General features: G+C 70.5%; 223 protein-coding genes, 2 tRNA genes, 2 pseudogenes and 1 other annotated feature (2 of these 228 running past the window's edge). Of the genes and pseudogenes, 105 read left to right on the top strand and 122 right to left on the bottom strand.

The annotated features are described in order from the left end of the window. The 5 genes in view from sufD to FFT09_RS03245 are tightly spaced (at most 59 nt apart) and all read left to right on the top strand, a layout consistent with a single transcriptional unit that may run on beyond the window. Positions 1 to 202, top strand: the 3' portion of a protein-coding gene (gene sufD / locus FFT09_RS03265; protein WP_081190676.1) for a Fe-S cluster assembly protein SufD. 971 nt of this gene lie to the left of the window's left edge; 202 of the gene's 1173 nt are visible here — the last part of the coding sequence; the start codon falls outside the window, past its left edge; it ends in the stop codon at positions 200 to 202. A gap of 59 nt (positions 203 to 261) precedes the next feature. Next, complete coding sequence (gene sufC, locus FFT09_RS03260; RefSeq protein WP_024874240.1) at positions 262 to 1029, top strand: Fe-S cluster assembly ATPase SufC; 768 nt, start codon at positions 262 to 264, stop codon at positions 1027 to 1029. Between the two features lie 37 nt (positions 1030 to 1066). After that, complete coding sequence (locus FFT09_RS03255) at positions 1067 to 2356, top strand: cysteine desulfurase (RefSeq protein ID WP_138381783.1); 1290 nt, start codon at positions 1067 to 1069, stop codon at positions 2354 to 2356. After that, positions 2356 to 2808 (top strand): Fe-S cluster assembly sulfur transfer protein SufU, encoded by a 453-nt coding sequence (gene sufU / locus FFT09_RS03250; protein WP_138381782.1) that lies wholly within the window; start codon positions 2356 to 2358, stop codon positions 2806 to 2808. Before FFT09_RS03255 ends, sufU begins: the two co-directional genes overlap by 1 nt. Beyond that, positions 2805 to 3209 carry a metal-sulfur cluster assembly factor gene (locus tag FFT09_RS03245; RefSeq protein WP_024874237.1) on the top strand — a complete coding sequence of 135 codons (405 nt, stop codon included), beginning with the start codon at positions 2805 to 2807 and terminating at the stop codon, positions 3207 to 3209. The genes sufU and FFT09_RS03245 overlap by 4 nt, the downstream gene beginning before the upstream one ends. A gap of 166 nt (positions 3210 to 3375) precedes the next feature. Here FFT09_RS03245 and FFT09_RS03240 read toward each other — a convergent pair whose 3' ends face one another. Genes FFT09_RS03240 through FFT09_RS03200 form a run of 9 tightly spaced genes read right to left on the bottom strand, consistent with a single transcriptional unit; the run spans position 3376 to position 12623 of the window. Continuing rightward, positions 3376 to 4473, bottom strand: coding sequence for a serine hydrolase domain-containing protein (locus tag FFT09_RS03240; RefSeq protein ID WP_138381781.1), 1098 nt, complete (start codon positions 4471 to 4473; stop codon positions 3376 to 3378). Further along, complete coding sequence (locus FFT09_RS03235) at positions 4470 to 6077, bottom strand: ABC transporter ATP-binding protein (protein WP_138381780.1); 1608 nt, start codon at positions 6075 to 6077, stop codon at positions 4470 to 4472. Before FFT09_RS03235 ends, FFT09_RS03240 begins: the two co-directional genes overlap by 4 nt. Further along, entirely contained in the window at positions 6074 to 6910 is an 837-nt protein-coding gene (locus FFT09_RS03230; protein ID WP_081190673.1) for an ABC transporter permease, read from the bottom strand. Before FFT09_RS03230 ends, FFT09_RS03235 begins: the two co-directional genes overlap by 4 nt. Then, entirely contained in the window at positions 6907 to 7863 is a 957-nt protein-coding gene (locus tag FFT09_RS03225; RefSeq protein WP_081190672.1) for an ABC transporter permease, read from the bottom strand. Before FFT09_RS03225 ends, FFT09_RS03230 begins: the two co-directional genes overlap by 4 nt. Positions 7864 to 7873: 10 nt before the next feature. Continuing rightward, positions 7874 to 9430 (bottom strand): ABC transporter substrate-binding protein, encoded by a 1557-nt coding sequence (locus FFT09_RS03220; protein ID WP_138381779.1) that lies wholly within the window; start codon positions 9428 to 9430, stop codon positions 7874 to 7876. Between the two features lie 32 nt (positions 9431 to 9462). Next, positions 9463 to 9897, bottom strand: a complete 435-nt coding sequence (locus tag FFT09_RS03215) for a thioesterase family protein (protein WP_081191005.1) — start codon at positions 9895 to 9897, stop codon at positions 9463 to 9465. Then, complete coding sequence (locus FFT09_RS03210) at positions 9890 to 10867, bottom strand: 3-hydroxyacyl-CoA dehydrogenase NAD-binding domain-containing protein (protein ID WP_208544344.1); 978 nt, start codon at positions 10865 to 10867, stop codon at positions 9890 to 9892. The genes FFT09_RS03215 and FFT09_RS03210 overlap by 8 nt, the downstream gene beginning before the upstream one ends. Before the next feature lie 8 nt (positions 10868 to 10875). Continuing rightward, positions 10876 to 11763: a beta-keto acid cleavage family enzyme gene (locus tag FFT09_RS03205; RefSeq protein ID WP_138381777.1), complete on the bottom strand. Its 888-nt coding sequence runs from the start codon at positions 11761 to 11763 to the stop codon at positions 10876 to 10878. Beyond that, entirely contained in the window at positions 11760 to 12623 is an 864-nt protein-coding gene (locus FFT09_RS03200; RefSeq protein ID WP_081190668.1) for a TetR/AcrR family transcriptional regulator, read from the bottom strand. Before FFT09_RS03200 ends, FFT09_RS03205 begins: the two co-directional genes overlap by 4 nt. Before the next feature lie 170 nt (positions 12624 to 12793). On the opposite strand from FFT09_RS03200, the gene FFT09_RS03195 reads away from it, so the two are divergent. The 6 genes from FFT09_RS03195 (at position 12794) to FFT09_RS03170 (ending at position 19361) form a co-directional block, all read left to right on the top strand. Then, positions 12794 to 14029, top strand: a complete 1236-nt coding sequence (locus FFT09_RS03195) for a sensor histidine kinase (RefSeq protein ID WP_138381776.1) — start codon at positions 12794 to 12796, stop codon at positions 14027 to 14029. Continuing rightward, on the top strand, positions 14026 to 14682 hold the full coding sequence (locus tag FFT09_RS03190) for a response regulator transcription factor (protein ID WP_024874226.1): 657 nt from the start codon (positions 14026 to 14028) through the stop codon (positions 14680 to 14682). The genes FFT09_RS03195 and FFT09_RS03190 overlap by 4 nt, the downstream gene beginning before the upstream one ends. Before the next feature lie 44 nt (positions 14683 to 14726). Then, positions 14727 to 16316: a deoxyguanosinetriphosphate triphosphohydrolase family protein gene (locus FFT09_RS03185; RefSeq protein WP_081190666.1), complete on the top strand. Its 1590-nt coding sequence runs from the start codon at positions 14727 to 14729 to the stop codon at positions 16314 to 16316. 25 nt (positions 16317 to 16341) lie between these two features. Beyond that, complete coding sequence (locus FFT09_RS03180) at positions 16342 to 17010, top strand: acVLRF1 family peptidyl-tRNA hydrolase (RefSeq protein WP_138381775.1); 669 nt, start codon at positions 16342 to 16344, stop codon at positions 17008 to 17010. Positions 17011 to 17153: 143 nt separating this feature from the next. Beyond that, the gene (locus tag FFT09_RS03175; protein WP_081190664.1) at positions 17154 to 18782 is read left to right on the top strand and encodes an ABC-F family ATP-binding cassette domain-containing protein; all 1629 of its coding nucleotides are present in this window, start codon (positions 17154 to 17156) and stop codon (positions 18780 to 18782) included. Between the two features lie 369 nt (positions 18783 to 19151). Beyond that, the gene (locus FFT09_RS03170; RefSeq protein WP_005437638.1) at positions 19152 to 19361 is read left to right on the top strand and encodes a helix-turn-helix domain-containing protein; all 210 of its coding nucleotides are present in this window, start codon (positions 19152 to 19154) and stop codon (positions 19359 to 19361) included. On the opposite strand, the gene FFT09_RS03165 is transcribed toward FFT09_RS03170, so the two are convergent. After that, entirely contained in the window at positions 19348 to 20718 is a 1371-nt protein-coding gene (locus FFT09_RS03165; RefSeq protein WP_138381774.1) for a glycosyltransferase family 87 protein, read from the bottom strand. The two genes, FFT09_RS03170 and FFT09_RS03165, sit on opposite strands and share 14 nt — an antisense overlap. A gap of 136 nt (positions 20719 to 20854) precedes the next feature. Between FFT09_RS03165 and FFT09_RS03160 the strand changes: the two genes are divergently transcribed. Then, positions 20855 to 22723, top strand: coding sequence for an ABC transporter ATP-binding protein (locus FFT09_RS03160; protein ID WP_081190662.1), 1869 nt, complete (start codon positions 20855 to 20857; stop codon positions 22721 to 22723). After that, positions 22720 to 23427 (top strand): alpha/beta fold hydrolase, encoded by a 708-nt coding sequence (locus FFT09_RS03155; RefSeq protein WP_138381773.1) that lies wholly within the window; start codon positions 22720 to 22722, stop codon positions 23425 to 23427. The genes FFT09_RS03160 and FFT09_RS03155 overlap by 4 nt, the downstream gene beginning before the upstream one ends. A gap of 69 nt (positions 23428 to 23496) precedes the next feature. Here the strand turns inward: FFT09_RS03155 and FFT09_RS23505 are convergent, their stop codons facing one another. Further along, the gene (locus FFT09_RS23505) at positions 23497 to 23664 is read right to left on the bottom strand and encodes a toxin-antitoxin system HicB family antitoxin (RefSeq protein ID WP_081190660.1); all 168 of its coding nucleotides are present in this window, start codon (positions 23662 to 23664) and stop codon (positions 23497 to 23499) included. A gap of 17 nt (positions 23665 to 23681) precedes the next feature. On the opposite strand from FFT09_RS23505, the gene FFT09_RS03145 reads away from it, so the two are divergent. Together FFT09_RS03145 and FFT09_RS03140 are read left to right on the top strand one after the other, a co-directional pair. Further along, the gene (locus FFT09_RS03145; RefSeq protein ID WP_138381772.1) at positions 23682 to 24827 is read left to right on the top strand and encodes an RNA-guided endonuclease InsQ/TnpB family protein; all 1146 of its coding nucleotides are present in this window, start codon (positions 23682 to 23684) and stop codon (positions 24825 to 24827) included. Between the two features lie 202 nt (positions 24828 to 25029). Then, positions 25030 to 26199, top strand: a complete 1170-nt coding sequence (locus tag FFT09_RS03140; RefSeq protein WP_208544343.1) for an LCP family protein — start codon at positions 25030 to 25032, stop codon at positions 26197 to 26199. A gap of 21 nt (positions 26200 to 26220) precedes the next feature. Here FFT09_RS03140 and FFT09_RS03135 read toward each other — a convergent pair whose 3' ends face one another. From FFT09_RS03135 to FFT09_RS03115, 5 genes are all read right to left on the bottom strand, one after another. After that, on the bottom strand, positions 26221 to 29100 hold the full coding sequence (locus tag FFT09_RS03135) for an AfsR/SARP family transcriptional regulator (RefSeq protein WP_138381771.1): 2880 nt from the start codon (positions 29098 to 29100) through the stop codon (positions 26221 to 26223). A gap of 19 nt (positions 29101 to 29119) precedes the next feature. Continuing rightward, the gene (locus tag FFT09_RS03130; RefSeq protein ID WP_081190656.1) at positions 29120 to 29578 is read right to left on the bottom strand and encodes a peroxiredoxin; all 459 of its coding nucleotides are present in this window, start codon (positions 29576 to 29578) and stop codon (positions 29120 to 29122) included. Between the two features lie 5 nt (positions 29579 to 29583). Beyond that, complete coding sequence (locus FFT09_RS03125) at positions 29584 to 31467, bottom strand: diguanylate cyclase domain-containing protein (RefSeq protein ID WP_138381770.1); 1884 nt, start codon at positions 31465 to 31467, stop codon at positions 29584 to 29586. Positions 31468 to 31719: 252 nt separating this feature from the next. Beyond that, positions 31720 to 32769, bottom strand: coding sequence for a ribonucleotide-diphosphate reductase subunit beta (locus FFT09_RS03120; RefSeq protein ID WP_138381769.1), 1050 nt, complete (start codon positions 32767 to 32769; stop codon positions 31720 to 31722). A 41-nt stretch (positions 32770 to 32810) separates the two neighbouring features. Continuing rightward, positions 32811 to 35261 carry a ribonucleoside-diphosphate reductase subunit alpha gene (locus FFT09_RS03115; RefSeq protein WP_138381768.1) on the bottom strand — a complete coding sequence of 817 codons (2451 nt, stop codon included), beginning with the start codon at positions 35259 to 35261 and terminating at the stop codon, positions 32811 to 32813. Between the two features lie 305 nt (positions 35262 to 35566). On the opposite strand from FFT09_RS03115, the gene FFT09_RS03110 reads away from it, so the two are divergent. Together FFT09_RS03110 and FFT09_RS03105 are read left to right on the top strand one after the other, a co-directional pair. Further along, positions 35567 to 36175, top strand: a complete 609-nt coding sequence (locus FFT09_RS03110) for a DUF3887 domain-containing protein (RefSeq protein ID WP_244231195.1) — start codon at positions 35567 to 35569, stop codon at positions 36173 to 36175. A 53-nt stretch (positions 36176 to 36228) separates the two neighbouring features. Further along, positions 36229 to 37200 (top strand): CPBP family intramembrane glutamic endopeptidase, encoded by a 972-nt coding sequence (locus FFT09_RS03105; protein ID WP_138381767.1) that lies wholly within the window; start codon positions 36229 to 36231, stop codon positions 37198 to 37200. Between the two features lie 151 nt (positions 37201 to 37351). On the opposite strand, the gene lysX is transcribed toward FFT09_RS03105, so the two are convergent. From lysX to FFT09_RS03090, 3 genes are all read right to left on the bottom strand, one after another. Continuing rightward, positions 37352 to 38851 (bottom strand): bifunctional lysylphosphatidylglycerol synthetase/lysine--tRNA ligase LysX, encoded by a 1500-nt coding sequence (lysX, locus tag FFT09_RS03100; RefSeq protein ID WP_081190652.1) that lies wholly within the window; start codon positions 38849 to 38851, stop codon positions 37352 to 37354. Positions 38852 to 38914: 63 nt separating this feature from the next. Beyond that, positions 38915 to 39535 carry an acetoacetate decarboxylase family protein gene (locus FFT09_RS03095; protein ID WP_138381766.1) on the bottom strand — a complete coding sequence of 207 codons (621 nt, stop codon included), beginning with the start codon at positions 39533 to 39535 and terminating at the stop codon, positions 38915 to 38917. After that, complete coding sequence (locus tag FFT09_RS03090; protein ID WP_138381765.1) at positions 39532 to 40398, bottom strand: enoyl-CoA hydratase-related protein; 867 nt, start codon at positions 40396 to 40398, stop codon at positions 39532 to 39534. The genes FFT09_RS03095 and FFT09_RS03090 overlap by 4 nt, the downstream gene beginning before the upstream one ends. A gap of 144 nt (positions 40399 to 40542) precedes the next feature. Here FFT09_RS03090 and FFT09_RS03085 point away from each other — a divergent pair, with 144 nt between their 5' ends. From FFT09_RS03085 to FFT09_RS03050, 8 genes are read left to right on the top strand one after another with little or no spacing between them, the layout of a single operon-like run. Then, positions 40543 to 41337, top strand: a complete 795-nt coding sequence (locus tag FFT09_RS03085; protein WP_138382033.1) for a TIGR03084 family metal-binding protein — start codon at positions 40543 to 40545, stop codon at positions 41335 to 41337. Then, positions 41334 to 43031, top strand: coding sequence for an acyclic terpene utilization AtuA family protein (locus FFT09_RS03080; protein ID WP_081190650.1), 1698 nt, complete (start codon positions 41334 to 41336; stop codon positions 43029 to 43031). The genes FFT09_RS03085 and FFT09_RS03080 overlap by 4 nt, the downstream gene beginning before the upstream one ends. Continuing rightward, a complete protein-coding gene (locus tag FFT09_RS03075; protein ID WP_138381764.1) occupies positions 43028 to 44176 on the top strand; it encodes an acyl-CoA dehydrogenase family protein in 1149 nt (382 codons plus the stop codon). Before FFT09_RS03080 ends, FFT09_RS03075 begins: the two co-directional genes overlap by 4 nt. Continuing rightward, positions 44173 to 45780 (top strand): acyl-CoA carboxylase subunit beta, encoded by a 1608-nt coding sequence (locus tag FFT09_RS03070; RefSeq protein WP_138381763.1) that lies wholly within the window; start codon positions 44173 to 44175, stop codon positions 45778 to 45780. Before FFT09_RS03075 ends, FFT09_RS03070 begins: the two co-directional genes overlap by 4 nt. Positions 45781 to 45787: 7 nt before the next feature. After that, entirely contained in the window at positions 45788 to 47791 is a 2004-nt protein-coding gene (locus tag FFT09_RS03065) for an ATP-binding protein (protein ID WP_138381762.1), read from the top strand. Beyond that, positions 47788 to 48945, top strand: coding sequence for an acyl-CoA dehydrogenase family protein (locus FFT09_RS03060; RefSeq protein WP_081190646.1), 1158 nt, complete (start codon positions 47788 to 47790; stop codon positions 48943 to 48945). Before FFT09_RS03065 ends, FFT09_RS03060 begins: the two co-directional genes overlap by 4 nt. 35 nt (positions 48946 to 48980) lie before the next feature. After that, on the top strand, positions 48981 to 49823 hold the full coding sequence (locus FFT09_RS03055; protein ID WP_138381761.1) for an SDR family oxidoreductase: 843 nt from the start codon (positions 48981 to 48983) through the stop codon (positions 49821 to 49823). Then, positions 49813 to 50424, top strand: a complete 612-nt coding sequence (locus FFT09_RS03050) for a TetR/AcrR family transcriptional regulator (protein WP_081190645.1) — start codon at positions 49813 to 49815, stop codon at positions 50422 to 50424. Before FFT09_RS03055 ends, FFT09_RS03050 begins: the two co-directional genes overlap by 11 nt. Here the strand turns inward: FFT09_RS03050 and FFT09_RS03045 are convergent. From FFT09_RS03045 to FFT09_RS03010, 8 genes are all read right to left on the bottom strand, one after another. Further along, positions 50408 to 51244, bottom strand: a complete 837-nt coding sequence (locus tag FFT09_RS03045; protein ID WP_138381760.1) for a class II fructose-bisphosphate aldolase — start codon at positions 51242 to 51244, stop codon at positions 50408 to 50410. The genes FFT09_RS03050 and FFT09_RS03045 overlap by 17 nt on opposite strands. Before the next feature lie 7 nt (positions 51245 to 51251). After that, positions 51252 to 52136, bottom strand: a complete 885-nt coding sequence (locus FFT09_RS03040) for an SIS domain-containing protein (protein ID WP_138381759.1) — start codon at positions 52134 to 52136, stop codon at positions 51252 to 51254. 47 nt (positions 52137 to 52183) lie between these two features. After that, the gene (locus FFT09_RS03035) at positions 52184 to 53194 is read right to left on the bottom strand and encodes an ROK family protein (RefSeq protein WP_138381758.1); all 1011 of its coding nucleotides are present in this window, start codon (positions 53192 to 53194) and stop codon (positions 52184 to 52186) included. A 6-nt stretch (positions 53195 to 53200) separates the two neighbouring features. After that, positions 53201 to 54136 (bottom strand): carbohydrate ABC transporter permease, encoded by a 936-nt coding sequence (locus FFT09_RS03030; RefSeq protein WP_244231194.1) that lies wholly within the window; start codon positions 54134 to 54136, stop codon positions 53201 to 53203. Then, complete coding sequence (locus FFT09_RS03025; protein ID WP_081190641.1) at positions 54133 to 55062, bottom strand: carbohydrate ABC transporter permease; 930 nt, start codon at positions 55060 to 55062, stop codon at positions 54133 to 54135. The genes FFT09_RS03030 and FFT09_RS03025 overlap by 4 nt, the downstream gene beginning before the upstream one ends. Positions 55063 to 55124: 62 nt before the next feature. Then, positions 55125 to 56348 carry an ABC transporter substrate-binding protein gene (locus tag FFT09_RS03020; protein WP_138381757.1) on the bottom strand — a complete coding sequence of 408 codons (1224 nt, stop codon included), beginning with the start codon at positions 56346 to 56348 and terminating at the stop codon, positions 55125 to 55127. A gap of 41 nt (positions 56349 to 56389) precedes the next feature. Beyond that, positions 56390 to 57763 carry a Gfo/Idh/MocA family protein gene (locus FFT09_RS03015; RefSeq protein ID WP_420852671.1) on the bottom strand — a complete coding sequence of 458 codons (1374 nt, stop codon included), beginning with the start codon at positions 57761 to 57763 and terminating at the stop codon, positions 56390 to 56392. A 265-nt stretch (positions 57764 to 58028) separates the two neighbouring features. Then, entirely contained in the window at positions 58029 to 58964 is a 936-nt protein-coding gene (locus FFT09_RS03010; protein ID WP_081190639.1) for a 1-phosphofructokinase family hexose kinase, read from the bottom strand. 109 nt (positions 58965 to 59073) lie between these two features. Here FFT09_RS03010 and FFT09_RS03005 point away from each other — a divergent pair, with 109 nt between their 5' ends. Then, positions 59074 to 59859 carry a DeoR/GlpR family DNA-binding transcription regulator gene (locus tag FFT09_RS03005; protein WP_081190638.1) on the top strand — a complete coding sequence of 262 codons (786 nt, stop codon included), beginning with the start codon at positions 59074 to 59076 and terminating at the stop codon, positions 59857 to 59859. A 110-nt stretch (positions 59860 to 59969) separates the two neighbouring features. Here the strand turns inward: FFT09_RS03005 and FFT09_RS03000 are convergent, their stop codons facing one another. Further along, a complete protein-coding gene (locus FFT09_RS03000) occupies positions 59970 to 60605 on the bottom strand; it encodes a TetR/AcrR family transcriptional regulator (RefSeq protein ID WP_081190637.1) in 636 nt (211 codons plus the stop codon). Positions 60606 to 60649: 44 nt separating this feature from the next. Between FFT09_RS03000 and FFT09_RS02995 the strand changes: the two genes are divergently transcribed. Genes FFT09_RS02995 through FFT09_RS02985 form a run of 3 tightly spaced genes read left to right on the top strand, consistent with a single transcriptional unit; the run spans position 60650 to position 62830 of the window. Next, entirely contained in the window at positions 60650 to 61402 is a 753-nt protein-coding gene (locus FFT09_RS02995) for an SDR family oxidoreductase (RefSeq protein ID WP_138381756.1), read from the top strand. Next, complete coding sequence (locus FFT09_RS02990) at positions 61399 to 62199, top strand: SDR family oxidoreductase (protein WP_081190635.1); 801 nt, start codon at positions 61399 to 61401, stop codon at positions 62197 to 62199. Before FFT09_RS02995 ends, FFT09_RS02990 begins: the two co-directional genes overlap by 4 nt. A 40-nt stretch (positions 62200 to 62239) precedes the next feature. Further along, positions 62240 to 62830 (top strand): TetR/AcrR family transcriptional regulator, encoded by a 591-nt coding sequence (locus FFT09_RS02985; RefSeq protein WP_197022403.1) that lies wholly within the window; start codon positions 62240 to 62242, stop codon positions 62828 to 62830. 21 nt (positions 62831 to 62851) lie between these two features. Here FFT09_RS02985 and FFT09_RS02980 read toward each other — a convergent pair whose 3' ends face one another. The 8 genes from FFT09_RS02980 to FFT09_RS02945 all read right to left on the bottom strand — a co-directional run bounded on the left by FFT09_RS02980 (position 62852) and on the right by FFT09_RS02945 (position 70500). Next, the gene (locus FFT09_RS02980) at positions 62852 to 64012 is read right to left on the bottom strand and encodes an acyl-CoA dehydrogenase family protein (RefSeq protein WP_138381755.1); all 1161 of its coding nucleotides are present in this window, start codon (positions 64010 to 64012) and stop codon (positions 62852 to 62854) included. Then, complete coding sequence (locus tag FFT09_RS02975) at positions 64009 to 65217, bottom strand: acyl-CoA dehydrogenase family protein (RefSeq protein ID WP_138381754.1); 1209 nt, start codon at positions 65215 to 65217, stop codon at positions 64009 to 64011. Before FFT09_RS02975 ends, FFT09_RS02980 begins: the two co-directional genes overlap by 4 nt. After that, a complete protein-coding gene (locus tag FFT09_RS02970; protein WP_138381753.1) occupies positions 65214 to 66425 on the bottom strand; it encodes an acyl-CoA dehydrogenase family protein in 1212 nt (403 codons plus the stop codon). Before FFT09_RS02970 ends, FFT09_RS02975 begins: the two co-directional genes overlap by 4 nt. Then, entirely contained in the window at positions 66425 to 67444 is a 1020-nt protein-coding gene (locus FFT09_RS02965) for a phosphotransferase family protein (RefSeq protein WP_081190631.1), read from the bottom strand. Before FFT09_RS02965 ends, FFT09_RS02970 begins: the two co-directional genes overlap by 1 nt. An 88-nt stretch (positions 67445 to 67532) precedes the next feature. After that, on the bottom strand, positions 67533 to 67994 hold the full coding sequence (locus FFT09_RS02960; protein WP_138381752.1) for a MaoC family dehydratase: 462 nt from the start codon (positions 67992 to 67994) through the stop codon (positions 67533 to 67535). Further along, a complete protein-coding gene (gene fabG, locus FFT09_RS02955) occupies positions 67991 to 68752 on the bottom strand; it encodes a 3-oxoacyl-ACP reductase FabG (protein ID WP_138381751.1) in 762 nt (253 codons plus the stop codon). Before fabG ends, FFT09_RS02960 begins: the two co-directional genes overlap by 4 nt. Before the next feature lie 58 nt (positions 68753 to 68810). Beyond that, positions 68811 to 69509: a DUF998 domain-containing protein gene (locus tag FFT09_RS02950; RefSeq protein WP_081190628.1), complete on the bottom strand. Its 699-nt coding sequence runs from the start codon at positions 69507 to 69509 to the stop codon at positions 68811 to 68813. Positions 69510 to 69585: 76 nt separating this feature from the next. Then, on the bottom strand, positions 69586 to 70500 hold the full coding sequence (locus FFT09_RS02945) for an alpha/beta hydrolase (protein ID WP_081190627.1): 915 nt from the start codon (positions 70498 to 70500) through the stop codon (positions 69586 to 69588). Between the two features lie 114 nt (positions 70501 to 70614). Here FFT09_RS02945 and FFT09_RS02940 point away from each other — a divergent pair, with 114 nt between their 5' ends. Beyond that, complete coding sequence (locus FFT09_RS02940; protein WP_081190626.1) at positions 70615 to 71031, top strand: MarR family winged helix-turn-helix transcriptional regulator; 417 nt, start codon at positions 70615 to 70617, stop codon at positions 71029 to 71031. Positions 71032 to 71093: 62 nt separating this feature from the next. Here the strand turns inward: FFT09_RS02940 and FFT09_RS02935 are convergent, their stop codons facing one another. Beyond that, a complete protein-coding gene (locus tag FFT09_RS02935; RefSeq protein WP_244231193.1) occupies positions 71094 to 72215 on the bottom strand; it encodes a J domain-containing protein in 1122 nt (373 codons plus the stop codon). Positions 72216 to 72511: 296 nt separating this feature from the next. On the opposite strand from FFT09_RS02935, the gene FFT09_RS02930 reads away from it, so the two are divergent. Next, the gene (locus tag FFT09_RS02930) at positions 72512 to 73285 is read left to right on the top strand and encodes a mechanosensitive ion channel family protein (RefSeq protein ID WP_138381749.1); all 774 of its coding nucleotides are present in this window, start codon (positions 72512 to 72514) and stop codon (positions 73283 to 73285) included. 56 nt (positions 73286 to 73341) lie between these two features. Here the strand turns inward: FFT09_RS02930 and FFT09_RS02925 are convergent, their stop codons facing one another. Genes FFT09_RS02925 through FFT09_RS22840 form a run of 11 tightly spaced genes read right to left on the bottom strand, consistent with a single transcriptional unit; the run spans position 73342 to position 79124 of the window. Then, entirely contained in the window at positions 73342 to 73707 is a 366-nt protein-coding gene (locus FFT09_RS02925) for a DUF6401 family natural product biosynthesis protein (protein WP_081190624.1), read from the bottom strand. Positions 73708 to 73728: 21 nt separating this feature from the next. Then, positions 73729 to 74043 carry a gas vesicle protein K gene (locus FFT09_RS02920; RefSeq protein ID WP_081190623.1) on the bottom strand — a complete coding sequence of 105 codons (315 nt, stop codon included), beginning with the start codon at positions 74041 to 74043 and terminating at the stop codon, positions 73729 to 73731. Next, positions 74040 to 74306, bottom strand: a complete 267-nt coding sequence (locus FFT09_RS02915; RefSeq protein ID WP_081190622.1) for a gas vesicle protein — start codon at positions 74304 to 74306, stop codon at positions 74040 to 74042. Before FFT09_RS02915 ends, FFT09_RS02920 begins: the two co-directional genes overlap by 4 nt. Then, on the bottom strand, positions 74303 to 75124 hold the full coding sequence (locus FFT09_RS02910) for a GvpL/GvpF family gas vesicle protein (RefSeq protein ID WP_138381748.1): 822 nt from the start codon (positions 75122 to 75124) through the stop codon (positions 74303 to 74305). The genes FFT09_RS02915 and FFT09_RS02910 overlap by 4 nt, the downstream gene beginning before the upstream one ends. Further along, positions 75117 to 75530, bottom strand: a complete 414-nt coding sequence (locus FFT09_RS02905; protein ID WP_138381747.1) for a gas vesicle protein — start codon at positions 75528 to 75530, stop codon at positions 75117 to 75119. The genes FFT09_RS02910 and FFT09_RS02905 overlap by 8 nt, the downstream gene beginning before the upstream one ends. A 32-nt stretch (positions 75531 to 75562) precedes the next feature. Beyond that, complete coding sequence (gene gvpO / locus FFT09_RS02900) at positions 75563 to 75835, bottom strand: gas vesicle protein GvpO (RefSeq protein WP_024874170.1); 273 nt, start codon at positions 75833 to 75835, stop codon at positions 75563 to 75565. A 7-nt stretch (positions 75836 to 75842) separates the two neighbouring features. Beyond that, positions 75843 to 76094 (bottom strand): gas vesicle protein GvpG, encoded by a 252-nt coding sequence (locus FFT09_RS02895; RefSeq protein ID WP_024874169.1) that lies wholly within the window; start codon positions 76092 to 76094, stop codon positions 75843 to 75845. 16 nt (positions 76095 to 76110) lie between these two features. Beyond that, on the bottom strand, positions 76111 to 76935 hold the full coding sequence (locus FFT09_RS02890; protein ID WP_081190619.1) for a GvpL/GvpF family gas vesicle protein: 825 nt from the start codon (positions 76933 to 76935) through the stop codon (positions 76111 to 76113). After that, complete coding sequence (gvpJ, locus tag FFT09_RS02885) at positions 76936 to 77304, bottom strand: gas vesicle protein GvpJ (protein WP_024874167.1); 369 nt, start codon at positions 77302 to 77304, stop codon at positions 76936 to 76938. Further along, a complete protein-coding gene (locus FFT09_RS02880; RefSeq protein ID WP_167305325.1) occupies positions 77301 to 78452 on the bottom strand; it encodes an SRPBCC family protein in 1152 nt (383 codons plus the stop codon). The genes gvpJ and FFT09_RS02880 overlap by 4 nt, the downstream gene beginning before the upstream one ends. 3 nt (positions 78453 to 78455) lie before the next feature. Then, positions 78456 to 79124, bottom strand: a complete 669-nt coding sequence (locus tag FFT09_RS22840; RefSeq protein ID WP_167305324.1) for a hypothetical protein — start codon at positions 79122 to 79124, stop codon at positions 78456 to 78458. A gap of 266 nt (positions 79125 to 79390) precedes the next feature. On the opposite strand from FFT09_RS22840, the gene FFT09_RS02875 reads away from it, so the two are divergent. Then, positions 79391 to 81004, top strand: a complete 1614-nt coding sequence (locus tag FFT09_RS02875) for a serine/threonine-protein kinase (RefSeq protein WP_138382031.1) — start codon at positions 79391 to 79393, stop codon at positions 81002 to 81004. Between the two features lie 19 nt (positions 81005 to 81023). On the opposite strand, the gene FFT09_RS02870 is transcribed toward FFT09_RS02875, so the two are convergent. The 3 genes from FFT09_RS02870 to FFT09_RS02860 are packed head-to-tail and all read right to left on the bottom strand — an operon-like array spanning position 81024 to position 82625. Continuing rightward, the gene (locus FFT09_RS02870) at positions 81024 to 81749 is read right to left on the bottom strand and encodes a metallophosphoesterase family protein (RefSeq protein ID WP_138381746.1); all 726 of its coding nucleotides are present in this window, start codon (positions 81747 to 81749) and stop codon (positions 81024 to 81026) included. Next, on the bottom strand, positions 81746 to 82048 hold the full coding sequence (locus FFT09_RS02865) for a BON domain-containing protein (RefSeq protein WP_138381745.1): 303 nt from the start codon (positions 82046 to 82048) through the stop codon (positions 81746 to 81748). The genes FFT09_RS02870 and FFT09_RS02865 overlap by 4 nt, the downstream gene beginning before the upstream one ends. After that, on the bottom strand, positions 82026 to 82625 hold the full coding sequence (locus FFT09_RS02860) for a nucleotidyltransferase (protein ID WP_138381744.1): 600 nt from the start codon (positions 82623 to 82625) through the stop codon (positions 82026 to 82028). Before FFT09_RS02860 ends, FFT09_RS02865 begins: the two co-directional genes overlap by 23 nt. 160 nt (positions 82626 to 82785) lie before the next feature. On the opposite strand from FFT09_RS02860, the gene FFT09_RS02855 reads away from it, so the two are divergent. Then, a complete protein-coding gene (locus FFT09_RS02855; protein WP_138381743.1) occupies positions 82786 to 84177 on the top strand; it encodes an aldehyde dehydrogenase family protein in 1392 nt (463 codons plus the stop codon). 175 nt (positions 84178 to 84352) lie between these two features. Here FFT09_RS02855 and FFT09_RS02850 read toward each other — a convergent pair whose 3' ends face one another. Further along, positions 84353 to 84802: a YbhB/YbcL family Raf kinase inhibitor-like protein gene (locus FFT09_RS02850; protein ID WP_081190616.1), complete on the bottom strand. Its 450-nt coding sequence runs from the start codon at positions 84800 to 84802 to the stop codon at positions 84353 to 84355. Between the two features lie 61 nt (positions 84803 to 84863). Next, complete coding sequence (gene selD, locus FFT09_RS02845; RefSeq protein ID WP_138381742.1) at positions 84864 to 85865, bottom strand: selenide, water dikinase SelD; 1002 nt, start codon at positions 85863 to 85865, stop codon at positions 84864 to 84866. Between the two features lie 94 nt (positions 85866 to 85959). Between selD and FFT09_RS02840 the strand changes: the two genes are divergently transcribed. From FFT09_RS02840 to selB, 3 genes are all read left to right on the top strand, one after another. Continuing rightward, positions 85960 to 86051: transfer RNA gene (locus FFT09_RS02840), tRNA-Sec, on the top strand. A gap of 29 nt (positions 86052 to 86080) precedes the next feature. After that, the gene (gene selA, locus FFT09_RS02835; protein WP_138381741.1) at positions 86081 to 87382 is read left to right on the top strand and encodes an L-seryl-tRNA(Sec) selenium transferase; all 1302 of its coding nucleotides are present in this window, start codon (positions 86081 to 86083) and stop codon (positions 87380 to 87382) included. Beyond that, positions 87370 to 89121 carry a selenocysteine-specific translation elongation factor gene (gene selB, locus FFT09_RS02830; RefSeq protein WP_138381740.1) on the top strand — a complete coding sequence of 584 codons (1752 nt, stop codon included), beginning with the start codon at positions 87370 to 87372 and terminating at the stop codon, positions 89119 to 89121. Before selA ends, selB begins: the two co-directional genes overlap by 13 nt. Here the strand turns inward: selB and FFT09_RS02825 are convergent. From FFT09_RS02825 to FFT09_RS02815, 3 genes are all read right to left on the bottom strand, one after another. Continuing rightward, positions 89112 to 91136 carry a CocE/NonD family hydrolase gene (locus FFT09_RS02825; RefSeq protein ID WP_138381739.1) on the bottom strand — a complete coding sequence of 675 codons (2025 nt, stop codon included), beginning with the start codon at positions 91134 to 91136 and terminating at the stop codon, positions 89112 to 89114. The two genes, selB and FFT09_RS02825, sit on opposite strands and share 10 nt — an antisense overlap. A gap of 13 nt (positions 91137 to 91149) precedes the next feature. Next, a complete protein-coding gene (locus FFT09_RS02820; protein WP_081190612.1) occupies positions 91150 to 92424 on the bottom strand; it encodes an ATP-grasp domain-containing protein in 1275 nt (424 codons plus the stop codon). A gap of 72 nt (positions 92425 to 92496) precedes the next feature. Continuing rightward, positions 92497 to 93135, bottom strand: coding sequence for an alpha-ketoglutarate-dependent dioxygenase AlkB (locus FFT09_RS02815; protein WP_081190611.1), 639 nt, complete (start codon positions 93133 to 93135; stop codon positions 92497 to 92499). Positions 93136 to 93246: 111 nt separating this feature from the next. Here FFT09_RS02815 and FFT09_RS02810 point away from each other — a divergent pair, with 111 nt between their 5' ends. The 3 genes from FFT09_RS02810 (at position 93247) to FFT09_RS02800 (ending at position 94410) form a co-directional block, all read left to right on the top strand. Further along, positions 93247 to 93633, top strand: a complete 387-nt coding sequence (locus tag FFT09_RS02810; protein WP_024874152.1) for a VOC family protein — start codon at positions 93247 to 93249, stop codon at positions 93631 to 93633. Positions 93634 to 93709: 76 nt separating this feature from the next. Beyond that, positions 93710 to 94069, top strand: a complete 360-nt coding sequence (trxA, locus tag FFT09_RS02805) for a thioredoxin (protein ID WP_138381738.1) — start codon at positions 93710 to 93712, stop codon at positions 94067 to 94069. A gap of 71 nt (positions 94070 to 94140) precedes the next feature. Next, the gene (locus FFT09_RS02800) at positions 94141 to 94410 is read left to right on the top strand and encodes a PASTA domain-containing protein (protein WP_024874150.1); all 270 of its coding nucleotides are present in this window, start codon (positions 94141 to 94143) and stop codon (positions 94408 to 94410) included. 34 nt (positions 94411 to 94444) lie between these two features. Here FFT09_RS02800 and FFT09_RS02795 read toward each other — a convergent pair whose 3' ends face one another. Continuing rightward, entirely contained in the window at positions 94445 to 94963 is a 519-nt protein-coding gene (locus FFT09_RS02795; RefSeq protein ID WP_081190609.1) for a flavodoxin family protein, read from the bottom strand. Between the two features lie 269 nt (positions 94964 to 95232). Between FFT09_RS02795 and fdh the strand changes: the two genes are divergently transcribed. The 5 genes from fdh to FFT09_RS02765 all read left to right on the top strand — a co-directional run bounded on the left by fdh (position 95233) and on the right by FFT09_RS02765 (position 101392). After that, a complete protein-coding gene (gene fdh / locus FFT09_RS02785) occupies positions 95233 to 98490 on the top strand; it encodes a formate dehydrogenase (protein WP_167305323.1) in 3258 nt (1085 codons plus the stop codon). A gap of 2 nt (positions 98491 to 98492) precedes the next feature. Further along, entirely contained in the window at positions 98493 to 99422 is a 930-nt protein-coding gene (locus FFT09_RS02780) for a 4Fe-4S dicluster domain-containing protein (RefSeq protein ID WP_081190607.1), read from the top strand. Position 99423: 1 nt separating this feature from the next. Next, positions 99424 to 100479 (top strand): NrfD/PsrC family molybdoenzyme membrane anchor subunit, encoded by a 1056-nt coding sequence (gene nrfD / locus FFT09_RS02775; RefSeq protein ID WP_138381736.1) that lies wholly within the window; start codon positions 99424 to 99426, stop codon positions 100477 to 100479. Then, positions 100463 to 100978 carry an NUDIX hydrolase gene (locus FFT09_RS02770; RefSeq protein ID WP_138381735.1) on the top strand — a complete coding sequence of 172 codons (516 nt, stop codon included), beginning with the start codon at positions 100463 to 100465 and terminating at the stop codon, positions 100976 to 100978. The genes nrfD and FFT09_RS02770 overlap by 17 nt, the downstream gene beginning before the upstream one ends. A 96-nt stretch (positions 100979 to 101074) precedes the next feature. Continuing rightward, positions 101075 to 101392 (top strand): LIM domain-containing protein, encoded by a 318-nt coding sequence (locus tag FFT09_RS02765; RefSeq protein ID WP_081190604.1) that lies wholly within the window; start codon positions 101075 to 101077, stop codon positions 101390 to 101392. 317 nt (positions 101393 to 101709) lie between these two features. Here the strand turns inward: FFT09_RS02765 and FFT09_RS02755 are convergent, their stop codons facing one another. Then, the gene (locus FFT09_RS02755; RefSeq protein ID WP_244231192.1) at positions 101710 to 102462 is read right to left on the bottom strand and encodes an alpha/beta fold hydrolase; all 753 of its coding nucleotides are present in this window, start codon (positions 102460 to 102462) and stop codon (positions 101710 to 101712) included. 56 nt (positions 102463 to 102518) lie between these two features. Next, complete coding sequence (locus tag FFT09_RS02750) at positions 102519 to 103073, bottom strand: dihydrofolate reductase family protein (RefSeq protein WP_024874140.1); 555 nt, start codon at positions 103071 to 103073, stop codon at positions 102519 to 102521. A gap of 103 nt (positions 103074 to 103176) precedes the next feature. Between FFT09_RS02750 and FFT09_RS02745 the strand changes: the two genes are divergently transcribed. Then, positions 103177 to 103794, top strand: a complete 618-nt coding sequence (locus tag FFT09_RS02745) for a TetR/AcrR family transcriptional regulator (protein ID WP_138381734.1) — start codon at positions 103177 to 103179, stop codon at positions 103792 to 103794. Positions 103795 to 103803: 9 nt separating this feature from the next. Here FFT09_RS02745 and FFT09_RS02740 read toward each other — a convergent pair whose 3' ends face one another. Further along, a complete protein-coding gene (locus FFT09_RS02740; protein ID WP_138381733.1) occupies positions 103804 to 104901 on the bottom strand; it encodes an ABC transporter ATP-binding protein in 1098 nt (365 codons plus the stop codon). A gap of 87 nt (positions 104902 to 104988) precedes the next feature. Between FFT09_RS02740 and FFT09_RS02735 the strand changes: the two genes are divergently transcribed. Further along, a complete protein-coding gene (locus FFT09_RS02735) occupies positions 104989 to 106236 on the top strand; it encodes an ROK family protein (RefSeq protein ID WP_425273035.1) in 1248 nt (415 codons plus the stop codon). 7 nt (positions 106237 to 106243) lie between these two features. Here FFT09_RS02735 and FFT09_RS02730 read toward each other — a convergent pair whose 3' ends face one another. From FFT09_RS02730 to FFT09_RS02720, 3 genes are all read right to left on the bottom strand, one after another. Then, on the bottom strand, positions 106244 to 106873 hold the full coding sequence (locus tag FFT09_RS02730) for an SRPBCC domain-containing protein (protein WP_081190599.1): 630 nt from the start codon (positions 106871 to 106873) through the stop codon (positions 106244 to 106246). Between the two features lie 28 nt (positions 106874 to 106901). Then, positions 106902 to 107249, bottom strand: a complete 348-nt coding sequence (locus FFT09_RS02725) for a histidine triad nucleotide-binding protein (RefSeq protein WP_024874135.1) — start codon at positions 107247 to 107249, stop codon at positions 106902 to 106904. A 105-nt stretch (positions 107250 to 107354) separates the two neighbouring features. Continuing rightward, positions 107355 to 107708: a histone-like nucleoid-structuring protein Lsr2 gene (locus FFT09_RS02720; protein WP_024874134.1), complete on the bottom strand. Its 354-nt coding sequence runs from the start codon at positions 107706 to 107708 to the stop codon at positions 107355 to 107357. A 561-nt stretch (positions 107709 to 108269) separates the two neighbouring features. Here FFT09_RS02720 and FFT09_RS02715 point away from each other — a divergent pair. The 4 genes from FFT09_RS02715 (at position 108270) to FFT09_RS02700 (ending at position 112867) form a co-directional block, all read left to right on the top strand. Beyond that, positions 108270 to 109463: an aminotransferase class V-fold PLP-dependent enzyme gene (locus tag FFT09_RS02715; protein WP_138381731.1), complete on the top strand. Its 1194-nt coding sequence runs from the start codon at positions 108270 to 108272 to the stop codon at positions 109461 to 109463. Between the two features lie 59 nt (positions 109464 to 109522). Further along, positions 109523 to 110980: an SDR family oxidoreductase gene (locus FFT09_RS02710; RefSeq protein ID WP_138381730.1), complete on the top strand. Its 1458-nt coding sequence runs from the start codon at positions 109523 to 109525 to the stop codon at positions 110978 to 110980. 61 nt (positions 110981 to 111041) lie between these two features. Further along, positions 111042 to 112025: a daunorubicin resistance protein DrrA family ABC transporter ATP-binding protein gene (locus FFT09_RS02705; RefSeq protein WP_024874131.1), complete on the top strand. Its 984-nt coding sequence runs from the start codon at positions 111042 to 111044 to the stop codon at positions 112023 to 112025. Continuing rightward, on the top strand, positions 112022 to 112867 hold the full coding sequence (locus FFT09_RS02700) for an ABC transporter permease (protein ID WP_024874130.1): 846 nt from the start codon (positions 112022 to 112024) through the stop codon (positions 112865 to 112867). The genes FFT09_RS02705 and FFT09_RS02700 overlap by 4 nt, the downstream gene beginning before the upstream one ends. A 6-nt stretch (positions 112868 to 112873) precedes the next feature. On the opposite strand, the gene FFT09_RS02695 is transcribed toward FFT09_RS02700, so the two are convergent. Then, a complete protein-coding gene (locus tag FFT09_RS02695) occupies positions 112874 to 114196 on the bottom strand; it encodes a M20/M25/M40 family metallo-hydrolase (protein ID WP_138381729.1) in 1323 nt (440 codons plus the stop codon). A 100-nt stretch (positions 114197 to 114296) separates the two neighbouring features. Here FFT09_RS02695 and FFT09_RS02690 point away from each other — a divergent pair. The 5 genes from FFT09_RS02690 (at position 114297) to FFT09_RS02670 (ending at position 119303) form a co-directional block, all read left to right on the top strand. After that, positions 114297 to 114380, top strand: a tRNA-Leu gene (locus FFT09_RS02690). 630 nt (positions 114381 to 115010) lie between these two features. Then, positions 115011 to 116366 carry a hypothetical protein gene (locus FFT09_RS02685; protein ID WP_081190595.1) on the top strand — a complete coding sequence of 452 codons (1356 nt, stop codon included), beginning with the start codon at positions 115011 to 115013 and terminating at the stop codon, positions 116364 to 116366. A gap of 293 nt (positions 116367 to 116659) precedes the next feature. Next, positions 116660 to 116878, top strand: a complete 219-nt coding sequence (locus FFT09_RS02680) for a hypothetical protein (RefSeq protein ID WP_244231191.1) — start codon at positions 116660 to 116662, stop codon at positions 116876 to 116878. Positions 116879 to 117540: 662 nt separating this feature from the next. Next, on the top strand, positions 117541 to 118464 hold the full coding sequence (locus tag FFT09_RS02675) for an NHL repeat-containing protein (protein WP_138381728.1): 924 nt from the start codon (positions 117541 to 117543) through the stop codon (positions 118462 to 118464). A 656-nt stretch (positions 118465 to 119120) separates the two neighbouring features. Further along, a complete protein-coding gene (locus tag FFT09_RS02670; protein WP_208544342.1) occupies positions 119121 to 119303 on the top strand; it encodes a hypothetical protein in 183 nt (60 codons plus the stop codon). 38 nt (positions 119304 to 119341) lie between these two features. Here the strand turns inward: FFT09_RS02670 and FFT09_RS02665 are convergent, their stop codons facing one another. The 8 genes from FFT09_RS02665 to FFT09_RS02630 all read right to left on the bottom strand — a co-directional run bounded on the left by FFT09_RS02665 (position 119342) and on the right by FFT09_RS02630 (position 125928). Further along, positions 119342 to 120085 carry an ABC transporter permease gene (locus tag FFT09_RS02665; RefSeq protein ID WP_024874117.1) on the bottom strand — a complete coding sequence of 248 codons (744 nt, stop codon included), beginning with the start codon at positions 120083 to 120085 and terminating at the stop codon, positions 119342 to 119344. A gap of 16 nt (positions 120086 to 120101) precedes the next feature. Then, complete coding sequence (locus tag FFT09_RS02660; RefSeq protein WP_138381727.1) at positions 120102 to 120980, bottom strand: ABC transporter ATP-binding protein; 879 nt, start codon at positions 120978 to 120980, stop codon at positions 120102 to 120104. Continuing rightward, positions 120977 to 121750: an SDR family NAD(P)-dependent oxidoreductase gene (locus FFT09_RS02655; RefSeq protein WP_138381726.1), complete on the bottom strand. Its 774-nt coding sequence runs from the start codon at positions 121748 to 121750 to the stop codon at positions 120977 to 120979. Before FFT09_RS02655 ends, FFT09_RS02660 begins: the two co-directional genes overlap by 4 nt. After that, entirely contained in the window at positions 121747 to 122388 is a 642-nt protein-coding gene (locus FFT09_RS02650; RefSeq protein WP_081190590.1) for a TetR/AcrR family transcriptional regulator, read from the bottom strand. Before FFT09_RS02650 ends, FFT09_RS02655 begins: the two co-directional genes overlap by 4 nt. A 72-nt stretch (positions 122389 to 122460) precedes the next feature. After that, a complete protein-coding gene (locus tag FFT09_RS02645) occupies positions 122461 to 123654 on the bottom strand; it encodes an ABC transporter permease (RefSeq protein ID WP_341868994.1) in 1194 nt (397 codons plus the stop codon). Beyond that, complete coding sequence (locus FFT09_RS02640; protein ID WP_138381725.1) at positions 123651 to 124346, bottom strand: ABC transporter ATP-binding protein; 696 nt, start codon at positions 124344 to 124346, stop codon at positions 123651 to 123653. The genes FFT09_RS02645 and FFT09_RS02640 overlap by 4 nt, the downstream gene beginning before the upstream one ends. Continuing rightward, positions 124343 to 125455: a peptidoglycan-binding protein gene (locus FFT09_RS02635; RefSeq protein ID WP_138381724.1), complete on the bottom strand. Its 1113-nt coding sequence runs from the start codon at positions 125453 to 125455 to the stop codon at positions 124343 to 124345. Before FFT09_RS02635 ends, FFT09_RS02640 begins: the two co-directional genes overlap by 4 nt. Continuing rightward, positions 125455 to 125928 carry a hypothetical protein gene (locus FFT09_RS02630; RefSeq protein WP_138381723.1) on the bottom strand — a complete coding sequence of 158 codons (474 nt, stop codon included), beginning with the start codon at positions 125926 to 125928 and terminating at the stop codon, positions 125455 to 125457. Before FFT09_RS02630 ends, FFT09_RS02635 begins: the two co-directional genes overlap by 1 nt. Before the next feature lie 159 nt (positions 125929 to 126087). Here FFT09_RS02630 and FFT09_RS02625 point away from each other — a divergent pair, with 159 nt between their 5' ends. The 3 genes from FFT09_RS02625 to FFT09_RS02615 all read left to right on the top strand — a co-directional run bounded on the left by FFT09_RS02625 (position 126088) and on the right by FFT09_RS02615 (position 129698). After that, positions 126088 to 126747, top strand: a complete 660-nt coding sequence (locus FFT09_RS02625) for a response regulator transcription factor (RefSeq protein ID WP_138381722.1) — start codon at positions 126088 to 126090, stop codon at positions 126745 to 126747. A gap of 1 nt (position 126748) precedes the next feature. After that, a complete protein-coding gene (locus FFT09_RS02620) occupies positions 126749 to 127891 on the top strand; it encodes a sensor histidine kinase (RefSeq protein WP_138381721.1) in 1143 nt (380 codons plus the stop codon). 103 nt (positions 127892 to 127994) lie between these two features. Beyond that, positions 127995 to 129698, top strand: coding sequence for an alpha/beta fold hydrolase (locus FFT09_RS02615; RefSeq protein WP_167305322.1), 1704 nt, complete (start codon positions 127995 to 127997; stop codon positions 129696 to 129698). A 157-nt stretch (positions 129699 to 129855) separates the two neighbouring features. On the opposite strand, the gene FFT09_RS02610 is transcribed toward FFT09_RS02615, so the two are convergent. Next, complete coding sequence (locus FFT09_RS02610) at positions 129856 to 130482, bottom strand: IMPACT family protein (protein ID WP_024874105.1); 627 nt, start codon at positions 130480 to 130482, stop codon at positions 129856 to 129858. A 137-nt stretch (positions 130483 to 130619) separates the two neighbouring features. Here FFT09_RS02610 and FFT09_RS02605 point away from each other — a divergent pair, with 137 nt between their 5' ends. Together FFT09_RS02605 and rox are read left to right on the top strand one after the other, a co-directional pair. Continuing rightward, on the top strand, positions 130620 to 130949 hold the full coding sequence (locus tag FFT09_RS02605) for a hypothetical protein (RefSeq protein WP_024874104.1): 330 nt from the start codon (positions 130620 to 130622) through the stop codon (positions 130947 to 130949). A 159-nt stretch (positions 130950 to 131108) separates the two neighbouring features. Then, on the top strand, positions 131109 to 132536 hold the full coding sequence (gene rox, locus FFT09_RS02600) for a rifampin monooxygenase (protein ID WP_208544341.1): 1428 nt from the start codon (positions 131109 to 131111) through the stop codon (positions 132534 to 132536). Between the two features lie 8 nt (positions 132537 to 132544). On the opposite strand, the gene FFT09_RS02595 is transcribed toward rox, so the two are convergent. The 6 genes from FFT09_RS02595 to FFT09_RS02570 form a co-directional block, all read right to left on the bottom strand. Then, positions 132545 to 133237, bottom strand: a complete 693-nt coding sequence (locus FFT09_RS02595; RefSeq protein WP_138381719.1) for a lipoprotein — start codon at positions 133235 to 133237, stop codon at positions 132545 to 132547. 102 nt (positions 133238 to 133339) lie between these two features. Further along, positions 133340 to 133990 carry a trimeric intracellular cation channel family protein gene (locus FFT09_RS02590; protein WP_138381718.1) on the bottom strand — a complete coding sequence of 217 codons (651 nt, stop codon included), beginning with the start codon at positions 133988 to 133990 and terminating at the stop codon, positions 133340 to 133342. A 42-nt stretch (positions 133991 to 134032) separates the two neighbouring features. Then, positions 134033 to 134791, bottom strand: coding sequence for an ABC transporter ATP-binding protein (locus FFT09_RS02585; RefSeq protein ID WP_081190581.1), 759 nt, complete (start codon positions 134789 to 134791; stop codon positions 134033 to 134035). Then, a complete protein-coding gene (locus FFT09_RS02580) occupies positions 134788 to 135729 on the bottom strand; it encodes an ABC transporter substrate-binding protein (RefSeq protein WP_244231188.1) in 942 nt (313 codons plus the stop codon). Before FFT09_RS02580 ends, FFT09_RS02585 begins: the two co-directional genes overlap by 4 nt. Before the next feature lie 56 nt (positions 135730 to 135785). Beyond that, positions 135786 to 136802, bottom strand: a complete 1017-nt coding sequence (locus FFT09_RS02575) for a FecCD family ABC transporter permease (protein ID WP_244231231.1) — start codon at positions 136800 to 136802, stop codon at positions 135786 to 135788. Positions 136803 to 137111: 309 nt separating this feature from the next. Further along, entirely contained in the window at positions 137112 to 137588 is a 477-nt protein-coding gene (locus tag FFT09_RS02570) for a Fur family transcriptional regulator (RefSeq protein ID WP_138381716.1), read from the bottom strand. A 118-nt stretch (positions 137589 to 137706) separates the two neighbouring features. Between FFT09_RS02570 and FFT09_RS02565 the strand changes: the two genes are divergently transcribed. The 4 genes from FFT09_RS02565 to FFT09_RS02550 all read left to right on the top strand — a co-directional run bounded on the left by FFT09_RS02565 (position 137707) and on the right by FFT09_RS02550 (position 141585). After that, a complete protein-coding gene (locus FFT09_RS02565; protein WP_244231186.1) occupies positions 137707 to 138543 on the top strand; it encodes a UbiA family prenyltransferase in 837 nt (278 codons plus the stop codon). Between the two features lie 62 nt (positions 138544 to 138605). Next, positions 138606 to 139352 (top strand): class I SAM-dependent methyltransferase, encoded by a 747-nt coding sequence (locus FFT09_RS02560; RefSeq protein WP_244231183.1) that lies wholly within the window; start codon positions 138606 to 138608, stop codon positions 139350 to 139352. Next, the gene (locus FFT09_RS02555; protein WP_138381714.1) at positions 139349 to 140539 is read left to right on the top strand and encodes an acyl-CoA dehydrogenase family protein; all 1191 of its coding nucleotides are present in this window, start codon (positions 139349 to 139351) and stop codon (positions 140537 to 140539) included. The genes FFT09_RS02560 and FFT09_RS02555 overlap by 4 nt, the downstream gene beginning before the upstream one ends. Continuing rightward, the gene (locus tag FFT09_RS02550) at positions 140533 to 141585 is read left to right on the top strand and encodes a type III polyketide synthase (protein ID WP_138381713.1); all 1053 of its coding nucleotides are present in this window, start codon (positions 140533 to 140535) and stop codon (positions 141583 to 141585) included. The genes FFT09_RS02555 and FFT09_RS02550 overlap by 7 nt, the downstream gene beginning before the upstream one ends. 90 nt (positions 141586 to 141675) lie before the next feature. Here FFT09_RS02550 and FFT09_RS02545 read toward each other — a convergent pair whose 3' ends face one another. Then, positions 141676 to 143094, bottom strand: a complete 1419-nt coding sequence (locus FFT09_RS02545; protein ID WP_138381712.1) for a S8 family peptidase — start codon at positions 143092 to 143094, stop codon at positions 141676 to 141678. 256 nt (positions 143095 to 143350) lie between these two features. Here FFT09_RS02545 and FFT09_RS02540 point away from each other — a divergent pair, with 256 nt between their 5' ends. Next, positions 143351 to 144277, top strand: coding sequence for a DUF3558 family protein (locus tag FFT09_RS02540; RefSeq protein ID WP_244231181.1), 927 nt, complete (start codon positions 143351 to 143353; stop codon positions 144275 to 144277). A gap of 214 nt (positions 144278 to 144491) precedes the next feature. On the opposite strand, the gene FFT09_RS02535 is transcribed toward FFT09_RS02540, so the two are convergent. Continuing rightward, positions 144492 to 145733 (bottom strand): cytochrome P450 family protein, encoded by a 1242-nt coding sequence (locus tag FFT09_RS02535; RefSeq protein ID WP_138381710.1) that lies wholly within the window; start codon positions 145731 to 145733, stop codon positions 144492 to 144494. Beyond that, positions 145730 to 146992, bottom strand: a complete 1263-nt coding sequence (locus tag FFT09_RS02530; RefSeq protein WP_081190571.1) for a cytochrome P450 — start codon at positions 146990 to 146992, stop codon at positions 145730 to 145732. Before FFT09_RS02530 ends, FFT09_RS02535 begins: the two co-directional genes overlap by 4 nt. Positions 146993 to 148152: 1160 nt before the next feature. Here FFT09_RS02530 and FFT09_RS02525 point away from each other — a divergent pair. Both FFT09_RS02525 and FFT09_RS02520 read left to right on the top strand, forming a co-directional pair. Then, entirely contained in the window at positions 148153 to 148359 is a 207-nt protein-coding gene (locus FFT09_RS02525; RefSeq protein ID WP_138381709.1) for a hypothetical protein, read from the top strand. 141 nt (positions 148360 to 148500) lie between these two features. After that, positions 148501 to 148629: a sequence feature (AL1L pseudoknot), on the top strand. 185 nt (positions 148630 to 148814) lie between these two features. Next, positions 148815 to 148955 (top strand): annotated as a pseudogene (locus FFT09_RS02520) (IS5/IS1182 family transposase); the annotation flags it as partial. 488 nt (positions 148956 to 149443) lie between these two features. Here the strand turns inward: FFT09_RS02520 and FFT09_RS02515 are convergent. The 10 genes and pseudogenes from FFT09_RS02515 to FFT09_RS23400 form a co-directional block, all read right to left on the bottom strand. After that, complete coding sequence (locus FFT09_RS02515) at positions 149444 to 149770, bottom strand: barstar family protein (protein ID WP_138381708.1); 327 nt, start codon at positions 149768 to 149770, stop codon at positions 149444 to 149446. Positions 149771 to 150092: 322 nt separating this feature from the next. Next, positions 150093 to 151283, bottom strand: a pseudogene (locus tag FFT09_RS02505) (IS701 family transposase). 77 nt (positions 151284 to 151360) lie between these two features. Continuing rightward, on the bottom strand, positions 151361 to 151654 hold the full coding sequence (locus tag FFT09_RS02500; RefSeq protein ID WP_138381707.1) for a hypothetical protein: 294 nt from the start codon (positions 151652 to 151654) through the stop codon (positions 151361 to 151363). 76 nt (positions 151655 to 151730) lie between these two features. Continuing rightward, entirely contained in the window at positions 151731 to 151976 is a 246-nt protein-coding gene (locus FFT09_RS02495; RefSeq protein WP_138381706.1) for a hypothetical protein, read from the bottom strand. Positions 151977 to 152232: 256 nt separating this feature from the next. Then, positions 152233 to 152544: a hypothetical protein gene (locus FFT09_RS22835; protein ID WP_167305321.1), complete on the bottom strand. Its 312-nt coding sequence runs from the start codon at positions 152542 to 152544 to the stop codon at positions 152233 to 152235. 302 nt (positions 152545 to 152846) lie between these two features. Next, complete coding sequence (locus FFT09_RS22830) at positions 152847 to 153248, bottom strand: hypothetical protein (protein WP_167305320.1); 402 nt, start codon at positions 153246 to 153248, stop codon at positions 152847 to 152849. 136 nt (positions 153249 to 153384) lie between these two features. Further along, entirely contained in the window at positions 153385 to 153672 is a 288-nt protein-coding gene (locus FFT09_RS23465) for a DUF6881 domain-containing protein (RefSeq protein WP_138381705.1), read from the bottom strand. An 837-nt stretch (positions 153673 to 154509) separates the two neighbouring features. Beyond that, on the bottom strand, positions 154510 to 154848 hold the full coding sequence (locus FFT09_RS02480) for a hypothetical protein (protein ID WP_208544340.1): 339 nt from the start codon (positions 154846 to 154848) through the stop codon (positions 154510 to 154512). 572 nt (positions 154849 to 155420) lie between these two features. Continuing rightward, positions 155421 to 155768 (bottom strand): hypothetical protein, encoded by a 348-nt coding sequence (locus FFT09_RS02470; protein WP_138381703.1) that lies wholly within the window; start codon positions 155766 to 155768, stop codon positions 155421 to 155423. Positions 155769 to 156095: 327 nt separating this feature from the next. Next, positions 156096 to 156902, bottom strand: a complete 807-nt coding sequence (locus FFT09_RS23400; RefSeq protein WP_279631008.1) for an RHS repeat-associated core domain-containing protein — start codon at positions 156900 to 156902, stop codon at positions 156096 to 156098. Positions 156903 to 157310: 408 nt separating this feature from the next. Between FFT09_RS23400 and FFT09_RS02460 the strand changes: the two genes are divergently transcribed. The 6 genes from FFT09_RS02460 to FFT09_RS02435 all read left to right on the top strand — a co-directional run bounded on the left by FFT09_RS02460 (position 157311) and on the right by FFT09_RS02435 (position 170819). Further along, the gene (locus FFT09_RS02460) at positions 157311 to 167960 is read left to right on the top strand and encodes a LamG-like jellyroll fold domain-containing protein (protein ID WP_138381701.1); all 10650 of its coding nucleotides are present in this window, start codon (positions 157311 to 157313) and stop codon (positions 167958 to 167960) included. Further along, positions 167960 to 168361: a hypothetical protein gene (locus FFT09_RS22825; protein ID WP_167305319.1), complete on the top strand. Its 402-nt coding sequence runs from the start codon at positions 167960 to 167962 to the stop codon at positions 168359 to 168361. Before FFT09_RS02460 ends, FFT09_RS22825 begins: the two co-directional genes overlap by 1 nt. A 639-nt stretch (positions 168362 to 169000) precedes the next feature. Next, positions 169001 to 169534, top strand: a complete 534-nt coding sequence (locus FFT09_RS02450) for a hypothetical protein (protein WP_138381700.1) — start codon at positions 169001 to 169003, stop codon at positions 169532 to 169534. Between the two features lie 217 nt (positions 169535 to 169751). Beyond that, positions 169752 to 169976, top strand: coding sequence for a hypothetical protein (locus tag FFT09_RS02445; protein WP_138381699.1), 225 nt, complete (start codon positions 169752 to 169754; stop codon positions 169974 to 169976). 76 nt (positions 169977 to 170052) lie between these two features. Then, on the top strand, positions 170053 to 170400 hold the full coding sequence (locus FFT09_RS02440; protein WP_138381698.1) for a hypothetical protein: 348 nt from the start codon (positions 170053 to 170055) through the stop codon (positions 170398 to 170400). 113 nt (positions 170401 to 170513) lie between these two features. Continuing rightward, the gene (locus FFT09_RS02435) at positions 170514 to 170819 is read left to right on the top strand and encodes a hypothetical protein (protein ID WP_138381697.1); all 306 of its coding nucleotides are present in this window, start codon (positions 170514 to 170516) and stop codon (positions 170817 to 170819) included. A gap of 346 nt (positions 170820 to 171165) precedes the next feature. On the opposite strand, the gene FFT09_RS02430 is transcribed toward FFT09_RS02435, so the two are convergent. From FFT09_RS02430 to FFT09_RS02420, 3 genes are all read right to left on the bottom strand, one after another. Beyond that, the gene (locus FFT09_RS02430) at positions 171166 to 172035 is read right to left on the bottom strand and encodes a peptidoglycan DD-metalloendopeptidase family protein (protein ID WP_024874088.1); all 870 of its coding nucleotides are present in this window, start codon (positions 172033 to 172035) and stop codon (positions 171166 to 171168) included. Between the two features lie 48 nt (positions 172036 to 172083). Further along, a complete protein-coding gene (locus tag FFT09_RS02425; RefSeq protein WP_138381696.1) occupies positions 172084 to 172917 on the bottom strand; it encodes a peptidoglycan-binding domain-containing protein in 834 nt (277 codons plus the stop codon). Positions 172918 to 172984: 67 nt separating this feature from the next. Continuing rightward, a complete protein-coding gene (locus FFT09_RS02420) occupies positions 172985 to 173440 on the bottom strand; it encodes a cupin domain-containing protein (RefSeq protein WP_138381695.1) in 456 nt (151 codons plus the stop codon). Between the two features lie 99 nt (positions 173441 to 173539). On the opposite strand from FFT09_RS02420, the gene FFT09_RS02415 reads away from it, so the two are divergent. Beyond that, positions 173540 to 174700 (top strand): NAD(P)-binding protein, encoded by a 1161-nt coding sequence (locus FFT09_RS02415; protein WP_138381694.1) that lies wholly within the window; start codon positions 173540 to 173542, stop codon positions 174698 to 174700. A gap of 167 nt (positions 174701 to 174867) precedes the next feature. After that, the gene (locus FFT09_RS02410) at positions 174868 to 175428 is read left to right on the top strand and encodes a dihydrofolate reductase family protein (RefSeq protein WP_138381693.1); all 561 of its coding nucleotides are present in this window, start codon (positions 174868 to 174870) and stop codon (positions 175426 to 175428) included. Between the two features lie 3 nt (positions 175429 to 175431). Here FFT09_RS02410 and FFT09_RS02405 read toward each other — a convergent pair whose 3' ends face one another. Then, a complete protein-coding gene (locus FFT09_RS02405) occupies positions 175432 to 176181 on the bottom strand; it encodes a LysR substrate-binding domain-containing protein (protein ID WP_138381692.1) in 750 nt (249 codons plus the stop codon). Positions 176182 to 176240: 59 nt separating this feature from the next. Here FFT09_RS02405 and FFT09_RS02400 point away from each other — a divergent pair, with 59 nt between their 5' ends. Beyond that, positions 176241 to 176618, top strand: coding sequence for a DUF5997 family protein (locus FFT09_RS02400; RefSeq protein WP_138381691.1), 378 nt, complete (start codon positions 176241 to 176243; stop codon positions 176616 to 176618). A gap of 16 nt (positions 176619 to 176634) precedes the next feature. Here FFT09_RS02400 and FFT09_RS02395 read toward each other — a convergent pair whose 3' ends face one another. Both FFT09_RS02395 and FFT09_RS02390 read right to left on the bottom strand, forming a co-directional pair. Beyond that, positions 176635 to 177831, bottom strand: coding sequence for a glycoside hydrolase family 76 protein (locus FFT09_RS02395; protein ID WP_138381690.1), 1197 nt, complete (start codon positions 177829 to 177831; stop codon positions 176635 to 176637). Positions 177832 to 177861: 30 nt separating this feature from the next. Next, entirely contained in the window at positions 177862 to 178764 is a 903-nt protein-coding gene (locus FFT09_RS02390) for a sugar phosphate isomerase/epimerase family protein (protein WP_138381689.1), read from the bottom strand. Between the two features lie 216 nt (positions 178765 to 178980). On the opposite strand from FFT09_RS02390, the gene FFT09_RS02385 reads away from it, so the two are divergent. Genes FFT09_RS02385 through FFT09_RS02345 form a run of 9 tightly spaced genes read left to right on the top strand, consistent with a single transcriptional unit; the run spans position 178981 to position 185462 of the window. After that, positions 178981 to 180177, top strand: coding sequence for a hypothetical protein (locus FFT09_RS02385; protein ID WP_138381688.1), 1197 nt, complete (start codon positions 178981 to 178983; stop codon positions 180175 to 180177). After that, positions 180174 to 180554, top strand: a complete 381-nt coding sequence (locus tag FFT09_RS02380; RefSeq protein ID WP_138381687.1) for a hypothetical protein — start codon at positions 180174 to 180176, stop codon at positions 180552 to 180554. Before FFT09_RS02385 ends, FFT09_RS02380 begins: the two co-directional genes overlap by 4 nt. Continuing rightward, on the top strand, positions 180551 to 181357 hold the full coding sequence (locus FFT09_RS02375; RefSeq protein ID WP_138381686.1) for an ESX secretion-associated protein EspG: 807 nt from the start codon (positions 180551 to 180553) through the stop codon (positions 181355 to 181357). Before FFT09_RS02380 ends, FFT09_RS02375 begins: the two co-directional genes overlap by 4 nt. 15 nt (positions 181358 to 181372) lie before the next feature. After that, on the top strand, positions 181373 to 181720 hold the full coding sequence (locus FFT09_RS02370) for a YbaB/EbfC family nucleoid-associated protein (RefSeq protein ID WP_081190009.1): 348 nt from the start codon (positions 181373 to 181375) through the stop codon (positions 181718 to 181720). Next, positions 181717 to 182076: a type VII secretion target gene (locus FFT09_RS02365; RefSeq protein WP_138381685.1), complete on the top strand. Its 360-nt coding sequence runs from the start codon at positions 181717 to 181719 to the stop codon at positions 182074 to 182076. The genes FFT09_RS02370 and FFT09_RS02365 overlap by 4 nt, the downstream gene beginning before the upstream one ends. Next, positions 182073 to 183044, top strand: coding sequence for a hypothetical protein (locus FFT09_RS02360; protein WP_244231179.1), 972 nt, complete (start codon positions 182073 to 182075; stop codon positions 183042 to 183044). Before FFT09_RS02365 ends, FFT09_RS02360 begins: the two co-directional genes overlap by 4 nt. After that, entirely contained in the window at positions 183041 to 183709 is a 669-nt protein-coding gene (locus FFT09_RS02355; protein WP_138381684.1) for an SAV_915 family protein, read from the top strand. The genes FFT09_RS02360 and FFT09_RS02355 overlap by 4 nt, the downstream gene beginning before the upstream one ends. After that, a complete protein-coding gene (locus FFT09_RS02350) occupies positions 183709 to 184074 on the top strand; it encodes a hypothetical protein (protein ID WP_081190013.1) in 366 nt (121 codons plus the stop codon). Before FFT09_RS02355 ends, FFT09_RS02350 begins: the two co-directional genes overlap by 1 nt. A 35-nt stretch (positions 184075 to 184109) precedes the next feature. Further along, a complete protein-coding gene (locus tag FFT09_RS02345) occupies positions 184110 to 185462 on the top strand; it encodes a hypothetical protein (protein WP_138381683.1) in 1353 nt (450 codons plus the stop codon). Positions 185463 to 185474: 12 nt separating this feature from the next. Here the strand turns inward: FFT09_RS02345 and FFT09_RS02340 are convergent, their stop codons facing one another. Then, positions 185475 to 186620: an FAD-dependent monooxygenase gene (locus FFT09_RS02340; protein ID WP_138381682.1), complete on the bottom strand. Its 1146-nt coding sequence runs from the start codon at positions 186618 to 186620 to the stop codon at positions 185475 to 185477. Between the two features lie 71 nt (positions 186621 to 186691). On the opposite strand from FFT09_RS02340, the gene FFT09_RS02335 reads away from it, so the two are divergent. Beyond that, positions 186692 to 187264 (top strand): TetR/AcrR family transcriptional regulator, encoded by a 573-nt coding sequence (locus FFT09_RS02335; protein ID WP_138381681.1) that lies wholly within the window; start codon positions 186692 to 186694, stop codon positions 187262 to 187264. Between the two features lie 14 nt (positions 187265 to 187278). Here FFT09_RS02335 and FFT09_RS02330 read toward each other — a convergent pair whose 3' ends face one another. The 6 genes from FFT09_RS02330 to FFT09_RS02305 all read right to left on the bottom strand — a co-directional run bounded on the left by FFT09_RS02330 (position 187279) and on the right by FFT09_RS02305 (position 192692). Then, complete coding sequence (locus FFT09_RS02330; RefSeq protein ID WP_138381680.1) at positions 187279 to 187962, bottom strand: response regulator; 684 nt, start codon at positions 187960 to 187962, stop codon at positions 187279 to 187281. Further along, complete coding sequence (locus FFT09_RS02325; RefSeq protein ID WP_138381679.1) at positions 187923 to 189053, bottom strand: hypothetical protein; 1131 nt, start codon at positions 189051 to 189053, stop codon at positions 187923 to 187925. The genes FFT09_RS02330 and FFT09_RS02325 overlap by 40 nt, the downstream gene beginning before the upstream one ends. Beyond that, the gene (locus tag FFT09_RS02320) at positions 189046 to 190170 is read right to left on the bottom strand and encodes a sensor histidine kinase (RefSeq protein WP_138381678.1); all 1125 of its coding nucleotides are present in this window, start codon (positions 190168 to 190170) and stop codon (positions 189046 to 189048) included. Before FFT09_RS02320 ends, FFT09_RS02325 begins: the two co-directional genes overlap by 8 nt. A gap of 102 nt (positions 190171 to 190272) precedes the next feature. Further along, on the bottom strand, positions 190273 to 190776 hold the full coding sequence (locus FFT09_RS02315; RefSeq protein WP_138381677.1) for a hypothetical protein: 504 nt from the start codon (positions 190774 to 190776) through the stop codon (positions 190273 to 190275). A gap of 29 nt (positions 190777 to 190805) precedes the next feature. Further along, complete coding sequence (locus FFT09_RS02310) at positions 190806 to 192077, bottom strand: hypothetical protein (protein WP_138381676.1); 1272 nt, start codon at positions 192075 to 192077, stop codon at positions 190806 to 190808. Positions 192078 to 192101: 24 nt separating this feature from the next. Then, positions 192102 to 192692: a hypothetical protein gene (locus tag FFT09_RS02305; protein WP_138381675.1), complete on the bottom strand. Its 591-nt coding sequence runs from the start codon at positions 192690 to 192692 to the stop codon at positions 192102 to 192104. Positions 192693 to 193089: 397 nt separating this feature from the next. On the opposite strand from FFT09_RS02305, the gene FFT09_RS02300 reads away from it, so the two are divergent. Continuing rightward, positions 193090 to 193902 (top strand): MBL fold metallo-hydrolase, encoded by an 813-nt coding sequence (locus FFT09_RS02300; protein ID WP_138381674.1) that lies wholly within the window; start codon positions 193090 to 193092, stop codon positions 193900 to 193902. On the opposite strand, the gene FFT09_RS02295 is transcribed toward FFT09_RS02300, so the two are convergent. The 3 genes from FFT09_RS02295 to FFT09_RS02285 form a co-directional block, all read right to left on the bottom strand. Next, positions 193892 to 194644: a hypothetical protein gene (locus FFT09_RS02295; protein ID WP_138381673.1), complete on the bottom strand. Its 753-nt coding sequence runs from the start codon at positions 194642 to 194644 to the stop codon at positions 193892 to 193894. The two genes, FFT09_RS02300 and FFT09_RS02295, sit on opposite strands and share 11 nt — an antisense overlap. Before the next feature lie 148 nt (positions 194645 to 194792). Beyond that, a complete protein-coding gene (locus FFT09_RS02290; RefSeq protein ID WP_024874061.1) occupies positions 194793 to 195599 on the bottom strand; it encodes an SDR family NAD(P)-dependent oxidoreductase in 807 nt (268 codons plus the stop codon). 115 nt (positions 195600 to 195714) lie between these two features. Continuing rightward, complete coding sequence (locus FFT09_RS02285) at positions 195715 to 196803, bottom strand: hypothetical protein (RefSeq protein WP_138381672.1); 1089 nt, start codon at positions 196801 to 196803, stop codon at positions 195715 to 195717. A gap of 135 nt (positions 196804 to 196938) precedes the next feature. Here FFT09_RS02285 and FFT09_RS02280 point away from each other — a divergent pair, with 135 nt between their 5' ends. The 3 genes from FFT09_RS02280 to FFT09_RS02270 all read left to right on the top strand — a co-directional run bounded on the left by FFT09_RS02280 (position 196939) and on the right by FFT09_RS02270 (position 199673). Beyond that, positions 196939 to 197412 (top strand): Lrp/AsnC family transcriptional regulator, encoded by a 474-nt coding sequence (locus FFT09_RS02280; RefSeq protein WP_208544339.1) that lies wholly within the window; start codon positions 196939 to 196941, stop codon positions 197410 to 197412. 119 nt (positions 197413 to 197531) lie between these two features. Continuing rightward, positions 197532 to 199043: an amino acid permease gene (locus tag FFT09_RS02275; protein ID WP_081190027.1), complete on the top strand. Its 1512-nt coding sequence runs from the start codon at positions 197532 to 197534 to the stop codon at positions 199041 to 199043. 99 nt (positions 199044 to 199142) lie between these two features. Next, on the top strand, positions 199143 to 199673 hold the full coding sequence (locus FFT09_RS02270; RefSeq protein WP_138381671.1) for a YceI family protein: 531 nt from the start codon (positions 199143 to 199145) through the stop codon (positions 199671 to 199673). Between the two features lie 7 nt (positions 199674 to 199680). On the opposite strand, the gene FFT09_RS22820 is transcribed toward FFT09_RS02270, so the two are convergent. The 3 genes from FFT09_RS22820 to FFT09_RS02255 form a co-directional block, all read right to left on the bottom strand. Beyond that, on the bottom strand, positions 199681 to 200208 hold the full coding sequence (locus FFT09_RS22820; RefSeq protein ID WP_167305318.1) for a hypothetical protein: 528 nt from the start codon (positions 200206 to 200208) through the stop codon (positions 199681 to 199683). A gap of 273 nt (positions 200209 to 200481) precedes the next feature. Continuing rightward, positions 200482 to 200976 (bottom strand): MarR family winged helix-turn-helix transcriptional regulator, encoded by a 495-nt coding sequence (locus FFT09_RS02260; RefSeq protein ID WP_208544338.1) that lies wholly within the window; start codon positions 200974 to 200976, stop codon positions 200482 to 200484. A 168-nt stretch (positions 200977 to 201144) separates the two neighbouring features. Further along, complete coding sequence (locus FFT09_RS02255; RefSeq protein WP_081190030.1) at positions 201145 to 202041, bottom strand: LysR family transcriptional regulator; 897 nt, start codon at positions 202039 to 202041, stop codon at positions 201145 to 201147. A gap of 131 nt (positions 202042 to 202172) precedes the next feature. On the opposite strand from FFT09_RS02255, the gene FFT09_RS02250 reads away from it, so the two are divergent. The 9 genes from FFT09_RS02250 (at position 202173) to FFT09_RS02210 (ending at position 209705) form a co-directional block, all read left to right on the top strand. After that, complete coding sequence (locus FFT09_RS02250) at positions 202173 to 203435, top strand: FAD-dependent oxidoreductase (protein ID WP_244231176.1); 1263 nt, start codon at positions 202173 to 202175, stop codon at positions 203433 to 203435. Beyond that, positions 203435 to 204346, top strand: a complete 912-nt coding sequence (locus tag FFT09_RS02245) for an NAD-dependent epimerase/dehydratase family protein (RefSeq protein WP_138381669.1) — start codon at positions 203435 to 203437, stop codon at positions 204344 to 204346. The genes FFT09_RS02250 and FFT09_RS02245 overlap by 1 nt, the downstream gene beginning before the upstream one ends. Before the next feature lie 14 nt (positions 204347 to 204360). Further along, complete coding sequence (locus tag FFT09_RS02240; protein ID WP_081190032.1) at positions 204361 to 205164, top strand: ABC transporter ATP-binding protein; 804 nt, start codon at positions 204361 to 204363, stop codon at positions 205162 to 205164. Next, positions 205161 to 206033: an ABC transporter permease gene (locus FFT09_RS02235; RefSeq protein WP_081190033.1), complete on the top strand. Its 873-nt coding sequence runs from the start codon at positions 205161 to 205163 to the stop codon at positions 206031 to 206033. The genes FFT09_RS02240 and FFT09_RS02235 overlap by 4 nt, the downstream gene beginning before the upstream one ends. A gap of 14 nt (positions 206034 to 206047) precedes the next feature. Then, the gene (locus FFT09_RS02230; RefSeq protein WP_051473147.1) at positions 206048 to 207043 is read left to right on the top strand and encodes an ABC transporter substrate-binding protein; all 996 of its coding nucleotides are present in this window, start codon (positions 206048 to 206050) and stop codon (positions 207041 to 207043) included. Positions 207044 to 207203: 160 nt separating this feature from the next. Next, complete coding sequence (locus FFT09_RS02225) at positions 207204 to 207959, top strand: EI24 domain-containing protein (RefSeq protein ID WP_138381668.1); 756 nt, start codon at positions 207204 to 207206, stop codon at positions 207957 to 207959. An 84-nt stretch (positions 207960 to 208043) separates the two neighbouring features. Then, the gene (locus tag FFT09_RS02220; RefSeq protein WP_244231174.1) at positions 208044 to 208781 is read left to right on the top strand and encodes a hypothetical protein; all 738 of its coding nucleotides are present in this window, start codon (positions 208044 to 208046) and stop codon (positions 208779 to 208781) included. 115 nt (positions 208782 to 208896) lie between these two features. Then, positions 208897 to 209307: a hypothetical protein gene (locus FFT09_RS02215; protein ID WP_208544337.1), complete on the top strand. Its 411-nt coding sequence runs from the start codon at positions 208897 to 208899 to the stop codon at positions 209305 to 209307. After that, positions 209304 to 209705 carry a MerR family transcriptional regulator gene (locus FFT09_RS02210; RefSeq protein WP_138381667.1) on the top strand — a complete coding sequence of 134 codons (402 nt, stop codon included), beginning with the start codon at positions 209304 to 209306 and terminating at the stop codon, positions 209703 to 209705. The genes FFT09_RS02215 and FFT09_RS02210 overlap by 4 nt, the downstream gene beginning before the upstream one ends. A 14-nt stretch (positions 209706 to 209719) precedes the next feature. On the opposite strand, the gene FFT09_RS02205 is transcribed toward FFT09_RS02210, so the two are convergent. From FFT09_RS02205 to FFT09_RS02195, 3 genes are all read right to left on the bottom strand, one after another. Further along, positions 209720 to 210442, bottom strand: a complete 723-nt coding sequence (locus FFT09_RS02205; RefSeq protein ID WP_138381666.1) for a copper homeostasis protein CutC — start codon at positions 210440 to 210442, stop codon at positions 209720 to 209722. Between the two features lie 74 nt (positions 210443 to 210516). After that, the gene (locus FFT09_RS02200; RefSeq protein WP_244231172.1) at positions 210517 to 211209 is read right to left on the bottom strand and encodes a DUF1990 family protein; all 693 of its coding nucleotides are present in this window, start codon (positions 211207 to 211209) and stop codon (positions 210517 to 210519) included. Between the two features lie 17 nt (positions 211210 to 211226). After that, positions 211227 to 211439, bottom strand: coding sequence for a hypothetical protein (locus FFT09_RS02195; protein WP_138381664.1), 213 nt, complete (start codon positions 211437 to 211439; stop codon positions 211227 to 211229). 94 nt (positions 211440 to 211533) lie between these two features. On the opposite strand from FFT09_RS02195, the gene FFT09_RS02190 reads away from it, so the two are divergent. Further along, positions 211534 to 212247: a DUF1990 family protein gene (locus FFT09_RS02190; RefSeq protein WP_138381663.1), complete on the top strand. Its 714-nt coding sequence runs from the start codon at positions 211534 to 211536 to the stop codon at positions 212245 to 212247. A gap of 271 nt (positions 212248 to 212518) precedes the next feature. Continuing rightward, a complete protein-coding gene (locus FFT09_RS02185; RefSeq protein WP_138381662.1) occupies positions 212519 to 214951 on the top strand; it encodes a polysaccharide lyase 8 family protein in 2433 nt (810 codons plus the stop codon). 7 nt (positions 214952 to 214958) lie between these two features. Here FFT09_RS02185 and FFT09_RS02180 read toward each other — a convergent pair whose 3' ends face one another. From FFT09_RS02180 to FFT09_RS02165, 4 genes are all read right to left on the bottom strand, one after another. Beyond that, positions 214959 to 215567, bottom strand: coding sequence for a DUF305 domain-containing protein (locus tag FFT09_RS02180; protein WP_138381661.1), 609 nt, complete (start codon positions 215565 to 215567; stop codon positions 214959 to 214961). A 77-nt stretch (positions 215568 to 215644) separates the two neighbouring features. Beyond that, positions 215645 to 216232: a DUF305 domain-containing protein gene (locus FFT09_RS02175; RefSeq protein WP_341868993.1), complete on the bottom strand. Its 588-nt coding sequence runs from the start codon at positions 216230 to 216232 to the stop codon at positions 215645 to 215647. 112 nt (positions 216233 to 216344) lie between these two features. Next, positions 216345 to 216767: a DUF6153 family protein gene (locus FFT09_RS02170; RefSeq protein ID WP_244231166.1), complete on the bottom strand. Its 423-nt coding sequence runs from the start codon at positions 216765 to 216767 to the stop codon at positions 216345 to 216347. Positions 216768 to 216867: 100 nt separating this feature from the next. Further along, entirely contained in the window at positions 216868 to 217320 is a 453-nt protein-coding gene (locus FFT09_RS02165) for a GbsR/MarR family transcriptional regulator (protein WP_138381660.1), read from the bottom strand. Positions 217321 to 217399: 79 nt separating this feature from the next. On the opposite strand from FFT09_RS02165, the gene FFT09_RS02160 reads away from it, so the two are divergent. Genes FFT09_RS02160 through FFT09_RS02150 form a run of 3 tightly spaced genes read left to right on the top strand, consistent with a single transcriptional unit; the run spans position 217400 to position 219700 of the window. Next, entirely contained in the window at positions 217400 to 218263 is an 864-nt protein-coding gene (locus FFT09_RS02160) for an ABC transporter ATP-binding protein (protein ID WP_081190043.1), read from the top strand. After that, positions 218260 to 218970, top strand: a complete 711-nt coding sequence (locus FFT09_RS02155; protein ID WP_081190044.1) for a fluoroquinolone export ABC transporter permease subunit — start codon at positions 218260 to 218262, stop codon at positions 218968 to 218970. Before FFT09_RS02160 ends, FFT09_RS02155 begins: the two co-directional genes overlap by 4 nt. Position 218971: 1 nt before the next feature. Next, positions 218972 to 219700 carry an ABC transporter permease gene (locus FFT09_RS02150; RefSeq protein ID WP_081190045.1) on the top strand — a complete coding sequence of 243 codons (729 nt, stop codon included), beginning with the start codon at positions 218972 to 218974 and terminating at the stop codon, positions 219698 to 219700. Between the two features lie 104 nt (positions 219701 to 219804). Here FFT09_RS02150 and FFT09_RS02145 read toward each other — a convergent pair whose 3' ends face one another. Further along, positions 219805 to 221397, bottom strand: coding sequence for an OmpL47-type beta-barrel domain-containing protein (locus FFT09_RS02145; RefSeq protein ID WP_138381659.1), 1593 nt, complete (start codon positions 221395 to 221397; stop codon positions 219805 to 219807). Positions 221398 to 221434: 37 nt separating this feature from the next. Continuing rightward, on the bottom strand, positions 221435 to 225448 hold the full coding sequence (locus FFT09_RS02140; RefSeq protein ID WP_138381658.1) for a ThuA domain-containing protein: 4014 nt from the start codon (positions 225446 to 225448) through the stop codon (positions 221435 to 221437). A gap of 272 nt (positions 225449 to 225720) precedes the next feature. Here FFT09_RS02140 and FFT09_RS02135 point away from each other — a divergent pair, with 272 nt between their 5' ends. Beyond that, positions 225721 to 226293: a DUF4232 domain-containing protein gene (locus tag FFT09_RS02135; RefSeq protein ID WP_138381657.1), complete on the top strand. Its 573-nt coding sequence runs from the start codon at positions 225721 to 225723 to the stop codon at positions 226291 to 226293. A gap of 98 nt (positions 226294 to 226391) precedes the next feature. On the opposite strand, the gene FFT09_RS02130 is transcribed toward FFT09_RS02135, so the two are convergent. Together FFT09_RS02130 and lnt are read right to left on the bottom strand one after the other, a co-directional pair. Next, positions 226392 to 227330 carry a hypothetical protein gene (locus tag FFT09_RS02130; protein WP_208544336.1) on the bottom strand — a complete coding sequence of 313 codons (939 nt, stop codon included), beginning with the start codon at positions 227328 to 227330 and terminating at the stop codon, positions 226392 to 226394. A 34-nt stretch (positions 227331 to 227364) separates the two neighbouring features. Further along, positions 227365 to 227375, bottom strand: the final stretch of a protein-coding gene (lnt, locus tag FFT09_RS02125) for an apolipoprotein N-acyltransferase (protein WP_138381656.1). 1546 nt of this gene lie beyond the right edge of the window; 11 of the gene's 1557 nt are visible here — the last part of the coding sequence; the start codon falls outside the window, past its right edge — the gene reads right to left on this strand; it ends in the stop codon at positions 227365 to 227367.

Genomic DNA, 227375 nt, shown 5'->3' with positions numbered 1-227375 from the left:
CGCGGGCCACGCCAGCGCCACGGGAAGGTTCGACGACGAGCAGTTGTTCTACCTGCAGTCGCGGGGCATCGCGGAGGAGCAGGCGCGCAGGCTGGTCGTGCGCGGGTTCTTCCACGAGATCCTCATGAAGATCGACATCCCCGAGGTGCGCGAGCGTCTCGAGGCCGCGATCGAGGAGGAGCTCCAGGCCATCGGCGTCTGAGCCGCACTACCGAAGCAGTCCACGCTCACGAAGACTCACGGAAAGATCGAAGAGAAGGCATGGCCACACTGGAAATCAAGGATCTGCGGGCCGACGTCGTCACCGACGAGGGCAACAAGGAGATCCTCAAGGGCGTGAACCTGACGATCCGGTCGGGCGAGACTCACGCGATCATGGGCCCGAACGGCTCGGGCAAGTCCACGCTGTCCTACGCCGTCGCCGGTCACCCCAAGTACGAGGTGACCTCGGGTGAGGTGCTGCTGGACGGGGAGAACGTGCTCGACATGAGTGTCGACGAGCGCGCCCGCGCCGGGCTGTTCCTGGCGATGCAGTACCCGGTCGAGGTGCCCGGCGTGTCGATGTCGAACTTCCTGCGGTCGGCCGCGACGTCGGTGCGCGGCGAGGCACCCAAGCTGCGGCACTGGGTCAAGGAGGTCAAGGAGGAGATGGGCAAGCTCGACATCTCGTCCGAGTTCGCCGAGCGCAGCGTCAATGAGGGCTTCTCGGGCGGCGAGAAGAAGCGCCACGAGATCCTGCAGCTCGCGCTGCTCAAGCCCAAGTTCGCCGTGCTGGACGAGACCGACTCCGGGCTTGACGTCGACGCCCTGCGCGTGGTGTCGGACGCCGTGAACGACTACAAGGCGAGCAACGAGGTCGGCGTCATGCTGATCACGCACTACACGCGCATCCTCAAGCACATCCACCCGGACTTCGTCCACGTCTTCGCCGGCGGCAAGATCGTCGAGTCGGGCGGCAAGGCGCTGGCGGACGAGCTGGAGGAGAGCGGGTACGTCAAGTACGCGGGCAAGGCCGAGGCCGCGGTCTGACGCGGACCGGCAGGGAACGTCGAAAGGAGTCGGCGCGATGACCACCACGGAGTCGCGACCCTGGGATGTGACGGCGGTGCGCGCCGACTTCCCGATCCTGTCCCGCACGGTCCGTGACGGCAAACCGCTGGTGTATCTCGACTCGGGCGCGACGTCACAGCGGCCCACCCCGGTGCTCGACGCGGAGCGGCGTTTCGTGGAGACGTCGAACTCGGCCGTACACCGGGGCGCACACCAGCTCGCCGAGGAGGCCACGGACGCCTACGAGCACGCTCGTGCCACGATCGCCGCCTTCGTCGGCGTCAGCGCGGGCGAAGTGGTGTTCACCAAGAACGCCACCGAGGGCATCAACATGGTCGCGTACGCGATGAGCAACGCGGCGACCGCGGGCCCCGAGGCCGCGCGGTTCGCCGTGGGCCCCGGCGACGAGATCGTCGTCACCGAGATGGAGCACCATGCCAACCTGGTGCCCTGGCAGCAGCTCTGCCAGCGGACCGGGGCGACGCTGCGCTGGTTCGGGGTCACCGAGGACGGCAGGCTCGACCTGTCGAACATCGATGAGCTGATCACCGAGCGCACGAAGGTGGTCGCGCTCGCGCACCAGTCCAACGTCCTCGGCACGGTCAATCCGGTCGAGACCGTGACCCGCCGCGCGCACGAGCAGGGTGCGCTGGTGGTGCTCGACGCCTGCCAGTCGGTGCCGCACTTCGGGGTGGACTTCGCCGAGCTGGGCGTCGACTTCGCGGTGTTCTCCGGGCACAAGATGCTCGGCCCGTCCGGTATCGGCGTGCTCTACGGCAGGCGCTCGCTGCTGGAGGCCATGCCCCCGTTCCTCACGGGCGGCTCGATGATCGAGCTGGTGCGCATGGAGGGTTCGACGTTCGCGCCGCCGCCGCAGCGGTTCGAGGCCGGGGTGCCGATGACGTCGCAGGCGGTGGGACTCGGCGCGGCGGTGGACTACCTCAACGCGCTCGGCATGGACCGGATCGCGGCCCACGAGCACGCGCTCGCCGAGCGGGCGCTGGAGGGCCTGCGGGCCCTGCCCGGGGTGCGCATCGTGGGGCCTGAGGACACCACCGACCGCGGAGCCACCGTGGCGTTCGTCGTCGACGACGTGCATCCACACGACGTCGGCCAGGTGCTCGACAGCCTCGGTATCGCGGTGCGCGTGGGTCACCACTGCGCGTGGCCGCTGCACCGGGCATGCGGCATCCCGGCGTCCGTGCGGGCCTCGTTCTACCTCTACAACGAGCACTCCGAAGTCGACACGCTGGTCGCGGGAGTGCGTGAGGCGCAGCGCTTCTTCGGATTCGGAGGCAACTCCTGATGAATCTGGAGTCGATGTACCAGGAGATCATCCTGGACCACTACAAGAACCCGCACGCCCGTGGCCTGCGGGAGCCGTACGACGCCGAGTCGTTCCAGGTGAACCCCACCTGTGGCGACGAGGTCACGTTGCGCGTGCGGCTCGACGGGGACACGGTCGCCGACGTGTCCTACGACGGCCAGGGCTGCTCGATCAGCCAGGCGTCCACCTCGGTACTCACCGATCTCGTGATCGGACGGCCGCTGCCGGAGGCGATGGAGAAGCTGGAGGCCTTCTCCGCGCTGATGCAGAGCCGGGGCGAGGCCGAGCCCGACGAGGACGTGCTGGAGGACGGCGTCGCCTTCGCAGGCGTGGCGAAGTACCCCGCGCGGGTGAAGTGCGCCTTGCTCGGCTGGATGGCATTCAAGGACGCTGTGGGCAGGACGTCGACCAGTGAGGTGAGCACACCATGACCGAGACCGAGACGCCCGAGCACCGCGAGGGCAGGACGGCGCAGGATCTGCCCGAGCAGGCTCAGCCCGGCGCGGGCGCCGACGTGGCGAAGCTCGAGGACCTCGAGGAGGCCATGCGCGACGTCGTGGACCCCGAGCTGGGGATCAACGTCGTCGACCTGGGGCTCGTCTACGACATCCGGGTGGACGAGGAGAACACGGCGACCATCGACATGACGTTGACGTCGGCGGCGTGCCCGCTGACGGACGTGATCGAGGACCAGACGGCGTCGGTGCTCACCGGCGGCGCGGGCCTGGTCAAGGACTTCCGGATCAACTGGGTCTGGATGCCGCCGTGGGGTCCCGAGAAGATCACCGAGGACGGTCGCGAGCAGCTGCGCGCGCTCGGCTTCACCGTCTGAGCCAAGTCTGAGCTACGCTAGCTGCGAACTGAGCTACGCCACCTGCGGACACGGCTACGCAACCTGCGGACACGCCGGGGTGGGCTTGCCCCGCCCGGCGTGTCCGCAGTTCAGGTAGTCGTGTCCGCAAGTTCGGTAGTCGTGTCCGCAGGTTGCGGGGTTCCCGTCAGCGGGACAGCGAGTCGTACAGGGCCGCCAGCAGGCGGTGGGCTCGGTCGTCGTCGTTCTCCGCGCGCAACTCGTTGGTGACGAAGGAGAAGCCGACCTCGGCCTCCGGCCACGCCCCGTGCCTGCCACCGCCCGCTCCCGAGTGCCCGAACGCCGTCGTGGCGGGCCCGTAGGTGCCGATCGGGTCGGGCAGCTCGAAGCCCAGTCCGAAGTGGACCGGCCGGTCGTTGATGGCGTCGGTGCCCCGCGACCACGTCCGCGTCGCCCGGTCCAGCGCGGTCCGCGGCACCAGCCCACCCGCGCTCAGCAGATCGTAGAACCGCGCCATCGCCCGCGCCGTTCCGACACCACTGCCCGCCGACAACTCGGCGCGCCGGTAGCGCGTTGAGTTGATCAGATCGTCCGAGTCGAGCAGGGCGGCGTACATGCGATTGACGATCGCGCGGCGACGCTCGTCGTGCAGGAAGGTGCTCACCCGGTAGCCCGGGGCCCGGACGAGCCGCGCCAGTCGGGAGTCCACTTCGGGCGGAGTGCCGAGGTGCAGGTCCAGCCCGTGTGGACGGGCGAACACCTCCCGGACGTGGGCGCCGATCGAACGCCCGCCCGCGCGCCGCACCAGTTCGCTGAGCAGGTAGCCGTAGGTCATGGCGTGGTAGGCCACGCGCGTGCCGGGAGTCCACAGTGGCTCCTGGCCCGCGAGGATGCGCGCCGCCGCCGCGGAGTCGGTGACGTCGTGGTCGCCGTCGACGTAGGGCAGACCCGCGGTGTGCGACAGGACGTGTGCCACGGTCGCGTCGGCGCGGAATTCCGGCCAGTACCTCCGGACGGGGGCGTCGGGGTCGAGCTCGGCCGCCAGGTCGGCGGCGACCGCCGCCGTGAGCCCCTTGGTCCCGGAGAACAGCACGCACGCGGTGTCGGCCGACCACGGCGTGCCGGTGGCCTCCTCGGCGAGCCCGCCCCACAGGTCCACGAGCACCTCGCCACGGCGGGCCACCGAGAACGCCGCTCCCGCCCCGCCGTGGGCCACGACGTCGGCGAACACCTCCCGTACGGCCTCGAAGCCCGTCGCGGTGTGCCCTTCGACTCCGGTGCTCATGACACCATCCTCGGGGTGTTGGCCAGCAGGTCGCGCGTGTACGGGTGCTGCGGGTCGCCGAGGACCGCGTCGACGGTGCCGGTCTCCACGATCCGGCCCTCACGGAGCACGGCCACGCGGTCGGCCACGTGGCGGGCGAGCGCGATGTTGTGCGTGACGAACAGCATCGCCGTGCCCAGTTCCTCGCGCAGCGCGCACAGCAGGTCGATGATGGTCGCCTGCACGGAGACGTCGAGCGCCGACGTCACCTCGTCGCACAGCAACACCCGCGGGGTGGTCACCAGCGCTCGCGCGATGGCCGCGCGCTGGCGTTCACCGCCGCTGAGCTGGTCGGGCAGCCGGTCGGCCAGCCCGGGGGCGAGCCGCACTCGCTCCAGGGTCTCCGCGACGCGCTCGTGCCGGGCGGCGCGGTCGAGGTCGGTCAGCATCTCCAGCGGCACCGCCACCGACTGCGCGACAGTGCGGCGCGGGTTCAGCGAGGCGAACGGGCTCTGGAACACGTACTGCACCGCCCGCAGCGCCTCGGCCGAGCGTTGCCGCACCGACGCGGGCAGGATCTCGTCGCCCAGCGACACGGTGCCGTCGTAGTGATCGGTGAGGCCGGCCACGCACTGCGACAGGGTCGTCTTTCCCGAGCCGGATTCGCCGAGCAGCAGGAGGCATTCTCCGGGCCGCACGTGTGCGTCGACCCCGCGCAGGACGGCATGGTCGCCGTAGGACACCGAGAGCCCCGACACCGTCAGCGCCGCGTCCGCCTCGGCAACGTCCGGCAGCGCGGTGTCGGCGTCGAGGTGCGGGACGGCGTCGACGAGGGTGCGGGTGTAGGCGTGCGACGGAGCGCGCAGCACCTCGGCGGGGGTGCCGGTCTCCACGATCTCGCCGCGGTACATCACGGCGACCCGGTCGGCCACGGTGGCCACGACGGCGAGGTCGTGAGTGATGTACAGCGCCGCCGCGTCGTGGTGCGCCGTGAGCCGGGCGACCGTGTCGAGCACCAGCGTCTGGGTCATCACGTCAAGCCCGGTCGTGGGCTCGTCGAGCACGACAACACCCGGCCTGCAGGCGAACGCCATCGCGATGCCCACGCGCTGCTGCTGCCCTCCGGAGAGCTGGTGCGGGTAGCGGCGCTGGTAGGTCTCGTCGCCGGGCAGACCGACCTCGGTGAGGACCTCGGCCACTCGGGCGGCGCGGTCGGCTGAAGGGTCGCCGGTATCGCCGTAGCCGTGGGCGTCGAGGACCTCGCGGATCTGAACGCCCACGCGCAGCGCGGGATTCAGCGAGGACGCGGGGTCCTGTGGCACGTAGGACACGGCCGAGCCGCGCAGGTCACGGCGGGCCGCATGCGGTAGCGCCAGCAGGTCGGTGGCCTGCCCGGCGGAGTCCCGCACGCGGACGCTGCCGCCGTCGTGGCGCAGGCCGCGCCGGACGTGGCCGAGCGCGGCCAGTCCCGCGGTGGTCTTGCCCGAGCCGGATTCGCCGACGAGGGCGAGGACCTCGCCCGGTGCGATGTCGTAGGAGACGCCCCGCAGCACCTCGTCGCCGGTGAGGGTGGAGACCCGCAGGTCAGCCACCACGAGCGCGTCCCGGACGCCGACCCGGGTCATGACGTCACCTTCCTGTCGCGGCGGGCGGCAGCGGCCGCCAGTGAATCGGTGATGAGGTTGGTCCCGACGGTCAGGACGGCGATCGCGAGCACGGGCAGCAGGACTCCCCACGGTTGGACGACGAGGGCGATGCGGTTCTCGTTGATCATCAGCCCCCAGTCGGCGGTGGGCGGCTGGATGCCGAGCCCGAGAAACGACAGTGAGGCGACGTAGCCGATGGAGTACGTCAGCCGCAGGCCGAGCTCGACCATGAGCGGACCGGTGATGTTGGGCAGGATCTCGCGCAGCAGCACCCTGCCCCGGGGCACGGCGTACAGCTCGGCGGCCCGCACGAAGTCGCTGCCCGCCACGGCGGCGGTGGCCTGCCGGGCCACGCGGGCCACCCTCGGTGCGTGGGTGATGCCGATGACGATCACCAGCAGCCAGCCCTGCGGTCCGAGCATCGCGATGGCGAGCAGCGCGAACACGAGCTGAGGGAACGACAGCAGCACGTCGTTGCCCCGCATGATCACGGTGTCGAGCGCGCCGCCCCGGTAGCCCGCGATCATGCCGAGGGCCGTGCCGAGCACCACGCCGAGCGCGGTGGCGAGCACCGCGTAGAGCAGCAGGGTGCCGCCACCCGCGAGGAAGCGGGTGAGCACGTCCCGGCCGAGGTCGTCGGTGCCCAGCGCCCCGGTGTCGGTGAACGGCTTGCCGGTGAACTCCCCGGTCTCGTGCCCGGTGAGCAGCGGGCCCAGCCAGGGGCCCGCGACCGTGACGAGCAGGACGGCTCCGGTGAGGACGAGTCCCAGACGGGCCTGTGGCTGGGACAGCGCGCGGCGGAACAGGCTCATGAGGCCACCTCGGTCCGTTGTTTGGGGTCGACCAGGATGCCGACGACGTCCGCCACGAGGTTCACCACGACGTAGACGCCCGCGATGAGCAGCGTGATGGCCTGCACCACCTCGACGTCCCGGTTGTTGACGGCGTCGATGAGTGCCTGCCCGATGCCGGGGTAGCGGAACAGGAACTCCACCACCACGACGCCACCGGCCAGCCACGCGAGTTGCAGCGCGACGACCTGGGCGACCGGTCCGATCGCGTGGGGCAGCGCGTGCCGGGTGAGCACGATTCGTTCCGGCAGGCCCTTGAGCCGGGCCATCTCGACGTAGCCGCTGTCGAGCACCTCGCTCATCGTGGCGCGCATCATGCGCGTGATGTACGGGGTGACGACGAGACTGAGGGTGAGTATCGGCAGCACGAGTTGCGTCGCGTCGGTCCACACGGGCTCGCCGGGCCGGGTCAGCGTCACCGACGGCAGCACCGGGAACACCGTGGTGGACAGCACCACCACGAGCGTCACACCGATGACGAACTCGGGCAGCGCGGCCACCACGAGGCTCAGCCACGACACGGCGTGGTCGGCGGCCCTGCCGCGCCGCAGCGCGCTCCAGGTGCCGAGCAGCAGCCCGGCCGCGGTGCTGAGCACGGCGGCCGCGACGAGCAGGACCAGCGACGCGGGGATGCGGTCGGCGAGCAGCTCGCCCACGGCGCCCTGCGTGGCGGTCGAGGTGCCGAGGTCTCCGGTCAGCACGCCGCCGAGCCAGTCGAGGTAGCGCTGCCAGACGGGCTGGTCGAGCCCGAGTTGCTCGGTCAGCGCGGCGATGCGTTCGGGCGTGGCCTGCTGGCCGAGGATCGCCCTGGCGGGGTCGCCGGGTAGCAACAGCGTCGCCACGAACACCAGCAGGGTCACCAGCCACAGCACGGCCACACTGGACGCGAGGCGGCGCAGGATCAGTCGGGTCACGTCGGCCTCCTCATCCGATCCAGATCTCGCGGAACGAGTAGCCGGACAGCGGCAGGCCGGTGCGGTCGGGGACGAACCCGCCCACGTACACCTGGTAGGCGTCGACCTGGTTGACGAAACCCCAGATGATGTTGCCGCCCCGGTCGTACTCGATGCGCTGTGCCTCGTGCAGCAGCGCGGTGCGCTCGTCCGCGTCGAGGGTGCGGCGCGCGCGGCCGACGAGGTCCTGGAACTCGGCGTCGTCCCAGTGCGTCTCGTTGTAGGGCGCGTCGGGCAGCGCCCCGGACGCCACCTGCGGCAGGTAGTTGCGCGTGTACCAGAACGACTGCGCGAAGTCCCAGCTCAGATAGTTCTCACCGAAGAACGTGGTGGTGTCGAGCCGCCGCAGCCGCACGGTGATCCCGGCCGCTCTGGCCTGCTGCTGGAACACCTGCGCGGCTTCGACGGCCCCGGCCTGGATCGGCGCGGTCACCAGTTCGACGTCGAGGTTCTGCCGCCCCGCCTCGCGCAGCAGTCTGCGTGCCTCCCGGAGGTTCCGGCGCCGTTGCGGCAGATCGGCCGCGTACGCCGGGTCGAACGGCGCGTACAGGTCGTTGCCGGGGCGTCCCTGCCCGCTGAGCACCTGATTGATCATCTGCTCGCGGTCCACGACCAGCCGCAACGCCTGCCGCACCCGCACGTCGTCGAACGGCGGGCGGTCCACTCGCATGGTGAACGGCAGCCAGGTGCCGGTCTCGGAGCTGAGCACGCGCAGCCGTTCGTCGCTGCGCAGGACCTCCACCAGCGCCATCGGTACCTGGTCGATGGCGTCGACCTGTGACGACAGCAGCGCGTTGAGCCTCGCGTCGTCCTCGCCGAAGTTGAGCAGCACCAGCTCGTCGAGGTGGGGCTGACCGGGCCGCCAGTAGTGCTCGTTGCCCACGAACACGCTCTGCAGCCCGGGAGTGAACGAGCGCAGCCGGAAGGGTCCGGTGCCGACCGGGTGGTCGAGCGAGAAGTCCTCGGGCACGATCCCGAGCGAGTACTGCGCCAGGTAGTCGTCGAACACGCTGGAGGGCTCGGTGAGCCGGAACTCCACTGTGGAATCGCCGGTGGCCACGACCTCGTCGAGCATGGTCAGGCTCGCGGCGCCGCTCTTGGGATCGTCCGGGTCCATGATCCGCCGGAACGTCGCGATGACGTCGGCCGGCGTGACCGGCCTGCCGTCGCTGAACCGCACCCCCTCGCGCAGCCGGGCCGTCCAGCGCGTCGCGTCGTCCGACGACGTCAGCGACTCGGCGACCAGCATCTCCAGCTTGTACTCGTGGTCGCGGTACAGCAGGGGCTCGTAGAGGTTGCGCACCCGGGCGATGTCCGGGTTGGTGGCGGGAATGTGCGGGTCGAGCGTGTCGGAGGCGCCGCCTCCGGTGACGCCGACCCGCAGCCTGCCGCCCCGGCGGGGCGGTCCGGTGGGTTCGGTGCCCGCGGCGCGGGAGGTGGCGCCGCAGGCGGACAGCAGCGGTACCGCGGCCACGGCCGCGCCGCCGGACAACAAAGCTCGTCTGCGTACAGGGGTGTCGAACGACATCAGGGTTACTTCCGGTCTGGGGTGGGGACGGATCAGGAGATGGCCCGTCCCGCGTAGTCGGGAACGGCTCGCCGGTGGTGGAGCAGGCGCTGGGCGACGTCGTCGGGAAACGGCGCCGCCCTGGCTCCGGCCACGTGCAGCGCGAGCAGTTCCTCGGTGGCGACGAGGACGCCGCCGACCGTCATCTCGTGGCAGAGGCGCACCTTCCTGGCCCCCACGGACAGCACGCCCGTCGTCACGGTCACCTCGCTGCGCGGCCCGACCTCACGCAGGTAGCGGACGTGGGCCTCCACCGTGTACAGCGACGCGCCGTTCTCGGCGCGGTAGCGCTCGTCCAGGCCGACGGAGGCCATGAGGTGGTCGGTGGCGAAGCCGAACACGAGCACGTAGTACGCCTCGCTGAGGTGACCGTTGTAGTCGATCCACTCGTCGCGGACGGTGTCGTGATAGGTGAGCGGCTCAGGCACCGTGCTCACCGGCCGTTCCCGCGTCCTCGTCGCCCGCCGGTGGCCGCAGTGCCCGCTGCACGGCGATGACGCCGCGATCGCGTTCGGCGACCAGCTCGGCGAACGTCCGGCCCGCCGCCTCGCTCGCGCAGCCGGCGACCATGTCGTCGCGCAGGGCGCGGGTCAGCTCCGGGGCTTCGAGCCGGGTCCACGGCGCCTGCAACGACGGACCGAAGTGGTCCAGCATGTGCGCCATGCCGCCCTCGCCGCCCGCGAGGTGGAACGTCAGGCAGGGTCCGTGGACCGGCCAGCGCAGGCCGGGGCCGTCGGTGATGGCGGTGTCGATCTGCTCCACCGTCGCCTCACCGTTGGCGACCATGTGCAGCGCCTCCCGCCACAGCGCCTCCTGCAGCCGGTTCGCGATGAAGCCGGGCAGCTCGCGATCCATCGTGATCACGGACTTGCCGACGCGGCGGTAGAACTCGCTCGCCCACTCCACGGCCCACGGCTCGGTGCGCTGCCCGCCCACCACCTCGACCAGCGGAATCAGGTACGGCGGGTTGAACGGGTGTCCCACCACGAGCCGCCCGGGCGTGTCGGCCTCGGTCTGCATGTCGGTCATCGGAAAACCCGACGTGGAGGAGGCGATCACCACGCCCTGCGGAGTGGCGGCGTCGATGTCGGCCAGCAGCGTGCGCTTGAGCGGCAACGACTCGGGTGCGCTCTCCTGCACGAACCCGGCACCCTCGACGGCCTCGGCCAGCGTCGGTGTCGCCGTGAGCCGTTCCGGCGAGGCGCCGTCGGCGAGCCCGAGCTCGGTGAGCGCGGGCCACGCGGCCTCGACCAGCCGGGAGAGCCGTTCCGCCGCGCCGTCGCCGGGATCCCACGCCCGTACCGCGTACCCCCTGGCGAGGAAGTGCGCCGCCCAGCCGCCGCCGATGACGCCCGCGCCGACACAGGCGACCGTGGTCACGTCCCCGGGTGTGCCCACCGGCCCGCTCACCGGCCCCGCTCCAGTCCGAGGATGCGCCGGGCGGCGCCCGGCCCGGCCACGCGCGCGCCGAGTCCTTCCACGATGTCCACCGCGCGCTCGACGAGTTGCCCGTTCGTGGCCTTGACGCCCTTCGACAGGTAGAGGTTGTCCTCCAGCCCGACCCGCACGTGCCCACCACGCAGCACCGACTCCGCGACCCAGGGGAGCTGGTTGCGGCCGATGGCGAACGAGGCCCACTGGGCGCCCTCCGGCAGCATGTCGACCATCGCCTGCAACACCCGCGGATCGGCGGGAGCGCCGTAGGGGATGCCCATGCACAGCTGGAACAGCGGCGGGGCGTCGATGAGCCCCTCGGCGACCAGCGTGCTCGCGAACCACAGGTTGCCGGTGTCGAAGATCTCCAGCTCGGGTTTCACCCCGAGTTCCTGCACGCGCCGTGCTCCCACCCGCAGCATGTCCGGGGTGGACACATAGAGCTGGTGTCCCTCTCCGAAGTTGAGCGAGCCGCAGTCGAGCGTGCAGATGTCGGGCAGCAGCTCCTCCACGTGCGGCAGCCGGTCGAGCGCGCTCACGAGGTCGGTGCCGTCGACCGGCTTCAACGGATCCTCCGCGTCGAGCACCAGGTCGCCGCCCATGCCCGCCGTCAGGTTGAGCACGACGTCCACTCCGGACTCCCGGACGCGGCGTACCACCTCCCGGTACAGCGCGACGTCGCGGGAGCCCTGGCCGGTCTCCACGTCGCGCACGTGCACGTGGACCACGGCCGCGCCCGCGTTCGCGGCCTCCACCGCGGAGGCAGCGATCTGCTCCGGTGTCACCGGGACGTGCTCGCTCTTGCCCACCGTGTCGCCCGCGCCGGTCAGCGCGCACGTGATGATCACTTCGTCGTTCATGCCTGCCCTTCGACGATGTTGCGGTCGATGAAGTCGTGCAGATGCCTGCGCATGTGCGCCACCGAGCTTCCCGGCTTGCCGGTCAGCACCTGGATGCCGAGGCCGTCGATCAACGCGCTCAGCTGGGTCGTGAGGTCGTCGGGGTCCTGCCGCCGGAACACTCCCTGCTGCTGTCCGGTCCGGATGGTCATGGCGATGGTGTCGTACCAGCGGTTGTAGGAGTCGCTGTACAACTCGCGGATCGCGGGGTTGAGCGTGCTCTCGGTCCACACCTGCAACCACACCGACCACTCGTCGTGTAGCAGCCCGGGAGCGGGTAGTTGCAGCTCGACCAGCCGCACCAGCCGTTCCCGCGCGTCATCCACAGTGGACAACTCCGCGACCTGCCGGTCGAACGCGAGTTTGACGTTGCGCCGCAGCGACTCGATCAGGACGTCGTCCTTGGTGGGGAAGTAGTAGTGGATGGTGGCCGCGCTGGTGCCGCACTCCCTGGCGATGTCGGCGATGCGCACGCGGTGGTAGCCGCGCTCGGCGATGAGCTGCCACGCCGTCTCCAGGATGCGCCGCCGCATCGCCGACTGGGGGCCCGTCACGGGCGCGCTGCGGGAGCGGGCCGTCGGCGCGGGCACAGCGGTGACCGTGTCCGCGTCGTCTCTCCCGTTGAGCAGCCAGTTGACCGTCACGCCGGAGTACTCGGCGATACGGACCAGTTCGTGTGGTGCGAACCGCCGGGTTCCACTGAGCGATTTGGACAGCTTCGACTCCGCCAGCCCGATCGCGGCGGCGAACTCGCGTTGCGCTCCCGGCTTCGGGTGAATGAGACCGCGGACCCGGTTGCGTAGTTCCTCGTGCTCACTCACGGGAGGGACCGTAGTGTCGCGTTTCGATTATCGCAAGCATCGGTTCGTAACGTGACCCGTTTCTCCCTGGCACAGCGCGTACTTGCGATCACGTGTGGTCGACTGTTCAGTCAGACTGGCCCCTGGTCATACCTCTGCCTCGCCGCGCCGCACTCTGGCAGGATCGGTGCATGACACGGTGGGTGCTCGGGGCTTTCGCCCGGCCGTCGACCTATCGCCGCTGGGCCTACTTCGTGCTCGGGGGTGCGCTGGCGTCGCCCTACGTGCTGTTCGGGGCGATCCTGGTGCCCTCGGTGGTGCCCGCGGCCTCGACCCTGCCGGGCGCGGTCGCGATCGGCGGCGCGTGCATGGTGCTCGCGCTCGTCGGCACGGCGTTCCTCCCGGCGGTGCGCGCGCTGGAGTTCGCGGCGGTGCGTGAGCTGCTCGACGACCCCGTTCCCGACGCGGCGGGGGCGGCGAGCGGGCGGGCCAGGGTGCGCGCCGCCGCGCTGTTCACCGCGCACGTGCTGGTGGGCGGCGTGGTGTCCGTCGTAAGCCTGCTGCTGCCCATCGCGTTCGCCGTCGCCGTGTCGGTGCCGTTCACGGGCGGGTTCACCCTGGGGGAACAGAACCGGATCACGGTGCCGACGGGCTGGGCGAGCGCGTGGTTGCCCGCTGCCGGTGTCTCGGCCCTCCTCGCGCTGGTGCCGGTGGTCGCCGGACTCGGCGGCGCCTTCCGGCGGCTCGCGACGGTGCTGCTGGGCCTGCGGGCGGCCGACCGGATCGCCCGGCTGGAACGGCAGACGGAGCGGCTGCTCGAACGGGCCCGGCTGGCGAGGGAGCTGCACGACTCCGTGGGGCACGCGTTGAGTGTCGTGTCGATCCAGGCGGGTGCGGCGCGGCGGTTGCTGAGCCGTGATCCCGCAGCCGCCGACGGCTCGATGGCGGCCGTGCAGGACGCGGCTCGGGCGGCGCTCGACGACCTCGACCACGTGCTCGGACTGCTGCGGGAGGACGGGGCGGCGGGCACCACGCCGCCGAGGGCGGGCCTGCCGGAGCTGCCGTCGCTGCTGTCGGCGACCCGGCTGGCGGGCGTGGGCGTGTCGGCCGACATTCAGGGTGACCTGGCGGCCGTCGCGCCGGTGGTGTCGCGGGAGGCGTACCGGCTCGTGCAGGAGAGCCTCACCAACGCGGTGCGGCACGCGGGTAAGGTGCCGGTGACGGTGCGCGTCGTCGTCACCCAAACCACACTGGAGATCACCGTGGGCAACCCGGCGACCGGGGCGGGCGGCACCGGGCGAGGCGGGAGAGGACTGCGGGGGATGCGGGAACGGGTGGACCTGCTGGGCGGAACCCTGCGCGCGGGCCGCGACGGCGAGCGGTGGGTGGTCGCGGCCACCCTGCCCACCGGACGGGCGACACCGTGACCGGCCGGATCGGGGTGCTGCTCGCCGACGACGAGCCGCTCGTGCGGTCCGGGCTTCGGGCGATCCTGGAGTCCGAGGACGACCTCACGGTGGTGGCCGAGGCCGGCGACGGTGCCGACGTGCCCGGCCTGGTCCGGAGCACCCGGCCCGACGTGGTCCTGATGGACGTGCGGATGCCGTCGGTCGACGGCATCGCGGCCACCGAGCACGTGCTGGCCACGACCGAGCGGCCCCCGAAGATCATCGTGGTCACGACGTTCGACAACGACGACTTCGTGTACTCGGCGCTGCGAGCCGGGGCCAGCGGGTTCGTGCTCAAACGCGCGCGCCCCGAGGAACTCGTCTCGGCGGTCCGCACGGTGTGCGCGGGCGACTCGCTGCTGTTTCCCTCCGCGATCCGGAGGATGGCGGCCCGCCACGCCGGGCGCGGCACCGCGCTGCGGGAGGCGGAGCTGACGGAGCGCGAGCGGCAGGTGCTGCGCCACCTCGCCCAGGGCCTGTCGAACGCCGAGATCGCGGCCGTGCTGCACCTGGGTGTCGAGACGGTCAAGACCTATGTCGGCGGTGTGCTGACCAAGCTCGGAGCGCGGGACCGGACCCAGGCCGTCATCGCGGCGTTCGAGTCCGGGTTCGTCGTGCCCGGCGACGGCTGAGCCCCGCCGCGCGGGCGGCCCCGTGCGCGGCGGCGTCAAGTACGGTGTGGGTCGTGAACCAGCCAGATCCCCGTGCCCGGCGCCGGGACGAGGCCGCGGAGTCCGGAGGCTTCGCCGAACTGTCGTCCAGCCCGTTCCGCGCCGACCGCGACCGCCTGGTCGCCTCCCCGTTCTTCGCGCGCCTCGGCGGCGTGACCCAGGTCGTGAGCGCGGGCGGGTCCGCCCTGCTGCACAACCGGCTGACGCACAGCCTCAAGGTCGCGCAGGTGGCCCGCTCCATCGCCGAGCGGATCGCCACGGGTGATCCCCACGGTGGCCACACGGACACCGCCGAGCTCGTCGGCAAGCTCGGTGGCTGCGATCCCGACGTGGCCGAGGCCGCCGCGCTCGGGCACGATCTCGGTCACCCGCCGTTCGGCCACCTCGGGGAACAGGTGCTCGACCGCATCGCCCGCCACCGGTACGGGCTGGCCGACGGCTTCGAGGGCAACGCCCAGACGTTCCGCATCGTCACCACCACCGAGGTGGGCGGCCCGACCCCGCGCGGGCTGAATCTCACCGCCGCCGTGCGCGCGTCGCTGCTGAAGTACCCGTGGGCCCGGCTGCACCGGCCCCGGCCGCATCCGTCGGAGCTGGCGGTCGTTCCGCGCGGTGCGGCCGAACCGGCGCAGGCACCGGGCACGGGGTCGGCGAAGTTCTCCGCCTACTCCACCGAGCTGGACGAGCTGGCCGCCTCTCGCGCCCCGTTCGCCGACAAGGTCGAGTACTGGCAGCAGACCGTCGAGGCATCGGTGATGGATCTCGCCGACGACATCGCCTACGCGATTCACGATCTCCAGGACTTCCACCGCATCGGCGTGCTGCAGCACGCGGAGGTGGCCACGGAGCTGGGGCAGTGGCTCGCCCGGCGCGGGGAACTGGCGGAGCTGCCGGACGAGCGGCTGGAGGACCAGCACCGCAGGCCGGGCCGGTCGCTGGAGCACCTGCGGCGCAGGCTGCACGCGAAGGACTCGTGGATCACCAGCGACGACGCCTTCGCCGACGCGGTCGCGCGGGTGCGGGCCGAGCTCGTGGACGAACTGCTGGGCATCCCGTTCGACGGCTCGGTGGAGGCCGAGCAGGCCACCGCGACCTTCTCCGCGCGCTGGACCGCCCGGCTCGTCGGCGGCGTGGTGGTCACCGCCGCGCCCTCACCCCGGACGGGACACGTCACGCTGCTGCCTGCGCAGTGGCACGAGGTGCAGGTGCTGAAGTTCGTCCACCGGCGGTTCGTGCTGCTGCGGCCCGACCTCGCCCTGCACCAGCGCGGTCAGGCCAGCCTGCTCGCCACCCTGGTCGACGCGCTCGACGCGTGGCTGACCGATCGCGACGAGGCGGCGCGCCTGCCCCGCAGGCTGCACGACCTCGTGGAACTCGCTCACGCCGAGTACCGGGGGCTCGCGGCGGCCGATCCGGAACTGCTGGTCGGGGCGACGGGGGAACCGGTGCGCGGAGCCGACGCCGTCCGTTCGCTGGCCCGGGGCAGGGCTGTGATCGACTTCGTGGCCTCGCTGACCGACAAGCAGGCGGCGGCCATGCTCGACGCGATCTCGGGGCGCTCCGCGCAGCCGTGGTCCGAACCGTCGGTGCTGTGAACGGCTCGGGCGAGGGAGCGGGGCGATGGCGCGGACACGGCAGGCACCGGGCGGCGGCACCGTCGTGGAGGTGGAGCCGGAGCGGCTGGCCCGCTGGTTCGACCGCTTCGCCGAACGCAACGACGGGGTGACGCGCACCGAGCTGGCTCCCGCGACGGTGCGCGTGTACGGCGGCAACGGCGTCACGGCGACGGTGGCCGTCCCGTTCGATCCGCTGCCCGTCGAACCGGGCACCCACCGCGACGGGCTGGCCGTCGACGAGCTGGTCGCTCACGTGACCCGCCCGCGCACGCTCGGGTTGCTGCTGGTCCGCCTCGGTGCCCACAGCGTCGGTGTGGCCGAGGGCGGCCGGGTCACCGCGTCCCGCACCGACCGCCACCTGGTTCACGGGCGCAGCGCGGCCGGGGGCTGGTCGCAGCAACGGTTCGCCCGGCGCAGGCAGGGGCAGGCACGGCAGTCGCTGCGCGCCGCGGCCGACGACGCGGCCGACGTGCTCGCCGCACGGGCGGCCGACCTCGACGCCGTCGTGCTGGGTGGCGACCGGGCGGCGCTCGACACGCTCCGGGACGACGCGCGGCTGGCCCCGGTGTTCGCCAAGGCCGAGCCCAGGGTGCTCGACGTGGCCGAACCGCGCCGCGCTGTGCTCGACGCCGCGGCGGCCAGGGCGCGCGCGGTGGAGGTCGTGGTGCGGTGAGCCGGGCCACCATCGGAGAAATCGACTGGACACCGGGCCCTACACTGGGTGCCGTGGTCGTTCGGCTGGAGTAGGCGCGGGCTCCGTGTTCCCGTGTGCCCCCGCACGTCCCTTCCGACCAACCCCTTCCACGGAGTTCCTCAGTGATCACCGCCACCGGGCTCGAACTACGCGCCGGTTCCCGCATCCTGCTGTCCGGCACCACGCTGCGGGTGCAGCCGGGCGACCGCATCGGCCTCGTCGGGCGCAACGGCGCGGGCAAGACCACCACGTTGCGCGTCCTCGCGGGTGAGGGCGAGCCGTACGCCGGAGAGGTACACCAGACCGGCGAGGTGGGCTACCTGCCGCAGGACCCCCGCGAGGGCGACCTGTCGATCACCGCGAAGGACCGGGTGCTCTCGGCGCGGGGGCTGGACGTCCTGCTGCGCGACATGGAGAAGGCGCAGAACGCGATGGCCGAGCTGGTGGACGACACCGCCCGGGACAAGGCGATCCAGCGCTACGGTCGCCTGGAGGAACGCTTCGCGGCACTGGGCGGTTACGCCGCCGAGAGCGAGGCCGCGCGGATCTGCGCCAACCTGGGCCTGGAGGACCGCATCCTGCCGCAGGCACTGCGCACCCTGTCCGGCGGGCAGCGCCGCCGCGTCGAGCTGGCGCGCATCCTGTTCGCGGCCTCCGAGGCGGGAGCGGGCGGCCGGTCGGGCACCATCCTGCTGCTCGACGAGCCGACCAACCACCTCGACGCCGACTCGATCAACTGGCTGCGCGGCTTCCTCAAGGCCCACTCGGGCGGCCTCGTCGTCATCAGCCACGACGTCGACCTGCTCGGCGACGTGGTCAACAAGGTCTGGTTCCTCGACGCCACCCGCAGCGAGCTGGACGGCTACAACATGAACTGGGCGCGCTACCTGGACGCGCGGGCCACCGACGAGAAGCGCCGCAGGCGGGAGCGCGCCAACGCCGAGAAGAAGGCGTCGGCGTTGCAGCAGCAGGCCGCCAAGCTGGGAGCCAAGGCCACCAAGGCGGTCGCGGCCAAGAACATGGCACGGCGTGCCGAGCAGATGCTGGCCGACCTCGACGACGAGCGGCAGGCCGACAAGGTCGCCCACATCCGTTTCCCCGCTCCCGCGCCGTGTGGCAGGACCCCGCTGACGGCCGAGAACCTGTCCAAGTCCTACGGGTCGCTGGAGATCTTCACCGGGGTCGATCTCGCCATCGACCGGGGGTCGAAGGTCGTCGTGCTCGGACTGAACGGCGCGGGCAAGACCACGCTGCTGCGGCTGCTGGGCGGGCTGGAGAAGGCGGATACCGGGCAGGTGGTTCCCGGCCACGGAATGCGGCTGGGCTACTACGCGCAGGAGCACGAGACCCTGGACCACCAGGCGAGCGTCTGGCAGAACATCCGGCACCTCTCGCCGGACACGGGTGCGCAGGAGCTGCGGAACCTGCTGGGCTCGTTCCTGTTCAGCGGGGAACAGCTCGACCAGCCCGCGGAGTCACTGTCGGGTGGCGAGAAGACCCGGCTCGCGCTCGCCGCGCTCGTGTCGAGCGCGGCCAACGTACTGCTACTGGACGAACCGACGAACAACCTCGACCCCGCGAGCCGGGAGCAGGTGCTCGACGCATTGCGCCGATACGAGGGTGCCGTCGTTCTCGTGACGCACGATCCCGGCGCCGTCGAGGCCCTGGAACCCGAACGGGTGATCCTGCTCCCGGATGGGACCGAAGATCTGTGGTCCGACGATTATCAGGAACTGGTCGAACTCGCCTGATCGGGTGTTTCTCGGGAAATTGGTCCGTACCGGTGGTGCTCGTCCGACCAAGATCGGGTCCGGTCTGCGCCCGGGGTGACCGAGAGGTCACGTACGGGTGGCTGACCAGTGGCGTTGGCGAGGTTCGCCCAGCGTCGGCCCACCGGGAGCTCCGGGTGGAGTGTGGCGCGCCACTGCGGACACAACGCCGCCGCTGATGCGCGTTGCGTCATTGTTCGCTCTACAGCAAGTACCGTATCGGACGTTTTCACCGCCATTCGAGCAGGTTTTTCCGTTGTCGTCTGGCATTCGGCGCCGTCGTGTTCGATCATTGCGACGGCAGGGGCTGAATGTGGCCCGAAACATCAAACGGGCGGAAGGTGGATTGACGTGGCAGACCTGAAGAAGGGTGCGCGCATCACCGGAAACACGCGCGACAAGCTTGCCGCTGACCTGAAGAAGAAGTACGAGAAGGGGGCGAGCATCCGCGCTCTGGCCGAGTCGACGGGCCGCTCGTACGGCTTCGTGCACCGGGTCCTGTCGGAGTCCGGGGTCCAGCTTCGGGGTCGCGGGGGAGCGACGCGCGTCAAGAAGAAGTAGGAGGGGCACGATCACCCGTGGAGCCGGAGCCGGGCTCGACGGTGCCGAGGGGGACCTCGGCCCGGCTTCGGAACACCATCACTGCCCCGAGTAGCACGGAGACATACACCAGGTAGCCGAATCGGGTGGCCGTCGCCAGCAGGGTGAAGGCGGCGAGTGCCACCGCGATGCGTAACGCCGCGTCGGCCGCCGTGCGTGGTGGCGTGCGTACCAGCCACGCGAGTACGGCCACGCCCGCACCGGCAAGCAGGACGAACGCGAGCACCGTGCCGACGGGGCCGGTGCCGGCGAGCAGGTGCCCTGGGAAAGGACTCGCCGCCGGTGAGGTCACCGCCGCAAGCCCGGCGGGAAACAGCAGCACGTGTTCCGTGAACGCGCCGGGATTCACGAGCAGGACCGGCACCACCAGCACCACGGTCGCCCCCGCGAAGCCCGCGATGTACCGGGCCAGCGCGCGACCGCCGAGCCGGACGGCGACGAGAACGCCGATCACGACCACAGCGGGCGCCGCGATGAGCTTCGCGTGCGTCACCAGACCGCACACCAGCGCGGCGGAGACGGGCCTGCCGGTGGCGGCCAGGGCGAGGGCGAGCACCACCAGAGCGACGATCGCGAGATCCGGGCCCGCTGTCGCCCAGGTCAGCGCTGTCAGGGGGAACACGGCCGCGAGCTGGGCGGCGCCGACCGGGATCGCGGTGGGACGCCACAGCCGCAGCGCGGCCAGCACGCACCCGACCGCGACGGCGGCGAACACGAGCCGCGCGTCCGTCAGCGCGTCGGTGACCGGATGACCGCCGAACAGGGCGCGGGGCAGCCCGAAGACCGCCATGACCGGACCGTACGGCGCGTAGTCGTAGACGCCGGGGGCGTGGCCCAGCGAGGCGAGATCGAGGTAGGGCGTGCCGGTGGCGAGCAGGGTGTCCGCGGAACGCTCGATGACCCACACCTCGGGCTGGGCGTGCCACTGCCCCGGGTCGGATGTCCAGTCGCCACCGGCCACCGCACGCCGTGTCACCAGCGTCGCCAGGGGAGCGAGCATGCCGACGAGACCCACGATCGCCACTGGTGTCCAGCGTGACCGGACGAGGGAGTCGGCGGCGCGGCGGCGGGCGCTGAACGCCAGCCAGCAGGTGTGGGTGAGCGCCAGCGAGTAGCCCGCGACCGCGAACGCGCCCCAGACGCGGTAGCCGAGATGCTTGTCGGTGAGCGCCAGCACGAGTGCGTAGCAGGCGCACCCGAAATACAGTACGGCGTCGACGGCCAGCGGACGCCGTCCCAGCACCGCCCGCATCCTCCCGAGCGCGGTCGCCGGCCTCCCGGTGACCGTCCCGGTCGCCTCGCCCTCCCGTGTCCCCATGGCGCACGACAGTACCGAGGCGTCCCGCGCTGTCGGGGGCGGCGGGCAGAATTGGTCCGGAACACGGTCTCGGGAAGAGTGCCGGTGTCCGCGCCGTTGTGCCGAACACGGCGTGTCGCGAAAGGGGTGTCGGTCGGTGGACAACACGTGGTCGTTGATGCGCGGGGCGATGAATTCCGCCGACGCTCCTCGCGGCCTGCGCCGGGGCACCGTCGCCAGGGTGGCCCGGTTCGCCCGGCCGCACTGGCGACGCCTGCTGGTGTTTCTGCTGCTCACGGTGATCTCGGCCGTGCTCGCCGTGAGCACACCGCTGCTGGCGGGACGGGTCGTCGACGCCATCGTCGGGGGGCAGGCCGCCGCCACGGTCGTGTGGCTTGCCGTGGCCATCGCCCTGATCGCGGTCGTGGACGCCGTTCTGGGGCTGGCCGAGCGGTGGCAGTCCGCGCACATCGGTGAGGGCCTCATCCTCGACCTGCGTCGCGCGGTGTTCGAGCACGTACAGCGCATGCCCATCGCGTTCTTCATGCGCAGCCGCACGGGCGCGCTCGTGAGCAGGCTGAACAACGACGTGATCGGCGCGCAGCGCACCTTCACCGCCACCCTGTCGGGCCTCGTCACCAACGTCATCCAGCTGGCCCTCTCGCTCGTGGTGATGATGACGCTGTCCTGGCAGGTCACACTCCTGGCGTTGCTGCTGCTGCCCGCGTTCGTGCTTCCCGCGAGGCGGATCGGGAGGCGGATGGCCGACCTCCAGCACGAGTCGGCCGAACTCAACGCCGCGATGACCACCCAGATGACCGAACGGTTCTCCGCCCCCGGCGCCACACTGGTGAAGCTGTTCGGCAGGCCCCGCGCCGAGGCCGACGAGTTCGGCGCTCGCGCCAGCCGGGTGCGCGACATCGGCGTGCGCACCGCCATGCTGACCCGCTGGTTCATGACCAGCCTCACGCTGGTCTCGGCGCTGGCGCAGGCGCTCGTCTACGGGCTGGGCGGGTGGCTCGCGCTCACCGGGACGCTGGACGCGGGCACGGTCGTGGCGCTGGCGCTGCTGCTCACCCGGCTCTACACCCCGTTGACGGCGCTGGCGAACGTCCGGGTCGACGTCATGACGGCGCTGGTGTCGTTCGAGCGGGTCTTCGAGGTGCTGGACCTCAAACCGATGATCACCGAGCGACCCGATCCGGTATCGCTGCCCGGTGGCGACGTCTCCGTGGAGTTCGACGACGTGCGGTTCGCCTACCCCTCGGCCGACGGCTACTCGCTCGCCTCGCTGGAAGAGGTGTCCACGCTGGACACCCGAGGCGGCGAGGAGGTGCTGCACGGCGTGAGCCTGCGTGCCGAACCAGGACAGATGGTGGCGCTGGTCGGGCCGTCGGGCGCGGGCAAGTCGACCATCGCCTCGCTCGTGGCGAGACTCTACGATCCCGACTCCGGCGCGGTGCGGTTGTCCGGTGTCGACGTCCGGGATGTCTCCTTCGAGGACCTGCGGGGCACGGTGGGGGTCGTGACGCAGGACGGGCACCTGTTCCACGACACCATCCGGGCGAACCTGGCCTACGTCCGGCCCGAGGCGACCGACGACGAGATCTGGGACGCCCTGCGCCGGGCGCGGCTGGCCGAGCTGGTGGACTCGCTGCCCGACCGCCTGGACACGGTGGTGGGGGAGCGGGGCTACCGGCTCTCCGGCGGGGAACGGCAGCGGTTGACCATCGCGCGCCTGCTGCTGGCCCGCCCCCGGGTCGTCGTGCTCGACGAGGCCACCGCCCATCTCGACTCGGAGTCCGAGGCCGCCGTCGGCGAGGCGCTGGCCGACGCGCTGCACGGCCGCACCGCGCTCGTCATCGCCCACCGGCTGTCCACGGTGCGCGCGGCCGACCAGATCCTGGTCGTCGAGCAGGGACGCATCGTCGAACGGGGCACGCATCCGGAACTGCTCGCGGCGGAGGGCCGGTACGCGGAACTGCACCGCACGCAGTTCACCGTCACGGAACGGTCGGCCGCGTGAGCCCCGGCGAGCCCGCGCGCGACCCGTCGCTGTCCGGATGGCGTGCCCGGACCCGCCCCGCCGCCGTGGCACTGGTGCTGCACGGCGGTGCGCAGTACGGCGTCGACGCGGTGCGCCCGTGGCGGCCCGCGTACCTGCGGATGGTGCCGATCGCCCGGGCGGTGTGGGCGGCGGGCGCCGCACACGGGCTCGAGGTTCGGATGCTGCGCAACCGCGTGCGCGGCTGGAACGAGCCCGACCGGCACCCGGTCGAGGACGCCCGGTGGGCACTGCGGCGGATCCGCGATGAGCGCCCCGGGCTGCCGGTGGTGCTCGTGGGGCATTCGATGGGCGGTCGCGTGGCCCTGCGCGTGTGTGACGACCCGGCGGTGACCGGGGTGTGCGCGTTCGCGCCGTGGACGCCGGAGGGCGAGCCCGTGGAGCCGGTCACCGGGCGGCGGGTGCTGCTCGCCCACGGCGTGCTCGACCGCGTGACCCGCCCGGTGGACTCCTACCGTTACGCCCGGCGCGCCGACGCCCGCGCGGCCGGGCTCGCCCGCTTCGACGTCACCGCGGAGAGTCATGCGCTGCTGCGCCGCCGGTCGGTGTGGAACCGGCTGGCGGCGGAGTTCGCGGTCCAGACCGCAGGCCTGCTGCCGGAACACGGCCTGCTGGCCGGTGCCTTCGGCCGCGCGGCGCCGGAACGGTACGAATTGCCGCTCTGACCTGCCTTGTGGTGCCGTGACCGGGAAACGTAGCGCGCAAGCCCCGTCCTTCAGGGCGGGGCTTGCGCATCAATTCCGGGCCTCGCGTGCCCAGCGGTGCACCTCCTCCACTGGAGCCGCATTCGCGGCGGTGAGTAGGTACACCAGGTGCGCGTTCAGCGACCGGCCTTCTGTTTCGGCGGCCTTGGTGAGTTCGCGGTGCAGGTCATCGGGTAGGCGTAAGCCAAGTCGAATCATGGTGCTATCATGGCACCATGCAGCTTCGGTACAACTTCCGCGTCTACCCGACGCCCGGTCAGCGCATCGCGCTGGCCAAGGCGTTCGGGTGCGCGCGGGTGGTGTACAACGACGCGCTCCGCGTCAGACAGGACGCCTACGAAGCGGGCGAGCGCCTGTCAGACACCGATGTGCAACGTCGCGTCGTCACCGAAGCGAAGAAAACCGAGGTCCGCGCCTGGCTGTCCGAGGTTGCCAGCGTGGCGTTGGTGCAGGCGTGCCAGGACGCCCGCGCGGCGTACCGCAACTGGTTCGACTCGATGTCCGGCAAACGCCGAGGCCGCCGTGTTGGGCGCCCTCGGTTCCGGTCCCGCAAGGACAACCGGCAAGCCATCCGGCTCACTCGCAACGGATTCTCACTGCGACCGAACGGACGGCTGTACGCGGCGAAGATCGGGGACCTGGATGTGCGCTGGTCGCGGGACCTGCCGTCGGCGCCGTCGTCGGTCACACTGATCAAGGACGCAGCCGGGCGGTACTTCGCGTCGTTCGTGGTCAACGTCGGCCCCGAACCATTACCGGAGACAGACTCCGAGGTTGGTATCGACCTCGGCCTGGCCACGTTCGCGGTGCTGTCCAACGGCAAGACGATCGAGTCTCCGAAGTTTCTGCGCCGCGCCGAGCGCAAGCTCCGCAAAGCGCAACAGAACCTGTCTCGCAAGCAGCGGGGCAGCAACAACCGCGCCAAGGCCCGCCTGCGGGTGTCCAAGGCGCACGCCAAGGTTCGCGACTCGCGCACCGACTGGGCACACAAGAACACCACGGCGTTGATCCGCGACAACCAAGCGATCTACGTCGAAGACCTTGCCGTGTCCGGCCTGGCCCGCACGAAACTCGCGAAATCCGTGCACGACGCCGCGTGGGGAACGTTCCTGCGCATGTTGGACGGCAAAGCGGTCCGGTACGGGCGCGTCGTGCACCGCATCGACCGGTGGTTCCCGTCGTCGCAAACCTGCTCCGAGTGCGGGCGGGTAGACAGCAAGAAGCCGCTCGATGTCCGGGAATGGACGTGCCCCTGCGGAACAACGCACGACCGGGATTTGAACGCCGCGAAGAACATCCTCGCCGCCGGACGGGCGGAGAGGTTAAACGCCTGCGGAGAGACGGTCAGCCTCTCCGCCTAGCGGGGAGCACGTCTCGTTGAAACAGGAACCCACCGGAGCCGCACACGCGGCAGGAGGAATCCCCCGCCTTCAGGCGGGGGAGGACGTCAAGTGGTATGGATCATATGGTCGGCACAACCGATCGGGGGGATGGCGCGTCCTGTCTGTGTGGCATGCGCTTAGGTAGGCGTGCACCAGTCAGGCGCGATCGAACGGAGTGGCCATGACCTACGGCGGGAACCAGGGCGGGTACCGGCCTCCGCCTCCGGGCCGCAGGCCCCCGCGTGGTCCCCGGCAGCATCAGCAGGCGGGGATGATGCCCGTGCCGGGTGGGGGTGGTGGTCGCCCACCGCAGTCCACCCGGGTGGCGCCGCGTCCGGGACAGCAGCCGCCCCCGCCTCCGCCCGACCGGCGCCCGCCCGCGCCCAGCCGTTCGCCCCGGCGCAGGCGCCCCTCCTTCGGCAAAGTGCTGCTGAGCCTGCTGCTGGTGTTCGTGATGCTGCTCGGCGCGGTGTGGCTGTACCTGGAGTTCTCCATCAACCGCATCGACGCGCTGCCCGGCGACTACGAGGGCAGGCCGGCCGCGGCGGAGGGCACCAACTGGCTGCTGGTCGGGTCCGACTCGCGCGAAGGGCTCGACGAGGACCGCATGGCCGAGCTGTCCACCGGCGACACCGGCGGCAGGCGCACCGACACGATCATGATCGCGCACATCCCGGACAACGACACGGCACCCACGCTGCTGAGCCTGCCCCGCGACTCGCAGGTCCCGATTCCCGGCCACGGGACGAACAAGATCAACGCCGCGTTCGCCTTCGGCGGCGCGCCGCTGCTGACACAGACCGTGGAGCAGGCCACCGGGCTGCGCATCGACCACTACGCCGAGATCGGTTTCGGCGGCTTCGCCGAGGTGGTGGACGCCATCGGCGGGGTCGAGATCGACATCCCGGCCGAGATGCGCGACAGCAAGACCGGTGTGGTGATCCCGGAGGGCAGGCAGACGCTCGACGGGGCGCAAGCCCTCGGGTTCGTGCGCATGCGCTACAGCGAGTCCACGCCCCGTTCCGACCTGGACCGGGTCGCCAACCAGCGCCTCTTCATCGGCGCGCTCGCGGGGGAGATCGCCAGTCCGGCGACCCTGCTGAACCCGTTCGACGTGGTGCCACTGCTGGGCACGGTGCCCGACGCGCTCACCCTGGACACGGACGACCACCTGCATCACCTGGTCGCGCTGGGCTGGGCCATGCGCGGCATCGGTGACGGCGGTGTGGTCACCACCACCGTCCCGGTGACGTCGGCGTCGGCCGAACAGTGGGACCCGGGCAAGTCGGAGGCACTGTTCGAGGCGCTGCGCAGCGACACCCCCGTTCCCGAGGACGTCGTCATGGAGTGAGCCCGGTGGGAGGCCCGGGTGTCAGGCGTCGCGCGCGAGGCGCTGTTCGACGACCGACTGCTGGGGAGAGGCCGCCAGTTCCCGCCAGAGGGCCAGCGCCTGCTCGTAGTACTCGCGGGAGGCGGCGTGGTGTCCCAGCGACTCGTGCAGCTCGCCGAGGCGCTGGGACACCACCGCCTCCGAGCGCCGGTCACCCGAACCGCGGTGTACCGCCAGCGAGTTGCCCAGCAGCAGTTGCGCATGGGCCAGGTCACCGCTGCTCAGGCACAGTTCGCCGAGGCTCTGCTGTGCGTAGCCCGCGCAGTGGTCGTCCCCGAGGTCGTCGAAGACCGCGATCGCCTGGTCGAGCCGCTGGCGCGCGGCGCCGAGCCTGCCCCGCTCGCGGTACAGCAGGGCCTGCCGCTGCAGGACGTGCGCCGCGCGGTGCCGGTCACCGATGGCCGAGGCGAGGGCGTACGACTCGGCGAAGGTGGCCTCGGCCTCGTCGAGCCTGCCCTCCGCCAGCTGCACGGTGCCGACGGCGATACGGGCCACGGCCTCACCGTAGAGATCGCCTGCGGTGGTGAACAGCGCCAGCGCTCTGCGGCTGTGGCGGAGTGCGTGGTGGCGCTCGCCGCGAATCCGGGCCACCGTGCCGAGTCCCGCGAGGGCCACGGCCTCACCCTGTGGGTCGCCGGTGGTCCGGAACAGCCGGACCGCTCGCTCGAACAGCTCGACCGCCTCGCGGTAGCGGTCCTGGTACACGTGAACCTGCCCGAGGTCCCGCAGCACGATCGCCTCGCCGTGCGGGTCGTCGGCGCGGCGGGTGGCCTCGAGGGCGAGCTGCCCCGTGCGAAGCCAGTCCTCCCAGCGGTTGCGCAGGTCGTAGTAGGGCGTGAGTGCCGTGGTGAGTCGCCAGGCCGGGCCGTCGGCATCCTGCCGGGTGCCCCATTCGACCAGAGCCGCCGCCGTGGCGTGCTCCGCGTCGAACCACGCCACCGGGTCGCGCACCAGCCGGTCGAGCCCGGGAGGCTGCCAGTACCCGTCCGGCACCGGAGTCGGGGTGACACCGAAGAACCGGACGGGCATGCGCGCGGCGGCGGTGGCGGCGATCGTGTAGTAGCCCTCGACCATGCGGCGCACACTGTCGTGATCGGCCTCGTCGGCACGGTCGGTGGCGTAGCACCGCAGCAGGTCATGCATCCGGTAACGGGCCGAACCGGTGGCGTCGGTGCCCACCAGATCCACGAGGTGGGCGTCGACGAGTTCGTCGAGTGCCTCGTCCCCGTCGGTGCCGAGCACCGCGTCCGCCGCCCACGAGGGAAAGCTGACGGGCCCGAGAGTGCCCAGCCGGCGGAACACGGCCGCGGTGGCGGGGCGGAGCCGGGCGTAGCTCAGCTCGACACAGGCTCGCACCGCGAGTTCGCCGACGCGCAACTCGTCGAGCCTGCGGCGTTCGTCGGCCACCCGCTCCGCGAACAGTGCCAGTGACAGGTGCCTGCGGTGGGCCAGCCGCGCACCCGCCACCCGCAACGCGAGCGGCAGCCGCCCGCAGCGTCGCACGATCTCGTCGGCGGCGTCCGGTTCGCCCGCGACGCGCCGAGCGCCGACGAGGCGCGTGAAGAACTGTCGCGCGGCATCCGGGCCGAGCACGTCGAGGCCGAGGTGGTGTACTCCCGTGAGGTCGGGAAGGCGCGCGCGGGTGGTCACGATGACGGCGGAGGTGCCTGCGCCGGGCAGCAGTGGGCGCACCTGCGCGGCACTCGCCGCGTCGTCGAAGACGAGGCACAACGACACCGCGGACAAGGCCGAGCGCAGTGCCGCCGCGCGTTCCGCCTCGGTGGGTGGCAACGCGGACTCCGGGGTGCCGAGTGATCGCAGCAACTCCGCCAGCACGTCGTGCGGTGAGCGCGGCTCGGTCGACGTTCCCGCGAGGTCCACGTGCAGGTGCCCGTCGGGGAAGTCGCCGCGCAGCTGGTGTGCGACGTGGACGGCGAGGCTGGACTTGCCCACCCCGGGCTGTCCGGACAGGACGACGACGGTGGGCGCGTTCGCGGACCTGCGCCGCCGCGCGAGGGCGGTGAGTTCGGCGATCTCGGCCTCGCGCCCGGTGAGATCGGGCAGGTCGAGGGGGAGCTGGCACAGGGACCGGCCGCCTGCCGGGGCACGGCGTGGTGGCGGCGGGGCGGCGGGCGAGGCCAGGGCCGCGCCCGCGGCGTTCAGGGTGCGCCCCGGTGCGGCGTCGAGTTCCTCGCGGAGCACCCGTTCGGCCTCGTGGTAGGCGTCCAGTGCCTCCGCGCGCCTGCCGCAGCGGTCGAGCGCGACGACGAGTTGTGCCCACAGCTCCTCGCGCAGCGGGTGCCCGGCCACGAGCTCGCGCAGTTCGGGGATCGCGGCGCGGTGTTCGCCGAGCGAGAAGCGGGCGCGGACCCGCAGTTCGCGCGCCGACAGGCGCAGTTCGACCAGCCGGGTCAGCGCGGGTTCCCACGTGTGGTGGTGGGGCAGGTCGGGCAGCGGATCTCCCCGCCACTGCGATTCGGCCGCCGCCAGTTCGTCCAGTGCGGTGGCCGGGTCGTCGCGGGCCATCGCGTCGCGGGCCGCCGTCACGTGGTCGGCGAACACCGTACTGTCCAGCTCGTGCCGCGCGACTCTGACCCGGTAGCCCGACGGCCCGCGTTCGAGCCGGTCCTGCGCCAGTGCCCGGCGCAGCGAGTGGATGTAGGTGCGCAGGTTCGCGGCGGCCGAACGGGGTGCCTCGGCGGGCCACACCACGTCGATGAGCGTGTCGGTCGAGACCGGGGTGTTGGCCTCCAGCAGCAGCGCGGCCAGCAGCAGCCGCGGTTTGGGGCCTCCGAGTGCGACGTCGTGGCCGTCGATGTCGACGGTGAGCGGACCGAGGAGGCGAAAGCGGATCTCGGTCACCGGGTACCCCCGCCGCGCCTCACGCCCGCCGGTGGGCCCGCAGGACGTCGAGGGCCTTGTCGGCGTGGACGGACATCCGGAACTCACTGCGGATCACGGCGAGCACCGTGCGATCGGTGTCGATGACGAAGGTCTGGCGTTTGGTCCGCAGAGGACCGAGGCTGCGTTTCACTCCGAACCGCGTGGCGACCTCGCCGTCGGTGTCGGACAGCAGCGGAAAGCCGAACTCGTGGGCCTCGGTGAACCGGCGCTGGGTGTCCACCGGATCGCCGCTCACCCCCACCGGCTGCGCACTCAGCTCGGCGAACTCGGCGGCCAGGTCGCGGAAGTGACACGTCTCGGCGGTACAGCCGGCTGTCATGGCCGCGGGGTAGAAGAACAGGACCACGGGCCCGGTCGCCAGCAACGCGGACAACCGCCGTGGTGCGCCGTCACTGTCGGGCAGTGTGAAGTCCGGCGCGAGCTCTCCCTGCTTCATGGCACTCATGGTCGCACGCGGCCCGGCGGCTCCGCGAGCATTGATCGAATGGTCCCGGCCCCGACCTCCTCGCCGAACACCTTGCCCCGTCCCGCGACGACGCCGAGTTCGGCGAGCCGGTGCGCGTGTTCGGTGCTGCGCACCCCGTCCGCGCCGATGCGGGAGATACCCAGCTCACGGGCGCGGCCGAGCAGGGTCGCCAGGTGCTGCCGGGCGCCTTCGGCGCTCTGCCCTTCGTCGGCGAGGGCGTCCACGAGCGAGCCGGAGATGATGACGAAACCGACGGGCAGCCGGTACTGGTGGATCAGTTCCAGGTCCGCGGCGCCGGAGACCGCGAGCGTGATCTTGACGTCGAGGTCGGCCAGCACCGACAGGGTCTCCAGAACCTCGCCCCGCGGATCGGTGAGCGCGGCACTGTCGGTGCAGAGCCGCAGCCGGTTCGGCGGGAGTCCGGTACGCGCGAGTTCGGTGCGCACGATGCGCACCAGGTTGGGGTCGATCGCGAACCGGGTCGGCAGCCGCACACAGAGATCGGGAGCGCCGTCGAACTCCTGCTGCCACGCCGCGGCGTCGGCCATCGACTGGGTGAGCAGCAACTCGCCCAGCGCCGGGGTCATGCCGGTGGTGTCGGCGAGGGGGAAGAATTCCCGGCCACGGAGCACGCCGTGTTCCGGGTGGTTCCAGCGCAGCACGGCGTTCACCACGGCGATGCGGTGCCGGTCGTCCAGCGTGACCGTGGGCTCGTAGTCGACGCCGAACTGGCCGTTCTCCAGACCGCCACCGATCGCGGCGCCGATGCCGTACCGGCGGCGGTCGCGGTCGTGCAGTTCCCGCTCGAACAGCATCCACTGCGCCTTGCCGTTCTCCTTGGCGCGGTGCAGAGTGATCTCGGCCGCGCGGTGCAGCTCCTCGCGCGTCTGTCCCGCCGTGTCGGTGAGCACGATGCCGACACTGACGTTGACGCCGATGCCCTTGCCCTCCAGATAGATCGGTTCGGCCAGCTCGCGCATCGTGTCCTCGACGAGCGACACGACCTCGGCGTTGTCGAGTACGCCCCGCAGCAGCACCGCGAAGCCGTCGCCGGAGAGCCGGGCCACCACCGGCTCGTGGTCGGTGAACTGGGTCCGCAGCTTCCGGGCGACCTGCCGCAACACCTCGTCGCCCGCGCCAGGCCCGAGACCGTCGTTGATGACCTTGAAGCCGTCGACGTCGAAGTACAGCAGCCCGATGCGCTCGCCGTCGTCGCTCGGTGTGGTGGCGAGCGCGGTGTCGAGCGCGTTCTCGAAGTGGTACGAGTTCGGCAGTCCGGTGAGCGGGTCCACCACGTTCTGCCTGCGCAACTGCTCACCGAGCAGGTCGAGGTCGTTGACGTCCTCCACCATCACGACCGGGTGCGGCAGACCGTCGGTGTCGCCGGTGAGGGTGGCCACGGTGACCCTGGCCCGAAGCGGGCCGTCCTTGGCGTGCGACACGCTGAGCCGTTCCCGGCGGGGGCGCCTGCCGGGCAGAGCCGCCGTGTCGAGCGCGGCGGCCAGCGCCTCCGCGTCCGCTCCCGTGGCGGCGAGATCGGTCAGCGGTGTGCCGACGAGCTGCGAGCGGGAGTGTTCGAGCAGCTGGACCAGTGCCGGGTTGACGTCGCGGATGAGACCGTCGGCGTCGCCGAGCGCGACCCCGACCGGTGCGGCGGCGTAGAGATCGATGAAGCGCCGGGCGGCGTCGTCGCGTGCCGCGCGGGCCGAGTCGAGTTCGGCCCGCGCCTCCAGGGCGAGGTCGAGCAGGTGGGTCTCCAGTTCGTGCGCGGGCAGCGCGATTCCGTCGAGTCCGGCCAGGCGCGCGGCCCAGCGGCGCGCGATGTCAGCTGGGCCTGGTTCGGCACCAGGTTCCGGCACGCTTCACCTCGCACTCTGTCGACGAGCTGGTCGGGGCATCTCGAACGAGTCGGTTCCGGACCTCGGTCCGGAACCATGCAACCGCATCATGCAACACGCATCATGTCTACCGCCCCAAAGGGTGGTTTAGTCCCACGCTCGGGCAGAGTTCGTACTACTCTGCGTGTCCGCTGGTCGGCGGCAGCCACGGCTCGGCTGTGCAGCCTACCGACCAGCGGAGACGTCGCAACCCGAACGGCGCGGGCGTGGCTCTCAGTCCCAGGCGAGCGCCGCCCCGCTGCGGTAGTCGGTCACCCTGGTCTCGAAGAAGTTCTTCTCCTTGCGCAGGTCCATGGCCTCCGACATCCACGGGAAGGGGTTGTCCGTGCGGCCGAAGACCGGATCGAGGCCGAGCTGGGCCGCCCTGCGGTCGGTGATGAACCGCAGGTACTGCTCGCACAGCTCCGCCGACAGGCCCAGCATCGGCCGGGGCATCGTGTCCCTGGCGTAGGCCACCTCCAGTTCGCACGCTTCGACGAGCATCTCCCGGATCTGCGCGGCGAACTCCGGCGTCCACAGCCGCGGGTTCTCCGCCTTGATCTGGTTGATGCAGTCGATGCCGAAGTTCAGGTGGATCGACTCGTCGCGCAGGATGTACTGGTACTGCTCGGCGATCCCCACCATCTTGTTACGCCTGCCCAGCGACAACACCTGCACGAACCCGGTGTAGAACCACATGCCCTCGAACACGACGTAGAACGCCACGAGGTCGCGCAGGAACGCCTGGTCCGCCTCGGTCGTGCCGGTGGTGAACCCGGGGTTCTCCAGATTGCGCGTGTAGTGCAGTGCCCAGGCGTCCTTCGCCGCGATGGAGGGCACCTCGCGGTAGGCGTTGAACAACTCACCCTCGTCGAGCCCGAGGCTCTCGCACACGTACTGGAACGTGTGCGTGTGGACGGCCTCCTCGAACGCCTGCCGCAGCAGGTACTGGCGGCATTCGGGATTGGTGAGGTGCCGGTACACGGCGAGCACGAGGTTGTTCGCCACCAGCGACTCGGCCGTGGCGAAGAATCCCAGGTTGCGCTTGAGCAGCACGCGCTCGTCCTCGCTGAGGCCGTCGGCGGACTTCCACAGCGCGATGTCGGCCTGCATGGGCACCTCGGTGGGCATCCAGTGGTTGTCGCAGCCCGCGAGGTACTTCTCCCACGCCCAGCCGTATTTCATGGGCAGCAGCTGGTTGACGTCGGCGCGAGCGTTGATCATCGCCTTGTCGTCCACGTCGACGCGCGCGGCGCCGAAGTCCAGAATGAGGTCCTGGCTCAACGGTGTCCTTTCTCGTAAGTTCGTCTCGGTTCCGGGGCCGGTCACTGGCAGGCTTCGCAGTCCGGCTCGTCGATCCGGCACGCGGCGGGCTCGGGTTCGGCGACGGTGGCGGGTACCGCGGCCGAAACCGCGTTGAGCCTGCCGTCGGTGCCGGACAGCGTGCTCTTCTCCACCTGGGTCGCGGCCCGGGAGCGCAGGTAGTACGTGGTCTTGAGTCCGCTGCGCCACGCGTGCCGGTAGAGCGCGTCGAGCGCGCGCCCGCTGGGCTCGGCGAGGTAGAGGTTCAGTGACTGGGCCTGATCGAGCCATTTCTGCCGCCGGGACGCGGCGTCGATCAGCCAGCGGCTGTCGATCTCGAACGCGGTCGCGTAGCGCGCCTTGAGGTCGTCGGGGACGTCCGCGATCGGCCCGAGGACGCCGTCGTGCAGCTTGAGCTGCGCCACCATGTCCTCGTCCCACAGCCCGCGCCGCTTGAGGTCGCGCACGAGGTGCGGATTCACGACGGTGAACTCGCCGGACATGTTGGACTTGACGAACAGGTTGGAGAACAGCGGTTCGATGGACTGCCCCACGCCGCAGATGTTGGAGATCGTGGCCGTGGGGGCGATGGCGAGCACGTTGGAGTTGCGCATTCCGCTCGTGCGCACGTGCTCCCGCAGGCCGTCCCAGTCGAGCGTGGTGGACGTGTCGACGTCCAGCTCGCCGGCACCGCGCGCCTCGGCGAGCAGGCGCAGGGAGTCGATCGGCAGGACACCCCGGCTCCACAGCGACCCTTCGAACGACGGGTAGGCGCCGCGCTCGGCGGCGAGGTCGGCCGACGCGGCGATCGCGTGATAGCTCAGAGCCTCGGCACTGCGGTCGGCGAACTCCACGGCCTCGTCCGAAGCCTGGGGCAGCCCCAGCTCGGCGAGTGCGTCGGAGAAGCCCATGAGGCCGAGGCCCACGGGACGGTGGCGCAGGTTCGAGCGCCGCGCTTCGGGAACCGTGTAGTAGTTGATGTCGATCACGTTGTCGAGCATGCGGACCGCCGTCGTGACGGTCCGGCGCAGCTGCTCGCCGTCGAGCCCCTCGGCGGTGACGTGCCGGGCGAGGTTCACCGAGCCCAGGTTGCAGACCGCCACCTCGTCGGGGCCGGTGTTCAGCGTGATCTCCGTACACAGGTTCGACGAATGCACGACACCCGCGTGCTGCTGCGGCGAGCGCAGATTGGCCGGGTCCTTGAACGTGATCCACGGATGCCCGGTCTCGAACAGCATCGTCAGCATCCGCCGCCACAACTGTGTCGCGCCGACCCGGCGGAAGACCCGGATCTCGCCCGCGTCGGCGGCGCGCTCGTAGGCCCGGTACCGCTCGGCGAACGCGGTGCCGTAGAGGTCGTGCAGGTCGGGGACCTCGTCAGGGGAGAACAGGGTCCACTCCGCGTCGGCCTCCACCCGCCGCAGGAACTCGTCGGGCACCCAGTTCGCCGTGTTCATGTCGTGGGTGCGCCTGCGGTCGTCCCCGGTGTTCTTGCGCAGGTCGAGGAACTCCTCGACGTCGATGTGCCAGGTCTCCAGGTAGGCGCAGGCCGCACCCTTGCGCTTGCCGCCCTGGTTCACCGCCACCGTCGTGTCGTTGGCGATCTTGAGAAACGGCACGACACCCTGGGACGAGCCGCCGGTGCCCCGGATGTGCGCGCCGAGCCCCCGTACCGGTGTCCAGTCGTTGCCGAGCCCGCCGGAGTACTTCGCGAGCAGGGCGTTGTTGCGGTAGCTCGCGAAGATGTCGGCGAGGTCGTCGGAGACGGTGGTGAGAAAGCACGACGACAGCTGCGGTCTGCGCGTGCCGGAGTTGAACAGCGTGGGGGTCGAGGCCATGAACCGCTGCGTGGACAGCAGCTCGTAGAACTCGACGGCCCGCGCGTCGCGGTCGGGCTCGTGCAGCGCGAGGCCCATCGCGACGCGGAGGAAGAACGCCTGCGGCAGCTCGAACGGGATGCCGGCGTGCGGGTCGCGCAGCAGGTACCGGTCGTACAGCGTCTGGAGCCCGAGCAGGCCGAAGTCGAGGTCGCGCTCCGGCCGCAGGGCCGAGGTGAGCGTGTCGAGGTCGAAGTCCGCGAGCTCGTCGGAGAGCAGGCGCAGTTCGATGCCGCGCCGCAGGTAGTCCCGGAAGTAGTCGCCGTACGAGGCCGCCATCTCCGGGTGGTCGGGTTGCCGGTGCTCGCCCGCGAGGTAGCCGACCGCCTCGGCCCGTAGCGCGTCGAGCAGGAGCCGGGCGGCCACGAAGGAGTAGCCGGGCTCCCGCTCGACGAGGGTGCGCGCGGCCATGACCTGCGCGAGCGCGAGGTCGGCGGCGCCGATGCCGTCGTAGACGTCGCGCTTGAGTTCCGCGAGAACGGCCTCGGCCGAGGTGTCCGGCACTCCCGCGACGGCCTCCCGGACGACCCGCTCCACCCGGTCCCACGGGACCGGGCGAGCTGTGCCGGGGCGGGACGGGACGGTTTCCACTGACATTCGACGACTCCCCAAGGGTGTGCTCGACCGCCTCGCGGGCGCAGCGCCCGCGAGTTCGGCCGATGTTCGGTTGTACTCAGGTCTCGGTGATCGGAGCCTACATGTAGGGGTTCGAGAACGCGAAGCACCCAAGATATAGGCGAGTCGTTACCTCGGGTCGCTCGTGTCGTGGGCGGCGGTCACGCCGCGCGACGGTCCCGCGAGGCGGCGCGGCGGACGTGGGCGGACGCACCCGGTGGGGCAGCGTCGCGCATTGTTGCGCACCCTCCTGGCACACCGTGCGGCTGTAAAGCTATCCTTCACAAGTGCAAGAAAAGTTGACGGATGCGCTGCGGTCCTTGAAAGCGCGCATGGAGGCGTTCCTCGCGGCACGTGTCCTGACGAAGGACGACGACTGGGCCGACTCGATAGGGCGTGCCGTGAGCATGCAGGCGGCCGCCGATGACGTCGTGCGTGCCGTCGTGCAGCAGGCGCGCCAGAACGGCGCTACGTGGCAGGTCATCGGTGACGCGCTCGGCGTGAGCAGGCAAGCGGCGTTTCAGCGCTATGGCAAGCCGATCGATCCCAGAACAGGAGAACCCATGAACACCACGCCACTCTCCGGCGTTGCCGAACTGGCCTCCTCGACGATCGAGGACCTCGCTTCCGGGCAATGGACGCGGGTCACCGAGCAGTTCGATCCGACCATGCGCGATGGCCTGTCGGAGGACGCGCTCGCGGCCGCGTGGGCACAGATCGTCGGCCTGGCAGGAGCCTTCGAGGGGCGTGGAGAGCCGGAGGCCACCCGCGCCGGCGACGTGACCATCACGAACACGCCACTCTCGTTCGAGGCGGGCGACTACACGGCGCGGATCACGTTCCGCGACGACCGCACCATCGCCGGTCTGCACCTCCTCGAAGGGCGGATGTCGTGACCATCGAATCTCCGGGCGAATCGAAGACGACCACGCCCCGTGGCGGACCCCGCATGAGCGGCCGAGATCTGCGAACCATCGGCGTATTCACCACTATGGCGTTCGCGCTCGCCTGGCTCTTCGCGCTCCCGCTCTGGTTCGGTGACGGACTCGCCAGCCCGTGGTTCACCGTCGTGGCCACCGCCACGATGATGACCCCCGCGATCGCCGCCCTCGTCGTCGTGTTCTTCATGGAGCGGCCGCAGCGGAAGGCGTGGCCGCTCGGACTGTGGCCGCTCAGACCGGTTCGCAGATTTCTCGTCTACTCGGCGCTGGGAATCTTCGTGTCCATCGCGCTGGTCGTGGTGGCGCTCCCGGTCGGCGCGCTGCTGGGGGTCTATCCGGCCGACTTCACGAACTTCTCCGCGTTCCAGCAGACCCTCGACGAGCAGGCGGGCACCGCGGGAGCGGCCGAAATCCCGCTACCAATCGGCGCGCTCATCGCCATCCAGATCGCCGTACTCCCCTTGTCGGCGTTGCTCAACCTCATCCCGGCGCTGGGCGAGGAACTCGGGTGGCGAGGGTGGCTGCTCCCGAAACTGATGCCGCTCGGCACACTCCCAGCCCTCCTGGTCTCCGGCGTGATCTGGGGCCTTTGGCACGCCCCGCTCATCCTCCTCGGGTACAACTACCCCGATGCACCGGGCTGGCTCGGCTTGACCGCGATGGTCGGCATGTGCGTTCTGGTGGGCGCGGTCTTCGGCTGGCTGAGGCTCCGATCGGGATCCGTGTGGCCCGCAGCCCTGGCACATGCCGCGTTCAACGGGGCGGGCGGGACCTACCTCCTTTTCGCCGAGGCGGGAGAGCACGTCGACACCACACAGGCGACGATCCTCGGCTGGAGCGGCTGGATCGTGCCGCTCGCGGTCGTCGTGGTCCTGATCGCCACGAGGCAGTTCGCTTCCGCGAAGCACCCGTCCACCCCGCCGCCGAAGACGGGGCGGCGTCTCCCCGCACACCCGCCTACGGGACAAGAAACCCGGTAGTAGCGACAGCGGATTCTGCGGCCGTCAAGAATGGGTGTCGCGTGTGGCCAGTGGAACACCGGTCCCCGCGTGGCCGGAGAGCACGACAGAGTGACGGGACTGGTCCGTCTGACACCGGGCCGGTACCCGCGCTCGCGCGGCGACATCACCGTCAGACGGGCTTGACCATCGGGAACAGGATGGTGTCGCGGATGCCCTTGCCGGTGAACGCCATGAGCAGCCGGTCGATGCCCATGCCCGCGCCGACCGTCGGGGGCATGCCGTACTCCAGCGCGCGCAGGAAGTCCTCGTCGAGCTGCATCGCCTCGGGGTCGCCGCCCGAGGCGAGCAGCGACTGCTCGGTGAGCCGCCTGCGCTGCTCCACCGGGTCGACGAGCTCGGAGAAACACGTGCCCAGTTCCATGCCGAAACCGATGAGGTCCCACTTCTCGGTCAGCAGCGGATCGTCGCGGTGCTGCCGGGTGAGCGGGCTGGTCTCCACGGGGTAGTCGCACACGAAGGTCGGCTGGATCAGGGTGTGCTCGACCAGCTCCTCGAAGAGGTGCTCGACGAACTTGCCGGGGCCCCACGCCGGGTCCCAGGTGATGTCGCGGGCGTCGGCGTGCTTGCGCAGCACGTCGAGCGGGGTGCGCGGGGTGATGTCCGCGTCGAGTGCCTCCGAGACCGACCCGTACAGGGTGATGGCGGGCCAGTCGCCGGACAGGTCGATCTCGCCGTGGCGGGGACTGCGCACCACCTGGTCGCCGAAGACGGCTTCCGCCGCCCTGCGGACGAGGTCCTGGGTGACGCCCATGCCGTCGCGGTAGTCGCCGTAGGCCTGGTACCACTCCAGCATCGTGAACTCGGGATTGTGCGTCGAGTCGGCGCCCTCATTGCGGAACGAGCGGTTGATCTCGAAGACCTTCTCGATGCCGCCGACGACGAGCCGCTTGAGGAACAACTCGGGTGCGATGCGCAGGTACAGGTCGAGATCGTAGGCGTTGATGTGGGTGGTGAACGGGCGGGCGGTGGCGCCGCCGTGGACCTGGTGCAGCATCGGGGTCTCGACTTCGAGGAAGTCGCGTTCGAGCAGGCCGGTACGCAGGGCCTGCACGGCGGCGGCGCGTTGGCGGACGAGCTGGCGCGACTCCGGGTTGACGATCAGGTCGACGTAACGCTGGCGCACCCGCGCCTCGGGGTCGGTGAGGCCCTTGTGCTTCTCGGGCAGGGGCCGCAGCGACTTCGACGTCAGCGTCCACTCGTCCGCGAGAACGGAGAGCTCGCCCCGCTTGGAGGTGATGACCTCGCCGGTGATGCCGACGTGGTCGCCGAGGTCCACGTCGCTCTTCCACGAGTCGAGTGACTCGGCGCCCACCTGGGCTAGCGACAGCATGACCTGCACCTGGCCCGAGTCGTCACGGATCGTGGCGAAGCAGAGCTTGCCGCCCGTGCGGTACAGCATGACCCGGCCGGTGATCGCGACGCGCTCGCCCGTGTGGTGGTCGGGCTCCAGGCCGATGTGCCGTTCGCGCACGTCACCGATGGAACTCGTCCGGGGATACCCGACCGGGTAGGGCTCGACGCCCGACTCGCGCAGCCGCTCCAGCTTCGCTCGCCGGATGCGCATCTGCTCGGGCAGGTCCTCGTGGAAGTCGTCCAGCGCGTCACTCACGGCGACGAGTGTATCGGCCCAGCTCGGAGGGCGGCCTCACGGTGGCCGGGCGTGGCGGACGGGTCACCGTTCGGCGGTGCCGAACAGCAGGCGTGCGTCGGACACGTGGGCGCTGGCGAGCGGGCGGCGTCCGGCGAGGTAGCCGAGCGGGCCGTCGGGATTCACCGTCCAGGTGCTCGCCGCCGACCGGAACCGCGCCCATGCCCGCACGGGAGTGACCTTCGGCTGGCCTTCGGCGGGCTGAACGATCGAGAACCGGGCACCCGTCCGGGGTGCCGCCGGGCCACGCGGCGTGAACGCGGCCGTGGCGATCCAGTCGGTGTCGGTGGAGGCCGCACCGGTGAAGCCGACGGAGTGGTCGAACTCCAGGTTGGCCGCCTCCTTCGGAATGTTCCACAGCGCCCGGCCGCCCGCGAGTGAGGTGGCGCTGTCGACCCAGATCTCGGTGATGCTGCCCGCCGGCGCGAGGCCGTGCCGCACGGCGACGGTGGCGAGCAGTTCGTGGTAGCGCAGCTGACCCGGCGGTGTGTAGTCGATCCAGGCGGTGACCACCACGGCCCTGCCACCCGCCGTCAGCGGGGTGACCGCGTCGCTGAGGTTCGGCAGCGCGCTGCGGGGGATTATCCACACCGACACGCAGGCTTCGCCGGCCAGCCGCCACGGTTGCGCCGGGTACTCGGTCACGTCTCGTCCTCCTCACGTCGCGCCCGGTGCCAGGGCAGGAAGTCGGGCAGGTCGCCGGGAACGCGGAGGGTGAACTCCGGTGCGCGCTTGCCGAGGAACGACAGCACGCCCTCCACCGCGTCCGGGTTGTGCGGGATGCTCGCGATGAGCCGGGAGTCCAGTGCGTGGACGGGCCCGGGGGAGTCCACACCGGACATCTCGTACAGCAGTCTGCGGGTCACGGCCACCGACACGGGCGCGGTGGTGGCGGCCAGTTCGGCGGCCAGCGCGCGAGCGGCGTCGTGCAGCGCCTCCGGCTCGTGCACCCGCTGTACCAGCCCGGCCGCGAGCGCCTCCTCGGCGCCGAACACCCGCCCGCTGACCATCCAGTCCAGCGCGCGGCCCATGCCGACCAGCCGGGGCAGGAACCACGCGGAGGCTCCCTCCGAGTAGATGCCGCGCCGGGTGAAGACGAAGCCGAACCGGGAGTCGGTGGCCGCGAGCCGGTAGTCGGCGGCGAGGGTGATGGTGAGCCCGCCCCCGACCGCGGCGCCGTTCAGCGCGGCGATCACCGGGGTGTTCGACGCGAAGATGCGGGACGACACCCGCCCCGCGGGTTCCTGCCACGCCGGGTCGGGTCCGGTCGCGGCATCGAAGTCGAACCCGCCGTCGGAGAGGTCGGCACCGACGCAGAAGTCCCGTCCCGCGCCGGTGAGCACGATCGCGCGCACGGCGGGGTCGCGGTCGGCACGGTCGAGCGCGGCGGTGAGTTCGTCGGCGAGGGTCACGGTGTAGGCGTTGCGGGCCTCGGGTCGATCGAGGGTGACGACGGCGATCCGGTCGGCGGCCTCGTACGTGAGCTGGGTGTACTCGCGGTCGGCCACGGTGGGTCTCCCTGCTGCTGGGCCAGCGCTCTCGCTGCCATTGCACCACACGCGAAACAATCATGCGTGCTTGATTCTTTGGTGGTGGGGTGTCACGCTGGACTCCGGCAACGGTGCCGTGGCAGGGGAGGTGGCAGCGTGGCGGTGGCGGACGTCAGCACGGTCCTGCGGGACCTGGACGCCGAAAGCCAGGACGTCGATGCCCTGGTGGCCGATCTCGACTCCGGGGAGTGGGCCCGGCCCACGCCCGCGGAGGGATGGACGATCGCGCACCAGATCGCCCACCTGAGCTGGACCGACGGCAAGGCGCTGCTGGCCGTGCGGACCCCGGAGCGGTTCCCCGACGAGATCACCACCGCGCTCGAACGCGGCGGGGCCCATGTCGACGACGGTGCCGCCGACGGCGCGGCGCTGCCCCCGGCCGAGGTGCTGGACACCTGGCGGCGGCGGCGCGCGGAGCTGGGCGCGGCACTGGCCGACGCCCCGGCCGGGGCCCGGCTGCCGTGGTACGGACCGCCGATGAGCGTGGCCTCGATGGCCTCCGCGCGGCTCATGGAGACCTGGGCACACGGTCAGGACGTCGCCGACGCGCTCGGTGTGGTCCGCGTTCCCACCGGCAGACTGTGGCACGTCGCGCGGCTCGGGGTGCGCACCCGCGACTTCGCCTTCGCCGTCCACGGTCTCGCCGCACCCGAGGGGGAGTTCCGGATCGAACTCGCCGCACCCTGCGGCGGCACCTGGGCGTTCGGCCCTGAGGACGCCGCCCAGCGCGTCACCGGCGCGGCGCACGACTTCTGCCTGCTCGTCACCCAGCGCGTACACCGGGCGGACACCGATCTCACCGCCACCGGCGACGACGCCGCACACTGGCTGACCCTCGCGCAGGCGTTCGCGGGCATGCCCGGCCCCGGCCGGGAACCCTCGGGGCGGACGTCGTGATCAGGATCGGCAACGCCTCCGGCTTCTACGGCGACCGCTTCGCCGCCGTCCGCGAGATGCTGACCGGCGGTGAACTCGACGTGCTGACCGGCGACTACCTCGCCGAGCTGACCATGCTGATCCTCGGCAGGGACCAGCTCGCCGATCCGGCGCGCGGCTATGCCAGGACCTTTCTGCGGCAGCTGGAGGACGCGCTCGGCCTGGCCGCCGAACGGGGCGTGCGCGTGGTCAGCAACGCGGGCGGGCTCAACCCCGCCGGGCTCGCGGCGGCGCTGCGGCAGCTTGTCGACCGCCTCGGCCTCGACGTCTCCGTGGCCCACGTGGAGGGCGACGACCTGCGTGGCAGGGAGGCCGAGCTGGGCCTCGACCCGGCCGCCCCGCCCGTGACCGCCAACGCCTACCTCGGTGCGTTCGGCATCGCGGAGTGCCTGCGGGCCGGGGCCGACGTGGTGGTCACCGGCCGGGTCACCGACGCCTCGCTCGTCGTCGGCCCCGCCGCCGCGCACTTCGGCTGGACCCCGGCCGACCACGACCCGCTCGCGGGAGCCGTCGTGGCGGGCCACGTGCTGGAGTGCGGCGCGCACGCCACCGGCGGGAACTACGCGTTCTTCACCGAGCACCGCGGTGCCGGCCTTCCCGGGTTCCCGATCGCGGAACTCGCCGCCGACGGGTCCAGCGTCATCACCAAGCACGACGGCACCGGCGGAGCCGTGACGACCGGAACCGTCACCGCCCAGCTGCTGTACGAGATCGCGGGCCCGCGCTACGCCGGGCCGGACGTGACGACCCGCTTCGACACCGTGCTCCTGGAGCAGGCCGGAGCCGACCGCGTGCGGATCAGCGGTGTGCGCGGTGAGCCACCGCCGCCCGAGCTGAAGGTGGGGTGTACGCGCCTCGCCGGGCACCGCAACGAGGTGACCTTCGTGCTCACCGGCCTCGACATCGACGCGAAGGCCGCGCTGGTGCGCGAGCAGCTGGACACCGCGCTGGCAAGCCGCCCTCCCGCGTCGACGCGCTGGACACTGGCCCGCACGGACCACGCCGACGCCGCGACGGAGGAGACCGCGAGTGCGTTGCTGCACTGCGCGGTGACCGACCCCGACCCGGACGTCGTGGGCCGGGCCTTCAGCGGCGCGGCCGTGGAACTGGGCCTGTCCAGCTATCCCGGGTTCCACCTCACCGCCCCGCCGGGCAGGGCCGATCCCTACGGCGCTTTCACCGACGCGTTCGTGCGAGCCTGGGCCGTCCCGCACACCGCCGTGCTGCCTTCGGGCGAGCGCGTCGAGATCCCCGCGCCCGGCGGCACACTGCCGCTCGCCGACGTCGCGGAGCCGCCGCTGCCCGAGCCACCGCCGCCGGGGCCGACGCGGCGGGTCCCGCTCGGCACCGTGATCGGCGCCCGCAGCGGGGACAAGGGCGGCAGCGCCAACCTCGGGGTGTGGGTGCGCTCCGAACGGGCGTGGCGCTGGCTCGCCCACGCCCTCACCACCGATGCGGTGCGCGCCCTGCTGCCCGAGGTGGCGGACCTGCCCGTGCGCCGGTACGCGCTGCCGAACCTGTGGGCCGTGAACTTCGTGATCGAGGGTCTGCTCGGCGAGGGTGTCGCGTCACGCGCGCGGTTCGACCCGCAGGCGAAGGCACTCGGGGAGTGGCTGCGGGCCCGGGAGGTCGACGTGCCGGAGGTGCTGTTGTGAGCGACCCGTTCGCCACCCCCGAACGCAGGGCGCTGCGCGAGACCGTCACCCGGTTCGTGGCCGGGGAGATCACGCCGCACCTCGACGACTGGGAGCGCGCCGGGGAACTGCCCCGGGCGCTGCACGCCAGAGCCGCCGAGCTGGGTCTGCTGGGGATCTCGTTCCCCGAGAGCGCGGGCGGCTCCGGCGGCGACCTCGTCGACGCGCTCACCGTCACCGAGGCGATCCACGAGGCCGGCGGCTCCGGTGGTCTGGTCGCGTCGCTGTTCACCGCCGGGATCGCCGTGCCGCACCTGGTGGCGCAGGGGCGGGAGTGGCAGCTCGACCGCTGGGTGCGCCCCACGCTGGCGGGGCGACTGATCGGTGCGCTGGCCATCACCGAACCCGGCGGCGGCTCGGACGTCGCGTCGCTGCGCACCACGGCGGTGCGCGACGGCGAGCACTACGTCGTCAACGGGGCGAAGACGTTCGTCACCTCCGGTTGCCGCGCCGACTTCGTCACCACGGCCGTGCGCACCGGCGAGCCGGGAGCGCACGGGCTGTCGCTGCTGGTGATCGAGAAGGGCACGCCGGGCTTCGCCGTCAGCCGCAGGCTGGAGAAGATGGGCTGGCACTGCTCCGACACCGCCGAGCTGGCGTTGCACAACGTCCGCGTGCCGGTCTCTCACCGGGTCGGGCCCGAGAACGGCGCCTTCGCCCAGATCGCCACGCAGTTCGTGGCCGAACGGCTGACGCTGGCCGCCCAGGCGTACTCCACCGCGCAGCGCGCACTCGACCTCACCGTGCGGTGGTGCCGCCTGCGGGAGACCTTCGGCCGCCCGCTGCTGTCCCGGCAGACGGTGCGGCACACGCTCGTGGAGATGGCCCGCCGGGTGGAGATCGCCCGAACCTACGTCCGGCAGGTCGCGCTGCGGTCCGTCGCGGGCGAGGACGTGATCGCGCCGACCTGCTTCGCCAAGAACACGGCGGTGGAGGCGGGAAGCTGGGTGGTGGACCAGGCGGTGCAGTTGCACGGCGGGCTGGGATACTCCCGCGAGTCCGAGGTGGAACGCCACTACCGCGATCTCCGCATTCTGGGCATCGGAGGCGGAACCACCGAGATCATGACAGAGCTGGCGGCCAAGCGACTGGGGTTCACCGCATGACGATCCTGAACTCGGTGGTCGACACCAACTCGGAGGACTACGCGGCCAATCACGACGCGATGCTGGGCAAGCTCGCCGAACTCGACGCCGAACACGCCAAGGCCGTGGCGGGCGGCGGCGAGAAGTACGTCCGGCGGCACCGCGACCGGGGCAAACTGCTCGTGCGCGAGCGCATCGAACTGCTGCTCGACCCGGACTCGCCGTTTCTGGAACTGTCACCGCTGGCCGGGTGGGGCAGCGACTACCCGGTGGGGGCCAGCGTCGTGACGGGCATCGGCGTGGTGGAGGGCGTCGAGTGCCTGATCGTGGGCAACGATCCCACCGTGCGCGGCGGGGCGAGCAACCCCTGGACCGTGCGCAAGATCTTTCGCGCCTGCGACATCGCGCTGGAGAACCGGCTGCCCGTCATCAACCTCGTCGAGTCCGGTGGCGCCGACCTGCCGAGCCAGAAGGAGATCTTCGTGCCCGGCGGAAGGCTGTTCCGCGACCTGACCCGGTTGTCGGCCGCTGGCATCCCCACCATCGCGCTCGTGTTCGGCAACTCCACGGCGGGCGGCGCGTACGTGCCGGGCCTGTCCGACCACGTCGTGATGGTGGAGAACCGCTCGAAGGTCTTCCTCGGCGGCCCGCCGCTGGTGAAGATGGCCACCGGGGAGGAGTCCGACGACGAGTCGCTCGGCGGTGCGGACATGCACGCGCGGACCTCGGGGCTGGCCGACCACCTGGCCCGCGACGAGGTCGACGCGCTGCGCCTCGGCCGGGGCATCGTGCGGCGGCTGAACTGGCGCAAACGCGGTCCCGCGCCGGAACGGTCGCTGCCTCCGCGGCACGACCCCGAGGAACTGCTCGGGATCGTGCCCGGCGATCTCAAGGTGCCGTTCGACCCGAGGGACGTGCTCGCCAGGGTGGTCGACGACTCCGATGTGGACGAGTTCAAACCGCTGTACGGGCCGAGTCTGGTGACCGCCTGGGCCCGGATTCACGGCTATCCCGTCGGCGTGCTCGCCAACGCGCGCGGGGTGCTGTTCAGCGAGGAGTCGCAGAAGGCCGCGCAGTTCATCCAGCTCGCCAACCAGAGCGACACCCCACTGGTGTTCCTGCACAACACCACGGGTTACATGGTGGGCGCGGACTACGAGCAGGGCGGCATCATCAAGCACGGCGCCATGATGATCAACGCCGTGTCCAACAGCAGGGTTCCGCACCTGTCCGTCCTCATGGGAGCCTCGTACGGTGCGGGGCACTACGGCATGTGCGGTCGCGCCTACGATCCCCGGTTCCTGTTCACGTGGCCCAGCGCGAAGTCGGCCGTGATGGGACCGCAGCAGCTCGCCGGGGTGCTGTCCATCGTCGCCCGCAACGCGGCCCAGGCCCGAGGCCAGCCCTACGACGAGGACGGCGACGCCGCACTGCGCTCCGCCGTGGAGGCCCAGGTGGAGGCCGAGTCCCTGCCGATGTTCCTCTCCGGCCGCCTCTACGACGACGGGGTGATCGACCCGAGGGACACGCGCACGGTGCTCGGCCTGTGCCTGTCGGCCGTGCATTCCCAGACCGTCGCCGGAGCCCGCTACGACGGCACCGGTTTCGGCGTCTTCCGGATGTGAGGTTGCCGTGATCACGAACCTGCTGGTCGCCAACCGCGGCGAGATCGCGCTGCGGGTGGTGCGCTCCTGTCGCGAGTCGGGCATCGGCACGGTGGCGGTCCACTCGGACGCCGACGCGGGGCAGGCGCACGTCGCCGCCGCCGACGCCGCCGTGCGCCTGCCCGGCGTGACGCCCGCCGAGACCTACCTGCGCGCGGACGCGCTGGTCGACGCCGCACTCGCCGCCGGAGCCGACGCGGTACACCCCGGGTACGGCTTCCTGTCGGAGAACGCCGCGTTCGCGCGCGCCGTGCTGGCAGCCGGGCTGACGTGGGTGGGCCCCTCGCCGGAGAGCATGGCGCTGATGGGCTCCAAGGTCGAGTCCAAGCGGGTCGTGGCCGCCGCCGGGGTGCCCGTGCTCGCCGAACTCGATCCGGACGCGGTCACCGACGCCGAGTTCCCCGTGCTGGTGAAGGCGTCGGCGGGGGGCGGCGGACGCGGCATGCGGATCGTGCGCGAGCGGGCCGAACTGCCCGGCGAGGTGCGGGGCGCCCGGACCGAGGCCGCCTCGGCGTTCGGCGACGGCACCGTGTTCTGCGAGCGCTACGTCGAACGCGGCAGGCACATCGAGGTGCAGGTGCTGGCCGACACCCACGGCACGGTCTGGGCGGTGGGGGAGCGCGAGTGCTCGATCCAGCGCAGGCACCAGAAGGTGCTGGAGGAGACTCCGTCTCCCGCCGTGGACGACCGGCTGCGGGAGCGGCTGTTCGACGCGGCGCGGGCCGTGGCCGAGACGGTGGACTACGTCGGCGCCGGCACCGTGGAGTTCCTCGTCACCGAGTCCGGGGAGTTCTTCTTCCTGGAGATGAACACGCGCCTGCAGGTGGAGCATCCGGTCACCGAGTGCGTCACCGGCCTCGACCTGGTGGCCTGGCAGTTGCGGATCGCCGAAGGCGAGCGGCTCACCGGCTCGCCGCCGCCGGTACGCGGCCACGCGATCGAGGCCCGCCTCTACGCGGAGGACCCCGCCGCGGGCTGGCGGCCCGGCAGCGGCACCCTGCACCGGTTCGCGGTGGGCGAGGTGGGCACCGAGTTCGGTGTGCCCGACCGGCACGGCATCCGCCTCGACAGCGGTGTCACCGACGGATGCGAGATCAGCGTCCACTACGACCCGTTGCTCGCGAAGGTGATCGCCTGGGCACCCGGCCGCCGCGCCGCGGCGCGGCGGCTCGCGAGTACGCTCGCGTCCGCCCGGATTCACGGCCCCGTCACCAACCGCGATCTGCTGGTGGCGGTGCTGCGGCACCCGGACTTCCTGGCGGGCGAGACCGACACGGGGTTTCTCACCCGCCACCACGCCGCGACCGTGCTCGCCGCGCCCTCCGAATCGGTGGTGCGGTGGTCGGCGCTGGCCGCCGCGCTGGCGGACGCGCGGCACCGCAGGGCCCACGCCCGGGTGCTGGCGGAGCTGCCGGCAGGGTGGCGCAACGTCGTCTCGGCGCCGCACACGAAGGTGTATCGCCACGACGGGACGGAACACGCGATCCACTACACCGCCACGCGGGCGGGCCTCGTTCCGGCCGACGACGAGGACACCGGTGTCACGGTCGTGTCGAGCGCGCCCGACCGGGTCGTGCTGGAGATCGCCGGAGTGCGCCACGCCTTCGACGTGGCCCGGTATCCCGGGAGCACGGCGGTGGACTCCCCACTCGGGAGCGTGTCGCTGGTTCCGGTGCCGCGCCTGCCCGACCCGGCCGCCGCGCTCGCGGAGGGATCGCTGACGGCGCCCATGCCGGGCACCGTCGTGCGGGTGGCGGTGACGGTGGGGGACCGGGTGCGGGCCGGGCAGCCACTGCTGTGGCTGGAGGCCATGAAGATGGAGCACCGGGTGGCCGCCCCCGCCGACGGCGTGGTCCGCGAGCTGACCGCCACGCCCGGCTGCCAGGTCGACCAGGGCTCGGTGCTGGCCGTCGTGGCACCCGACGGCGCCGACGAGGCCGACGACGTCACGACAGCGAAGGAGCCCGCGTGAACTACACCGAAACACCGGAGCGGCTGGCACTGCGGGAGGCCGTGGCCCGCCTCGCCGCGAAGTACGGGCACGAGTACTACCTCGGCAAGGCCCGCACCGGCGGGCGAACGAGCGAGTTGTGGGCCGAGGCGGGCGATCTCGGCTACCTCGGTGTGGCCGTGCCCGAGACCTACGGTGGCGGGGGCGCGGGCATCGGCGACCTCGCGGCGGTGTGCGAGGAGTTCTGCGCGGCGGGCACGCCCATGCTGCTCATGGTGGTGTCCCCGGCGATCTGCGCCACCGTGATCGCCCGTTACGGCACCGACGAGCAGAAGTCGCGCTGGCTGCCCGGATTCGCCACCGGCGCGGTGCGCATGTCGTTCGCGATCACCGAGCCGGACGCCGGGTCGAACTCCCACCGACTCACCACCACGGCCCGCCGCGACGGCGGCGACTGGGTGCTGACCGGGCGGAAGGTGTACATCTCCGGCGTGGACGAGGCCGACGCGGTGCTGGTGGTGGGCCGCACGGCGGACGCGCGCACCGGCAGGCTCAAGCCCGCGCTGTTCGTGGTGCCTACCGGCACGCCCGGCCTGGAGTACCGGGCGATTCCCATGGACCTGGTGTCGGCCGACCAGCAGTTCGAGCTGGTGCTCGACGACGTGCGGCTGCCGGGCGACGCGCTCGTCGGTTCCGAGGACGCCGCCCTCGCGCAGCTGTTCGCGGGCCTGAACCCCGAGCGCATCCTCGGCGCGGCGTTCTCCACCGGCATCGCCCGCTACGCGCTCGACAAGGCGGTCGGCTACGCCAACGAGCGCAGCGTGTTCGGCGCGCCCATCGGCACGCATCAGGGCCTGGCACACCCGCTGGCTGAAGTGAAGATCGAACTGGAGCTCGCGCGGCTCATGACCCAGAAGGCCGCCGCGCTCTACGACGCGGGCGACGACGGGGCTGCGGGGGAGGCCGCGAACATGGCGAAGTACGCCGGTGCCGAGGTCGCCGTGCGTGCGGTCGACCAGGCGGTGCAGGTCCACGGCGGCAACGGCCTCGCCTCCGAGTACGGTCTTGGCACGATGCTGGCCGCCGTGCGCGTCGGCCGGATCGCCCCCGTGAGCCGGGAGATGATCCTCAACTTCGTGGCCCAGCACAGCCTCGGGCTGCCGAAGTCGTACTGAGCACAGATCGCCGAGACGAGACGGAAAGGGTGTTCGTGACCACACTGGCAGGAAAGACCATCATCATGTCCGGCGGGAGCCGGGGCATCGGCGAGGCCATCGCCGTCCGCGCTGCCCGGGACGGCGCCAACGTGGCGCTGCTCGCGAAAACGGGCGAACCGCACCCGAAGCTGCCGGGCACCATCTACACGGCGGCCCAGGCCGTCGAGGACGCGGGCGGGCACGCCCTGCCGATCGTGGGTGACGTGCGCGACGACGACGCCGTGACGGCGGCCGTCGAGCGGACCGTGGAGCAGTTCGGCGGCATCGACATCGTGGTGAACAACGCCAGCGCCATCGACCTGTCGCCGACCGAGCACATCCCGATGAAGCGCTACGACCTGATGCAGGACATCAACGCCCGGGGCTCCTTCCTGCTCTCGCGCACCGCGATCCCGCACCTGCGCCGGTCGGCGAACCCGCACGTGCTGACGCTGTCGCCGCCGATCCGGCTCGAGGAGAAGTGGTTCACCGGCGGGCACCTCGCGTACAGCATCGCGAAGTACTCGATGAGCCTGGTGACGGTCGGGCTGGCCGCGGAACTGCGGGCCGACGGCGTGGCGGTGAACTCGCTGTGGCCACGCACCACCATCGACACGGCGGCGATCCGCAACGTGGTCGGATCGGAGCTCGCCAGCCGCTCGCGCACGCCCGAGATCATGGCCGACGCCGCGCACGCCGTGCTCAGCACGCCGAGCCGCGAGCGCACGGGGCGGTTCCTCATCGACGACGAGGTGCTCGCCGCCGCCGGGATCACCGATCTCTCGCGCTACCGCCTCGCCGAGCGCGAGGAGGATCTCCAGCTCGACTTCTGGGTCGACCCGGCCGATGGTGCGTGAGCCGCAGCAGGAACGCAGCCGCACGACGCGGGCGCGGCTGGTGACCGCGGCCGCCGAGTGCCTGGCCGAACGCGGCTGGACCGGCACCACGGTCGGGGTCGTCGCCGAGCGCGCCGGGGTGTCGCGCGGTGCCGCGCAGCACCACTTCCCGACCCGCGAGGACCTCGTGGTGGCCACCGTGGAGTACCTCGCCGAGCAGCAGATCTCCGAGGTGCGCCGCCGCGCGGAGACCCTGCCCCGGGGGCGGGGACGCGCCGAGCCGGTGGCGCGGATGCTGCTCAACCTCTACACCGGCCCGATGTTCCGCGCCGCTTTGCACCTGTGGGTGGCGGCGTCCACGGACGAGGCGCTGCGGGCGGTGCTGGCTCCGCTGGAGGCGCGCGTCGGCCGCGAGGCACACCGCGTGGCCGTGGAATTGCTGGAGGCCGACGAGTCGGCTCCCGGCGTACGCGAGACCGTTCAGTCCACACTGGACCTCGCCAGGGGGCTGGGCCTGGCGAGCCTGCTCAGCGACGACTCGAAACGCCGGGAGCGCCTCGTACGCCAGTGGGCGGAGCTGCTCGAACCCGTCGTCGGGCAGAGCCTCACACGGCGTCGATGACGGTCAGCAACCGCATCACCTCGTCGGTCACCGCCTCGCGCCCGGCTCCGAGGTACTTGCGCGGATCGACCACGCCGGGGTGATCGGCGAGGTAGGCCCGCACCGCGTCGGTGAGGGCGTGATTGAGGTGGGTGGCGATGTTGATCTTCGTCATGCCCGCGCGCACGGCGGCGGTGAGGGTCGAGTCCGGCACGCCCGACGAGCCGTGCAGCACCAGCGGCACCGCCAGCGCGGCCCGCAGCGCGGCGATGCGCTCCAGGTCGAGATCCGCCGTGCGCTCGGTCATCGCGTGGGACGAGCCGACCGCCACCGCGAGCGAGTCGACCCCGGTGGCGGCCACGAACTCGGTGGCCTCCGCGGGATCGGTGCGCACTCCCGGCGCGTGGACGCCGTCCTTGCCGCCGACCTCGCCCAGCTCGGCCTCCACCGCCACGCCGAGCGCGTGCGCCTCGGCGGCGACCTCGGCGGTGCTCGCGACGTTCTCGTCGTAGGGCAGCGCGGAGGCGTCGAACATGACCGACGTGAAGCCGAGGGACAGTGCCTCCCGGACCAGCGCGCGGTCGTCGGCGTGGTCGAGGTGGAGCACCAGCGGCGCCGTGGACGCCTGAGCCACCTCCACCACCGCGCGGGCCAGCGGCGCCAGCGCGCCGTGGTAACGCACGGCGTTCTGGCTGATCTGGAGGACCACGGTGCGCCCGGTGGCTTCGGCCGCCGTCGCGTACGCCTCCGCGTGTTCGAGCTGGACGACGTTGAACGCCGCCAGGCCACGGTGGTGATCGCGCGCGCGGCGCAGCGCGTCGTGGGGAGTCACGAGAGGCATGGCCCGCTCACTCCCCGGCCAGCACGATGGAGCGGGTGAGGTTGCGGGGCCGGTCCGGGTCGAGTCCCTTCGCGAGCGCGTAGGCCACCGCGAGTCGCTGGCAGCGCACCAGCGTGAGCTGGGGGTCCTCGTCGAAGTAGTGGACGAGGGCACCCGTGGCCTCCACCTCGGCCACCAGCCCCTCGGGCCGGGGGCCGAAGAAGATCACGGCGGAGTCGCCGTCGGAGATCGACTTGGGGCCGTGGCGATAGTCCATGGCGGGGTACGACTCGGTCCACGCCAGCGCCGCCTCCCTGCCCTTGAGCGCCGCCTCGTGGGCGAGCCCCACGCTGAAACCCCGGCCGAGGAAGGTGAACTGCGTCTTCGCCAGCAGCTCCGCCGGTACCGGCCAGCGCACCACGTCCTCAGCGGCCGTGGCCAGCGCGGCGGTGTCCTCGCCGAGCCCCGCCCGCAGCAGGGTCAGCGCCGACGTGGCGAAGCGGGTCTGCACCACCGACCGTTCGTCGGCGAACGGCAACGTCACGACGTCGTCGGCGGCATCCCGGCCGGGCGAGTCCGGGTCCCCGATGATCGCGAGCGTCCGCACCCGTCCCCGCAGCTCACCCAGTAGGTCCAGCACCTCCGTGGTGGTGCCGGACCGGGTGATCGCGACGACGAGGTCGTAGTCCCGGCCCTCGGGGTACTCGCTCGCCGCGAAGGCGTCGGTGACCCCGTGGCCGAGGCTCTCCCGCCGCGCGGCGTACGCCTGGGCGACGAACCAGCTCGTGCCGCACCCGACGACGGCCACGCGCAGTCCGTGCTCGGGAAGCGGGGACGTCGCGGCGAGGGCGGCGGCCTGCCGCCACGTGTCGGGCTGGCTGGCGATCTCGTCGGACACGAGTGGGGTGGTCATCGCTGGTGCGCTCCTTCTCGGTGTGACTGTGGGTCCCTTGCCGCTGCTCAGCCCGCTCCGGCGGGGCCGTCCCCGGGCCGCAGCAGCTCGGCGTAGCCGGTGAGTACGGGGTCGAGGTCCACTCCGGCGGCCTGCCAGCCGAGCAGCGCCGCGCCCCAGGACCCGGCGGCTCCGCCCAGCGCGGCGGGCACCACGCGGGGTTCGGGATGCACCGTGAGCAACTCGCCCACGGCCTGTCGCAGCGGCGTCAGCAGTGCGTCGCCCGCGTGGATCAGCCCTCCGCCGACGACGACGTGGGCCACTCCGGTGACCCGCACCAGGTCGGCCACCAGGGCCCCCAGCACGGCCACGGCGTCGTCCCACACCTGCCGTGCCACCGCGTCGCCGTCGGTGGCACGGGCGAGGACGTCCCGTGCTCCGTCGACGGTGGTTCCGGTGGCGGCGGTGTAGCGGCGGGCGATCGCGGCGGCCGAGGCGACGGTCTCCGCGCAGCCGTGCCCGCCGCACACACAGGGCAGCCCCGTGGTCGCACCGCCGTGCCCGATCTCCCCGGCGTAGCCTCCCGAAACCACCAGCCTGCCGTCGAGCACCAGTGCCGCCGCGAGCCCGGTTCCCACGGAGACGTAGAGCTGGTCGGCCACGGGTGCCCCGGCGTCGAGGCCCGCGCCGAGCCGCCGTTCCGCCGTCGCGCCGGCGCGGACGTCGTGGCCGAACCCCACGGGCAGCCCCGTGTGCGCCGAGAGCCGCTCCACCACGGGCAGCTCCCGCCAGCCCAGGTTCTCCGAGTGGACGCACACCCCGCGGTGCTCGTCCACCGTGCCCGGCACCGCGAGCCCGATCCCGGCCGCCGTGTGCGTCGGCGGCAGCGCGCCCAGGGCGGCCGTCGCGGCGTCGCACACGACCCGGAACGCGGCCTCGGGGCCGTCGGCCGCGCGGGTCGGCACCGAGTCACTGGCCAGCACACCGGTCTCGTCGACGGTCAGGCACTTGACGTACGTGCCACCCACGTCGAGCGCGACGACGGCGGGGCGGAGCACGGAGCCCTCGGAGGTCGGCACGGGCGCCTACTTGACGCTTCCGGCGGTGAGCCCGGCCACGAGCCGCTTCTCGATCAGCGCGAACAGCACGACCACCGGCACGATCGCCACGACGGAGACCCCGAACACGTACTGCCACGCGGAGTCGTACTGGCCGACGAACTTGGTCAGTGCCACCGACAACGGCTGGTTCTCGGCCGACGTGAGGATCACCAGTGACGCCGCGAACTCGTTCCACGCCGCGACGAACGTGAAGATGACGGCGGTGACGACGCCCGGCCACACCAGCGGCAGCGTGACCTTGAAGAACACCGTGAAACGGCCCGCGCCGTCGATCTGGGCGGCCTCGTCCAGCTCCTTCGGGATCGCGGCGAAGAACGAGTGCATGATCCAGGTGGCGAACGACATGTTGAAGGCCGCGTTGATGAGGATCATGGCGAGCCAGGTGTCCTGGATGCCCCACGACAGCGCCTGGCGGAACAACCCGGCCACCAGGACCGCGGGTTGCAGCATCTGAGTCACGAGCACGCAGAACAGGAAGGCCAGCCGCCCGGGGAAGCGGAACCGCGCGGTGTAGTACGCCGCCGGTGTCGCGACCGCCAGCGTCAGCAGGGTCGCGCACCCCGCGATCACCAGGGTGGACGTCAGGTTGTCCGGCAGCGGGGTCTCCGGCGTGGACCACATCGTGGCGTAGTTGTCCGGCAGCCACTGCTCGGGCAGGTAGGACGGCGGTACCCGCAGGATCTCGGGCCGCGACTTGAACGAGCCCACCAACATGACCAGGTAGGGCAGCAGGAACACGAGCGCGACGACGATCCCGCCGACCACGCGCAGCGGCAGGGAGCCGCGGGCGCCCGGCGGTTCCAGCTGCGGGCGCCGCGACCGGCGTCGCCGGGACGGCGGGTCGGCCGGTGCGGGCGCGGTGGCGGTGGCGCGGTCGTCGGTGCCGGCTGTGGTGCTCATTCGTCGACCGCCTTCAGTGGTTTCGCGATCCGCACGTACACCGCGATCACCGCGATCACGATGACGAGGTTCAGCACGGCCAGCGCCGAGGCCATGCCGGAGTCGCGCAGGTCCTGCAACACCTTGAACATCAGCGTGGTGGTGGTGTCGGCCTCGTATCCCGGGAGCGCGCCGGTGACGACGGACAGGATCGGGAAGTTGTTGTAGACGTTGATGATGTTGATGATCGTGGCCACCGCGAGCGCGGGCCGCAGGTGCGGCAGCACGATCTTGAAGTACGCCACGCGGGAGGAGGCGCCGTCGATTCGCGCGGCCTCCAGCAGTTCGGGGCTCACCGACTGCATTCCGGCCAGCAGCGTGTAGGTGGTGAACGGCAGCGACACGAAGATCGCGATCCCGATCGCGATGAGGAACGCCGACGGCATCGACTTCGTGAACCCGAAGTCGGGGGAGTCCAGCAGCCCGATGTCGAACAGGAACTGCTGCACGATGCCGTAGCCCGGCTCTAAGCCGTAGTAGATGACCGTGGTGGTCATGACCACCGACGACGCCCAGGGCACGATCACCGCGAGCCGGACGAACTGCCTGCCGGGAAACGCCTTGTTGAGCAGGTTGGCCAGCGCGAGCGACAGCACGATCGTGACCACCACGACGACCGACACCCACAGCACGGTGCGCAGCAGCACACCGGGCAGCGCGGGCATCTCGAACAGCGCGTCGTAGTTGTCGAGCCCCGCGCTGCCGCGATCCACTCCCGTCTGGGAGATCTCCCGCGTCGAGTTGATGATCATCAGCACGGCCGGGTAGAACACGATCCCGGCGATGAGCAGCAGGCTCGGCCCGATCCAGGGCAGTGCCCGCAGCAGCTCGCGGCCACGGCCGCGACGACGGCGCCCGCTCGCGGCGACGGTCGGAGTGTGTGACATCGACGTTCCCTTCGCGCACGCCGGGTGCCGCCACGAAGGCGGCACCCGGCGTCCGGACACCCTCAGGCGTTGTCGGCCTCGGCCTGGATACCGGCCAGGACCTCTTGTGGGGCGGTGCCCGTGGTGAGCAATCCGATCTGCGACTGCATCGCCGCCTGCGTGGTCGCCCAGGCGGGGTTCGTCGAGGGATAGAACTCGGCCGAGGGCAGCATGTCGAGGAACGGTCCCATGGCCTCGTTGGTCGTCTGCTCGGCGCCGGACTTGGTCACCGGCAGGAACCCCTCGGTGTCGACGAACTCGACGTAGTTCTCCGGCTGGTAGAAGTGGTCGAGGAACGCGCCCACCTCCTCGGCCTTGTCCTCGTCGTTGCGGAAGGACATGAGGTGGTCCGCCACCCCGAGGGTCACCTGCTCGCCGTCCTTGGTGGGGATGTCGACGATCGAGTAGTCGAGCTCGGGGTTCTTCTCCTCGATCATGCCGACGATCGGCGGCAGGCCCATCGCCATGCCGAACCGGCCCTGGATGAACTGGTCGAGCATCGGCGTGCGCTGGGTCGCTCCCGCGTCGGGCTGGGTGAGGCCGTCGTCGTAGAGGCCCTTCATGAAGGCCGCCGCCTCGCGGTTCTGCGGCGTGTCCACCGTGATCTTCTGGGCGTCGCCGTAACCGCCGCCCGCGCCGAGGAACCAGATACCGGCCTCGGCCTGAGCCTCCTCGGACCCGAGCGGCAGACCGTAGCCGTAGGCGTCGGTGGATTCGGTGACCGCCTCGGCGGCGGCGCGCAGCTCCTCCCACGTCGTCGGCGGTTCTTCGACGCCGGCCTCGGCCAGCAGCTCGTCGTTGACGAACAGCGCCCGCGCCGACGCGATGAGCGGGAACCCGTACTGGGTGCCGTCGATGGAGGCGTTCTCACGGAACGAGTCCTCGAAGTCGTCGATCGTCTCCTGCGACAGCAGCTCCTCGGCCGAGTACAGCAGGTCGTCCTCGACGTAGCCCGCGAAGGCGTCGATGCTGAGGATGTCGGGAGCCTCGTTGGACTGCACCCGGGTGCGGATGACGTCGTTGATGTTCTCCCACGACTGCATCTCCAGGTTCACCGTGACCCCGGGGTTGGCGTCCTCGTAACTCGCGATCACCCCCTCCCACAGCTGCTTGGTGTTGTCGGAGTAGGAGGCGGCGAGCATGGTCAGCTCCACGCTGCCGTCCTCGGCGCCATCCCCTCCCGAACACGCGGTCAGCGCCATCGTCGCCACGGCGACCAGCGCGGCGCCCCTCGTCCTTCGTCTCACGGCCGTTCCTCCTGTCGCAGCGCGGCTGCGTCGCTTGTCGCTCACCGGCCACCGCGGCGGACGGCCGGCATGTCGGTCTCCTCCGAGTCGAGGCCCGGCCTCGGCTCCTCCCAGTGGCCGCGCGTGAAGTCGGGCACCGCCACGGGACGGCTGCCCTTGCGGATCGACTCACCCGACAGCGGGACCGAGGCGCACCAGGCTGCGGAATCGTACACGTCGATGTCGGGTACCAGGCCCGCGCGCATCTGCTGGACGATCCGCCACTGGAGGATGTAGTCCATGCCGCCGTGCCCGCCGTTGTTCTCGGCGTCGTCACCGACCTTGCGCCACAGCCAGTGGTCGTAGCGGTCGAGGTACGGCTGGGCGTCGGCCCACTGGTGCCCGCTGTGGTCGGGCTCGACGTAGATGCGGGTGGGGTAGTCCTCGAAGATGCCGCGTGCTCCCGCGATGCTGTTGATGCGGCTGTACGGCCGGGGCGAGCTGACATCGTGCTCGGCGCGGACCAGCCTGCCCTTCGCCGTCATGATCATGCTGGTGGTGCGGTCGCCCTTGACGTAGGTGTCGCTCCACGACGGGTGACCCTCGGGCATGAAGCGCTCGCGGTAGTCGGCCAGCCCCAGCGCCGCCGAGCTGGTGGCCGTGAGGTAGTGGAAGCGGTCACCGCGGTTGACGTCCATGCAGGCCGCGATGGGGGCGAGTCCGTGCATGGCGTAGAAGCTTGCGTCGAGCTTCGCGTGCCAGGCCCGCCGCCAGTCCTCGGGCTCGTAGTGGCCGTTGAACAGCAGCTCCCGCAGATCGTGGAGATAGCCGCCGTGGCCGTGGGTGAGACCGCCGAACAGCCCGTCGTGGGCCATGCGCAGGATCGCCAGTTCGTTGCGGCCGTACGAGCAGTTCTCCATCAGGAAGCAGTGGCGGTTCGCGCGCTCCGAGGCGTCGACCAGCCGCCACAGCTCGCGCAGCTCCGTGGCGATCGGCAGCTCGATACCGACGTGCTTGCCGCCCTTGAGCGCGGCCATTCCCTGCCGGAAGTGCCACTCCCACGGCGTCGCGACGTAGATCAGATCGACGTCGTCGGACGCGCACAGCTGTTCGTACGCGCTGTCGCTTCCCGTATGGACAGTGGGGCGGTTGCCGGTCTCCGACCGGACGGTGTCGGCCGCCCGCTCGGCCCGCTCCGGGACCGTGTCGCACACGGCGGTGACGACCGCGCCGGGGACGGCGAGCCAGCCCGAGAGCATGCCCATGCCCCGGTTGCCCAGCCCGATGAGGCCGATGCGGACCTCGTCGTGGCGCTCGAACGGGACTCCGATCATCGAACGCTGGCCCGGTTTGCGTCCGGGGGCCAGCGCCGTCTCGGTGACGGCTCCGGCTGGTAGCGCACCGCTGGCGGCGACGGCTCCCGCCGCCAGACCCATGCTGGAAAGGAACGACCTTCGGCTCGGCGTGACGTCCACGATTCACCCACTCCTCGTCGGCGTTGACGTGGCGGCAATCTTTGCCGGACCGCCAACAAGCTGTCAAGAGCTGATCGAACTGAGCGATTTCCAATCAAAACCAATCAAGACACCGTGTCCGCAGCCTGCGTAGCCGTGTCCGCAGCTGGCGTAGTCGTGTTCGCACTTCACGTAGCCGTGTCCGCAGGTCCCGTAGCCCGGCCTCCCTTCACGACACAGCCGGGCCTCAGCCGGTGGTGGCGGCCACGGCCGCGCGCTCCCGCTGGTACCGGCCGAGGTCGACCTCGCCCGCCACGGGACACGCCACGGCGGCGGCGGACAGCGCGACCGCGTCGGCCAGACTCGCGTGGAGGACGGACTCCAGCGGCGTCGCCGCCGCGGCGTGCAGTGCCCGGGCCAGTGCGGCCACCGCCGCGTCACCCGCGCCGGTCGGATTGCCCGGAACCACGCCCGAGGGCCGGGCACGGACAGTCCGGTGTGGACGGCCAGAACCGCCGGTGAGTGCCAGCATTCCGTCCTCGCCGAGCGACACGACCACGGCTTCGGCGCCGTCGGCAAGCAAGACCTGCGCGCCCGCGACGACGTCGGCCTCCCCGGTGGCCTCGCGCAGCTCCTCCTGGTTCGGCTTCACCAGCGCCGCGCCCGCGCGCGCGGCGGTGCGCAGCAGCGGGCCCGACGTGTCGGCCACGACGCGGGCGCCCCGCCTCGCGGCGTGGGAGACCAGTTCGCCCACGGCGGACTCGGTGGTGCCGGGCGGCATCGAGCCGGACAGCACGACGACGTCACCCCGGCCCGCGACGTCGGCCACCACCGTCGAGAGCGCGTGCCAGGCGCCCTCGTCCACCGGCGCCCCGGGTTCGTTGAACAGCGTGGTTGCCGTGCCGGTGACCACGGCCGTGGTGCGTCGTGTGGTGTGCGGAACCGGAACCCACCGCTGGTCGAGTCCCGCCAGCATGTCCCGCATGCGGTCCCCGGTGTCGCCGCCGAGAAATCCCGTGCAGCTGACCGGTTCGGAGAGCTGGTGAAGGACCCGCGCGACGTTGACGCCCTTGCCGCCCGCCGTCTCGGTGACCTCGGTGACCCGGTTGACCTCACCCCACCGCACGTCCGCGAGGTGGTAGGTGACGTCCAGGGCGGGGTTGGGCGTGATGGTGAGGATCATCGAGAACTCGCTTCCGCGCGTGAGCGATACTGTTCGTTTTCCCGGACTTCTCGTCAGAATCCGTCACGGGAGCAGTACGATGAGGACGATAGCGGAAAGGGGGTCTCCGATGAACCGCCACGAGAGACTAGCGGGCCTGCTCGAACTCGTCATCGAGCGGGAGAGCGTTCACGTGGACGACCTCGTGCGGGAACTCGGGGTGTCGGCGGCCACGGCGAGGCGCGACCTCGACGAACTCGCCGAGCAGCAGCTCATCACGCGGACCCGGGGCGGCGCCACCACCGCACCCGGCTCGTCCGATCTGCCGCTGCGGTACAAGACCACCCGCCATGCCGAGGAGAAGACCCGGATCGCCAGGGAGGCGGCGTCTCTGGTGGAGCCGCGCGCGGTGGTGGGCCTCAACGGCGGCACGACGACCACGGAGGTCGCCCGCGAGATCGCGCTACGGCCGGAACTGCGGGGTCCGGCGCCGGGTGACGAGGTCGTCGTCGTCACCAACGCGGTCAACATCGCGAACGAGCTGACCGTGCGCCCGCACCTTCGCGTGGTGGTCACCGGGGGAGTGGCTCGCGCACTGAGTTACGAGCTGACCGGGCCGCTGGCGACGCCGATCCTGGAACGCATCTCGCTCGACGTGCTGTTCCTCGGGGTCGACGCGCTCGACGTCACCAGGGGCGCGGCGGCCCAGCACGAGGGTGAGGCCGCCGTCAACGGCGCGTTCGTCGAGCGGGCCAACCGGGTGATCGTGGTGGCCGACTCGGGCAAGCTCGGCCGCACCGCCTTCGCCGCGATCTGTGGCATCGACGCGGTGGACACGCTGGTCACCGACACCGGTGCCGACCGCGCTCTGGTGAGGGAGTTCCGGCACAGCGGGGTGGAGGTCGTGCGCGTGTGACGGGGACCCGCCGGGGGTGGCGGGAGTGGTGAGCGACCGCTTAGTATGTGGCTGGTCCGGCGGGAGTGCTCCCGCGCCACGACGTCAGCGGAGGTGTGCGTGCGCGGTGCTCAGTTGCGCGGGCTCGCCGCACGGGCCGGGTCGGCGCCCAGCATGCGCAGGGCGAGTTCGCCGTACTGCCGTCCCAGCTCGGCGGGCGATGTGCGGGAGCGGTCGGTGTACCAGCGGGCGACGTCCACGCCCAGTGAGAGCACCGCGCGTGCGGCGGTCATCGGGTCCGACACCGTGAACTGCCCGGCCTCGGCGCCGCGGACCACGATGTCGTGGACGATGCGCTCGATGCCGCGGCGCAGTTCGGCCACCACGCGGTACTCCTGCTCGGGCAGCGCGCCCAGTTCGTACTGCACCACCCGCGCGACCGTGTGCCGCCGCGCGTGCCAGGCCACGAACCGTTCCACGATCTCGCGCAACGCCGTCATCGGCGTGTCGGCCTGCTCGGCCGCGTTCTGCACGAGCGCGAGCGCCTGTTCGTGTCCGCTGCGGCTGATGGCGAACAGCAGCGCCGCCTTCGACGGGAAGTGGACGTACAGCGCGGCCGGGCTCATGCCCGCGTTGGTCGCGATGTCACGGGTGGTGGTGGCGTGATAGCCGCGCTGGGCGAAGGACTCGACACCGGCGAGCATGAGCCGCCGCGCCGCGTCCGGTTGGACATCCGGCCACAGTTCGGCCGACAGCGACATCGTCATCCCCGAATTGTAAGCGAGCGCTTAGCCTGGAGAGGAGAACGGCCGTGGAATCACTGACCGACCGTGTCGCGATTGTGACAGGGGCCAGCAGGGGCATCGGTTTCGGGGTGGCGCAGGCCCTCGTCGCCGCCGGCGCGAAGGTCACCATCACCGCCCGCAAGCCCGAGCCGCTGGCCGAGGCCGCGGCGCAACTCGGTGGCGACGCCGTCGCGCTCGGGGTGCCCGGCAAGGCCGACGACCCCGAGCACCAGGACGAGGTGATCGAACGCACCCGGCGGGCGTTCGGGCGCGTCGACTTCCTCGTCAACAACACCGGCATCAACCCGGTGTACGGCTCGCTGCTCGACGTCGACCCCCAGGCTGCCGCGAAGATCTTCGGCGTCAACGTGCTCGCCCCGCTGTCGTGGACCCGGAAGGTGCGCGACGCGGGCATGGGTGAACACGGTGGCGCCATCGTCAACGTCGCCTCGATCGCCGGGTTGCGGAACTCGCCCGGCATCGGCATGTACGGCGTCAGCAAGGCGGCGCTGATGCGGCTGACCACCGAGCTGGCCGGGGAACTCGCCCCGGCGATCCGGGTGAACGCCGTGGCGCCCGCCGTGGTGAAGACCTCCTTCGCCACCGCCCTCTACGAGGACCGGGAGGAGGAGGTGGCCTCGGCGTACCCGATGCGGCGGCTCGGCGTTCCGTCCGACGTGGCGGGGGCGGTGACCTTCCTGCTGTCCGAGCAGTCCGCGTGGATCACCGGGCAGACGCTCGTCGTCGACGGCGGCGTGACTCTCGGCGGTGGCCTGTGACCACCGAACTCGCCGACGCCGGTGTGGTGATCACCGGTGGCGGCAACGGCATCGGGGCCGCGCTGGCCGAACGGTTCGCGGCGGAAGGGGCGCGGGTCGTCGTCGCCGACCTCGACGCCGACGCCGCGACGGCCGTCGCGCAGCGCATCGGCGGCACGGCCTTCGCGGGCGACGTCGCGTCCGAGGAGGGCGTGCGGGCGCTCGTGGGCACCGCTCGCGAGACCCTCGGCGAGATCGATCTGTTCAGCGCGAACGCGGGAATCGCCGTGCCCGGCGGGCCGGAGGCGTCCGAGGACGCATGGGCGCGGGTGTGGGAGGTCAACGTGATGGCCCACGTGCGCGCCACCCGCGAGTTGTTGCCGCGCTGGCTGGAGCGCGGGCGGGGTCACTTCCTCGCGACCGTCTCGGCGGCCGGCCTGCTGACGAGCCTGGGCTCGGCGCCGTACTCGGCGAGCAAGCACGCCGCACTGGGCTTCGCGGAGTGGCTCGCGGCGACCTACCGGCACCGGGGCATTCGCGTGCAGGCCGTGTGCCCGCAGGGCGTGCGCACCGGGATGCTCGCGGACGCGGGCCCCGCCGGGGCGGCTCTGCTCGGCCCCGGCGCGATCACCGCCGAGCGGGTCGCCGAGGTCACCGTGGAGGGCCTGCGGGACGGGCGGTTCCTCATCCTGCCGCACCCGGAAGTCGCCGAGTACTACGCGCGCCGGGCCACCGAGACCGACCGCTGGCTCGGCGGGATGAACAAGCTCCAGCGCACCCTGGAGCAACCCGAGGGCCGCTCCGGCGCCGCGGGGTGACGCGCCGGAGCGCGTGGCGACCGTGGGTATGCTCGCCGCGATGAGCGTTCCCGACGACCGGCGTGGTGTGCAGCGGCGACTGCTGTCGGCGGCCACCCGGTTGTTCGCCGAGCACGGGTTCGACCGCACGTCGGTGAGCCGCATCGTCGAGGCGGCCGGGGTCACCAAGGGCGCGATGTACCACTACTTCCGCTCGAAGGACGACCTGCTCCACGAGATCTACGCGCGGGTGCTGCGGGAGCAGACCCGCAGGCTCGACGAGCTGGCCGCGAGCGAGGAACCGGTGGCGGCGCGGCTGCGTGCCATCGCCGCCGACGTGGTGGTGAGCACCATCGCGAACCTCGACGACACGGCGATCTTCTTCCAGTCGATGCACCGGCTCGACCCCGCCACGCGCCAGGCGGTGCGCACACAGCGCCGCCGCTACCACGAGCGGTTCCGTTCGCTCATCGAACAGGGCCAGCGCGGGGGCGAGTTCCGCTCGGACAAGCCCGCCGAGATCATCGTGGACTTCTTCTTCGGCGCGGTGCACCACCTCGGATTCTGGTACCGGCCGAGCGGAAGTCTCTCCGCCCGCGAGGTGGGCGACCACTTCGCGGACCTGCTTCTGGACTCCCTCCGGCCGACCTGACCCGCTCCGTCGCGATCCCGCTCACGGCGGCGGGGGCAGGTTCGCCGGGGTCGCCAGGGCCGCGCGGTGGCGGGCCGGGGTGCCGAGGGCCAGCTCGTCGGCCTTGGCGCGCTTGAGGTAGAGATGCACCGGATGCTCCCACGTCATGCCGATGCCGCCGTGCAGCTGGACGGCCTCCTCGGCGGCCTGCACGGCGAGGACCGCGCAGGACGACTGCGCCACGGCCACCGCGACCTCCACATCGGAGCCGGGCTCGAACGCCTCCGGCGACGCGAGCACGTCGGCGGCGTAGCGCGCGGCGGCGCGTGCCCCCACCAGGGACAGCCACACGTCGGCGAGCCGGTGCTTGACCGCCTGGAACGAGCCGACGGGCCTGCCGAACTGGTGGCGCTGCTTCACGTACGCCACCGTCGTGTCCAGACACCACTGCGCCACGCCGAGTTGCTCGGACGCGAGCAACCCCGCGGCCGTCAGCAGCCCCTCTCGCAGCGCGGTCCGTGCCGTCTCCCCGGTCGCCAGCACCCGCGCCGGTGCCCGCCGCAGCGCCACGTCGCCGACGCGCCGGGTGAGGTCGAACGACACGGCCTCGGACACGGTCACGCCGTGCGCGCCCGCGGCCACGGCGTACAGGCCGGGACCGTCCGGCCCCACGGCGGGCACCACGAACTCGTCCGCCACCGAGGCGTCGGCGACCGTGGTGACGGCCCCGTCGAGCACGATCGCGTCGCCCAGGGATTCTGCGTTCACCGTGGTGGGGAACTCCCCGTCGGGAAGGGCGGCCAGCGATACCGCGAGCGCTCCGGTCGCGCTGCCGTCGGCAAGCCGCCGTAGCAGCGCCGTGGGGTGCTCGCCCGGCTCGGCGGCCGCCACCCGCGACAGCACCGACGTGGCGAGCACCGCGCTACCGAGGAACGGCACGGGCGCCAGGCCGCGCCCCAGCTCCTCCAGCACCAGCGCGACCTCGCGGGCGGACGCCCCCTGCCCGCCGGAGGCCTCCGGCACGGCCAGTCCCGCCAGCCCGAGGTCGGCCGCGAGCGTGCGCCACAGTGCGAGGTCGTACGGCTCGGCACTGTCGGCCCTCGCGATCAGCGAGTCCGGGGGGCAGTGGTCGCGGACGAGGTCCCGCACCGTGGCCCGCAGGTCGTCCTCCACGTCGGAGTAGAGCAGGTCCGGTGTGCTCATCGGGGCAGGTCCTTCCATGCGACGTCCTTGTCCGTCCTCGGCTCGGCCGGAAGTCCGAGCACCCGTTCGGCGATGATGTTGCGCAGGACCTCCGAGGTGCCGCCCTCGATGGAGTTGCCCTTGGCGCGCAGGTAGCGGTAACCCGCCTCCCTGCCGGTGAAGTCCACGAGGTCGGGCCTGCGCAGCGACCAGTCGTCGTAGCGCAGTCCGTCCTCGCCCAGCAGCTCCAGCTCCAGAGCCGAGCCGGCCTGCGCCAGCCGGGCGAACGCGAGCTTCATCGCCGAGCCCTCCGGCCCCGGCGCCCCCGCCGCCAGCTGCTGGCGCAACCGGACCCCGGCCAGGCGGAACGCCTCCTGCTCGGCCCACAGCCGCAGCAGTCGCGCGTGCGACTCGGCGGTGCGCGCGCTCGGCCGGTCCCGCCAGGTCGCTGCGACCCGGCCGAGCATCCCGCTCTCGCGCGGGGCCGCGTGCCCGCCGATGGCCACCCGCTCGTTCATCAGTGTGGTCTGCGCGACCCGCCAGCCCTCGCCGACCGCGCCGAGCCGGTGGGCGTCGGGCACGCGCACGTCGGTGAGGAACACCTCGTTGAACTCGGCCTCGCCGGTGAGCTGGCGCAGCGGGCGCACCTCCACACCGGGCGCGGTCATGTCACACACGAAGTAGGTGAGTCCGCGGTGCTTGGGCGCGTCGGGATCGGTGCGGGCGAGCAGGATCGCCCAGCGCGCGGTGTGCGCGGACGAGGTCCACACCTTCTGCCCGGTGACCACCCAGTCGTCGCCGTCGGGGACCGCGCGGGTGGCCAGTGCCGCGAGATCGGAGCCGGCGCCCGGTTCGCTGAACAGCTGGCACCAGACCTCCTCTCCGGTCCACAACGGACGCAGGAAGCGCTGTCGCTGCTCGTCGGTGCCGACGGTGAGAATCGTCGGGGCGGCCATCCCGAGCCCGATACCGTTGCGGCGCGGGTCGTTGTCCGGCGCACCCGCCGCCGCGAACGCCGCGTCGACCACGGACTGCAGCGCGCGCGGCGCGTCGAGCCCGCCGAGTCCCTCGGGGAAGTGGACCCAGGCCAGCCCGGCGTCGAACCGCGCCCGCAGGAAGTCCAGCCGATCGGTGCCCGCGGGGTCGTGCGCGGCGAGGAACGCGGCTACTCGCTCCCGCAGCGCCGCGGTTCGTGCGTCGTCAGGTTGGTGCTGGTCCTGGCTCATGACTGGTACCTCTTCAGTTCGCGGCGGGCGAGCGAGCGCTTGTGTACCTCGTCGGGGCCGTCGGCCAGCCGCAATGTCCGCACGGCGGCCCAGAGGGAGGCCAGCGGGAAGTCCTGGCTCACCCCGCCCGCGCCGTGCAGCTGGATGGCCTTGTCGAGAATCCACTCCACCGTGATCGGCGTCGCGATCTTGATCGCCTGGATCTCGGTGTGGGCACCCTTGTTGCCGACCGTGTCCATCAGCCACGCGGTCTTGAGCACGAGCTGGCGCAGCTGTTCCACCCGCACCCGCGACTCGGCGATCCAGTCCTGGACCACACCCTGCTGGGCGAGCGGGGTCCCGAACGTGACGCGCGAGACCGCCCGGCGGCACATCAGCTCGATCGCGCGCTCGGCCATGCCGATGGCCCGCATGCAGTGGTGGATGCGGCCGGGGCCGAGCCGGGCCTGCGCGATGGCGAACCCCTCGCCCTCGCCGCCCACGAGGTGGGTGGCGGGCACCCGCGCTCCGTCGAACACGATCTCGGCGTGCCCGCTGGACTCCTCGTCGCCGTAGCCGAAGACGGTCATGGCCCGCTTCACCTGGACGCCCGGCGTGTCCCGGGGCACGAGGATCATGCTCTGCTGCTGGTGTGGGGCCGCGTCGGGGTCCGTCTTGCCCATGACGATGAAGACCCGGCAGTCCGGGTTCATGGCACCCGAGATGAACCACTTGCGGCCGGTGATCACGTAGTCGTCGCCGTCGCGCCGGATGCGGGTGCCGATGTTGCGCGCGTCGGAGGACGCGACGTCGGGCTCCGTCATGGCGAACGCCGAGCGGATCTCGCCGTCGAGCAGGGGTGCGAGCCACCGCTGCTGTTGTTCGGCCGAACCGAACTCGGCCAGCAGTTCCATGTTGCCGGTGTCCGGGGCCGCGCAGTTGGTGGCGATCGGGGCCAGGTGGGGACTGCGGCCCGTGATCTCGGCCAGCGGCGCGTACTGGGTGTTGGTCAGTCCGGCGCCGTGCTCGCCCGGCAGGAACAGGTTCCACAGACCACGGTCGCGGGCGCGGGACCGGAGTTCCCGCACGATCGGGGGCGTGCGCCACGGCTCGGTGGCCTCACGGGTCTGCTCGGCGAGCACCGCCTCGGCGGGATAGACCTCCTCGTCCAGGAACGCGAACAGCTTCTCGCGGTAGCGCTCGGTGGTGGCGTCGAACGCGAAATCCATCAGTCCTCCTCCAGCACGGCGTTGCCGCGCGCGACCAGCGGCGCGACACTGGCTCCGATGCGGTCGAACCCCTCGCCGACCGTCTTGCCCTGGTTGAACCGGTAGTAGATCCCCTCCAGGATCACGGCGAGCTTGAAGAACGCGAAGCCGAGATACCAGCCCATCGCCGAGGTGTCCCGGCCGGACGTCGCCGTGTAGCGGGCGACGAGGTCGGCCACCGGCGGGAATCCCGGCGCGGACGCGACGCTGCTGAGGTCGTCGCCCAGCGCCTCGCCCTCCGTGTAGGCGATGAGCAGTGCGATGTCGGTGAGCGGGTCGCCCACGGTGGACATCTCCCAGTCCAGCACCGCCGTGATCGTGTCGTCGCCCGCGACCAGCAGGTTGTCGAGCCGGTAGTCACCGTGGACCACGGTGGGCGGCGGTGACGGCGGCAGCCGCGCCGCGAGGCGCTCGCGCAGCCGGTCGACGCCGGGCAGATCGCGGCTGCGGGAGGCGTCGAGCTGCTTGCCCCAGCGCCGCAACTGCCGTTCGAGGAATCCGTCGGGCCTGCCGAATTCGGCCAGTCCCACGGCGCGGTGGTCGACCGCGTGCAGCTCGGCCAGCGTGTCGACCATCGACTCGGCGATCCGCCGCGTGCGGTCGGCGCCCAACGGCACGAGCTGGTCGCGCTGCCGGTACGGCGTGCCCTCGACGTGGTCCATGACGTAGAACGGCGCCCCGAGGACGGACTCGTCCGTACACAGCAGCAGGGTCGCCGGCACGGGGACCGGGGTGGGGCCGAGCGCGCTGATGACCGTGTGTTCGCGGCGCATGTCGTGCGCCGTGGGCAGCACGTGGCCCAGCGGCGGCCTGCGCACCACCCAGCGGTGCGTGCCGTCCTCGACGACGTAGGTGAGGTTGGACCGGCCGCCCTCGATCACCCGGGCGCGCAGCTCTCCGGTGACCAGGCCGGGGCGTTCGGCGTCGAGGTGGGTACGCAGGCGTGCCAGGTCCAGTCCCGGTGGGGAGTCCTCGCTCATGTGACCTCCTTGTCACGGCGGACGCGGCGGTACCGACCAGTCGGTATGTCCGAGGGCGGCACCGCGCGCGTCCTTGCCGTCGTCGTTCCTAGGGCACCAGCAGTGCGACGGTCTCGGCGACGCACGCGGGTTTGGCCTGCCCCTCGATCTCCAGCGTCCAGCGCACGACGGCCTGCGCGCCCTGAGCCGTCTCGGTGACCGACACGAGGTCGGCGCTCGCCCTGATCCGCGAGCCGACGGTCACCGCCTGCGGGAACCGCACCTTGTTCAGCCCGTAGTTGATGCCCATGCGCAGGCCCTCGACGCGGTAGATCTCGGCGCCCAGCTGCGGGATCAGTGACAGGGTGAGGTAGCCGTGGGCGACCGGCGCACCGAACGGTCCCTGCCGCGCGCGCTCCACGTCCACGTGGATCCACTGGTGATCACCCGTGGCGTCGGCGAAGAGGTTTACCTGCTCCTGGGTGATGGTGTGCCACTCGCCGGTGCCCAGCGGCTCACCCACGGCACCGGCGAACGCGCCGAGGTCGGGAAAGACACGCACCCCGCTCATGCCCTCGGCCCGCCGGCGACGTAGATGACCTGCCCCGACACGAACGACGCGTCCTCGCTCACGAGAAACGACACGACGCCCGCGATGTCGGCGGGCCTGCCGACCCTGCGTACCGGGATCTCGGCGGCGGCGGCCTTCTTGAAGTCCTCGAACGGCACTCCCACCCGCTCCGCCGTCGCGGCGGTCATGTCGGTCTCGATGAAGCCCGGCGCGATGGCGTTGGCGGTGACGCCGAACTTGCCCAGCTCGATGGCCAGTGTCTTGGTGAAGCCCTGCAGTCCCGCCTTGGCGGTCGCGTAGTTGGCCTGGCCCCGGTTGCCCAGCGCGGACGTGCTGGAGAGGTTGACGATGCGGCCCCACTGCTGCTGGGTCATGTGCTGCTGGGCGGCGCGGCTCATCAGGAACGAGCCTCGCAGGTGCACGGTCATGACGGAGTCCCAGTCGGACTCGCTCATCTTGAACAGCATGTTGTCGCGCGTGATGCCGGCGTTGTTGACGAGCACGGTCGGCGGCCCGAGTTCGTCGGCCACAGTGGCGACGGCGGCGTTCACGGAGTCGGCGTCACCGACGTCCACGCCCACGCCCATCGCGCGGCCCCCGTCCGCGGTGATGGCGTCGGCTCCGGCCTTGACGGCGGCCTCGTCGAGATCGGCCAGAGCGACGGCGAAGCCGTCGGACGCGAGCCGCCGGGCGACGGCCGCGCCGATACCACGGCCCGCGCCGGTGACGATGGCGACCCGGGAAGGAGACTCGGTCACTGCAATCCTCCTGCGTTCTGCGGGAACACCCGCACCTCCTCGTTGAGTAAGCGTGCGCTTAGCACGGTACCAGGGGATCGGCCTCGGAGGAGGTGAGATCGTCCACGCGCAGGAGCCCGGGCAGCAGCGATCCGATCGCCAGGACCTCCGTCGCGGCCAGCAGCCGTTCCACGAGCCCCAGCGGGATCGACCGCCACCAGGGTTCACCGCCGAACAGCATCACCACGACCGCGCCCGCCACGATCCCGAGCCAGGCCAGTGAAGCCAGTGCGAGCAGGCGCGCGGTGCGCCGCGGCCGGGCGGCGGTGGGGTAGACCGCACCGGCCGCCGACCACACGGCCAGCGGCAGACTCGCGAACGCGACCACGCTCGCGTACCGGTGAATCGTGCCCGCGAGGCTCGGCCCGACCGACCAGTCCGTCTTCGGGAACACGACGACCGCGACGAGCCCGGCCACCCACAACGCGGCGAACACCGTGGCCGCCGAGACGGGACGGACCAGAGCGCGCCCCACCATCGTCGCGAACGCGCAGGCCGAGCCGAGTGCGACCAGCACGACGGCCGTGTGGAACAGCCACCGGTCCGGGCCGTACACGTACTCGCTGATCGTGTCGCGCACCGGATCGACCCCGGCACTGGAGGGCAGCACGTGGAGCACACCCAGCACGGCGGCGCCGGTCACCAGTGCGGCCAGCCCCGCCAGCGCCGGGACAGACACCGCGCGTCCCGGCCGGGCGGCGGGAACGCTCTCGGTCATGGGGCCACTCCTCGCCGCGAACCACGAGGCACACACGCTAGTGCTGTGACCGCATGGGTTCACCGGGTTGGACGATTTACAGGTTGTTCGAGTAGAAGTTGACGAGCCGGTCGACAGCGTCGTCGACATACTCGGGCTCGTCGTACATCTCGTAGTGGCCAGCACCGTCGATCACCATGAGGTCGACCGGGTTGGGTGCCAGCTTCCACAGCTGCATGCCGGACTCGTAGGAGCCGGTGTTGCCGATGCGTCCGGCGAGGATGACCTGCAGCGGCTGGGTCATGAGCTGATCGACCAGATGATAGGCGTCGTAGCCCAGCAGCATCGAGTCGCCGCGCGAGAGGCGGCGGTTCGTGGAGTGTTCGTTCCTGCCCCGCTCGGTGCGGTAGTAGGTGATTGCCTGGGTCGTGTCGATATCGGTCAGCCCGACTGCTTCGGCTTCCTCCAGGGTGTCGGGCAGCCAGTTCACGCGGGTCAGCTCGCCGGAGCGGGTCTCTTCGATGCGCGCGTCGGCCATGGTGTCGAGTGCCACTGATGCGCCGTCCGGCTGGAAGCTGCGGAACGAGGTGCCCATGTTGCTGGGGACGACCGTGCCGACCGCCTTGATGCGGTGGTCCGTGCGGGCGGTGTGCACTGCGTAGCCTCCGCCGGCGCAGATGCCGAGGACGCCGACGCGCTCGGGGTCGATGCCGGGGATCGTGCTGAGCGCGTCGATCGCGTAGGAGATGTCCTCACCGCGGCGGTAGGGGTCTTCGAGGTCGCGGGGTTCTCCGCCGCTCTGACCTTGATGGGCGGGGTCGAACACGAGCGCCGCGATGCCGCGGGCGGCGAGGCGGGATGCGTAGTTCGCGCCGATCTGCTCCTTCACGCTGCTGCCGGGCGTGGAGAGCACCACGGTGCGCAGCGGCGCCGCGTCGTCGATGCTGTCGGGCAGGTAGAGGTCGGCCGCGAGATCGATCGGCCCACGCGGGATCGTGAGGTGCTGAAGCATCTGATGGCGCCTTCCGCGTCGGTGTTTGTTCCATAGTCGTCCAGTACGAAGAACTTCTGATACATTATCGAACTAATTCAGAACTGTATCACCTGGATGGACGGAGGGACTCGCGTGGCGGTTGACGGGGCACAGCTGTGGACGCTGAACCAGCGTCTGCTGAGCGTCGTGCTGGAAACCTGCAGCGTCGAACTGGCCGAGCTTGGGCTGGAGACGAAGGAGTTCTTCGTGCTGGCCGAGGTGGCCGCGTCGCCGTACCCTGCCGAACTCGCGGCGGCGCTGATGATCCCGAAAGCCAGCGTGACGGTCTACGTCCGCAACCTCGTCGCAAAGGGGTTCATACGGCGCGAGATCGACGACGAGGACCTGCGGCGGCATCGGCTCCTACTGACTGCCCAGGGCGAGGCGGCGCGGGACCGCGCGCTCTCAGCGCTCGCGGCGGAGTTCGACCGCAGGCTGGCGCGGATTACCCCGAGGGACCGCACCGAGCTGCAGCGCATCCTTCTGGAGATGCTCAAGTCCCCGGACTGAGGCCATGATGACGAGCGGGTTCCGGCGCCCGTACTGCCCCGCCACACGACCTGCAGGCGGTGTCACGCCGACGGTGCGGGGGAGTGGCCGACCACCTGGCCGAGCACCGTGCGGAACACGTGGCGGTCCACTGTCACGGGCTCGTCGGCCAGCCAGTCGCCGACCTGCCGCACGAACTGCTCCGGCGTCATCGGCGGGGAGTCGCCGTGGAACCGTCCGCCGGTGGTCAGCTCGCCCGAGCGGCTCGGGTAGAGCACCAGCGCTGCCCGGATCTCCACGTCGGGCAACAGCGCGCGGAAGGCTTCCAGGCTCTCCGCCAGTCTGGTGCCGCCGCCCCGGAAGCGGCGGCCGTTGCGGGTGAGCGTGCCGTCGGGGTCCGTGTCGTAGTGGCCCGGCAGCCAGGATTTCGACTCCACGAGCACCAGCCTGCTTCCGCACAGCACCGCGTGGTCCACGTCGGCGAACACCGAGCCGGGCCAGGCCAGGCCGTGGAACACGCGGACCCCCGGCAGCCGCCGGAGGTAGCGTTCGACAAGATCGGCCGTCAGCCGCTCGGCCACCTGGTCGGGCTCCGTGCCCGGAGAGCCGAACACCACGCGCTCGCCGAACTCGCCGCGAAACGCGCGGACCGTGCGCAGCGACTCCAGATGCCGCCGCACGAGCAGGACCGCGGCGGCCACGGCCGAGACGACCAGCAGCAGCCACACGGCCGTCAGCCACACCGAGAAGGCGAACGGCACCACGAGCGGCAGCGGCAGCAGCAGCGTTCCGGTCGCGGCCGCCGCCACCGTCGCGTGCCCCGGCGAGCCGGGATGCGCGTAGTGCACCCGGGACACGCCGTCCATCAGCCTCCACCACGGCAGGCTCGTCACGTCGACGACCGGTGCCGGGGGAACGAAGTCGGGGTCCTCGCCGAACCGGCGTGGCGTCGCCCAGCGCCTCGATCGCGTCTCGGCCGCGACCGCCCGGGACGGGCGGCGTCCCCGGCGGTCGTAGGTCGCGCGCCGGGCCGGGTCGGACAGCGTGTCGTAGGCCTGCCGCAGTAACTGGAATTCCGCGGCCGATCCGCCCGCGTCCGGGTGTGCGGTACGGACCAGTGCCCGGTAGGCCGACTTGATCTCGGTCGACGTGGCGTCACTCGCCACACCCAGCACCGCGTAGTAGTCGTCGCTGTCGTGGGCCACGTTCACCTCCGCTCGCGCGCACACATCATGGCGTGTCGCCGCGATGCGGTGACAACGACCTGTGGATGTTCGGTCACGCATCGTGTGCTATTGGTGGTCGGTTCGGGTGGTTCCGGCCGGTTGTTCACCCTTTCAGGGCGTACAGCGCCCCGAAAGGGTGGGTGCGGAGCGCGAGTGTCCCGCCGCGCAGCGGGTAGTCCAGCGCACAGCCGAACGGTGTGGCCCGGCGTCGAGACCGACCCAGTCCGTGCGCGGAGGTGAAGACCAGCCGGCCCACGGAAAGGATGTGAACCCCGATGAACATCACCGAATCGTTCAACGACGCGCTGCGGTCGGTCATCACCTTCCTGCCGAAGTTCGCCGCGTTCCTCGTCATCCTCCTCATCGGATGGCTGGTGGCGAAGGGGCTGCGCAAGCTCGTCGACATCGTCCTGGAGCGGCTGAACTTCGACCGCGCGGTGGAGCGCGGCGGCATCAAGCGCGCACTGGAACGGTCCAAGTACGACGCGAGCAGTCTCGTCGCGGCCATCGTGTACTACGCCGTGTTGCTGATCGCGTTGCAGATCGCCTTCGGGGTGTTCGGGCCGAACCCGGTGAGCGACATGCTCGCAGGCATCGTGGCGTGGCTGCCGAGGGCGATCGTGGCCATCGTGATCGTCGTCGTGGCCGCCGCCATCGCCAGCGCCGTCAAGGACATCATCCGCGGCGCGCTGGGCGGACTCAGCTACGGTCCGGTGCTGGCCACGGTCGCGCAGGTGTTCATCATCGGGCTCGGGGTGATCGCCGCGCTGAACCAGATCGGGGTGGCCACCACGGTCACCACCCCGGTTCTGATCACCGTGCTCGCGACGGTGGGGCTGGTACTGGCGATCGGGGTCGGCGGTGGCCTGATGCGGCCCATGCAGCAGCGCTGGGAGCGGTGGCTGGACCGGGCCGAGGAGGAGATGCCGCACGCGAAGGCCCAGGCCGAGGCCTACCAGCGCGGCCACGAGGACGTGACCCGGGCACAGACCGAACCGATCCAGACCCCCGAGGACCAGACCCGTACCACGCAGCCGCCCCGCGGCTGATAGCTGCGGTGGCGGCGCCGAGCCCAGGTGGCGGGCGACGCGCCCGGGCCGCGGGTTCAGGTCGGCAGCAGCGGGTCCAGGCCGGGGCGGTCGTCGGCGAACGGGGCGTCGGCGAGCGCGCACACGGCGAGCAGGCGTAGCACGATCCACGAGTCGGGTTCCGGCCCCTGCTCCGGGGCACACCCGCGCTCGGCCGCCGCGTCCAGCGCGCCCTGCGCGTACGCCGCGAGTTCCACCAGCCCGGCGCGACCACCGTCGGCTTCCAGGATGTCCCGCACCGCGGCCGCGTGCTGGTCGACGTCGGCGAGCAGGCCCGGTCCCAACCCGGCCGTGCTCAGTCCCGCCGAGGCGAGCCGCGCGGCGAGCGCGTCGAGATCACGCCGGGCGTAGGCGGCCTGCCGTGCGCCTGACAACCAACCCATGGCGCGACAGCATACGAAAGCTCACTCGTCGGCCAGCAGCGGGCCCAGCGGCCCGAGATCGATGTTCAGGTCCTCCGGTTCGAGCCCGAAGTGCTCGCGCAGTTCCTCCATGCGCTCCTCCAGCCGCATGAGGGTCAGACCAATGCGTTCGACCTGCTCGTCGCTCAGGTCACCGGAATCGACGCGGCGCAGTGCCTGCCGTTCCATGAGCTGGCGGAGCAGCTCGACGATGGTCAGGACCAGGCTCGCGAGGCCGTGCTCGACCGATTCGGGATCGCTGTCGATGCGCTCCGCGAGCGGGTTGCGGTGTTCCGGCTCACCGGTGCTGTCACTCACGGCCTGCCTCCCTGCTCCAGGGTGCTCACGGAGGTGATGAGTGCCCGCAACGAGACGTGGACCAGATCGACGTCCGCGATGGCCAGCGTGACCTCACCGGAGAGCACGACCCCTCCCGCGAGCACGCGGTCGAGCAGGTCCACCAGCGCGATCCGGCGCTCGGGCGCGGCGGTCGCCGCCGGCTCGCCCAGCGGGCTCGCGCCCGCGCCGAGCAACGTCTCCGCCGGGTCCGCTCGCCGCGCCTCGGGTTCCGTCACGGTCATTCCGCCAGCCCCACGGAGGCGAACGAGTACGGAGGCCACGGGCCGGTCAGCTCCACCCGGACGCTCTCGTGCTCGGCGTCGAGCGCGCGGACCAGCTCGGCGAACTCGCGCGCGCGGTCGTCGTCGACCAGGTAGGCACCGTTGAGCACGTTGCGGGCGCGCTCGCCCGAGAGCTTGGGATCCTGTGGTGGATGGCGGCGGTGCGCCACCGCGGTCGCGGCCAGTGTGCCGTGCAGGCGCTCGGCGTGCTCGGCCGCGACCCGCTCGCCCGTCTCCCTCGCCGACAGCGCCGCCTTGCGTTTGCGCAGGTAGGCCGCTCCCGCGCCACCGGGTCCGGTCGCCGTGGCCGCGGGTTCCTCCCCGCCGGTGTGCCGCCCGGGCTCGGTGTAGACCTTGACGCCCCATTCCGTGCGCCCGCTCAGCGCGTCCAGGGTCGTGGCGAACTCGCGGTCCCGTTCGGCGACCAGCGCCCGCACCCGGTCCTCGTCGTAGCACACGGTGGCCAGCCGCAGCGGAACCGCGGCGTCGGCCGCCCCGGACACGGCGGCCACCACCGCGTCGTGGGCGCGCGCGGTGGCCGCGAGCCAGTCGAGGTCCTCCAGGTTGCGGTGCAGGGCGGCCTCGCCGAACTCCGCCAGTGCGACGGTGGAGACCACAGCCGACACCGTCCGCCCGGACTCCGGGAGGGGCACCGAGACGATGCGCACGGCACCGTCGGCGACCCCGCGCGCCTCCGCGACGGCGCCGGGGTCGAGTCCGCGTGCCACCGCGTACAGCCACAGACCGCGACCCGTAGCGGCGGCGCCGACCTCAGCCATCCCGGTCCTCCCGCACCGGTTCCGCCTCGATCACCTCGTCGGTGGCCGCGCCGTGCGCCTGTCCGGCAGAGCCTGCTTCCAGGGCCTCCACGCGCCGCCGCAGTTCCCGGTTCTCGCGTTCCAGCTCGTGCTGGCGCTCGCCGTCCGCGCTACGGCCGGTGAGCCAGGGGTCGTTCTCCCACCAGTTGATGCCGACTTCCTTCGCCGTCTCCAGCGAGGCGACCACCAGCCGCAGCTTGATCGTCAGCAGCTCGATGTCCAGCAGGTTCACCTGGATGTCCCCGGCGATCACGAGCCCCTTGTCGAGCACCCGTTCGAGGATGTCGCCGAGGTTGGCGGGCTGGTGGCTCGCCGCCGAGCCGGTCGACGAGGTCAGGGCCGAACCCGGCCGTCCCGCGCTGGTCATGTACGCCTCCCGTCACGTTCCGGCCTCACGTGTCACCCCTCGGTGCGGCCCCGCGCGTAGCGACGGGTCCTGCGGTACGACACCAGGTCACCGTTCACCTCCATGTCGACCTCGTAGAGGCCGAGAATGTTCGCCGTCGACGGCACCCGGCTCTCCTCCACGACCTCCACCTCCGCGAGCCAGCCCTCCTCGGTGGGCGCCACGGAGGTCACGCCGAGCGGCTGCCGCCGGGTGAGCCGCTCGACGTGGTCCAGCGCGCGTTCGGCCGCCTGCGCCGCGGTCACCTCGCCGAGGTCCTCGGTCATCGCCGCCTCAGCTCCCTTCGGCGGGCGGGGCCGGGTCACTGCCGGTAAGCCTGCTCAGCGCGCGCTGCTGGATCTCGGCCTCCTCCTCGGCCGAGATCTCGCCCGCCGCCCTGGCCTCCTCGGCGGCCTCCAGCTCCCGCCGCACGGACGCCGGGTCGTAGAGCTCCTTGTCGACCTGCTCGCGGATCACGTCGGCCAGGGACACCACGCCCCGCACCGGGGCCAGCGGCAGTCCCAGGATCATCGTCACCAGTCCCACCTCGGCACCGTCCTTCCTACCCGCCCTGCCGGGCGGTGAGTACGAAGTCGTAGGCCGCGAGCGGGCCGAGCAACCGCAGGTCCACCCGCTCGCCCCAGCGTCCGGCCAGGTCGTCGACGAGGTTTTCGAGGTCGGCCTGGGCGCCCGTGTCGGCGAGGCAGGCGACGTAGACGGCGTCGCGTTCATGGGTCGGTTCCCGTTCGGCCACGGTGAGGCCGAGCTCCTCCAGCGCCGCCACGGTTGTGCGCGTGTCCTGCTCGCGCTTGGCCGTGATGGTGTTCGCGATGAGTTCGCCGAGTGCGATGCGCTCGTTGCGGGTGGCCTCTTCGGGCTTGTCCTGGATCGCGTCCCGCAGGCGGCTGGCCTCGTCGTTCTCCGACAGGATCTCGGCGAGCACGGCCCGCTCGTCGTAGCGGCCCTTGACGACGTACTCGGCCTTGCCCTCCAGTTCAGTGAGTGCCGCCGCGAACTCGTCGTGGTGCTCGGCGAGCAACTCGGCCGACACGGCGTCGGTGTCGGTCAGCACCGCACCGAACCGCAGCGGCAGCACCGGGACCTCGGCCGCGGTGGCGTCGAGGATCTCCGCGTGGGTGCGCAGGTCCTCGGGCGTGCCCAGCGGGCGGTCGATCGTCAGGTCGCTGACCAGCGCGGCGACGTCCCCGTGGCGCACCACGGTGATCTCGCCGGGCGGGTCGCCGAGGCCGCGCACCTCCGGGTCGGTCTCGACGTCGGCGGGCACGATGCCGTAGACGTACGCCCCTCGGGTGCGCCGCGACTCACCGTGGTCCTCGTTGCCCTCGTCGTGTTCGCGCCGGTCGGTGGTCGTCGCCGTCCCCGCCATTCAGGCCCTCCTCTCGGTCTCGGCCTCGGTCTCACCGAAGACGTCGCGCAGCTTGTCGCCCGCCGCGTCGAGGGCGCCCTTGGTCTTGGACTTGGCCGCGCCGGACGTCATGCCCTCCACCAGCTCGGGCAGCCCCTGCTTCTGGTCGTCGCCGATCTGGAGCCTGCTGGTGGCCTCCGCGAACCGCAGGTAGGTGTCCACACTGGCCACCACGATCCGGGCGTCGATGGTCAACAGTTCGATCCCGACCAGCGACACCCGCACGTAGGCGTCGATCACCAGTCCCTTGTCCAGGATCGTGTCGATGACGTCGGCGAGTCCCGACGGCGAGGGACCGCCCCCGCCGCCCGCTGGTTGTACAGAGGTCACGCACGTCCTCCTCGTCCCCGGCGTCCGCCGCCCCGCCGGGCGGGGGTCTCGCGGTCGTCGCCGCTGTCGTCCTGCTCGGTCTCGTCGCGGTCCTGGTCCTCGTCGTCCTCTTCGTCCTCGGATTCCTCGGAGTCGTCGGAGTCGTCGTACTCCTCGTCCTCGTAGTCCTCGCCGTCTCCCTCGCCCTCGTCGTAGTCGTCGTCCCGCTCGTCCTCGTCCTCGGAGCCGCCGGATTCGCGGGGCGGTCGCGCGTCGCTGCCGTCGTCCACCACCTCTTCGTCGTGGATGGTGCCGCGCCAGCCCTCCAGTTCCTCGGGATGCAGGAGCGTCTTCGTCATCACGTGCCTGCGGAAGTGCTTCAGCTCCAGGCGGGCGCGGCGGCCCTGGGCGCGCCACAGATTGCCGGTCTGCTCGAAGAACCCCTGCGGGTGGTACTCCAGTACCAGCAGAATGCGGGTGAGGTTCGGTCCCAGCTCGTGGAACGTCACCGCGCCGTCGACGTAGCCCTTCTCGCCCTTCGAGCGCCACACGATGTGCTGGTCGGGAACCTGATCGGTGATCGTCGAATCCCAGGACCGGTGCGACCAGAGCACCTGCGCCTTCCACGACAGCTTTTCGTCGGACTCCTGCTCGACGTTCTCGACCTTCTTCATGAAGGTCGGGAAGTCGGTGAAGCGCGTCCACTGGTCGTAGGCCACATCCACCGGCACGCCGACGTCGATCGCCTCGACGATGTTGGTGAGCTTGAGCCCGCCGCCCTTCTTGCCCGATCCTCCGCCGCCGAACGCGCTCTTGACCTTCTCCTTGACCTTGGACGCGCCCGTGCTCAGCGCGGCGCGGACCGGGGTCTGGCCCTCCGCGAGCTTCTTCGCTCCGGTGAGTGCCGTGCCGAGACCCCCGCCACCGTCACCGTCACCGCCACCGCCGTCGGCGTAGTCCGTGAGCCGCTGGGCCGACCGGCTCACCGTGCCGGCCACCGACGAGGCCGCGCGATTGGCCAACGTGCCCGCCAGCGTGCCCAGCGCGTCGGTCAGTGCGCCGCCGGGTGCGGCGGAACCGGCCTTCTTCGCGGTTTTGCCCGCTGTGTCGCCTGCCTTGCCCGCCGTGTCCGCGGCCTTACCCGCGGTCCTGCCTGCTGCCCTGGTCACAGCTCACCTCCCTGCCCTGCGGACGGGGGAGCGCCCGGCCGCCGACCGCGCTCGGGTCCGGGGGCGCTCCTGCTCCCCGGCATCGCTGTCACTCTCGGCCTCGTCGGACTGCTCCTCGCGGGACCGGGACGGCGCCGACCGTTTCGCCGGGCGGCGCGAGCCCGCCGTGGCGCGGCGGCCGCGGCGCTCGCCCTCTTCGGCGCCGCTGTCGCTGTCACCGCCGGAGTCGTCGCCGCGCCGCGATGACGACCGGCGCGCGGGCCGCTCCCGGGTGGCCGGACGCTTCCGTTCCGGTTCCCGCTGCTCGGAATCCTGCTGTTCCGGTTCCTCGCGACCGGATTCCCGCTGCTCCGCTTCCTCGCCGTCGTCGGCACCCTCGGACGGGCCCTCCTGGAGTCGCCTGCTCAGCGACTCGACCCGGGAGGTGGCCGCCCTCGTCGCCGCGGCCTTGGCCGCCCCCGCGAGTTCACCGCGCACGCTGTCAGTGATCTGACCGAAGTCCGCGGTCTCGGACAGCTTCTTGAACCCGTCCTTCACCAGGCTTTGCGGGCTGGATCCGACCTTGCCCGTCGCTCCCGCCGCCGCGATCATCAGCGCCAGGCGCATTTTCTTGGTGCGTCCCAGGAGATACCCGGCAACGACGGCGACGGCGGTCTGCGCACCGCGTTTCATGAATGTCTCCTCGGGCCGGAGTCACGGACCCAGGATTGATACCCCGTTCGAGTGAAAGGAAAACGCAGCTCTTGCGTCGGCCGGACAAATGATCCATAAGGCCCACGGGCTTGCCGGACCTGGCCGGGCGCTGTGATCGTGACGCTCTAGTCTGTCCCGGGCAAGGAGGTGGGTCCGAGGTGAGTGACGGCAGTGACGGCAGTGACGGCGACGGAACGCTGATCGCGGGGCGCTACCGGCTGGACAGCCGGGTCGGCAGCGGCGCGATGGGGGTGGTCTGGCGTGCCGTGGATGTCCGGCTCGACCGGACCGTCGCGGTCAAGCAACTGCTGCTCCCACCGGGACTCAACGACACCGAGACGGAGAAGGCGCGGCAGCGCGCGTTTCGCGAGGGCCGGATCGCGGCCCGGTTGCAGCACCCGAACGCGATCTCGGTTTACAACGTCGCGGACCACGAGGGGCACCCGGTGCTCGTCATGGAGTACCTGCCGTCCCGGAGCCTGTCCGACGTGCTCGGAGAACGCGGCACGCTGCCGCCCCAGGACGTCGCGCGCTTCGGCGCGCAGGTGGCCGCGGCACTCACCGCCGCGCACGAGGCCGGTGTGATCCACCGGGACGTCAAACCCGGCAACGTGCTGCTCGCGGACGACGGCACCGCCAAGATCACCGACTTCGGCATCTCCCGTGCCGCGGGCGACATCACCGTGACGAGCACCGGCCTGCTGGCCGGCACGCCCGCGTTCCTCTCGCCCGAGACGGCGCGGGGCGCCGAGCCGGGGCCCGCGGCCGACGTCTTCTCGCTCGGGGCGACCCTCTACGCGGCCGTGGAGGGCAGGCCGCCCTTCGAGAACCCGGGCAACGAGATCGCCATGCTGCACCTCGTCGCGTCCGGCAAGGTCATCCCACCCCGGCAGGCGGGTGTGCTCGACGGCCCGCTCCGGGCCATGCTGCATCCCGAACCCCACGCCCGGCCCGCGATGGCCGACGTGGAGAGCTCCCTGCACGCGGTCGCGGAAGGAAGGCCGGTCGAGCCACCGACCCTCCCGGCCACTCCCGCCAGGCCCGCCACGCGAGTGGATCTCCAGCCCGCCGCCGTCGCTGCCGTGCCGGCCCCGTCGTCACCACCGGGCGCCGCGCCGGGACCACCGGCCGCCCACACCACCCAGCACGCGCCGCACCCGCCGTCGGGCCAGCCTGCGGCTCCGGCGGAAAGCCGGGGCGGCTGGTCTCGGGCGCGCGTGGTCACCACAGCACTGGCCGTGCTCGCCGCGGCCGCCGTGGGCATCCTCGTGGCCGAGCTGCTCGTCAGCGGGTCCGGCGAGGACGACTCCGCCGGGGCGAGCCCGCCCGCCACCGGGGCCTCCGCGGTCACCACGGCGGCAGGGGAGTCGCAGGGCGACTCGGCGGCTTCGCAGACCACGACTTCCGCGCAATCCCCGCCCAGCTCACCGTCGGCCGAGTCACAGACCGCGAGCCCGCAGGAGCTCGAACAGGCGGTCGCCGACTACTACGCGCTGCTGCCGGGCGACGTCGACCAGGCGTGGGAGCGCCTCGGGCCGGGCCTGCGTGAGCAGGGCAAGGACTCCTACCGGGGCTTCTGGTCGGGCGTGGACCAGATCGTGATCAGTGGCGGGCCGAACGCCGTCGGGGAGAACACGGTCGAGGTGACGCTCGACTTCCTCATGCCGGACGGCGACGTCATCCGCGAGGTCCACCGCCTCGGCACCCTTGCCCGGGACGGACAGGTGCTGATCGACACCGACGAGACGGTCTCGATCGTCGATCTGGGCGCCGCCGACAGCGGCGGCAGCGGTGACGGGGAGGACGACGGGGACAACGACGGTGACGAGGACGGGGACGGGGACGGGGACGACGGCTGAGCGTCGTCGCGGGGTTCGCTCACGGCGTGGCCTCGTCCAGGCAGTACAGCGCGAAGGCCGAGCGGATCACCGGCTGGGCGACGTTGCGCACCCGCACCCCGCCGGGCGTCACGCCGTGTTCGCAGCCCGAGTGGGCGTGGCCGTGGACGGCCAGCGCCGCCCGTGACTCGTCGATGGCCTCCCCGAGCTGGTAGGCACCGAGGAACGGGTAGATCTCCTGCGGTTCCCCGTGCAGGGTGTCCGGCACGGGGGAGTAGTGGGTGAGCGCGACGTGCACGTCGGCGTCGAGCGAGGCCAGCGCCGAGCGCAGGCTGCCCGCGATGTCGAGGGTGTGCCCGACGAACGCCTTCATCTCCGGCTCGCCGAACGCGCTGGCGCAGCGCCCCTCGAATCCGCCGCCGAAGCCCTTCACCCCGGCCACGCCCAGCCGGGTGCCGTCGACCGGCAGCACCACACCGTTGCCCTCCAGCACCTCGATGCCGCCCTCGCCGCCCAGGACGGCCGTCACCTCGGCCACGGCGTCGCTGTGGTGGTCGTGGTTGCCGAGCACCGCCACCACGGGAACACCGAGCCCGCCGAACTCCCGTGCCACGATGCGCGCCTCCTCGGGCGTGCCGTGCCGGGTCAAATCCCCGGCGAGCAGCAGCACGTCCGCGCGTTCGGGCAGGTGCTCCAGCGCGGGCCGCAACCTGCCCTGTGCGTCCCGGCCGAGATGGACGTCGCCGACCGCCGCGATGCGGATCATCGCAGCACCTCGGCCTCGCCCGGTTCCCCCGCCTCGACGACCCGGACGTCGTTGTGGACGCGCAGGCCGGGTTCGCGCTCGCCCAGCACCTCGGCCAGTTGCTGTTTGCAGGCCGCCGACGCCACCGTGCCGCTGAGGTAGGCGTGGGAACCCCGCACGTCGACCTGGATGCCGAGCTCGGCGGTGCGAGGGTCCTCCGCGAGCGCACGCCGCAACCGCGCCGCGCGGTACTCGGGCGGCTCGGCCCCGGCGGCGGAACCGGGACGGGCGGAACGGTCAGCGGGGTCGTGGCCGGGCACGGTGCTCTCCCTCCTCGGTGGGGCGCGCGAGATCGGCGATGCCGAGCGCGGCGAGCAGCGTCAGGAAGGCCAGCGCGTACGGCGAGCCCTCGGTGCGGTCGGCGACCTCCGGCCAGCGCACCTGCTCGCGCACCGCGCGCGCGATCGGCAGCAGTGGGGTGAAGTCGCAGCGGTGGTCCCCCAGGACCAGGAGCTTGTCGACGAGCAGGTCCGTCGCGGGCAGCACCGGAGCCGTCGTGGCGCCGACCCGCAGCATCTCGGCCCGGTCGAGTGATTCCGGCGTGACCTCGCGCCCGTTGGGACGAAAGATGAGGTCCACCAGGCAGTCACCGTCGTAGACCTTGGTCAGCCAGTCCTCGGGCGGGTCCACCGCCCGCATTCCCGCCTCGACGAGCGCCTTGCGCGCCACCGGGGCGTCGGCCTCGGTGACGAACACGTCCACGTCGTGTTCGAAGGCCGGGCCACCGTGCGCGTACACCGCGCAACCCCCGGCGAGCGCGAACCGCACTCCGTGGGCCCGCAGCGTGTTGGCCACCCGCATGGCGGTGCGGAGCAACTCGACCGGCTCGGCCTCCATGCAAACCGGTTACCCCCGCGCACCCCGGGTATGCCAGGCGTGGAAGTGAGAGCCGACCGCACCGACGACGGCCCGGACGCCGCCAGTGCGGAGTTCTCGCGGAGTTGCCCTGACCCCGCCCCCGCTCCCACCCGCGCCGTCCGCGAAGGGATGTCCGCCGATGACCGATCTCGCCGTCGAACTCGACCTGCCGTCCGCGAGTGCCGACGTCCCGCACCTGCGCATCGAGAGCCCCGCCGACTCCACGCTCGTCGGCCGGGTCGCGATGGCCACGCCCGAACAGGTGGCCTCGGCGGTCACGGGAGCACGAGCTGCCTTCGCGTCCTGGGCCGCCACGCCCGCCGAGGAACGAGCCTCGGCGTTGCGGGCGGCAGCCGACGCGCTCGCCGACCGCGCCGACGAACTGGCGAAGGTGAACGAGGTCGAGACCGGCCGCCCCGCCGCCGACGCGGTGGACGGGGTGCTGGCTGGCGTGGCCACCCTGCGCCAGTACGCCGAGCTCGGCCCGCTGCACCGGGGCCGCAGCCTCCAGGGCGCGCCCTCGGCCACCGACCTGATGGTGCCCGAGCCGCGGGGTGTCGTGGCGGTGCTGACACCCTGGAACGACCCTGTCGCCGTGGCTTGCGGTCTGGTGGGCGCCGCGCTCGTCACCGGGAACACGGTGGTCGCCAAGCCGAGTGAACGCTGCCCGCACACCGGGCTGCTGCTGGGTGCGGTGCTGCGCCCGCACCTGCCCGAAGGGGTGCTGAGCCACCTCGCGGGCGACGGCACCGTCGGGCAGCGGCTGGCCGAGAACCCCGGGGTGGACGTGATCGCGCACGTGGGCAGCACGGCCACCGGCAGGACACTGGCCGCCACGGCCGCCCGCACCGGCGCCAAGGTGCTGCTGGAGAACGGCGGCAACGATCCCTTGCTCGTCGACGCCGACGTGGACCCCGGGTGGGCGGCCGAACAGGCGGCCACGGGCGCGTTCGCCAACAGCGGCCAGATCTGCGTCGCCGTCGAGCGGATCTTCGTACACCGCGCCGTGGCGCGGCCGTTCCTCGACGCGCTCGTCGCGGCGGCCGAGCGCACCGGACTACTGCCGCTGGTGGACGTGCGCCACCGGATCGCCGTGCAGGAGCACGTCGACGACGCCCTCACCGCCGGGGCGCGGGCCGTCGCGGGCGGCGCCGTGCCGGGCGGGCCCGGTGCGCGCTATCCCGCCACCGTGCTCAGCGGATGCGAACCGAGGATGCGGATCATGCGGGAGGAGACGTTCGGCCCCGTGGCCCCGGTGTGTGTGGTCGACGACTTCGCGCACGGCCTGTCCCGCGCGTGCGACGGCGCGTTCGGCCTCGCCGCCACCGTGCTGACCCGCTCCATGGAACACGCCCAGCGCGCGTGGCGGACTCTCCCCGTCGGGACCGTGAAAATCAATTCGGTGTTCGGCGGGGCCCCCGGCGGCGCCGCGCACCCTCGCGGAGCCAGCGGGCACGGCTACGGCTACGGGCCGGAACTACTGGACGAGCTGACCGCCACCAAGGTCGTCCACATCGAGCCCGCGCCCTGAGAGCCCCTAACACATTGATCTGTTCGGCTCGCGACGCCCAGACGGCGCCTCGCCGCGTTGGAGGAGGAGCCCACGTACTTCCAGTACGCGGACGCCCCTCCGCCTTGCGATCCATCCGCCTGGCCGCCGCTCCCTGATCGAACGCCAATGTGTTAGGGGCTCTGAGGGGTACGGCTCAGCGCGCGAACGAACCGACCAGCGTGCCCTCGGCCAGGACGTGCCCGTCGGCCGCGGCATGCACGTCCTCGGCCGTCGCCCCCTCGCCGAGGCCGAGCGGCCGGTCCACGGCGGACACCCGGAAGACATAGCGGTGTGCCTCGTCGCCCACCGGCGGGTGCGGCCCGCCCCAGCCCAGGTCGCCGAAGCTGTTGCGCCCCAGAACCGCGCCGGACGGCACGGCGTCGTCGACGCGCGTGACCTCGGGCGGGATCGAGGTCACGACCCAGTGCGTGAACGTCCCGCCCGGCGCGTCCGGGTCCTCGCAGAGCAGGACCAGCTCCTCCGTGCCCTCGGGAGCGGGTGACCAGCGCAGCGGCGGCACCTCGTTGCCGCCCTGCCGGGCGTGGTGTGCCGGGATGGGCGCGCCGTCGTCGAACGCCGGACTGGACAGTTCCAACTCGACCATGTGGGCACCTCCCGTCAGGGCTTCCCGAGTGGCGTTCCCGGACCCCCACGGCGCAAACCGTTCACCGCACCACCACGGCGTGCTCGCCGCGCGGCACCAGTTCACCCACCACGGCGGCGCCGGGGATCTCTCCGGCCACCAGCAGCCCGCCCGAGGTCTGCGCGTCGGCGAGCAGCAACGCCGTGTCCTCGGCGATGCCGGTCAGCTCCGTGTGCGGGCGGACCCAGTCCAGGTTGCGGCGGGTTCCGCCGGAGACGTACCCGTCGCGCACGGCCGCACGCGCGGCGTCGAGCACGGGCACCGCCGCCGCGTCGAGCACCGCCGACACCCCGCTGGCCCTCGCCAGCTTGAACAGGTGCCCGAGCAGGCCGAAGCCGGTGACGTCGGTGGCGCAGCGGTGCCCCGCCGCGACGGCCGCCCGCGCGGCCGTGTCGTTGAGCGTCGTCATCACCTCGACGGCCTCGCCGAACGACTCGCCGGTGGCCTTGTGCCGCGTGTTCAGAACCCCGATTCCCAGCGGTTTCGTCAGCGACAGCGGCATGCCCGGGCGGCCCGTGTCGTTGCGCAGGAGCGTGGACGCCGAGGCCAGGCCCGTGACGGCCAGCCCGTACTTCGGTTCGGGATCGTCGACGCTGTGCCCACCTGCGAGATGGCACCCGGCGCGCGCGCACACCTCGGCGCCGCCCCGCAGCACCTCCGCGGCCAGCTCGAACGGCAGTGTCTCCCTCGGCCAGCACAGCAGGTTCAACGCCACCAGCGGCGTGCCCCCCATCGCGTACACGTCCGACAGCGCGTTGGTGGCGGCGATCCGGCCCCAGTCGTAGGCGTCGTCCACGACCGGGGTGAAGAAGTCGGTGGTGGCGACGACGGCCTGCTCGCCGTCCAGGCGCACGGCCGCGGCGTCGTCCCCGTCGTGCAGTCCCACCAGCAGCTCCCCCGGGGGCGAGGTGGGCACGGGCGCGCCGTCGCCGGTGAGGCCACGTACGACCTCCTCCAGCTCGCCCGGTGGGATCTTGCACGCACAGCCGCCACCGTGCGCGTACTGCGTGAGTCGGTGAGCCATGTCCCCATGCTGCCCCCGCCCGGCCGGGGCCGCAGGCGCCCGTTCGTGTGCTGCGTGCCGTGAATCTTGCTGGCAGGATGGCCGTATGTCCCAGGGAGGCGCTTCCGGCCTGGTGACCGGCACGGTCTTCAAAACCGTTGAACGGCGGACACCGTCGTTGGCGGGTTCGATTCCCGTTCGCCTCCGCCGATCCGCCCTCGCCCGGGGTGGTGGCCGTGGGTGACGCGCGCAGGCGCATCCCGCGGACCGACCTGCTGCTGGCCGACCCCCGGCTGGCCAAGGCGGCCGACGACCTCGGGCGGGGCGTGGTGAAGGCCGTCGTCGCCGCCGCGCAGGAGCGTGCCCGTTCCGGTGAGCTGGCCCCGGAGGCGGTGGCGGACGAGGCAGTGGCCTCGCTGCCGTCCTCGGCGTCGTCGTTGCGCGAGGTCGTCAACGCGACCGGAATCGTGGTGCATACCAATCTGGGGCGCGCGCCGCTCTCGGCCGCCGCCGTGCGCGCGGTGGCCGAGGCCGGTGGCAGCACCGACGTCGAGTTCGACCTCACCGACGGCAGGCGCGCCCGGCGGGGCAGGGGCACGCTCGCGGCGCTCGCCGAGGCGCTGCCGGAGGCGGGCGGGCCCGACGGCGTCCACGTGGTCAACAACAACGCCGCCGCGCTGCTGCTCTGCGCGCTGACACTGGCGCCGGGCAAGGAGATTGTGATCAGCCGGGGCGAGCTGGTCGAGATCGGCGACTCGTTCCGCATCCCCGACTTGGTCACCTCGGCGGGCGCGCGGCTGCGCGAGGTCGGGACCACGAACCGTACCCACCTGGCCGACTACGCCGACGCGATCGGGCCCGACACCGGCTTCGTGTTGAAGGTTCACCCGTCGAACTACGTCGTCAGCGGGTTCACGTCCACCGTGCCGATCGCGGACCTCGCGCGGCTCGGCGTCGCCGTGGTGGCCGACATCGGCTCCGGGCTGTTGCGCCCGCATCCCGCGCTGCCCGGCGAGCCCGACGCCGCGAGTGCGCTCGCCGCCGGTGCCGACCTCGTCACCGCCAGCGGGGACAAGCTGCTCGGTGGCCCGCAGGCGGGCCTGCTGTTCGGCGAGCACGGCCTGCTTCACCGGCTGCGGCGGCATCCGGCGGCGCGGGCGTTGCGCGTCGACAAGCTCACGCTCGCCGCGCTGGAGGCGACCGTGCGCGGACCGGCGCCGCCGGTGCGGGCGTTTCTGGACGCCGATCCCGGCACGGTGCGGTCCCGCGCCGAGCGAGTCGCCGAGACGCTGAGCCGGCGCGGCGTCGACGCCGTGGCCGTCCCGTCGGTCGCCGCCGTGGGGGGTGGCGGGGCGCCGGAGGTGGAGCTGCCCAGCGCGGCCGTGAGCCTGCCTGAGGAGTACGCGGTCCTGCTGCGGCACGGGCGTCCCGCCGTGGTCGGCCGCGTCGAGCGGGGCCGGTGCCTGCTCGACCTGCGCACGGTGGTGGCCGCCTCGGACGACCGGCTGGTGGAGGCCGTGGCGCGATGCACGTCCTAGCCACCGCGGGTCACGTCGACCACGGCAAGTCCACGCTCGTGCGGGCGCTGACCGGGATGGAACCCGACCGGCTCGCGGAGGAACGCCGCCGGGGACTCACCGTCGAGCTCGGGTTCGTGTGGACGCAAGTGCGGGAGCGGACGTTCGCGTTCGTCGACGTTCCGGGACACCGGCGGTTCGTGCCGACGATGCTCGCCGGTACCGGGCCGGTCGCGGCCGTGCTGTTCGTGGTGGCGGCCGACGAGGGCTGGCAGGCCCAGTCCACCGAGCATCTCGCCGCACTCGACGCGCTCGGCGTCCGGCACGGCCTGCTGGTGGTCACCAAGGCCGACCGCGCCGACCCCGGGCCCGTGCTCGCGGACGCGGGGGAGCGGCTGGCACTCACGAGCCTCGGCCGGGTGTCCGCCGTCGCGGTCAGCGTGCGCTCGGGGCGGGGACTCGCCGCGCTGCGGGCCGAACTCGCCGCGCTGGGCGACCGGCTGCCCGTGCCCGACACCGGCGCCGACGTCCGGTTGTGGATCGACAGGGCGTTCAGCGTCCGGGGCGCGGGCACCGTGGTCACCGGGACACTCGGCGCGGGAACCCTGCGGGTGGGCGACGAACTCGTGCTCGGCCGTTCGGGCCGCCGGTGCGTGGTGAGGGGACTGGAATCGCTCGGCCGCCCGAGCGCGGCCGTCGCCGCCGTGGCCAGGGTCGCGGTGAACCTGCGCGGCCTCGATCGCCACGATCTCAGCCGCGGCGACACCCTGCTGACACCGGGCCGGTGGCGCCATATCGACGAGCTGGACGTGCGGCTGCGGGGCGCGAAGGCCGGGGAACTGCACCGGGAGCTGGTGCTGCATCTCGGCGCCGCCGCCGTCGCCTGCCGAGTCCGTCCACTCGCGACTGACGTGGTGCGGTTGTCGCTGTCGCGCGCGCTACCGGTGCGCGCCGGTGATCGTGGCCTGGTGCGGGACCCCGGTGAGCACCGCGTGCCCGCGGGCGTCGACGTGCTCGACCCGAGCCCGCCCGCGCTGCGGCGCCGGGGCGCGGCCAGGGCCAGGGCGGTGGAACTCGCCGGTGATCCCGCCGCCGCGTTCGTGCGCCGCCACGGCGCGGTGGCGCTCGACGAGCTGCGCGCGCTCGGCTGGCAGTCGCACGCAAGTGAGCGGGTGGGCCGCTGGGCGGTGGCCGACGGGCTGCTCGACGAGGCCGCGACGCGGGCGCGGGAGGCGGTGGCACGTGCGCACGCCCGCGACCCGCTGTCACCCGGCCTGGCGCTGGAGGAGCTGCGGCGCGAACTCGACCTTCCCGGCGAGCTGGTCACCGTCGCCGTCGGCCGCACGGACCTGGTGGTGGGCGATGGCCTCGTGCGCCCGGCGGGCGCCGCCCCGTCGCTGCCCGCCCCCGTCGAGCGCGCCGTCCGGGAGGTGGAACGGCGACTGGCCCGCGAGCCGTTCGCCGCTCCCGACGCGCACGACCTCGCCGGGCTCGGCCTCGGACCCCGGCAGCTCGCCGCCGCCGAGCGCGCCGGGCGGCTGCTGCGACTCGCCGACGGCGTCGTCGCGCGCCCCGACGCCGTCGAGGCGGCGACCGCGATCCTGTCCCGGCTGCCGGAACCGTTCACCGTGAGCGAGGCACGCCGCGCGCTCGGCACCACCCGCCGCGTCGCCGTCCCTCTTCTGGAACTACTCGACGCGCAGGGCCACACGCGGCGCGACACCGACGGCAGGCGCACGGTGCGCGGCGCTCACACGTGATCGCGGGGGATCGCGGTACGCCAGTTGCGGGACAGCACCCGGACCTCCCCCTCGTAGGCGTCCAGCCTGGCGTGGACGACGAACTCGGTCGGGGTACACGAGAGGGTGGTGTGGGTGGTGGTGCGGACGTCCCAGTCTCCTCGGGTGAACCGCATGGTCCAGTCCACCGTGCCGCGCGCGGACTCGAAGTCGTCGGCCACCCACTCGTAGCGCTCGTCGGCGCGGCGGCGCACGTCGAGGCCGGTGTCGTCGAAGCGGACGACACCGAGATCCTTCACGACGTCGAGCGCCGAGCGGTAGTCGACCAGGTCGCGGGAGACCGTCCAGCCCCCGTCACCCGGTTCCAGCCGCTGCACCGGAACCGGCGGTGTTCCCTCCGGCTCGTCGAACGGCTCGGGCCCGGTCTCACCGTCCCGCGCGGGCCGCAGCGGCAGCGTCACCGAACTGCTGCCCGCGAACACGGTCAGCCGCACCGGCTCCGGCGGTGGCCAGGCCAGGGGCCAGTACGACGTCGACACCGCGATCCGGATGCGGTGCCCGGCGGGAAACGCCTGCGCCACACCGTTGAGCGGCACCGAAACCCGGTAGCGTCGTCCCGGCTCCAGCGGCTCGGGGCGGTCGTGCCCGTCGCGGTGCGTGAGGTTGAGCAGGCCGTAGCTCACGCGCGTGGCCCTGCCCTCGGGAGCGACGTCCGACAGGCGCACGGTCACCATGGCGTTCGGCCGGTCGGCGCTCAGTTCCAGGTTCACCACCGGGGAGCCCAGCACCTCGTGGCGGTCGGTGAGCACGTCGGTGTCGAACACCAGCGAACCGCCGTCCTCCTCCCGCTGGTCGTAGGGCAGGTCCGGGGGAGCGTTGTAGGAGCACCACTTGCCCGCGAACTGGCCGACCGACAGCGGCGACTCGATCGTCAGCTCCTCCTCGGGGACGTCGCCGTCGGAGCGGGTGACGAGCCGGTTGCGCAGCATCGTCAGTTCGGTCGGTGCCACGTGCGGTGACGGCCACGCGGGCTCGCCGATCCACCGCCCGGGCCGCTGCTCGTACGCCGTGGCCGGTTTCGCGCTCTCCTGCATCCAGATCCGCAGCATCGGTTCGGCCATCACGCCGTTGTCCACACCGGCCAGCCAGTGCTCCCACCAGCGCACCAGCTGCTGCAGGAACCCGATCGCGGGACCCGGCCTGCCCAGATGCGGATACTTGTGCGACCACGGCCCGATCAGCCCCTGCCTCGGCGCGCTCAGGTGCCGCAGCAGACGGAACACCGAGTTGGAGTAGCCGTCGGCCCAGCCGCTGACGGCGAGCACCGCGCACTCCACGGCCGAATAGTCCTCGCATACCGAGCCGTGCCGCCAGTACTCGTCGCGCCGCTGGTGCCGCAGCCACTCGATCAGCCACGGCTCGCAGCCTTCGAGCCGGTCCCGCCACAGCGCCCGCCAGCGGTGTCCCACCACGGCCGGGTCCGGCGGGCACGAGTTGTAGGCGAACATCGTCGACGCCCACGACAGGTTGTCCGACAGCAGGCAGCCACCCATGTAGTGCACGTCGTCGGCGTAGCGGTCGTCGGTGGAGCTGAGCGTCGCGATGGCCCGCAGGCTCGGCGGGCGCCGCGCCGCGAGCTGCAGGGCGTTGAAGCCGCCCCACGAGATACCCATCATGCCCGTGTTGCCGTCACACCACGGCTGCGCGGCCAGCCACGCCAGCACCTCCTCACCGTCCCGCAGCTCCTGCTCGGTGTACTCGTCGGTGAGGACGCCGTCGCTGTCGCCGCTCCCGCGCAGGTCCACACGCACGCCGGCGAAGCCGTGGCCCGCGAGGTACGGGTGGTGGATCGAGTCGCGCTGCGCGGTCAGATCGCCGAGCCGGTACGGCAGGAACTCGAGCACGGCCGGTACCGGCTCGACGTCGGACGAGTCCGGCCGCCACACCCGCGCGGACAGGCGCGTGCCGTCCGACAGCGGGACCCAGAGATGGTCGTCCCGGCGGACCTTGTGGGGCAGCGAGGTGACGGTACGCACGAATGCCTCCGCTTCAGACGTCGTCGATCTCGAACCGAAGCGAGGCGACGCAGCGTTCGTACTTGCCGATGAGCTCCGCCTCGCCGTCGGCGGCCACGTGAATGTCGGCCAGTTCGTAGCTGTAGCTGTCCCTGGCGTACTGCTCGGACAGCCGCGTGCCCGGCTCGGTCGTCAGCTCGACGGTCACACCGCCGAGGTCGCGCTCAACGGCGGCGATCTCGTCGGCGGAGGGCACCCTGCGCACCACACCGTCGTGGAAGCGGCGCAGGAACCACTTGGCCGCCACGGCGTAGCCGCCCTCGCGGTGCGGCATCTCCGGATCGTGCCCGAGCGCCAGGCTCACCATGCAGTGCAGGTTCGACACGCCGTCGACCTGCTCGAACAGCCGGGCGTGCGACTGGGACAGCCGGGGATTGACCTCCAGCACCCACACCCGGCCCGAGTCGGTGTCGACGAAGAACTCGACATCGAACGTGGTGGAACGCAACCCCACCCGCACCACGATCGCCTTCGCGATGTCCGACACCCGGTGGATCAGCTCCGCCGGGAGCGTGGACGGGTAGTGGTAGCGCAGGAAACTCGACTCGCCCGGATACCGGACCGAGTCCACGACCCCGTACACGTGCGGCTCGTGGTGGTGCCGGTAGCCCTCCACGGTGACCTGGGCGCCGTCGACGGCCTCCTCGGCCAGGCACGCCCGCGCACCGGCCTTCGCGACCTCCGGCGGCAGGTTCACCCGTTCGAGCACCGCGTCGAACGGGCCGCCCACCGTGCCGATGCCCTCCCGCACCTCGGCGACCGCGCGGGTCAGCTGCCGCTCGTCGGCCACCCGGTAGGCGAACTTCGACGACGCCGACTTCACCGGCTTCACCCACACGGGAAAGTCGAGCCCGTCGGGCAGTCGCGGTTCGCGGGCACGCAGGTCGAGAAGCCCGAACCGAGGGCAGGCGTCGGTGACCCGGAGCTGTTCCAGCCTGCTCCAGTACTTGTGCTCGCACTTCACGACCGATTCGAGGCTGGTGCTGGGCAGGCCGTAGTCCTCGCACAACACCGGCACCAGGGAGGTCACCGGGAAGTCCCAGTAGCCGGTGATCGCGTCGACCGGCCCGTCGAAGCCGGCCAGCCGCTCCTGCGCGTGCGCCAGGCAGCGCCGGAAGTCGCTGTGGCCGATGCGCACCTCCGCCACGTCGAGCAGGGCGTGGAACCGCAGCCGCGCCGCACCGGGCAGGCGGTGCAGCACCGCGGCGTTGCCCTCGTCCAACCCGAGCACGAAGACGTTCGCGACCACGACCCACCTCCTGCGGGAGCGGCACGTCCCCGCACAGGTTGTCCCGCCACACGCCGGGCAAACCGGGCGTGCTCAGCGCACCCCGCGCGGCCGGAACTGGATGCTGATCCGGGGCCCGACCGGCTTGGTGGTCTTCGGGATCGCGTGCTCCCAGGTGCGCTGGCAGGAGCCGCCCATCACGATGAGGTCGCCGTGCCCGAGCTGGTGGCGTACCGACGCGCCGCCGCCGAACCGCGGCCGCAGCAGCAGGGCCCGCGGAGCTCCGACCGACAGGATCGCGACCATCGTGTCCTCCCGCCTGCCCCGGCCGATGCGGTCGCCGTGCCAGGCGACACTGTCGCGGCCGTCGCGGTAGTAACACAGCCCCGCCGTGCGGAAGGGTTCCCCCAGCTCGGACTCGTAGCGGGCCGTCAACGCCGACCGCGCCGCGGTCAGGACCGGCTCCGGCAGCGTGTCGTGCTCGTCGTAGAAGCAGAGCAGCCGGGGCACGCTCACCGTCTGGTCGTACATCACGCGGCGCTCGGCCCGCCAGGGCACGTCCTGGGCCAGCCGTTCGAACAGCGCGTCGGCGCCCGACAGCCAGCCGGGCAGGACGTCGATCCATGCGCCGTGGCTCAGCGCCGTCCGGCGCACGCCGTCGAGCGGTCGCAGCGACGGCTGGTCACCGGGACCGAGCGCGTCGAACAGCGAACCCTGGAGTGCGAGGTCCATAGCCGAAGCCTACCTCTGATCGAACGTGTGTTCTACCCGGCTGATGGAGGGGGCTGCCCTCGGGTTAACCTGCTCGTCGCGAAATCCACGACACCTCCGGGAGAGCCCGACATGAGCAGCAAGTTCACCGAACTCGCGATCGACTGCGCCGACCCGCACGGCCTCGCCCGCTTCTGGTGTGCGGTCCTCGACTACGAGGTGCAGGACGACGAGGGCGGAGTCGTCACGATCGGTTCCCCGCTCGTGCCCGAGGGCAGGAGCCGGCCGGGCCCGGTGCCGCCGACGTTGACGTTCGCGCCGGTACCCGAGGGCAAGACCGGCAAGAACAGGCTCCACATCGATCTCAATCCCACGGACAGGGAACAGGACGACGAACTCGCCCGGCTGCTCGATCTCGGTGCTCACCGCGTCGACGTCGGCCAGGGCGATGAGAGCTGGGTGGTGCTCGCCGATCCGGAGGGCAACGAGTTCTGCCTCCTCGCAGGCCGCCACCCCTGATCGACGCGGGAATGGTGGGCTCCTTCCGCGTGTTGACGAGGAAGAACACCCCCGAGACCAGGGAGCGAGGCCCCCAGTGGCGACAGTCGAACTGACCAGCGACAACTTCAACGAGATCGTCGGCGGCGACGGAACGGTGTTCGTCGACTTCTGGGCGTCGTGGTGTGGCCCGTGCCGGACCTTCGCCCCCGTGTTCGAGCAGGCGTCCGAGCGCAACCCGGACATCACCTTCGGCAAGGTGGACACCGAGGCGCAGGTGGAACTGGCCCAGGCGTTCGGCATCTCGTCGATCCCCACGCTGCTGGCTGTGCGCGACGGCGTCGTGCTCTACGCCGAGCCCGGCGCGCTGCCCGCGCCCGCGCTCGACGACCTGATCGAGAAGGTGCGGCAGGTCGACATGGCCGAAGTACGCGTCGAGATCGAACGCGCCAGCTGAGTGCCGTGACAGCCGAAGTGCTCACGATCGCGTACTGCCGTTCGCGTTCGTGAGCACTTACAATGAGTGCCATGCACGGACCTCGACCGGTGACCGAGGTACCCGACGTCGTGGGCCTCGGCGCCGACGACGCCGTTGACATCGTGCGGCGCGCCGGGCTCATCCCGGTGCCGCCGGACGGCACCGAACTGCCCATGTCCGGCATCGTCACCGCCCAGCGTCCGGTGGGCACGGCGGGCGCCGTCGAGGGAGCCGAGGTCGTGCTCTGGGTGCATCCCGGCAAGGAGGCGTCGGTGGGTGCGCCCAGCCGGGGGCCGCTGGAGACCGCCTCGCCCGAGTGAACCCGACGGCGGCGATGGCGGCGTTGGTTTGTCCTCAGTGTGCCGCCAGCCGCCCGGCCAGGCGGGCTCCCCAGTCGTGGGCGCGGGCGAGCTCGCCGTCGAGGAGCGGCCCCAGCGCGTCGTCGACGTAGAAGCTGAGCGGTGGGGCCGCGAGCTGCCCACCCGCGGCGCTCAGCCGGCGACCAAGCGCCTTCGCCGCGGAACCCGGTAGCCGGGGACGCCAGATCTTGGTGTCGAACGCCGCCACGTCGGTCCCCTTCGGCAGGCGCAGTGCCGCGACCCACTCCCTGACCCCGCGCTCGCGCGACAACAGATGCGCACCGGCGCGCTGCGCGCGCTGTTCGGCGTCGCGGCGCGTCGCGGGCCTGCTCATCCCGAACGCATGGGTCGGCGCTCCCACGACGAGCAGGTCGACGCCGTCAGCGATCTCCTCGGCGGCCTCGCCCACCTCAACCAGCTCGACCCTGGCGTGCTCGCCGAGCCCGTCGCCCACCGCCTCGGCGACGGCTCGCGTGTTGCCGAAACAGGACTCGTACACGACCAGTGCTCGCATGGCGCCAGCCTCACCCGCCGCGCCCTGCGTGGGCAGGGCCGAACGACCCGTGTCCGCAGCCTGCGTAGCCGTGTCCTCAAGTTGCGTAGCCGTGTCCGCAGTCTGCGTAGTCGAGTCCGCATCGTGCGGTGCGAACACGGCGACGTGGGCTGCGGACACGGTGGCGTTCCCCGTGCGTCATCGCCGACGGCATGGTTTGATCGAGAGAAGCACCCGCCCGGGTGATCGAGATCGGACCCGGAACCCGGCCGAGAGGCGAGGGGAACGCGATGGGACCTCGACGGTGGATCGAGAGCTGGCCGGTCCTGCGCCAGTTCACGGACGGCGACCGCACGGGACGCGGCGCGGCGGCCAAGAGCCGGGTCAGTGAGTCCCTCACGCCCCGCACCAGCGGCGCCGACAAGGTCGTGAAGTCCATCTGCCCGTACTGCGCGGTGGGTTGCGCGCAGAACGTCTACGTCAAGGACGGCGAGGTCACCCACATCGAGGGCGATCCCGACTCGCCCGTCAGCCGGGGGCGGCTGTGCCCGAAGGGCTCGGCCAGCCTGCAACTCACCACCGGCCCTGCCCGCGAGGACCGGGTGCTCTACCGCAGGCCCTACGGCACCGAGTGGGAGTCGCTGGATCTCGACACGGCGATGGACATGATCGCCGACCGGGTGCTCGACGCCAGGGAGCACGGTTGGCAGTCCGAAGTGGATGGACTGGTGACGAACCGGACACTCGGCTTCGCCCACCTCGGGGGCGCCACCCTCGACAACGAGGAGAACTACCTCCTCAAGAAGCTCTACACGGCACTGGGCGCGGTGCAGATCGAGAACCAGGCGAGGATTTGACACTCCTCCACGGTTCCCAGTTTGGGGACCTCCTTCGGTCGCGGTGGCGCGACGACGTTCCAGCAGGACCTGGCCAACGCCGACTGCATCGTCATCCAGGGCTCGAACATGGCCGAGTGCCATCCCGTCGGGTTCCAGTGGGTGATGGAGGCCAAAGCGCGGGGTGCCACGCTGATCCACGTCGATCCCCGGTTCACCCGCACCAGCGCACTGTCCGACGTTCACGTGCCGCTGCGCGCGGGCAGTGACATCGCCTTCCTGGGCGGCATCGTCCGCTACGTGCTGGACAACGAGCGCGACTTCCGTGAGTACGTGCTCACCTACACCAACGCGGCATCGATCGTCGGTGAGGAGTTCGCCGACACCGAGGACCTCGACGGGCTGTTCTCCGGGTTCGATGCGGAGCACCGGCAGTACGACGTCTCCACCTGGCAGTACCAGGGCAGCGTCGTGCAGGCGGCGTCGGGCCAGCGCGATCAGCACTGGGACGAGCGCGTCCACGACGACACGGCCGAGATCCGCGACGCGGCCAGGGGCGAGTCCCACGGCTCGGGTGGCGCCGAGATCGGCGCCGAACCGGAGACCGATCCGACCCTGACCCACCCACGCTGCGTCTACCAGATCCTCAAACGGCACTTCGCGCGCTACACGCCGGAGGTCGTCGAGCAGATCTGCGGCGTGCCCCGGGACACGTTCCTGCGGGTGTGCGAGCTGCTGACGAGCAACTCGGGTCGTGACCGCACCAGCGCCTTCGCCTACGCGGTGGGCTGGACCCAGCACACTGTTGGCGTGCAGTACATCCGCACGGCGGCGATCCTGCAACTGCTGCTGGGTAACATCGGGCGTCCCGGCGGTGGCATCCTCGCCCTGCGCGGCCACGCCTCCATCCAGGGCTCCACCGACATCCCGACGCTGTTCAACCTGCTGCCCGGCTACATCCCGATGCCGCACGCGCACAGCAACGTCAGCCTCGACACCTTCGTGGCGGCGGAGGCGGCGCACAAGGGCTACTGGGGCAACATGCGCTCGTACGTGGTGAGCCTGCTGAAGTCGTGGTGGGGCGAGGCCGCCACCGCGGACAACGACTTCTGCTTCGACTACCTCCCGCGGCTGACGGGCGACCACAACACCTACGAGACCGTGCTCGAACAGATGGCCGGCACGTGCAAGGGCTACGTCCTGGTGGGCGAGAACCCCGCCGTCGGTTCGGCTGACGCGAAGGCCCAGCGTATGGGCATGGCCAACCTCGACTGGCTGGTCGTACGGGACTTCTCGCTGATCGAGAGCGCGACGTGGTGGCAGGACGGCCCCGAGATCGAAAGCGGTGAGCTGCGCACCACCGACATCGGCACCGAGGTGTTCTTCCTGCCCGCCGCGGCGCACACGGAGAAGGACGGCAGCTTCACCAACACGCAGCGGTTGTTGCAGTGGCATCACCAGGCTGTCGAGCCCTCGGGGGACCGGCGCAGCGACCTGTGGTTCACCTACCACCTCGGCCGCATCGTCCGCGAGAAACTGGCGGGTTCGCAGCGCGAACGCGACCGCCCGGTGCTGGATCTGACCTGGCACTATCCCACTCACGGCCCACTCGCCGAGCCTGACGCGGAGGCCGTGCTCGCCGAGATCAGCGGCCACGACGCCGACGGCACCCCGCTGTCCACCTACGAGCAGTTGCGGGCGGACGGCTCGACCGCGTGCGGCTGCTGGATCTACTGCGGTGTCCACGCCGACGGCGTCAACCAGGCCGCGCGCCGCAAACCGTCCTCCGAACAGGACTGGGTGGCCGGTGAGTGGGCGTGGGCGTGGCCGCTCAACCGGCGCATCCTGTACAACCGGGCCTCGGCCGACGCCGACGGCAGGCCGTGGAGCGAACGCAAGGCGTACGTGTGGTGGGACGCCGAACGGCGGCGCTGGGTCGGTCACGACGTGCCCGACTTCCAGGCGACCAAACCGCCGGACTTCGTGGCGGAGCCGGGCACGCTCGGACCGCAGGCACTGGCCGGCACCGACGCGTTCATCATGCAGGCCGACGGCAAGGCATGGCTGTACGCGCCGGCCGGGCTCACGGACGGACCGCTGCCCGCGCACTACGAACCGCAGGAGTCGCCGTTCGACAACCTGCTCTACTCGCAGCAGCGCAACCCGGTGCGGGAGGTCCTGCGGCACCGGTACAGCCGTTACCAGCCCAGCGGTACGCAGCCGGGTTCGGAGGTGTTCCCCTACGTGACCACGACCTACCGGCTCACCGAACACCACACCGCCGGGGGAATGTCGCGATGGCAGCCGTATCTGTCCGAGCTGCAACCGGAGATGTTCTGCGAGGTCTCGCCGCAGCTCGCGGCGGAACGCGGCCTCGAACACCGGGGCTGGGCCACGATCGTGTCGGCGCGCGGCGCCATCGAGGCCAGGGTGCTCGTCACCGACCGGATGAGCCCACTGCGCGTGCGGGACCGGACGCTGCACCAGATCGGCCTGCCGTACCACTGGGGCCCCAACGGGCTGTCCACCGGCGACGCGGCCAACGAACTGGCGGGTATGGCGCTGGATCCGAACGTCCACATCCAGGAGGTGAAGGCGCTGGCGTGCGACATCCGGCCGGGACGGCGGCCTCGCGGCCCTGACCGGCTGCGGCTGGTGCTGGAGTACCGGCAGCGGGCGGGTATCACCGACGACACGGGCACCGAGGTCTGAACATGAGCACCACGAACGATCCCGCGGCGCGGACCGGGTACGTGGACCCGCCGCCACGGATGGGGTTCTTCACCGACACGACGGTGTGCATCGGCTGCAAGGCCTGCGAGGTGGCGTGCAAGGAGTGGAACGCCATTCCCAGCGACGGCGCCGAGCTGACCGGCATGTCCTACGACAACACCGTGGGGCTCGGGGCCGACACCTGGCGGCACGTCGCCTTCATCGAGCAGCGCAAACCCCTGGGCGCGCAGGAGACCAATCTGCACGCCGGAACGGACGTCCTGGCGCTGGCCGAACAGGGCTCGGCCACGCCGCCGCCCGAGGCGGGCATGACCCCGACCACGGCGGGGGAGCCGGGCGAGTTCCGCTGGCTCATGTCGTCGGACGTGTGCAAGCACTGCACCCACGCCGCGTGCCTCGACGTGTGCCCCACCGGATCGCTGTTCCGTACCGAGTTCGGCACCGTGGTGGTTCAGGAGGACATCTGCAACGGATGCGGCTACTGCATTCCCGCGTGCCCCTACGGCGTCATCGATCAGCGCAAGGACGACGGCAGAGCGTGGAAGTGCACCCTGTGTTACGACCGGCTGGGCACCGGACTCGAACCGGCGTGCGCGAAGGCGTGTCCCACCGAATCCATCCAGTTCGGACCACTGGACGAGCTGCGCGAACGGGCCGCACGCCGGGTGGAGACCCTGCACGACGCGGGTATCACCGACGCCCGGCTCTACGGCGCCGACCCGGCCGACGGCGTCGGCGGGGACGGCGCGTTCTTCCTGCTGCTGGACGAACCCGAGGTGTACGGATTGCCGCCCGACCCGGTGGTCACCACCCGTGACCTGCCCCGGATGTGGCGGCATGTCGGCTCGGCGGCGATGACGCTGCTCGCGGGAGCCGCCGCCGCGTTCCTCGGCGCGCGAGGGAGGCGGTGACGTGAACAGCGAGCGCAACGACGGGGACCGGGGCAGCGTGGCGCCACGGCCGGGGCGTGAGGCCATCACCGGCGCCGTGGGCCGGGGCGGGCGCCGCCGAGGCCGGCGCCGTGGTGAGCAGCCGGTGGTGCCGGACGCCGAGTTCACGTCCTACTACGGAAAACCGGTGCTCAACGGGCCGGTGTGGAAAGTTCCCGATGTTCCGGGCTATCTCTTCCTCGGTGGGCTCGCGGGCGGATCGTCGCTGCTCGCGGCGGGCTACCACGCCACGGGCCACCACCGCGCGGCCACGGCGGCGAAAGTCGGCGCGCTGGGTTCCATCGGCGGGTCCGTCGTGGCGCTCGTCCACGACCTGGGCAGGCCCTCGCGGTTCGTGAACATGCTCCGGGTGGTCAAGCCCACCTCGCCCATGAGCATGGGATCGTGGCTGCTGGCCGTGTACGGGCCGCTGAGCGGGCTCTCCGCCGCCTCGGCGGTGACGGGATTGGTGCCGCGTGTCGGCGTGGCGGCCACGGCGGGAGCCGCGCTCACCGGGCCCGCCGTCGCGTCGTACACGGCCGCGCTGGTCGCCGACACCGCCGTGCCCGCCTGGCACGACGCCCACCGCGAACTGCCGTACGTGTTCGTCGGGTCCGGCGCCGTCGCGGCGGGCGGGCTGAGCCTGATCACGGCCACCCACCGGTCCGAGACCGGGCCCGCGCGGCACTTCGCCCTGTTCGGGACGGCGCTGGAGGTGGCGGCCACGCGGCTCGCGGAACACCGGCTCGGCATGGTCGCCGAACCGTACCGCCAGGGGCGTTCGGGGCGGCTGGTGCGCGTGGGGGAGGCGCTCGCGGTCGCCGGGACCGCCTCGGCGTTCCTCGCGCGGCGCGGCAGGCTCGGCCGGGTGCTGGCCGGCGCTGCCCTGCTCACCGGATCGGCGCTGACCAAGTGGGGCGTGTTCGAGGCGGGCAGGGTGTCGGCCGCCGATCCGAAGTACACGGTCGTGCCGCAACGGCAGCGACTGCGGCGGCGGGAGCAAGCGGCGCGGCAGGCGGGCGATGGCGCCCCGGCGTAGTGCGGGAATCCTGTTGTACCGCTTGGCGGGAGAGGAACCCGAGGTGCTGCTCGGGCACATGGGTGGACCGTTCTGGGCGCGCCGTGACGCGGGGGCGTGGACCATCCCGAAGGGGGAGTACGGCGCCGGTGAGAAGCCCGAGGCGGCGGCGCGGCGCGAGTTCGAGGAGGAGCTCGGCGTCGCGCCACCGGAGGGGGATCTCGTGCCGCTGGGCGACGTGCGCCAGTCCGGGGGCAAGGTCGTGACCGCGTTCGCCCTGTGCGGGGATCTGGACCCTGCCGCGGTGGTGCCGGGCACGTTCACCCTGGAGTGGCCCCGGGGGTCGGGAGTCACCCGTGAGTTTCCCGAGCTGGACCGCGTCGCGTGGTTCGACCTGTCCCGGGCGAGCGAGGCGCTCGTGGTGGCGCAACGACGTTTTCTCGACCGGTTGAGCGCTGGGGGTGCTGACGCACAGTGTCGGAGGAATGTCCATCGTGGCCTCCACCGTGACCGTCCGTGATAGTGGTGCGGATGGGGGACTCTGGATCGATCGGGTGGCCTGAACCGGCGCAGCCCCCACCGTTTGCGGCCCCCTGACAGGGGTACGCCTGCCTGCATGAGCATCGCGCCGCAGGCTCCCGGATTGGGAATGGGTTCGGTCCACGTCGTGGGTGACCCGAGCCACCGGATCGTGCTCGCGGACGGCCTGGCCGTGGAGATCCTCGCGTCGTATCCGGTACGCCCGGATGCCGATCTCTACAGCCTGGCCGTGGCGATCGAGTTCCGGTGCGGGCACTGTCGCCACGAGTCGGAGGCGACACTGGTCGCCGTTCGTGATCATGCGCTGCTCTGCCCCGGGTGTTACGCGGATCTGGACCTCGTGCGCGGGCCGCCGGTCATGGAGATCGCGCCGGTGCAGCGTAGCGCCGCCTGACTCCCGGCGGCGGGTCCTTCGACCCTGCCGCCGAGCGCGGGGCGGCGGGCATGCTGGCAGACGTTCCCCCGCCGCGCCGCGGGGTGGAGCGGAACGACAGGGTCCGGTGTCCGCGGCAGGGAACCGGTCCGCCACGGGGAGTGGGCGGGCCGGTCCCGCTACCGTTGGCGTACTCCAGCACGGCGGGGCGCCGACCTGCTGGAGTGGCTGCGGCCCACCCAGGTGGTGCCGGTACACCACGACGACTACGGCATCTTCACCGGTCCAGCTGCTGCGCCGGGGCGGGAGCCTGCCGCTGCGGGCGCCGACTGAGCCGGTCACGACACCGCGAACGGGGTCGGTCGCGGATCGCCGCTCCAGCGGGCCAGCCGTGGCCCCAGCGCCGCGTACACGTCGGGGTCCAGGCCCATGCCGGTGTGGGAGCTGTGTACCTCGACGCACTCCGCGCACGGGTCCTGGCACAGCCACCAGGGCACGACGGCGTCCTGGCGCGAGAACACCGAGAGGGCGGCCACCTGGCGCGGCAGGGCGGCCCGGAGCAGTGCCGAGTTGACGCGGTAGCAGTCGCCGCCGAAGCAGTCGGCATCGAGCAGCCCCGGCATTCCCCGGGCGGACAGCCGTACCAGTGCCTGCGCGACGTCCAGTCCCTTGGCATGGACACCGAGCGGGTCGAGCACGGGCGCCGCCAGCATCACCAGTGCCCGGACGAGGTCCGGCCTGCGGACAGCGGCCAACCTGCCCAGCCAGCCGCCCCGGCTCTGGCCCACCACGATCACCCGTCGGCCGGTGGCGCGGGCGAGGTCCTCCAGTGTGCGCTCGATGCGGTCGAGCAGCTGAGTGGTACAGCCGAGGTTGAGGCCGGTTCGCGTGCCGCACGGGCGGTAGCCGCGCGCGGCCAGCCAGGACCGCAGCGGCCGCAGGCTCCAGTCACCGAAGCCGAAACCGGGCACGAGCAGCACGCCCTGCCCCGCACCGTCTCCGGCCTGGCCCGACCGCCACACGGGGTGGCGCACCAGCCGCGGAATCATCGTCGCGGTGGAGACCAGCACCCGTTCCCGAGGTGACCACACTCCGGTCCATACCCGTCCCCGGTGGAGTTAAGCCGGGCTCGCCCGGACGGGGCGCCTCAGCGGGTGCCGCGCGGAAGCCGGTAGCGCAGCGTGGTGATCTCGCCGGCCGAACTCAACCCGATCCGCTGGAGCCGCACCCGTCCCCGGTCGCTCTCGAACAGCCGCACCCCGGCGCCGAGCAAGGTCGGCAGTACGTGGACCAGCAGTTCGTCGACGAGCCCGTGTTCGACACACTGCCTGCCCGTGTCGGCACCGAGCACCAGCAGGTCACGACCGTCGGCGGCCGTGAGCGCCGTGGCCACGGCCGCGGTGATGTCGCCGGAGAGGAACGTGATCGACGGATCCGGTTCGTCCTCGGGTGGGTGGTGGGTCAGCACGAACTGCGGTCCCTGCCAGGCGCCGCCGAACGGCTGCCTCGCCTCGGGCACCTGCCCGGGACGGCGGCCGACGTCGTAGCCGCGGCGGCCACCGAGGATGGCGCCGGTGCTGTCGATCACCTCCTGGACCTCGGGAATCGGGTCGGTGAACTCGAAGACCCAATCCATCGCGTCGTCGACTCCGGCGACGAAGCCGTCGAACGACATCGAGGTGTGCCAGCGCACGATTCCCATCGTGATCCTCCGCGTCTCGGGGCATGTCACCGGAGTCAACCACGCGGGTCCGACACCCGCGCCGGGGTAGAGTGAACACTCACTCACCACGGGAGGAGCGCAGGTGGCGACACGGGACGACATCGTCGCGGCGGCGGGACACATCATGAGCGAGCGCGGCTACGCGCACGCGACCACCAAGGAGATCGCCAGGGAGGCCGGGTACTCCGAGGCCACGCTCTACAAGCATTTCGCCGACAAGACCGAGATATTCCTGGCCGTCCTCTCCGAACGATCGCCCGGGCTGGTGCCGACGCTGGCGGGGCTCCACGAGCACGGGCCGAGTCGCGACGTGCGGGACAACCTGGCCGACGTCGCGGCGGCCGCGCTCGGCTTCTACGCCGAGAACTTCCCCGTCGCGATGTCGCTGTTCTCCGCCACCGAACTCCTGGCAGCCCACCGGGCGCGGCTGGCCGAAATCGGCGGCCCCGGGCCCCGGTTCCCGCTGGAGGAACTCGCGCGCTACGTCGCCGCGGAGCAGCGGCGCGGCCGAATCCGCGGCGACGTCGCGGCCGACTCGGTGGCCGCACTCCTGCTCGGGGCCTGTTTCCAGCAGGCTTTCCTCACGGTGTTCGAGGGCGGGACGCGCGACGCCTCGCAGCGCCGGCACGACGGACAACGCCTGGCGGACACCGTGCTGGCCGGCCTCACGCCCGGGACGATGTCACCCGGCCGGGCGTGAGGCCGACGATCAGGCCGAGAGGCGAAGGCCCGTCTCGGGGTTGAAGGTGTGCGCGGCGTCGGCGTGGCGCAGGGCCACCCGCATCGTCTCGCCGAAGGACGGCGTGCGGTCGGCCTCGGTGCGGACGATGAACCGCTCGTGCTTACCGCCGACGTCGACCTGGCCGTAGACGTAGGCGTCGGAGCCGAGTACCTCGACCAGCTCCACCTTCATCTCCAGCGCGGGCTCGCCCTCCGAGGCATGGCGCAGCCCCTCGGGCCGGATGCCGACGGTCACCTCGCGCAGGTTCGCCGCCTCACCGGAGAGCAGGTCGCGGGCCACGGGCACGGTCAGCCCGTCAAGCTTGGCTCCCTCGTCGCTCAACGGCACGGTGGTGAGGTTCATGGCGGGGGAGCCGATGAATCCGGCCACGAACACGTTGGCCGGGGAGGCGTACAGCGTCTTCGGGGTGTCGCACTGCTGCAGCACGCCGTTCTTCAGCACAGCCACGCGGTGACCCATCGTCATGGCCTCCACCTGGTCGTGGGTCACGTAGACGGTGGTCGTGCCGAGCCTGCTCTGGAGCGCCGTGATGTTGGCGCGGGTCTCGACGCGCAGCTTCGCGTCCAGGTTGGACAGCGGCTCGTCCATGAGGAAGACGGCGGGTTCCCGCACGATCGCGCGCCCCATCGCGACCCGCTGGCGCTGGCCGCCCGACAGTGCCTTCGGCTTGCGGTCGAGGTAGTCGGTGAGGTCCAGCAGGCGCGCCGCCTCGGCGACCCGTTCCGCGATCTCCGCCTTGCTGATCCGCTTGATCTTCAGGGCGAAGCCCATGTTCTCCGCCACCGTCATGTGCGGGTACAGGGCGTAGGACTGGAACACCATCGCGATGTCCCGGTTCTTGGGGGACACTCCGGTGACGTCCTTGCCACCGATCGTGATGGCGCCTTCGTCGATGTCCTCCAGCCCGGCGAGCATGCGCAGCGCGGTCGACTTGCCGGAACCCGACGGACCGACCAGCACGAGGAACTCGCCGTCGGCGATGTCGAGGGAGAGCTTGTCCACGGCCCGGACCGGGGGATTCCCGGGAAAGAGGCGGGATGCTTCGGCGAACGAGACCTCGGCCATACTGCGGTGTTTCCTCTCCGACAGGCGAGCCCCCGGTGACTCGCGGTGCGCACTGTCTACCGGTCATCACTCGGTCGTGGCTAGAGTTTGATAGTCCAGTGGACTGACAAAAGGACGGTGAGCCCCGTGGACCGGCACAGCCCTGCCTCACCCCGGCAGCAGCACGACCACAACCTCGCGCTGGTGTCGCGGCTGGTCGCGGAGCACGGGCCGGCCTCGCGAGCCGGGCTTGCCTCGCACAGCGGTCTGACCAAGACCACCGTCGCCCAGCTGGCGGGCGAGCTGATCGACGCGGGCCTCGTGCGCGAGCTGGGCACCGCGCGGACGAGCGGGCCGGGCCGACCCGCGACGCACCTGGTGCTGAACTCCTCGGGCCCGGTCGGGATCGGCCTCCAGATCGAGGCCGATCATGTGGCCGGATGCCTGTTCGACCTCGGCGGCCGGGTGCGCGACAGGGCGTTGCGCCGGGCGGAGGACCTGCGAGGTGATCCGGCCGCCGCCGTGAAGGCCGCCGAGCCGGTGCTGCGGCGGTTGCTCGCCTCCGCCGCCGCGCGGGACACCGTGGTCGCGGGAGTGACGGCCGGGGTGCCCGGCACGGTGACAGGTGACGGCCGTGCGAGTTCGCGCGAACTGGGCTGGACCGGGGCGGAGCTGTCGCGGCTGCTCACGCGCCGGATCGCCGAACTCAGCGGCGGCACGATCCCGGTCGCCGTCCGGAGCGCGTTCCGGCTCGCGGCGCTGGCGCAGCGGTGGTTCGGTGAGTCGCCGCCGAGCGGTGCTCCCGTGGTCGTCGTGAGCGGCGAGCTCTCCCTCGGCGCGGCGGTGACGAGTGCGGGCGACGCCGAATCCGAGACCGATGGTCACTCGGGCGAACTGGGACACGTGCGGGTGCGAGCCCGGGGAGCGCGGTGCCGCTGTGGGCGGCGTGGCTGCCTGGACACCGTGGCGGGACCGCGCACACTGCTGGCCGGATTGGCGCCCGAGGCCAGGGCGGCGTCCCGGCTGGTCGGTGGCGACCGGCTGCGGCGCCTGCTGCCGACGCCCGGCTCCGGTGGCGGGGACGCCGTGGTGCGGCCTGCCGCGTCCGCCCTCGCCGACGCGCTCGCGGGGACGGTGCTGCTCGTGGGCCCCGCACCGGTCGTTGTGGGCGGCGCGCTCGCACTGCTGGGCCCCGCCTTCGCCGACCGGGTGGCCGCGGAACTGGAGCAACGGTGTCCCGGCGCGTGCCCGGCCGTGTCGGTCTCGCGGCTCGACGGGGACGCGGTCGCCCGTGCCGCCGCCGCGAGCGTCACCCGCAGGCTGGTCGAGGAACCGGCGCGCTGGCTCGCGAGCTGACGGGCTCTCAGGCCGGAGCGGGCCGGGTCAGATCGGGGGCGACCCGCCGCAGGCAACGTCCGGCGGCGGGCGCGAGCGCCTCGGCCGTGGCGAGCCCGGACACCTCCGTGGCCCGGACCCACGCGCTCACCGCGTGCTGGCCGAACGTCTGCACCGCGGTGGAGACGCGCCAGTTCCCGCAGTCGCTGCCCGCGTTTCCGGCGAGCCGGTGTTCCAGCACGGCGATCGCCACGTCCCACATCGGACCCTCGTACACCACGTCCTCCGGCGACAGCCCGGTGTGGACGAGTTCGAGCACGGTCGTGGCCTGGTCGTCGGCGGCGAGCCGGATCGTCACCGTGCCGAGCCGCGGGCCCCACGTCACGGCGAGCAGATGCGGCGGCACGCGGTCCAGCACGGTGCCGTCGGCGTCGGCCACCCGGACGGCCGCGCCCGCCTCCAGGGCTCCCGCCGTCGCGGCCGGCCAGCGATCGAGCCCGCTCGGTTCGGTGAGCGCGCTCCAGGCCGTGTCGAGCGCGCACCGAACGCGACGACGCACCACCAGGCCGCAGCTCGTGGTGGCGTCGGCGGCGGGGTCGGCTGTGGTGAGCCGAGCCTCGCGGTAGGTCGCGGTGAGCCGGTCGGCGATGTCGATCATCTCTGGTCCCCTCCCCATGCGTGAGCCGTCAGCCAGGAGGCCAGGTGAGGGTGCGCCCACCGAGGACGTGACAGTGGGCGTGGAAGACCGTCTGGTTGGCATCCGCACCGGTGTTGAACACGAGGCGGTAGCCCGTCGCATCGACGCCGTCGATCTTGGCGACCTCGCCCGCGACCGCCATGACCTCCCCCGCGAGGGCGGGATCGGCGGTCGCGATGGCGGCGGCGTCGGGGTAGTGCTCCTTGGGGATGACCAGAACGTGCGTCTCGGCCTGGGGATTGATGTCGCGGAACGCGAGCACGGTGTCGGTCTCGTGTACCACGGTGGCAGGCACGGAGCGCTGGACGATCCGGCAGAACAGGCAGTCTGTGCTCACACACTCACTGTAAGCGTCCTCACGGGTGCGCGCGAGAACGGCGGGAAGTGCGGCGTGTGTCGCGGCTCACGTGTCGCCGTGCCCGCCGTTGTGGCCCCGTTCGCGTCAGTGTGCCTTGCGATAGGCGTCGGTCACCTCGGACGGAATGCGCCCACGATCGGAGATCTCGTAGCCGTTCTTGCGGGCCCAGGTGCGCACCGCCTGGTTCTGCTCCCGCTCGGCCGACGACGACCGGGAGGGTGCCTGGCCGTTGGAGCGGCGACGGCCGCTCGTGCGTTTGCGGCCCCCCGACCGGCGGGCGTGCTCCACGTAGTGCGCGAGCGCGTCCCGCAGTTCCTCGGCGTTGTCCGCCGACAGATCGATCTCGTAGGTCACGCCGTCGAGACCGAACTGCACCGTCTCGTCGGCCTCCGACCCGTCAAGGTCGTCCACGAGGGAGACAAGAATCTGCTGCGCCACCGGTTCCTCCTGCTTCACGCCGGTTCGGGGAATGAATTGTTCTCCGCTGGGCGCGAAGTGTACCGGATGGCACCGGGGGGCCAGCACGCGCGGTTTGCCGCGTTCTGCGGGTGCGGGAAAAAGCCTGCTCGGATGCCCTGCGGATGCGACCAGGAATGCGCGCCGCAGTGGCGGGGAAGCGGGGAGTGTTCGTCTCGGATGGACATCGGATCGCGCCGCCGGCGCCCGACCGCGGTGTCCTGGTTCCGCGCGGGCTTTCCGTGGCACAGAACGAGTTCGGCGGACCCTATCGCACGCGCCGGACGCGGCGTCGGCCGCCCGGCCCGGTGTGGGGGAAGCCGGCTACCGGCCGAGGTGATTCCGTTGGCCGGAACGGGTGCATTGCGGTGCCGCCGATTTCGTGCGAACGCACTTCCGGAGTGCTCTTTTGGAATCGCGACCGCTGACCCGTTCGGGTCTGGTAATGAGCCGGTTCGGGTTGTGTCCTGCCGTTTTTCGTTTGGCCACCGGAGTAGGGTGGCCGGGGACGGCGGGCCCGTCCGGAGAGAAGGGGAGCGACGGTTGATCCACGACACCGACACCCGGGAGAAGGTCGGCCTGCTGCGGGCGGACACGCCTGCCAGTGCCGACCTCGTGCACTTCAACAACGCCGGAGCGGCCCTGCCGCCCGAGCCGGTGGTGGAGCGGATGATGCGGCACCTGCGGCGTGAGGCGGCCATCGGCGGCTACGAGGCCGCCGACGAGGCACACGACGAGATCGAGGCCTGCTACGCCGCGATCGCCGAGCTGGTGGGGGCCGGAGCCGACGAGATCGCGCTGACCGACAGCGCCACCCGCTCGTGGCTGTCGGTGTTCACGGCGTTGCCGTGGCGCGAGGGCGACCGCATCCTCACCGCCGCGCCGGAGTACTCCAGCAACATCATCGCGATGCGATCGGCCGCACGCGAGCGCGGGGTCACGGTCGAGGTCGTCCCCAGCACCCCCGACGGCGACATCGACCTCGACGCCCTCACGACGATGCTCGACGACCGCGTGCGGCTGGTCGCCGTCACCCACGCGCCCACCAACGGCGGTCTCGTGCAGCCGGTCGAGAAGATCGGCGCCGTCGTCGCGGACAGCCCCGCCCTCTACCTCGTCGACGCCTGCCAGAGCGCGGGGCAGATCCCGCTCGATCTCGCCGCCATCGGTGCGGACGCGCTCACGGCGACCGGTCGCAAGTACCTGCGTGCCCCACGGGGCACCGGTTTCCTCGCCGTCCGCCGTGGGGTGCTCGACCGGCTCACGCCCGCGCACCTGGACCTGCACTCCGCGTGGCTCGACGACGATCGCCTGCGGCTGCGCGGCGACGCCCGCCGGTTCGAGCTGTTCGAGCGTGGCGTGGCCGCCGTGCTCGGGCTCGGGCAGGCCGTGCGGTACTACCGCGACGTGGGGCCGAACTGGGCGCACGACTACCTCACCGCCCTGGCCGAGCACCTGCGCCGCACCCTCGACGACATCCCGGGCGTCACCGTCACCGACATCGGCGCACGCCGTTCGGGCATCGTGACGTTCCAGGCCGGCGGTGTGGCGGCGGGCGAGCTGGCGGCACGCCTCAAAGCGCGGGGATGCAACGTCTCCGTGTCGGCGGCGGCGTCGACGCCGTGGGACATGGAACAGCGCCGTCTCGACGCGCTCGTGCGCGCCTCGGTGCACTACTACAACACGCCCGACGAGGTCGCCCGCTTCGGCGCCGAGGTGGCGGCGGCCCTGCGGTAGGGCCGGGCGTGGACCACAGTGGACCCGGTAGAGATCGAGCGCCGCGGGTACCCGGACCCATGCGATGTGTGGTCTTCGGGGCGACGGGATATCTCGGCGGGCGGCTCATTCCCGAGCTGCTGGCCGCGGGACACGAGGTCAGGGCGGTGGCCAGGACTCCGGCGAAGCTGGCCGGAGTCGACTGGCGCGACCGCGTGGAGGTCGTGCGCGGCGACGTGACCGATCCCGGCAGCGTCGCCGAGGCACTGCGGGGCCAGGAAGTCGTCTACTACCTGGTGCATTCGCTGTCCCAGCGCGGGTTCGCCGAGATCGACCGCAGGGCCGCCCACGTGCTGGCCGACAGCGCGAAGGATGCCGGGGTCACGCGCATCGTCTATCTCGGCGGGATCACCCCGGAGGGGCAGCCGCTGTCGGAGCACCTCGCATCACGCTCCGAGGTCGGGCGCATCCTGCTCGACGGACCGGTGCCCACGGTCGAACTGCGGGCCGCGGTCGTCCTGGGCGCGGGCTCGGCCAGCTTCGAGATGCTGCGCTACCTCACGGAGCACCTGCCGGTGATGGTGACGCCCCGGTGGGCGCGAAACCGGATCCAGCCCATCGCCGTCAAGGACGTACTGCACTATCTCGTCGGTGCGGCCACGATCACCGGCGACGTCAACGCGTCGTTCGACATCGGCGGCCCGGACGTACTCACCTACCTGGACATGATGCGCCGCTACGCGGCCGTGGCGGGACTGCGCCGCCGCGTCATCCTGGTGGTGCCCGTGCTCACGCCGTGGTTGTCGGCGCAGTGGATCAACCTCGTCACACCCGTCCCGAAGACCATCGCGCTGCCGCTGATCGAGTCGCTGATCAGCGAGGTGGTGTGCCGCGACCACGCCATCGCCGAGTACGTCCCCGATCCCGAGGGCGGGCTCACCGGCTACGAGACGGCCATCGCCATGGCATTGGCGCGGGTCCGCCGCGCCGACGTGCCGACCCGGTGGTCCGACGCCACCCCGGGCAGCCCGTCCGACCCGATGCCGCTGGACCCCGTGTGGTCCGGCGGCTCGCTCTACGAGGACGTGCGCGAGAGCCGCACGCGCGCCGACCCGCAGGCGCTGTGGGAGGTCGTCGAGTCGATCGGCGGGGAGCGGGGCTGGTACTCGTTCCCGCTGGCGTGGTCGGTGCGGGGCTGGATTGACCGGCTCACCGGGGGAGTCGGCTTGCGGCGGGGAAGGCGGCATCCCCGGCACCTGCGGGTCGGTGAGGCGCTGGACTTCTGGCGCGTCGAGGCCGTCGAGCGTCCCCGGCTGTTGCGGCTGCGCGCGGAGATGCGGCTGCCCGGTAGGGCGTGGCTGGAGCTGTCCGTCGAGCCGGACGGCGACGGCGGCGCGATCTACCGGCAACGTGCGTTGTTCGCGCCGAAGGGACTCGCGGGACACGTCTACTGGAAGGCCATCGCCCCGTTCCACGCGGCGGTGTTCGGCGGGATGGCCCGCAACATCGCGGGCACGGCCGAACACGGCGATCGTTAGGTCAGTAACTCTGGCGAAAACCGTTGGCGGCACGGGACCCGTTGATGCGAGAGTCCTGCTCATGCTCAACGACGACGGGCACGCGATCGTCACTCGCGGACTGGTGAAGACGTTCGGTGCCCACCGTGCCGTCGACGGCGTCGATCTCGTGGTGCCGACCGGAACGGTCTACGGGTTGCTCGGTCCCAACGGCGCGGGCAAGACCACCACGGTGAGGATGCTCGCCACCCTGCTGCGCCCGGACGCCGGCACGGCAACCGTGCTCGGCCACGACGTGATCCGGCACCCGCGACGGGTGCGCGAGCGGGTCAGCCTCACCGGCCAGTACGCCTCGCTCGACGAGGAACTCACCGCGCGCGAGAACCTGATGCTGCTCGGCAGGCTGCTCGGCCACACAGCCCGCGCCGCGCGGCGCCGTGGGGACGCACTGCTGGAGACGTTCGCGCTGGCCGAGGCAGCCGATCGCCAGGTCGTGCATTTCTCCGGCGGGATGCGCCGCCGCCTCGACATCGCCGCGAGCCTCGTCGTCACCCCGGACGTGCTGTTTCTCGACGAACCGACCACCGGGCTCGATCCCCGCAGCCGCAACCAGATCTGGGACGTCGTGCGTGAGATCGTCGCGCAGGGCACCACGGTGTTGCTGACCACCCAGTACCTGGAGGAGGCCGACCGGCTCGCCGCCCGGGTCGCGGTCGTGGACCACGGCCGCGTGATCGCCGAGGGCACGCCGGGGGAACTGAAGGCGTCGCTCGGGGCGGGCTCCGTTCACGTCCGGCTCACCGAACCGGAACAGCGAGCCGAGGCGATGCGCGTGCTCGGCGAGGTGCTGGGCGTACCCGTGGAGGCCGGGGCCGACTCCGGCACGCTGACCGCGCGGCTGCGGGGTGGCGAGGCGTCCGGCGACCTCGCGCGCCGCGCCGCGCGTGCGCTCGCCACGCTCGCCGAAAGTGGCGTGGCTGTCGAGGACTTCGCGCTGGGACGGCCCAGCCTGGACGAGGTGTTCCTGTCACTGACCGACCGGACGAGCGAGGAGGTGCGGTCGTGACGATCACCCGGCCGGGCACGGAGGACATCCGGGACGACGGGCGCTCCGCGTTGCGCGACGTGCTCGCGGCGGGCACCAGACCCGCGCCGGCGCGCGCCGTCGCGGCGTCGCTGGCGTTCGGGTGGCGCGCTATGCTCAAGATCAAGCACGTGCCCGACCAGCTCATCGACGTGACGCTGTTCCCGGTGGTCATGACGCTGATGTTCACGTACCTGTTCGGTGGCGCGCTGGCGGGCTCCACCGACGAGTACCTGGACTACCTGCTCCCGGGGATCATGGTGATGAGCGTCGTCATGATCACCATGTATACCGGGATCAGCGTCAACACCGACATCGCCAAGGGCGTGTTCGACCGCATCCGCACCCTGCCGGTGTGGCGGCCGGCCGCGCTGGTGGGCGCGCTGCTCGGCGACGCCTTCCGCTACACCGCCGCGTCGGTGACGATGGTCGTCTTCGGGCTCGTGCTGGGCTTCCGGCCCGGCGGGGGAGTGCTCGGCGTCGCCGCGGGGATCGCGCTGCTGGTGGTCTTCGCGTTCGCGTTCTCGTGGATCTGGACGATGTTCGGCCTCTTGCTGCGCAGCGAGAAGTCGGTGACCGGAGTCAGCTCGATGGTCGTCTTCCCGCTGACCTTCCTGTCCAACGTGCTCGTCGATCCGGCGACCATGCCGGGCTGGCTGCAGGTGTTCGTGAACGTCAATCCCGTGAGCCACGCCGTCAGCGCGGTACGCGGCCTCGTCCACGGCACACCGGACCTGGCCGCGATTGGCGCGACCCTCGGCGCGGCGGCGGTGCTCACCGCGGTGTTCGGCACCGCCACCCTGCGCCTCTACAACCGTCGTTAGAGCCCTTCAGGAGTTGCGGAAGAACCGGTCGAGCACCCGCGTGCCGAACCGCAGTGCCTCCACGGGCACCCGTTCGTCGACCCCGTGGAACAACGCCGAGAAGTCCAGGTCCTCCGGCAGCTGCAGCGGCGCGAAACCGAAGTTGCGGATGCCGAGCTTGGAGAACGCCTTCGCGTCCGTGCCTCCGGAGAGCATGTAGGGCAGCGTGCGCGAGCCGGGGTCCTCGGCCACGACGGCGGCGCTCATGGCATCCACCAGCGCGCCGTCGAACGTCGTCTCGACGGGCGGCAGCTCCAGCCACTCCTTCTCGATGTCCGGGCCGAGGATCTCGTCCAGCTCCCGGTTGAACGCCTCGACGCGGCCGGGCAGGATGCGGCAGTCCACGGTCGCCTCGGCCACCGACGGGATCACGTTGGCCTTGTAGCCCGCCTTGAGCATGGTCGGGTTGGCCGTGTCGCGCAGCGTGGCCCCGATCATGCGGGAGATGTTGCCGAGCTTGGCCACCGAGCCCTCGAGGTCGTCCTCGGGGAAGTCCCAGCCGGTGATCTCGGTGACCCCGGCGAGGAACTCCCGCACCGAGTCGGTGAGCACCAGGGGGAAGCGGTGGTTGCCGAGCCGGGCCACGGCCTCCGACAACGTCGTGACCGCGTTGTCGCGGTGCAGCATCGAGCCGTGGCCCGCCGTGCCGCGCACCCGCAACGTCATCCAGCGGATGCCCTTCTCGGCCGTCTCGATGAGATACGCGCGCACGCCGTCGCGCAGCGTGATGGAGAAGCCGCCGACCTCGCTGACGGCCTCCGTGGCGCCCTCGAACAACTCCGGCCGGTTGTCGACCAGCCACTGCGCGCCGTACTGGCCGCCCGCCTCCTCGTCGGCCAGAAACGCGAAGATGATGTCCCGCGGTGGGACGATGCCGTGCCGCTTGTAGTGCCGCGCCAGCGCCAGCGACATGCCGAGCATGTCCTTCATGTCGACCGCGCCCCGGCCCCACACGTAACCGTCCTGGACCGCGCCCGAGAACGGGTGTACCGACCACTCGGAGGCGTCGGCGGGCACCACGTCGAGGTGGCCGTGGACCAGCAGCGCGCCCCGGCCCGGATCGGCACCAGCCAGCCGCGCGATCACGTTGTGCCGGTTCTTCCCGCCGGACTCCACGTAAGTGATCTCGTAGCCGACCTCGGTGAGCTTGCCCGCGACGTACTCCGCGGCCTCCCGCTCGCCGGTCAGCGTCGCCGGATCACCCGTGTTGGTGCTGTCGATCCGGATCAGTTCGCTCGTCAGCGTGACCGCCTCGTCGGCGGCCTCGTCGATCAGGTTCGGTTCGGTCACCGCACATTCCTATCATTCACGCAGGTGAGCTCGCTGCGGGCGCGCGGGCGCACCCCCTGTGCACGAGCCGGTGGGCGTCCGCTACTCTATTCACCAGCAAGTCCGAGTGGCGGAATGGCAGACGCGCTAGCTTGAGGTGCTAGTGCCCGTAAAGGGCGTGGGGGTTCAAGTCCCCCCTCGGACACTCTGTGTGTCTGATGAAAAACCGGTCGTCGTAGGCGGCCGGTTTTTGTTTCATCGCGAGTTCTCAGCCGTTGCGCCTGATACAGGTGGCTGAGTCCGGCTGGCTGACATCGACCAGGGTAGCCCCGACATCGCCGCTGTGGACCGATCATGGCGCGGTTCTCAGTGTCAGTGACTCTGGTGGTGGCCGGCGCATCCTCGATTCCGGTCCGCGCGGCAGCATGTTCGGCCCGTGCATACAGCTCGGTGACGCCGCAGCCGGGGTTCGACGAAAATTTTCGGCACCGACCGTCCCTCAGCCAGGCGGCGGGCGGTACTCCTACATGGGTCGGAGGTAGCAGCGGCACAAGACCCCGGCCAAGTCCGCGACAGTGCTCCTTGGCCTCCTAGCGTGTTGGTGCCCGCGTCAGCGCCGAGGTGGCAGTCGATCGAGCAGAGCCCTGAACCTATCGATCTTCTTGCGACCAGAGGATGGTCATCCGAAGCCCCAGCTGGTCAGTGGCATGACAGGGCTCTCGCCCCACATCACTCGTTACGCGGATGTGCACGTGTGATCAGGACCGTAATGTTGCACCTCGGTGTCGATCACGCAGTACCAAGTGCAGTGCGTCTCGTGGCCCATGGGAGAACCGTGTTGAAGCCGGCAGCAAACGTGCTGAAAGATCTCGCCCAATACTCGAACATCTCTCTTCGCTCTGATTCCAGCCTGGTTGGCGCCGTGGTCACCGCCGCAGCGCATGACGACGAACAACGCGCGAAGAAGCAAGCTGAAAAAGACACGAAAGACAAGGACGACAAGGACACCGCCTTACGACGGAAGCCCGGGCTAAAGCCTGTACCCGCGTGGGGAGGGCGATCCATCGAGATTACGCCGTGGGACGTGTTGCACGTGCTCGGCCGGGCCATCGCGCTGTCAAGGCGAGGAGCCGCACGTGGACTCGCCGAGCACTGGGGAGCGCTGAAGTACAGCCAGGCGCTGACCGGTGACACCAGATCCTTCATGAAGTTGTCCGCCGAGGGGAAGATGACGGCGGAGCATTACAAGAACCTCCAGTCGCGCGAGCTCGGCATCGGCTTCGCCCTGGTGGCAGCGCAGCGTGTCTTGACGCAGCGCTACCCGGACCGCGTCGTCTCGATCGTGCCCGCGGACACGACGCTGAGCGCCGGCTGGAGCGCACGAGGTACGTACCGTCCGCAGTACTTCGCCGAACTGTGGAAGCCGGGGGAGCCTTCCCTGGTACTCCCGATCGCCTGCAAGGGCAACCACAGCAACGCCGCGCGCTCCTACAGCCAACTCGCCTCCGCATCAGCTCATGTGGAGACAGTGCACATCGGGCCTTGGAACGAGACTCCCGTGTTCATCTTCAGCACCGAATTGCCGCCCGACGGCCATGTCACCGTCCACGCACTCTGCGCCCTCGGACGTGGCGGCTGGCTGAGCAGGCCGCACGCCGAGAGTGAAGGGCTGGACGTCAAGCTCAGCGATGAGAACTACTTCCCCGAAATACGACTGCCCACCGAGAGCGACAACCCCCCATCTTCGGTCACCGGATTTCACGTCACACCGGAGCGATACGAATGGTTCAGGCGGGTGATCGCTCGCACGGACGCCGCTGGACTGACAGCTTTCGCAGGCGACGGCGGAGCGACCACTCAGTACTTGACCGATCGCCAAGGGGCGAAAAACTTCACCGGATTCGCGCATGCGGCAGCCGGCAGCGTGCAAGATGTGGCCCACACACTCTTCGGCATCAGATTCACCGGCACTGACCATGTCTTCCGACTGAACGGGACCCGGGTTGAGGCCTTCTCCGGTGTAGCGGACGACCTGCTCCATCTCCTGGCCGAAGGACGGGTGGAGCAGTACCGCCGCGAGATCTACGAGCGCCGCTCCAGCTGGCCCAGCAATTCTTCGAACGTCTCGTGGAATGGCCCGGTGTCGGTCCACCCGGATGGAACCGTGCTCGCCATGCGTCTGCTCTCCTGACGTGACGATTCGACCGCCTGCGTTGCACGACCGCGGTTCGACCCAGCATGAGTTGCTCGCTGATTTGACACCGATCCGGATGCACAGCAGAAGGTAGAGCTGCCACAGGCCCCTGTCTCGTCAAAGGGTCTCAGGGTTGAACCGTGAGGGGACAGACCGGACAGTAAAGCCCTCCGACTTATCCGATGCCGGGAAGGCGAATCCGTGTGGTTATTAGTGTGCAACTCCCCCTCGGACACTCACAGTATTCAAACGAGAACCGGCTGATACCTAGACGGTCGGCTCTTCTCACCGTGGTCGATCCCCGCAACACGGCGTGGCTCCTGCCCGCGGTGTGGCGCGACGCGCGGCGTCGTGGACTGTCGCGGCGTGCGGCGTTGAAACAGGTCAATGCAGCGACCCAGGCTTGTGCGGTGCTCTGTGACGGCCTGGTCTTGGGATGCTCGGCCGAGCCGGAAGGGGCTGTGGCGGCGGTCGAGGCCGATATCGCCGGGCGCGACCGGTCCGGCTGAGCGGCCGGAGTCGCCGACGCCCGAACTCTCCGAGAACGAGGCCCGAGAGCAGTGGCTCGGCCGTTGATGTCGGCCCATGCGCTCCGGTGCGGCATGTCAAGGAAGGATCACCCGAATAGCCGCGTACCCCTTCGCGTGAACCGTTCTCCCTTTCCGGGACGCGGATCTCTAGTCTCACTGCGGCCGATGTTCTGGGTAGGGCGGACACACATGCCAGTGGCGCACGGTCGCCGTGACCTCGCCACCGGTGTGGTGTTCTTAGCCGCGATCGAGAAGGAGTGCCAGTGTCGATTCCGCGTCCCGAGGGCCTGCGGGTCCGGTTCACGTCCGGGTGGGCCTTTCTGTCGGTGCCGCCACGACCGGGGTGCACGACCGAGGTGCAGGAGTACGTCGACGGCGATTGGTCCCCGGCGGCAGTGCAGGGCGCTGAACACCTGGTCCACGTGTACGCCGCGTCCGCGATCAAGACCGAGTGGCGTGCTCGTTACGTCGCCCCCGATGAGGCCGGGCCCTGGACGACCGGCCGCGTCTGGTCACCGGACACGTTCGAGATCGACGGGGACGCCTCGCCGCGCCCGGCGCCACACCATCCCGCCGCACCGGCGACGGTGTGGACGATCAGGACCGCTACGCGCACCGCCGGAAGGCCGTGGGGCCTCGCTGTGGACGAGCACGGGAACTTCTACATCGCCGACGGGGATCAGCGCCAAGTGCAGCGGATCTCGTCGGACGGTGGCTCGGTCACAACCGTCGCGGGTACCGGGCGGATCGGGGACAGCGGTGACGGCGGGCCCGCGGTCGAAGCGCAGCTGCGGCACCCGACGACCGTCGCGCTGGACCGGCACGGGAACGTCTACATCACGGATTCGGACAGTTTCCGGGTGCGCAAGGTTTCGGCTGCCGACGGCAGAATCACGACGGTGGCCGGCACGGGCCGGGAAGGCGACAGCGGCGATGGGGGACCGGCGACCGAGGCGGACTTCCGATTGCCGAACTGTGTGGTGGTCGACGGCCACGACAACCTCTTCGTCACGGACCCGAGAAGCCATCGCGTGCGGAAGGTCTCGGCCACCGACAACACCATCACCACCGTGGCCGGCACGGGGCGGGAAGGCGACAGCGGCGACGGCGGGCCGGGCAGTGAAGCGGAGATCATGTATCCGAACAGCCTGGCGGTCGACGGGGACGGCAACCTCTACTTCGGCGACAACGGTACCCACCGGGTGCGGAAGGTGTCGGCCGCCGACAACACGATCACGACCGTCGCAGGCACGGGGGACAAGGGCGGGACCGGTGACGGCGGTCCCGCGAATCGTGCGACCTTGACCTTTCCGATCGGCCTCGCGGTGGACGGAAAGGGGAACCTCTATATCGCCGATTCCGACACCTGCCGGGTGCGCAAGGTCTCAGCTACTGACAACACCATCAGCACCATCGCCGCCAACGGTGCCGCGGGCGACGGAGAGGAATCGGGCCCCGCTACCGGGATTCCGCTGGATCCACGCGGCGTTGTTGCGGACGCCCACGGGAATCTGTTCGTCGCCGACTTCTGCGAGTACCGGGTACGCAAGGTCTCACCCCGTTGAGCAGGGACCCCTGACGTCGTGCTGGACCGCGGGCGGCGGCCGAGCACGAGAGGACCACGCCAGCAGCCCGTCGCGCCGGGGCCGGGATCATCGAAGAGATTCGTAGCGCTCCGGCGACGCGGCGACCTCGACAACTGCGTGCGGGAAACGCCGGACCCGATGGGCCTGCCAATGTGGGTCCGACCGGGGAGGCCGAACGGTCCGGATTGTCCGCACGGTCACCGCAGGCGCGCGAGATCGCCGAACCGCACTTCGTCTCGACCGCCGACTTCCGCCCTCGCCACCGGGGCACCGCTCGACGAGCGAGGACTGACGTGGCTGCGCTACTCCCTGACCGATCCCGACCCGGACTGCGCCGGGCGACAGCAGGCTGAGTGATTCGCCTCCGAGGTCGGCCTGCTCGGTATTGCCTACCTGTCCCTGTTGGCCACGATTGAGGAGACCCCGCCGGGAATGGGAAGCGACCGGGGTGAGTGAGCAGTGGTTTGCCCTCGCCCTCCGGGCTCCCGCAGGCGCCTGACTCGGAACCCGCGCGGGGCCCGGCCCGCTTCACCCGCGACTACAGCGCAGTTCCCCGCTCTCGTCCTGGAAGGTTCCCCCGGAGTGTCCGCGTCGAGTGTCGCCAGACGCACGACGGCTCGGGCGCATTTATTCCGGTGCCGGAGGTCCTGCCGGGTGCGCTCTCCACCATCGGCACGGCCACCCCCATGGGTGCGGCTCTTCAGTCCATTCGCGACTTGTGGGGCGGCACCTTTCCGGGCCTCGTCGAGCTGGCGCTCATGGCCGGTTACACCGTCGTGTTCGGCGCCATCGCCGCGCGTACCTTCCGCTGGGAGTGAACGGGTCGCGCGCGTCCACCCGGCGGGCGGGTCCGGCCTCAGTCGAAGCGGCGGACCTGATCGCGGCGGTAGCCCCAGACGGTGAGCCCGGCGAGGACCACGATCCACACCGCGAGCATCACCAGTGACAGCGCACCGCCGACGGACTCCCCGGTCAGCGCGACCAGCACCAGGTCGGTCGCGCCCCGGGTGGGGACGAAGGGCGCGATCTGCGCGATGATCTCCGGTGTGTCCGCCTCGTCGAAGAACATCCCGCCGGCCACCGCCAGCGGCAGGAAACCGATGCTGTTGGCGATGGCGGCCACCCGCATCGACAACAGGTAACCCATCGCCAGGCCCAGCAAGGTGAAGGTCACGACCGCGACCAGCAGCGCCCCCGACGCCAGCAGCACCCGCGGCGGCGGAGCCGAGGCGGCGGTGAACAGTCCGGCCACCAGCAGGATCGGGATGATCGCTGCGGCGACGACCACCAGCCCGACCAGCAGATATCCGAGGATCTGCGGCGTGATCCCGCCTGGGAGGGTGCGCAGGTAGCTACCCCAGGCGGACTCCCGTTGCGCAGCGATGGCGACGCTGAAGTGGCCGACGCAGGCCATGAGCACCCCGAAGACCACCAGGGTCGCGGTGGCGGAGGTGATCGCCACCGCGTCCTGTCCGATGAACGGCACGACGAAGAACACCATGACGCCGACCGGGACCAGCGCCACGGTCAGAAACATCGTGGGCGTCCGGATGTTCTCGGCGAGGTTTCGCCGGGTGTAGGTCATGGTCAAGGAGGACATTGATCGGCCTTTCGCCTCAGGTGGCCCGCCGATCGCCGGTGATCGCCAGGAAGGCGTCCTCCAGCGAGGCGGACTCGATCTCGATGTCGGTGAAGGACGCACCGGCGGTCACCAGCTCCCGGACCAGCGCGCTGGCGTCGTTGGTGAGCAGATGGGTGCGGTCGGCGTCTCGCTCGACCGAGGAAACCCCGACCAGCTCGGGCAGCACCGGGTCGGTCAGCGTGACCCGCTTGAGCCGGACCCGGCCGCGGATTTCGGCGATGCCGCCGTCGGCGATGATCCGGCCGCGGTCCATCACCGCGACCCGGTCGGCGAGCGCCTCCACCTCCTCGATGTAGTGGCTGGTCAGCAGGACGGCTCCGCCGTCGGCGTTGAAGGAACGGATGCCGTCCCACAGCGCCCGCCGGGCGTCCACGTCGAGACCGGTGGTGGGCTCGTCCAGGAACACCAGCCGGGGCCGCCCGGCGAAGGCCAGCGCGACCGCGACCCGCCGCTGCTGCCCGCCGGAGAGGCCGCCGGCCTGCCGGTCGGCCAGTGGGGCGAGGTCGAAGCGGTCGAGTAGTTCGGTGCGGTCCACCGGCTCGGGAAAGTGCGCCGACACGAAGTCCACCAGTTCGGCGACCCGCCAGGTCTCCGGGAGCCCGGTCTCCTGCGGCGTCACGCCGATCACGCGGCGGGTCGACTCGCTGCGCGGGTCGCCGCCGCACAGGTCGACCCTGCCGGCATCAGGCCGCACCACGCCGGTCATCACGTTGATCAGCGTGGACTTCCCCGCGCCGTTGGGGCCCAGCAATCCGACCACCTGCCCGGCGGCGATCTCCAGGGACACGCCGTCCAGCGCGATCGTGCCGTTGTAGCGGCGGGTGAGGTCGAGTGCGCGGGCGAGGACGGTCATGAGGTGGCCTCCGGGATCTGCCGGTTCGGGTCGGACATGATCGACGGCAGTTCGGGGAAGGCAACAGGTTCCGGGTCGCCGTGCGGCACCACCGGCCACGCCTGTCCGGTCCCGCCGTGTGCCAGCACCAGTTCCGCGACCTCGGCGACCCGCTCGGGCGAGAGCACCGCCACTCCCATGTCGGTGATGTAGGGGATCGCTTCTCCCAGGATCGGGGTGTCGATGAAGGTGGGGCACAGCGCGTTGACGGTGATGCCCTGCTCGGCGACGAGCGGCGCGACGGAGCGGACCAGTCCGGTCACGGCGTGCTTGGTGGCCGCGTAGAGCGGGTTGGTCGGGCTCTCGCTCAGGCCCGCCAGGCTGGAGGTCGCGAGAATCGCGCCGGAGCCCCGTTCGGTGAACACCTCCAGTGCGGCGTGCAGCCCGTAGACCACCCCGTCGAGGTTGACCGAGACCAGGTCGCGGTAGTGCTCGGGCCGGAAATCCTCGAGGAAGCTGCCCTGTTCGCCGATTCCGGCGTTCAGCACGGCGATGTCGAGGTCGCCGAAGTGCTCGGTCGCGGTTCGGACGACGGCACGGTTGTCGGCCGGCCGGGTCACGTCGGTGTGGACGAAGGCTCCGCCGATCTCCCGGGCGAGTGCCTCCCCGGCCGGGTCGACGTCGGCGATGACGACGTCGGCTCCGCTGGACGCGAAGCGGCGGGCGATGGCCGCACCGATCCCGCCGGACCCGCCGGTCACGAGTGCGACTTTGCCGTCGAGGTGGCTCATGTCTGCTCCGGGGTGGACGGGACCGGCCGGGTGGCGAGGTCGAGGGCGGTGGTGATCTCGCGCAGGTGACAGTCGATGTCGAGGTCCGGATCGCGGGACAACGCGGTGGGAACGGCGTCGATCACGCCGCGCACGATCCGGGCCATGACGGTGACGTCGAAGTCCCGGAATTCGCCGCTGGCCTGCCCCGCCTCGAAGAGTTGTTCGAGTGGTTCCCGTAGTTGCCGGTCGAACGCGTCCGGGTCGGCCTCGGGCAGGTCGGCCAGGCCGCCGCTGGTGAGGATCTCGACGAGCGCGACCATCCGGGCAGGGTGGGCGCGCATGTACTCCAGGTTCGAGCGGATGTAGGCGCGCAGTTCGCCGGCGTAGGTGGTCTCGGCGTCGATCATGGGTGTCATGAAGGCCGCTACGTCGGTGTAGACGGTGGTGACGACCTGGGCGATCAGTTCGGACTTCCCCGCGAAGTGGTACGAGATCAGCCCACGGCTGATTCCCGCCCGGGCGCCGATCCGGCCCATCGACGCCCGGTGGTAACCGACCTCGGCGATGGTCTCGACGGCGGCGGTCACGATCTGAGCGCGCCGCGCCTCTTCGATGAAGGAGCGCGACTGGCCGTCGTGCTCAGTGTTTGGCAGCATGGCCAAAATTTAGCACGACGTGTCAGTAGGCGGCGAGTGTGGCCCGCGAGGACCCGCCGCGCGTCGAGCCGGCTAGGAGTTCAACGCCGCTGTGGGCGGGGTTCTCGCGGCCCGCAGCGCCGGGTAGAAGCCCGCGATCGCGCCGATGACGACGGTCGCCGCGAGCCCCGCCGCGGGGGCGATCAGGGGCAGCGCGAACGGCCAGTCGTTGCCGAACGCCAGCACACCGGTCACGGCCGCGCCGATGCCGCATCCCGCCACGCCGCCGAGGGCGGACAGCAGCAGGGCCTCGGTGAGGAACTGCGCGAGGATGTGCGCGCGCGTGCCACCGAGCGCGCGCCGCAGCCCGATCTCGCGCCGCCGTTCGAGCGCGGCGATGACCATGGTGTTCGCGACCCCGATTCCCCCGACGAGCAACGCCACCGACCCGACCGCCACGAGCAGGCCGGTGAACGCCCGGTCGGCCGCGTGCCGCGCTTGGAGCGCGTCGGACGGCCGGGATATCTCGACCTGCTCGGGGTGCTCGGGCGAGATCGTCGGGGCGAGCCGGGACCGCACCTGCGGCACCGTGCCGTCCGCCGAGCGCTCGTAGACGGTCGTGGGTCGGCCGTCGAAGCCGAGCACGTCGCCCGCGACGGGTTCCCCGACGAGTGCCGCACTGTCCAGCTCGGGTGCGAGTGCGACCGGGTCGAGGACGCCCACCACGGTGAAGAAACGCCCACCGAGCCAGATCCGCGTGCCGGGGGTGGCGACCCCGAGGCGTTCGGCGGTGCTGTGCCCGAGCACGACCGTCGGGTAGGTGGAGGTCGCCGCGTTGAGCCAGTCACCGGAACGCAGCGTGCCCGACACGACGTCGAGCAGGGCCGGGTGCGCCGCCATCGCGGTGATCCCGCCCCTCGCGTCCGGATCGGACAGCGGGCTCCGGTAGACCGGGGCCTCCAGTGCGGCGGTGCTGCTCGCCGACTCGACGCCGTCCACCATGCCGACCCTGGCCACGGCGTCGGCAGGCAGCGTCGTCTCCTCGCCCAGCAGATCCCGGCCCGCGGTCGCGGTCAGGAGGTTGGTGCCGAGCCGGGCGAGCTCGTCGTTCAGGCGGGCCTGGCTCGACGACGAGATCCCGAGGACCGCGATCATGGCGGCGATGCCGATGGCGATGCCGAGCGCGGACAGGACCGCGCGAGCGGGCCGCGCGCGCAGCCCGGCCATCCCGAGCCGGAGCACGTCGCGGCCGAGAAGGCGGGACGGTGTGGTGGTCCGTGTGCTCACGTGGCAGCACCATCCCTCGTGGCGGAGTCGCTCGTCACCCGGCCGTCGCGCACGGTGATCCGGCGGGGTATCCGTTCGGCGAGTTCGCGGTCGTGGGTGATGACCACGACCGTCGTGCCCTGCCGGTTCAGCTCGCCCAGCAGCTCGACGATCCGCTCGCCCGAGACCGAGTCGAGGTTGCCCGTCGGCTCGTCGGCGAGCAGCAGCGGCGGGTCCCCGATGACGGCCCGCGCGACGGCGACCCGCTGGCGCTCACCGCCGGACAGCTCGTGCGGGCGGTGTGCCACGCGGTGGCCGAGCCCGACGCGCTCGAGTGCGGCGGCCGCGCGACGCTGCCGTTGCGCGCGCGGCACGCCCGCGTAGAGGAGCCCGTCGGCCACGGTGTCGAGCGCGCTCGTGCCCTCGGCGAGGTGGAACTGCTGGAACACGAAGCCGATCCGGTGTGCGCGCAGGGCGGAGCGCTCGCGGTCGCCGAGGCCGTCGACGTCGACCCCGTCGACGCGCACGGTGCCCGCGGTGGGGCGGTCGAGCGTGCCGATGAGGTTCAGCAGCGTGGACTTGCCGGACCCGCTGGGCCCGACGACGGCGGCGAACTCGCCTGCCTCCAGTGTCAGCGACACCCCGTCGCACGCGAGCACGGGCGGCTCGCCGTAGGAGCGGCGGACGTCGGTGAGCGAGACGATCTCGGTCATCGGCTCGGCACCACCACTCGCTGACCGGCACGGACGCCGTTGCCGGAGATTTCGACGCGGCCACCGGCGAACAGCCCGGTGGTGACGGGAATCCGCCGCGTCCTGCCGTCGGGGTCGACGACCTCGACCCCGAACCGGCGCGCGTCCAGGGCAAGCAGGGCGCCGACCGGCACGGAGAGCACGTCCTCGCGCTGTTCGCTCGGGATGTCGACGGTCACCGACGCCTCCTGGAACGACTCGGTCACGGCCGGGTCGGCCAGTGTGATCACGACGGGAACGACCGTCTCTCCACCGCCACCCGGCGAATCCCGCTCGGTCGGTGTCCCCACCGACGAGATCGTGCCCTCCGTCTCGGTGCCGTCGGGAAGGCGCAGGTGAACTTCCGTGTCCGGGACCGCGTGCCGCTGGTCCGCGAGCCGCAGATCGACGTCGACGACCTGGGTGGTGCCGGTCGTCTCGAACAGGCTCGCGCCCGGTCCGACACGATCGCCGACCTGAGCCGTGAGACTGCCGATCCGCAGGTCTTCGCCCGCGAACACGACGGAGCCCAGTGGCAGGCGCCCGGTGGGGTCGAGTCCGTTGTCCCGTTGCCATGCCACGACGGCGTTCGCGGTGGCCCAGGTGAACCGCTTGCCGGGTTCGCCGTCGAAGAGGCCGAGCTCGCGCAGGCTTTCCTCCAGCGCCCGCACATCCGGCCCGTCGTCCATGCCGATCGCGAACTCCCGCCAGGCGGGCACCTTGCCGCGCAACAGGAACACGGGCACGTTGTCGACGGCGTAGAGCCGGTCACCGAGCCGCACGGCCGAGCCGGGCGCGGGCAGCTCGGTGAGAATGCCGCCGCCCGCCGACGTGATCGTGCGCCCGCCCGCGAAACGCAGCGTGCCCGACGCGGTCGTGCTGCCCGTGAGGTCACCCCGCACGATCTCGTCCGTCGCCCCCCGGTACGCGCCCGCGCCGGGACCGCCCTCGTCGGACTCCGTCGTGACGGCGGCGGTGATGCCGAGCCCCGTTCCGGTGGCGACCGCGACGGCTCCCGCCGTCACACCGATCAGGACCCGGCGGCGAGAGTGCCGTGTGCGGTGCCGGACGCCGGACTGCTCACCGGCCATCAGGGGCGCCCGTCTGCTTGCGCGCACTCCGCCAGGACGTCCGCGGGCGCGTCCGGCACCGCCTCGCTCGCCTGACCGGGCTTGGGGTCGGCGACCTCGATGCCGTGCTCACGGAAGCACTCGGCGGCCTCGAGCTGCAGTTCGTAGCGCTCGTCCTCGGACAGCGGGGGGCCGCCGTCCGGTGCGGGGGGCGCACCCAGCTCCTCCCGGCAGGTTTCCATGGCCTTGCGCATCGCGTCCGAGTCACCGCCCCGGAGCTTGATGCCGTCCTCGCCGGGGTCGGGCATGTCGACGCCCTGGTCGCGCACGCACTCGGCGAGGTCGAGCTGGTACTGCTCGAACGACTGCGACGGTGCCTGTGAGCCGGACGGCCCACTCTCACCCGCCACGTCGCCGGACCCGCCGCCACAGCCACTCAGCACGGCGACGAGCACCGCAGCCGTGGACACGAGGAACTTTCCCTGCCTATTCACGATCTGGACCATCCTTTCCGGTGCCGGCCGGATGCCGGGCACACCGGAAAGTCGACCACCCGGGGTGTTACGGGCATCGTCGACACGATCTTTATGGTGTGAGAACAACCGCGGTGGTTGGCTGCGGCGACGGGAATCCCTTCGGCGAGGAGTTTGTGCATGCGGGTGCTGATCGTCGAGGACGAGCCGTATCTCGCCGACGCGATCCGCGCCGGGCTTCGCCGGGCGAGTATGGCCGCCGACGTCGTGTACGACGGCGAGGCCGCGCTGGAGCACATCGGCGTGAACGACTACGAGGTCGTGCTGCTCGACCGGGACCTGCCCGGAATTCACGGCGACGAGGTGTGCAGGCGGATCGCGGCCGAGCACCCTCGGCTGCGGGTGCTGATGCTGACGGCCGCGGGTTCGCTGTGGGAGCGGGTGTCCGGTTTCGAGGTGGGCGCCGATGACTACCTGCCGAAGCCGTTCGAGATGCCGGAACTCGTCGCGCGGCTGCGGGCACTCGAGCGACGTGCGCAGCCCGCGCGCCCGCCCGTGCTCGACTCCCACGGCGTGCGGCTGGACCCCTTCCGCCGCGAGGTCTACCGCGACGGCAGCTCCGTGCGGCTGAGCCCGAAGGAGTTCGCGGTGCTCCAGGTGCTCATGAAGGCCGAGGGTGGAGTGCTGAGTGCGGAGCAGATCCTCGAACAGGCGTGGGACGCCAACGCCGATCCGTTCACCAACTCGCCCCGCGTCACGATCTCCAATCTGCGCAGGCATCTCGGCGAACCACAAGTGATCCAGACGGTACCCGGTGCGGGCTACCGGTTCGGGCCGTGACATGCGGGGCAGGAAAGCCCGGAGGCTGCCGATCCGCACGAGGCTGGCACTGAGCTACGCGGGCATGGTCACCGGTTCGGTGGCCGTGTTCATCGGAATCGTCTACCTCTTCATGCGGTTCGTTCCGCCCTTCCAGATCGCCGAGACGCTCGGAGCGCCGCACCCGTCGGAGAACTTCGAGCAGGGGAGAACGGCGGGTGTCGCGATCCAGCGCACCGACTTCCTCCAGCACTTCCTTGTCGTCTCCACGATCGCGCTGGTCGTGCTCGCCGTCCTCGGTGGCGTCGTCGGGTGGATCGTCGCGGGGCGCATCATCAAGCCACTCGCCGCGATCAACGTCGCCGCGACCAGGGCCGCCACCGGAAATCTCGACCATCGCATCGGGCTCGGCGGTCCGCGCGACGAGGTCCGCGATCTCGCGGACACGGTGGACCGCATGCTCGGTTCCCTCGAACGCTCGTTCGCGATCCACCGCCGGTTCGCCGCGAACGCCTCCCACGAGTTGCGTACCCCGCTGGCGACGACGCAGGCGATGATCGACGTCGCCCTCGACGACCCGGACACCGCGCTTCCCGAGTTCCGCGCCCTGGCCGGGCGCGTGCGGGAGATGAACCGCTCGAACATCGAGACGGTCAGTGCGCTGCTCGACCTCGCCGACGCCGACCGGGGCGTGCGCGTGCGCGAACCGGTGGATCTGGCCGACGCCGCCCGGGTGGTGCTGCGCGACCAGGCCGCCGAGGCGAGCGCCGCGGAAGTCGACCTGCGCGCGCCGAGCGGCGCGGCGGTCGCGTACGGCGATCCGGTGCTGCTCAGGCAGGCACTGTCGAACCTCGTGCGCAACGCCGTGCGGCACAATCACCCGGGCGGGCACGCGCTGGTGCGGCTGGCGGTGGTACACGGGGTGGCGCGCGTGACCGTGGTGAACACGGGACCGGCGGTGCCCGCTGCCTCCGTCGACTCCCTCGTCGAGCCCTTCGTGCGCGGGAGCGGCCGGGTCCGGAAGCCGGGCTCGGGACACGGGCTCGGGCTGGCCATCGTGTCGGCCATCGCCACCGCACACGACGGCGCACTGCGATTGCAGGCCAATCCGGACGGTGGGCTCACCGTGCATCTCGATCTGCCGTGCCCCGGCGGACAAACCTGAACGTTTCCGCAACATCACCCGCCTTAGCTTTGTTCTCGTCCGTCCACACACGAGAGAGGTATGCATGGTGCGCACGGTGAGAAGACCTAGGCGAGGTGCCCGGGTGGCACTCGCGTCCGGGGTGACGGTGACGCTCGCGCTGGGATTCGGCGTGGTCGCCAACGCGGGCGAGAACGCGCTCGCGGCGTTTCACACCCAGGAGCTCCAGTGGCAGCAGTGCGAGGAGCCGCAGCCCCTTCCGCCCTCGGAGCAACCGGACCGGGGCGTGATCGTCGATCCCTGGAAGGGGCAGTACAAGCACATGGAGTGCGCCACCGTGCTGGTACCCCTGAACTACGAGGAACCCGACGAGGGCAGGCTCCACATCGAGATCAGCCGGATCAAGGCGAAGGACCGGACGCAGCGGCAGGGCGTGCTGCTCCTCAACCCCGGCGGACCGGGGGCGGGCGGGCTGACGATGCCGCTGCAGACCCGGGAAACGGAACTCGCGGACTCCTTCGACCAGATCGGTTTCGACCCCCGGGGCACCGGGCGCTCCACGGCCCTGCTGTGCGAGCGCGTGGAGGACGTCCGGCCGCGCACCACCCGCCCGGACGATGAGCAGTTCGCCGCGTACACCAGCTACGCGCGGGCCAAGGAGGACGCCTGCGAGCGCGGAGGCGGCGGCATCCGGCCGTACATCAACACGGCCAACACCGCGCGGGACATGGACGTCATCCGCGCCGCGCTCGGCGAACCGAAAATCAACTATGTCGGCTACTCCTACGGAACCTACCTCGGCGCCGTCTACGGAAGCCTGTTTCCCGAACGGCTGAACCGCAGCGTGCTCGACTCGTCGATCCACCCGGACTGGATGTGGCGCGAGCAGGCACTGCAACAGTCGGTCGGCGTCCGGTTCAACGTCGAGCAGTGGGCCGCGTGGGTCGGCGACCGGGACGACACCTACCACTTGGGCGCCTCGCAGGAGGAGGTGCTGGCCACCACGGAGGCCCTGGCCGCCGAGCTGGCCGAGAAATCGGTGGAGCTCGAGCGGCCGGAGGACGACTGGTACCTACCGTGGCCGGACGAGTTCGACCGGGACCGGCTGGACTGGTTGCTCGCCCTGGCCACGCAGCAGCGGCCGATGTGGGACGTGACCGCCGAGGTCATCGCGGAGGTGCGCGACGCGGCGGAGCAGGACACGACCCTGTCGCGGGACACCACGGCGGCGGTCAGCAGGGTGCTGGCGGACGACGGCATTCCCAAGGTCGACCCCGGCGTGTACCACACGGTGACCTGCGAGGCCGACTGGCCGAGCGAGCTCGCCACGTACTACGACGACATGCGGCGTTACCGGGAGCGGTATCCCTACCGCGACGGCAACGGCAGTGGCGTGATCGGTGCCGCGCCGACGAACTGCACCTTCCGCTCCTTCACACCGCCCGAGCCCCTGGTCACGCTGGAGCGCGACGGCTATCCCACGGGAGTCGTGATCCAGGGCGACGGTGATCCCGCGACGCAGTACGCGGGCGGGCCCGCGATGGCCGACACGCTGAACCACCAGCTGATCTCCGTGCGCGACAGCGGCGCACACGGACACTTCGGCATCAACGCGTGTGTGACGGAACAGGTCAACGACTACCTGCTCCACGGAGTTCTGCCGCCGTCGCGGTCGGAGTGCGCCGCCGACCCGCGTCCCGACGTCCCAGCGGACGACGCGCCCGCGGCCGCGCGTGACTCCGGCGAGCAGGACCTGCCGGGCAAGGACGCCCGGGTTCGGGATGTGCTCGAGAACCGCTCGATCTGGCAGCCTCCCGCGCGCTCGTAGGATCCCTCTGCCAGGACCAGTCCGGCCGGACCCGCCCTGTGAGCGCCACAGCTCCGGGGCGGGCCTGGCCGGTGTGCCACTGTTGATCGGTCTTCGCCGCTGACGACGCTGAGCGCGAACCACTAGACCGCGACGACCACGAGGCACTGCCGAGTGCTCACGGCAGGTAGACGTCGCACGGACCGGCGTCCAGGACGTCGACCGGGGCGCCGGAGCCCTCGGCCAGCCACGCCTCGAACCCGGCCACGTCGCCGTCGGCCACGGCGACCGTGAACGTCACGTCCGCGCCGTACTCCACGTCGCGCAGCCGGTACGGCGACGTGCGCAGGTGGTGTTCCAGCCGTCCGGCTCGGTCGTGGGGGACCGCCACCAGCAGCGCGCGGTGGCGGACGCGGCGGAGCTCGCCGACCGTGTCGAGCGTCGCGGTCAACGCCCCCGAGTAGGCGCGGACCAGCCCACCGGCCCCGAGTTTGGTCCCGCCGAACCAACGGGACACGACGGCGACGACGTCGGTGAGGCCGCGCCGGGTCAGCACCTCCAGCATCGGGACTCCCGCCGTGCCGGAGGGTTCGCCGTCGTCGTTGCTGCGGGCGGTGAGCCCGCCGGTGCCGGGGTCGCCGATCCGCAGAGCGGTGCAGTGATGGCTCGCGGTCGGCCCGGCACGCCGGACCCGTGCGATGACCGCCGTGGCCTCGTCGACGTCGGAGACCCGCGCCACGGTGCAGCGAAACCGGGAGCGCTGAATCTCGATCTCGTGCTCGCCGTCGCGGGCGATCACCCGCATCGCCGCACCTCGATCACTCGCTCACCCGTTGTGTCCGGTTCTCCGTCCGCTCGATCCTACGTCGTCGTCACGTCGGCGGGACCGTGGCCGCGAGCCGGGGGAGTGTCAGACCGGCCTCGGTGGGTTACCCGTGGGGCATGACGGAGCTGACGAACTTCGTACTGGCCCGCTTGGACGACGACGAGCGCCGCTACGAGGACGGTGTGTTGCCCGCGCTGGACGAGGCCGAGCGCCGTGGCCGCCTCCGTCTGCTGCGCAGCGACGACGGCAGCGGACTGGTGCTGCTGCCCGGCCCGGTGCAGGTCGCCGAGGAGCGGGTGCCGGTGCCGTTTCCCGAGAAGGTCGCCTACCTGCGCCGGGAGATCCGCGAGCACGCCGACGCCGACACGGCGCGGCTTATCGCCTCCGTCTACGCGGCACACCCGGACTGGCGCGGCGACTGGGAGTCCGCCAGCCCCGGAGGCTGAGATCAACGGGGACCACTGAGACCATCTACACGGGATTCGGCGGACGAACTCCCCGCCATCTTCAACGTATAGCGCACCCCGGGGCTTGCGGCAAGACCCACCTCGTGCTCCACACTCACCGCGTCACAGCCCGACCAAGGGGAATCAGGGGTATTCGACGTGGAGTTCGACGTCATCGTCGTCGGTGGGGGTCCGACCGGTCTGATGCTGGCCGGTGAGTTGCGCCTGCACGGCGTGCGCGTGGTGGTGCTGGAGCGGGAACCGGAACCGCTTCCGCACGTCCGCGCGCTCGGCCTGCACGCGCGCAGCATCGAGATCATGGACCAGCGCGGTCTGCTGGACCGCTTTCTGGAGCACGGCACGCGGTACCCGCTCGGCGGGTTCTTCGCGGCGATTCCCGCGCCCGCGCCGGAGCTGCCGGACACCGCCCACGACTACGTGCTCGGCATCCCGCAGACCACCACCGACCGGCTGCTGGAGGAGTACGCGCGCGAGCTCGGCACGCGGATCCGGCGCGGTGCCGAACTCACCGGGCTGCGCCAGGACGGCGGCGGGGTGAGCGCCGAGCTGGCCGACGGCACCCGGCTGCGGGCGCGGTACCTCGTCGGCTGCGACGGTGGCCGCAGCACCGTGCGCACGCTCGCCGGCATCGGCTTTCCCGGCGAGCCAAGCCGGGTCGAGACGCTGCTCGGTGAGATGGAGGTGGGTGTGCCGCAGGAGACGGTGCTGGCCGCCGTGGCCGAGGTGCGCGAGACCGAGCTGCGGTTCGGGCTCGGACCGCTCGGCGACGGGGTCTACCGCGTGGTGGTGCCCGCCGAGGGCGTGGCCGCGGACCGCTCGACCTCGCCGACCCTCGACGAGTTCCGGGCGCGGCTACGGGCGTTCGCTGGTACCGACTTCGGCGTGCACTCGCCGCGCTGGCTGTCCCGCTTCGGCGACGCGACCCGGCTCGCCGAGCGCTACCGGGACGGCCGCGTGCTGCTCGCGGGCGACGCGGCGCACGTTCACCCGCCGACCGGGGGCCAGGGCCTCAACCTCGGCATCCAGGACGCGGTGAACCTCGGCTGGAAGCTCGCCGCCGAGGTCGCGGGCCGGGCGCCCGACGGCCTGCTCGACACCTACGAGGCCGAACGGCGTCCGGTGGCCGCCGACGTGCTCGACAACACCCGCGCGCAGATGGAACTGCTGTCCAGCGCACCGGGACCACGGGCGGTGCGGAGGCTGGTGACGGAGCTGCTGAGCTTCGAGCAGGTGAACCGGTATCTGACCGAGAAGGTCACCGCGATCGGTGTGCGCTACGACTTCGGTGAGGGGCACGCCCTGCTCGGGCGGCACCTGCGGGACGTCGTCCTGACCCGGGGCCGCCTCTACGCGCTGCTGCGCACCGGGCGCGGACTGCTGCTCGACCAGACCGGCGAGCTCTCGGTCGCAGGCTGGGCCGACCGGGTCGACCACGTCGTCGACACCAGCGACGAGCTGGACGTGCCCGCCGTGCTGCTCCGGCCGGACGGGCACGTCGCGTGGGCGGGCCGGGACCAGCGGGAACTGCTCGACGTGCTGCCCCGGTGGTTCGGCTCCGCAGCCTGACCCGATGCCTACCTGCTCGCCCTCACGGTGTCGAGGGCGAGCAGGTAGCCGGGGACCATGGCTTCGTGCTCGATGAGGTCGAAACCACTGAACTCGATCACGGCCGTGTGCTCGGCGGCGGGCACGACGACGGCGCGCGTGCGGCGGTTCTCCTCCAGCAGGTCCGAGTAGGTGAGCACCGTGCCCTCGACCGTCTCGGCGGCACCGGCCTGGGCGTCGCGGTAGCTCTCGTCGGTGATGCGCTCCGACGAGTCCTCCTCGAGGAACGTGCGCAGCGTGTCCTCCAGATCCCGCGGCTGCTCGTCGCTGATCCACACCCGGAGGTGGCCGACCGCACCCGCGGGCCCGGCGTCGATCTCGCAGCGCACGGCGAAGCTGCCGTTGGTGGTGAGCGCGGCGAACTCCTCGCTTTCGGTGTCGGAGAAGTCCAGAGCCTCCGCCTGCCACCCCTCGGCGACGTCGAACGTGACGGGCAGCGGGCACGGGCTGTCGTCGCCACCGACCGTGCCGCCGGCGCTGGCGGGGGAGACGGTGTCGTACCAGGTGTCGTCGGTGTTGTCGCCCCCGGGGTTTGACGCGGCGGTGGATGCGCCGGTGCCGCCGTCGTCGCCGGGGGAGCCGTCCGGCTCCGTGCCACACGCCGTGAGTGCCGTCGTGACGAGGGCGGCCGTGAGAACTCCGCGCGCGAAGCGTGCCAACACCGGGACATCCTTCCACTGATGATCTTGGGGTCGGTGGAAGTCTGCCATCGACGGCGCCCGCTGGTGGTGGTTTCGCGGCGATTGCCCGGTTGTTCGACGCCGTCAGCGGTCCGGTTCGTCCGCCGCTCCGCGCAGCCGGTGTTGCCGGGGTCGCGGCACCCGCAGGTTGAAGCGCACGCCGAGCATGCGAATGGTGAAGGCGATCGCCGCTGGCACCAGTGCGCCGACGAGCTCGGGGAGGTCGAGCTGGAGTGCCGCGACCGCGAGGGCCGCGCCCACCAGAGCGGGGACCGCGTAGAAGTCGCTGGTCAGCACCGTGGGGACGCGCTGCACCACGACGTCTCGCAGCGTGCCGCCGCCGACGGCGGTGATGACGCCGAGCAGCACGGCCTGCACACCGCCCAGACCGGCGTCGAGCGCCTTGCTGGCCCCGGTCACGCAGAACACGCTCAACCCGATGGCGTCGAAGACGGTGATGAGCCGGGTGAAGCGTTCGAGCTCCACGCTGAGCAGGAAGGCGAGCAGCGCTCCGCCCGCCGCGGCCGCGAGGTAGCGGAGGTCGCCGAAGGTGGCGGGCGGCACGTTGATCAGAAGGTCCCGCAGAATCCCGCCGCCCAGCGCGGTCATCATGCCCAGCACCAGCACACCGATCAGGTCGAGCCGGGCGGCCCGCGCGGCGGTCAGCGCGCCGTTGAGGGCGAACGCGAACGTGCCGAGCAGGTCCAGAACGAGGATCACGGGGGACTGGAGCATGCCGCCCAGTCTGCGGGTGCCCGGCCGCCCCGGCGTGCCCGCCTACCGCAACGGCCGGAACAACAGGTGTAGTTCACCGTCGGTGGACACGCGCCGCACACCGATGCCGTAGACGGGTTCGAGGACCTCCGGGCACAACACCGTCGCCGGTGTCCCGGTGGCCTGGACCGCACCGTGATCGAGCAGGACCACCTCGTCGCAGTAGCGGGCGGCGAGGTTGAGGTCGTGCAGCACCACGACGGTGGTGACGTCGAGGGTGCGCACGAGTTGCAGTATCTCGTGCTGATAGCGGATGTCGAGATGGTTGGTGGGCTCGTCGAGCAGAAGGTGGTCGGCCTGCTGGGCGAGCGCTCTGGCGATGAGCACCCGCTGCTTCTCCCCGCCCGAGAGCCCCGCGAAGACGCGGTCGGCCAGGTCACGGACCCCGACGCGGGACAACGCCGCCGCGGCGATCCGGTAGTCCTGCAGGGAATGCCGCTGGAAGGTCCCCAGGTGCGGCGAGCGCCCCAGCAGGACGGTCTCGGCCACGGTGAGCGGCAGCTCGCCCGAACCCTCCTGCACGACGACGGCGAGCCGTCTGGCGAGCTCGCGCTGGGGCACCGTCCCCAGCGGGCTGTCGTCGAGGCTGACCAGCCCGGCGCGCGGCGTGAGCGCGGCGTAGAGGGTGCGCAGCAGGGTGGTCTTGCCGCTGCCGTTGGGGCCGATCAGCCCCACCACCTGGCCCCGCTCGGCCGTGACGCGCACGCCGTCGAGCACGAGCGTGTCGCCGTAGGCGAAGACGACGTCCTCCGCGGTGATCATGAGCCGTGTCCGACGGTGGTGTGGATCCGTTCCAGGCCGTCCACCGACAGCGGCGTGGGCGGCTCGGTGAAATTGAACAGCTGGACCAGGACGTCGTCCTCGCGCACCGCGGTGAGCGCGTCCGCGCCGGGCAGGGTCACGATCGCATCCCGGACGGCTCGCGGCTCACCGTCGGTGTGGAGCAGCACGAGCACGTCCGGGTCCTTCGCTATGACGTCCTCCAGTGTCACCTCGAACACGCGGTCGCCGACCCCGGCGTAGACGTTGGTGAGCCCGGCTGTCTCCAACTGCGGGTGGGCCATGCTCGCCCTGCCGTAGGCGTAGACGGTGCCGCCCCCGACCGTCGGATACAGCACGGCGGCCGTGCGCTCCGGCCCGCCCGCCACCTCCCGCTCGACGGCGGCGACCCGTTCGCGCAGGGACGCCACCAGCTCCCCTGCCTCGGCCTGCCGGTCGAAAAGGCGCCCGTAGGTGGTGACGTGGTCGGCCACGTCGTCGAAGGTCGTGGCACCACCACCCTCCGGGCACATCGTGGGGTGAACCAGCACGTCGATGCCGACGGCGGCGAGGCTCTCGCGGCTGATGCCGTCGGGCAGGCCCAGCACCAGATCCGGCTGCTGACCGATGATCACCTCCCGGGAGATCTGCAGATGGCCGCTGGCGTCCAGTTCCTCACCCAGCGACGGGATGTCCCGGATGGCGGCGTTGGTCCCGGCGTCGTAGTACTCGGGCGGGAACGCGCCCGCGCGCAGGACCACCGAGTCGAGCGCACCGAGCGCGCGCAGGGTGCTCACGGGTGCGCTCTCCAGCAGGATCACGCGCTCGGGCGGGGCGTCGAGGGTGACCTCGGCGCCGCAGTTGGTGAGCGTCAGCGGGTCGTCGGTGGCGGGTGTCGGCCCGGCGGGGGCGCCGCAGGCGGCGAGCACGCACGCGCTCAAGGCGAGTGGTAGGCGGGCAGGTCGGTGGGCGGCGCGCATCGGTTCCTCCGGCGGTCTCAGGTGGTGGTCGCGTGGAAGCGCCGGACCAGGACGAGCAGGAACGGCGCACCGACGAGCGCGGTGATGATCCCGATGGGAAGCTCCCGGGGAACGAGCAGCACCCGCGCCACGACATCGGCCCAGACGAGGAACACGGCGCCGATCAGCGCGGCCACGGGAACGCAGCGCCCGTGGGCCGCGCCGACGAAACGGCGCGCGACGTGGGGGATGACCAGCCCGACGAAGCCGATGCCCCCGGAGGCGGCCACGACCGCGCCGACGCAGAGCGAGACCACGGCCAGCAGCAGCACCCGGAAACGGGTCGGTGACACCCCCAGCGTGTGTGCGGTCTCGTCGCCGACCGCCAGCGCGTCGAGGCGGCGACTCCAGATCAGGAGCGCGGCGACGGTCCCGCAGACGATCACCAGTACCGCCGCCAGCGGCATGCCCCAGCTGGCCAGGCCCAGGGAGCCGAGCAGCCAGAACAGGACCGACCGGGCACCCTCGGCGGAGTCCGACGCGAAAATCAGAAAGCTCGTGGCGGCGTAGAGCGCGTAGCCGACGGCGACCCCGGCCAGCAGCAGGCGCAGCGACGTGATGCGGCCACCCGCGCGGGCCACGACGAAGACGACCACGGACGCCCCGAGCGCACCGGCGAACGCGCTGAGTGCCAGCGCGTGCTCCCCGAGGCCCGCGCCGAATCCGAAGAGGATCGCCCCGGCCGCCCCCGTCGAGGCTCCCGAACTGACGCCGAGCAGGTACGGATCGGCGAGCACGTTGCGCACCATGGCCTGCAACGCCACCCCGCAGACGGCGAGCCCGGCGCCGACCGCGGCCCCGAGCAGCACGCGCGGCAGACGCACCTGCCAGACGATCGAGTCCTGCGCGAGTGTCGCGCCGCCGGCGGGCGTGCCGAGGACGTGGTGGCCGATGATCGAGACCACGGTCGAGGGCGGTATCCCCACCGCGCCGAGGCAGACGGCGAACACGACAGTGACGACCAAACCGAGGCCGAGACCGGTGAGCCAGAGCAGGCTCCGTCGTCGCCGGGGGGTCTGGCCGAGATCGTCGGCCTGCTGATCCTGTTGACCGTGCCGACTGTGCTGACCGTCGAGGGAACGGGCGTGTGCGGACAACGTCAAGGCCGCTGCCTCCCTCGGATCGGTCGGACGGGCCCGGGGTGCGAGCGTCAGAGGGCTGTGCCGGGTAGTGCCGTGGTGCCACACGCAGTGAAGGTGGCCTTCGCTGCACGACAGCGTCGCAACTGCGACTTTGTCGCGTCAAGGTCCGTTGCGGTGACGTGGACCGGGGCATCGCCCCCATCACCCCATCACGGGCACCCGCTAGCCTGTGGCGTCGCGGCACTCCCGGCAGCGGCCGGACAGGGCGACCTGGGCGGGGTCGAGTTCGAACTCACTCTCCCGCGCGAGCCGTTCCACCACCGGCGCGAGCAGGTCGCCGGGCAGGTCGACGATTCGCCCACACCCGCGGCAGCTCGCGTGCAGGTGTCCGTTCGCCGCCGTGCCGGGCGTGAGGTGGTAGGTACTGGCCCCGCCCCCGATGTGGACGTGCGTCACCACACCGAGTTCCGACAGCGTCTCCAGCGTCCGGTACACGGTGGCGCGGTGGATGGCGGGGTAGCGTGCCCGCACGCGCTCGGCCAGCTGCTCCGCGCTGGGATGCCCGCCGATCTGTGCCAACGCCTCGATCACCGCGCTGCGCGCCCCGGTGATCCGGTGCCCGTGGGAGCGCAACTGGTCGAGCACGAAAGCGACGGCCTCGTCCGGCTGCATTCCCAGAGCGTGTGCGTGCGCGGTCATGCCCCAGTCTCGCCTGCGTCACCCGCTTTCGGCCAGCAGCCGGGTCGCGCCCGGGCCCGCACTGGCTGGCCTGCTCGCCCGGTGGGCGGTGCGAGCCCGCCGTGTCAGACTGCGGTGCGTGGGAGGTCCCGCAGCACGTGCGATGGCGTTGGTCCGCGCCAGTCACCCGGAACCGACCGTGGTCGTCACCGCCGTCGCCGTGGGGCTGGCACTGAGCACCGGACGCGACGGCAGCGGAGTGGTGGCGGTGGCGGTGGCCGTGCTGTCGGGGCAGCTGTCGGTCGGGTGGCTCAACGACTACCTCGACGCCGACCGCGACCGGCTCGCCGGGCGGAAGGACAAACCCGTGGTGGCTTGCGGCGTCTCGCGGCGGGCATTGGGTGTGGCGACGGTGATCGCCGCGCTCGTGTGCGTGCCCGCGTCGCTGGCGTCGGGGATGGTGGCGGGGGCGGTTCACCTGGTGGCCGTGGCCTCGGCGTGGGTCTACAACGCCGGTGTCAAGTCGACGCCGCTGTCGGTGCTGCCGTACGCGCTGTCGTTCGGGCTGCTACCCACATTCGTGGTCCTCGGGCTTCCCGGTGCGCCCGCGCCGCCCTGGTGGCTGCCGGTCGCCGGTGCGCTGCTCGGCGCGGGAGCGCATTTCACCAACGTGCTGCCTGACCTCACGGCCGACGCGGCGACCGGTGTCCACGGGCTGCCGCACCGGCTCGGCGCCGTGGGCAGCCGCACGGCGGCGGCGACGCTGCTGCTGACCGCGTCGGTGATCCTCGCGGTCACGGCGCCGGTGGAGCCGCTTGTGGCGGCGGGAGTCCCCGTGCTCGCGACGGCCGTGCTGGCGACCGGTTTCCTCCTGGGGCGTGCCGCAGGGTCGCACGCATCGTTCCGCGCGGTGCTGGTGGTCGCGCTGCTCGACCTGGCGTTGCTGGTCGCGGCCGGTCACACGATCGTGGCGTGAGTGCTTCACCGTGACGGTTTCCGAGGCCAGCCGACATCGTCGCGATCGGCCACACTGCGGAGGTGCTTGCCTTACCGGACGTCCGGATGTGGCGGTCTTCCCACCCGGAGTCGCCCCGGGGCCGCAACGACCCGGCGCAGTACGACGACCTCGCCGCGGAGTGGTGGCGTCCCCGTGGGGCCTTCGCGGCGCTGCACTGGCTGGCCGCGGCGAGGGCGGCCCTGGTGCCACCGGCCGGCCGTCCCGGCGCCGTGCTGGTCGACCTCGGCTGTGGGGCGGGGCTTCTGGCTCCGCACCTGGAAGGCAAGGGTTTCCACCACATCGGGGTGGATCTTGGTTCCTCCGCGCTGCTGCAGGCCGCCCGGCACGGGGTGACTCCCGTCCGCGGTGACGTGCTGAACGTGCCGCTGCGCGATGGTTGCGCGGACGTGGTCAGCGCGGGGGAGATCCTCGAACACGTCGATGACCTGCCGACGGTGGTCGGCGAAGCCTGCCGGCTGCTCCGTACCGGAGGACTGCTGGTGATCGACACGCTGGCCGCGACGGCGCTGGCGCGTTTCCTCGCGGTGACGGTGGCCGAGCGGATACCGGGTGGCCCTCCACCGGGTATTCACGATCCGGCATTGTTCGTCGACCGCGCCGCGCTCGTGCGCCAGTGCGCGGCGCACCGCGTGACCCTGCGACTGCGGGGAATCAGGCCGAGCCTCACCGATCTGGCGCGCTGGCTGGCCGGACGCACCGAGCGGGTCCGCATGCGACCGGCACCGACCACGGCGGTGCTCTTCCAGGCCGTGGGGCGACGGCGATGACGAGCGCGGACCGGGTGAGCCCCGTGGTGACCGCGCGCGACCTGGCTCCGGCGCTGGCGCACCGCGCCGCGGAGTACGACGAGACGGGAGCCTTCCCCCGGGAGGACTTCGACGCACTGCGCGCGGCAGGGCTGCTGGGGCTGATGGTGCCCCCGCGGCTCGGTGGTTGCGGAGCCCGCTTCACCGACTACGCCGACGTCGCGAGCGTGCTCGCCACCGGATCGGGTGCGACCGCTCTGATCTTCAACATGCACGCCTCGGTGACGGGCTCGTTGGCGCACACACCGGACGAGGTGGCCCGGTCGATGGGAGCCCCGCCGAGCTACTTCGCCGCTCGTGACCGCATTCTCGCCGACGCCGCAGCCGGTGCTCTCTACGCCGTGGCCATGAGCGAACGCGGTGCGGGCTCCCGGCTGTCGCGGCTGACGACCCGCTACGAGCGAACGGACGGGGGGTTCCACCTCACGGGTTCCAAGGCGTTCGTGTCCGCTGCCGGTCACGCCGACGCGTACCTGGTGGCGGCGCGGGCCGCGGAAACCGGGGTGGACAGTGAGCCGGTCGTGTCGTACTTCCTCGTCCCGGCCTGCGCCGGAGTGACCGTCGAACCGACGTGGAACTCACTGGGTATGCGGGCCACCGGCAGCCACGACCTGCACCTGGACGTCACCGTTCCCGCCGACGCTCTCCTCGGCGGTGTCGAGGGGCTCACCCTGCTACTGGCGCAGGTCATGCCGCACTGGCTGGTCGCGTCCTATGCGGCGGTCTACGTCGGGGTGGCACAGTCCGCGATCGACGCCGCCTCGGCACACCTGACCGAGCGAGGTCTGCAGCACCTGCCCGCCGCGCGAGCCCGGATCGGCCGAGCGGACGCGGCGGTGGCGGCGGCCCGCCTCACCGTCACCGAGGCCGCATGGCGGGTCGACACCGATCCCGGCGCGGAGGAGACACGCCGGTGGGCGTGGCGCGCGAAACTGCTCGCCGGTGACACCGCCGCCCAGGTCGCCACCAGCATGCTCGAGGCCGCGGGCACCTCGGCCACCCGCCGTGGCCACGCCCTCGAACGACTTTTCCGCGACGCCCGATGTGGCGCGCTGCAACCACCGACCTCGGACGTCTGCGCCGACTGGCTCGGGGTCGCGGCACTGGGCGGCGATCCCGACCGGGATACGGCAGTTCCTCGATGGTGAGCACCACCGCCCACATCACCGGATTCGGGAGTGCGCTGCCCGAGTGCGTCGGCCAGGACGTGCTGTGGGAGGGGTTCTTCGCTCGTCACTTCGCGGGCGCCGAGGCCGCGGGGCGGGTGTTTCGCTCCGCGCGGGTCCGCCGCCGTCACACAGCGGTGAACCCGCTGGTCGAGGACGTGTCGACGTGGTCAACCGGTGCCCGGATGCGGCGCTACGCCCAGGAGGCGCCTCCGCTGGGAGTGGGTGCGGTCGCCGCCGCGCTGGCCGACAGCGGTCTGGCCGCCGAGGACGTCGGCCTGTTGGCGGTGGCCTCCTGCACCGGCTACACCACGCCGGGACTGGACATCCGGGTCACCGCCGATCTCGGGATGACGCCCGACGTCCAGCGGCTGTTGATCGGCCACATGGGTTGCCACGCCGCGATCCCGGGACTCGGCGCGGTCGCGGACTTCGTGTCGTCGCGGGACAGGGCAGCGGTACTGCTGTGCCTGGAACTCACTTCCCTGCACCTGCAACCGGCCACCGAAAGCCTGGACCAAGCCGTGGCGCACTCCCTGTTCAGCGACGCGGCGGCGGCGGTGGTCGTGCAGCCGGGGCCCCGAAACGGGGGGCTCGCGGTCGTGGACATCGCGGCGTTGACCGACCCGGCAGGCGCGGACCACATGACCTGGAACGTCACCGACCTCGGCTTCCGCATGGGGCTGTCGCCCCGCGTTCCGGACGTGCTGTCCCGCCACGTCGCCCCGATGATCACCGAACTGCTCGCGCGGCACGGCCTGACCACGGCGGACGTCGACGCCTGGGCCGTACACCCGGGAGGACCTCGCATCCTGGAGGCCGTGCGCGGCGGACTGACGTTGCCCGACGCCGCTCTCGCGGAGTCCCGGCACGTTCTGGCCGAGCACGGCAACTGCTCCTCCGCGACGGTGCTGCTCGTGCTCAGCGCGTTGCGCGCCGCCTGCCGCCCCCGGGTGGGACGGTACGGGGTCGCGATGGCCTTCGGCCCCGGCCTGACCCTCTACGCCGCACTGGTTCACGCCACCTGACGTCGCCGTTGGACGCTGTCCGGCGCCGACGTGGTGCGCACGGCGTCACCGGGCGGGACGGGTGGGTCTCGCCCGTCCCGCCCGTGTCGGCTACCGCACCGCGGCCAGTGCGTTGACCATTCCCCGGCCGTAGAACGAGTTGTTCGCGGCCGGTCCGTCGCAGCGGTCGTCGTCACCACACGCGACGCGGTCCGCCTTGGCCCGCAGCAGCGCCGCCGTGGCCTGCGGCGGGATGTGCGGGTGGCGGCTCGCGATCAGCGCGGCCACTCCGGCGGCGTGCGGCGAGGCCATGGACGTACCGCACTTTGTGCCGTACTGCCCGCCCGCCACGCTCGACAGGACGCAGCCCGCCCCTTCACCCTCGGGCGGGAGCTGGGCGAAGTCGCCGCCCGGCGCGGTCACGTCGACCTCGCCGGTGCCGTAGTTGCTGAACGAGGACTTGGTGCCCTCGTAGCCGACGGACGAGGTGGTCACCACGCCGTCGAGGCCCTTGGGCAGGATGGCGCAGCCACCGTCCACCGGGTGCCCTCGGTTGGGGTCCGTCTCCGGCGGGTTCGCCAGATCGAAGTTGCTGTTGCCCGCCGCCGCGACGTTGAGCACGCCCTCCCTCTGGGAGTGGGCGACCGCGCGCCGCACCGCCTCGTAGGCCGCCGAGTCACCCGGCTGAGTCGGGCAGTAGAACATGCCCGGGTCGATGTAGTAGCTGTTGTTGGTCACCTCGAAGCCGTGCTCGGCCGCCCACATGAAGCCGCAGACCGCCGCCTCCGGGTAGATGTAGCCGCTGTCGTTGACGACCTTCACCGACGCCATGCGCACGCCCGGTGCGACCCCGGTGAAGTCCCGGTCGGTGTCGCGGCCCGCGATCGTGCCCGCGACGTGGGTGCCGTGGTCGGAGGTCGTCGGGCTCCACGCCGCCGGGTCCGTGTCGGGGGCGCCGCTGTTGCACCCGGCGGAGGTCGCGGGGTCGAGTGACTCCGCGAGGGCGGGGTGCGTGGGCTCGATGCCGGAGTCGAGCACGCCCACCGTCACCGAGGCACTGCCCTCGTTCACGGCGTTGGCCTCCGGCGCCTGGATCATGCGCATGTCCCACTGCTGGTCCGAGAGATCGGCGGCCGCCACGACCTCGACGGTCTCCTCGGTCTCGATCTCGGCGCGGGCCTGCGCGCGAGCCGCCGCGCTCGACGCGGACGGGAGCGCGACTTCCCGGGAACCGGAGTAGGCGCGGTGGGTTCCCAGCCGCTCAGCGAAGTCGGCGTTTCGGGAGCTGGCCACGGCCACGCCGATCTCCCGGTAGTACGCGACCCGGTCGCCGCACTGTGCGTCGAGTTCGCGGTCGACGGCCGCCTCCGGCGTGCCCGCCTGATACAGCACGACGTAGTTGTAGGGCGTGCTCGTGGTGTCGCACTCCTGCGCCCCGGCGGGAGCGGCGGTGGCCACGGGCGCGGCCAGCACGCCACCGACGCCGAGCGCCAGCGCGGTGGGAAGGAGCAGGGATCTGAAGCGGGACATGCCACCTCCGGCTCAGGGTTGAACAGCACTGTCTGAAGTCACACAGTCGGGTGAACTTTAGACAAGACCGCGGGGAATTCCTGCCGCCGGAAGTCGTAGGCCGAATGGCCGAGAAGTGGGTGCGGAACAAAGGGGAGAGCGCTGGTGTCTCGGCGAACTTTCATGATCATCACGAGAGCGTCACGGGCGTGACGGCACTCGTCCCGGGATCGATACACGAACCGTGCTCAAGAAACAATCAGGACTTATCGCCGCCGTGGCGGCAGTGACGCTGACCGCGTCGTGTGCTACGTCGGAGGACCAGCAGTCCGACACCACGGACACCCCCAGCTCCGCCGCGCAGCCGCCGCTGACCGCGGAGGCCGCCCTCGGCGACCTCGCCGCGGTGGACTTCTGTGCCCTGCTCGACCCGAGGACGATCGAGGAAGCGGAGGGCACGATCGACTTCGAGCGGCCGGGCTTCTCGCACTGCCTCGTCGGCGTCGACACCCCCGACGCGACCATGACCCTCACGGTCGGCAACCTCTACGACGAGTCGCAACAGACCGTCTGGCCCACGGAGGACGAGGAACTGTCGCGTGGCCTGCACCGGCAGAGCATCGACAGCGAGATCGGCTGCCTGCGGGCACTCGTGTTCGGCGACGACATCGGCCTGACGATCGCGGCCCGGGAACTGGAAGGCGCCGAGCAGGGCGAGCCGGAGGCGACCTGCCGGATCGCCGACGCCGCGACCGACGGCGTCCAGTCGGCCGCGCTGTCCGACGAGGTGTTCACGCACTCGTTCCAGCCGGGTTCGCTCGCGGAGATCGAGCCGTGCTCCCTGCTCGACGACGCGGACGCCGCCGACGTGCTCGGCGACGGAGTCGCCGCGCAGGAAGCGGTCGGCGGGCACGGATGCACGTGGCCCGCCATGACGGACGCCTCCGCCGAGCTGAGCTTCGACGTCGCGCTCCAGCCCGACCTGACCGACTTCGCCGACGAGATCGCGGGACGGCCCACGATGACGGCGACCCTCGGCGACTTCGGCTGCGAGGTCTCGACCCCGCACATCGCGTTCTCCGCCGATGACCCGAACGAACGCGAGGTGGTCGCGGTGTCGGTCACGGCCTCCGAGATGGACCCCTGCGCCGCCGCCTCGGAACTGGCCGGACTCGTCTGGCCGGAGTTGCCTGAGAGCCCCTAACACATTGGCGTTCGATCAGGGAGCGGCGGCCAGGCGGTGCGTCGCAAGGCGGAGGGGCGTCCGCGTACTGGAAGTACGTGGGCGATCCTCCAACGCAGCGAGGCGCCGCCTGGGCGTCGCGAGCCGAACAGACCAATGTGTTAGGGGCTCTGAGAGCCAGGAGTGAGACGGGGTCCCTGCGGGCGTCGCGGATCGTGCCCGCAGGGACCTCCCGTCAGCTCAGCCGCACGGGCAGGCTCGCCGCGGAGTTGGAGAACAGCGACGGAACCGCCGGGAGCGAGGCGGCCTCGGCGGCGAGGCTCAGCCCGGGATAGCGCTCGAACAGCCTGGGCAACGCGATCCGCGCCTCCCACCGCGCGAGGTGCGCGCCGAGGCAGATGTGCGGCCCCCCACCGAAACTCAGGTGCTTCGCCTGGGTGCGCGTGATGTCGAAGCGGTCGGCGTCCGGGCCGTGCTGGGCGGGATCGCGCCCGACACCGCTGTAGGGCGCGAGGATGGCGTCGCCCTTCGGGATCGTGACACCCGCGATGGTGATGTCCTCCAGCGGATACCGCGCCGGGAAGTTGCCGATGGGAGCGTCCCAGCGCAGCGTCTCCTCGACTACCGCGGCCCAGGTGTCCTCGTCGCCGGCGCGGGCGATCTCCAGCTGGTCGGGATGGGTGAGCAGGGCGCGCACCGCGTTGGCGATCAGGCTCAGCGTCGTCTCGTGCCCCGCGGTGAGCAGCAGCCACAACGAGTCGACCAGTTCCTCGTCGGTCAGCGCGTCCGCGTCCTCCCGCTGGGTGGTGATCAGCGCGCTCGTGAGGTCGTCGCCCGGCTCCTCCCGGTGCAGATCGACCAGGCGGTGCAACAGCTCCAGCCGTTCTCGCTGGGTCCGGACCACCTCCTCGGACGTGGTGTCGGTGCGGAAGATGCTGTCCACCAGCTCCCGCAGCCGGGGGCGCCAGGACTCGGGAACGTCGACGAGCTCGCAGATCACCTGCATCGGCACCGGATACGCGTACCACTGGCGCAGGTCGACGACGCCGTCCGCGTCCGCGTGCTGAGGTAACTCGTCCAGCAGTGCGTCGATGATCGCGGTGATACGCGGGCGCATCGCCTCCACCCGGCCACGGGTGAACGTCCGCGTGAGCGGCTTGCGCAGCCGGTGGTGCTCCGCGCCGTCGGCGGTGACCATGTTGGTCACCTTGATCATTCCGACCAGCGGCCAGTCGTCGGTGATCTGTCCACTGCGCACGGCCTCCCAGTTGCGCCAGTCCTTGCTCACCCTCGGGTCCGTCACGAGGTCGGCGAGCAGCGCGTGCTCGGTGACCGCCCATGCGGGCACCTCGCCCGGCAGGACCACCCGCACGACCGGCCCGAGCTCGCGCAGCTTCGCGGCCTCGCCGTGATGGTCGGCGCCCGACGGGTCGAGCGGCACGACAGGTACGTCCTGGTCGGTGGCAGCATCGGTCATGAGTTCTCTCCAGCGAGTCGTCGGGTGGTGGTGTCCGGGGTGAACCGCACCGGCAGCGAGGCTGGGCAGCGGGTCCAGGGCGACGGCAGGAGCGGGATCTGGTCCGCGGCGACGTCCATGGCCACATCGTGGAGTTCCTGCAAGGCGGTGTCGACCGCGATGCGGGTGATGAGCCGGGCGGGTGTGTCGGCGGGGCAGGTGTGCGGGCCCGCGCTCCACGCCAGATGCGCGCGGTTGCCGAACTCCAGCCACGGGTCGTTGCTGCGCACGCTCGGGTCCGCGTTCGCGGCGGCGAACCCCAGGATCAGCGCGTCACCCCGCAGGATCGAGGTTCCGGACAGGTTCGTGTGGTGCAGCGCGTAGCGGGCGGGCATGTTCGACATCGGAGGGTCGCGCCACAGCACCTCGTCGAGAGCGTCGTCGATACCGACCCGACCTCCGCGCAGGCGCGCGGCGAACCGGGGGTCCGTGAGCATCAACCGCAGCGCCTGGCAGATCCACGTCGTCGTGGTTTCGTAGCCCGCCGAGATCATCAGCACCATCGACTGCTGGATCTCGAAGTCGTTGTGCAGGTTCTCGTGCCGGAGGAAGGCTGAGGTGAGGTCGTTCTTCGGCTCGGCCCGCCGCTCGGCGATGACCTCGGTCAGAATCCGCTCCAGATTGGCGTTGCCCTCCTGTGAATCGTCCCCCGATCCGAACAGGGCGATCAGCGCCTTGCGCAGTTCCTGGCTTCGCGCCATGTCCAGGCCGAACATCCGCGCGACGGCGAGCATCGGGATCTGGGCCGCGTAGTCGTTGACGAGATCCGCGCGCCCGGTGTGCGCGACATCGTCGAGCAGTTGCTCGCAGATGGAGCGAATACTCACGGACATCGCATGCTGGTTCAGCGAGGCCAGGCCGTCGTCGAGAGGAGCCCGCAGCCGCCGGTGCTTGTCACCGTCGGCGAAGTAGGCGTTGTCCCGGGGAAACATCATCGGCCCGAGCCCCGACGTCGGCGGAACGCGCCCCTCATTGAGCAGCCGCCAGTGATTCGGGTCGCGCGAGAAAAGCCGCTCGTTGCGAGTGACCTCGCAGATTTCCTTGTGCCCCAGCACCAGCCACGCGTGGATGCCCGGCTCCAGTTCCACAGGGGCGACCTGGCCGTAGCGCGCGCGCAGCTCGTTGTAGACGGCCTGGGGGTCCGCGCAGGTCGTGGTCGTGGACAGCGGCAGTAACCCGGTGACGGTGTCCAGGGTGCTCTGGGCGGACAGTGGGCTCATACCAGAACCTTCCGATGGCGTGCGAGTGGTGACGGGGGACCACCGACAACGCGCCGCGCCGTGGCCCCGTCGGTATCGAATGACCCCATTGGGATGATCTTAGCCACGGGGGAGGGGCGGGGCCAGCGCACGGTGAGCGTTCGGTTACCGGTGGTGGAATGCCGGCCAGGTTGTTGACGGGACCCGCTGAGGTTGCTGGACCCGGTCCGGGTGGGCAGTCCGGTGCCGATCGAGAGTAGTAGCGATCCAGGTGCCGTGTTGATCGGGCAAACACCCGCAAGGTCCGGATCCCCACGGATTCGGCGAGCCGACGGCCTCCTCACTCGCCACCGGCCTCAGCCGCCGACGTCCGATTCTGAGATCGAATGTGTTGATCTTTCGAATATTTTGCTGCTCTGGTGGTGAGTTCCAGTAGTGTGTCGCCAACTCGATGGTGTATGCTATATCGGCTTTCGAACACATCCAGGTTCGAAAGCGCAAGACGTAAGAAGCCGTGAAGGGAGCTCACTACGTGAGCCATGGCCGGGTGTTGGTCGAGTGCTTCCCGATCAGATCTTATGCTGACGTCCAGGTTTTCCGATTGGATAACAAGGCTATCCGCGAGGCCGTGTAATCGCCCGCCTGCCCAATATGCACTGTAGATTCATCGATCATTGAAACCCCCGCATAGCCAATACAATCAATGGCGTCCTGCGTCAATGCCAGCCATATCGGGTCGAGTTCGCTGGCGCCTTCCTTTGGTGCAGCCCTTTCCAAGCGAGTACTTATCGCGGGCCAGCGCCGAGCGAACCTAGGTAGATCATCCAAGCAAATCCAGAGTTCATCAACGATGCTTGACATGCCGTCAGGTCTGTCTGCCAATCCACGGCGTGATAGCGCGTCCAATACCGGACGGATCGATTCAACGCAGCCCAACGGGAAGATGGCCCTGCGGGATGGTTCAGTCTCGGCTAGCTTCCGCAGAAAGTACTCACGGTCGTAGTCGCCGCTGAGTTCCATTTTCTCACATACCTGGTTTGGGAGTCGGAGTCAGCAGATGATGACGTTGGCGAGGGTCGGAGTGGTCTGCTTGGTGTGATGGGTGATCCGCTCAAGGATGGTCGCAATAGTCCTTGATAGAAGAACGCTCGCCAAAGTGATCTTCGCACGAAGGACTCCACGTGATTGCCTATCGTGCCATGCTCGACGTGCCCCGTGCACTGGCCCAGTACTTCAGCCGGCTGTCGAAGCGTGACCCGCGTGAGGTCCATGAGAAGGCTGTTCGTCTGGTCTTGGAGCGGCTGGATGAAATCGAGTCCCCGTTTGCCGCGGCGCGGGCGATCGCCCCGATGGTTGATGTGCATGATGAGTCGCTGCGGGCGGGGTGAAGAAGGCCTGGCAGAGGAACAGTCGTCCGGTGACCAGAACTCCGGCAGGTTGCCCCGGCAGCCGAGCGTGACGAGCTGACGAAGCTGCGCAAAGGAAGTTCGGGATTTGAGGCAGGCCAAGGAGATCTTGAAGTTGGCCTCGGCCTTCTTCGCGCGGGAACTCGACCCGCGACACCGTTGATCGTCGCCTTCATCGACGAGTGTCGCCAGGTCTACGGTGTCGAGTCGATCCGCCGGGCGCTGTCGGAGCACGGAATCAACATCGCACCGAGGACCTGCCGCAAAGCCCGTCGGTGGCCGCCGTCTGCGCGGGATGTCGCCGACGCCCATGTCGAACACGCGCTGCGGGGACTGCGCGGCCAGCCGGAGAAGATGATGGGCGAACATGCTGGTCGAGGCGTGGCGGCACGAACGGCGTGTTCTCCGGACTCGGTGGCGGTGTCTGGAGGCGGGCCGCCCACGCCCGACTACGCGGCCCCGGCGAACGCGCCAACGCCCAGCTCAAAAGCTGGAAAGTCCTCCGCAAGATCCGCACCTGCCCACACCACGGGACCCTGCTGATCAACGCAGTACAGACCCTCAGCCACGCAAACTGAGCACAAGTGGAAAAGGCTCACTGTTTCGTTTCCCTGTACACTCGATTGTTCTGTGGATCATAGACCGTCAACCCATAACTGCATGCTATTTCTATCACTCGCGATGATGTTTCCTCGGAGCGGGACCAGGAAATGGATAAGATCACGCAATTATCAGTAACTTCGACAGGGCTCGCAAAGGGTGATCCTGCATTGTCAACCGAAGTTAGTTCTGGAAAATTGCTCAAGAGTTCGTGATGAAACTTCGCGATCTTCTTATGTGGGGCAACTTCTTCACTGAAGCCATCGGTTAGTTGATCATAAGTACGAAAAGCTTCCTCAGGGGTGGGGGTCACTTCTTGGTACCAAATGGCTAGATCGAAGCTCAATGACCTCTCCGTTGCTCCAGGGCATGGAGCGCTATTCTGGCGATTTGATCATCCGATAGAAGGGCAACGGCCCGGTGCTCCATGCCGGTAAGTATGCGTGACTTCACCTGGCGGGCATCTTCAAGCTCGATGAATTCGGTGAGAACGCCTCAGCCAAACCAGATCGTAAGTGAATCTCTCACTCCAGTCATATTTTTCATCGTCCCGAGCAGCCCTCGTCAGAATGTTGACTATTTTACCAAAGTATTCATCGTCAAGTAAGCATCTGCTATACGATGCATGTTCCCAGCGGAGATGGACTGGGCGCTCCACGTCACGACTAAGACGATCCCGCAAGGCGCCCAAATTATGGCCATAATATGGGCCAAAATCTAGGAGTTGAGATATTTCTCTGTGGAACTCCTGAATGGTTCGCACTTTTCTTCCGTCGAGCAGATGAGTGCTCATTCTATCTCCAATTTGGCAATCGATAAAAGTTCTCATAATGATCGACGGTCACATAGGCGAGCCCGTCATTGAAGTATACCAACCTCCAGGGCGGCTGCTGGCCGCGGGAGATCTTGTTGCTAAGGCCAACGTCGGCCTCCAGGTAAACGCGCCTACGTGTACCCGGAAGCTGTTAAGTTTTGTTCTTGAAGATATCACCGCCGATCTGCCCGTCAGTGATGTAGTTCCCTAATACTCCAGCCGTAGATCGTTGTGCTCGTGGTTCTCGGGTGCGTTGCCGCTGGTAGTGGGCTTGGTGGGCTCGGTATTGGTGCCGTCTGCGTCAAGCCGAGCAGCGCAGCTTCTGCGTGATATCGGTGGCGGGTGTGATGACGAGTGTGGCGAACAGGTGCTGGACTTCGTTGCAGGTCAAGGAAATCCAGCTGGTCGGTGCCGCTGAGTGGGGACGTTCAGTCATGGCAACGGCAGTGAGGAACGCGTGCGCGAGCATGGCCATCACCGTCCAGCGCTGCCAGGAGACCCAGCGGCGGACCTGGTGCTGATCCAGGCCGGCCAGATTTTTGCCCGTTCGAAAGGTTTCTTCGACGCGCCAGCGGGTTCCAGCCACGCGGATTAGAACGGGCAGCGCGGTGGGGATGGGCGCGTAGCAGCGGTAGAATGCCAGCTCTCTCGTGCGGCGGTTGCGTCGGATCAGGAGCCATCGGTGGCCGCTGTCCTCGGCGGCCTGGTCGATGTCAATGAGGGCCCAGTCGTAGAAGCGGTGGCCTTTCGCTCCGGCACCGGCCGAGAGGCACTGCCACACGTGTTTCGGGAGCCGGGTGGCCAGCTCGTCGGGCCGGAACGTGCCGGCAGCGTGGCGACGCGGCGGTCGCATCCGATGGCCAGCACGTAGCCGACGCCGCGGCCCTCCAGCTCCGCGCGAAGCCGAGGGTCGGCGCCGTAGACCTCGTCGCCGGTCACCCACGATGCCGCGACTCCAGCGTCGAGTGCGCGGCTGATCAGGGTGGTGGCCAGGGCGTTTGGTGGCGAACTGCACGTCCGCGCCGATCCCGGCCGCGGCGCAGCGCTCGGGGTCGCTCGTCCAGGACTTCGGCAAGTACAGCGCCCGGTCGAGGAAGGCGTGCCCCACCGTCGTGGTATACGTCAGATACACCGCGACCCGGGAGTTCTCGATCCGGTCGGCGGTTCCCGTGTACTGGCGTTGCACGCCGACGGTGTGGGTGCCTCTCTTCAGATCGCCGGTCTCGTCCACGATCAGGACCGCGTCCTGGCTGCCGAGGTGATCGCAGACGTAGTCCCGGAGGTCGTCACGCACCGCGTCGGCATCCCACACCGCCCGGGCCAGCAGATGCTGAAGCCCGTCCGGTGTTGCGTCGCCGACATGCTCGGCGATGGTCCAGCAGTTCTTCCGTGGCAGCTGCGACACCAGGCCCCGCAACAGTTTCTCCGCCCGCCGCCGGGGCTCGGCCCGGCTGAAGCCGCCCGCGATCCGTCCGGCCATCTCGTCGAGCATCGCCTACCACCGGGGAGGGTTCATGCTGGGGCCTGCGGCCGCCAGACGATCTTGATTTGTCCACACAACAACCCTGATCAACTGGCGGGCCGCACCCGCCCGCACCCAACCCCACCAGGCAAGATAACGAACTGAGGCTGGAGCACTAAAGGGCGATAGTAGTTCTCGAAGATTCCATGAGCCCAATAGGCGGGCAGTTCATGTCCAAGCTCTAATTCAAGCCTTTCCGAGGTAAGATCCTCACCTTCGAAGGCTGTAGACACCAGCTCCACTGCCTCAACCTCAGTTATTTTATAGTTAGAAATCAACAGCTGCACTATTTCACTCAAGTACTCTTTAATAAAGCAGCTCATTGGCCCTGGAAGGGTCATGGTAGGCGTTCTCCTAATAGCTCCGCACTCAACTCTGTGTGAAACGGCCGATGCGGTCAGATTTGCGATAGAACCTTTACTTGTGCTGCAACACCAATCTTTGATGAAGAAACTGCAGAAAATCAGCTAGATTTGCCGCGATTACCTGTACGCCACACTCCTCAACCTCGTAGTCGGCACCAACGAGGGCCCCGCCTTCGAGGCGAACGACCTCACCTGTATGGCGATCTGCAGCGAACAACGCGCCACCACCGTCGGAGCCGAATACCGCGATCTCTCTTTTGGATGCACTGATTACCCGCGTGGGCTGATAATCACGCATTCCGGCGACCACATCCTCAGCCGTGTGAACAAAGAACCCGGGGCCAACATCCTCAAAGGAGATTTCCGCAACTCCTTTGTTCAGTTTGCTTTACAACAAAGTTATCACCTGGCGGGTAGCTGTTAGTAGATTCGAAACTCTCACTAAACCGGGCGGCTAGGCGCGACATCTCGTCGGCCCAGCTAGCGACGTTCAGCCCAGAAATACGCACCACAATTCCTATCGATTTGCCCGGTTCAGTACGCGAATGTCTAGATCAACTCTCCACCTGCACCAGGAGCTTCAAGGTGCTTTTTTCACCCGTCAGAGAGGTCGGTGTCCAGTCGCGCCTCCAACATGCTGGTCGAGGCGTTGCGGCGCGAACGGCGGCTACGCGAGACTTGTTGGCGGCCTTGTTAATGCTGCCTACCTGCTTGAAGGCAAGATTTATGCCGACCTGGAGGCCGGGTTCGCGATCGGTGTGACCACGGTGTTCCGCTATATCCGCGAATCCCTGGGCGTCGTGGCCGCCCGCCCGCTCGGACTCACCGAAGCGATCGTGGTCGCCGCGCGCAAAAGCGTTCGTCATCCGCGACGGCACCCCGCTGCGTATCGACCGGGTCTGCATGGCCTCGGGCCGGGACCGCCCGTACTATTCCGACAAACACAAAAGACACGGCGTGAACGTGCAGGTCCTCGCCGACCCGGCCGGCCCATTGATCCGGCCTCACCCGCCCTGCCCGGCGCCCGGCACGACATCGGCGCCGCCCGCGAGCACGGCCTCACCGCTGCCCTGACCGTTGCCGGGATCTCAGCCCGTCACGCTCGACTGCCGACAGTCCACCGCAGCCCTGTGACCGGAAGCGTCCCGCAATCCGTGATCGTTCACCCTCATTGGAGACGTTGTTCTTCTTCAGCCGCCGCCTTGATGGCCTCCAGTGTCTCATCGTCCACAGTTAATGGTGCCGCGAGAACTTCAACCCATTCGCGGAAATCGACGGCATCCCGCTCGCGCCAGCCCGGAAGTCGGGTAACCCTTCGTGCTACTATTTTGAAATTCTCTCGGTTTTGTGACAACTGATACCAACTGGCTACAAACTGCACTCCCCTCGGTGTCGAAGTCGCGCGCAAGCCTTGAAGCCAGCCTTCACGAAGATTATTCAGCGCGGCAGCATAGATCGAGCTTCCATTCATAATATTTTCATCGTCAGACAGCTCAAATTTCAACTCGATACCAGCACGCAGGAGTAACTGCACCTGATGGTAATCGTCGAACTCGATCAGCTCAGACATTAAAAAGGATTCCTTCCATGAAATACGACATTCTCTGCTCGAATTTTCAATGAGCCTTTGGCGATTCTTTCATAGGGCTTCCCAGTGAGGCCGGTGAGGAGTTCGAGCCGTGAACTCGATAAGACCAGAGAAAGCGTCACGGTCGTCGCTTATCCTGAGCGCAAGCCCAGACGTTTTCAAAGTATTGGCAGGATATACCTACTGCATCAAATTCTGGCTGCCCGGAAATCTCACTGACGTCCGGAAACGGCACTTCGGATAGGCCGATATTGCTAGTCTCATGCTGTGCATCAGTCCATTCACATCGTCCATCACGGTAGATCTGGACTTTTCGAACCTCGTATCCGTCCTTGTCAAGTTCACTAAGGATCCAATTCGGCTCGCCAGGAAGGTTGTGGCTCCACATGACTTTGACGTGCTTCATGATCTCATAAGGTACCCGAGGTTCAGGTCGTTGCCGAGGTCTTCGTAGGTAGCGTGTGGGTAGATTGCGCGTGGCTCGCTTGCAGCAAGCCGCGGTCCTCGGACCCGCCCACGCGCCGCCGCAACGGTGGCTCCTCGCGCACCGGCACCGGCCGCAGGCCCGGCGGGCAGAAGGGGCGGCTCCGGCCGCACCTTGAATCAGGTCGAGGCCCCGGAGCAGGCGATACCCTGCCACCGGACGACTGCACAGCAGCAGATCCAAGGACGCGATCGACGTCGGCGGCATGCTGGTGCGTGACGGCTACGCCTGCTAGCAGCACCTGACTCAAGTCGAACACGCCTGGTGCGGCGCCCACCTCTTGCGTGATCTTCGTAGAGTGCACCAGGCCGACCCTGCCGGACAGCTGTGGGCCAAGACCATGGGCGACCGAGGCCCACCACCTTGCCGTCGCCGCCCGCGGGCCGGGCCGCACCGCGCTGGACGAGGAGGGTCTCGCCCGGATCCACCGCCGCTACACCGGCGCGCTGGCGAAGGGCGCCCGAACCCTGGCGAACGTTTCGCCAGGCACCTACTGTTCCCCACCGACCTGGCCGTCCCCTCCACGAACCAGGCCGAGTGCGACATCAGCCCCACGGAAGTGCAGCAGCACGCCTCGGGCGGATGCCGGCGAACCCTGCGGGGAGTCGCCGAGTTCGCCGTCGTTCAGTCCTACCTGTCCACCGCCAACAAATGGCACATCACTTTCATCGACGCCCTGCGGCAACTTTTCCCGACTGGGCCGTGGCTCCCTTGCTCTCACCCCGACCACAGTCGCCGCGACCTGACCGCTTCCGGTCGTCACCCACCGTGCTCGATGAGGTCCTCGATGGCCTGGCGCAGCCATGCATTGAAGTCGGGGAACCCCCCACGCTGCTCCCAGCCCGGGGATGCCAGGTCGTGAACCACAGCAACGTTTCCATTGTCGAGATCCCAGCAGGCCACGTCGTCGTTGTCCTGGCGCCGGGCGAAAGGCACCAGTTGGCGTGCGGGATACCGCTCGCGCAGCCCGATCGCCCGACGCCGCAACTGGTCACCGTCGAAGATCCACCAAGGCTCGAGGTCGGTCAGCCCCAGTTCGACCACGCGGATGAACTCCGCCGGATAGTCGAAGCCCTCCGGCAATTCGGCGATCGTCAAGAGGTCAGCCACAGGTCAGTTCCCATCCCATCCGGTCCACAGAGAGCCCATCGGGTACATATCACGTTACGCGGCGGATTGTGAGCCTTTTCCAGTTGTGTTCAGCCTGCGTGGACGAGGGTCTGTACTGCGTTGCTCAGCAGGGTCGCGTGGTGTGGGCAGGTGGGGATCTTGCGGAGGGCTTTCCAGCTTTGGAGCTGGGCGTTGGCGCGTTCGCCGGGGTCGCGTAGTCGGGCGTGGGCCGCGTTGACGGCTTTCTGGTTCGCCGAGAGAGACGGGGCCGGTCGTCGGAGTCGTTGTCGCGAAATCGGCGGCGGTGCGGGAGGTCGACGTTGGGGCCCGCGCCGCGGCAGGCGCTGTCGGCGACGACCCGGATCCCGGCGGTGGTCAGGGCCTCGATGAGGCCGTGCTCGCGGGCTGCACCCATGTCGTGCCGGGCGCCAGGCAGGGCGGGCGAGGCCCAGATCAACCGCCCGGCCGGGTCGGCGACCCGCGACCATAACCCGACGACGACCCAGGGCGCATCCAACCAAGATCATCTCAACTCAAGATCACCAATGTGTTATGGGCTCTCAGGAAAAAACTTCGGTGACCTGCGCGGAGGCGACCGTTTTGAGGCCCTCAAGAATGAGGAGATTGGCGCCTGGATGTAGATATGGAGATGCTAGGTCGGGCACGAGAAACCCAACCGCGCAGAACCACGCCCCCTCATCAAGTCCCTCTAATTTCTCCAGTAAGATACTCAATTGATCTCCCGATTCTGGCCACCCGGGCTCAGTTTCGACTTCTTTCCCCAGAACGAATATAGACGTGGCCATGTATACTCGCGCCGCTGGCGGTCCGGAATAGCGTCCGCCCTCATCAGTGGTCCGCCAGCGAACCACGGCGCGCGCCATAGGGCTCTCGATCTTTTCCATCATGGCCACAACTCAATTCCGCTCATTTGTTGGTTAATCCATGCAAGTTGATCCGCATTCGCATAATAGTCCGGCCCTATCTAGTTTGCCTGCATGGTAGTGCAGGCGCGAGGTCAAGGAACTTGGTATCCGCGTCGTCACGGACAGCCCCTGGCCACGGTTGAGAAGTTCACCCAGGCATCAGAATGCTCACCCTGAGTGGCAAACCACTTCCCCTCCATTGCGCCATCTCCTGTTTCGAACTTGCCCGTCCTAGCGATCGAGTCGAACTCAGCGGCATCGACGTTCCGGAAGATTCGCACACTGCCGTCAGAGCCCGAGATTACCTGCTCAACAGTTACCTCCGGCTCGGCCGCCCCACATGTCCAGATGAAGCTGCTGCGGCTGCCGTCGTCTTTGGTGTGTCCGCCGTTGGTGCAGGGGTTTTCGAGTTGTCCTGTTGCGGGTGGGAGGGGGCCTGGTTGGCCGATACCGGGTGTGGTCTGGGGTTGGTATGGGGTGTGTTCGTCGTGTGGTGTGATGGTGCCGAGGTCGATGATGGTGTTTTTTTGGCGTCTTCGAGGGCTTGGCGTATGTTGTCGGTGATCTTTTTTGTTTTGTCTGGGCGGGGTTGTGGTGTGTTGACGCGGTCTTCGATGATTTGTTCGCGGAGTTGCTCGATGTAGGCGCGGAGGTGTTGGTGAGGTCGTGGGGGTTGAGGGTGGCGGTGTCGCGGTTGGTGAAGGTGCTGGTGTGGGGTTGGTACCAGCGGGCGCCCATGTTGACGTTGCCGGTGTCGGGGTCGGTGTATTGGTGTTGGTAGCCCAGTGCGGGTTGGGTGCCGTGGTGGGCGGTCTGCTCACCGAAGGGGCTGTAGGAACGTGACCCGGCCAGAGCCCCGGTGGCCGGCTGGATCAGGCCGATGAGGTCGGTGTGGGAGTCGGTCCAGGCCAGCCCCGCCCCGCCGGTGTGGGTCATGCCGAGGGGGGTGCCGTCGGGGGTGTAGGTGTAGTCACCGGTGTGATCGGAGGCGACCTTGATGCCGGTACCGACATAACTCAACGCCGCACCGTCCGCCTCAACCAGCCGGTTCAGCCCGTCATAGGCATAACTCGCCGTCCCGTCGGCCACCAGTTCGTCGAAAGCGTTGAACTCCACCCCCGTGGCCACACCACTTGAACCACGCCGACGATGCCTTTGGTGCCTCGAAATCCTTGTATCGGCGCAGAAACGTGACGGCACCGTCCATCGACAGGGTCGAGCACGCAGGGGTAGGTCGTGTCTTGTGCGGCCCGCAGATGTCACTGGTGTGGCGGCTTGCGTCAACAACCGATGTTGCCCTGCGTGGTATCGCAGTCTCGATCATGCATCGGTGCCGTGACGCTTCGGTGTTCGTGATCAGGGTCTCTTGAGCAAGGTTGTGAGTATCGCTAATTTTCGGTGCGTTTGACTCGTTTGTCGGGCGCTGAGTGGGCGTGAGGACAGTGAGAGTGCTGCCCCGCTCATGCCCGCTGCTGCTCTGGGGGTTCCGTGGTCAGCCGCTCTCTGTCCGTCCCGCTGCGCGCGATGACGCTGGTGTTGGTTCTGGTGCTCACTGCCGGGCTGCTAGTCGCTCCGCCGTGGGGTCATAGTGCGGTCTCAGCGCAAGGACAACTCCCGGAGCAGGAGGAGGGAACCGCGGCGGGTCGCAGTCACACGGCCACGGCCGAGTCGACCGACGCGAGGATCGACTCCGGCGAGCACGCCGCCGAGCCGGCCGACGGTCTGGCACCGGACCGGCGCCACCCGGACGGCGATCTGGAGGAGCCGCCACTACGAGAGACCACTGTGGACGTCCGCGAGGCGGAGCCTCCGACGGCCCCGGACGGTTTCGTCCCGGGCACGAGTCGGCTGCTCACGGATCGCAGTAAGTCAGACCTTCAAGTGTTCGCCAACACCGACGGGACACAGACGGTCCGCGCGTACGAGGGACGCCAGTTCTACCGCACCACGGGCGGCTGGTCGAAGATTGATTCCACGCTTGTGGCGGACGAAGACGGTTGGCGCAGCCGCGCGGACTCGGACGTGAAGCGATTCTCGAGTGCGGCGAGAGCCGCGGGGATGGCCCGCGTCGAACTCGACGAGCACGTCTTCGGGTTCGGCGTGGCCGATGCCGCACCCAGTTCGGGCGAGGTCGACGGGAACGAGGTTGTGTACCCGGACCTGCGGCCCGACGCCGACCTCCGGATCGCGGCGACGCCGTCGGGCGCGAAGGAAGAGATCGTCCTTAAGTCCACCGAGGCGCCCACGGTCTGGGACTTCCCGCTGCAGCTGGACGGGCTCGACGCTGAGCTACACGACGGTGCGGTGCTGCTGCGTGATGCCGACGGCACCGTGCGCGGAGTGATACCGCCGGGATTCATGGAGGACTCGAACGTCGACCCGCGAGTGGGTGAGGGCGCGCGGTCGCGTGGGGTCAACTACGAACTCGTCACGGACGCTGCTGGTCCCGTGCTGCGGGTGCACATCGACGAGGACTGGCTTGCGGATCCCGAGCGGGTGTTTCCCGTCGTGGTCGACCCGACGGTCAACAAGGACTCGAACGGCTCCACGTACGTCATGTCGGGTTACAACGCGGACTACTCGGGCGAGTCCACTCTCAGCGTCGGCACCTATAACGGCGGGGGCAACAAGGCGGCGTCCTACCTCAAGTTCGACTCCATCTCGTCGGAGCTCGCCGGGCACTACATCCTTGGTGCGAAGCTCCAGATGTACTCGGCGTGGTCGTACTCGTGTAACGCACGCAAAGTCACGGTCCATCCGGTCACCGAAGCCTGGTCGGTCAGCGGAAAGAAGTCCTATCCCGGTCCGTCCTACGGCGCGGCGGTCGCGGAGAAGTCCTTCGCGTACGGCCACAGCTCGGCCTGCTCGTCCCGGTGGGTGGGTATCGACCTGGGCCAAGAGGGCAGCGACCTGCTGTACGACTGGACCCACGGCAAGGCGAACCACGGGCTCACCGTCCGAGCTTCCAGCACGGATTCCTACGGGTGGAAGAAGTTCGCGAGCGTCTCGTCGGCCAATGCGCCATACCTCCAGGTCACCTCCTCACCCTACTGGGCCACCTACGACGTCGGAGACCTGACGTCGCAGCTCACCACCACAGACGACGGCGTCATGCGCGTGACCGTGACCAACAAGGGCAGGGACACCTGGACTCCCACCAACGGTTACCAGCTGGGATACCTGATCTGGGATGCTGACGGCAACGAACTGCCCTACAGCGAATGGTCCGCGTGGACCAAAATGCCCCGCACCGTGGCGCCCGGCCAGTCTGTCACGGTCGACGCCCGGCTCAAGTCACTTCCACCGGGAAGCTACACGGTTCGCTGGGACATGGGCCGCCGCGGCGAGACCCGGTTCTCGTGGCACGACGTTCCGATGTCGGGTGGGGTGGTCTTCAACGTCCCGAATCAGACGCCGATGGTGGAGTCGGCGTCTCCACCCAGCAACTTCAACGCGACCACGTTGACACCGACGCTGGCGATGAAGGGCCGTGACCGCGACACCCATCCCGGCGAGCCCATCCGCTACAACTTCAAGATCTGTGACACCTCCGGCGAGGACTGTACCGAGTCGGGTTGGCAGGACACGCCGCGCTGGACGGTGCCCGACGCAACGCTGGAGTGGAGTGAGAACTACGTCTGGCACGGGCGGCTGAGCGACACCGAGGACGAGAGTCCCTGGACGTTGCCCGCGTACCTGTCCACCCGCGTGCCGCAACCGGCCATCACGAGCCATCTCGCGTCCACGGACGGCGTCGACCCCGGTGTGGGCAACTACTCGACCCAGGTCACCGACGCCACGCTCGCGGTGCCGGGGCCCGAACTCACGGTGACCCGAACCTACAACAGTCTCGATCCGCGCGACGGACTGGTCTTCGGCTCGGGTTGGGCGACGCGTTGGGACACGCGGGTCCGGATCGAGGACGGCACGGACGTGGCTCTCGTGACGTATCCGGATGGCAGACAGGCTCGCTTCGGCAGGAATCCCGACGGTGAGTTCGCTTCGCCACCGGGGCAGGGCCTCAGCCTTCGCGACACCGAGAATGGCTGGCTGCTGCGCTTCAAGAACGGCGATCGATACTCGTTCGACGCGGACGGCAGGCTCGTGTCCATCACCGACGCGGTCGGGCACGTCCAGGAGCTGACCTACGCCGACGACGGCAACCTGTCGCAGGTCACCGACGTGGCATCGGAGCGTGCGCTGCACTTCACCTGGGCGGAAGGGCACGTCACCCAGGTCCGTACCGGGCCCGAGCCACAACTGGCCTGGACGTATGCCTACGAGGGCGACCGCCTGGTGTCGGTGTGCGATCCCACGGACGCCTGCACGTCGTACGCCTATGACACCGGCTCGCACTACCCGACCGTGGTGCGCGACGCGAACCCGCATGCGTACTGGCGGCTCACCGAGTCCGAAGGCGGCACGGCGGGCAGCGAGGTGCCCGGCCTCTGGGGCGACCTGAGCGGCACGGCCACCGACGTCGCGTTCGGGCTGGAGCCCGGGCCGATGTCCGGAACGCCCGCCACCGCCGGGGTGTTCGACGGGGCCACCAGCCATGTCCAGCTTCCCGACGACCTGGTGCGCAACTCCGCCTACGCCTCGGTGGAACTGTGGTTCAAGACCACCTCGACGGACGGCGGGGTGCTGTTCTCGACAAGCCACGACATGCCGGGCGAGGACGACCCCGCGGGATCAATGCCGGTGCTCTACGTGGGTACGGACGGCAAGCTGCACGGCCACTTCTGGAACAACCAGGTCGAGGGCATGGCCAGCGCCGACCCGGTGAACGACGGTCAGTGGCACCACGCCGTGCTCACCGGTGCCTTCGACACCCAGACCCTCTACCTCGACGGAACCGCCGTCGGGACCCTGACCGGGGAACTCGCCAATCTGGATCCGCACAACTTCCTCGGCGTGGGCGCGGTCGACGACCGGGACTGGCCCGCGAAGCCGACAGGTCCGTGGAGCTACTTCGACGGGGCGATCTCCGAGGCCGCCTTCTACCAGCACCCGCTCGACCCGGTCGTGGTGGCGGAGCACTCCGCCGCCAGTGTCGCCTCCGACCAGTTGACGAGTGTCACGCGGCCTGGCGGGGTGGTCGAGGCCGAGCTGACCTACGACGACGTCGCCGACCGGGTCGTGACCTTCGTCGACGACAACGGCGGCACGCGACACTTTGGCAAGCCGGATGTCGAGGGCGACGGCTTCCGCTACGCCTCATCGGTGCGGGCCTCGGAGCCTGGGAGCTTCTGGCGCATGTCGGAGGCCGACGGAGCCACGGCCCGCTCGGACCCGGCGCTCCGGCGCGGCGCCTATCACCGTGGAGACGGAGGCCGAGGTGACGGACCGTTCCCCGGCAGCTCTGCCCGCACTCTGGACGGCACCGACAGCTTTGTGCGGCTGCCCGACGACACGATCCACGGCGCGCGGCGCCTCTCGGTGGAGCTGTGGTTCCGGACGGAGTCGAGCGACGGCGGGGTGTTGTTCTCCATCGCCGACCACCTGCCCGGCGAGCCCTCCTCGAACGGGTCCATGCCCGCTCTCTACGTCGGCACTGACGGAAAACTCCACGGCCACTTCTGGCAGGGCGGCGTCGACGGCATTGCGAGCACGAACTCGGTCAACGACGGCGAATGGCACCACGTGGTGCTCACCGGCAACGTTGACACCCAGACGTTGTATCTCGACGGCACGGCGGTGGGCTCGCTCTCGGGGGAGATCTCGAATCATCGGGTTCACACGTTGCTCGGCACAGGGTGGACGCCGGTCCACGACTGGCCCGCCATCGGCGACCGTGACTGGGCACACTTCGAGGGCTCGATCGCTCAGGCCGCTGTCTACCACCATGCGTTGAGTGCTGAGCGGGTCACGGCCCATCACGCGGCGCGGTCGGATGTCGATACCTATACGAGCGCGGTGGCCGACACCGGGCCACACACGCGGTGGGGGCTCGAGGAAGGCGACACAGCTCGGCGGGCCGAGCCCGCCCCGGGTACGGGCTCCGCACGCTATGAGCAGGTGTCGCTGGCCGCCGATCCGGCGATGCGCGGTGGCCACGCGGCTCGTTTCGACGGCACAGGATCCCATGTTCGCCTGCCTGACAACGCCATCCACGGTCGGCAGCGCCTCGCTGTCGAAATGTGGTTCCGGACTGAGTCGAGCGACGGCGGTGTGCTGTTCTCCATCGCCGACCACCTACCGGGCGAAGCATCCTCGAGTGGGTCGATGCCCGCTCTCTACGTCGGGACCGACGGCAAACTGCACGGCCATTTCTGGAACGGCTCGGCCAAGGGGATTGTCTCGCGCGACACCGTCAACGACGGCGAGTGGCACCACGCGGTGCTGTCGGCCGATCGCCACAGGCAGTGGTTGTACCTGGACGGGAACCAGGTCGACTACCAGGACGGCGAGATCCTCAACCATCGCACACACGCGTTCGTCGGGACCGGGTGGACCGCGAACCTGTCCTGGCCCGCCATCGGCGACCGCGACTGGGGCTACTTCGACGGCTCGATCGGCGAGGTCTCTCTCTACCAGCGGCCACTGGACTCCGCGAGTGTCGCCGCGCACTATTCGGCCAGCACCGCCGCCACCGAGGTGCGCACCACCGATCCGGGCGGACACGAAACCGTTTACACCCACGATCCGACCCGTGGCGGCCGGCTCGTGTCGGTCACCCGGCAGAGCGCGGGCACGACGCTCTACGAGTACGACGAGGGTGGCTTCGTTCGCCGCGTGGTGGACGAGAACGGGCACGCCGTCACCTATTCCAACGACGAGCGCGGTAATCGGCTGTCCACCACGCGCTGCCGTGACGACGGCAGCGAAGCCTGCTACACCAGCTACCGCGAGTACTTCGTCAACCCGGACGACCCGCTGGACCCTCGTAACGACAGTGTGACCTTCGCGCGAGACGCCCGGTCCACGTCGGACTCGGACGACCGCTACGTCACCCGCCACGTCCTGCACGGCAACGGCCTCATCGCCTCGAGCCGCAGCCCGGGTTCCACGGACGGCCTGCAACGCACCACCCTCCACGCCTATACCGACGGCACCGAAGCCGCCGTCGGCGGCGGCACACAACCCGCGTGGTTGCGCCGAGCCACGACCGACCCGGCGGGCAATGTCACCCGGTACCTCTACACCAGCGCGGGAGATCTCGCGCGGGTTACCGACCCCGCCGGTGAGGTGACCGAGTACACCTACGACGGTCTCGGGAGAGTGACCTCCGAAACCGTCCACTCGGCCGCGTTGCCGGGTGGATCGGCGACCACCAGCTACGTCTACGACGGTGCCTCGCGGTTGGTCGAGCAGATCGATCCGGCCACCGTCAACGCCGTGACCGGCGTCGAGCACCAGCAACGCACCGTGAGCGTGTACAACGCGGACGGCACGCTGGCTTCGGCGACGGTGTCCGATGTCGAGGGCCACGACGAGTCCCGCACCATCGACTACACCTACGACGAGCACGGTCGCGTGCACACGGTCACCGGCCCCGAGGGTGGTGTGACCACCACGGAGTACGACGACTTCGGCGCCGTCACGCGGACCGTGGACGAGGTCGGCACCGAGTTCGTCACCACCTACACCGAGGCCCGCCACCAGCAGGCGACCCGCACGGTCAAGGACTTCAGCGGCGACGGGCAACCAGCACGGGATGTGGTGCTCGAGTCCCGTGCGTACGACCCGGCGGGACGGCTGGCCAGTGTCACCGACGCGATGGGCCGCACCACCGCGTACACGTACTACGACGACGACCTGCTGGCGTCGGAGACACTGCTCGACTACACCGATCCGGCCACGGGCGACACGCGCGATGTCGAGCTGAACACCTACACCTACACCGGGACCGGTGAGGTGGACACCCACACCTCGGGCGAGGGCCGGTACTCCACCGAGACCGACTATGACAACGCGGGCCGACCGGTGCAGAGCACCGATCGTGAGCGCGACATCGTACTGCGCGAGGAGGAGACCACCTACGACGACGCCGACAACGTCGTGCGCACCGTCGGCCGCAACGCTGACGGCTCCGTGCACACCGACGAGGAGTTCGGCCATGACGCGCTCGGGCGGGAGACCAGCCACACCGTCCACACCGGCACGGAATCGCTCACGACACTGACGGAGCGCGACGAGGGCGGCCTCGTGCGGTCGGTCGTGGACCCGCGGGGAACGGCAGACGGAGCGAACCCGGCGGATTTCACGGCCACCTTCTCGTACGACGCTCTCGGGAGGCAGGTCCGGCAGACCGTGCCGCCGGTCGAGGTCGAGTCGCACGGTAACCCGGCGGTGACCGCCACACCCGTCACCACCGTCGGCTACAACACCTTCGGCGAGCAGACCGACCTCAAGGACCCGCGCGGCAACGTCACGCACACCGGCTACGACCGTGCCGGACGCCCGGTGGAATCCCGGAAACCGGACTACCTCCCGCCGGGCGCCGCCGAACCGATGGTCGCGACGACGTCGGTCGACTACGACGACGCGGGCCGGGTGGTGGCGAGCACGGACGAGTTCGGTCAAACCACCACCTACGGCTACGACGAGCTGGGGAATCAGCGACGGGTGACCGACCCGCCCTCGCTGCACGGGCAGGCGGGTGGCACGTGGATCGCGACCTACGACCCGCTGGGTGAGGTGCTGTCCACCAGCGACCCGCGCGGAGCCCGGACCCACGCCACCTACGACAAGCTCGGCAGGCAGATCACGAGCAGCGTGGTGGAGACGGTGCCGGAACCGACCCGGATCCTCACCACGCACTACACGCACGACGCACTGGGCAACGTCGCCAGTGTCACCAGCCCGAGCGGGCGGGTCGTCGAGACCACTTACGACGACCTCGGCAACGAACTGAGCACCACCGACGGCCTGGGCAACACCACGATTCAAACCTACGACGGCGCGGGCAGGCCGGTGGCGACCACCGACCCGACCGGGCGGGGCACCGAAATCGAGTATGACCGCGCGGGGAGGCGGGTGGCCGTATCGGACCTCGGCCCGGACGGCACCGTGGAACGCACCCGTGAGTTCGACTACGACCGGGCGGGCAACGCCACCCGCGCCACGGACGCGCTGGGAGCCGCCACCACCTACACCCACGACGCGCTGAACCGACTCACGTCGATCACGCGCCCGGTGTCGGACGGCGAGTCCATCACCACCGACTACGGCTACGACCGGGCGGGCAACCTCACCCGCTCCACCGACGGCAACGGCAACACCACCGTGTTCACCGTCAACGCCTGGAATATGGCCGAGTCGACGATCGAACCGGCCACCGAGCGCACGCCCGATGCCGCCGACCGCACCTACACGGCGGTGTATGACGTGTTGGGTCGCCTGGCGGAGCTGCGCAAGCCCGGCGGCGTGACGATCGACCACAGCTACGACCCGCAGGGAAATCTGCTCGAGCAGGTCGGCAGCGGTGCTGAGGTGGTGACCGCTGATCGGATGTTCAGCTACGACGCGGCCGGGCGAATGGTGTCGGCGTCGGCTCCCGGCGGTGACAACACCTACAGCTACGACGATCGCGGAAACCTCATGGAGGCGTCGGGGCCTTCGGGTGAGTCGAGCTTCGTCTACGACGACGACGGTCTCCCCACCAGCGTCACCACGTCGGCGGGCACGAGCGTGTTCGGCTACGACGCGGCGGGCCGGCTCACGAACGCCCTCGACGCCGCCACGGGCACGACGTTGGCCTACGACTACGACGAAGCTGGTCGCGTCACCGATGTCGGCTACGGGGCAGGCGGCGGAGGTCGCGCACTCGCTTACGACGAACTGGGCCGCTTCGCCTCCGACACCCTCACCGCGCCGGACGGTACGGACACAGCGTCGATCACCTACGAATGGGACGACGAAGACCGGCTGATAGCCAAGGACACCGAGGGCGTCGCGGGGGCCGCGCAGAACTCCTACGACTACGACCAGGCAGGCCGGTTGGTGTCGTGGGACAACGACGGCACGGCGCACACCTACGAGTGGGACGCCGCGGGAAACCTGGTTCAAGACGGTTCGGTTGGGGCGGTGTTTGATGAGCGTAATCAGTTGGTGTCGAAGGGCGGTACTGATTACGTCTATACGCCGCGTGGCACGGTGGCTTCTCGCACCACTGGTGGTGTGGCCACGGGGGTGGAGTTCAACGCTTTCGACGAACTGGTGGCCGACGGGACGGCGAGTTATGCCTATGACGGGCTGAACCGGCTGGTTGAGGCGGACGGTGGGGCGTTAAGTTATGTCGGTACCGGCATCAAGGTCGCCTCCGATCACACCGGTGACTACACCTACACCCCCGACGGCACCCCCCTCGGCATGACCCACACCGGCGGGGCGGGGCTGGCCTGGACCGACTCCCACACCGACCTCATCGGCCTGATCAACCCCTCCACCGGCGCCCTGGCCGGGTCACGCACCTACAGCCCCTTCGGCGAGCAGACCGCCCACCACGGCACCCAACCCGCACTGGGCTACCAACACCAATACACCGACCCCGACACCGGCAACGTCAACATGGGCGCCCGCTGGTACCAACCCCACACCAGCACCTTCACCAACCGCGACACCGCCACCCTCAACCCCCACGACCTCACCAACGCCAACCGCCACACCTACGCCGCCAACAACCCCCTGACATATACCGACCACAGCGGATATTTCTTGGACGCTGTGTGGGAGGGCATCAAGGAGATCAGTGGCTATAACGATGTGGTCAGATGCTTCGGCGGTTCGTGGAGCGGCTGCGGGTGGGCGGTTGCCGGGCTGACCCCATGGGGCAAGTTCGCCAAGTTGTTCAAAAGGGGAGAATCTGCAGCCACCTCAAGCAAGGTCACTTCTCCCTCAGTCAGCGCCCCGACGAAGAGCCTGACAAGAGCGCAATCCAAAAAGATCATCGACGGTTTCTCCCAGCGCTGGCGCAACTTCGGCCGCAACATCAGACAAGCCATCGACCGCGCGATGTCGCTGTGCGGCGGGCGCTGCGGCGTCGCGGTCACCCGCGCCGTCACCAACGCACTGGGCAAAAACGGCAACCGCGCCAGCGCACAAGCACGCGCCGCTGACGCCGCGATCGCGGCAGCCACCCAATCCGACGCCGCCGCAGCAGCCGCAGCACGAGCCGCCCGCATACGCCGAGACGTACTCACACCCCACAAACGCCCCGAACCCACCCCCACACTCTCCCCAGAAGTCCTCAAACGCCTCCACGCCGCCAACAACGCACCCCCCATCAACCTCGGCGTCCTCACACCCCCCACACACAACGACAACTTCGCCGACGCCATCACCACCAACACCCACCTCAGCACACCACGAACCACACCGGCCCCTCGCTCGAAGAACACCAGCACCGACGCTCAATGGAGCGCCTCGTGCACATCCAACAGTTTCGTGGCTGGCACGCAAGTAGTGATGGCCGACGGGCCAGCCAAACCCATCGAAGACGTCGAACTGGGAGAGTTCGTTGTAGCCACCGACCCGGAAACCGGCGAGAGCGGGCCACGCAAAGTTGTGGCGACCATCACCGGAAGCGGAGAGAAAGACCTTGTCGAGATCACCGTCGACACCGACGGCGACACCACCGAGACCATCACCGCCACCGACGGCCACCCCTTCTGGGTTCCCAACCAGCGCGAATGGCTCACCGCCGCGCAACTGCAGCCCGGGGACTGGCTACGCACCGGCTCAGGCACCTGGGTCCAGGTTCAACACACCCACGCCCGCACCGCACAGCAACGGGTCCACAACCTCACCATCAACCAACTCCACACCTACTATGTACAGACCGAGACCACACCGGTCCTCGTACACAACTGCAACAACGCAACCACACACGATCCAGCAAACATAGCTGATCAACTCGAAGACAACATTTATTTCCACTACACCAGCGAGGAGGGCCATCGTGGAATATTGGCCAACGATGGACACCTCAAAATAGGCGCCAACAGCGCCGGAAAAATTCACGTAACACAGAACATGGGGAACCCATTGGAGATTGAGCGCGACATCTTTATCGGAAGCAAGAAGTACACCGGTAAAGCCGATTTTGTGTTCGCGTTTCAGATGCCTGAAGGCGTCGAACTTCTCCCTGGGGCACCCTACGAACTAATTGCTAAAGGCTCACTAAAAGTTCCAGCGGAAAATGTCGTATTTCATGGAAGGAACCCTTTTTGATGTCTGAGCTTATCGAGTTCGACGATTACCATCAGGTGACGGTGCTCCTGCGTGCCGGTATCGAGTTAAAATTTGAGCTGTCTGACGATGAGAATATTATGAATGGAAGCTCGATCTATGCTGCCGCGCTGAATAATCTTCGTGAAGGCTGGCTTCAGGGATTGCGCGCGACTTCGACACCGAGAGGAGTGCAGGCGAAAGCCGATTGGTACCAATTGTCACAACAACCAGAGCGTTTTGAAATAGTGGCACGAAGGGTAATCACGCTTCCGCGCTGGCGCGAGCGGGATGCCGTCGATTTCCGCGAATGGGTTGAAGCTCTCGCGGCGCCATTTACTGTGGACGATGAGACACTGGAGGCCATCAAGGCGGCGGCCGAAGAAAAACAACGTCGCCAATGAGGGTGAACGATCACGGATTGCGGGACGCTTCCTGTTCGGTGAACAGGGTTGCGGTGGACTATCGGCAGTCGAGCGTGACGGGCTGAGAGCCCGGCAACTGTTAGGGCAGTGGTGAGGCCGTGCTCGCGGGCGGCGCCCATGTCGTGCCGGGCGCCGGGCAGGACCTGCGCGGTCACGCCGTGTCTTTTGCGTTCGCCGGAGTAGTACGTCCCGGCCCGAGGCCATGCCGACCCGGTCGATACGCAGCAGGGTGCCATCGAAATATGACGAACGCCTTTGCGCGCGGCGACCACGATCGCGTCGGTGAGTCCGAGCGGGCGGGCGGCCAAGACTCCCAGGGATTCGCGGATATAGCGGAACACCGTGGTCACACCGATCGCGAACCCGGCCTCCAGGTCGGCATAGGTCTTGCCTTTGCGCAGGGAGGCCAACACCAAGGCCTGTCGGCACACCTCCAGGCGCCGCCACCAAGCCCCGCGTACCCGCCATTCGCGCCGCAACGCCTCGACCGGAATGTTGAAGGCGCGACTGGACACCGACATCCATGACAGGTGAAGAAGCACCTCGAAGCTCCTGGTGAAGGTACAGAGTTGATCTAGACATTCGTGTACTGAACCGGGCAAATCGATAGGAACCGTGGTGCGTATTTCTGGGCTGAACGTAGCTAGCTGGGCCGGCGAGATGTCGCGCCTAGCCGCCCGGTTTAGTGAGAGTTTCGAATCTACTAACGGCTACCCACCAGGTGATAATTTCGTTATAAAACAAACTGAACAAAGTGACCGCGACTCACTCATGGAGGCTTTGGGCGGGCCTCAATCGGGAGACTTAGTTGAATTCTATACATACGTTGCGGAAATCTCCTTTGAGGATGTTGGTCCCGGGTTTTTTGTTCACAGGGCTGAGGACGTGGTCGCCGGAATGCGGGATTATCAGCCCACGCGGTTAATCAGTGCATCCCAAAGACAGATCGCGGTATTCGGTTCTGACGGTGGTGGCGCATTGTTCGCTGCCGATCGCCACACAGGTGAGGTTGTCCGCCTCGAAGGTGGGGCTTTCGTTGGTATCGACTACGAGGTTGAAGAGTGTAGCGTACAGGTAATCGCGGCAAATCTAGCTGGTTTTCTGCAGTTTCTTCATCAAAGATTGCTGCAACAGATCGTTTCCGAAAGTTAGGCTGCCAGGAAACGCGCGATATCCAACCTCTGCAAATCCCACACGCAGCTTGCTATCCGAACCGTAGGCTTCGTCGCCGGTCACCCGCCCAAGCGGCACACCGGACTCCACAACGAGAGTGATCATTCGTTGCACGAGTAAAGGTTTGGTCGCAAACTCGATTCCATCGGCCGTTTCACACAGAGTTGGGTGCGGAGCTATTAGGAGAACACCTACTATGAACATTCCAGGGCCAACGAGCTGCTTTATTAAAGAGTACTTGAGTGAAATGGTGCAGCTGTTGATTTCTGATTACAACATAACTGAGATTGAGGCGGTGGAATTGGTGTCTACAGCTTTCGAAGGGGAGGATCTTACCTCGGAAAGGCTTGAATTAGAGCTTGGACATGAACTGCCCGCCTATTGGGTTCCTGGAATTTTCGAGAACTACTATCGCTCTTAGTGCTGCAACGACACATCGTAACCGTGTGAGGGTCTGGTCGTCGATCTTGGCGTGATGGTTGATAGGATTCCACGGTATGCGTGACGTTATTCTGCCTTCCGAGCAAGACTTCATCGATTTCCTGGGTGTGTCTCCAATTTTGCTGGAGGGTGGAGAGGCGACCTATCTTCTCGAGTTCAGCCACCTAGTGCGTTCCTCGCGGATCAGCTTTGATGCTATCGAGCGCTCCGTTGTGATTAAAGTGTTTGGTCAAGACCAGAGAATCTTCGATGTCTACGCAGAAGGTCTTGATAGAATATCTCTTTTTGGGGACCGTGAGACGAAAGAGATCGAGTTCTTCCTGTCGGGGCCGTGTTATCGGTTGTCGATCCGTCTATTTGTGCGTCCAGAGGTACACCTAGAGTGCCTGCACTTCATAGCCTGACGTTCCAGTATTGTACGGGTCACAAAAAGTCGCGAATCGGTGGGGTGATTCATGTCGTCTCCGTCAAAAGGCGATCGACTCGTTGCCTGCAACCGGGTAGTGCAAGGGGAAACGTGGATTACACTGATCTATTTGCAGAGTTGCGAAGCTGGCTCGAGGCTCGTAAAGAAGCGTTCGACCGTGAGCATGTCTCCTACTTTCTCGACGGCTCGAGAAAAGAGTGGAAGCAACCTTCGATGTGGCTCATGCTGGAGGATGAGTATCATCTGAGCGATATTGCGGTCTGGGGGTCTGGTGAGGTTCAGTTCCATCTCGCTGATGCTTCATCAGGTGACGTTCAAAGTCATTATTTAATGGTAAATAGTCTGGATGATATGCGTGACATTCTTAAAAGATTAGAAGCATGGCACAAGCGCTAGATAATTGGATGCCACCCCGTGGGCTATCAGTGAAAATCGAGACGTGTGTTATTGGGACCTGAAGCGAGATTCACGAGGCGCCCGAGTGGCCATAAATGAATCTCGATCTGCGGTTTGGGAGTGGCACGATGGAGGTGCTGTGAAATTCTTGCTCGACTCAATTTCTGGCCGGTTTCGAAGTGTTGTATTTCCTGATGACTTCCCCAGTGCGAGTCCTTCGTTTGATCCAGCTTGAAAGCTGGCGGCAAGTCGGCGGCGAGGTTCCCGGAAGAATTCCCCCAGCAGGCCATGTGGGACGGGCCGCCGTGCGCGGATGTACGCACGGCGGCCCGGGTCGGTGTTCGGATCAGGGGCAGTTGGTGGTGCGCTTCAGGTTCTTGTATCCCCAGTAGACCGGGTTACCGTCCTTGAACGTCACCTTCTGCGCCGCACCGTTGAGCTTCTGTTCGTAGTGCAGGTGCGGTCCGGTGGAGCCGCCGGTGTTGCCGACCCTGCCGATCATCGTCTTCTCGGTGACCTGCTGGCCGACGGAGACGTCCTGGGAGCGCAGGTGCGCGTAGAGCGTCTGCCAGCCACCGGCGTGGTCGATGACGATGTAGCGGCCGTAGGAGGTGTTACCCAGGTTGGCCACCTTGGAGACCGTGCCCGGGGCGGAGGAGTACACCTTCCAGCCCAGGTCCTCGGGGTAGTGGTTGAAGTCCACCGAGTTCTGCGGGTTGTGGTTGGTGCGCGTGCCCGCCTGCCAGGTCTCACCACAGGGGAACGGCAGCCAGAACCGGCCCGAGGCGCCCGGCCGGAACTTGTGCGAGGCGTTGTTGTTCTTCAGCGTCGCGTTGAGGTTGCGCTGCACGCCGGCGCCGAAGTCCTGGTAGGCACCGCCGTAGTTCGAGTTGTAGTAGACCCGCACCTTGGCGCCGGTCCGGTTCCACACCGAGGCGGCGTCGTTCTTGATGCAGCGGCCCTGGCCGTTGCCCGGGCCCTTGAACTCGTAGCACGTCGGCTGGGTGGTGCCGTAGTTGGCGATGGAGCCCGCGAAGTCCGAGACCGAACCCTCGTTGTTGCTGTTGTAGTAGTAGCAGAACTCGCCCTTCTGGCAGACGCCGTCCCGGGCGGCGGCGCTGGCCGGGGCGGCGGAGATCACCGTGAGTCCCGTGGCGGCCAGCATCGCGACCGCGGCTCCCACCGCGGCGCTCTTCCATCTTTTCAGTCGTGTCATGCCGACTCCTCTCTGGTGCGGGGTTGTTTCCTTCGAGGACAGCTACCGTCAGGCGCGCTGGTACTGCTCCCAGGTCACCTTCGGCACCTGCGGTCCGTCGTCCGGGCCGTTGTTGGCCAGCCCGTTGCGGCCGAGGTAGTACATGCCGACCTGGTTCTGGGCCGGCGTGGACAGATCGGTGTCGTTCGCCGCGATGGCGTGAATGTGCCAGGGCCAGTTGCCCTGGCTCGGGCTGCGCAGCCACGCCGCGAAACCCACCCGCCGCAGCCCGATGAGGGCGTCGGTTCGCTGGACGTTGCTCAACGCCTCCGCATCGAGGTCGACGGCGCCGCCACCGTCGTGGGTGCCCGCCGACGTGGGGTCGTTGCCCGGCGAGTACGAGCCCTGCTCCACCACGAACGGCACCCCCGCGAGTCGCTGGGCCTCGTCGAGCATCGCGACCGTGCGGGTGTTGAACGGGAAACCCTGGTGAGTGGTGCGCGCGCCCGGCGAGAGCTTCCGCACCACCGAGAAGCTGCCCTGCGCGAGCGCGGTCAGCGAGGCACTGCCCGGCAGGCCGTTGGCGCCCAGGCCGCTGTAGCCGAGGGACTCCTGCCACCGCGCGTACGCGGAGCGGGTCGCCGTGCCGAAGTGGCCGTCCACATACTGGGCCGACAGGAATCCCTTGTCGGCGAGCGCCCGCTCCACCCGCCGCACGCTCGTTCCGGCACCCGGCGTGATGCCGGTGCCGCTCTTGGGCGGGTCGAGCTGCGCGGCGAGCACGACCATTTCCATGTCGACGGAAGCCGCGCTCGCGACGGCGGCGTGCGGTGCCAGCACGGTCGCCACGGCGACCCCCGGGACCACGGTCAGGAACCTGCGGCGATCAAGGTGAGCGGACATGGCCGTGAAGTGTCATCCGGCCGCGTACATTTCCCCTACAATTCCCGCCCTGAGCTGCGCATTCGGCCTACCGCTGCCAGAGCCGGAAGTCCTCGAAGTCGAAGCCGGGGGAGACCACGCACGACAGCAGCACCGCCTCGGCCGACGCCGGGTACGCGGCCTGCCAGGTGCCTGCGGGAACCAGCGCCTGCACGTGGTGACCGCGCTCGACGTCGGGGCCGAGAATCACCTCGGCCGGATGGGGGGCGGGGTCGTCGCCGGAGCCGCCGAGAAGCAGGCCCAGCGTGCCGCCCCGGTGCCACAACCACAGCTCGTCGCCTCGCACCCGGTGCCACCGTGATCGCTCGCCGGGAGCTAGCAGGTAGTGGATCGCGGTCGCGGAGGCTCGTTCTGCGGGGTAGCCGTCCGGGTGGAAGCGGGTGCCGGTTTCCCAGGTCCGGCGGTACCAGCCCCCTTCCGGGTGCGGCGACAGGTCGAGCGCCTCGGCCAGCGGCGGACGCGGCGGCACGGGTGGTGTGGACATGGCCGCACTGTAGTGGCGGCGCCCGGCGCCGACCCCGCTGTCACATCCAGCGGAGCTGTCTCGTCCTGCTGAGGTAGGGATCGAGGACAGGGAGACGACATGGCACGAGAGATCGTCGTGGTGGGCGGCGGCCTGGCCGGGTTGACGGCGAGCATCGCCTGCGCGGAGGCCGGGGCCACGGTGACGTTGCACGAGGCGCATTCCACCCTCGGTGGCAGGGGAAGGGCGACGGCACCGCCGTACGTGGCACACGAGGGTGGGCACGTCTTCTACGCCGACGGTCCGCACTGGCGCTGGCTGACCGAGCGGAACCTGACCGGTGCGGTGGCGAAGGCGCCACCGAAAGCGGCTCTGACCGGCCGGTTCCGCTACGGCGGCCGGCTTCGGCTACGTCCCTTTCCCGGACTGCTGGCCATGGTGCGCGACCGGAAACGCCGCGCGCCCGTGGACCGGGACTTCGCGAGCTGGGCGGGCGAACGTTACGGCGACGAGGCCGCGCGGGCCGCCGCCAACGCGATCGGTGTCGTCACCTTCCGCGCCGACACCGGCGGGCTGTCGGCGGCCTTCGTCTGGGAACAATTGCACCGCGTGTTCGCACCCGCCCCGCCCGCGGTCCGCTACGTGATCGGGGGATGGCCCGCGCTGTTCGCGCGCATGGCGCGGCGGGCCCGCGACCTCGGCGTGCGCGTCGAGCTGAACTCGCGCGTCACGGAGATCCCCTCGGTGCCCACCATCGTCGCGACCGAACTGTCCAGCGCCCGCACGCTGCTCCGGGACGAGGACCTCACCTGGCAGAGCGGCCGGTGCGTGCTGCTGGATCTCGCGGTGCGGCGCAGGCGCGGCGACGCGTTCGTGGTGTTCGACGCCGACGAGGGCGGCTTCCACGAGTGCTACACGATGCCCGACCCGTCGCTCGCGCCGCGCGGCCAGTCCCTGTTCCAGCTCGACATGCCGCTGCGCGACGGTGAGTCCCGCTCCGGCGCGACGGCTCGGGTGGAACGGCTCGCCGATCTGGCCGTGCCCGGCTGGCGGGAGCGCACCACCTGGCGCCGCGACGCCGTGGCGCGCGACCGCAGCGGTGCGGTGGACCTGCCCGGGCAGACCTGGCGTGATCGCCCGGCCGTCGACCGAGGCGGTGACGTGTTCCTGGCCGGGGACATGGTCGCGGCACCGGGGATGCGGGGGGAGATCTCGCTGAACAGCGCCGTCACCGCCGCGCGGGCGGCGGTGCGCGCGGCGGGCGTCCGGACGACGGCCTGACGCCGGTCACGCGGCCGGGGCGAGCCGGAAGCGCAGTTCGGGTGGGAGCTCCGGTGTGCTGCCGGACGCTCCGCTCGGCGGTGAAGGGTGGCCGTGTCCCGGACGGAGTCGGCCGTGTTGGCGTCCGGCGGGTGAGCGGAGACACTGGTTCTGGGGAGGACGGCGCCATGCGGAAACTGATCTACGGCATGAACCTGAGCCTGGACGGCTACATCGCCGCGGCCGACGGCGACCTTGGCTGGAGCGAGCCGAGTGACGAGCTGTTCCAGTGGTGGCTCGAGCAGGAGCGGGCGATCGAGTCGTTCCTGTACGGGCGCAGGCTGTGGGAGACGATGAGTTACTGGCAGACCGGTGACCAGCAGCCGGGTGCCACTCCGGCGGAGATCGAGTTCGCGCGGAACTGGCGGGACACGCCGAAGGTGCTGTTCTCCTCCACGACGATCGACGAGGTCGACCGGAACACCCGCGTCGTGACCCGCGACGCGATCGCCGAGATCACCCGGCTCAAGGCCGAGGACGGCGGGCCGATGAGGGTCGGTGGTGCGACGCTGGCCGGGGCGGCGATGCGGGCCGGCCTGGTCGATGAGTACGAGATCGTCACCCATCCGGTCCTGGTGGGCGACGGCACGCCGTTTTTCACCACGCTGGACAGCCGGGTGAAACTCGACCTGGTGGAGACGCGGACGTTTCCCGGTGGAGTGGTGCTGACCAGGTACGCGAGGAGTTGAGCGCTACGAGCGGCGGCGGGGTCCTCGGCGGCGCCCGCCCTTCCCACCGGGCTGTCGCCGCGGACCCCCGCGGCGCGGGGTGGCCTTGGGCTGCTTGCTCTGTTGCCGAGCGGGCAGGCTGGACTTCGCGGGTTCCGCAGGCCTGCGTCCCCGGGTGCTGTTGACGGTGCGGCCACGGACGATGCCGATGAACTGCTCCATCAGGTCGGTGGTCTCGTCCTCCAGCCACGCCAGCGCGACCCGTGACTGCGGGGCGTCCGCCACCGGGCGGTAGGTGAGGTCGCGCCGGTGGTGCAGGCGGGCGAGCGACTGGGGGACGACCAGCAGCCCCACTCCGGCCGCGACCAGCGCCACGGCGTCGCCCGTGGTGGCGGGCCGCTCGAGCGCGGACCGTCCCGGCGGCCGTTCCCAGTCGAGGGTGTCGTCGAGGGGATGCAGCACGAGCTCGTCGGCCAGGTCGGCAAGGCTCACCTCGTCGGCCGCCGTCACGACGTGGTCCTTCGGCACGACGACCACGGTGGTCTCGGTGTAGAGGGGGATGGCGTGCAGGCCCGACCGGTCGGTGGGCAGCCGCAACAGCACCGCGTCGGTGTCGCGGGCCCGGACCCGCTCGGCCGCGTCGGCGGCGGTCACCTGCACCAGCGTCAGCGGGACCTCGGGTGAGCGCTCGTGCCACGTGCGCACCCACTTTCCGGGCGTCACCCCGGGAACGTAGGCGAGGGTGAAGGAGGGCGAATCGTCCGAGCCTGGCACGACGCCAGGCTACCGCTCGCGGGCGCGGGTGGCGCGGGCGCTGTCGTTACCCTGGACGCATGACCTCGCGCAAGACCTCGCAGACCATGAAGCCCGCGACCGCGGCGAAGAAGCTGAACGTCTACCTGCCCGCGACGCCGGAGGAGTTCCGGGAGGGCGTCGTTTCGCGGGACGAGCTGAACGCCCTGCAGTCCGACCCGCCGCAGTGGTTGCAGGATCTGCGGCGCGACGGTCCGCACCCGCGGCAGGTCGTCGCGGCGCGGCTGGGCGTCTCGCTGAGCGGACTCGCGCGCGGCGGCGTCACCGACCCGCTCACCACGGAGGAGATCACCGCGCTGAAGGCGGAGATGCCCGAGTGGCTCCAGCGGGAACGCGCCACGCAGGCCGAGGTCCGCCGGAAAGCGGCCCGTCTCAAGGAGCGCGACGCGGGCCGCTGACCCACCGGGCGGCGACTCAGGTCAGCATGGCGTGGTCGTCGGGGTGCCAGGCGAGCATGGCCTCGATGCGGAGCATGCCCGCCTGCTCCAGCAGCAGCACGGGGTCGTCGCCGGTGAATCGGTAGAGGCCCGTGTCCGGATCGTGGACGCGGGCGCGGGCCTGCTCGGCGTAGGCGCGCATGGCGTCGTAGTAGGCGGGGTCGGGACGCAGTGTCCCCAGTCGCAGCAGGTTGGCGAAGAAGATCGCGTGGAACCGGGCGGGCTGGGTGAAGTACCGGTCGTCGGCGGCGTAGTGGGCCAGTGCCCGCGTGGCGGTGTCGCGCGCCTGGTCCAGGTACTCGGGCTCGCCGGTCGCGCGGTACAGCAGCGCGCCCGCGCCGATCATGACGCCCTGGTTGTAGGAGAACTGCGCCTCCCAGATCGAGCCGTCGAGCCGGATGCTGTCCCAGTAGAGCCCGTTGGGTGCCAGCAGGCAGCCGCGGACCCACTCGTACATGCGCAGTGCCCAGTCGAGGTAGTAGCGCTCGCCGGTGAGCAGGTAGAGGTGCAGTCCCACCTCGGCGCCGGGGGCGTTGGACACGGTGTTGCGGTCGCGGCTCCAGTCGGCCTGTGTCCAGAAGACCCCGCCGGGGCAGGGATGGTCCGGGTCGGTGTCCCAGCCGTGGACGACGAGGTCGAAGATCTCCGCCGCGCGGGTCAGCGCCGCGCGGTCGCCGCCCGAGGACATCAGGTGGCGCTGGATGAAGGCGAGGGCGTTCCACTCGTTGTCGTCGTAGAACTTGTCTCCGCCGTGCCCCAGCGGCGGGCGGACGTAGGAGTCGTAGCCGGGCGGCTCGGTTCCGGCGTTCCAGTATGACTCCAGCGCCGCGAACCGCGCGGCGACGTCGGGAGCGTAGCGGCGGTGGTGGCCGCGGATCCCCGCCAGCACCTGCGTGCCGACGAGCGCCTGCGAGAACGGCCAGACGTAGGACCAGGGGTTGGCCTCGGTGCGGGGATAGGTCTCCAGGTAGAGCCCGGTGCCCGGGTCGTGGAAGTGGTGCTGGAGCGCGTCGTAGGTGCGGCGGGCCCGCCGGGCGTGGCGGCCGAGGTCATCGGCGGACGGCGCGCTGCCCCGCGCGGCGGCGACCGACGGGACGGCCACAAGGCCCGCCGTCAGGGCGGCGGTGCCCGCGAGCAGGTGGCGGCGGGACAGCGGCCGGGGACGGTGTCGCATCGTGGAACCTCCTGCTCGCGGGTAAGCCGGCTACCGTCTCGGGCTGATGCGCAGGCCGCGCAGATAGTCGTACGACCGGTTCGCGGTCCGCACGGGGTGCGGTTGTTCGTCGCGTTCGATGACGAAGTGGTGCGCGCCAGGGTGGGACAGGTTGGCGAGGATGCTCGCGAAGTCGACATCGCCGTCGCCGAGGTCGGTCTCGACGCCTGCGGTGGGAGTGCCGTCCTTGAGATGCAGCAGCGGGAACCGGGATTCGTGGGCCCGCAGGTAGGGCCCGGGTTCGACGCTCGCCGCGAGAATCCAGTACAGGTCGAGTTCGTAGGCCACCAGGGCGGGATCGGTGTTGTGCAGCCACACGTCGAACAGGGTCCGTCCGGTGTCCGGGTCCGGGTGGAACTCGTGGTCGTGCAGGTGCGCGTACCAGCGAAGGCCCCAGGCGCGGGCCCGTTCGCCGAACCGGTTCATCTCCTCGGCCATGCGGAGATAGCCGTCGTGGGACTGCTCGCCGTCCATGTACGACACGCCCACGTACTTCTGCCCGAGCACGGCGGCCCGCTCCAGGGTCACCTCGGCGGCGTCGCCCCGGAAGTCGCCGGGGTGGTGGTGGCTGCCGATCACGCGCAGGCCGTTGTCGTCGGCGATGCGCCGGAACTGGGCGGGGGTGCGGTTGCCGTAGTCGTAGGCGGGCTCGATCTCGGCGTAGCCCGCCTCGCCCAGCATCGCGAGGGTGCCCTCGGGGTCCTCGGCCAGCATGTCGCGCACCGAGTAGAGCCCGAAGCCGATCTTGCCGGGCGGCACGGGCCTGGCTCCGCGGGCCGGGGGCCCCGCGCTGGCGGTGCCGGACGCCCACAGCGCGGCGATTCCGGCCGCGGTGACCGTGCCCGCGCCGCGCAGCACCCGGCGTCGTGAATGCTTCTGCGTGTTATCAGCCATCTTCTGCGTCCAATCGTCAGAAGTTGTCCGCGTCACAGTAGGTCCCGGGCCCGGTGGGCACAAGGCCGAACCGGCTCACCGCTGTGCCGGTCACCGCGTTCTGCCTGGTCAGCGGTACCGGCCACAAATGGCCGCCTCGTGACCTTCTACTCCGTGCGCATCCGTCGTGATCATCGCTGCACCGGTGAGGAACTGGTGTCGTGAAAGGGGTCTGGGGTGGAGAGCGAGACGTCGGCGGTGGGCGCGGCCGGGGTATGGGACCGGTACTTCGGTGAGCCCGCACCGCCCGAGGGCGGGGTGAACTGGGACGCGTACAGCCACGAGGAGCTGTACCAGATGCTGTGGCAGGACGCCGACGTCGCCGACGTCAGCACCATCGCCGCGGAGTGGTCCGAACATCGGGCAGCGCTCGGCAACCACGCCGACGTGTTGCGCGAGCAGCGGGCCGCGTTGGCCGAGAGCTGGCAGGGCACGGGCGCGGAGGAGGCCGCGCGCAGGCTCGCCGTGCTGGCGGACCGGGTGGACAAGATCGCCGAGCTCGCGTTCGCCGGGCAGCAGGCCGCGGAGCACGCGGCGGACGCGCTGGCCAGGGCCAGAGCCACGATGCCGGCGCCACCGGGTGAGGCCGCCGCGCCGATGACCGACCCGGTGACCAGCTGGATGAGCATGACCACCGCGCCCGCGCCGAGCACGGCGGAGTCGCAGCCCGCGACGAACCCGATCACGAGGTGGATGCCGTCGAACACGGCCACCGCAGACCCCGCCACGACCTTCGGTGCGGTGGGCGGGGCCGGGTTCAGCTTCTACGCCGGCGCTGACACCGCCGAAACGCAGAAGCAGCAGGCGATCCGCGCGATGCGGACCTACGAATCGAGCCTCACGGACTCGAGTCGGCTGATCGGCCAGGCCCGGGGCACGATCCCGCCCGCCACCACGCTGCCGAGCAGCAGCACCGCCACCACCGCCGCCGCGACCACAGCCACCTCGCCGTCGCACGCGCCGTCGGGGCAGCCTCTCGCGGGTACGGCCCCGACGGTCGGTAGCGCGCCGACGCCGCCCCCGGCCAGCGGCGCGGCCGTGGGTGCGCTCGTCGGCGGCGCGGGCACGGCCGCCGGGCAGGGGCAGGGACACGCGGCCTGGCCCGGCGCCGGGGGCAGCCCACTCGGGCCGGGCGCGCGGGTCGGGGCCATGCCGTTTCCGGGCTCCGGCGCGACCGCCGCGCAGCTCGCCAGCGAGTCGGCAGCCGCACGCCCCGGCGTGCTGGGCGGCATGGTCCCGCCCGGCGCGGCCCGGGGCGGGCCGGACGAACAGCAGCACGAGAACCACCTGCCGACGATCGATCACGGCCTGTTCACCGTCGAGGAACCGGGCAGCGAAGCGGTCATCGGCCTGTCGCCGGAGGGGCAACGATGAAGGACGGCCAGGGCATCGATCTCGAACTGGACCTGTTCGGGCAGCGGATCACGACGCTGGCCGAGCTCGGCGACCTGACCGCCGACCTGGTGACCACGGCGAGCAGGCTGGCCGAGCGGCTGCCGATGCTCGGCACCGCGCCACCGGCCGTCCACCTGGCGATGCGGCTGCGTGAGGCGGCGGGCAGTTCCGGGCTCGCGGGCGAGGTCGAGGCGACGGAGCGGGAGGTGCGCGAGTACGAGCGCATGCTCGCCGAAGCCGAGCGGAGGTACCAGGAGCACGACGAGCGTTCCGGCGACGACGTGCGGAAGTCTGGCGAACCCCGTGAGGCGCCCGGTGGCCGCCCGGCGCACGGTTCGGCGGGGAGGCCGGCATGACGACCATCGCCGAGCACGCCGCCGAGGGCGCGATCGCCCTCGATCTGGTGGAACTGGACCTGCTCGCCACCGAGGCGGGCACGCGCCCGCCGTTTCCGTTGCGGGTGCCCTCGTTCGGCCGGATCGAGGGCGAACGAACGGCGTTGCTGGCCGGCGCGGCGCGCTCGCTGGCCGAGCGGGGGCTGGCCACGGGGCAGGGACCGACCGGGCTCGCCGCCGACCTCGTGGCCGCGCTGCGCGACCAGCGCGGCACGCTCGATCTCGTCGTGGCCGGGGACGCCGCCGTCACCGGTGCCGTGGCGCTGGTGCGCGGCGAGAGCGCGGTGGTGTGCCGCCAGTCGCTCGCCGGGGTGCCGGGCCGGGTCAGCGTCACGACGGTGACGGCCGTCGCGCTGACCGACGAGTTCACCGGGCTGGTCCCGCCGACCCGGGCGGCGAGGGCCATGCCGATCACCCTGCCGCCCGGAGTCGTCGGTGACGCGATCCGGTTGCTGGAGAACACGGCGGGCGCCGCGGCCCCGCACCAGCGCGTGCGCACGCTGGTGCGCGAGCGCGGCGGTGACCCGGCGGCGGTCGACGCGTTGCTCACGCTGCTGCCGTCGGTGTCGGGACGCGGGCAGCTCGGCACCGTCCGCTACCGGAACGGCCACGCCGAGCGTGGGCCCGAACTGTCGTGGTTGGACAGCCCCAGCGGCCGGGTCCGGGTCCACCAGGACGATCGCGGCTGGGTCAGCGTCAATCCGCTGCGGCACAGCGAACTCGTCCACGAACTCCGCGCCGCGGCGGCGCGGGCCCGGACCTGAGAGAAGGGATCACTCATGGACGCAGCACAGTGGCTGGCCGGCTATCGCGACCGGCTGGAACACGCGGCGGACGGCGCGCGCCGCGCCAGTGAGAGCCTGCGCGATACCGGCGCGAGCGCGCGCTCGCCCCGGGGCGAGGTCACCGTGTCGGTCAACGCCGCGGGCGCGCTCACCGGACTGACACTCACACCCGCGGCCCGCAAACTCGAATGCGACGCACTGGCCGCGCTCATCCTCGCCACGACCGGACAGGCGCAGCGCCTCGCCACCCAGCGGATGACCGAGGTGATGGCCGACTACCTCGGCGACGGCGCCGCACTGGCCCAGCTCACCCAGCACGCTCCCACGGAGGTCCCACGATGACTCCACCGAATCCTGCGGTGCCACCCAGCGCACCCGCGTCCTACACGGTCGACGTCGAACAGTTGCGCTCCCACGCGGGCAGGCTGGCCGCGCACGCCGACGAGTTGTCCACGCTCGGCGCGGCGTTGCCCGGCGAGCTGGCGGGGCGGTCACTGGGCTCGTTCGCCCAGTTCGTCGCCACGGGGCTGGGCGCGGCGATGGCCGACACGGCGGGCGCGTTCGCTCACGCGGCCAGCACCGTCGACAAGGTCGGCGGGGCGATGCGACGCGCGGCCGAGGAGTACCAGAACTCGGACGAGACCCACGCCGCCGGACTGGCGGCGCTCGGACCGGATCACCCGGAGGGAACCCGATGAACCCGACGACCGCACCGGCCCCGGCGGCCGAGCCCGGGGCGCCCGGCGACGCCCAGCCGTCGGCTGTGGAGATCAGCACGGCGCTCGCGGAGCTGCGGATCGCGAAGGACGCGATCGGCGGCAGGCAGTGGGTATCGGCCGAGATCGCGGGCGAGCCCGCCGTGTCGCTCGGCGGGCTCGGGGCGACGTCGAGCCCGCTGTCCGCGCTGTCCTCGGCGGGATGTGACTTCCTCACTCCGATGATCTCGTTTCTGGAGGAGCCGCTCGGGCAGTTGCGCGGCGAACCGGACTCGGTGTCGGGCCCCGCGACCGAGCACGACGGCGCCGCACGGGGCGCGGCGGCACTCGCCGAGGACTACGGCTCGACGGTGGAAGGCCAGACCAGCGAGTGGTCCGGCGGGGCCAAGGCGAACTACCTGGACACCGCACTCCAGCTCAGCGACGGGGTGCTCTCGGTCGCGGAGAGCGCGGCGACCAACGCGGAGGCGATGATCGCCGCGGGCGAGGTGGTCGCGCAGGTGCTCGACATCGCCACCCGGCTGATCACCGAAGCGGTCGCGACGATCGTGCCGATCATGACGCAGGCGATCGCCGCCGCGCCCGCGACCTTCGGGGCCAGCCTCGCCGAGGCCATCCCGCGCTGTGTGGGAATCGCCGCCGACTACGCGGGCCGGATCGCGGCCAAGCTCGGCGAGCTGCTCGCCAGCGGCGAGAACCTGCTGACGCTCGTCAAGGGCGCCGGTGCGGCGATCGCCGTGGTGCGGCAGGGGCTCAGCGTCATCAGCGACCTGGCCGACAGCGGTGGTGGCGCGAGCGCGCCGTCGGGTGAGCCCGCCGCGCCGGACACCCCCGAGCCGCCCGAAGCGGCGGACGACGAGTCGAGCGAGCCCGAGGCCGAATCCGAATCCGAACCGGAACCACCCGGCAACCCGCTGGACGGCGAGTGGATCCCGAGGGAACGGACATGACCGGCCGGTCCCGCACCGCCGCGCCCGGTGCGCTGCGCCCGTTCGACCGGCGGGCGCTGCGACCACTCGACGAGCTGGAACTCGCCGGTGGCACCGAGCTGTTCGTGCTGACGCTGCCGGGCGGCGATGTCGAGGTGTATGAGACGCCACGCCACGACCTCGTGGTGTGGGCGTACACGGCGTTCGTGCCCGTGGCGGTGTGCCGGGGGCCCGGCCAGCCCTTCGTGCGGGTGAGCGTCGACGAACTCCGGGAGGCGTGCCTGCGGCTCGACCCCCGCCCGTACGTCGCGGTGGACGTCGTCCCACCCGGCGGTGTGCACTACCCCGAGCCGGACCGCCACGAGCGCGAGCCGCTGCCGTTGATCGACCCGGCGATTCCCGACACCTCGATGCTGTGGCTGCCGGTGCGCCCCGGCTCGGTCGGCACGACCAGGCCCGCCGTCGAGATGGCCGAGGGGGAGCGCGGCGAGCCGGTCCTGCTCGCCTACACCTCGCTGGCCAGGCTGCGGGCCGAGCTGGGACAACGAAGGGCGGCGGTGTCGGTCCGCGCGGACCGGCTCGACCACATCGTCAGCCAGACCGGCGCCGGCACCGTGGCGGTCGACGCCGCCGTGCCGGGGCAACGCCGGGACACCGACTTCCCCCGACACCGAACGGAGAACTGATGGGTTTCCGCGCCGATCCGGAGGCATTGCGGCAGGCCGCGGCAGGGATGGAGTCCGCAGCCGGGTCGATCGACACGGGACTGGCCGTGGACGTCACGGCGCCCGACGCGGGAGCGTCGTCGGCCTACGTCGGGTCCACCATTCTGGGCCTGCTGTCGGTCGGGGTGGCGCTGGCCGAGACCTTCGACGCGATCAGCGACCGGGTCCATGTGGCCGCAGGCGGCTACGCCGACATCGAGAACACCAGCGAGGGCGAGCTGCGCTACGTCGCGCAGTACCACCTCGAACACGTCCAGCAGGGCGGCGATCCGCTGAAGGACGCCCCCGACCGCACGACCGAGACCGCACCCGACCCCGAAGCCTGAACAGGGCTTCCGCGCCGCAGGAAGGCGACGACAGCATGACCACTGCGCTGAACACCCTCGTCCACGGCGGACCCGCGTCGTGCGTGGCCGCCGCCGAGGCACTGGACGCCTACGCGGGCTGGGTGCAGAAAGCCGGGGACCAGAGCCGGTACGCGCGCGGCACCGCCGAGTCGGGCTGGGAGGGTCCGGCCCACCAGGCGTTCGACGCGGAGGCCCACCAGCCCACCCGGACGGCCGACGACCTGGCCTTCACCTGCCAGGAGGCGATGCGCGCGCTCACGGAGTTCGCCGCCGCGCTGACGGGCGTGCAGGACACGATGGCGGACACCCTCGCCACCGCGACCGCGGGTGGCCTCACCGTGCAGGAGCCGTTCATCCTGCCGCCGCAGCCGCCGGGGCCGAAGCCCGGCATCGCTCCGGTGGGATCGGCGCACGCCACGGACCGGATCAACGACTACCAGGCGGCCCTGCGGGCGTGGCAGGACGAGGCGAAGGAGTACAACCGGCTCGCGACGTTGTTCAACCAGTGCGCCGACACGGTGGGGGACGCGCGCCAGCGGGAGTACGACGCACACGAGACGCTGCGCGCCGAGCTTGCCCCGGCCGACGGCAGCAAGGTCGACGACTACGTCATCGGCACACCCCTGGGGATGACCGTCGCGGGAATCGTCGCCGTGCCGCAGTCCATCCACAGCGACCGACTCGACGCGTTCCGGAACCTGGGGGCCGCGGTGCTCCGGGAGTCCACGCTGCTGAACAGCCTGTCGACCGGCCAGATCGCCTCACTCAGCGAGGCGGAGAAGGCCCAGCTCATCCGGCAGGCCGAGGAGGCGGGCGACGACGTGTCGAAGTACCGGAAGCTGATCAGCGACTACGACCGGTACACCGCGGGACTGCCCCACGAGGTGCGGGCCGCACTGGCCGCGCACCCGCAGTCGGCGGGACTGTCGGACATCGCGGCCAAGGCCGGGATCTCGGAGGGCGCGCTCACCAAGGCCCTCAAGGCGACTCCGTTCGTGGGCAGTGGCCTCACCGCCGGGATCGAGGCGTGGAACGCCTCGCAGGGTGGGCAGAGCTGGACCGAGGCGGGGGTGCGAACCGTGGGCGGTATCGCGGGCACCACGGCGGGCACGTTGCTGGGCAGCACGCTCGGCAGTGCGGCCTCGGGCGCGCTGTTCGGCTCGGGCGCCGGCCCGGCCGGATCGGTGATCGGCGGGGTGGCCGGGGCGCTGGTGGGCGGGCTGAAGGGCGCGGAGGTCGCGCAGTCGGTGCTGCCCGACGAGCCCGACGTGCCCGCGCAGCCGAGGGCGACCATTGTGGACACCTCGCTTCCCAGCGGTCCCGCCCCCACGGGTGCGGTCCCGACCCCGCCTCCGCTGCCCCGGTGAGCGGGCCCGCGGTCAGCGCGGCGTGATGGGCGGCGGGCTCCAGCGGACCGGCCGCGCGGCGAGCCGCGTCGTCACGGACGCGGGCACTCCGCGCAGGATCGCGTTGCGCACGGCGATCAGCCGCGGGTTTCGGGGCCGGTTGTGGAGCGCGCCCATCCTGGCCGAGTCCGCCACGATCGCGCGGGTACGCGGTCTGCGCTCCCGGTCGTAACGGGCGAGCGCGTCGGCGGTGTCGGTGCCGCCCGCCAGCGAGGCCGCCAGCACGACGGCGTCCTCGATGGCCTGGCAGCCGCCCTGGCCGAGAAACGGTGTCATGGCGTGGGCGGCGTCGCCGAGCAGCGCCACGCGGCCCGTGACGTAGTGGGGGAGACGGCGCCGGAGGACGCGCAGCTCGTGGTGCAGGATCGCGTCGGCGGGCGTGTCGTCGACCAGCGCGCGCAGTGGCTGCGGCCAGTCCCGCAGGTGCTGGCGCAGAAACGTTTTGACGTCGCCGGGTGCCTGGCCTGTCGGCGCGGCCAGTGAGGCGTACCAGTAGAGGTCGCCGTCCACCAGCGGCACGGTGCCGAACTCCGTGCCCGGCCCTAGCGTGGTGCCGAGTGTGATGCCGGGACGGGGCCGGGTGACCGCGCGGAAGGCCGAGTACCCGGCGGAGACGGTCGCCGCGTGCTCCGGCCACAGTGACGCGCGCACCGTGCTGTTGATCCCGTCGGCACCGACGACGAGGTCCGCGCGCTCACCGGTCCCGTCGCGGTAGGTGATCTCACCGTCCCTGCTCACCGCGGCCACTTCCGCACCGGTGCGTAGCGACCCGGCGGGCAGCGCGTCGCGCAACAGCGCGATCAGCGTCGCGCGGTGCAGTGCGACGAGCGGCTTCCCGAGCAATTGTTCGAGGGAGGCGCCGCCGAACTCCATCAGGACCCGACCGCGCCGGTCGCGGATCGCCGCCGGGGGCTGGGTGGTGAGCAGCGGCCGGAGCGCGGGGCCGAGTCCGAGCTCGTCGAGCGCGCGCACGGCATTGGGCCACAACGTGATCCCGGCGCCCACCGCGGTGAGCTCCGGCGCCTGTTCCACCACGGTGGCCTGCCACCCCGCCTTGCGCAGCCCGATCGCCGCGCTGAGTCCGCCGATACCGCCGCCGATGACGATCGCTGTGCGCACGTTGCCACTCCTCTACGTCTGTAGAGCGCACAGTACTCTACGTCCGTAGAGCCCGTGTCTACACTGGCGGGATGCCGACGTCAGCACGAGTGGCCCGCCTCGGTGACGCCGCGATCGAGGTGGTCGCACGCGACGGGCTGCGCGGGCTCACTCACCGCGCCGTCGACAGCGAAGCCGGTCTCCCGGCGGGCTCGACCTCCTACTACGCCCGGACGCGCGGCGCGCTGGTCGAGCTGGCGTTCGGGCGCATCGTCGAACTCGACGTCGAGCACACCGAACTCGATGTCGACCACAGTGCCCCTGACGTCGACGAACTCGCCCTGGCTCTCGCCGCCCTGCTGCACCACAGCATCACGGCGGGGCGCTCGCGGACACTGGCCCGGTACGAGCTGGCGTTGGAGGCCGACCGGCGGCCCGGCCTGCGCGCCGTGTACGACCGGGGCGGTGCCCGGCTGCGGGACCGCGCGGCCGAGGTGGTCGTCTCGCTCGGCTCGGACACCCCCCGGCGGCACGCGGCGATGCTCGTCGCCTGGTTCGACGGGATGCTGTTCGACGCCGTCGCCGGTGCGGGGCCGGTACTCACCCGGGCCGAGTTGGTGGAGTGCGCCCGCGACATGCTGCGGGCCTGCGGTGGCCGCGCATAGGCTCGGGCGGGTGGTCAGCCGGCGTTCGTCTCGTTGAGTTCGGCCAGCGTGATGAGCCCGTCGTCAAGGGCGCGGCTGACCAGTTCGCTCTTCGTACTCGCGGTCCGGCCCACCCCGGCGTACTTCGCCCGGACCCGGGAGATGTAGGTGTCGACGGTCTTCTCGGTGAGATGCAGTTTCGCCGCGACCAGCCGTTTCGAGGCCGAGGCGAACCAGGCGCGCAGCACCTCGATCTCCCGGGGAGACAGCCGCGGCCGGTCGGGTGTGTCGTCGGACATCAGGGCGCCGGACAGGGACGGTGCGGTGTAGGAGGAGCCGCCGGCGGCGGCGCGGATGGCGGGCACCAGATGCTCCTGTCCCTCGCGCTTGGTCAGGTAGGCGAGCGCGCCGAGATCGACGCACTTGATGGCCGTGGCGTTGTCGGAGTGCTGGGAGTAGACGACCACCCTGCGCCCGCTGTCGACCAGTCGCCGCAGCTCCCCGAACTCCGGCTTGCCCGGCACCAGTTCCAGGTCGAAGATGACCACGTCGGCCGCCGCTCCCGGACCGGTCCAGACCCCCGCGAGGCTGGCCTCAGCGTCCACGAGGACGATCGGCGGGACCGCGCTCTCGCACCAGTACCGGACACCGGCGGCGATGGCCGCGTGGTCGTCGACGATCACTGCCGTGACAGCGTCTGCCGCCGGATCGGCTGCCATCTGACCTCCATCCAGGTCGTGTCCTCGTCGGTGAACGACTCCACCCGCACACCGGGCGTCGCCGGGTCCGCGACGTCGAGCGTGCCGCAGTCCGCGACGACGCTGACCGACACCAGCTCCGCGTCTCCTGTGACCGTGACGCGGGCGGTGCTCGACGCGGTGGCGAGCGCGGTGAGCGCGGGTTCGGTGAGGTCCCGTCGCACGGCGAGCGGCGGTGTGGGCCACTTCCCCCGGCTGTCGAGTTCCACGAGCACCCCTTTGCGATCGGCGATGTCGGCGCAGTGGCGGATCTCGTGCAGCAGCGGGTCGGGCACCGCGTCGACCTCGGCGAACAGACGCCGCATCCGGGCCGCCTCGATGGCACAGCGCCGTTGCACCGCCGCGTCCTCCGGGGACAGGTCCCCTCGGGCCAGCCCCTCCAGCAGCGGCGTCGTCGTCGCGGACAGCTCGGCGAGCCGCTGCCGCCTGCGGCGGTGCGTCTCCACGGCCACGGCCTCCTCGGTGCGCACCCGGTCGGCCTCCTGCCGCGCCGAGGCGGACGAGGTGGCGATCCGGTGCAGTGCCGTGGTCACCACCGCCGCGCACAGCGGGTAGCCGAGGACGCTGACCGAGCCGGTGGCCAGCCGCAGTACCGCGGCCCGGCTCACCTCGTCGGAGACCACCAGGTTCACCACGGCCGTCACCTCGTGTGCGGCGAGGAACGCCAGCAACGTCCGGAGCGGGCGGTCGAGCAGGACGACCAGGCCGACCCAGTTCGCGACCCCGAAGACCCAGTCCACGGCGGTGGACGTCTTGCCATCGGGGAGGGTGGCGTAGGACAGCGCGGACGCGGCGAGCACCAGGGCGATCGCGGGCACGCGCAGGCGGGCCCAGGTACGCCCGCCGACGACCAGGACCGCCTCGACGGCCAGCACGGCGGCCAGCGCCGCGAAGGAGATCCACTGTGCGGTGGACGGTTCGTAGGTGTCGATCCTGCGGACCAGGTTGGGCAGCGACAGCCCCGCGAGCACCACGACGGCGACGAGCAGCACCGCGATCCGCAGCCCGCGCCACAGAGCCGCGTGGATCTCCGCCCCACCGGTGTCAGTCATGCCGCGCGCTCCAGGCCAGCTCGACGACGGTGCCCTCGCCCGGGGCCGAGGTCACGGTGGCGCAGCCGCCGATGCGGCTCAGGCGGCCATGGACGGACTCGCGCAGCCCGCGCCGGGTGACCGCGACGTCGGCGGTGTCGAAACCGGCGCCCTTGTCCACGATGTCGAGCCGCAACCCGGTGGTGTCCCCGGTCAGGCGGACGGTGGCCTCGTCCGTTCCGGCGTGGCGGCGCACGTTGGCCAGCGCCTCACCGGCCGCGTCGGCGATCGCGCGGGCGACCCCGGACGGCACCCGCAGCGACGGTGGCGCGTCGAAGTCGACACGCAGTCGCGTGGTGGCCAGGCCGGTGCGCACCAGATCGACGAGGTCCGTGTGCCCGGTGGCGTGGCCGGGATCGGAGCGCAGCCGGTCGAGGTCACGCCGAGCCTGGCCGGGAAGCCACTCGGCCGAGCCGGACACCTGGCCGGTGCCCACCATCAGCAGGGTGGTGGCCGCCGTGTCGTGCAGCGCGGTGGCCAGGTCGCGTTCCTCGGCACGCACGGCCGTCGCGACGAGGGCCTCCCGGCGTGCCAGCGCGGCCTCGTCCGCGGCGCGGTCGGCGCGCCGGGCGGCGCGCCGCACGAGTGTCCAGCTGGCCCGGGACAGCAGCGCGGCCATCGCCGCCCAGGCCACCGAACGCAGCAGCGGTGCCTCTCCACCGGCCAGCGCGACCACCGCGACCAGCCCGCCGCAGCTGACCAGCGCCGCGAGGCCACCCGTCAGCGGCGGGGTGTGCCACTGCCAGGCCACGCACGCGAAGGTGATCAGCAGCCGCAGCCAGCCGACGTTGACGTCCTCGACCGCGTCGGTGACGAGGACGCTGGACGACACGGCGAGCAGGACGAGCACGTCGGCGACCACCGGCGCCGGGCTTTCCGACCTCGCCGACCACCAGCAGTACGCCGCGGTCCACAGCACCACGACAGCGACGACCAGCACCGTGGCGGGCAGGTGGGCGGGGCCCGCCCGCAGCAGCGCGATGGTGCCGAGCGGCAGGAGGATCGCCAGGCGCAGGGCAGCAGCGTACCGGCGGCCGAACCGCCCCAGCCGCCGCACCGACTCCCCGGTCCGTTCCACCTCGCCCGCCCACTCCGTGTCTCACCACGCGTGGGGAGGAGGCTACCGGGAGTCAGTCCCCGGCAGGGTCGGAATGATCGAAGAGGCGGGTTAGGGGCTCTCTTAGCGCCCCCTGGCGAGGGGGTCGTCGAAGAACGACTCCTCGTCGTCCTCGCGGGGGCCACGCGCCACCGGCCTGCCCGGCGTGGGTGGTTCGGGTTCGTCGTCGGCGGGCTCGGTCCGGATCACCCCGATCTCGGCCAGCGCAGCCTCACTCGCGGGCGGGACCTTCGACAGCGAGTCGAACGCCGCCGCGACACGGTGGTCCAGCCGCCCGGTGGCCAGCCCGTCGGTGACCTCCCGCCAGCTCAGCAGGCCCCGGTTGATCAGTTCGATCACCCGCTCCCACTCCGGGGTCCTGGCGTGGCCGAGTACGAAGAGCCGGATCCGCTCGATCTCCTCGTCCGTGGGTGGTGCGGACTTCGCCGCGAGGCGGCTTTCGGCGTCCTGCATCTGCTGGCGGGCCTCGCGGGCCCGCCGGAACGCCTGGTCGACGCGCGCGTCGAGTTCCCACGCCGCGCGGCTCGTCTCGAGGGAGGAAACCCCACCCTGGGACAGGTACTGCATGGCACGACCTCCTGACGGTGTCGGATGGCTCAGCTGGCCTTTTCCTCGGCCTCGTTGGCGAGATCGTCGAGTTCCGCGAGCGCGTCGTCGGCCTTGTCCGACTCCTCCTCGATGGACTCCTTCTGCTCACCCAGCGCGTCGGCGTGTTCGGTGATGGTGCCCGCGGTGGACGCCGCGTCGGAGAGACTGCCGATCTCCGGGATCGTCTCGACGGTCGCGACGAGTTCCTGGAGGGTGGCGAAGTACTCCTCCATGGTCGAGACGATGGTTTCGATGGACTCGAACAGCGCGAAGACCGCCTTGGCGGTGTCGATGATGTCCACGATGTCGTCGTAGAGGTCGTCGATGTCGACGCCGAACACCTTGCCGACCCACTTGCTCGCGCTCTCGATGGCCGTCCACGCCCAGCCGATCACGGGCACCGCCTTCGTGGCGATGCGTCGGGCGGTCTTGATGATCACGTTGATCGCGTCGATGGCGATCTCGGCAATCCGCTGGGAGACCTCGGAGATCTTCTCGAAGCCCTGGGCCACGAACTCGCCGAGCTGCTCACCCGCCCAGACCGCTCCCTTCTGCCAGAACACGTCGACGAACTGCTCGAAGGCGCTCGCGGCCTCGCCCTCCCAGTGCTCGGCGGCCAGCGTCGCGGCGTTGCTTCCCAGGTTCGCGGCCAGCAGTCCGAAGTTCGTCCCGACGTTGCGCCATGCGTCGCCGTTGGCCGCGATACTGTTGTAGTTTCCCGCCAGCGGTGAGATCAGCGAGTCGGTGAAGCCCTTACCGCCGTCCACATCGAACTCGGTCCAGATCCAGTCCAGGACGCTGAGGACCCCACCCGTGTCCAGGTCGTCGGAGTAGCTCGTGTCGTCCCTGCCGATGTCGGTGATGTCGAGCTCGGTGTAGTGGAACTTCGAGGTGCCCAGCTCGGTGTGCCGGTCGTAGTTGTCGCCGTACCCGTAGCCGGTGCCGGTCCCGATGTCCTCGTCGGTGTCGCCGCTGAGGCCGTTGCGTTCGATGAGCGAGCGGTTGTCCTCCTCGACGTGCCCGTACTCCCCGGCCACGTCGATCAGCGCGTCGCCGAGTTCGCAGAGTTTGCGCTGCATCAGGCTGAACGCGGTTCCCACCAGCACGGACGCCTCGCCGTTGACGATCTCACCGAGTGGTTCGAGCAGTCCGTTGAACCCGTGGTCGCTCATGCCCTCGTCCCGGGCGAGTTGCTCGATTTTCGGGAGGACGTGCGCGGCCTCGGTGCTCAGGTACAGCCCGAAGTCGGCGATCTGGTCCTCGTGGACGGTCAGTGACATCCCTACCCCCAGTATTGGTTCGTGCTAGCCGAGCGTGGTGTCCAGGTTCCGCAGGAACTCCTCGGCCAGCGCTGTCAGCTGTTCCCGCTCCGCGCGCCCGGTGACCGAGACCGTGAGCAGCAGGCGCTCGTCCCGTTCGGTGAAGGCCACTCCGAGCGTCCACGCGCTGACCGCGGCGCCCAGCGTCGCGTCGCGGCCGAACGCCGCCGCCGTGCCGAGACCGGGCACCGGCTCGTGGTCGCCCTCAGCACCGTCCTGGCGCGTGTGGTCGACGAAGACGCGCTCCACGGCCTCCTGCTCGGACTCCGTGCGGCGGACGGTGCTCAGGTCGGTGGAGACGGTCGGGAACCCGTCGCCGTCGTAGGTACACGTGAAGGACAGCGACACCGGAGCGCGGCCCCGGCGGATTCCCTCCCGCTCCCTGTCCGCCGGCCCGAACGTCTCGTCGAGGACCTCGTCGCCGAGCAGCCCGCAGACCTCCGTGGCGGCCAGGCGTTGCAGCGCCGACGAGTCCGGCACGGTGCGTTCCGGTTCGGGGTCCGGCTCCGTACCGGGCGAGGCGCAGGCCCCGAGCAGCAGCACCGTGGCGCACGCACCGACGATCGACCTGGACATGACTCCCCCTCGTGAGAACGGCTGTCCGTGAAACTAGGGCCGAAGCGGCGCCGGGGATGTCGGGTGAACACCTGACATCGGGCTTGCGCGGCGGTGCCTAGGCTGTCGGTGGTCGCGGTGAGGTCCTGGTCTTCACCGAGCCGCGCCGGTGTTCGCCGGTGGGAGGGGACGGCGAACACACTGTCCGATCCCGCCGCCCGTGTGGGGGAACCAGTGGTGCGGGCGGCGGGACCGGCCGGGTGCGCAGACCAGTGCGGCCGCCGCGGCGTCCGGTTCGGACACCGTCGGTACCCGCGGTGCGCTTCGGGGGAGGCGTCCCGCGGGGATACCGGCGACCGGGCGTGTCGTACTAGATTGGGCGCAGCCCGCCCTGCTACCCGGAAACCGAGGTACCGACGTGTCCGATCACCTTCCCCTGTGCGTGACGTGCGGAACGCAGTACGCCCGGCCACGCGCGGACTGCCCGGTGTGCGAGGACGAGCGCCAGTACGTTCCCCGCGAGGGACAGCGCTGGACGGACCTCGCGACGTTGCGGGCCGGTGAGTACACGGGCCGGGTGGAGCAGCAGGGCCCCGGCCTGGTGGGCATCGGTTCGCGCCCGTCGTTCGGCATCGGTCAGCGGGCGCTGCTGGTCCGGGCCGAAACCGGCAACGTGCTGTGGGACTGTGCCGGCTATCTCGACGACGACCTGGTCGCGTCGGTGCGTGACCTCGGCGGCATCACCGCCATCGCGATCAGTCACCCGCACTACTACACGACGATGGTGGAGTGGAGTCACGCCTTCGACGTGCCGGTGATCCTCCACGAGAACGACCGGCAGTGGGTGGCCCGGCCCGATCCGGCGATCAAGTTCTGGAACGGGCGCACCCATCAACTCGCCGACGGGCTGACCCTGCTGAACCTCGGCGTTCACTTCGCGGGCGGGACGGTACTGCACTGGCGCGACGGCGAACAGGGCGCGGGCGCGCTGTTGAGCGGTGACATCGTGCAGGTGATTCCGGACCGCACCCACGTCGGGTTCATGTACAGCTATCCGAACCTGATCCCGGAGCGGCCGGACGTGGTGCGTGAGGCCGCGCGCCTGCTGGAGCCGTACTCGTTCGAAGCTGTCTACGGGGCGTGGTGGGACGCGGTGGTCCCCTCCGGCGGCGGCGAGGTCGTCCAGCGTTCGGCCCGCCGCTACCTGGACATGGTGGGCGCTACCCGGTGACGTTCGCGACGCGGCGGTAGATGACGGGCTGGGCGGCGACACCGTTGGCCCTGAAGTTGGCGAGCACGAAGCTACGGAAACCGGGGCGCAGCAGCAGGCTCGGCAGGAACGTGCGCCACGTCGGCCAGCTGGCGTAGTTGACGATTCCGTGTTCCCCGCCCTCGCCGTCGAGTGGTTGCAGCAGGGTCGAGTTCGGCAGTGAGGTCTTCCGCTGGAACCAGCCCGCCGTGTACTCCCAGACGCCGAGGAGCACGTCCGGGTCGTCGGCGTAGAAGTAGTTGAACAGGAACGCGTGATCGGCGTCGGCGTCCACCTCGGCGATGCGCGCGCCGTTGCGCGCGGCGAACTCGTGGACCCGGTGCGCCGAACCGGTCAGCGTGGTGACGAGTTCCCGCATGGCCGGGTGCTGCCGGAGCCCGACGGCGGCGTCGGGTGTACCGGCGCGTACGAGGACCACCACGTCGTACCGAGCGTGCCGCAGGCCACGCCGGTCGAGGATCTCTCGTCCCTCGCCGGGCGGCCGGAACGCGGCACGGAACACGGTCACCTGCTCGACGGCGGGGTCCGCGGCCAGCCGGTGGGCCACGGCCGCGATCCGGGCCGCGATCCGCCGGGTGCGGCGGCGCCGGGTCGGGAGCAGGCCGAGCCATCCCCCGACCTCGCCCGCGAGCAGCAGGTAGCCGTTTCCGTTCGGGGAGACCAGCTTTGCCGGGACGGCGAGCCTGTCGTTGACGATCTCCATGGCGAACACTCCTTCGGAGCCGAACCAGTGACGCAACAAGCGTTGGTCAACGCCTGTTGGTATCGACGGTAGGCAGCTGCCCAAGGAGTGTCAACGTGTGTTGGCATACATGCCGTGCTGATCAACTGTGCCGAAGCGCGATGAGCCGCTATCCCACGACCGGATCCCGTGCCGAGCCGGGAGCCGAGAACACCCGGTGTACGCGGGCGAGCAGACGGTCCGGCAGGAGCCGTCCCGCCAGGACGAACAGCCAGTTGTAGGCCGGGCCGGTGACGACGTGGGCCCGGCCCGCCACGACGGCGGCGTAGGTCTGCCGGGCCACCCGCACCGGGTCGTCCTTGAACGACAGCGCGCCGAGCTTGGTGTTGCGCAGCCCGGCGCGGGCGAAGAACTCGGTGTCGGTCAGGCCCGGCAGCACCGTGGTCACGGTGACGCCCGTGCCGCGCAACTCCACGGCGATCGCGGCGGCGAACGACGACACGAACGCCTTGGACGCGTTGTAGGTGGCCTGGTACGGCCCGGGCAGGCCCGCCACCGTCGACGACACCACCACGAGCCGCCCGCTGCCGCGTTCCACCATCGAGGGAAGCAGCCGCTTGGCCAGATGGACGGTGCCCGCCACGTTGAGGTCCACGACCCGGAGCTGGTCGTGCAGCGACGTCTGCCCGGCGAACGGGCCGCCCGCGCCGACCCCCGCGTTGAGGATCAGCACGTCCACCGGGCGCTCCAGCGCGTCGAGGCGTTCCGCCAGCTCCATGGTGCCCGCGTAGGTCGCGAGGTCGGCGCGCATGCCCCGCACCCGGGTGCCTCGTGCGCCGACCTCCTCGACCGTGGTGTCGAGCAGGTCGTCGTCGGCGGTGAGGACGAGGTCGAAGCCGTGCCGGGCGAACTCGTGGGCGAGCTGCCTGCCGATCCCCGTGGAGGCTCCCGTGATCACAACCAGTGGTGTACCCATGAGCGCTCCCCGCCTCTCGTTTGCTCGCCGACCTACGGATACCCCCGATCTCGCGGGTTGTACGCGGATTCGACGCCATCAGGTGCGGACACGGCTACGGGAGGTGCGGACACGGCTACGCAGGCTGCGGCTGCGGTCTGCGGAGTACCTCGTCGAGGAGTGCGGCCCTGGCGTCGAGTGCGTCGACCCGCAGTGGATCGGCGAGCTCGGCGGCGATGCCGGCGACCGCCGTACGGGCTGCCGCGGTGAAGTGGACGGTGCCGTCGGCGTCGATGCGCTCGACGCCGTCACCGCGCCCGCTCCGCTGGTTGAACGCGAGGGCGTCGGCCACCGGGACGTGGGCGGGGAGATCGAGGCTGACGGTGCGATCCGCGATGCGGACGGGATAGCCACCGGGCAGCCCGTGCGGAGCGGCCGTGGAGCACCGCAGTGGCCGTGCTCCGGGCAGCAGTGCCCCGAGTGCGGCTAACGCCGCCGCGGCGGTGGCGTGGTTGTACCGCACGCCCGGTTCGAGCGCGGGAGCCCGGTACCCGAGGTCGTCGTCGCGCCAGCCTGACTCGTCCCGGTAGATCCGGGCGCGCTCGTCGCGGCGCGCGGGTGGGCGGGCGCGCATCACGTCGAACACCTGCGCGTGGTGGGCGATCACCCTGATCAACGGCGGGGCCGGGGCTTCCGGATGCTCGGCACGCCAGGCGGCGCGGGCGCGAAGCTGGATCATTCCGGCGTTGCCCAGTCCGAGGGTGGGCGCGAGCCCCAGCGCGGCCAGCACCGGCCCCGTCAGGTCGGGAAACGACAGGTTGGCGACCGGGTTCGAGTACCCGGTTCGCTCCACGGCCCGCATCACGGCCAGTGGTACCGCGAGCTGGTAGGGCAGGCGCAGGGCGAGCCCGGCCGAGCCGACGGCCTCGGCAGCCGCGTCGCGCCGGTCGATCAGCTCCCACGGGCCGCGCCGCGAGGCGCACAGCACGACGAGGTCGGGCGCGCGGGATGCCAACAGGGACGCGACGTCGTCCGTGCGGGCGGCGTCGAGCACCAGCGGCTCCACGAGACAGTCGTGTCCACTCGCGACGGTCACCGCCGCGTCGGTCACGGTGGCCTCGGACCGGCCGGTCAGCAGCAGGCGCCGGACTGCCGCGTGTCCCGCCAGCCCGGCCGCGAGCCGCTCGCCCATGTCCCCCGCGCCGATCACCAGTACCGTGCTCATCGCCCCACCTCGTTCCCGTTCGGTGCCGCTGTCCTCCACGGCACGACTTCATCCGACTCGTCAAGCGCGTTCACGGTAGGACGCGGGGCGGTGATCGCGATTGAAAAATGTGTCGCTCTCACGCAACATATTTGCGTGACTTCCAGCTGGGACGACCTCGACCGCCGGCTGCTGCGGCTGCTGCAGGAGGATGCCGGGCGCACGTTGCGCGATCTCGGTGACGAGGTCGGCCTCTCGCCGAGCGCGGTCCAGCGCAGGCTCCGCGGCTACCGCGCCGCGGGCGTACTCACCCGCCAGGTCGCCCTGCTCGATCCGAACGCGCTCGGCTCCACCACCCTCGCCGTGGTCCTGGTGACCCTCGACCGGGAATCGGCGGAGCACCACGCGGCCTTTCGCGCCCGCATGCAGGCCGAGCCCCGCGTGCAGCAGTGCTACGAACTGGCCGGGCAGTGGGACTACGTCGTCGTGCTGGTCACCGCGAGCCTGCACGACTGTCGCGCCCTGTCGGACCGGCTGTTCATGTCCGACGAGAACGTGCGCCGCTACGAGACCCTGCCCGTGCTCGACGCGGTCAAGACCGGACTCACCGTTCCCGTGCCCGAACCGTGACGGCACCGGCAAGGCGACCCGTCCTCCTGCGCGAGTGGCAGGGCGACTGCCGGTGGGTCACGATGAGACCGGCGCGGTGTGCGGGCCGTTCGCCGACCCAGGCGTGACAGGGAGGGACCGTGCCGGGTAGCGGCATCTGGCGGACCAAGACCGTCGAACAGTCCATCGCGGACACCGACGAGCCGGGAACCCGGCTGCGGCGCAACCTCGGTGCGTGGGACCTGATCGTCTTCGGCGTCGCCGTCATGATCGGTGCCGGGATCTTCACGCTGACCGCGCGCACGGCGGGCGACATCTCCGGGCCCTCGGTGGCGCTCGCCTTCGTCTTCGCCGGGACCGCGTGCGCGCTCGCGGCGCTGTGCTACGCCGAACTCGCCTCCACCGTGCCCGTCGCGGGCAGCGCCTACACCTTCTCCTACGCCACCTTCGGCGAGTTCCTCGCCTGGATCATCGGCTGGGACCTGATACTGGAGTTCTCCGTGGCCGCCGCCGCGGTGGCCAAGGGCTGGTCGATCTATCTGGAGGACGTGCTGGCGATGCTCGGCGGTGAGGGCATCGCCACCACCGTGAGCGTCGGCGGTGTCGGCCTCGACTGGGGGTCGCTGCTGCTGGTCACCGTCCTGGCGACGGTGCTGACGCTCGGCACGAAGCTGTCGTCGCGGTTCAGTTTCGTCATCACGGCGCTCAAAGTGGCGATCATCCTGTTCGTCATCGTCCTCGGGCTCGCCTACCTCAGCCCGGACAACTACACGCCGTTCATCCCGCCCGCGGCCGAGGGCGACGAGGTGGGAGCCGGTGTCGAGCAGTCACTGTTCTCCTTGCTGGCCGGGGGCTCCGGCAGCGTCTACGGCGGGTTCGGCCTGCTCGCGGGCGCGTCACTCGTGTTCTTCGCGTTTCTGGGCTTCGACGTCGTGGCCACCACAGCCGAGGAGACCCGGAACCCGCAACGCGACGTGCCGCGCGGCATCCTCGGTTCACTGGCGATCGTCACGCTGCTCTACGTGGCGACCTCCCTGGTGGTCGTCGGCATGGTTCCCTACACGGAACTGGCGACCGAGGCCGAACCGGCGGGCCGCAAGACTCTCGCCACGGCGTTCTCGCTCAACGGGGTCGACTGGGCCGCCAACATCATCTCGCTCGGTGCGCTGGCCGGTCTGACCACCGTTGTGCTGGTCCTGCTGCTCGGCCAGCAACGAGTGCTGTTCGCGATGTCCCGCGACGGGCTGCTCCCACGGGCACTGGCCCGCACCGGCGGCCGGGGCACCCCGGTGCGCGTCAACATCCTCGTCGGCATCGTCGTCGCCGTGGCCGCCACCTTCTTCGACGCGGGCAGGCTCGAGGAGATGGTGAACGTCGGGACGCTGTTCGCGTTCGTGCTGGTGTCGGCGGGAGTGCTCGTGCTGCGGCGCAAACGCCCCGACTTGCGCCGGGGGTTCCGGGTGCCGCTGGTCCCGCTGGTGCCCGTTCTCGCGATCGTCGCCTGCGTGTGGCTGATGCTGAACCTGACCGTGCTCACCTGGCTGCGCTTCCTCGCCTGGATGGCGCTGGGAGTGCTGCTGTACCTCGCCTACGGTCGGCGGCACTCGCTGCTCGGCAGGCGGGAGCGGCTGGAGGAGTCCGGCCAGGACTGAGCGGTGTGCCCGCCCGAATGAAACCGTTCGTGAGCGCGTCCAGCGGGTCCGCGCACGCGCTACAGTGGGCGCTTCGCCGCCGACCGGGAGGACCGCCGCGTGACCACCACCGAGACCATCGACGTACCGGCCGCGGGCACCTACCGCATGGACGCGGAGAAATCCACGCTCGATTTCACCACCACGCACCTGTTCGGCCTCGCACCGGTGCGCGGCACTTTCGCTCTCCGCGAGGGTGTGGTGCGGGTCGGCGAGCCCGCCGAGTCCTCCACCGTGTCCGCGATGATCGCCGCGGACAGCTTCACCACCAGCAGTTCGGCGCGCGACAAGGTCGTGGCGTCCAAGCAGTACCTCGATGCCGCACGGCATCCCGACATCGCCTACGCGGCCGACGGTGTGGAACGTGACGAGTCCGGCTGGGTGCTGCGGGGAGCGTTGACGGTGCGGGGCCGCACCGAGTCGCTGCCCGTGCGGGTCGACGCGGTGCGGGCGCGGGACGAGCGGCTGGAACTGCGTGGCAGTGCCGAGGTGGATCGCTACGCGTGGGGCGTGACCGCCATGAAGGGCATGACCGGGCGGCGGCTGCGCTTCACGCTGTCGCTGGTCGCGGTCCGGGAGCCGCAGCAGTAGCGGCTGATCACGCGGTCAGGGACAGCGCCGGGTCCGCCGTGCGGATTCGTGGGCGGTTTCGCGCAACCACCCGCCGCGTGGTCGCGACGACCGCGGGCCAGGGCGGCAGTGCCGGGTGGGCGCCCGGTGTCTCCACCCAGCAGCACCCATCCTGGCAGTGCAGATCCTGGGGGAGCGGGACACAGTGTCCCCGCGCGGCGGGGATCACCCGCAGTTCGGCCAGCCCTGGCGGGAGGGCCGTGGTCGCGGTGGGCTGCGTGAAGAAGGTCCAGGTGTCGTTTTCGGGGCCGGTGACCACCGGTCCGGCCAGCATGGTGATGCGCAGTTCCGCCTGCACCGCGCGGGCCAGTGGCGGCGGCATGGTGATCGAGTCGAGGGTCTCGCCCACCGGCACGATCACGCTGCGGCTGCCGATATGGATCTCGATCGGCCAGCCGAGCAGTTCGATGTAGCGGGAACGTGCGTGGGCCAGCTCGCGCAGCCACGGCGGAGCGGCTTTCGGGGTGACAGGGGCGTTCGGGTTCGTCGTGGACATCGCAGTTCTCTGCTCGATGGATTGTGTGGGATCGGGTCGGAGCCTCGGCACCCTGCTGGGCGGGGAGAAATGGTCGACGGTTGCGCGGCGCGGTTTCCGTCGGCTACAGGCGTCGCGGCGGGGTGTCGCGTATTCTTGGCTTGTCGTTACTGCCCTGTAATTCCACAGTTCACCAAGACGAAGAACGAAGCAAGCCGAATCCGGCAGTTTTTGTAACGAACAATGCAGTTGGCCGAGAATGTCGGCAGCGAACTATCTCGGCTGCCGAGAATGTCAGCCGATTTCCGGTGAACCGGACGGGCGGGTGCGGCTTCCGTCGCTGAGTGTGGCGACGATGCTGTCGGCGTCGTGGGCGCGGGCTCGCAGACCGGCGCTGATGCGGCCGAGTACGGCACTGAACTCGGCGATGTGCTCGGGGCTGGCTTCGCGTACCGCCGACATGACGTCGGCGTCGAACATGGCGAACATCGTCGAGACGACGCCGTGGCCGCGCGCGGTGAGGGACACGAGCACGCTCCGGCGGTCGGTGTCATGCGCCCTGCGCTCGACCATTCCCGCCGCCTCCAGCCGGTCGAGCAGTGCGGTCACGCTGGCCGAGGTGATGCCGAGGCGCTTGACCAGCGCCGACGGCGGCAGCGGGCCCTGGTGCAGGATCTCGCCGAGCGTGGTCGCCTCGTTGGTCCCCATGCCAGCGGCGGTGGCCATCGCCTTGCGGTACTCGTCGGTGGCGACCACGAACTCCCGCAGCCGCAGCGCAATTCGTTCCACGCCGGTCCCTGAACTGTCTCGGTAGCCGTACAACTAGACAACCTAACGTTACGCCGCCTTCCGGCCGCCCGGCCGGGGTCGAACGTCCCGTTCCGGGCCGGCCGCAGTGGCGTCGGCGGCGTCGGCGGGGTCGGTGGGGTCGGCGGGGTCGGCGGGGTCGACGGGATCTCAGCCGTGGTCGGAGTCGGCGACCGAGCGCATGACGTCGACGATCTCGCGCAGGTGCGACGGTGCGGGATCGCGCCACGCCGCCCAGGTGCGGATGTCGAGGTCGTCGCCGGCCGCGTCGCGGTCGGTCACCGGTACCCAGACCCAGTTCGGCAGGTGCCGCCGTGCCGACGTCCGCGTCACGAGCACACCGTCCACCTTGGACGCCAGTGCGATCAGCCAGCTGTGTTCCGAGAAGCGCCGGAACAGCCACTCCGTTTCGGCCCCCGCCGCTTCCGTCAGCTGCTGGACGCGGCTGACCTCGACGTCCACCTCGCCCGCCGCGTGCGCCATGACCCGGAGGCCGTCGAGCTGGGCGAAGCTGATGGTGGCCGCGGTCGCCAGCGCCGATTCCGGTGGCACGGCCACACCCATGCGCTGGGTGAGCAGGAACCGGCAGGTCAACTCGGGTGCGGCTGTGTGGAGCAGTCCCAGATCGATCATGCCGTGTTGCAGCAGTTGCCGCTGCTCTTCGGTCGTCGCCTCGTGCAGCGACACCCGCACGCGGGGGAGTTGCTGGTCGAGTGCCCGCAGCAGCGCGACGCCCCAGTCCTGCGGTAGTCCCTGAGGGACCCCGATGCGGGCGAGCCGCAGTTCGTTGCCCGCGGTTCTCACCACCTCCGGAATCCGCTCGACCTGGGCGAACACGCTGTCGAGGTGGCTGAGCAGGCCGACTCCGGCCGGGGTGGGCTCGACGCCCTGCGGGGTGCGGATGAGCAGGGCGTGCCCGAGTTCCCGTTCGAGCGCCATGATCTGCCTGCTCAGCGAGGGCTGGGTCATGTGGAGGATGGCCGCCGCCTTACTGAACGACCGGGCCTCGGCGACCTTGCTGAAGTAGCTGAGCTGACGCAGTTCCACGTCCCCAGGGTATGCCCTGTGTGCATGGGGCCTGCGCATGCTCGGTATTGGACGTATGACACGGGAGCGGTCAAGCTCACACCAACCGGGCGATGAACCGCCGGTTTCATTTGAGGAAAGGCTTGGTTGCAGTGAGTTCGAACGTCGAGCCGACCGCGGACTTCGATGTCGTGGTGGTCGGAGGCGGTGCGGCGGGGATCGCCGCCGCCGTCGGTGCGGCCCGGTCGGGTGCGTCGGTGTGCGTCGTGGAGCAGTACGGGTTCCTGGGTGGCGCCGCCACCAACAGCTCCGTGCTCACCCACTGCGGCTTCTTCGACCAGACCGGCACGCAGGTTGTCAGGGGAGTCGGGCAGCAGGTACTCGACCGGCTGGCCGAGCGCAGGCTCTACCGCACGCAGACCATCGCCGAGACCGGCAACACCGTCGTGCTGCTCGATCTTGAAACCACGAAAAGCGTCTACGACCAGGTGATCGGCGAGTCGGGGGTGACGCTGCTGCTGCACAGCAAGCTCGTCGGCGCCGCCACCGCCGACGGCCGGATCACCGAGATCGAGATCGTGCACCGGGGTGGCCACCGGCGCATCACCGGCCGCGCGTTCGTCGACTGCAGTGGCGACGGCGCGCTGATCGCGGAGTCCGGTTCGGCGATGCGGCTGTCCGAGGCGGCCGAGCGGCAGGCATGCACGCTGGTCATGCGGGTCGGCGGGGTCGCCGACGACGCGGACCTCTCCCAGGCCGGGATGGCCGCGGCCGTCGGCAAGTACGAGGCCGACACCGGGCATGCCCTGATCCGCGACAGCGGCATCGCGGTGCGCATGCCGGTGGCCCGTGACGTCATGCTGCTGCTCGCCGACCAGCACCGCGACGCCCTGAGTGTCGAGGAACTGACCGAGGCCGAGCTGCGGGCCCGCGAGCTGAGCTGGCACTACCTCGACGCCTTCCGGCGGTTCCTGCCCGGCTGGGAGGAGGCGTATCTCGCGTTCACGGGCCCGCAGATCGGCATCCGCGAGGCGCGCCGGTTGCGGGGGGTCGACGCGGTGCTGGCCGAGGACGTCTCGGCGGGCCGCAAGCGCCCGGACGACGCGGTCGCGCGGTGTGGCTGGCCGATGGAGAACCACGTGGCTCCCGGCGTCACCGAGTACGGCGGTATCCGGGACAAGGGCTGGTACCACATCTCCTACGGCGCGATCCGCTCGTCCTCGACGGACAACCTGTGGGCCGGGGGCAGGCTGGTCAGCTCCGACAACTCCGCCTATGCGTCGCTGCGGGTCATGGGCACCTCCTTCGCCACGGGCCACGCCTGCGGGGTGGCCGCCGCCGTCTACGCCGACGCGGGCGTACACGACTACGCGAGCGTGCGCCGGGAGCTCGAGAACCAGGGTGCGCTGATCTGATGGCGGCGCGGACAGCGGGGGAGCGAGGGTCGCGAGTCGCGATCACCGGGGCTGCGGGCTCGCTGGCCGGTGACATCCTGCCCGGCCTCCGCGCACGAGGGCACCGGATCGTCGGCATCGACCGGCTCGACCGGCCCGCCACGGCGGCCACCGAGGGCGTCGAGTGGTTGCGCTGCGATCTCGGCGAAGCCGACCGGCTGCGCGAGGCGTTCACCGGCTGTGACGCCGTCGTGCATCTGGCGGGCATCCCACTGGAGTCGGACTGGGCGACGATCTCGCGCGTCAACATCGACGGCACCCAGGCGGTGCTGGAGGCGGCGCGGCTCACCGGCGCCGGGCGCGTGGTGCTGGCCAGCTCCATCCACGCGGCCGGGTTCGCCGCGGTGCCCGAGGACGGCACGCCCGTGCCCGACGACGTCCCCGCGCGGCCCAACACCTTCTACGGCGTGAGCAAGGCGGCGCTGGAAGCGCTGGGCAGCCTCTATCACGACCGCTACGGCCTGGACGTCGTCTGCCTGCGGATCGCGTCGCGGTTCGCGCGCCCGCAGGGCGAGCGCATGCTGGCGACGTGGCTCTCGCCCCCGGACGCCGTGCGGCTCGTGGACGCCGCGCTGCGCACCGAGAAGCCCGGATTCCGCATCGTGTGGGGCGTCTCGCGTAACACGCGGGGCTACTTCTCCCGGGCCGGTGGGGACGCGATCGGCTTCCGGCCGGAGGACGACGCCGAGGCGTACGCGGAGGAGTTGCTGGCCCGTGCGGAGCGCGATCCGTCGCGCTCCGCCGCAGACTGGGACCGGCGGTATCTCGGAGGCGTCTTCAGTTCCCCGGAGCCTCCGATGTTTGAATGTTCAAAAGACAAGGGTGCGGCGGCTCCACCGCAGAGCCCGCCATCGCAGCCGCGCCGAGTGTGAACAGGATCCGAGTTATGACACCAGCCTCAACGACCGCGGCTCCGTCGACGGACGCCTTCGTCGTCGACGACGTCTCGAAGATCTTCGTCGGCAAGAACCAGGTCCAGGCACTGGCCAACATCGACCTCCGCTTCCGGGCGGGCTCGTTCACCTGCATCGTCGGCCCGTCGGGATGTGGCAAGTCCACGCTGCTGCGCATCCTCGGCGAACTGGAGACCGCCACGGCCGGGCACGTCCACAACAACCTGCCCGAGTCGAGGGTGCCGAGGTCGGCCTTCGTCTTCCAGGACCACGGCGCGCTGCCCTGGTTCACCGTGCTGCAGAACGTCGCGTTCGGTGAGCACATGGCCTCCGTGGGCAAGAGGGAACGGGAGGAGCACGCCCGGCATTGGATCTCCGAGGTGGGGCTCGCCGGGTTCGAGCAGGCCTACCCGCACCAACTCTCCGGAGGCATGCGGCAGCGCATCGCGATCGCACGCGCGTTCGCCACCGGCTCACCGTCGCTGCTCATGGACGAGCCGCTCGGCGCGCTGGACGCCCAGACCCGCATCCTCATGCAGGAACAGCTCGTCGAACTGTGGGAGGCCGAGCGCAAGACCGTGGTCCTCGTGACCCACTCGATCGAGGAAGCCCTCCTGCTCGGCGACCGGATCGTCGTCATGTCGGCACGTCCGGGCCGGGTCAAGGAGACCATCGAGGTCCCGTTCGGCAGGCCGCGCACCGTCGACATCGAGACCGATCCCGAATTCACCAGGATGAAGCAGGACATCTGGGAGTCGCTCCGGGATGAAGTTCAAGCATCGTTGAGGTTCTCATGACGAAATCCCTGGAACACACCGAGATCGCGCGTGACCAGTCGGCTGTGGACGCCGCGGTCGAGCGCGAGTACCGCAGGCACCGCATGCTGCGGGGCAGGGACCTGCTGCTGGCGATCCTGACGCCCGTGGCGTTGCTGGCGCTGTGGGAGCTGGCGGCGGCGTTCGGAGCCATCGACGCGCGCCTGTTCACCCCGCCCAGCGAGATCGTCGAACGTGGCTGGGACATGATCGCCGGCGGCGAGCTGTGGGTTCACGTGGTCGCCACGGTGGGACGGCTCGCGGCGGGCTTCGTGCTCGGCGCCGTCGCGGGGGTGCTCGTCGGCCTGGTGATGGGCGTCTCCCGTCCGCTGCGTGCGGCGTTCGGCCCGACGTTCACCGCGCTCTACGCGCTGCCGAAGATCGCCATTCTGCCGCTGCTGCTGCTCATCTTCGGTCTCACCGAGACTCCCAAGGTGCTCTCGGTGGCGATCTCGGTGTTCTTCGTGGTGCAGATCAACACGCTCGCCGGGATCGTGCAGATCGACGGCCGCATCCTGGAGGCCGCTCGCGCCTACCAGGCCAGCGGCTGGAAGCTGTTCCGCTACGTGCTGCTGCCCGGCGCGACACCGTCGATCATGACCGGACTCCGCGTCTCCGCGGGAATGGCCGTGATCGTGGTGACCGCCGTGGAGTTCGTGGCGTCCAACAACGGACTCGGCTACCTGATCTGGAACTCGTGGCAGCTGTTCCAGCCGCAGACCATGTTCGTCGGCCTCATCACGGTTTCGATCATCGGCGCCGTGGTGACCGGCCTCATCATCGTGCTCGAACGGGCACTGCTGCCCTGGCAGCACTCCGGCGGACCCCGAAAAAAGGGAAAGGAACAATGAGAAAACTGACGGCTATGGCAGCAGCGTTGCTGCTCGGCGTCGGCGCGACCGCGTGCGGCACGAGCGGTGGCGACACAGCGGGTGAGGGCGACGGCACTGTCAACGTGGGCTACGTGCAGCTGCCCATTTTCGCGCCCCTGTTCGTGGCGCAGGACAAGGGCTACTTCGAGGACGAGGGGCTCACGGTCAACCTGGAGAACGTGAAGTCCGGTCAGGACGCGATCCCGCTCGCGTCCAGCGGGAAGCTCGACGCGGTGCTCGCGGGCTTCTCCGCGGGCATGTTCAGCGCCATCAACACCGGGCTGGACGTGAAGGTCGTCGGGTCGATGGGCGTCGCCGACGGCGACACCGAGAACCCCGCGTCCGCGCTCGTGGTGTCCAAGGAACTGATGGACTCCGGCAAGGTTTCGTCGGTCGCCGACCTCAAGGGCCTCAAGATCGGCGCGCTCGGTGGCGAGAGCGCCACCAGCGCCTTCTACATCGGGATGGCGCTCAAGGAGGCGGGCCTTTCGATGTCGGACGTCGAGTTCGTCCAGCTCTCGAACCCGGACATGCCCGCCGCGCTGGGCAACGGCGGGATCGACGCGGCGTTCGTGTCCGCGCCGTTCTGGGACATGGCCGTCGAGGACGGTGTGGCCGAGAAGCTGTGGACGACGCCTGAGGGCACCTCGGGCACCGGCGTGCTCTACGGTGGTCAGTTCGCCGAGTCTCCGGACGCGCAGAAGTTCTACAACGCCCTCGCGCGGGCCGCGAAGGACCTGCAGGGCGAGCAGCGGTACTCGGAGGAGAACCTCCAGATCATCGCTGAGGCCACCGACCAGAGCGTCGAGGAGGTCAAGTCCGTTCCGCTGTACGCGTGGCTGCCGGATCTGGCACCGCTGCCCGAGCAGCTCGCGGCGATGGAACAGACGTGGATGGAGACCGGCTCGCTGGACTACGACGAGCCGCTGCCGCAGGAGCAGTACCTCGACGGCTCCTTCGCCGAGAACTCGGGCGGCGAGGGGCAGTAGGACCTCGGCGGGCGGGGAGAGCCACGTCCTCCTCGCCCGCCGACCTCACGGGCCTGGGTAGCCTTCGCGGCACCCCGGACCACCCCGGACCACCCGGGTCATGATCGAACTCGGGCGGGCCGGGAAAGGTCCTGGGTGCCGCCGCTGGTAGAAGTAGCGAGTGCGTGACTTCGTGAAGGGCCTGCGGCTGTTCGGCCGGGGCGCGGGAATTCTCCTCCGCTCGCCCCGGCTGCTGGTGATCGGTGCGCTGCCGGTGGTGGTGACGGCGACACTGCTGGTCGCCGGGATGGTGGCGCTGGCGTTCGGGATCGACGAACTGGCGGCGTGGGCCACTCCGTTCGCGGACGACTGGGCCGAGGGCTGGCGCACGGCGGTGCGCGTCGCGGCCGGCGTGGCCCTGTTCGGGGCGGCGCTGGCTGTGGGACTGCTCGGGTTCTCGGCGCTGACGCTGGCCGTCGGCGGACCGTTCTACGAACACATCGCCGAGAAGGTGGAGGACGACCTCGGCGGGGCCGGCAGCGCGGTGGAAATGCCGTGGTGGCGGTTGCTGTGGTGGGGGCTGCGCGACGGCATCCTGCTGATGCTGCGGTCGCTGATGTTCACCCTGCCGCTGGTCGTGGCGGGATTCGTGCCGGTGCTCGGGCAGAGCGCCGTGCCCGTGCTCATGGCCCTGGTGACCGCCTGGTTCCTCGCGCTCGAACTGGTCGCCGTGTCCTTCTACCGTCGCGGCATGGATCTGCGGCAGCGGCGGTTGGCGTTCGGCGGTCGGCGTGGCCTCGCACTCGGCCTGGGGTTGCCCGCCGCTCTGCTGTGCGCGGTGCCGTTCGCGGCCATCGTGGTACTTCCGGTGGCGTTCGTCGGCGGGGTGCTCGTGGCCAGGGAAGTCCTCGGCAGCACCGCGACGGCGGTGGCCTAGCCGTCCAGGACGGCACTTCGACTCTGGGCGCGCCCGCCGCCCGCTCGCGACGCTGGAGACTCCGGAGAACACGGATGTCGGTGCGTGGGTGGCGACGAGATGGACGTGGAGCTGATTCCCGGTTCCGGCGCCCGGAGTGGCGCCGTGCTGTGGATGTTCGGGGCGTTTGTGGTGACCGCTGTGGTGACGCGGGTGATCGTGCGCCTGATCCGGGCCGGTCGCGGGCCGTTCCGGAACACCACCGTGGGCACGGTGCATGTCCACCACCACGTCTACGGCATCTTCCTGATGCTGGCGGCGGGCGTGGGCGAGTTCGTGTACCGGCCGGACGCGCCGTGGCTGGCCGTGCTGGCGGTCGCGTTCGGCGCGGGAGCCGCGCTGACGCTGGACGAGTTCGCCCTGTGGCTGCACCTGGACGACGTCTACTGGTCGCGGCAGGGCCGCAAGTCGGTGGACGCCGTCCTGGTCGCCGGGGTGATCGGCGTGCTGCTGGTGCTGGGCGCCCGTCCGTTCGACGAGACCGCCGAGGAGGGGCACGTCGCGTTCGCGGCGACCGTGTCGGCACAGCTGGTACTGGCGGTGGTCGCCATCGCCAAGGGCAAGATCGCGTCTGGTCTGATCGGACTCGTGGTGCCGTTCGTGGCGGTGATCGCGGCGATTCGCCTGGCGAAGCCGGGATCACCGTGGGCGCGGTCGCGTTACCCCGCGCAGTCGCGGCGGCTCGCCCGGTCGCACGCCCGTTTCCCCGGTGAGCGACACGGCCGGTGGGAGCGGGTGAAGGACGTGCTGGCGGGCGCCCCGTCCCACGATCCACACGGGTGAGTGCCGTGCCGTGCCGGTTCGCGTGATGTGATGTAGGTCTCGTTGCGGGCTGTACCCGGGTACGGCTCTACCGTCGTGGTGCAGCTGTCGGAACGCGCAACGTCAAGGGGGTCTCATGACGACGAGGGGTACCGAGTCGGCGGCCGAGCAGGTCGGGACGGACGGAGAAACGCTGACCGGGTGGGTTCCCGCAGAGACGTGTACGTTGCCGTCCGGCGACCGGCCGATGCGGCTGGCCGAGTTCGAGGGGCTGTTCGCCGCGTCGCTGTACGGGCTGAGCCGGGAGGAGCCCGGGCTGCTGCGGCTTCGCCTCCACGGTGGCGCGGACGTGGCCAGCCGCGCGCGGGAGCTGACCGCGCGGGAGGCCGAGTGCTGCGGGTTCTTCGACTTCACCGTGACCCGGCGGGGACAGCGGGTGACGGTCGACGTCCGGGTTCCTCCGGACAAGCGCGGAGTGCTCGACGGCGTGGCCGCGCAGGCCGCAGCCGTGCTGGCGGCGCGGAGGCCGGAGGGAGCGGGCCGATGAGGTCGGGGGAGCTGGCGTCGGCGGCCGGGGTGAACGTGCAGACACTGCGCTACTACGAGCGGCGCGGGCTGCTGCCGGAGCCGCGCCGTTCACCGGGCGGGCATCGCGACTACGACTCCGCCGCCGTGAGGCTGCTGGGCCTGGTCAGGGCGGCGCAGCGGCTCGGGTTCACCCTCGACGAGATCGCCGCCCTGCTCGGTGCGCACTCTCGGCGGCAGCCGAGTTCGGGTCTGCGGGGCCGTGCGCGGGAGAAACTGCGGGAGATCGACGGCCGGATGGCGGAGCTGGCGACGGTCCGGGACGCACTGGCACGGGTGGTCGACGCGGAGTGCGACAGCCTGACCCACTGCGCCGAGGCGGACTGCCCGCTCTCGGCGGGCGAACTCGCCGGTCCCTGACGGTTCCGGCGACGCTAGACGCCGGCGTTTCGCACCGCTGCGACGAGGGCGCGGGCCTCGTCGATGTCGAACTCGGCGTGGGCGCCGAAATCGACGGGCCGGGCCCGCCCTGCCGCCACCGTGCGGCGCGGGGCGGCGTGGACCGCGGCGACACCCGTCGCCGCCACCACCGGCAGCACCGTGTGCGCCCGGACGCCCCCGCAGGCCATGACCTCGACCGCGCCTTCCGCCGCGCGCACCAGCGCCGCGAGTGCGGCCGATCCCGCCTCGGCGTGCGGCGCCCGGCCGGAGCTGAGCACCCGGTCCACGCGCAGCTCGACCAGCCGTTCCAGCACCAGCTCCGGGTGCTCGCACACGTCGATCGCCCGGTGAAAGGTCACCTGCCGCCCCGCCGCGGCGGACACCAGCTCCCGCAGTACCGCCCCGTCGAGCGCGCCGTGCTCCGTCAGGGCGCCGACGACCACCCCGGCCGCGCCCGCCGCCACCGCGTGCCTGACCTCGGCCAGCATGACCTCGACCTCGTCGGGCCGGTAGTGGAAGTCGCCTTCCCTCGGGCGCACGAGGACGTGGACGGCGGCGTCGCGGACCGAGTCGAGTGCCGCGTCGAGCAGGCCAGGTCCGGGTGTCAGGCCGCCGAGAGCACCGGCCGAGCACAGCTCGATCCGGTCGGCGCCCAGGCGGTCCGCGGCTCGCGCACCGGCGAGACTGTCCACGCTGAACTCGACCGCGACGCTCACGGCCGGGACGGTAACACGCGACGAACGGTGCTGAACTGGGGCCACGACCCGGTGACCTGAGCGCACGGGCCCCGTCAGCCGGGAGACACCCGGTGCAGCGCCAGCGCGTCCCACCGGTGGGCCACGGCGTCGGAGGGCGCGAGCACCAGGCGGCCCGAGACCGCCGGGGCGAAGCGTTGTCCGGCGAGGACGAGGTGGCGCAGGCGCTGCCCGCATCGCCGGTAGAAGCGCAGCTGGGTGCGGCGCCCGAACAGCCGCCAGCCCAATGCCGTGACCGGGCCCAGCGTCGGTGCGGCCTGGGAGTAGCTGGTGGCCACGAACTCCACGCGACCCGACGCCGCGTGTTTGACGACCTCGTAGGTGACCTTGCCGCGCTCCAGGTGGCCCTCCAGTGTCTCGTACGACCAGCCCCAGACGCGATCGCCACCACGACGCACCTCGTCCACCACCTCGGTGATCCGGACCCCGCAGTAGAAGTGCAACCCGTGGAACCGGGCCTGCAACAGCAGGTCACGGCCCAGCAGCGGGGCCCCGGGATCGTAGAGGGCGCGCACGATCTCCGGCGGGGAGAACTCGTAGTCCCGCACCAGCGCGCACGCCCGGTCCCAGGTTCCGCCGGGCTCCGGGGGGCCCGGCGGTTCGGCGGGCAGCCCGCCGCGGTGGACGTCGAGGTTCCAGGCGGGGCGGCGGACCTCGGCGAGCGAGTAGTTGACGCGCGCGTCCGCGAGCTCACGCCACGCTCGCTCGGTGTCGAGCCGTCCGAACATCCACCAACCCAACCTGGCTACTCCCATTCCCGCAGGGAGTCACCGATCAACCACATCATCGGCGGCCACAACCCCACGAACAGCGCTCGGCGTTCCGCGTTGCCCCGTTGCCGCTGGTCGACCGTCTTCGCGCGCACCCACAGGCTCACGCAGAGCACGATCGTGGCCAGCGAGGCGACATACATCTGCGTGCTGCGCACGTGAGCCCGGTGCAGTAGCCGGATCACCATGGGACTCCTCCTCCGCTCGTGTCACCGCCACAAGGCGGGGTACTGCTTTCACGTCAGTACCCGTTTTCGCCGGGTTTCCGGCCTGGAGGGCGTGATGACACGAGCTCGCCGGGTGGCGGCCGTGCTCGTACGGTGGCTGCTGGGTACCGGGCTGGTCACGTGGCGCTACCTGTGGGAGACCACACCCCTGTATCGTCGCGAGTGCCGGGGTCACGCGGCGGATTGCCCGCCGCCGTTGCCGCCCGGCGTTCTCGACCAGCGGGTACAGCGGGCCGAGGACGGCTACGGTCCGCTGTTCCACCGGCAGTTCCAGGTGGGCATCGCCGCGGCGGAACTCGACGCCGGACGGCTGCTCGACCGCGTGGTCGGCGATTTCCGGCACTTCGTGCCCACCGAGGTCGTCAACATTCGCACCGGCTCGCTCGGCGCACAGGGGCTCGACGTGGGCGACGAACTGGTGGTGGAGATGCCAGGTCCGTGGAACGGTCCCGTGCGTGTCGTGCAGCGTGACGCGACCTCGTTGCGCCTGGCCACCCTGCGCGGGCACCTCGAGGCGGGGCAGGTGCGCTTCGGCGCCCGCGAGGACGACGGCCTGCTGGTTTTCGAGATCGAACTCTGGGCGCGGCCGGCCAGCAGGCTGGTCCACGTGCTGTACTCGCGGTTGCGGCTGGCCAAGGAGGTCCAGCTCAACATGTGGGTGCGCTTCTGCCTGGCCGCCGTCGCGACCGCACGGGGGAGCCTGGTGGACGGCGTCCACATCACGACCCGCTGGCTCGGCGACCCGGACACCGCACTCTCCGCACGCTGAGGACCTCCGCGACGCCCGAGGGTGGGCAGGATGACGCATTGACACAGCAGTCCGCGTCCAGCAGCCTCAGAGCCCCTAACACATTGGTCTGTTCGGCTCGCGACGCCCAGACGACGCCTCGCCGCGTTGGAGGATCGCCCACGTACTTCCAGTACGCGGACGCCCCCCCGCCTTGCGACGCACCGCCTGACCGCCGCTCCCTGATCGAACGCCAACGTGTCAGGGGCTCTTAGCAAGATCGCTGCAAGGCGACGTCGCTCTAGGAGGTCACGTGGCCGCCCCACTGTCCCGCCGTTCGCTGCTGCTTGCCGGTGCCGGTGGGCTGACTCTCGCTTTCCTGCCGGGCGTGGCGGGCGCGACGCCGTCGGCCCTCGCCGGGCCCACGACCTCGGGCGAGCCGTTCGCCGCACTCGTCCGTCGCTGGCGCGAGCGGATCACCGGCGACGCCGCGAGCACCCCGGAGACCGTGGCGGATCCGCAGGTTCGGGCGGCGCTGGAGCGGCTGGACGGCGCGGCCGAGCAGCTGCTGGCCGATCTGGTGCGCGACCCGGGTCGCGATCGCCTGTGGCCGGACCTGCCGCTGTTTCCGCTGTCGAACAACAACCACGGCCTGACCTACGAGCGAGTCTACGAACTGGCGCGGGCGTGGGCCTGCGGTGGGAGGCTGCACCACGACCCTCGGCTGCTGGCGGCGATCCGCGACGGGCTCGCATTGCTGCACCAGGTCGCCTATCACCCCGGCATCACCCCGTCGGGGAACTGGTGGTGGTGGGAGATCGGCAATCCCCGCGCGGTGCTGGACACCTGCGTCCTTGTCGCCGACGAGCTGCCACGGTCCGAGCTGGCCGACTACACGGCCGCCGTCGGCCACTTCAGCCCTGACCCGAACTACCGGGGCCGGGGCACCGGCACGCCGGAGACCGGCGCCAACCGCGTCGACAAGGCGATGATCACGTTCCTCCGTGGACTGTTGCAGGAGGACTCGGAGGTCGTGGCGCTCGGCCGGGACGCCCTGTCCGACACCGAGGGCGGCGGAGCGCACAGCGTGTTCCGGTACGTGACCAGCGGCGACGGTTTCTATCGCGACGGGTCGTTCATCCAGCACGGTAACCTGCCCTACGTCGGCACCTACGGCGTCGTCGCGCTGTCCGGGATCGGCGATCTGCTCTATCTGGGGCATTCCTCGCCGTGGGCGGTCACCGATCCAGCGGTGACGAACCTCTTCGACACCGTGGACGCCTCCTTCGTGCCGTTCATCCGGGACGGGCACATGTTCGACACCGTGCGCGGGCGGGCGGTGTCCCGGCAGCGCGAACCCGACGCCTACTGGGGGCAGCGCACGATGGGTGCGCTGCTGCTGCTGTCCGGCCTCGCGGGACCCGCCTACGGCCCGCGGTTCCGTGGTCTCACCAAGGGGTGGCTGGAACGCAACCCGCCGGCACCGTTCGAGCCGTCGATCGATCTGGACACCCTGCACCGCGCGGCGGCACTGGTCGCCGATGACACCAGCGCCGTCCCCCAGCCGGTGGGACACCAGGTGTTCCCGAACCAGGACCGGATGGTGCACCACCGTCCGGAGTGGAGCTTCACGGTGTCGCTGTCCTCCGAACGCATCGCGCGGTTCGAGGCCGGCAACGAGGAGAACGCCCGCGGCTGGTATCTCGGCGACGGGATGACCTACCTGTACCTCGCCGACGATCCCGGCCACTACGCCGCCGACTACTGGCCGACCGTGAACTCCTACCGGCACGCCGGGATCACCCGGCGAGTGCGCGAACGGGAGGAGATGTGGGAGGGCTGGACCGGCACACCGCCGGGCCGCAACGCGTGGGTCGGCGGATGTGCCGTCGCGGGACGATACGGCGCGACCGGGATGGACTTCACCGACGAGGACGGGACGCTGTCGGCACGCAAGTCGTGGTTCAGCCTGGACGACGAAGTGGTGGCGCTGGGCGCGGGAATCGTTTCCGACGACGACCTGCCGGTGGAGACGGTGATCGACAACCGTGCCTACGCTCCGGGCCGCGCCCGGCGGGTCATGACGCCGCGCGGACGGTGGCGAGGTGACGGGGAGCAGCGGCTCGACTCGCCGGACTGGCTGCACGTCGAGGGCGTCGGCGGGTACGTGTTCCCGCGCGGCGGGACCGTACACGTGCTGGACGAACAGCGCCGGGGCGCCTGGTCCGACATCAACACCGGAGCCGACAACGCCGGTGACGACGAGATCAGGACCCGCCGCTACACCACGCTCTGGTTCGGCCACGACCTCTCGGGTGGCCACGGCGACTACGCCTACGTGGTGGTGCCCGGCGCGTCCGTCGGCCGGACCCGGCGCCGGGCGGCCGAACGGGATGTGACGGTCCTCGCCAACAACGCGAACGTGCAGGCGATCAGCCAGCGTTCGACGGGACTCGTGCTGGCCAACTTCTTCGCCGCGTCGCACACCGCGCTCGTTGAGGCGGACGCACCGTGCTCGGTGGGCGCCGCCGCGACCGGCGACGAACTCGTCGTCGCCGTCGCGGACCCCAGCCGGCGCGACGGCCCTCCGGTGCGGGTCACGTTCGGCGCGCTGTCCGGCCTGCGCCCGCTGCGGCTGCCGGACACGATCACCGTCGTGTCGGCGAACCCCCTCACACTCGACTGCGCGACCACGGGCACGGACGGGGCCGTACACGAGGCGCGCTTCACCCGGCGAGAGCGCTGAGGGGCCACTACTCGTTCAGCAGTGCCGTCATCTCGGTGATCTCCGCGCGTTGCCGGTCGGCGATGTCCCGCGCGTACATCGACGCGAGGCTGTCGCGGCCGTCGCGCAACTGTGCCTCGGCCAACTCCACGGCGGTGCCGTGGTGGGCGATCATGGACTCCAGCCACAGCCGGTCGAACTCCGCCGTGGAGGCGTTGCGCAGTTGCTGGAACGTCTCCTCGGTCATGAGGTGCGAGTGCTCGTGCTCGCCGTTCCCGCCGCCCGGCGTGACCTCCTCGCCCCACATCCGGAGCAGGGCCAGTAGCTGGGTCAGCTCGGGTTCCTGCGCCGCCTTCATCCGCTGCGCCAGCTCCCGCACGGCGGGGTCGCCGTCCCGTTCGAGGGCGAGATCGGCCACGGCGACGGCCTGCTCGTGGTGCGGGACCATCTCCTGGGCGAACTCGACGTCGCTGGGGTTGTGATCGTCTCCGCCGGGGTTCTCGCCGGCCGCGCTGGTGCCGGCGGGGGAACTGGGGGCGGTGGTGCCGCCGGACGTGCTGGTGCCGGTTCCCTCACCGCAGGCGGCGGTGAGGGTGAGGCCGAGCAGGATCGGGAGGATGAGCCGGTGTCCGCGCACGGGAAACCTTTCGGGTGTGAGGGTGGGTGGGTGCGGGTGGACCCGCGGCCAGGTGTGGACGGCCGCGGGCCGCGACCTCAGTTCTCCAGCAGGGATCGCATCTCGGTGATCTCGGCCTGCTGCGCCTCGATGATGTCCTGGGCGAGGGCCCTCAGCTCGGGATCGCTGCCTTTGACCAGCACGGCCTCGGACATGCGGATCGCACCCTGGTGGTGTTCGATCATCAACTCCAGGAAGAGCTCGTCGAACTCGGCGCCGTCGGCCTCGTCGAGCGCGGCCATGTCGTCGGCGCCCATGCCGGGCATCTCGCCGTGGCCCATGTCGCCGTGCTCGTTGCCCGGCATGCCACCGGGGCCGTCGCCCGGCTCGACGTCACGGGCCTCGAGCCAGGCGTCGAGCTGGTCGATCTCGGGGCCCTGCGCCTGTTCGATCCGCTCGGCCAGGTCCAGTACCTCGGTGTTGCCGGTTCGCTGCTCGGCGAGCGCGGCCATGTCGATGGCGCCCTCGTGGTGGGGGATCATCTGCCGGGCGAACATGACGTCCGCCCGGTTGAGGCTCTCCTGCTGCGCCGAGGCGGTGGTGTTCGGTGCCGACGGTGTGTCACCGGTGCGGCCGGTGCCGCCGTCGGCGCACCCGGCGGCCATCACCGCCGCCGCTGCCGTCACCAGGGCAGTCTGAACGAAGGACTTGTTCACGGTGGTCGTTCCTCTGTGCTCGATCGAGGGCTGGGGACGTCACGGACGCCGCGCGAGCGGTCGCTTGCGCGGCGTGGTGCCATCACAGCCGCAGCACGCAGAGGTCGTAGGCGAAACCACGCGGTGGGCGCGGCGGTGCCGACGGCGGTGGTCGGCCTCGCACCCCGCCGGTGTCAGCGGCCACGAGGCGCGCGGCCGTTTGCCACCGAGACCGCGACAGCGTGATCGAGACGAGCAGGACGGCCGATCCGGCGAGCACGGCGAGGCAGAGGTGGAAGAGCATCGACGCGGTGTCGTGCGCCGGCGACGGGGCCTGCTCGTGCCGGTCGGCCGAATCCTGCGGTGACAGGACCTGGGCAGCCGCCGCGCTCTGCGGCGCCACGTGCGTGGGTGCCGGGTCACCGGAGTGCTGCCCGGCGATGTGATGCATGGTCACCAGCCCGAGCGCCACCGCGCACACGAGCAGCCAGCGCATCGCGCTGTTGCGGTGTGCGCGTTCCGTCACCGTGTTCTCCATCGCCTGGGTCACTCGTCGCCAGTGCCCACAGACTACAAGGCGGGTCTCGCGCCGCTGTCGCGATCCGGCCGCTCGCGCGGGGGAGGCGTCAGCGCGCCCGTTCGGCTCGCCAGCGTTCGATCACCGCGGGCAGTTCGGCCATCAGGTAGGCGTAGAAGTCGCGCATCTCGACGAGACGCCTGCCCGCGACACTGTTCTCGCCCGTGGCGGCGATGCCCGCGTCCGCCGCTTGCTGCATGGCTCGCACGACCTCGTTCTGACTCGACATCAGGGTGGACCACGCTCCGTCGCGGAAGCGGTAGTGCTCGCGGCGGCTGCCCGGTGCGGGCACGCGCTCGATCAACCCGACACCCGTCAGGCTTCGGATCGCGGTGGAGACCGTACCCGGGCTGATCATGAGTCGCTCGGCGATCTCCCCGGCGGTCAGGGTCTCCTGCTCCGCGAACAGCAACGCGCTGAGCACTCGTGCCGTCATTCGCTGCATCCCGCCCTTGGCCAGGGTCAGGGCCAGCTGTTCCGCTGCGTCGGTGGCGTTCGCCATCGGACTCCTCTCCAACCGTGCCCACATCCTAACAGTATCGAATGTTTGCAAAATTGCGAAAACTCGCTACTGTTTCGGCATGACAGTGATCCAGGTCGACGACCTGACTTTCCGGTACCCCGGCAGTGCCGAGCCCGCGGTGCGGGGCATGGACTTCGCCGTGGGCGAGGGCGAGATCTTCGGCTTCCTCGGGCCCAGCGGTGCGGGCAAGTCGACCACGCAGAAAATCCTCATCGGCCTGCTCACCGGCCACGGGGGAGTGGCGGCCGTGTGGGGCGCCAGTCCCGAAACCTGGGGGCAGGACTACTACCGCCGCGTCGGCGTGTCCTTCGAACTGCCCAACCACTACCGCAAGCTCACGGCTCTGGAGAACCTGGAGTTCTTCGCGTCGCTGCACGGCGGGCGCACCCGCGACCCGATGGAGCTGCTGGACGCCGTCGGCTTGGCCGACCAGGCACACACCCGTGTCGCGGCCTTCTCGAAGGGGATGCAGATGCGGCTGGTGTTCGTCCGCGCTCTCCTGCACGACCCGGACCTGCTCTTCCTCGACGAGCCCACGTCCGGTCTCGACCCGGTCAACGCGCGCGTGGTGCGGGAGCTGGTGCTGCGCGAGCGCGACCGGGGCAAGACCGTCTTTCTGACCACACACGACATGGCCACCGCCGACCAGCTCTGCGACCGGGTCGCGTTCGTCGTCGACGGCCGGATCGCCGCGCTGGGCGCGCCCCGGGAACTCAAGATCGCTCGCAGTCGACGCGAGGTCCGGGTCGAGTACCGCGACGACGCGGACGCGGTCGTGCCCGCCGACTTCCCGATCGACGGCCTCGCCGAGAACCGGGACTTCCTCCGGCTGCTGCGCCACGAGCGCGTGGAGACCCTGCACAGCCGGGAGGCCAGCCTCGACGACGTGTTCGTCGAGGCCACCGGGCGGAGCCTGCGATGAGCCGCCTCGGCGCGGTGCTGCGCCTCGAACTCGTCCTGCAACGCCGCTACCGGTTCCTGCACGCCGCCGTGCTCTCCGGCGCGCTGTGGCTGGCGTTGCTGCTGCCGATGCCGCCGGACCTGCGCTCGGCGGCCGAGCCGTACGTGATCATCGGGGACCTGACGATCGTCGGGTTCTTCTTCGTGGCCGGAGCCGTGTTCTTCGAGAAGGACGAACGCACGCTGGACGCCGTGGTGGCCTCACCCGCGCGGTTCGGCGAGTATCTGGCCGCCAAGGTGCTCGTGCTGACCACGGTGTCCGTGGTGATCGCGGTCTTCGTGGCCACCGCGACCCACGGCGTCGGCTATCACGTGCCGTCGCTGCTGGCCGGAGCCGCGCTGGGCACGGTGCTGATGCTGCTGCTCGGATTCGTCAGCGCGCTGCCGTTCACCTCGGTCAGCGACTGGTTCATGCCGGCGGTGCTGCCGATCGCCGTGTTCAACCTGCCGATTCTCGCCTACGCCGGGGTGTGGGAGACGCCCCTGCTCTACGCGGTGCCGACCTACGGCCCGCTGCTGTTCCTCGGTGCGGCGTTCGACCAGGTGACGCTTGTGCCGTGGCAGGTCGGGTACGGGCTGGCCTACCCGGTGCTGTGGGCCGCTTCGCTGTGGTGGCTCGCCCGCCGCTGGTTCGACCGCTTCCTGATCGCGAAGACCGGAGACGCCTGACATGAGCACTTTCACCGCACTCGGCCGCAACGACCTGCGCAGCGTGCGCCGCGACACCCTGCTCGCCGGGATGTTCCTGGCGCCGCTGGTCTGGATCGCGATGGTGCGATTCGGCACGCCCGCCGCGACGGACGTGCTCCGCGACCGCTACGACTTCGACCTCACGCCCTACTACCCGCTGATCCTGGTCGGGTTCCTCCTGTTGACCAGCGCGATCGTGGTCGGTGGTGTGATGGCCCTGCTCGTGCTCGACGAGCGGGATGCCGGAACGCTGACCGCCATCCGGGTCAGCCCGGTGTCGATGAGCCGGTATCTGGGATACCGGTCGGCCACCACCGTGGTGGCCACCCTGATCTGCGTGGTGGGCACTCTCGGGGCCAGTGGACTGCTGCCGGCCCGGCGGCTACCGCTGCTCGTGCCGATCGGGCTGCTGACCGGACTCTCGGCTCTGGTGGTGACGCTGCTGATCCTGGCGCTGGCGAGCAACAAGGTCGAGGGCCTGGCCGTCATCCGCGGCCTCGGCATCGTGATCGCGGGGCTGCCGCTGATCCCCGCGTTCCTCGACTCACCCTGGCGGTTGGCGTTCGGTGTGCTGCCCACGTTCTGGCCCACCGAGGCGTTCCTCGCGGCGACCGCCGACGCGACGTGGTGGCCGTACCTGGCGGGCGGCGTGGTCTATCACGCGCTCGTCGTTCGCTGGCTGCACCGCCGCGTTGCCCGGCGGACGTGAGGCGGGTGCCGCGAAGGCCACCGTCACCGCACGAGACGCGGCGAAGGCCACCCTCACTGCGGGACACGCAGCGAGGGTGGCCTTCTGGGCACCAACCCCGAACGTTACCGGGCGGCGTGCTCGGCGGCCTTCACCAGCCGCCGCTTCTCCGGTTGCGAGATGACGTCCTCGGCAGCCAGCCGGTCGGCCACCTCGGTCACCGTGGCGAGCGTGTTGCCGTGCCCGCGCTTCGAGTGCCCGGCGAGCACATCGTTGATCGTGCAGCCGTTGCCGGTGTCGACGTTGGCCACGGTGCTGTCGTGGCCCGCGACGACCGCCGTGTCACGGATGTCCGACTCGACGCAGGCGTCACCCTCGGCCGCCACGACGGTGAAGGTCACCGTGCCGTCCTCCGACCGGTTCCCGGCGTGGTCGATGGCGTGGAAGAGCACCGTGTGCTCGCCAGGCCCGTTGACCTCGATCGGCTCCCCGTACGGCGTGTACGACCCGCCGTCGAGGGAGTAGCGGAAGAACCGCACGCCCGAATCCGTGTCGTTGGCCGACAACGACACCGTGGCCTGGTCCACATAGTCCCACTGGGCGTTCTGCGGACCCGTCACCTGGGCCGTGACCTCCGGCGGCGTGGTGTCCTCCGTTTCGCCTTCGACGACGGTGAAGGTGGTCGATCCGGCGTCGGAGGTGTTTCCGGCGTTGTCGGTGGCGCGGTATTCGACGGTGTGGTCGCCGGGTTGGTCGACGGTGAGGGGGTCGGTGTAGGGCTGGTAGCCCTCGCCGTCGAGGTTGTACTCGACGGTGTCGATCCCCGAGCCGCTGTCGGTGGCCGCGATCTCCACCGACGCGGACGCCACGTAGTCACCGTCCTCGTTCTGATCGCCGGTGACCTCGGCCGTGACCTCCGGCGGCGTGGTGTCGTTCGGATCGCCTTCGACGACGGTGAAGGTGGTCGATCCGGCGTCGGAGGTGTTTCCGGCGTTGTCGGTGGCGCGGTATTCGACGGTGTGGTCGCCGGGTTGGTCGACGGTGAGGGGGTCGGTGTAGGGCTGGTAGCCCTCGCCGTCGAGGTTGTACTCGACGGTGTCGATCCCCGAGCCGCTGTCGGTGGCCGTGATCCCCACCGTGGCGGCACCGACGTAGGACCCGTCCTCGTTCTGGTCGCCGGTGACCTCGGCCGTGACCTCCGGCGGGGTGGTGTCGTCGTCGCCACCACCGCCCTCGGTGACCACGAGTTCTCCCCGCATCTCACCGTGCCCGGGGATCGTGCACAGGTAGAGGTAGGTGCCGGGAGTGAGGTTCACCTCGATCTCGTGACGGCCCCCGTTCGCGTCGAACGGGCTGGCGAGGAGGTTGACGTCGACGTCGCTGTTGTACTCCGACGACCCCGTCTCGAACGTCAGCGTGTGAGACATGCCGGTGGTGTTTCCGGTGGCCTGGCTGTTCTCGAACACGATCGTCGCCGGGCCCGCCTCCGCCGTGGCCGGAGCCGAGGCGTACTCCGTCATGCTGTCGTCGGCCGTCCACTCCAGCACCTGCTGCTGGGCGGCGGTCGACGACGAGGCCGCCGGATCTGCGGTGCCGGGTGCCGCACCGGCTGGCACGAGCCACAGTGCCGCCAGCGAGGTGACCACGCCGGTCACCGTCGCCGCGCGCACGGCCCCGGTCCGGCGGGCTCGCAGGCCCGCCACAAACTGCCGGATCATCGCACACTCCACTTCTCGGGTCGCGGGTTCGCCGGGCTCACAGCTGCCGCACCCGGATGTTGCGGAACTCGACCAGGTCGTTGTCCCCGTGGTTCTGCAGTCCGATGTAGCCGTCGACGAACTGGCGCAGGTCGGTGGGCGGGTCGCCGTCACGCGACGACTGGGTGCCCGGCGAGTTGTCGAACTCGTTGATGACCTTGCCGTTGCGGGTGATCGTGTAGTGCTGGTCCACCACCCGGATCTCGTAGTCGTTCCACTGCTCCTTCGGCGTCACTCCGGCCCGGCCGTAGTACACCGAGTCGAAGTTGTAGACCGACCCCGTCTTTTGCGGTTCACCGGTCTCGCCGTCGTAGATCTGAATCTCGTGTCCACAGTAGATCCCGACCCACGCCTGGGAGTTCCGAGCCGAACCCTTCGTGCCGCAACTGGTCGCCGGACGCTGCTCCAGCGGAGTCCTCGGGTCGGGGAACCGGACGAACACACCAGTGTTGGCGCGGTGTCCCTCCGGAGCGATGTCCCGGAACTGCAACTTCAGGGAGAAGTCGCCGTAGGCCTGCTTGGAGTACCACAGCATGCCCATGCCACCCGAGGAACGCAGCGAGCCGTCGGGTCGCAACGAGAAGGCACCGGCGTCTGCCTGCTCCCAGCCGTCGAGCGACTGCGGGGTCCCGTTGAAGATCGACTCGTAGCCGTTGTCGCCCTCGCCGCCGATGTCGGACTGGCGGGCCGCCTTGACGAGCGTCTGGCGCTCGCTCTTGTCGAGGACGCCGTCCTTGCGCAGGTCGCGGGTGACCTCCTTGACGTGGGACACGAAGGCGCTCTTCTCGGCCCAGCTGCTCTCGTCGTCGATCAGGTCGTCGACCGTGCAGCCGCCCGCGGCCTCGTGGTTGCGCACGTTCGTGTCGGTGTCACGGAAGTGAACCGTGCGGTTGGAGTCCGGCACGGCGCACTCGACCGCCACCTCCTGCTCCACGGTCGCGGTCTCCCCGTCGGCGTAGGTCACCGTCAGGGTCGCCGTGTAGTTGCCGACCGCGTCGTAGGTGTGCGTCGGGTTCGCCGCCGAGGAGGTGGTGCCGTCGCCGAAGTCCCACGCGTAGGACACGCCGCCGGAACGCTCACCGGTGAAGCCGACGGTCAGTGGCTTGTTCTGCACCGCGTCCGCCCGCATGTTCGGTGCGGGGGTGGCGGGGCCGCCGTCGTAGGTCACCCGGATCAGCTTCTGGTTGTCGTCCAGGCTGAAGAACCCACCCGCGTAGTCGAGCAGGTAGAGCGCGCCGTCGGGACCGAACTCGGCGTCCATCCAGCTCTGCAGCTCGGTGTCGTCGCCACCCGGCGGGACGATGTGGCGCAGGTCCTCGCCGAACGCCGGCGCACCCGCCTCGTCGACGGTGCCGGGGTCGACCGTCACCGCGACGCGGTTGTTGGCGTTGGACTGGTCACCGAGGAACCACTTGCCGTTCCAGTACTCCGGCCACGCGACTCCGCTGCCGGTGTCCACCTGGGAACGGTGGTAGGTCGGGCCGTCCATCACGGCCTGTCCGCCACCCTTGAGGTAGGGCTGGGTGAACGTCTCGTCGCCGAGCTCGTAGGTGGGCAGGCCGCTGCCGTCCTCCCGCTCGGGATACACCGGTCCACCGCCCTGGGGCGAGTACCAGATCATGTTGTCCTTGACCGGAGGCAGGTCCTCCAGCCCGGTGTTGCGCGGCGAGGTGTTCTTCGGGTTGTCGCAGTCGTACCAGCCCGTCAGCTCGCTGGCGTCGGTGTTGCTGCGGTCGCGGTACGGCTGGCCGTTGCCCATGCAGTAGGGCCAGCCGTGGTTGCCCGCCTCGGTGATGACGGTGGCGGTCTCGTACTTCGCCGGTCCGAGGTCCGGGCTGGGCTCCCCGGCGTCGGGGCCGACCCACGCCGTGGTGATCCAGTCGTTGACGGGGTCGTAGTGCAACCGCGCCGGGTTGCGGACGCCCATCACGTAGATCTCGGGCTGCGTCTTGTCGCCCGAGTATTCGTCCGCTGGGAAGAGGTTGCCCTCCGGCACGGTGTAGCTGCCGTCGTCCTCAGGGTGAATGCGGAGGATCTTGCCGTTGAGGTCGTTGGTGTTACCGGACGTGCGGCGCGCGTCCTGGAAGGACACACCCTCGTAGTCCTCGGTCCAGTTGTTGCCCGAGTAGCCCTCCGAGCCCTGCGAGGAGTTGCTGTCCCCGGTGGCGATGTAGAGGTTGCCCTCGTCGTCGAAGTCCATCCCACCACCGGCGTGGCAGCACGAGTGGATCTGGGTGTCCCACGCCAGCAGGTCGACCCGGCTGGCCTCGTCCACCGAGGACGAGCCGTGGTCGTAGGTGAACCGCGAGACCGTGCGCTCGCCGATCCGCTTCTCGGTGTCGATCGACTCGTAAGGCATCCAGTACACGTAGAACCAGCCGTTGTCCGAGAAGTCGGGGTCGAGCTCCATTCCGAGCAACCCCTCCTCGGTCTTGACCAGCTCGCCGCCGCTGCCGCGGTTGCCGAAGACCTCCAGCGAGGCCAGCAGCGACGCCTGGCCGGTCTCCGGGTCCCACTGGTGGATCGTGCCGCAGCCCAGTCCGACGTCCTCGGACTCCCAGTCCGGCACCGGACCGGTCGCACACGCCGCCTTGCCCACGTAGAACACCGTGCCGTCGTCGGCGGTGGTCAATCCGTGGGGCTCACCCATCTGATTGAGCCTGCCGGGCAGGTTCTCCTCGGTCAGCCGCTCGACGGTGTAGTTGTCGCCGATGGTGGCCTGGCAGTCGCCGCGCACGATGCCGGTGGTCCATTCCAGGGCGCCCAGCAGGTGGCCCCGGAAGTTCCGCTCGTCGTAGCTCTCGGCCGTGCCGCCCATTCCGGTGTAGAAGGCCCGGCCGCCGTCGTAGTCGTGGCACCACGAGATCGGGTGGAAGGGACCGTTGCCCGTGTTGCCCGGGTCGTAGGTGTGTTCCTGCACCTGGGCGACCGTGTGTACCTCGCCGACGGGGTTGTTCTCCCAGTTCGGCCAGGCGTCGGTGCGGGACCAGGTCAGCGGAAGCCCCTTGTTGGCCGGGTGCTGGCGGTCGACCACACTGACGGTGGCCTCCTGCGGCTGGGGCTTCTCGGGCGGGGTCTCCTCGCCCGAATACAACTCGAACTCGGCCAGCTGCATGGCGTCCTCGCCGTCGTTGGCCGTGATGTCGAGCCGGTAGTGCGCATAGCTGGTGTCGTTGTCGAACCGGTACTGCTTGGCCTGGAACCGGTCCGGGAAGTCCTCGCCGGTGCGCTGGTCCAGATCGGTCCAGCTTTCGCCGTCGTTCGAGCCCTGCAGTGTCCAGTCCTTCGGATCACGGCCGGGGAAGTCGTTGGCCGAGACCAGCGCGTAGTGCGAGACGGCTGTGGGCTCGGCGAGTTCGGCGGCGAGCTGACCCGTGCTGTCGAAGGTCAGCCACTTCGTGTTGTTCTTGCCGTCCACGGCGTGCGACGCGGTCTCGTTGGGCGGGTTCTCGCCGCTGGCGGTCACGTTCGCGATCTCGAGCGGGGTGGGCCGGGACCCGGCGGGACGGGCGCCGAGCAGTCCGGTGAACCAGTCGGACTGGGGCTGCGCCCTGGCGGCGTCCCGGACGCCCAGGAAACCGCCGCCGTCCTGCACGTAGCGCCGCAGCGCCGCTTCCTGACCCCCGTTGAGGTCGGCTCCGTCGGCGGAGAGGAAGACGACACCGCGATAGGCGTCGAGCTTGTCGTCGCTGAAGACGGCGGGATCGGACGAGGTCTCGACCGCGAACTCGCCGGTCTGTGCCCCGAGTTGTTCGATCGCGGCGGCCGCGTCGGCGACCGGATCGTCCTGTTCCGTGGCCTCGCCGTGGTAGACGAGGACACTCACCGCCTCCGCCGCGGCTCGATCGCCGGGCGGTGCGGCCGCTTGTTGCGGCTGCGCCGGTTGACTCGCGGCGGCGGCCGTCGACAGGCCGAGTGCCAGCGTTGCGCTGGTCGCCAGGACCGTCGCGCGCCGCACGACTCCCGGCCGTGCTCGTCCGCTCAGTGAGCGCCGTGGACGTGGTCGTTGCATGCCCGCTCCTACTCCGTTCGGCGAATGGCCCTCGCCTTGGCTTGGCGTGGCTGGGTACGACGTAAAGTTCCGGTAGGACGTTAATTACTTCGGGCCGTCACGTAAATATCTAAGACGCGAAGAGTCGCACTTATGCTGGTTTCCGGCAGAAGTGATCGTCCGAATGGAGTAATGGGGGCCGCCAGGGTGGCGAGTGGACGGAGAACGGACTCGAGGTATCGGCGCGGTGTGCCGTCGGCCGAGTGCCCCCCTCCGCGGGGCACAATGGCCGCATGAGAACCGGGGGATGGGTCCTGTTCGCTCTGCCCGCATTGCTCGTGCTGGGAGCATGCACCGGTGGCCCGGTAGGTCCCGAGCCAGCCCCGCCGCGGACACCTGAGGCGACCGTCGATTCGACCTGCCCGGACAGCGGTGTGCGCGTCACGGCGGGGCTCGACGAGGCCGCCTCCGGGGTGCGGGTGCAGGCTCTGCGCCTCACGAACTGCGGAGACGAACCCTATCGGCTCGACGGGTATCCGGTACTGCGGGTGCTCGACGCCGAGGGTGAACCGCTGGACCTTCGGGTGCTTCACGGTTCGGGAGACATCGCGACCATCGACGGTTTCGACGATCCGCCCCGGCCCCTGACCTTGCGGTCCGGGGAATCCGCCGACACCCACCTGTTGTGGCGCAACACGCGCACCGGAACCGGCGCGCCGCAAGTCGGCGAGCGCCTGTCGGTCGCCCCCGCCGAGGGCGAACCGTGGCAACCGGTGCGGTTCGACGGCGACCGGGGCGCGCACCTCGACCTCGGCACCACCGGGGAACTCGGAGTGCGCGCCTGGCACCGGCCTCAGAGCCCCTAACACATTGGTCTGTTCTGCTCGAACGCCGACGTGTCAGGGGCTCTAAGCTAGGCTGAACTCCGGCTCGCGGCGGCGCGACCGTCACCCGAACCGACGCATCACACCCAGGGCGCCAGCGGATACCAGGGCAGGATGTCGCGCATCGCGAGCAGCCGAACGTTCCAGTACAGCACCAGAAAGACTCCGGCGGCCAGCATTCCGGCAGCGGTCAGGGACGCGAGCCTGCCCTGCCGCGCGGCCAGCCACCGGCCCACCCGGGGCCCCGCGAACAGGCTCACGAGCACGAGCAGTACCGCCATGAGCACGACGTTGCCGAGGGACTGCAACACGAACGCGCCCGCGCCGTAGAGCGGGTCGCCCGCTTCGGCGGCGTCGCGGAACAGCTGGCGGAACAGCGGAAACGGCCTGCCGATGAGAAACGCACCCACCAGCGCGCCGAGAAACAGCAGGCGCCCGTTGGGCCGCCGCGCGAACGGGTCTCGCACGACGCCCACGGCGGCCAGCCCCAGATAGACCAGTACCAGTCCGATGACGCCGAACACCACGGACGCCTGCACCAGTCGCCCGCTCAGCTCGCCCGGCACGGACGGCGCGTCGTCGAACTGCGGCATCCCGGTACCCACGAACCCGACGACGGCGCCGTAGACCGCGGACACGACGACCATGCCAAGGCCCAGCCACAACAGCGGACGCAGCAGCAGCCGCGCCCGCTGCCACCGGCCACCCGAGCCGCCGACCAGCGGCGCCATCGTGCTGAACACCGCGATGTTGCACGCGGTGAACGTGCCCGCGATCCCGGAGACCAGCGCGAAGGCTATCCCGGCACCGATCCCGCCGAGCGCCATCTCCTCGGCGTCCTGGCCCAGCATCGTGTCGGCCACCGTGCCGCCGATCACGCTGTCCACAAAGGATGCCGACCACACCACGGTGAGGAGAAACCCGGCCAGCGACGAGAAGAGCACCAGGCGCCAGCGGCGACGCGGATACTCCGTCGCGAGGTCGGCAGCGGGTGAGGGCTGCTCATCGAGCCGGCTCATCGGATCCTCCTGCGCACTCGGTACCCTCGCGAGGCTAGGGCGCGG

It is taken from the genome of Saccharomonospora piscinae, from assembly GCF_005862235.1.
Lineage (GTDB): Bacteria > Actinomycetota > Actinomycetes > Mycobacteriales > Pseudonocardiaceae > Saccharomonospora > Saccharomonospora piscinae.
This window is presented reverse-complemented; position numbering and strand designations above follow the sequence as displayed.

Coding starts and splice junctions, on each gene's coding strand:
- sufC (WP_024874240.1), top strand. CDS start 262: ATGGCCACACTGGAAATCAAGGATCTGCGGGCCGACGTCGTCACCGAC.
- FFT09_RS03255 (WP_138381783.1), top strand. CDS start 1,067: ATGACCACCACGGAGTCGCGACCCTGGGATGTGACGGCGGTGCGCGCC.
- sufU (WP_138381782.1), top strand. CDS start 2,356: ATGAATCTGGAGTCGATGTACCAGGAGATCATCCTGGACCACTACAAG.
- FFT09_RS03245 (WP_024874237.1), top strand. CDS start 2,805: ATGACCGAGACCGAGACGCCCGAGCACCGCGAGGGCAGGACGGCGCAG.
- FFT09_RS03240 (WP_138381781.1), bottom strand. CDS start 4,473: ATGAGCACCGGAGTCGAAGGGCACACCGCGACGGGCTTCGAGGCCGTA.
- FFT09_RS03235 (WP_138381780.1), bottom strand. CDS start 6,077: ATGACCCGGGTCGGCGTCCGGGACGCGCTCGTGGTGGCTGACCTGCGG.
- FFT09_RS03230 (WP_081190673.1), bottom strand. CDS start 6,910: ATGAGCCTGTTCCGCCGCGCGCTGTCCCAGCCACAGGCCCGTCTGGGA.
- FFT09_RS03220 (WP_138381779.1), bottom strand. CDS start 9,430: ATGTCGTTCGACACCCCTGTACGCAGACGAGCTTTGTTGTCCGGCGGC.
- FFT09_RS03205 (WP_138381777.1), bottom strand. CDS start 11,763: ATGAACGACGAAGTGATCATCACGTGCGCGCTGACCGGCGCGGGCGAC.
- FFT09_RS03195 (WP_138381776.1), top strand. CDS start 12,794: ATGACACGGTGGGTGCTCGGGGCTTTCGCCCGGCCGTCGACCTATCGC.
- FFT09_RS03180 (WP_138381775.1), top strand. CDS start 16,342: ATGGCGCGGACACGGCAGGCACCGGGCGGCGGCACCGTCGTGGAGGTG.
- FFT09_RS03165 (WP_138381774.1), bottom strand. CDS start 20,718: ATGGGGACACGGGAGGGCGAGGCGACCGGGACGGTCACCGGGAGGCCG.
- FFT09_RS23505 (WP_081190660.1), bottom strand. CDS start 23,664: ATGATTCGACTTGGCTTACGCCTACCCGATGACCTGCACCGCGAACTC.
- FFT09_RS03145 (WP_138381772.1), top strand. CDS start 23,682: ATGCAGCTTCGGTACAACTTCCGCGTCTACCCGACGCCCGGTCAGCGC.
- FFT09_RS03140 (WP_208544343.1), top strand. CDS start 25,030: ATGACCTACGGCGGGAACCAGGGCGGGTACCGGCCTCCGCCTCCGGGC.
- FFT09_RS03130 (WP_081190656.1), bottom strand. CDS start 29,578: ATGAAGCAGGGAGAGCTCGCGCCGGACTTCACACTGCCCGACAGTGAC.
- FFT09_RS03115 (WP_138381768.1), bottom strand. CDS start 35,261: ATGTCAGTGGAAACCGTCCCGTCCCGCCCCGGCACAGCTCGCCCGGTC.
- FFT09_RS03105 (WP_138381767.1), top strand. CDS start 36,229: ATGAGCGGCCGAGATCTGCGAACCATCGGCGTATTCACCACTATGGCG.
- FFT09_RS03070 (WP_138381763.1), top strand. CDS start 44,173: ATGACGATCCTGAACTCGGTGGTCGACACCAACTCGGAGGACTACGCG.
- FFT09_RS03050 (WP_081190645.1), top strand. CDS start 49,813: ATGGTGCGTGAGCCGCAGCAGGAACGCAGCCGCACGACGCGGGCGCGG.
- FFT09_RS03045 (WP_138381760.1), bottom strand. CDS start 51,244: ATGCCTCTCGTGACTCCCCACGACGCGCTGCGCCGCGCGCGCGATCAC.
- FFT09_RS03040 (WP_138381759.1), bottom strand. CDS start 52,136: ATGACCACCCCACTCGTGTCCGACGAGATCGCCAGCCAGCCCGACACG.
- FFT09_RS03030 (WP_244231194.1), bottom strand. CDS start 54,136: ATGAGCACCACAGCCGGCACCGACGACCGCGCCACCGCCACCGCGCCC.
- FFT09_RS03025 (WP_081190641.1), bottom strand. CDS start 55,062: ATGTCACACACTCCGACCGTCGCCGCGAGCGGGCGCCGTCGTCGCGGC.
- FFT09_RS03015 (WP_420852671.1), bottom strand. CDS start 57,763: ATGGGTCTGGCGGCGGGAGCCGTCGCCGCCAGCGGTGCGCTACCAGCC.
- FFT09_RS03010 (WP_081190639.1), bottom strand. CDS start 58,964: ATGATCCTCACCATCACGCCCAACCCCGCCCTGGACGTCACCTACCAC.
- FFT09_RS03005 (WP_081190638.1), top strand. CDS start 59,074: ATGAACCGCCACGAGAGACTAGCGGGCCTGCTCGAACTCGTCATCGAG.
- FFT09_RS03000 (WP_081190637.1), bottom strand. CDS start 60,605: ATGACGATGTCGCTGTCGGCCGAACTGTGGCCGGATGTCCAACCGGAC.
- FFT09_RS02985 (WP_197022403.1), top strand. CDS start 62,240: ATGAGCGTTCCCGACGACCGGCGTGGTGTGCAGCGGCGACTGCTGTCG.
- FFT09_RS02980 (WP_138381755.1), bottom strand. CDS start 64,012: ATGAGCACACCGGACCTGCTCTACTCCGACGTGGAGGACGACCTGCGG.
- FFT09_RS02975 (WP_138381754.1), bottom strand. CDS start 65,217: ATGAGCCAGGACCAGCACCAACCTGACGACGCACGAACCGCGGCGCTG.
- FFT09_RS02970 (WP_138381753.1), bottom strand. CDS start 66,425: ATGGATTTCGCGTTCGACGCCACCACCGAGCGCTACCGCGAGAAGCTG.
- FFT09_RS02965 (WP_081190631.1), bottom strand. CDS start 67,444: ATGAGCGAGGACTCCCCACCGGGACTGGACCTGGCACGCCTGCGTACC.
- FFT09_RS02960 (WP_138381752.1), bottom strand. CDS start 67,994: ATGAGCGGGGTGCGTGTCTTTCCCGACCTCGGCGCGTTCGCCGGTGCC.
- FFT09_RS02950 (WP_081190628.1), bottom strand. CDS start 69,509: ATGACCGAGAGCGTTCCCGCCGCCCGGCCGGGACGCGCGGTGTCTGTC.
- FFT09_RS02945 (WP_081190627.1), bottom strand. CDS start 70,500: ATGCTTCAGCACCTCACGATCCCGCGTGGGCCGATCGATCTCGCGGCC.
- FFT09_RS02930 (WP_138381749.1), top strand. CDS start 72,512: ATGAACATCACCGAATCGTTCAACGACGCGCTGCGGTCGGTCATCACC.
- FFT09_RS02925 (WP_081190624.1), bottom strand. CDS start 73,707: ATGGGTTGGTTGTCAGGCGCACGGCAGGCCGCCTACGCCCGGCGTGAT.
- FFT09_RS02915 (WP_081190622.1), bottom strand. CDS start 74,306: ATGACCGTGACGGAACCCGAGGCGCGGCGAGCGGACCCGGCGGAGACG.
- FFT09_RS02910 (WP_138381748.1), bottom strand. CDS start 75,124: ATGGCTGAGGTCGGCGCCGCCGCTACGGGTCGCGGTCTGTGGCTGTAC.
- FFT09_RS02905 (WP_138381747.1), bottom strand. CDS start 75,530: ATGACCAGCGCGGGACGGCCGGGTTCGGCCCTGACCTCGTCGACCGGC.
- gvpO (WP_024874170.1), bottom strand. CDS start 75,835: ATGACCGAGGACCTCGGCGAGGTGACCGCGGCGCAGGCGGCCGAACGC.
- FFT09_RS02890 (WP_081190619.1), bottom strand. CDS start 76,935: ATGGCGGGGACGGCGACGACCACCGACCGGCGCGAACACGACGAGGGC.
- FFT09_RS22840 (WP_167305324.1), bottom strand. CDS start 79,124: ATGAAACGCGGTGCGCAGACCGCCGTCGCCGTCGTTGCCGGGTATCTC.
- FFT09_RS02875 (WP_138382031.1), top strand. CDS start 79,391: ATGGGGGTGGTCTGGCGTGCCGTGGATGTCCGGCTCGACCGGACCGTC.
- FFT09_RS02870 (WP_138381746.1), bottom strand. CDS start 81,749: ATGATCCGCATCGCGGCGGTCGGCGACGTCCATCTCGGCCGGGACGCA.
- FFT09_RS02860 (WP_138381744.1), bottom strand. CDS start 82,625: ATGGAGGCCGAGCCGGTCGAGTTGCTCCGCACCGCCATGCGGGTGGCC.
- FFT09_RS02855 (WP_138381743.1), top strand. CDS start 82,786: ATGACCGATCTCGCCGTCGAACTCGACCTGCCGTCCGCGAGTGCCGAC.
- FFT09_RS02850 (WP_081190616.1), bottom strand. CDS start 84,802: ATGGTCGAGTTGGAACTGTCCAGTCCGGCGTTCGACGACGGCGCGCCC.
- selD (WP_138381742.1), bottom strand. CDS start 85,865: ATGGCTCACCGACTCACGCAGTACGCGCACGGTGGCGGCTGTGCGTGC.
- selB (WP_138381740.1), top strand. CDS start 87,370: ATGCACGTCCTAGCCACCGCGGGTCACGTCGACCACGGCAAGTCCACG.
- FFT09_RS02815 (WP_081190611.1), bottom strand. CDS start 93,135: ATGGACCTCGCACTCCAGGGTTCGCTGTTCGACGCGCTCGGTCCCGGT.
- FFT09_RS02810 (WP_024874152.1), top strand. CDS start 93,247: ATGAGCAGCAAGTTCACCGAACTCGCGATCGACTGCGCCGACCCGCAC.
- FFT09_RS02800 (WP_024874150.1), top strand. CDS start 94,141: ATGCACGGACCTCGACCGGTGACCGAGGTACCCGACGTCGTGGGCCTC.
- FFT09_RS02795 (WP_081190609.1), bottom strand. CDS start 94,963: ATGCGAGCACTGGTCGTGTACGAGTCCTGTTTCGGCAACACGCGAGCC.
- FFT09_RS02780 (WP_081190607.1), top strand. CDS start 98,493: ATGAGCACCACGAACGATCCCGCGGCGCGGACCGGGTACGTGGACCCG.
- FFT09_RS02770 (WP_138381735.1), top strand. CDS start 100,463: ATGGCGCCCCGGCGTAGTGCGGGAATCCTGTTGTACCGCTTGGCGGGA.
- FFT09_RS02765 (WP_081190604.1), top strand. CDS start 101,075: ATGAGCATCGCGCCGCAGGCTCCCGGATTGGGAATGGGTTCGGTCCAC.
- FFT09_RS02750 (WP_024874140.1), bottom strand. CDS start 103,073: ATGGGAATCGTGCGCTGGCACACCTCGATGTCGTTCGACGGCTTCGTC.
- FFT09_RS02740 (WP_138381733.1), bottom strand. CDS start 104,901: ATGGCCGAGGTCTCGTTCGCCGAAGCATCCCGCCTCTTTCCCGGGAAT.
- FFT09_RS02730 (WP_081190599.1), bottom strand. CDS start 106,873: ATGATCGACATCGCCGACCGGCTCACCGCGACCTACCGCGAGGCTCGG.
- FFT09_RS02710 (WP_138381730.1), top strand. CDS start 109,523: ATGCGATGTGTGGTCTTCGGGGCGACGGGATATCTCGGCGGGCGGCTC.
- FFT09_RS02705 (WP_024874131.1), top strand. CDS start 111,042: ATGCTCAACGACGACGGGCACGCGATCGTCACTCGCGGACTGGTGAAG.
- FFT09_RS02665 (WP_024874117.1), bottom strand. CDS start 120,085: ATGTCCTCCTTGACCATGACCTACACCCGGCGAAACCTCGCCGAGAAC.
- FFT09_RS02660 (WP_138381727.1), bottom strand. CDS start 120,980: ATGACCGTCCTCGCCCGCGCACTCGACCTCACCCGCCGCTACAACGGC.
- FFT09_RS02655 (WP_138381726.1), bottom strand. CDS start 121,750: ATGAGCCACCTCGACGGCAAAGTCGCACTCGTGACCGGCGGGTCCGGC.
- FFT09_RS02650 (WP_081190590.1), bottom strand. CDS start 122,388: ATGCTGCCAAACACTGAGCACGACGGCCAGTCGCGCTCCTTCATCGAA.
- FFT09_RS02640 (WP_138381725.1), bottom strand. CDS start 124,346: ATGACCGAGATCGTCTCGCTCACCGACGTCCGCCGCTCCTACGGCGAG.
- FFT09_RS02635 (WP_138381724.1), bottom strand. CDS start 125,455: ATGGCCGGTGAGCAGTCCGGCGTCCGGCACCGCACACGGCACTCTCGC.
- FFT09_RS02625 (WP_138381722.1), top strand. CDS start 126,088: ATGCGGGTGCTGATCGTCGAGGACGAGCCGTATCTCGCCGACGCGATC.
- FFT09_RS02620 (WP_138381721.1), top strand. CDS start 126,749: ATGCGGGGCAGGAAAGCCCGGAGGCTGCCGATCCGCACGAGGCTGGCA.
- FFT09_RS02610 (WP_024874105.1), bottom strand. CDS start 130,482: ATGCGGGTGATCGCCCGCGACGGCGAGCACGAGATCGAGATTCAGCGC.
- FFT09_RS02605 (WP_024874104.1), top strand. CDS start 130,620: ATGACGGAGCTGACGAACTTCGTACTGGCCCGCTTGGACGACGACGAG.
- FFT09_RS02590 (WP_138381718.1), bottom strand. CDS start 133,990: ATGCTCCAGTCCCCCGTGATCCTCGTTCTGGACCTGCTCGGCACGTTC.
- FFT09_RS02585 (WP_081190581.1), bottom strand. CDS start 134,791: ATGATCACCGCGGAGGACGTCGTCTTCGCCTACGGCGACACGCTCGTG.
- FFT09_RS02570 (WP_138381716.1), bottom strand. CDS start 137,588: ATGACCGCGCACGCACACGCTCTGGGAATGCAGCCGGACGAGGCCGTC.
- FFT09_RS02555 (WP_138381714.1), top strand. CDS start 139,349: ATGACGAGCGCGGACCGGGTGAGCCCCGTGGTGACCGCGCGCGACCTG.
- FFT09_RS02550 (WP_138381713.1), top strand. CDS start 140,533: ATGGTGAGCACCACCGCCCACATCACCGGATTCGGGAGTGCGCTGCCC.
- FFT09_RS02545 (WP_138381712.1), bottom strand. CDS start 143,094: ATGTCCCGCTTCAGATCCCTGCTCCTTCCCACCGCGCTGGCGCTCGGC.
- FFT09_RS02535 (WP_138381710.1), bottom strand. CDS start 145,733: ATGACCGATGCTGCCACCGACCAGGACGTACCTGTCGTGCCGCTCGAC.
- FFT09_RS02530 (WP_081190571.1), bottom strand. CDS start 146,992: ATGAGCCCACTGTCCGCCCAGAGCACCCTGGACACCGTCACCGGGTTA.
- FFT09_RS02515 (WP_138381708.1), bottom strand. CDS start 149,770: ATGAGCACTCATCTGCTCGACGGAAGAAAAGTGCGAACCATTCAGGAG.
- FFT09_RS02500 (WP_138381707.1), bottom strand. CDS start 151,654: ATGACCCTTCCAGGGCCAATGAGCTGCTTTATTAAAGAGTACTTGAGT.
- FFT09_RS02495 (WP_138381706.1), bottom strand. CDS start 151,976: ATGCGTGATTATCAGCCCACGCGGGTAATCAGTGCATCCAAAAGAGAG.
- FFT09_RS22835 (WP_167305321.1), bottom strand. CDS start 152,544: ATGACGAACGCTTTTGCGCGCGGCGACCACGATCGCTTCGGTGAGTCC.
- FFT09_RS22830 (WP_167305320.1), bottom strand. CDS start 153,248: ATGTCTGAGCTGATCGAGTTCGACGATTACCATCAGGTGCAGTTACTC.
- FFT09_RS23465 (WP_138381705.1), bottom strand. CDS start 153,672: ATGAAGCACGTCAAAGTCATGTGGAGCCACAACCTTCCTGGCGAGCCG.
- FFT09_RS02470 (WP_138381703.1), bottom strand. CDS start 155,768: ATGATGGAAAAGATCGAGAGCCCTATGGCGCGCGCCGTGGTTCGCTGG.
- FFT09_RS02460 (WP_138381701.1), top strand. CDS start 157,311: ATGACGCTGGTGTTGGTTCTGGTGCTCACTGCCGGGCTGCTAGTCGCT.
- FFT09_RS22825 (WP_167305319.1), top strand. CDS start 167,960: ATGTCTGAGCTTATCGAGTTCGACGATTACCATCAGGTGACGGTGCTC.
- FFT09_RS02445 (WP_138381699.1), top strand. CDS start 169,752: ATGAACATTCCAGGGCCAACGAGCTGCTTTATTAAAGAGTACTTGAGT.
- FFT09_RS02440 (WP_138381698.1), top strand. CDS start 170,053: ATGCGTGACGTTATTCTGCCTTCCGAGCAAGACTTCATCGATTTCCTG.
- FFT09_RS02430 (WP_024874088.1), bottom strand. CDS start 172,035: ATGACACGACTGAAAAGATGGAAGAGCGCCGCGGTGGGAGCCGCGGTC.
- FFT09_RS02425 (WP_138381696.1), bottom strand. CDS start 172,917: ATGTCCGCTCACCTTGATCGCCGCAGGTTCCTGACCGTGGTCCCGGGG.
- FFT09_RS02420 (WP_138381695.1), bottom strand. CDS start 173,440: ATGTCCACACCACCCGTGCCGCCGCGTCCGCCGCTGGCCGAGGCGCTC.
- FFT09_RS02415 (WP_138381694.1), top strand. CDS start 173,540: ATGGCACGAGAGATCGTCGTGGTGGGCGGCGGCCTGGCCGGGTTGACG.
- FFT09_RS02410 (WP_138381693.1), top strand. CDS start 174,868: ATGCGGAAACTGATCTACGGCATGAACCTGAGCCTGGACGGCTACATC.
- FFT09_RS02400 (WP_138381691.1), top strand. CDS start 176,241: ATGACCTCGCGCAAGACCTCGCAGACCATGAAGCCCGCGACCGCGGCG.
- FFT09_RS02395 (WP_138381690.1), bottom strand. CDS start 177,831: ATGCGACACCGTCCCCGGCCGCTGTCCCGCCGCCACCTGCTCGCGGGC.
- FFT09_RS02390 (WP_138381689.1), bottom strand. CDS start 178,764: ATGGCTGATAACACGCAGAAGCATTCACGACGCCGGGTGCTGCGCGGC.
- FFT09_RS02380 (WP_138381687.1), top strand. CDS start 180,174: ATGAAGGACGGCCAGGGCATCGATCTCGAACTGGACCTGTTCGGGCAG.
- FFT09_RS02375 (WP_138381686.1), top strand. CDS start 180,551: ATGACGACCATCGCCGAGCACGCCGCCGAGGGCGCGATCGCCCTCGAT.
- FFT09_RS02370 (WP_081190009.1), top strand. CDS start 181,373: ATGGACGCAGCACAGTGGCTGGCCGGCTATCGCGACCGGCTGGAACAC.
- FFT09_RS02365 (WP_138381685.1), top strand. CDS start 181,717: ATGACTCCACCGAATCCTGCGGTGCCACCCAGCGCACCCGCGTCCTAC.
- FFT09_RS02360 (WP_244231179.1), top strand. CDS start 182,073: ATGAACCCGACGACCGCACCGGCCCCGGCGGCCGAGCCCGGGGCGCCC.
- FFT09_RS02355 (WP_138381684.1), top strand. CDS start 183,041: ATGACCGGCCGGTCCCGCACCGCCGCGCCCGGTGCGCTGCGCCCGTTC.
- FFT09_RS02350 (WP_081190013.1), top strand. CDS start 183,709: ATGGGTTTCCGCGCCGATCCGGAGGCATTGCGGCAGGCCGCGGCAGGG.
- FFT09_RS02345 (WP_138381683.1), top strand. CDS start 184,110: ATGACCACTGCGCTGAACACCCTCGTCCACGGCGGACCCGCGTCGTGC.
- FFT09_RS02335 (WP_138381681.1), top strand. CDS start 186,692: ATGCCGACGTCAGCACGAGTGGCCCGCCTCGGTGACGCCGCGATCGAG.
- FFT09_RS02330 (WP_138381680.1), bottom strand. CDS start 187,962: ATGGCAGCCGATCCGGCGGCAGACGCTGTCACGGCAGTGATCGTCGAC.
- FFT09_RS02325 (WP_138381679.1), bottom strand. CDS start 189,053: ATGACTGACACCGGTGGGGCGGAGATCCACGCGGCTCTGTGGCGCGGG.
- FFT09_RS02315 (WP_138381677.1), bottom strand. CDS start 190,776: ATGCAGTACCTGTCCCAGGGTGGGGTTTCCTCCCTCGAGACGAGCCGC.
- FFT09_RS02310 (WP_138381676.1), bottom strand. CDS start 192,077: ATGTCACTGACCGTCCACGAGGACCAGATCGCCGACTTCGGGCTGTAC.
- FFT09_RS02305 (WP_138381675.1), bottom strand. CDS start 192,692: ATGTCCAGGTCGATCGTCGGTGCGTGCGCCACGGTGCTGCTGCTCGGG.
- FFT09_RS02295 (WP_138381673.1), bottom strand. CDS start 194,644: ATGGAGATCGTCAACGACAGGCTCGCCGTCCCGGCAAAGCTGGTCTCC.
- FFT09_RS02290 (WP_024874061.1), bottom strand. CDS start 195,599: ATGGGTACACCACTGGTTGTGATCACGGGAGCCTCCACGGGGATCGGC.
- FFT09_RS02285 (WP_138381672.1), bottom strand. CDS start 196,803: ATGAGCACGGTACTGGTGATCGGCGCGGGGGACATGGGCGAGCGGCTC.
- FFT09_RS22820 (WP_167305318.1), bottom strand. CDS start 200,208: ATGTCCACGACGAACCCGAACGCCCCTGTCACCCCGAAAGCCGCTCCG.
- FFT09_RS02245 (WP_138381669.1), top strand. CDS start 203,435: ATGGCGGCGCGGACAGCGGGGGAGCGAGGGTCGCGAGTCGCGATCACC.
- FFT09_RS02240 (WP_081190032.1), top strand. CDS start 204,361: ATGACACCAGCCTCAACGACCGCGGCTCCGTCGACGGACGCCTTCGTC.
- FFT09_RS02235 (WP_081190033.1), top strand. CDS start 205,161: ATGACGAAATCCCTGGAACACACCGAGATCGCGCGTGACCAGTCGGCT.
- FFT09_RS02230 (WP_051473147.1), top strand. CDS start 206,048: ATGGCAGCAGCGTTGCTGCTCGGCGTCGGCGCGACCGCGTGCGGCACG.
- FFT09_RS02215 (WP_208544337.1), top strand. CDS start 208,897: ATGACGACGAGGGGTACCGAGTCGGCGGCCGAGCAGGTCGGGACGGAC.
- FFT09_RS02210 (WP_138381667.1), top strand. CDS start 209,304: ATGAGGTCGGGGGAGCTGGCGTCGGCGGCCGGGGTGAACGTGCAGACA.
- FFT09_RS02200 (WP_244231172.1), bottom strand. CDS start 211,209: ATGTTCGGACGGCTCGACACCGAGCGAGCGTGGCGTGAGCTCGCGGAC.
- FFT09_RS02195 (WP_138381664.1), bottom strand. CDS start 211,439: ATGGTGATCCGGCTACTGCACCGGGCTCACGTGCGCAGCACGCAGATG.
- FFT09_RS02190 (WP_138381663.1), top strand. CDS start 211,534: ATGACACGAGCTCGCCGGGTGGCGGCCGTGCTCGTACGGTGGCTGCTG.
- FFT09_RS02165 (WP_138381660.1), bottom strand. CDS start 217,320: ATGGCGAACGCCACCGACGCAGCGGAACAGCTGGCCCTGACCCTGGCC.
- FFT09_RS02160 (WP_081190043.1), top strand. CDS start 217,400: ATGACAGTGATCCAGGTCGACGACCTGACTTTCCGGTACCCCGGCAGT.
- FFT09_RS02155 (WP_081190044.1), top strand. CDS start 218,260: ATGAGCCGCCTCGGCGCGGTGCTGCGCCTCGAACTCGTCCTGCAACGC.
- FFT09_RS02150 (WP_081190045.1), top strand. CDS start 218,972: ATGAGCACTTTCACCGCACTCGGCCGCAACGACCTGCGCAGCGTGCGC.
- FFT09_RS02145 (WP_138381659.1), bottom strand. CDS start 221,397: ATGATCCGGCAGTTTGTGGCGGGCCTGCGAGCCCGCCGGACCGGGGCC.
- FFT09_RS02140 (WP_138381658.1), bottom strand. CDS start 225,448: ATGCAACGACCACGTCCACGGCGCTCACTGAGCGGACGAGCACGGCCG.
- FFT09_RS02135 (WP_138381657.1), top strand. CDS start 225,721: ATGAGAACCGGGGGATGGGTCCTGTTCGCTCTGCCCGCATTGCTCGTG.
- FFT09_RS02130 (WP_208544336.1), bottom strand. CDS start 227,330: ATGAGCCGGCTCGATGAGCAGCCCTCACCCGCTGCCGACCTCGCGACG.